General features: G+C 44.2%; 217 protein-coding genes and 1 other annotated feature (2 of these 218 running past the window's edge). Of the genes, 171 read left to right on the forward strand and 46 right to left on the reverse strand.

The genetic code is table 11. The features are described 5' to 3' along the window. Positions 1–72, forward strand: a binding site (T-box leader) (it extends 127 nt beyond the left edge of the window). 65 nt (positions 73–137) lie between these two features. From epsC to ENLAB_RS09365, 8 genes are all read left to right on the forward strand, one after another. Next, positions 138–674: a serine O-acetyltransferase EpsC gene (epsC, locus tag ENLAB_RS09330; protein ID WP_081117733.1), complete on the forward strand. Its 537-nt coding sequence runs from the start codon at positions 138–140 to the stop codon at positions 672–674. Further along, complete coding sequence (cysS, locus tag ENLAB_RS09335) at positions 667–2,079, forward strand: cysteine--tRNA ligase (protein ID WP_015508686.1); 1,413 nt, start codon at positions 667–669, stop codon at positions 2,077–2,079. The genes epsC and cysS overlap by 8 nt, the downstream gene beginning before the upstream one ends. Next, positions 2,076–2,498 (forward strand): Mini-ribonuclease 3, encoded by a 423-nt coding sequence (locus tag ENLAB_RS09340; protein ID WP_015508687.1) that lies wholly within the window; start codon positions 2,076–2,078, stop codon positions 2,496–2,498. The genes cysS and ENLAB_RS09340 overlap by 4 nt, the downstream gene beginning before the upstream one ends. Further along, positions 2,464–3,303: a 23S rRNA (guanosine(2251)-2'-O)-methyltransferase RlmB gene (rlmB, locus tag ENLAB_RS09345; RefSeq protein WP_010748485.1), complete on the forward strand. Its 840-nt coding sequence runs from the start codon at positions 2,464–2,466 to the stop codon at positions 3,301–3,303. Before ENLAB_RS09340 ends, rlmB begins: the two co-directional genes overlap by 35 nt. Then, complete coding sequence (locus ENLAB_RS09350) at positions 3,300–3,818, forward strand: NYN domain-containing protein (protein ID WP_005226413.1); 519 nt, start codon at positions 3,300–3,302, stop codon at positions 3,816–3,818. The genes rlmB and ENLAB_RS09350 overlap by 4 nt, the downstream gene beginning before the upstream one ends. Before the next feature lie 94 nt (positions 3,819–3,912). Continuing rightward, complete coding sequence (locus ENLAB_RS09355) at positions 3,913–4,476, forward strand: sigma-70 family RNA polymerase sigma factor (protein ID WP_195265650.1); 564 nt, start codon at positions 3,913–3,915, stop codon at positions 4,474–4,476. A gap of 87 nt (positions 4,477–4,563) precedes the next feature. Continuing rightward, complete coding sequence (locus ENLAB_RS09360) at positions 4,564–4,809, forward strand: Veg family protein (protein ID WP_005226417.1); 246 nt, start codon at positions 4,564–4,566, stop codon at positions 4,807–4,809. A 61-nt stretch (positions 4,810–4,870) separates the two neighbouring features. Next, entirely contained in the window at positions 4,871–5,323 is a 453-nt protein-coding gene (locus ENLAB_RS09365; protein ID WP_244350800.1) for a GNAT family N-acetyltransferase, read from the forward strand. 95 nt (positions 5,324–5,418) lie between these two features. Here the strand turns inward: ENLAB_RS09365 and mscL are convergent, their stop codons facing one another. Then, positions 5,419–5,865, reverse strand: coding sequence for a large conductance mechanosensitive channel protein MscL (gene mscL / locus ENLAB_RS09370; RefSeq protein WP_077453215.1), 447 nt, complete (start codon positions 5,863–5,865; stop codon positions 5,419–5,421). A 161-nt stretch (positions 5,866–6,026) separates the two neighbouring features. Between mscL and yfmF the strand changes: the two genes are divergently transcribed. The 7 genes from yfmF to rny all read left to right on the forward strand — a co-directional run bounded on the left by yfmF (position 6,027) and on the right by rny (position 14,997). After that, positions 6,027–7,295, forward strand: coding sequence for an EF-P 5-aminopentanol modification-associated protein YfmF (gene yfmF, locus ENLAB_RS09375; RefSeq protein WP_081117606.1), 1,269 nt, complete (start codon positions 6,027–6,029; stop codon positions 7,293–7,295). Further along, a complete protein-coding gene (yfmH, locus tag ENLAB_RS09380) occupies positions 7,288–8,586 on the forward strand; it encodes an EF-P 5-aminopentanol modification-associated protein YfmH (RefSeq protein WP_005232896.1) in 1,299 nt (432 codons plus the stop codon). The genes yfmF and yfmH overlap by 8 nt, the downstream gene beginning before the upstream one ends. A 464-nt stretch (positions 8,587–9,050) precedes the next feature. Next, positions 9,051–9,953, forward strand: a complete 903-nt coding sequence (locus ENLAB_RS09385; RefSeq protein ID WP_200125744.1) for a helix-turn-helix domain-containing protein — start codon at positions 9,051–9,053, stop codon at positions 9,951–9,953. Positions 9,954–10,085: 132 nt separating this feature from the next. Continuing rightward, entirely contained in the window at positions 10,086–10,667 is a 582-nt protein-coding gene (gene pgsA / locus ENLAB_RS09390) for a CDP-diacylglycerol--glycerol-3-phosphate 3-phosphatidyltransferase (RefSeq protein WP_005232894.1), read from the forward strand. A 127-nt stretch (positions 10,668–10,794) separates the two neighbouring features. Continuing rightward, positions 10,795–12,033: a competence/damage-inducible protein A gene (locus tag ENLAB_RS09395; protein ID WP_244350802.1), complete on the forward strand. Its 1,239-nt coding sequence runs from the start codon at positions 10,795–10,797 to the stop codon at positions 12,031–12,033. Positions 12,034–12,135: 102 nt separating this feature from the next. After that, positions 12,136–13,179, forward strand: coding sequence for a recombinase RecA (recA, locus tag ENLAB_RS09400; RefSeq protein ID WP_077453209.1), 1,044 nt, complete (start codon positions 12,136–12,138; stop codon positions 13,177–13,179). 243 nt (positions 13,180–13,422) lie between these two features. Next, positions 13,423–14,997 (forward strand): ribonuclease Y, encoded by a 1,575-nt coding sequence (gene rny, locus ENLAB_RS09405; protein WP_005232891.1) that lies wholly within the window; start codon positions 13,423–13,425, stop codon positions 14,995–14,997. Positions 14,998–15,295: 298 nt separating this feature from the next. Here rny and treR read toward each other — a convergent pair whose 3' ends face one another. The 3 genes from treR to ENLAB_RS09420 are packed head-to-tail and all read right to left on the reverse strand — an operon-like array spanning position 15,296 to position 19,359. Then, a complete protein-coding gene (gene treR / locus ENLAB_RS09410) occupies positions 15,296–16,012 on the reverse strand; it encodes a trehalose operon repressor (protein ID WP_005226457.1) in 717 nt (238 codons plus the stop codon). A gap of 54 nt (positions 16,013–16,066) precedes the next feature. Then, entirely contained in the window at positions 16,067–16,717 is a 651-nt protein-coding gene (gene pgmB, locus ENLAB_RS09415; protein WP_005232889.1) for a beta-phosphoglucomutase, read from the reverse strand. Positions 16,718–16,731: 14 nt separating this feature from the next. Beyond that, positions 16,732–19,359, reverse strand: coding sequence for a glycoside hydrolase family 65 protein (locus ENLAB_RS09420; protein WP_244350804.1), 2,628 nt, complete (start codon positions 19,357–19,359; stop codon positions 16,732–16,734). Positions 19,360–19,695: 336 nt separating this feature from the next. On the opposite strand from ENLAB_RS09420, the gene treP reads away from it, so the two are divergent. Beyond that, entirely contained in the window at positions 19,696–21,675 is a 1,980-nt protein-coding gene (gene treP, locus ENLAB_RS09425; RefSeq protein WP_244350806.1) for a PTS system trehalose-specific EIIBC component, read from the forward strand. Positions 21,676–21,796: 121 nt separating this feature from the next. Here treP and ENLAB_RS09430 read toward each other — a convergent pair whose 3' ends face one another. Further along, positions 21,797–23,170 (reverse strand): MFS transporter, encoded by a 1,374-nt coding sequence (locus ENLAB_RS09430; RefSeq protein ID WP_244350809.1) that lies wholly within the window; start codon positions 23,168–23,170, stop codon positions 21,797–21,799. Between the two features lie 258 nt (positions 23,171–23,428). Here ENLAB_RS09430 and ENLAB_RS09435 point away from each other — a divergent pair, with 258 nt between their 5' ends. Beyond that, positions 23,429–23,914, forward strand: coding sequence for a DUF2798 domain-containing protein (locus tag ENLAB_RS09435; RefSeq protein ID WP_077453201.1), 486 nt, complete (start codon positions 23,429–23,431; stop codon positions 23,912–23,914). Positions 23,915–24,207: 293 nt separating this feature from the next. Here ENLAB_RS09435 and ENLAB_RS09440 read toward each other — a convergent pair whose 3' ends face one another. From ENLAB_RS09440 to ENLAB_RS09450, 3 genes are read right to left on the reverse strand one after another with little or no spacing between them, the layout of a single operon-like run. Further along, positions 24,208–24,372: a hypothetical protein gene (locus tag ENLAB_RS09440; protein WP_244350810.1), complete on the reverse strand. Its 165-nt coding sequence runs from the start codon at positions 24,370–24,372 to the stop codon at positions 24,208–24,210. Further along, on the reverse strand, positions 24,369–24,959 hold the full coding sequence (locus tag ENLAB_RS09445) for a DUF1700 domain-containing protein (protein ID WP_244350812.1): 591 nt from the start codon (positions 24,957–24,959) through the stop codon (positions 24,369–24,371). The genes ENLAB_RS09440 and ENLAB_RS09445 overlap by 4 nt, the downstream gene beginning before the upstream one ends. Then, positions 24,946–25,272: a PadR family transcriptional regulator gene (locus ENLAB_RS09450; protein WP_081117612.1), complete on the reverse strand. Its 327-nt coding sequence runs from the start codon at positions 25,270–25,272 to the stop codon at positions 24,946–24,948. Before ENLAB_RS09450 ends, ENLAB_RS09445 begins: the two co-directional genes overlap by 14 nt. A gap of 319 nt (positions 25,273–25,591) precedes the next feature. Here ENLAB_RS09450 and ENLAB_RS09455 point away from each other — a divergent pair, with 319 nt between their 5' ends. The 12 genes from ENLAB_RS09455 (at position 25,592) to ENLAB_RS09510 (ending at position 39,946) form a co-directional block, all read left to right on the forward strand. After that, entirely contained in the window at positions 25,592–26,206 is a 615-nt protein-coding gene (locus tag ENLAB_RS09455; protein ID WP_170924053.1) for a TetR/AcrR family transcriptional regulator, read from the forward strand. A gap of 345 nt (positions 26,207–26,551) precedes the next feature. Beyond that, complete coding sequence (pulA, locus tag ENLAB_RS09460; protein WP_244350814.1) at positions 26,552–28,573, forward strand: type I pullulanase; 2,022 nt, start codon at positions 26,552–26,554, stop codon at positions 28,571–28,573. Positions 28,574–28,690: 117 nt separating this feature from the next. After that, positions 28,691–29,698, forward strand: coding sequence for a LacI family DNA-binding transcriptional regulator (locus ENLAB_RS09465; protein WP_005226491.1), 1,008 nt, complete (start codon positions 28,691–28,693; stop codon positions 29,696–29,698). A 156-nt stretch (positions 29,699–29,854) separates the two neighbouring features. Continuing rightward, positions 29,855–30,142: a PTS sugar transporter subunit IIB gene (locus ENLAB_RS09470; protein ID WP_244350816.1), complete on the forward strand. Its 288-nt coding sequence runs from the start codon at positions 29,855–29,857 to the stop codon at positions 30,140–30,142. 31 nt (positions 30,143–30,173) lie between these two features. Beyond that, on the forward strand, positions 30,174–31,592 hold the full coding sequence (locus tag ENLAB_RS09475; protein ID WP_005226500.1) for an L-fucose/L-arabinose isomerase family protein: 1,419 nt from the start codon (positions 30,174–30,176) through the stop codon (positions 31,590–31,592). Then, entirely contained in the window at positions 31,583–32,419 is an 837-nt protein-coding gene (locus ENLAB_RS09480; protein WP_005231740.1) for a transketolase, read from the forward strand. The genes ENLAB_RS09475 and ENLAB_RS09480 overlap by 10 nt, the downstream gene beginning before the upstream one ends. Further along, positions 32,406–33,347 carry a transketolase family protein gene (locus tag ENLAB_RS09485; RefSeq protein ID WP_244350818.1) on the forward strand — a complete coding sequence of 314 codons (942 nt, stop codon included), beginning with the start codon at positions 32,406–32,408 and terminating at the stop codon, positions 33,345–33,347. Before ENLAB_RS09480 ends, ENLAB_RS09485 begins: the two co-directional genes overlap by 14 nt. A gap of 1 nt (position 33,348) precedes the next feature. Next, positions 33,349–34,797, forward strand: coding sequence for an FGGY-family carbohydrate kinase (locus ENLAB_RS09490; protein WP_142424519.1), 1,449 nt, complete (start codon positions 33,349–33,351; stop codon positions 34,795–34,797). Between the two features lie 12 nt (positions 34,798–34,809). Then, positions 34,810–35,667: an alpha/beta hydrolase gene (locus ENLAB_RS09495; RefSeq protein ID WP_142424518.1), complete on the forward strand. Its 858-nt coding sequence runs from the start codon at positions 34,810–34,812 to the stop codon at positions 35,665–35,667. Positions 35,668–35,712: 45 nt separating this feature from the next. Next, on the forward strand, positions 35,713–36,993 hold the full coding sequence (locus ENLAB_RS09500) for a glycoside hydrolase family 140 protein (RefSeq protein ID WP_144770934.1): 1,281 nt from the start codon (positions 35,713–35,715) through the stop codon (positions 36,991–36,993). Positions 36,994–36,998: 5 nt separating this feature from the next. Further along, the gene (locus ENLAB_RS09505) at positions 36,999–38,312 is read left to right on the forward strand and encodes a PTS sugar transporter subunit IIC (protein WP_244350820.1); all 1,314 of its coding nucleotides are present in this window, start codon (positions 36,999–37,001) and stop codon (positions 38,310–38,312) included. A gap of 326 nt (positions 38,313–38,638) precedes the next feature. Beyond that, positions 38,639–39,946 carry a PTS sugar transporter subunit IIC gene (locus ENLAB_RS09510; RefSeq protein ID WP_244350833.1) on the forward strand — a complete coding sequence of 436 codons (1,308 nt, stop codon included), beginning with the start codon at positions 38,639–38,641 and terminating at the stop codon, positions 39,944–39,946. A 64-nt stretch (positions 39,947–40,010) separates the two neighbouring features. Here ENLAB_RS09510 and ENLAB_RS09515 read toward each other — a convergent pair whose 3' ends face one another. The 3 genes from ENLAB_RS09515 to ENLAB_RS09525 all read right to left on the reverse strand — a co-directional run bounded on the left by ENLAB_RS09515 (position 40,011) and on the right by ENLAB_RS09525 (position 42,874). After that, positions 40,011–40,784 carry a MurR/RpiR family transcriptional regulator gene (locus ENLAB_RS09515; RefSeq protein ID WP_118215751.1) on the reverse strand — a complete coding sequence of 258 codons (774 nt, stop codon included), beginning with the start codon at positions 40,782–40,784 and terminating at the stop codon, positions 40,011–40,013. A 75-nt stretch (positions 40,785–40,859) separates the two neighbouring features. Beyond that, on the reverse strand, positions 40,860–41,849 hold the full coding sequence (locus ENLAB_RS09520) for a Gfo/Idh/MocA family protein (RefSeq protein WP_213334546.1): 990 nt from the start codon (positions 41,847–41,849) through the stop codon (positions 40,860–40,862). Beyond that, complete coding sequence (locus tag ENLAB_RS09525; protein ID WP_118215753.1) at positions 41,846–42,874, reverse strand: Gfo/Idh/MocA family oxidoreductase; 1,029 nt, start codon at positions 42,872–42,874, stop codon at positions 41,846–41,848. The genes ENLAB_RS09520 and ENLAB_RS09525 overlap by 4 nt, the downstream gene beginning before the upstream one ends. A gap of 319 nt (positions 42,875–43,193) precedes the next feature. Between ENLAB_RS09525 and ENLAB_RS09530 the strand changes: the two genes are divergently transcribed. Together ENLAB_RS09530 and ENLAB_RS09535 are read left to right on the forward strand one after the other, a co-directional pair. Next, a complete protein-coding gene (locus tag ENLAB_RS09530; RefSeq protein WP_118215754.1) occupies positions 43,194–44,486 on the forward strand; it encodes a PTS sugar transporter subunit IIC in 1,293 nt (430 codons plus the stop codon). A 274-nt stretch (positions 44,487–44,760) separates the two neighbouring features. Further along, complete coding sequence (locus ENLAB_RS09535; protein WP_244350840.1) at positions 44,761–46,203, forward strand: glycoside hydrolase family 1 protein; 1,443 nt, start codon at positions 44,761–44,763, stop codon at positions 46,201–46,203. Between the two features lie 108 nt (positions 46,204–46,311). Here the strand turns inward: ENLAB_RS09535 and ENLAB_RS09540 are convergent, their stop codons facing one another. Further along, positions 46,312–46,668, reverse strand: a complete 357-nt coding sequence (locus tag ENLAB_RS09540; protein ID WP_077453181.1) for an MmcQ/YjbR family DNA-binding protein — start codon at positions 46,666–46,668, stop codon at positions 46,312–46,314. Between the two features lie 255 nt (positions 46,669–46,923). Between ENLAB_RS09540 and ENLAB_RS09545 the strand changes: the two genes are divergently transcribed. The 5 genes from ENLAB_RS09545 to ENLAB_RS09565 all read left to right on the forward strand — a co-directional run bounded on the left by ENLAB_RS09545 (position 46,924) and on the right by ENLAB_RS09565 (position 51,349). Continuing rightward, a complete protein-coding gene (locus ENLAB_RS09545) occupies positions 46,924–47,253 on the forward strand; it encodes an AbrB/MazE/SpoVT family DNA-binding domain-containing protein (protein WP_081116686.1) in 330 nt (109 codons plus the stop codon). Beyond that, positions 47,243–47,533, forward strand: a complete 291-nt coding sequence (locus ENLAB_RS09550; protein WP_244350842.1) for a type II toxin-antitoxin system RelE/ParE family toxin — start codon at positions 47,243–47,245, stop codon at positions 47,531–47,533. The genes ENLAB_RS09545 and ENLAB_RS09550 overlap by 11 nt, the downstream gene beginning before the upstream one ends. 149 nt (positions 47,534–47,682) lie before the next feature. Beyond that, entirely contained in the window at positions 47,683–48,489 is an 807-nt protein-coding gene (locus ENLAB_RS09555) for a MurR/RpiR family transcriptional regulator (RefSeq protein ID WP_244350844.1), read from the forward strand. Positions 48,490–48,599: 110 nt separating this feature from the next. Next, the gene (locus ENLAB_RS09560; protein ID WP_008376678.1) at positions 48,600–49,865 is read left to right on the forward strand and encodes a PTS sugar transporter subunit IIC; all 1,266 of its coding nucleotides are present in this window, start codon (positions 48,600–48,602) and stop codon (positions 49,863–49,865) included. Positions 49,866–49,909: 44 nt separating this feature from the next. Next, entirely contained in the window at positions 49,910–51,349 is a 1,440-nt protein-coding gene (locus tag ENLAB_RS09565; RefSeq protein WP_008376676.1) for a glycoside hydrolase family 1 protein, read from the forward strand. An 87-nt stretch (positions 51,350–51,436) separates the two neighbouring features. Here ENLAB_RS09565 and ENLAB_RS09570 read toward each other — a convergent pair whose 3' ends face one another. Continuing rightward, the gene (locus tag ENLAB_RS09570; protein WP_077453179.1) at positions 51,437–52,189 is read right to left on the reverse strand and encodes an ABC transporter permease; all 753 of its coding nucleotides are present in this window, start codon (positions 52,187–52,189) and stop codon (positions 51,437–51,439) included. Then, positions 52,186–53,127, reverse strand: a complete 942-nt coding sequence (locus ENLAB_RS09575; RefSeq protein WP_077453177.1) for an ABC transporter ATP-binding protein — start codon at positions 53,125–53,127, stop codon at positions 52,186–52,188. The genes ENLAB_RS09570 and ENLAB_RS09575 overlap by 4 nt, the downstream gene beginning before the upstream one ends. Before the next feature lie 95 nt (positions 53,128–53,222). Between ENLAB_RS09575 and ENLAB_RS09580 the strand changes: the two genes are divergently transcribed. The 5 genes from ENLAB_RS09580 (at position 53,223) to cydC (ending at position 60,285) form a co-directional block, all read left to right on the forward strand. Beyond that, positions 53,223–54,188: an Rgg/GadR/MutR family transcriptional regulator gene (locus ENLAB_RS09580; RefSeq protein WP_244350846.1), complete on the forward strand. Its 966-nt coding sequence runs from the start codon at positions 53,223–53,225 to the stop codon at positions 54,186–54,188. A 182-nt stretch (positions 54,189–54,370) separates the two neighbouring features. Beyond that, entirely contained in the window at positions 54,371–55,801 is a 1,431-nt protein-coding gene (locus tag ENLAB_RS09585) for a cytochrome ubiquinol oxidase subunit I (RefSeq protein ID WP_005232838.1), read from the forward strand. Beyond that, entirely contained in the window at positions 55,798–56,817 is a 1,020-nt protein-coding gene (gene cydB, locus ENLAB_RS09590) for a cytochrome d ubiquinol oxidase subunit II (RefSeq protein ID WP_005226530.1), read from the forward strand. Before ENLAB_RS09585 ends, cydB begins: the two co-directional genes overlap by 4 nt. Next, positions 56,814–58,535, forward strand: a complete 1,722-nt coding sequence (gene cydD, locus ENLAB_RS09595; protein WP_005226535.1) for a thiol reductant ABC exporter subunit CydD — start codon at positions 56,814–56,816, stop codon at positions 58,533–58,535. The genes cydB and cydD overlap by 4 nt, the downstream gene beginning before the upstream one ends. Continuing rightward, positions 58,528–60,285 carry a thiol reductant ABC exporter subunit CydC gene (gene cydC / locus ENLAB_RS09600; RefSeq protein WP_244350848.1) on the forward strand — a complete coding sequence of 586 codons (1,758 nt, stop codon included), beginning with the start codon at positions 58,528–58,530 and terminating at the stop codon, positions 60,283–60,285. The genes cydD and cydC overlap by 8 nt, the downstream gene beginning before the upstream one ends. A gap of 54 nt (positions 60,286–60,339) precedes the next feature. Here cydC and ENLAB_RS09605 read toward each other — a convergent pair whose 3' ends face one another. Further along, a complete protein-coding gene (locus ENLAB_RS09605) occupies positions 60,340–61,320 on the reverse strand; it encodes a polyprenyl synthetase family protein (protein WP_005226544.1) in 981 nt (326 codons plus the stop codon). Between the two features lie 93 nt (positions 61,321–61,413). Here ENLAB_RS09605 and ENLAB_RS09610 point away from each other — a divergent pair, with 93 nt between their 5' ends. The 3 genes from ENLAB_RS09610 (at position 61,414) to ENLAB_RS09620 (ending at position 64,635) form a co-directional block, all read left to right on the forward strand. After that, complete coding sequence (locus ENLAB_RS09610; RefSeq protein ID WP_081117633.1) at positions 61,414–62,316, forward strand: prenyltransferase; 903 nt, start codon at positions 61,414–61,416, stop codon at positions 62,314–62,316. Between the two features lie 31 nt (positions 62,317–62,347). Next, a complete protein-coding gene (locus ENLAB_RS09615) occupies positions 62,348–63,556 on the forward strand; it encodes an NAD(P)/FAD-dependent oxidoreductase (protein ID WP_244350850.1) in 1,209 nt (402 codons plus the stop codon). A 137-nt stretch (positions 63,557–63,693) separates the two neighbouring features. Further along, positions 63,694–64,635: an FAD:protein FMN transferase gene (locus tag ENLAB_RS09620; RefSeq protein ID WP_194195032.1), complete on the forward strand. Its 942-nt coding sequence runs from the start codon at positions 63,694–63,696 to the stop codon at positions 64,633–64,635. Positions 64,636–64,698: 63 nt separating this feature from the next. Here ENLAB_RS09620 and ENLAB_RS09625 read toward each other — a convergent pair whose 3' ends face one another. Then, on the reverse strand, positions 64,699–65,613 hold the full coding sequence (locus ENLAB_RS09625) for a LysR family transcriptional regulator (protein ID WP_216682133.1): 915 nt from the start codon (positions 65,611–65,613) through the stop codon (positions 64,699–64,701). A gap of 264 nt (positions 65,614–65,877) precedes the next feature. On the opposite strand from ENLAB_RS09625, the gene ENLAB_RS09630 reads away from it, so the two are divergent. The 7 genes from ENLAB_RS09630 to ENLAB_RS09660 all read left to right on the forward strand — a co-directional run bounded on the left by ENLAB_RS09630 (position 65,878) and on the right by ENLAB_RS09660 (position 74,867). Continuing rightward, positions 65,878–66,483, forward strand: coding sequence for an NADPH-dependent FMN reductase (locus tag ENLAB_RS09630; RefSeq protein WP_244350853.1), 606 nt, complete (start codon positions 65,878–65,880; stop codon positions 66,481–66,483). An 18-nt stretch (positions 66,484–66,501) separates the two neighbouring features. After that, positions 66,502–68,928: a flavocytochrome c gene (locus tag ENLAB_RS09635; RefSeq protein WP_244350855.1), complete on the forward strand. Its 2,427-nt coding sequence runs from the start codon at positions 66,502–66,504 to the stop codon at positions 68,926–68,928. A gap of 90 nt (positions 68,929–69,018) precedes the next feature. After that, positions 69,019–70,248: an L-lactate MFS transporter gene (locus ENLAB_RS09640; RefSeq protein ID WP_077453161.1), complete on the forward strand. Its 1,230-nt coding sequence runs from the start codon at positions 69,019–69,021 to the stop codon at positions 70,246–70,248. 221 nt (positions 70,249–70,469) lie between these two features. Next, the gene (locus ENLAB_RS09645) at positions 70,470–72,578 is read left to right on the forward strand and encodes an SH3 domain-containing protein (RefSeq protein ID WP_244350858.1); all 2,109 of its coding nucleotides are present in this window, start codon (positions 70,470–70,472) and stop codon (positions 72,576–72,578) included. Between the two features lie 241 nt (positions 72,579–72,819). After that, positions 72,820–73,323, forward strand: a complete 504-nt coding sequence (locus ENLAB_RS09650; RefSeq protein ID WP_008376644.1) for a general stress protein — start codon at positions 72,820–72,822, stop codon at positions 73,321–73,323. Positions 73,324–73,588: 265 nt separating this feature from the next. Next, positions 73,589–74,155, forward strand: coding sequence for a hypothetical protein (locus ENLAB_RS09655; RefSeq protein WP_086293544.1), 567 nt, complete (start codon positions 73,589–73,591; stop codon positions 74,153–74,155). 298 nt (positions 74,156–74,453) lie between these two features. Beyond that, positions 74,454–74,867 carry a phosphate-starvation-inducible PsiE family protein gene (locus ENLAB_RS09660; protein ID WP_005232820.1) on the forward strand — a complete coding sequence of 138 codons (414 nt, stop codon included), beginning with the start codon at positions 74,454–74,456 and terminating at the stop codon, positions 74,865–74,867. A gap of 33 nt (positions 74,868–74,900) precedes the next feature. Here the strand turns inward: ENLAB_RS09660 and ENLAB_RS09665 are convergent, their stop codons facing one another. Genes ENLAB_RS09665 through ccpN form a run of 3 tightly spaced genes read right to left on the reverse strand, consistent with a single transcriptional unit; the run spans position 74,901 to position 78,228 of the window. After that, positions 74,901–76,772, reverse strand: coding sequence for a fructose-1,6-bisphosphatase (locus tag ENLAB_RS09665; protein ID WP_244350860.1), 1,872 nt, complete (start codon positions 76,770–76,772; stop codon positions 74,901–74,903). Beyond that, on the reverse strand, positions 76,762–77,580 hold the full coding sequence (locus ENLAB_RS09670) for a pyruvate, water dikinase regulatory protein (RefSeq protein ID WP_005232818.1): 819 nt from the start codon (positions 77,578–77,580) through the stop codon (positions 76,762–76,764). Before ENLAB_RS09670 ends, ENLAB_RS09665 begins: the two co-directional genes overlap by 11 nt. A 12-nt stretch (positions 77,581–77,592) precedes the next feature. Next, entirely contained in the window at positions 77,593–78,228 is a 636-nt protein-coding gene (gene ccpN, locus ENLAB_RS09675; RefSeq protein ID WP_077453152.1) for a transcriptional regulator CcpN, read from the reverse strand. A gap of 190 nt (positions 78,229–78,418) precedes the next feature. On the opposite strand from ccpN, the gene ppdK reads away from it, so the two are divergent. Further along, positions 78,419–81,052, forward strand: a complete 2,634-nt coding sequence (ppdK, locus tag ENLAB_RS09680; protein WP_244350862.1) for a pyruvate, phosphate dikinase — start codon at positions 78,419–78,421, stop codon at positions 81,050–81,052. Between the two features lie 82 nt (positions 81,053–81,134). Here the strand turns inward: ppdK and ENLAB_RS09685 are convergent, their stop codons facing one another. Beyond that, the gene (locus tag ENLAB_RS09685) at positions 81,135–81,527 is read right to left on the reverse strand and encodes a YbaN family protein (RefSeq protein WP_244350864.1); all 393 of its coding nucleotides are present in this window, start codon (positions 81,525–81,527) and stop codon (positions 81,135–81,137) included. Positions 81,528–81,699: 172 nt separating this feature from the next. On the opposite strand from ENLAB_RS09685, the gene ENLAB_RS09690 reads away from it, so the two are divergent. The 4 genes from ENLAB_RS09690 to ENLAB_RS09705 all read left to right on the forward strand — a co-directional run bounded on the left by ENLAB_RS09690 (position 81,700) and on the right by ENLAB_RS09705 (position 85,973). Then, positions 81,700–82,509 carry an aldo/keto reductase family protein gene (locus tag ENLAB_RS09690; protein WP_140966424.1) on the forward strand — a complete coding sequence of 270 codons (810 nt, stop codon included), beginning with the start codon at positions 81,700–81,702 and terminating at the stop codon, positions 82,507–82,509. Positions 82,510–82,792: 283 nt separating this feature from the next. Then, positions 82,793–84,838, forward strand: coding sequence for a methyl-accepting chemotaxis protein (locus tag ENLAB_RS09695; protein ID WP_005226571.1), 2,046 nt, complete (start codon positions 82,793–82,795; stop codon positions 84,836–84,838). 268 nt (positions 84,839–85,106) lie between these two features. Beyond that, positions 85,107–85,301, forward strand: a complete 195-nt coding sequence (locus ENLAB_RS09700) for a hypothetical protein (protein ID WP_077453146.1) — start codon at positions 85,107–85,109, stop codon at positions 85,299–85,301. Positions 85,302–85,379: 78 nt separating this feature from the next. Continuing rightward, positions 85,380–85,973 carry a DUF1989 domain-containing protein gene (locus tag ENLAB_RS09705; RefSeq protein ID WP_077453144.1) on the forward strand — a complete coding sequence of 198 codons (594 nt, stop codon included), beginning with the start codon at positions 85,380–85,382 and terminating at the stop codon, positions 85,971–85,973. Between the two features lie 202 nt (positions 85,974–86,175). On the opposite strand, the gene ENLAB_RS09710 is transcribed toward ENLAB_RS09705, so the two are convergent. Both ENLAB_RS09710 and motA read right to left on the reverse strand, forming a co-directional pair. After that, the gene (locus tag ENLAB_RS09710; RefSeq protein ID WP_077453142.1) at positions 86,176–86,946 is read right to left on the reverse strand and encodes an OmpA/MotB family protein; all 771 of its coding nucleotides are present in this window, start codon (positions 86,944–86,946) and stop codon (positions 86,176–86,178) included. Between the two features lie 13 nt (positions 86,947–86,959). Next, the gene (gene motA, locus ENLAB_RS09715) at positions 86,960–87,724 is read right to left on the reverse strand and encodes a flagellar motor stator protein MotA (RefSeq protein WP_005232810.1); all 765 of its coding nucleotides are present in this window, start codon (positions 87,722–87,724) and stop codon (positions 86,960–86,962) included. 620 nt (positions 87,725–88,344) lie between these two features. Between motA and flgB the strand changes: the two genes are divergently transcribed. The 50 genes from flgB to ENLAB_RS09970 all read left to right on the forward strand — a co-directional run bounded on the left by flgB (position 88,345) and on the right by ENLAB_RS09970 (position 134,179). Beyond that, the gene (gene flgB, locus ENLAB_RS09720; RefSeq protein WP_017144455.1) at positions 88,345–88,704 is read left to right on the forward strand and encodes a flagellar basal body rod protein FlgB; all 360 of its coding nucleotides are present in this window, start codon (positions 88,345–88,347) and stop codon (positions 88,702–88,704) included. 21 nt (positions 88,705–88,725) lie between these two features. Next, on the forward strand, positions 88,726–89,142 hold the full coding sequence (gene flgC, locus ENLAB_RS09725) for a flagellar basal body rod protein FlgC (RefSeq protein WP_244350866.1): 417 nt from the start codon (positions 88,726–88,728) through the stop codon (positions 89,140–89,142). A 7-nt stretch (positions 89,143–89,149) separates the two neighbouring features. Continuing rightward, positions 89,150–89,473 (forward strand): flagellar hook-basal body complex protein FliE, encoded by a 324-nt coding sequence (gene fliE / locus ENLAB_RS09730; RefSeq protein WP_244350869.1) that lies wholly within the window; start codon positions 89,150–89,152, stop codon positions 89,471–89,473. Between the two features lie 27 nt (positions 89,474–89,500). Next, positions 89,501–91,123: a flagellar basal-body MS-ring/collar protein FliF gene (fliF, locus tag ENLAB_RS09735; protein WP_170920071.1), complete on the forward strand. Its 1,623-nt coding sequence runs from the start codon at positions 89,501–89,503 to the stop codon at positions 91,121–91,123. Between the two features lie 10 nt (positions 91,124–91,133). Then, complete coding sequence (fliG, locus tag ENLAB_RS09740) at positions 91,134–92,138, forward strand: flagellar motor switch protein FliG (protein WP_005226586.1); 1,005 nt, start codon at positions 91,134–91,136, stop codon at positions 92,136–92,138. Further along, positions 92,122–92,880 carry a FliH/SctL family protein gene (locus tag ENLAB_RS09745; RefSeq protein WP_244350872.1) on the forward strand — a complete coding sequence of 253 codons (759 nt, stop codon included), beginning with the start codon at positions 92,122–92,124 and terminating at the stop codon, positions 92,878–92,880. Before fliG ends, ENLAB_RS09745 begins: the two co-directional genes overlap by 17 nt. Continuing rightward, a complete protein-coding gene (gene fliI, locus ENLAB_RS09750; RefSeq protein ID WP_142974053.1) occupies positions 92,877–94,229 on the forward strand; it encodes a flagellar protein export ATPase FliI in 1,353 nt (450 codons plus the stop codon). Before ENLAB_RS09745 ends, fliI begins: the two co-directional genes overlap by 4 nt. Positions 94,230–94,251: 22 nt before the next feature. Next, entirely contained in the window at positions 94,252–94,671 is a 420-nt protein-coding gene (gene fliJ / locus ENLAB_RS09755) for a flagellar export protein FliJ (RefSeq protein WP_244350874.1), read from the forward strand. Positions 94,672–94,735: 64 nt separating this feature from the next. Next, on the forward strand, positions 94,736–96,073 hold the full coding sequence (locus ENLAB_RS09760; protein WP_244350878.1) for a flagellar hook-length control protein FliK: 1,338 nt from the start codon (positions 94,736–94,738) through the stop codon (positions 96,071–96,073). A gap of 12 nt (positions 96,074–96,085) precedes the next feature. Further along, positions 96,086–96,517, forward strand: a complete 432-nt coding sequence (locus ENLAB_RS09765) for a flagellar hook capping FlgD N-terminal domain-containing protein (RefSeq protein ID WP_003129052.1) — start codon at positions 96,086–96,088, stop codon at positions 96,515–96,517. Next, positions 96,514–96,876 (forward strand): flagellar protein, encoded by a 363-nt coding sequence (locus ENLAB_RS09770; protein WP_015508733.1) that lies wholly within the window; start codon positions 96,514–96,516, stop codon positions 96,874–96,876. The genes ENLAB_RS09765 and ENLAB_RS09770 overlap by 4 nt, the downstream gene beginning before the upstream one ends. A gap of 78 nt (positions 96,877–96,954) precedes the next feature. After that, positions 96,955–97,851 (forward strand): flagellar hook-basal body complex protein, encoded by an 897-nt coding sequence (locus tag ENLAB_RS09775; protein ID WP_194195022.1) that lies wholly within the window; start codon positions 96,955–96,957, stop codon positions 97,849–97,851. A 35-nt stretch (positions 97,852–97,886) separates the two neighbouring features. Further along, entirely contained in the window at positions 97,887–98,084 is a 198-nt protein-coding gene (locus tag ENLAB_RS09780; RefSeq protein ID WP_005226609.1) for a flagellar FlbD family protein, read from the forward strand. An 11-nt stretch (positions 98,085–98,095) separates the two neighbouring features. Then, positions 98,096–98,599, forward strand: coding sequence for a flagellar basal body-associated FliL family protein (locus ENLAB_RS09785; protein WP_005472968.1), 504 nt, complete (start codon positions 98,096–98,098; stop codon positions 98,597–98,599). A gap of 14 nt (positions 98,600–98,613) precedes the next feature. Then, positions 98,614–98,979, forward strand: coding sequence for a flagellar biosynthetic protein FliO (locus ENLAB_RS09790; protein WP_005231716.1), 366 nt, complete (start codon positions 98,614–98,616; stop codon positions 98,977–98,979). Next, entirely contained in the window at positions 98,976–99,740 is a 765-nt protein-coding gene (gene fliP, locus ENLAB_RS09795; RefSeq protein ID WP_244350881.1) for a flagellar type III secretion system pore protein FliP, read from the forward strand. Before ENLAB_RS09790 ends, fliP begins: the two co-directional genes overlap by 4 nt. 25 nt (positions 99,741–99,765) lie before the next feature. Further along, positions 99,766–100,029: a flagellar biosynthesis protein FliQ gene (fliQ, locus tag ENLAB_RS09800; RefSeq protein ID WP_077453123.1), complete on the forward strand. Its 264-nt coding sequence runs from the start codon at positions 99,766–99,768 to the stop codon at positions 100,027–100,029. A 12-nt stretch (positions 100,030–100,041) separates the two neighbouring features. Then, a complete protein-coding gene (gene fliR / locus ENLAB_RS09805) occupies positions 100,042–100,791 on the forward strand; it encodes a flagellar biosynthetic protein FliR (protein ID WP_005232781.1) in 750 nt (249 codons plus the stop codon). A 30-nt stretch (positions 100,792–100,821) separates the two neighbouring features. Further along, entirely contained in the window at positions 100,822–101,889 is a 1,068-nt protein-coding gene (locus ENLAB_RS09810) for an EscU/YscU/HrcU family type III secretion system export apparatus switch protein (RefSeq protein ID WP_201705583.1), read from the forward strand. 19 nt (positions 101,890–101,908) lie between these two features. After that, positions 101,909–103,984 carry a flagellar biosynthesis protein FlhA gene (gene flhA, locus ENLAB_RS09815; protein ID WP_244350884.1) on the forward strand — a complete coding sequence of 692 codons (2,076 nt, stop codon included), beginning with the start codon at positions 101,909–101,911 and terminating at the stop codon, positions 103,982–103,984. Positions 103,985–104,014: 30 nt separating this feature from the next. After that, complete coding sequence (locus ENLAB_RS09820; RefSeq protein WP_015508736.1) at positions 104,015–104,722, forward strand: sigma-70 family RNA polymerase sigma factor; 708 nt, start codon at positions 104,015–104,017, stop codon at positions 104,720–104,722. Further along, entirely contained in the window at positions 104,719–105,420 is a 702-nt protein-coding gene (locus ENLAB_RS09825; RefSeq protein WP_086293575.1) for a flagellar hook-basal body protein, read from the forward strand. Before ENLAB_RS09820 ends, ENLAB_RS09825 begins: the two co-directional genes overlap by 4 nt. A gap of 10 nt (positions 105,421–105,430) precedes the next feature. Then, positions 105,431–106,213 carry a flagellar hook-basal body protein gene (locus ENLAB_RS16895; protein ID WP_142426403.1) on the forward strand — a complete coding sequence of 261 codons (783 nt, stop codon included), beginning with the start codon at positions 105,431–105,433 and terminating at the stop codon, positions 106,211–106,213. A gap of 12 nt (positions 106,214–106,225) precedes the next feature. Then, positions 106,226–106,936, forward strand: a complete 711-nt coding sequence (locus ENLAB_RS09840; protein WP_005232774.1) for a cell division ATP-binding protein FtsE — start codon at positions 106,226–106,228, stop codon at positions 106,934–106,936. Positions 106,937–107,090: 154 nt separating this feature from the next. Continuing rightward, positions 107,091–108,386: a methyl-accepting chemotaxis protein gene (locus ENLAB_RS09845; protein ID WP_005226627.1), complete on the forward strand. Its 1,296-nt coding sequence runs from the start codon at positions 107,091–107,093 to the stop codon at positions 108,384–108,386. 18 nt (positions 108,387–108,404) lie between these two features. Further along, the gene (locus tag ENLAB_RS09850) at positions 108,405–108,908 is read left to right on the forward strand and encodes a chemotaxis protein CheW (protein ID WP_244350887.1); all 504 of its coding nucleotides are present in this window, start codon (positions 108,405–108,407) and stop codon (positions 108,906–108,908) included. Continuing rightward, on the forward strand, positions 108,880–109,389 hold the full coding sequence (locus ENLAB_RS09855; protein ID WP_005226629.1) for a chemotaxis protein CheD: 510 nt from the start codon (positions 108,880–108,882) through the stop codon (positions 109,387–109,389). Before ENLAB_RS09850 ends, ENLAB_RS09855 begins: the two co-directional genes overlap by 29 nt. 15 nt (positions 109,390–109,404) lie before the next feature. Further along, positions 109,405–110,415, forward strand: a complete 1,011-nt coding sequence (gene cheB, locus ENLAB_RS09860; protein ID WP_244350889.1) for a chemotaxis-specific protein-glutamate methyltransferase CheB — start codon at positions 109,405–109,407, stop codon at positions 110,413–110,415. 5 nt (positions 110,416–110,420) lie between these two features. Beyond that, positions 110,421–111,194 (forward strand): CheR family methyltransferase, encoded by a 774-nt coding sequence (locus ENLAB_RS09865; protein ID WP_244350892.1) that lies wholly within the window; start codon positions 110,421–110,423, stop codon positions 111,192–111,194. A 21-nt stretch (positions 111,195–111,215) separates the two neighbouring features. Then, the gene (locus ENLAB_RS09870) at positions 111,216–113,267 is read left to right on the forward strand and encodes a chemotaxis protein CheA (protein WP_244350895.1); all 2,052 of its coding nucleotides are present in this window, start codon (positions 111,216–111,218) and stop codon (positions 113,265–113,267) included. Further along, a complete protein-coding gene (locus ENLAB_RS09875; protein ID WP_005226634.1) occupies positions 113,264–113,851 on the forward strand; it encodes a chemotaxis protein CheC in 588 nt (195 codons plus the stop codon). The genes ENLAB_RS09870 and ENLAB_RS09875 overlap by 4 nt, the downstream gene beginning before the upstream one ends. 14 nt (positions 113,852–113,865) lie before the next feature. Next, complete coding sequence (locus tag ENLAB_RS09880) at positions 113,866–114,228, forward strand: response regulator (protein ID WP_003129084.1); 363 nt, start codon at positions 113,866–113,868, stop codon at positions 114,226–114,228. 19 nt (positions 114,229–114,247) lie between these two features. Next, on the forward strand, positions 114,248–114,637 hold the full coding sequence (locus tag ENLAB_RS09885; protein ID WP_096742049.1) for a chemotaxis protein CheW: 390 nt from the start codon (positions 114,248–114,250) through the stop codon (positions 114,635–114,637). A gap of 17 nt (positions 114,638–114,654) precedes the next feature. Continuing rightward, positions 114,655–115,665, forward strand: a complete 1,011-nt coding sequence (gene fliM, locus ENLAB_RS09890; protein ID WP_008376586.1) for a flagellar motor switch protein FliM — start codon at positions 114,655–114,657, stop codon at positions 115,663–115,665. Next, a complete protein-coding gene (gene fliY / locus ENLAB_RS09895) occupies positions 115,662–116,720 on the forward strand; it encodes a flagellar motor switch phosphatase FliY (RefSeq protein ID WP_244350898.1) in 1,059 nt (352 codons plus the stop codon). Before fliM ends, fliY begins: the two co-directional genes overlap by 4 nt. A gap of 95 nt (positions 116,721–116,815) precedes the next feature. Continuing rightward, positions 116,816–117,091 (forward strand): flagellar biosynthesis anti-sigma factor FlgM, encoded by a 276-nt coding sequence (flgM, locus tag ENLAB_RS09900; RefSeq protein ID WP_005226638.1) that lies wholly within the window; start codon positions 116,816–116,818, stop codon positions 117,089–117,091. Continuing rightward, a complete protein-coding gene (locus tag ENLAB_RS09905; protein ID WP_016609029.1) occupies positions 117,092–117,448 on the forward strand; it encodes a hypothetical protein in 357 nt (118 codons plus the stop codon). A gap of 11 nt (positions 117,449–117,459) precedes the next feature. Further along, positions 117,460–118,983 (forward strand): flagellar hook-associated protein FlgK, encoded by a 1,524-nt coding sequence (gene flgK, locus ENLAB_RS09910; protein WP_244350901.1) that lies wholly within the window; start codon positions 117,460–117,462, stop codon positions 118,981–118,983. Between the two features lie 3 nt (positions 118,984–118,986). Next, the gene (gene flgL, locus ENLAB_RS09915; RefSeq protein ID WP_016619541.1) at positions 118,987–119,907 is read left to right on the forward strand and encodes a flagellar hook-associated protein FlgL; all 921 of its coding nucleotides are present in this window, start codon (positions 118,987–118,989) and stop codon (positions 119,905–119,907) included. 136 nt (positions 119,908–120,043) lie between these two features. Then, positions 120,044–121,126 (forward strand): flagellin N-terminal helical domain-containing protein, encoded by a 1,083-nt coding sequence (locus ENLAB_RS09920; protein WP_005226642.1) that lies wholly within the window; start codon positions 120,044–120,046, stop codon positions 121,124–121,126. A 102-nt stretch (positions 121,127–121,228) separates the two neighbouring features. Further along, positions 121,229–121,642, forward strand: a complete 414-nt coding sequence (locus ENLAB_RS09925; RefSeq protein ID WP_077453101.1) for a flagellar protein FlaG — start codon at positions 121,229–121,231, stop codon at positions 121,640–121,642. Between the two features lie 4 nt (positions 121,643–121,646). Next, positions 121,647–123,068, forward strand: a complete 1,422-nt coding sequence (gene fliD, locus ENLAB_RS09930; RefSeq protein ID WP_244350904.1) for a flagellar filament capping protein FliD — start codon at positions 121,647–121,649, stop codon at positions 123,066–123,068. Between the two features lie 75 nt (positions 123,069–123,143). Next, positions 123,144–123,473, forward strand: a complete 330-nt coding sequence (locus ENLAB_RS09935) for a hypothetical protein (protein ID WP_081117664.1) — start codon at positions 123,144–123,146, stop codon at positions 123,471–123,473. Between the two features lie 13 nt (positions 123,474–123,486). Continuing rightward, complete coding sequence (fliS, locus tag ENLAB_RS09940) at positions 123,487–123,855, forward strand: flagellar export chaperone FliS (RefSeq protein WP_008376567.1); 369 nt, start codon at positions 123,487–123,489, stop codon at positions 123,853–123,855. Between the two features lie 165 nt (positions 123,856–124,020). After that, positions 124,021–125,772, forward strand: coding sequence for a putative glycosyltransferase family protein (locus tag ENLAB_RS09945; protein ID WP_244350908.1), 1,752 nt, complete (start codon positions 124,021–124,023; stop codon positions 125,770–125,772). A 166-nt stretch (positions 125,773–125,938) separates the two neighbouring features. Beyond that, on the forward strand, positions 125,939–126,379 hold the full coding sequence (locus ENLAB_RS09950; protein ID WP_142424484.1) for a MarR family winged helix-turn-helix transcriptional regulator: 441 nt from the start codon (positions 125,939–125,941) through the stop codon (positions 126,377–126,379). Further along, positions 126,376–128,118, forward strand: coding sequence for an ABC transporter ATP-binding protein (locus tag ENLAB_RS09955; protein ID WP_244350910.1), 1,743 nt, complete (start codon positions 126,376–126,378; stop codon positions 128,116–128,118). Before ENLAB_RS09950 ends, ENLAB_RS09955 begins: the two co-directional genes overlap by 4 nt. Continuing rightward, positions 128,084–129,850, forward strand: a complete 1,767-nt coding sequence (locus ENLAB_RS09960; RefSeq protein ID WP_244350913.1) for an ABC transporter ATP-binding protein — start codon at positions 128,084–128,086, stop codon at positions 129,848–129,850. The genes ENLAB_RS09955 and ENLAB_RS09960 overlap by 35 nt, the downstream gene beginning before the upstream one ends. Positions 129,851–130,017: 167 nt before the next feature. Continuing rightward, entirely contained in the window at positions 130,018–131,454 is a 1,437-nt protein-coding gene (locus ENLAB_RS09965) for a glycoside hydrolase family 1 protein (protein WP_005226667.1), read from the forward strand. 262 nt (positions 131,455–131,716) lie between these two features. Continuing rightward, the gene (locus ENLAB_RS09970; RefSeq protein ID WP_244350915.1) at positions 131,717–134,179 is read left to right on the forward strand and encodes a heavy metal translocating P-type ATPase; all 2,463 of its coding nucleotides are present in this window, start codon (positions 131,717–131,719) and stop codon (positions 134,177–134,179) included. A gap of 73 nt (positions 134,180–134,252) precedes the next feature. Here ENLAB_RS09970 and ENLAB_RS09975 read toward each other — a convergent pair whose 3' ends face one another. After that, complete coding sequence (locus ENLAB_RS09975; RefSeq protein ID WP_142426412.1) at positions 134,253–134,969, reverse strand: GntR family transcriptional regulator; 717 nt, start codon at positions 134,967–134,969, stop codon at positions 134,253–134,255. A gap of 108 nt (positions 134,970–135,077) precedes the next feature. Then, entirely contained in the window at positions 135,078–136,349 is a 1,272-nt protein-coding gene (gene celB / locus ENLAB_RS09980) for a PTS cellobiose transporter subunit IIC (RefSeq protein ID WP_244350918.1), read from the reverse strand. Positions 136,350–136,508: 159 nt separating this feature from the next. Between celB and ENLAB_RS09985 the strand changes: the two genes are divergently transcribed. The 3 genes from ENLAB_RS09985 to ENLAB_RS09995 all read left to right on the forward strand — a co-directional run bounded on the left by ENLAB_RS09985 (position 136,509) and on the right by ENLAB_RS09995 (position 140,356). Then, positions 136,509–137,897, forward strand: a complete 1,389-nt coding sequence (locus ENLAB_RS09985) for a glycoside hydrolase family 1 protein (protein WP_010748556.1) — start codon at positions 136,509–136,511, stop codon at positions 137,895–137,897. A 246-nt stretch (positions 137,898–138,143) separates the two neighbouring features. Continuing rightward, complete coding sequence (locus ENLAB_RS09990) at positions 138,144–139,424, forward strand: PTS sugar transporter subunit IIC (RefSeq protein ID WP_061053571.1); 1,281 nt, start codon at positions 138,144–138,146, stop codon at positions 139,422–139,424. Between the two features lie 191 nt (positions 139,425–139,615). Continuing rightward, complete coding sequence (locus ENLAB_RS09995) at positions 139,616–140,356, forward strand: GntR family transcriptional regulator (RefSeq protein ID WP_008376546.1); 741 nt, start codon at positions 139,616–139,618, stop codon at positions 140,354–140,356. A gap of 74 nt (positions 140,357–140,430) precedes the next feature. On the opposite strand, the gene uvrC is transcribed toward ENLAB_RS09995, so the two are convergent. Further along, entirely contained in the window at positions 140,431–142,221 is a 1,791-nt protein-coding gene (uvrC, locus tag ENLAB_RS10000) for an excinuclease ABC subunit UvrC (protein WP_005226686.1), read from the reverse strand. Between the two features lie 231 nt (positions 142,222–142,452). Continuing rightward, positions 142,453–143,304: a LysR substrate-binding domain-containing protein gene (locus ENLAB_RS10005; RefSeq protein WP_142426413.1), complete on the reverse strand. Its 852-nt coding sequence runs from the start codon at positions 143,302–143,304 to the stop codon at positions 142,453–142,455. Between the two features lie 65 nt (positions 143,305–143,369). On the opposite strand from ENLAB_RS10005, the gene ENLAB_RS10010 reads away from it, so the two are divergent. Next, the gene (locus ENLAB_RS10010) at positions 143,370–144,392 is read left to right on the forward strand and encodes a YeiH family protein (RefSeq protein ID WP_244350921.1); all 1,023 of its coding nucleotides are present in this window, start codon (positions 143,370–143,372) and stop codon (positions 144,390–144,392) included. Here the strand turns inward: ENLAB_RS10010 and ENLAB_RS10015 are convergent. From ENLAB_RS10015 to ENLAB_RS10045, 7 genes are all read right to left on the reverse strand, one after another. After that, on the reverse strand, positions 144,318–144,875 hold the full coding sequence (locus tag ENLAB_RS10015; RefSeq protein WP_244350924.1) for a GNAT family N-acetyltransferase: 558 nt from the start codon (positions 144,873–144,875) through the stop codon (positions 144,318–144,320). The genes ENLAB_RS10010 and ENLAB_RS10015 overlap by 75 nt on opposite strands. Before the next feature lie 205 nt (positions 144,876–145,080). Beyond that, positions 145,081–146,520, reverse strand: a complete 1,440-nt coding sequence (locus ENLAB_RS10020; RefSeq protein ID WP_279612815.1) for a 6-phospho-beta-glucosidase — start codon at positions 146,518–146,520, stop codon at positions 145,081–145,083. 32 nt (positions 146,521–146,552) lie between these two features. Then, the gene (locus ENLAB_RS10025) at positions 146,553–147,863 is read right to left on the reverse strand and encodes a PTS sugar transporter subunit IIC (RefSeq protein WP_244350926.1); all 1,311 of its coding nucleotides are present in this window, start codon (positions 147,861–147,863) and stop codon (positions 146,553–146,555) included. Between the two features lie 159 nt (positions 147,864–148,022). Further along, positions 148,023–148,781 carry a MurR/RpiR family transcriptional regulator gene (locus ENLAB_RS10030; protein ID WP_081117684.1) on the reverse strand — a complete coding sequence of 253 codons (759 nt, stop codon included), beginning with the start codon at positions 148,779–148,781 and terminating at the stop codon, positions 148,023–148,025. 57 nt (positions 148,782–148,838) lie between these two features. Further along, positions 148,839–149,765, reverse strand: a complete 927-nt coding sequence (locus tag ENLAB_RS10035) for an ROK family protein (RefSeq protein ID WP_081117685.1) — start codon at positions 149,763–149,765, stop codon at positions 148,839–148,841. A 75-nt stretch (positions 149,766–149,840) separates the two neighbouring features. Further along, positions 149,841–150,392, reverse strand: a complete 552-nt coding sequence (locus ENLAB_RS10040; protein WP_195265556.1) for a GNAT family N-acetyltransferase — start codon at positions 150,390–150,392, stop codon at positions 149,841–149,843. 161 nt (positions 150,393–150,553) lie between these two features. Further along, entirely contained in the window at positions 150,554–151,207 is a 654-nt protein-coding gene (locus ENLAB_RS10045) for a GntR family transcriptional regulator (RefSeq protein WP_244350928.1), read from the reverse strand. Positions 151,208–151,349: 142 nt separating this feature from the next. Here ENLAB_RS10045 and ENLAB_RS10050 point away from each other — a divergent pair, with 142 nt between their 5' ends. The 9 genes from ENLAB_RS10050 (at position 151,350) to ENLAB_RS10090 (ending at position 158,887) form a co-directional block, all read left to right on the forward strand. Beyond that, positions 151,350–152,270 (forward strand): phosphate/phosphite/phosphonate ABC transporter substrate-binding protein, encoded by a 921-nt coding sequence (locus ENLAB_RS10050; protein ID WP_015508762.1) that lies wholly within the window; start codon positions 151,350–151,352, stop codon positions 152,268–152,270. Between the two features lie 2 nt (positions 152,271–152,272). Then, the gene (gene phnC, locus ENLAB_RS10055) at positions 152,273–153,091 is read left to right on the forward strand and encodes a phosphonate ABC transporter ATP-binding protein (RefSeq protein ID WP_244350930.1); all 819 of its coding nucleotides are present in this window, start codon (positions 152,273–152,275) and stop codon (positions 153,089–153,091) included. Next, complete coding sequence (phnE, locus tag ENLAB_RS10060) at positions 153,078–153,872, forward strand: phosphonate ABC transporter, permease protein PhnE (protein ID WP_244350932.1); 795 nt, start codon at positions 153,078–153,080, stop codon at positions 153,870–153,872. The genes phnC and phnE overlap by 14 nt, the downstream gene beginning before the upstream one ends. A gap of 15 nt (positions 153,873–153,887) precedes the next feature. Continuing rightward, positions 153,888–154,673, forward strand: coding sequence for a PhnE/PtxC family ABC transporter permease (locus ENLAB_RS10065; RefSeq protein ID WP_128488796.1), 786 nt, complete (start codon positions 153,888–153,890; stop codon positions 154,671–154,673). 14 nt (positions 154,674–154,687) lie between these two features. Next, complete coding sequence (locus ENLAB_RS10070; protein ID WP_015508766.1) at positions 154,688–155,404, forward strand: tyrosine-protein phosphatase; 717 nt, start codon at positions 154,688–154,690, stop codon at positions 155,402–155,404. 188 nt (positions 155,405–155,592) lie between these two features. After that, entirely contained in the window at positions 155,593–155,961 is a 369-nt protein-coding gene (locus ENLAB_RS10075; RefSeq protein ID WP_325907263.1) for a YxeA family protein, read from the forward strand. Positions 155,962–156,257: 296 nt separating this feature from the next. Then, positions 156,258–157,604, forward strand: a complete 1,347-nt coding sequence (locus ENLAB_RS10080; protein WP_244350936.1) for an amino acid permease — start codon at positions 156,258–156,260, stop codon at positions 157,602–157,604. A gap of 107 nt (positions 157,605–157,711) precedes the next feature. Continuing rightward, entirely contained in the window at positions 157,712–158,140 is a 429-nt protein-coding gene (locus tag ENLAB_RS10085; protein WP_086293648.1) for a DUF1761 domain-containing protein, read from the forward strand. Positions 158,141–158,386: 246 nt separating this feature from the next. Beyond that, positions 158,387–158,887: a hypothetical protein gene (locus tag ENLAB_RS10090; protein WP_244350938.1), complete on the forward strand. Its 501-nt coding sequence runs from the start codon at positions 158,387–158,389 to the stop codon at positions 158,885–158,887. 109 nt (positions 158,888–158,996) lie between these two features. Here the strand turns inward: ENLAB_RS10090 and ENLAB_RS10095 are convergent, their stop codons facing one another. Next, entirely contained in the window at positions 158,997–160,133 is a 1,137-nt protein-coding gene (locus ENLAB_RS10095; RefSeq protein WP_081117690.1) for a serine protease, read from the reverse strand. Between the two features lie 421 nt (positions 160,134–160,554). On the opposite strand from ENLAB_RS10095, the gene ENLAB_RS10100 reads away from it, so the two are divergent. From ENLAB_RS10100 to ENLAB_RS10110, 3 genes are read left to right on the forward strand one after another with little or no spacing between them, the layout of a single operon-like run. After that, positions 160,555–161,679: a hypothetical protein gene (locus ENLAB_RS10100; RefSeq protein ID WP_244350940.1), complete on the forward strand. Its 1,125-nt coding sequence runs from the start codon at positions 160,555–160,557 to the stop codon at positions 161,677–161,679. After that, positions 161,676–161,918, forward strand: a complete 243-nt coding sequence (locus tag ENLAB_RS10105; protein ID WP_244350942.1) for a hypothetical protein — start codon at positions 161,676–161,678, stop codon at positions 161,916–161,918. The genes ENLAB_RS10100 and ENLAB_RS10105 overlap by 4 nt, the downstream gene beginning before the upstream one ends. Before the next feature lie 25 nt (positions 161,919–161,943). After that, positions 161,944–162,696, forward strand: coding sequence for a hypothetical protein (locus ENLAB_RS10110; RefSeq protein WP_244350944.1), 753 nt, complete (start codon positions 161,944–161,946; stop codon positions 162,694–162,696). Between the two features lie 82 nt (positions 162,697–162,778). On the opposite strand, the gene ENLAB_RS10115 is transcribed toward ENLAB_RS10110, so the two are convergent. Next, a complete protein-coding gene (locus tag ENLAB_RS10115; protein WP_200125629.1) occupies positions 162,779–163,708 on the reverse strand; it encodes a methyl-accepting chemotaxis protein in 930 nt (309 codons plus the stop codon). 218 nt (positions 163,709–163,926) lie between these two features. On the opposite strand from ENLAB_RS10115, the gene ENLAB_RS10120 reads away from it, so the two are divergent. From ENLAB_RS10120 to budA, 3 genes are all read left to right on the forward strand, one after another. Next, a complete protein-coding gene (locus tag ENLAB_RS10120) occupies positions 163,927–164,886 on the forward strand; it encodes an alpha/beta hydrolase (protein WP_244350947.1) in 960 nt (319 codons plus the stop codon). Positions 164,887–165,139: 253 nt separating this feature from the next. After that, the gene (gene alsS, locus ENLAB_RS10125) at positions 165,140–166,792 is read left to right on the forward strand and encodes an acetolactate synthase AlsS (protein WP_244350951.1); all 1,653 of its coding nucleotides are present in this window, start codon (positions 165,140–165,142) and stop codon (positions 166,790–166,792) included. Between the two features lie 18 nt (positions 166,793–166,810). Then, positions 166,811–167,527 carry an acetolactate decarboxylase gene (budA, locus tag ENLAB_RS10130; protein WP_244350953.1) on the forward strand — a complete coding sequence of 239 codons (717 nt, stop codon included), beginning with the start codon at positions 166,811–166,813 and terminating at the stop codon, positions 167,525–167,527. 143 nt (positions 167,528–167,670) lie between these two features. Here the strand turns inward: budA and ENLAB_RS10135 are convergent, their stop codons facing one another. After that, positions 167,671–169,158 (reverse strand): AcpB/EbpR/MafR family transcriptional regulator, encoded by a 1,488-nt coding sequence (locus ENLAB_RS10135; RefSeq protein WP_194194992.1) that lies wholly within the window; start codon positions 169,156–169,158, stop codon positions 167,671–167,673. 452 nt (positions 169,159–169,610) lie between these two features. Here ENLAB_RS10135 and ENLAB_RS10140 point away from each other — a divergent pair, with 452 nt between their 5' ends. Further along, entirely contained in the window at positions 169,611–171,104 is a 1,494-nt protein-coding gene (locus tag ENLAB_RS10140) for an AcpB/EbpR/MafR family transcriptional regulator (protein ID WP_244350956.1), read from the forward strand. A gap of 234 nt (positions 171,105–171,338) precedes the next feature. Here ENLAB_RS10140 and ENLAB_RS10145 read toward each other — a convergent pair whose 3' ends face one another. From ENLAB_RS10145 to ENLAB_RS10165, 5 genes are all read right to left on the reverse strand, one after another. Beyond that, complete coding sequence (locus tag ENLAB_RS10145; protein ID WP_096742070.1) at positions 171,339–171,716, reverse strand: DUF7006 family protein; 378 nt, start codon at positions 171,714–171,716, stop codon at positions 171,339–171,341. A 296-nt stretch (positions 171,717–172,012) separates the two neighbouring features. Next, complete coding sequence (locus ENLAB_RS10150) at positions 172,013–173,338, reverse strand: sensor histidine kinase (protein WP_220426320.1); 1,326 nt, start codon at positions 173,336–173,338, stop codon at positions 172,013–172,015. Continuing rightward, entirely contained in the window at positions 173,319–173,987 is a 669-nt protein-coding gene (locus tag ENLAB_RS10155) for a response regulator transcription factor (RefSeq protein ID WP_220426319.1), read from the reverse strand. Before ENLAB_RS10155 ends, ENLAB_RS10150 begins: the two co-directional genes overlap by 20 nt. 19 nt (positions 173,988–174,006) lie before the next feature. Beyond that, positions 174,007–174,636 (reverse strand): ATP-binding cassette domain-containing protein, encoded by a 630-nt coding sequence (locus tag ENLAB_RS10160; protein ID WP_185938618.1) that lies wholly within the window; start codon positions 174,634–174,636, stop codon positions 174,007–174,009. A gap of 83 nt (positions 174,637–174,719) precedes the next feature. Next, the gene (locus ENLAB_RS10165; protein ID WP_220426317.1) at positions 174,720–176,126 is read right to left on the reverse strand and encodes an ABC transporter permease; all 1,407 of its coding nucleotides are present in this window, start codon (positions 176,124–176,126) and stop codon (positions 174,720–174,722) included. Positions 176,127–176,436: 310 nt separating this feature from the next. On the opposite strand from ENLAB_RS10165, the gene ENLAB_RS10170 reads away from it, so the two are divergent. The 37 genes from ENLAB_RS10170 to ENLAB_RS10350 all read left to right on the forward strand — a co-directional run bounded on the left by ENLAB_RS10170 (position 176,437) and on the right by ENLAB_RS10350 (position 213,234). Continuing rightward, positions 176,437–177,924: a phytoene desaturase family protein gene (locus ENLAB_RS10170; protein WP_140965191.1), complete on the forward strand. Its 1,488-nt coding sequence runs from the start codon at positions 176,437–176,439 to the stop codon at positions 177,922–177,924. An 11-nt stretch (positions 177,925–177,935) separates the two neighbouring features. Next, positions 177,936–179,042, forward strand: coding sequence for a glycosyltransferase (locus ENLAB_RS10175; protein ID WP_220426316.1), 1,107 nt, complete (start codon positions 177,936–177,938; stop codon positions 179,040–179,042). A gap of 12 nt (positions 179,043–179,054) precedes the next feature. Further along, complete coding sequence (locus tag ENLAB_RS10180) at positions 179,055–179,567, forward strand: glycosyl-4,4'-diaponeurosporenoate acyltransferase CrtO family protein (RefSeq protein ID WP_015508786.1); 513 nt, start codon at positions 179,055–179,057, stop codon at positions 179,565–179,567. Between the two features lie 295 nt (positions 179,568–179,862). Next, on the forward strand, positions 179,863–180,927 hold the full coding sequence (locus ENLAB_RS10185) for a bifunctional transcriptional activator/DNA repair enzyme AdaA (protein WP_201705625.1): 1,065 nt from the start codon (positions 179,863–179,865) through the stop codon (positions 180,925–180,927). A 299-nt stretch (positions 180,928–181,226) separates the two neighbouring features. Next, the gene (locus ENLAB_RS10190) at positions 181,227–181,655 is read left to right on the forward strand and encodes a MarR family winged helix-turn-helix transcriptional regulator (RefSeq protein WP_010748593.1); all 429 of its coding nucleotides are present in this window, start codon (positions 181,227–181,229) and stop codon (positions 181,653–181,655) included. A 10-nt stretch (positions 181,656–181,665) separates the two neighbouring features. After that, on the forward strand, positions 181,666–182,628 hold the full coding sequence (locus tag ENLAB_RS10195) for a ring-cleaving dioxygenase (RefSeq protein WP_201705626.1): 963 nt from the start codon (positions 181,666–181,668) through the stop codon (positions 182,626–182,628). A 13-nt stretch (positions 182,629–182,641) separates the two neighbouring features. Beyond that, entirely contained in the window at positions 182,642–183,535 is an 894-nt protein-coding gene (locus ENLAB_RS10200) for a VOC family protein (RefSeq protein ID WP_244350959.1), read from the forward strand. 17 nt (positions 183,536–183,552) lie between these two features. Continuing rightward, positions 183,553–184,161 (forward strand): flavin reductase family protein, encoded by a 609-nt coding sequence (locus ENLAB_RS10205; RefSeq protein ID WP_201705628.1) that lies wholly within the window; start codon positions 183,553–183,555, stop codon positions 184,159–184,161. 13 nt (positions 184,162–184,174) lie between these two features. Next, positions 184,175–184,771 carry an alpha/beta hydrolase gene (locus ENLAB_RS10210; protein ID WP_140965180.1) on the forward strand — a complete coding sequence of 199 codons (597 nt, stop codon included), beginning with the start codon at positions 184,175–184,177 and terminating at the stop codon, positions 184,769–184,771. Between the two features lie 208 nt (positions 184,772–184,979). After that, the gene (locus ENLAB_RS10215; protein WP_244350962.1) at positions 184,980–187,286 is read left to right on the forward strand and encodes a GH39 family glycosyl hydrolase; all 2,307 of its coding nucleotides are present in this window, start codon (positions 184,980–184,982) and stop codon (positions 187,284–187,286) included. A 166-nt stretch (positions 187,287–187,452) separates the two neighbouring features. Continuing rightward, positions 187,453–188,367 (forward strand): sugar phosphate isomerase/epimerase family protein, encoded by a 915-nt coding sequence (locus tag ENLAB_RS10220; RefSeq protein WP_087626749.1) that lies wholly within the window; start codon positions 187,453–187,455, stop codon positions 188,365–188,367. Positions 188,368–188,382: 15 nt separating this feature from the next. Further along, on the forward strand, positions 188,383–188,823 hold the full coding sequence (locus tag ENLAB_RS10225; RefSeq protein WP_086294389.1) for a C-glycoside deglycosidase beta subunit domain-containing protein: 441 nt from the start codon (positions 188,383–188,385) through the stop codon (positions 188,821–188,823). After that, on the forward strand, positions 188,816–189,799 hold the full coding sequence (locus ENLAB_RS10230; protein ID WP_201691027.1) for a sugar phosphate isomerase/epimerase family protein: 984 nt from the start codon (positions 188,816–188,818) through the stop codon (positions 189,797–189,799). Before ENLAB_RS10225 ends, ENLAB_RS10230 begins: the two co-directional genes overlap by 8 nt. A gap of 24 nt (positions 189,800–189,823) precedes the next feature. Then, entirely contained in the window at positions 189,824–190,171 is a 348-nt protein-coding gene (locus tag ENLAB_RS10235) for a nuclear transport factor 2 family protein (protein ID WP_201691032.1), read from the forward strand. Next, a complete protein-coding gene (locus ENLAB_RS10240) occupies positions 190,168–191,232 on the forward strand; it encodes a Gfo/Idh/MocA family protein (RefSeq protein WP_201691033.1) in 1,065 nt (354 codons plus the stop codon). The genes ENLAB_RS10235 and ENLAB_RS10240 overlap by 4 nt, the downstream gene beginning before the upstream one ends. A 37-nt stretch (positions 191,233–191,269) precedes the next feature. Beyond that, positions 191,270–192,373: a Gfo/Idh/MocA family protein gene (locus tag ENLAB_RS10245; RefSeq protein WP_201691034.1), complete on the forward strand. Its 1,104-nt coding sequence runs from the start codon at positions 191,270–191,272 to the stop codon at positions 192,371–192,373. 89 nt (positions 192,374–192,462) lie between these two features. After that, positions 192,463–192,855 carry a C-glycoside deglycosidase beta subunit domain-containing protein gene (locus ENLAB_RS10250; protein ID WP_244350965.1) on the forward strand — a complete coding sequence of 131 codons (393 nt, stop codon included), beginning with the start codon at positions 192,463–192,465 and terminating at the stop codon, positions 192,853–192,855. 13 nt (positions 192,856–192,868) lie between these two features. Continuing rightward, the gene (locus ENLAB_RS10255) at positions 192,869–193,846 is read left to right on the forward strand and encodes a sugar phosphate isomerase/epimerase family protein (RefSeq protein ID WP_236596243.1); all 978 of its coding nucleotides are present in this window, start codon (positions 192,869–192,871) and stop codon (positions 193,844–193,846) included. An 8-nt stretch (positions 193,847–193,854) separates the two neighbouring features. Then, positions 193,855–194,721, forward strand: coding sequence for a Cof-type HAD-IIB family hydrolase (locus tag ENLAB_RS10260; RefSeq protein ID WP_244350967.1), 867 nt, complete (start codon positions 193,855–193,857; stop codon positions 194,719–194,721). 19 nt (positions 194,722–194,740) lie between these two features. Beyond that, the gene (locus tag ENLAB_RS10265) at positions 194,741–196,072 is read left to right on the forward strand and encodes a PTS sugar transporter subunit IIC (protein ID WP_244350969.1); all 1,332 of its coding nucleotides are present in this window, start codon (positions 194,741–194,743) and stop codon (positions 196,070–196,072) included. Between the two features lie 16 nt (positions 196,073–196,088). Then, positions 196,089–196,400 carry a PTS sugar transporter subunit IIB gene (locus ENLAB_RS10270; protein WP_201691040.1) on the forward strand — a complete coding sequence of 104 codons (312 nt, stop codon included), beginning with the start codon at positions 196,089–196,091 and terminating at the stop codon, positions 196,398–196,400. Between the two features lie 100 nt (positions 196,401–196,500). Beyond that, complete coding sequence (locus ENLAB_RS10275) at positions 196,501–197,937, forward strand: DHA2 family efflux MFS transporter permease subunit (RefSeq protein ID WP_244350970.1); 1,437 nt, start codon at positions 196,501–196,503, stop codon at positions 197,935–197,937. A 6-nt stretch (positions 197,938–197,943) separates the two neighbouring features. Continuing rightward, positions 197,944–198,873, forward strand: a complete 930-nt coding sequence (locus tag ENLAB_RS10280) for an ROK family protein (RefSeq protein WP_244350971.1) — start codon at positions 197,944–197,946, stop codon at positions 198,871–198,873. Continuing rightward, on the forward strand, positions 198,870–199,694 hold the full coding sequence (locus ENLAB_RS10285) for a Cof-type HAD-IIB family hydrolase (protein WP_244351004.1): 825 nt from the start codon (positions 198,870–198,872) through the stop codon (positions 199,692–199,694). Before ENLAB_RS10280 ends, ENLAB_RS10285 begins: the two co-directional genes overlap by 4 nt. Further along, positions 199,691–200,014 (forward strand): PTS lactose/cellobiose transporter subunit IIA, encoded by a 324-nt coding sequence (locus ENLAB_RS10290; protein WP_087626757.1) that lies wholly within the window; start codon positions 199,691–199,693, stop codon positions 200,012–200,014. The genes ENLAB_RS10285 and ENLAB_RS10290 overlap by 4 nt, the downstream gene beginning before the upstream one ends. Before the next feature lie 590 nt (positions 200,015–200,604). Next, a complete protein-coding gene (locus tag ENLAB_RS10295; protein WP_244351033.1) occupies positions 200,605–201,036 on the forward strand; it encodes a PTS sugar transporter subunit IIA in 432 nt (143 codons plus the stop codon). A 2-nt stretch (positions 201,037–201,038) separates the two neighbouring features. Beyond that, entirely contained in the window at positions 201,039–201,314 is a 276-nt protein-coding gene (gene yajC / locus ENLAB_RS10300) for a preprotein translocase subunit YajC (RefSeq protein WP_194194983.1), read from the forward strand. Positions 201,315–201,333: 19 nt separating this feature from the next. After that, positions 201,334–201,816 carry a PTS N-acetylgalactosamine transporter subunit IIB gene (agaV, locus tag ENLAB_RS10305; RefSeq protein ID WP_096742084.1) on the forward strand — a complete coding sequence of 161 codons (483 nt, stop codon included), beginning with the start codon at positions 201,334–201,336 and terminating at the stop codon, positions 201,814–201,816. 26 nt (positions 201,817–201,842) lie between these two features. Further along, positions 201,843–202,649, forward strand: coding sequence for a PTS mannose/fructose/sorbose/N-acetylgalactosamine transporter subunit IIC (locus tag ENLAB_RS10310; RefSeq protein WP_244351036.1), 807 nt, complete (start codon positions 201,843–201,845; stop codon positions 202,647–202,649). Then, entirely contained in the window at positions 202,639–203,667 is a 1,029-nt protein-coding gene (locus tag ENLAB_RS10315) for a PTS system mannose/fructose/sorbose family transporter subunit IID (RefSeq protein WP_005226771.1), read from the forward strand. Before ENLAB_RS10310 ends, ENLAB_RS10315 begins: the two co-directional genes overlap by 11 nt. Positions 203,668–203,881: 214 nt before the next feature. After that, positions 203,882–204,616 carry a GntR family transcriptional regulator gene (locus tag ENLAB_RS10320; protein WP_194194981.1) on the forward strand — a complete coding sequence of 245 codons (735 nt, stop codon included), beginning with the start codon at positions 203,882–203,884 and terminating at the stop codon, positions 204,614–204,616. Between the two features lie 179 nt (positions 204,617–204,795). Then, on the forward strand, positions 204,796–205,971 hold the full coding sequence (locus tag ENLAB_RS10325; protein ID WP_194194980.1) for an SIS domain-containing protein: 1,176 nt from the start codon (positions 204,796–204,798) through the stop codon (positions 205,969–205,971). A 175-nt stretch (positions 205,972–206,146) separates the two neighbouring features. Continuing rightward, the gene (lacD, locus tag ENLAB_RS10330; RefSeq protein ID WP_305879418.1) at positions 206,147–207,142 is read left to right on the forward strand and encodes a tagatose-bisphosphate aldolase; all 996 of its coding nucleotides are present in this window, start codon (positions 206,147–206,149) and stop codon (positions 207,140–207,142) included. Between the two features lie 419 nt (positions 207,143–207,561). Next, positions 207,562–209,328 carry a DUF2264 domain-containing protein gene (locus ENLAB_RS10335; RefSeq protein ID WP_201705635.1) on the forward strand — a complete coding sequence of 589 codons (1,767 nt, stop codon included), beginning with the start codon at positions 207,562–207,564 and terminating at the stop codon, positions 209,326–209,328. Then, a complete protein-coding gene (locus ENLAB_RS10340; protein WP_200125591.1) occupies positions 209,303–210,130 on the forward strand; it encodes a DUF7402 domain-containing protein in 828 nt (275 codons plus the stop codon). Before ENLAB_RS10335 ends, ENLAB_RS10340 begins: the two co-directional genes overlap by 26 nt. A gap of 151 nt (positions 210,131–210,281) precedes the next feature. Next, positions 210,282–211,445 (forward strand): glycoside hydrolase family 88 protein, encoded by a 1,164-nt coding sequence (locus ENLAB_RS10345; protein WP_216682173.1) that lies wholly within the window; start codon positions 210,282–210,284, stop codon positions 211,443–211,445. A gap of 13 nt (positions 211,446–211,458) precedes the next feature. Beyond that, on the forward strand, positions 211,459–213,234 hold the full coding sequence (locus ENLAB_RS10350) for a glycoside hydrolase family 35 protein (protein ID WP_244351041.1): 1,776 nt from the start codon (positions 211,459–211,461) through the stop codon (positions 213,232–213,234). Between the two features lie 24 nt (positions 213,235–213,258). Here the strand turns inward: ENLAB_RS10350 and ENLAB_RS10355 are convergent, their stop codons facing one another. After that, positions 213,259–213,966: a GntR family transcriptional regulator gene (locus ENLAB_RS10355; protein ID WP_034878155.1), complete on the reverse strand. Its 708-nt coding sequence runs from the start codon at positions 213,964–213,966 to the stop codon at positions 213,259–213,261. Positions 213,967–214,195: 229 nt separating this feature from the next. On the opposite strand from ENLAB_RS10355, the gene ENLAB_RS10360 reads away from it, so the two are divergent. The 4 genes from ENLAB_RS10360 (at position 214,196) to hylB (ending at position 220,063) form a co-directional block, all read left to right on the forward strand. Further along, positions 214,196–215,119: a PTS sugar transporter subunit IIAB gene (locus tag ENLAB_RS10360; RefSeq protein WP_500861596.1), complete on the forward strand. Its 924-nt coding sequence runs from the start codon at positions 214,196–214,198 to the stop codon at positions 215,117–215,119. 140 nt (positions 215,120–215,259) lie between these two features. Continuing rightward, positions 215,260–216,048 carry a PTS mannose/fructose/sorbose/N-acetylgalactosamine transporter subunit IIC gene (locus ENLAB_RS10365; RefSeq protein WP_005226797.1) on the forward strand — a complete coding sequence of 263 codons (789 nt, stop codon included), beginning with the start codon at positions 215,260–215,262 and terminating at the stop codon, positions 216,046–216,048. Further along, positions 216,032–216,841, forward strand: coding sequence for a PTS system mannose/fructose/sorbose family transporter subunit IID (locus ENLAB_RS10370; protein ID WP_005226799.1), 810 nt, complete (start codon positions 216,032–216,034; stop codon positions 216,839–216,841). Before ENLAB_RS10365 ends, ENLAB_RS10370 begins: the two co-directional genes overlap by 17 nt. 204 nt (positions 216,842–217,045) lie before the next feature. Beyond that, entirely contained in the window at positions 217,046–220,063 is a 3,018-nt protein-coding gene (gene hylB, locus ENLAB_RS10375; protein WP_244351045.1) for a hyaluronate lyase HylB, read from the forward strand. A gap of 325 nt (positions 220,064–220,388) precedes the next feature. On the opposite strand, the gene ENLAB_RS10380 is transcribed toward hylB, so the two are convergent. Beyond that, a complete protein-coding gene (locus ENLAB_RS10380) occupies positions 220,389–221,366 on the reverse strand; it encodes a matrixin family metalloprotease (protein WP_005232595.1) in 978 nt (325 codons plus the stop codon). Beyond that, complete coding sequence (locus ENLAB_RS10385; protein ID WP_244351048.1) at positions 221,363–222,238, reverse strand: glycosyltransferase family 8 protein; 876 nt, start codon at positions 222,236–222,238, stop codon at positions 221,363–221,365. The genes ENLAB_RS10380 and ENLAB_RS10385 overlap by 4 nt, the downstream gene beginning before the upstream one ends. 648 nt (positions 222,239–222,886) lie before the next feature. Between ENLAB_RS10385 and ENLAB_RS10390 the strand changes: the two genes are divergently transcribed. From ENLAB_RS10390 to ENLAB_RS10400, 3 genes are all read left to right on the forward strand, one after another. Next, positions 222,887–225,280, forward strand: coding sequence for an AAA family ATPase (locus ENLAB_RS10390; RefSeq protein ID WP_244351051.1), 2,394 nt, complete (start codon positions 222,887–222,889; stop codon positions 225,278–225,280). A 285-nt stretch (positions 225,281–225,565) separates the two neighbouring features. Further along, the gene (locus ENLAB_RS10395; RefSeq protein ID WP_244351054.1) at positions 225,566–226,612 is read left to right on the forward strand and encodes a SpaA isopeptide-forming pilin-related protein; all 1,047 of its coding nucleotides are present in this window, start codon (positions 225,566–225,568) and stop codon (positions 226,610–226,612) included. Between the two features lie 12 nt (positions 226,613–226,624). Next, positions 226,625–227,143, forward strand: a complete 519-nt coding sequence (locus ENLAB_RS10400; RefSeq protein ID WP_244351058.1) for a prealbumin-like fold domain-containing protein — start codon at positions 226,625–226,627, stop codon at positions 227,141–227,143. Between the two features lie 67 nt (positions 227,144–227,210). On the opposite strand, the gene guaA is transcribed toward ENLAB_RS10400, so the two are convergent. Both guaA and coaA read right to left on the reverse strand, forming a co-directional pair. Continuing rightward, entirely contained in the window at positions 227,211–228,776 is a 1,566-nt protein-coding gene (guaA, locus tag ENLAB_RS10405; protein WP_074934454.1) for a glutamine-hydrolyzing GMP synthase, read from the reverse strand. An 80-nt stretch (positions 228,777–228,856) separates the two neighbouring features. Then, the gene (gene coaA, locus ENLAB_RS10410; protein WP_005226828.1) at positions 228,857–229,780 is read right to left on the reverse strand and encodes a type I pantothenate kinase; all 924 of its coding nucleotides are present in this window, start codon (positions 229,778–229,780) and stop codon (positions 228,857–228,859) included. Between the two features lie 336 nt (positions 229,781–230,116). On the opposite strand from coaA, the gene ENLAB_RS10415 reads away from it, so the two are divergent. Next, positions 230,117–230,686: the 5' portion of a class I SAM-dependent methyltransferase gene (locus ENLAB_RS10415; protein WP_244351060.1), read on the forward strand. Its footprint extends 36 nt past the window's final position; 570 of the gene's 606 nt are visible here — the first part of the coding sequence; the start codon lies at positions 230,117–230,119; its stop codon lies beyond the right edge, outside the window.

Below are 230,686 nucleotides of genomic sequence, written 5' to 3' on the forward strand. Positions count from 1 at the left end.
CGGACGTTACCCGCTTGAAGGCAGTACCGAACTGCGAACAAAAGTGGGACCACGCAAAAAAGCGTCTTTTGAATAAGGAAACTTATTTGAAAGACGCTTTTTTCGTATCAAGAAGTTTGGATAAAGTAGGTGAGAAGATGACTTGGTTCAAAAAAGCAATTGCGGCAACAAAAAAACACGATCCGTCGGTACGATCAACGTTGGAGATCATCATCACATACCCAGGATTTCATGCCTTGTTTTGGCATCGTTGGTCGCATTTTTTGTTTCAGCATCGCTGGTATTTTTTGGCAAAACTGACGGCCCAGTTTTGGCGTTTCTTGACTGGGATCGAGATTCATCCTGGTGCGCAGATCGGCCAAGGGGTCTTTATCGATCATGGGATGGGGGTCGTGATCGGGGAAACGGCGATCATTGAAGATGATGTCGTCTTGTTTCACGGGGTCACCTTAGGGGGAACCGGTAAAGAGCGGGGCAAGCGTCATCCCACGGTTAAAACCGGTGCGTTTCTCTCAGCCCATGCGCAGATCTTAGGTCCTGTCACGATCGGTGAATATGCAAAGATCGGCGCCAATGCAGTGGTTTTGAAGGATATCCCCGCAGAAGCAACTGCTGTCGGCATCCCAGCAAAGATCGTTCGAATCAAAGGAAAGAAGGTTACCCACGATGATTAAAATCTATAATACGCTGACACGGGAAAAAGAAGTGTTTCAGCCATTGGAAGAAAAGAAAGTAAAAATGTATGTTTGCGGACCCACGGTCTATAACTATATCCATATCGGGAATGGCCGCAGTACCGTTTCATTTGATACCGTACGTCGTTATTTCGAATACCGCGGCTATACAGTGGACTATTTGATGAATTTTACCGATGTCGATGATAAAATCATTCGTGCGGCAAAAGAATTAGGCACGACGGCCCCAGAAGTGGCAGAGCGTTTTATCAACGCCTTCAATGAAGATACCGCAGCGCTGAATGTCAAACCTGCTACGATGAATCCTCGTGTGATGGATCATATCGAAGACATCATTGCCTTTATTGCTGCGCTTGTAGAAAAAGGCTATGCCTATCCGGTCAATGGCGATGTTTATTACCGTACCCGTAAATTTGCTCACTATGGGCAATTAAGCGACCAATCCATCGATGAGCTGGAAGTTGGCGCAAGCCAGCGGACCGGTGAAGAACAAAAAATCAAGGAAGATCCGTTGGATTTTGCTTTGTGGAAAGCGGCAAAAGGCGATGAGATCGCTTGGGAATCTCCTTGGGGAGCCGGTCGTCCCGGCTGGCATATCGAATGCTCGGTGATGGCGACCAAACACCTAGGCGAGACCATCGATATTCATGGAGGCGGACAAGACTTGACCTTCCCGCATCATGAAAATGAGATCGCCCAAAGCGAGGCAAAAACCGGCAAGACCTTTGCCAACTATTGGATGCATAATGGCTATGTGACGATCGGTGAAGACGAAGAAAAAATGAGTAAGTCGCTAGGCAACTTCGTCACGGTGCATGAGATGGTAAAAAAAGTTGATCCACAGGTGCTGCGTTTCTTTTTGGCAACGACTCAGTACCGCCGACCAATCAAATACAGCGAGACTACCTTACATGAAGCACAAACCAATCTGCAAAAATTGCGGACGACCTATGAAAATGCCAAATTCCGCTTGAATAGCAGTCACTATCAAGCCAGCGATGAGGAAGTCAATGCAGCGGTTCTGGAAGAATTTGAAGAACGTTTCGTCAAAGAAATGGACGACGATTTCAACGCGGCTAACGGGATCACTGTGGTCTATGAATTGGCGAAGTGGCTGAACTTAGCTAGCGAAGACCCAGAAACAGATTTGGCTTTATTAGCCGCTGGATTAGCCAAATTCAGCGAATGGCTGACGATTTTCGGGATTTATTTTGTATCCGAAGAATTGCTGGATGAAGAAATCGAACAACTGATCAATGAACGGATCGCCGCCCGCAAAGCCAAAGATTTTGCCCGCAGCGACCAAATCCGTGATGAGTTGAAAGAACAAGGGATCATCTTAGAAGATACCCCGCAAGGAACCCGATGGAGACGAGAAGCATGAGAGATTATAAACAATTGAATGGTTTGGCATTGGCCTATGTGGGGGATGCGGTCTATGAAGTCTATATTCGCGATTATTTAGTCGCCCAAGGCCAAACTCGACCGAACCAACTGCACCATATGGCGACCCACTATGTATCTGCCAAAGCCCAAGCGGCGTTGATCCAAAAGATGTTGGATGAAGAGATCCTGACCGAAGAAGAACATGATTTTTACCGCCGCGGCCGTAATAGTAAAAGCCATACCGGTGCCAAAAATGCCGATGTCACGACGTATCGTATCGCTACTGGCTTTGAATCGCTGATCGGGTATTTGCACCTCACGCAGCAAAAAGAACGCTTAGACGAGCTAATAGACTGGTGTATAAAGAAAGTAGGAGAAGAAGATGCGAGAAAAACCGCAAAGAAAGCGTCCAAATAAAAAAACAGCTGGCCGATCAGAAGCCAGACAAGAAAATAGACCGGATCGCCGCAAAGAAGCCGCTGGAGAAGCCATCGAAGATAATTTTGTCTTTGGCTATCATGCGGTTGCTGAAGCCTTGAAAGAAGGGCGAGGCAACAAGCTGTTTCTTTCCGAAGAAGCACGGGGAGAAAAAATCGATCGTTTGAAAGAAATGGCGCGGGAACAGGCAGTTCCGGTCAAATGGGTGCCAAAACAAAAGCTGGATACGATGAGTGACCAAGGGGTCCATCAAGGCATGATCTTGGCGATCACTCCTTACCAGTATTTGACCTTGGATGAATTGTTGGCCCAAACGAAAGAACAGCCGCTGTATCTGATTTTGGATAATCTAGAAGATCCCCATAATTTTGGCTCCATCATGCGAACCGCTGATGCCAGCGGCGTAGACGGGATCATCATTCCGAAACACCGTGCGGTGGGGATCACGCCGATCGTGGTGAAAACATCGACTGGCGCAGTGGAACATATTCCTGTGGCCCGCGTGACTAATTTGACCCAAGCAGTCCAGCAGCTGAAAAAAGCTGGTTTTTGGATCTTTGGTACTGATATGAGCGGCAGTGATTACCGCACATGGAATGCTCAAGGGGCGGTCGGTTTGATCATCGGTAACGAAGGTCGCGGCATGGGAGAAGGCTTGAAAAAAGAAGTGGACCAAATGCTGACGATCCCAATGACCGGTCACGTGCAGAGCTTGAATGCCAGTGTAGCGGCGGGCTTGTTAATGTACCAGGCCTTTACTAGCCGAAATGGGGCGTCCCAATGAAAACCCCTTTGCTGATCGTGGATGGCTACAATATGATTGGCGCTTGGCCGGAGCTGGTTCTTTTGAAAAATCAGGACCGTTTAGAAGATGCCCGAGAAGCCTTACTGAACCGGCTGTCAAATTATGCAAAATATGAAGGGTTGAAAATCATCGTTGTTTTTGATGCCCAACTGGTGCCTGGTGTGACACAAAGTTACACCAAATATCAGCTGGAAGTTATTTTTACCGAAGAAGGAGAGACCGCCGACAGCTACATCGAACGAATCGCTGGTGAATTAAACAATCGATTGACGCAAGTCACCGTCGCTACCAGCGATTTAGCCGAACAGTGGGTGATCTTCTCTCAAGGTGCCTTGCGGACTTCGGCACGGGAATTGTACAAAAGCGTGGAAAAAACGGAAAAAGACATCCACGAGCATCAAACCGACTTGCGGTTTGAAAATTTCCGGCGCAATTCCCCCTGGTCACCGGAGCAATTAGCCGAACTTGAAAAGAAATTGCGGGACCTTAGTTAGGGACAAAGTTGGTCTGGTAAATTAGAAGATGACCGAGCCATTTATGATACGCTCCTTTTGTAGTAAATGAAGCAAAACAAAAGGAGTGATCTCGATGCGCACAAAGGAAAGACAAGTATCGCACCGTTCAGATAGATTTGAAGAGTTGTTCAGAAAATATCGACCGATCGTTGAGATTTTGCATAAAAAATATTATCTGCGGGATTATGACTTAGATGATTGGCTGCAAGAAGGTCGGATCGTTTTTAATAAGTGTCTAAAGACTTACGATCAGGACAAGGGAACGACGCTGGGTATCTTGTTTAAGCGATCCTTTGAAAACCGTATCTGCAGCTTGTTGCGGGCGCAGCATGCCCAAAAACGCAAAGCCCAAGTCGATGCCTGCTCGCTGGAAGAAAAGCTTTCACAAGAAGGCAATCGGTTTTTGACCGATCATAATCGCTGTGCGGAAACTGCAGAGACCTATTTGTTCGTTAATGAATCGTTAGCAGAGTATCCGAAAAATTTATCGTCTTTAGAACGAATGGTTATAATGAATTATTTAAAAGGATTAGAACTTGATCAGATTGCCGCACAAGAAAAGCTGCCTTACGAAAAAATAAAAAGCGCTTTCAGTCGCGGACGGACAAAGTTGATAGCGCTTATCAAGGGTGTTTAACAAAAATCTTATTGAAAGTAGAATTATTTTATGGTAAACTTGAAATTTTCTGCTTTTCGTGGTATGATGATGCTCGAGGTGAATGCGATGCCAACAACTTTAGCTACGATCAAGAAAGATTTAGAAGGCCGTATCGGTAGTGAGATTATGCTAGTTGCTCAGACTGGACGTAAGCGTCAAACTGAACGTCGCGGCGTTTTGACAGAAACTTATCCTTCAGTTTTTGTTGTAGATTTGGATCCAAATGAGAATTCATTCGAGCGGGTTTCTTATAGTTATTCAGATATTTTAACCAGAACTGTTGAGATTGAATTTTTATCAGAAGCTGTTTGAAACAAGAAGAGTTGACACTTTGTTGACTCTTTTTTGGTTCAATAAGATAAGGAGTGATGGGATGGCGTTTTTTCTAAAAGAGTTAGGGGAAATGACTGGGGTGGAGTTTTATCAACTTGCCCGTTTGCGTACAGCGGTTTTTGTGGTGGAACAAGCGTGTGCGTATCAAGAGATCGATGCGATCGATGAACAGGCCAAACATTTATGGACCCTCGATGAGGACGGACAGATCGTTTCCTACGCGCGTATTTTCCAGCAGGAACAAACGGTGCATTTTGGTCGGGTCATTGTGGCACCAGCATACCGGGGGCAAAACGAAGGTCATCGTCTGATCAAAGAAGTTTTGCAACGCATTGAGCAGTGTTATCCGGCTTTGCCTATTGAGATCGAAGCGCAAGCCCACTTAGAAAAATTCTACGGCCAGTATGGCTTTAAAACCATTACACCGCCTTTTTATGAAGACGGGATCCTGCATGTCGGGATGAAAAAAGAAGCAAGCACAGCGACTCTCTAGAAAGGTTCGCGTGCTTGCTTCTTTTAGCGCTAAGATTGATGAATCTGATGAATCCGAATGGTTTCTTTTGTCCTTATTGACAAAGAGCCGTCTTTTTATCTGATTGTATCGTCCAATGATGTTGGGCGTGGATCAACGGTGTTGGCAGTAGGTGTTTGTGCTTTTAAAAGATCACGAATCTCTTCTAAATAATCCTCTGCAGTGACTTCTGGTACTTCTTCTTCTTCAGGTTGTTGTTTCAGATTGCGTAATTTGTTGACTGCTTTGACAATCAAGAACAAAACAAATGCGGTAATCAAGAACGTAATAATGGCAGTGATTACGCGACCAAAATCAAAGACCACATTTTTGGCGGGTTCAAAGACCAAGCCAGAAAAGGCATCGGCGTTACCGAAGAGTGATAAGATCCATGAAACCAATGGCGTCAGCAATCCTTCAACTAAACTCGTGACGATTGCGGTGAAGGCACTCCCGATTACGACCCCGATCGCCAAGTCAATGACGTTTCCTCGTAAAATAAATTCTTTAAATTCTTTAATCATCCTGTATCCTCCCTTCTAAATCTTACTGATAGTATAGCGAAAAATGCAAGATTTATAAAAAAAAACGCTCGCTACAGTAGGTTTAATCAATGAGCCAAGGAGAAAGTTTGTCAGCTATGCTATAATTGAAGAGATAATTTTGCTTATAGAAGGGGTGTCACATGTCTATTGAATTAAAAAAAGGTGTTCGGTTAACGGTGCTGCCGACCAAAAAGTATAAAACGATCCGTTTTTTCGTTCGGTTCACTGCACCATTGCAGGCTGAAATGACCGCCAAACGGACTTTATTAACCAGTTTATTAGAAACGACTAGTTTGGCTTATCCGACACAGACCGCATTTAGCAGTCAACTGGCGGAGCTTTACGGTGCCAGCTTTGGTATGAATGTCAACAAACGAGGCAATCTGCATCAAATCAATGCAGCGATGTCCTTTGTCAACGGGAAGTATGTGTCAGATGAAGCCGTCTTGCCGCAAGCAGCCGCTTTTTTAGCAGAAGTTTTGTTCCATCCGAATGTTCACGAGGAGCAATTTGAAGAAAAGAACTTCACCATCGAAAAGCACAACTTGATCGCCTATATGAACAGCGTGGCCGAAGACAAGCAAGCATTGGCTTCTTTAGGGCTGCAAGAGTTGTATTTTGAAAACGATCAGAACCAGAAGTATCCGAGCTTTGGTCGTCCCCAAGACTTAGAAGCTGTGACCGCAAAAGAGCTTTACCAAACCTATCGCTCAATGATGGACAATGACCAAATCGATCTTTTCGTGATCGGCGATGTGGTTGAAGCAGAAGTCGCGGAGATTTTCCAGAACATGGCCTTTACCGATCGGCCAGACCAAGCAATGCCGGTCTTTTATCAGCAAGCGGCGGAAAACATCATTCGCGAGAAAATCTTGCGGGAACCAATCATTCAAGCCAAATTGAACTTAGGCTATCATACTGGCGTGTATTATGACCAAGCTGAGCGGATCGCCTTTATGGTCTTCAACGGGTTGTTTGGCGGTTTCCCCCATTCCAAATTGTTTATGAATGTCCGTGAGAAAGAAAGTTTGGCTTATTATGCGTCCAGCAGTATCGATACGTTTCGCGGGTACTTGTCGGTCCAAACAGGGATCGACGGCAAAAACCGGGACAAGGTCTTCAAATTGATCGAACAACAGCTGCAAAGCTTGCAGCGTGGCGAAGTCACAGCGGAAGAACTGGCACAAACAAAAGCGATGTTGAAAAACCAGTACTTGCTTTCGTTGGATAACCCACAAGCACTGATCGAAACAGCCTATCTGAATCAGTGGGTACCGAATACGAAAATGACGGAAGATGAATTTATGCAGAAATTGGCTCAAGTGACCGTGGCAGATGTCCAAGCATTGGCCAAAAACGTGTCCTTGCAAGCTGTATTCTTCCTGGATAAGGAGACGACCCATGAATAAAAAAGTCTATCAGCAAATCAATGAGACCCTTTATGAAGAAGTATTGCCAAACGGCTTGAAAGTTTATTTGCTGCCAAAAGCCGATTTCCATAAAACTTACGGACTTTTCAGTACGAACTATGGCTCTGTCGACAACCATTTCGGGTTTTCACCCGAAGCATTGCATCAAGTTCCAGATGGCATTGCCCATTTTCTAGAGCACAAACTGTTTGAAAAAGAAGACGGCGATGTCTTTCAAACCTTTGGTCAGCAGGGGGCTTCTGCCAATGCCTTTACCAGTTTCACGAAAACCAGCTACCTTTTTTCGGCAACCGATCAAATCAAGCTGAACCTTGAAACGTTGATCGATTTCGTTCAAGCCCCGTATTTCACAGAAGAAACCGTCGAAAAAGAAAAAGGGATCATTGGTCAAGAAATCCAAATGTATGATGACGATCCGAACTGGCAGCAGTTTTTCGGTATTATCAAAAATCTGTATCCAAAGCACCCCTTGCATATCGATATCGCTGGTACGGTGGAAAGTATTGCGCAGATCACCGCAGAAGACTTGTATCTTTGCTACAATACCTTCTATCACCCAAGCAATATGACACTTTTTGTGGTAGGCAATATCGATCCGGAAGAAACGATGGCGTGGATTCGGACCAATCAAGCGGCCAAGACCTTTCCAGAAACGCAAGCGATCATTCGCCAGTTTCCTGAAGAAACCTTTGCCGATATTCAAGCAGAATCAAGTCTTACCATGCCAGTAACACGTGCCAAAGGCGTGTTAGGGATCAAAGGGGACTTGAACAAACTGCCGGAATCAGGAAGAGAGCTCTTACGCTTCAAAAATGCGTTGAATCTTTTCTGCCAATTGGTTTTAGGCAATACGTCCGCCAATTATTTGCGTCTGTATGATCAAGGCATCATCGATGACACGTTTGGGTTTGAAGTGAACTTGGATCGCGGCTTTTACTTTGCCGATTTCTCGGGGGATTCTGAAGAGCCCAAAGAAATGTTGGCGGAGATCGAAGCGATCTTAATGAATTTCCAGCACGACCCAGAAATTAATGAAGAAAACTTGACGTTATTGAAGAAGAAAATGCTAGGGAAATATTTCCAATCACTGAACTCATTGGAGTTTATTGCAAACCAGTTTACCCAAAGCTTATTCGGAGAAACGACGCTCTTTGATCTACCGGAGGTGATCCAATCCATCACTTTAGAAGATGTTCAGCAAGCGGCTCGTTCCTTTATCGATCCTAAAGCGTTTAGCCGTTTTTACATGTATCCAACGGAAAAAGCCTAAACGAAGATGCATTTTGTTAACTAACTGTCATCTAAGCAACACTGAATGATTCAAGGAGGAAAGCCCAACAGATCAAGGGCTGGCCAACTCTTTGGTCATTCAGTGTTTTCTTTTTTGCGTCAAAGGACGGTTTTTCCTTGCATTTTGATGCCAATTTGGCGAAAAGTATTAAAATTTGTTTGCGAGTTGTCGTTAGGCTATCCTCAGACTTTTTCTTTTATGGTATTCTTTAATTATTGGAGCAAAATCTTTTTTTGTTTTTTTGCAAAAAATCACGGAAAAAATGTTATATTTAGTAGACGGCGTGTCCAAGTGGAAATCGGCGCGACGGAACTTTTTTATTGACGTATACAGGGAACCCCTGTTTTAAAATGATAGAGCAGCTTTGCTGACCTTACGACAAGCAGCGCAGCGATTTTAGGGCTTTTTTTAAAGATGAATAAAAGACTGGAGTAGATGATCGAGTGGCCAACGAAACAACGATTGGAGCAAAATTACGGCAAGCCCGTTTAGATAAAAACATTTCATTGATTGAATTACAACAAATGACAAAGATCCAAAAACGCTATTTAGAAGCAATTGAAGCGGAGCGTTTTGATCAATTGCCAGGTACTTTTTATGTTCGCGCGTTTATTCGCCAATATGCAGCAGCAGTTGGAGAAGACGGCGACAAATTGGTGGCCGTTTTTGATGGCAAAGAGACGTTAGATGCCCCCTTACCAAAAAGACCGCAGCCTGAAACCGTCAGCGGCTCGCGAAAAGCACAGCACGTAGAAGAAAAAAGCGGCTCCTTTGTCGTCCGCTATTTGCCGATGATTTTATTAGGTCTGGTTGCCATTACGATCGTGAGTATCGTAGGCTACATGGCTTGGCAAGACCGGAACACGACGCCGATGATCCAAGGGAGTTCTTCTCTCGTGGTAGAAAATTCAGCGTCTACAGCTTCCACTACGTCAAGTACGGAAGAAACCAGTACTTCGAGTGAAGCGACAGAGTCCTCAAGTACGACGGAATCCAGCGAAGCGAAAATGACGATGACTGCCAGTGATTCGACGCAATCGTCGATCACGATCACGATGAAAGATGCGGAAAACCCTATTGAATTGGCATTTACTGGGCTAGATGCTTCTTGTTGGGTCGGTGTACAAGTCGACAACGCTTATGTGTACCAATACACTGTTCAAGCGGGGGAAACGCAATCGATGACGCTGCCAGAAGGCGCCACGAATGCAACTTTGACCCTGGGAGCAAGCCAAAATATCTCCATCAAGGCCAATGGACAGGAAGTGGACTTTTCTGATCCACAATTTGAATTGTTACAAAAGACGGTCCGTCTCGTGATTGAATACCAAGACGATGCGGCATAAATCTGACAAATGCGCTTTATTGAGGTATCATTAGCTAAAAAGTTATTTGTTGCATCCGACCATTGAAAAGCAGAAGTAGTGGCATGATTTGCCGTTATTTCGTACAATAGTCGGCAGAGAGGAGTCTATTTCGTGAATTTACCCAATCAATTAACTGTATTACGGATCATTATGATCCCCATCTTTATTTTGGTCTTGGTTTTGCCGATCGATCTTGGCACGATGACCGTTGGTACGACACAATTAGAAAACACGCACCTTATTGCAGCGATCCTTTTTGCGGCAGCCAGCATTACAGACTGGCTAGATGGCAAGATCGCTCGTTCCAGAGGCCTTGTTACCAACTTCGGGAAGTTTGCTGACCCGTTAGCAGATAAAATGCTCGTCATGACGGCTTTTATCATGCTGGTCGAATTAGACAAAGCCCCAGGCTGGGTAGTTTCGATCATCGTTTGCCGTGAGTTGGCAGTGACAGGTTTACGCTTGTTGTTAGTGGAACAAAGCGGCGAAGTCATGGCTGCTGCGTGGCCGGGGAAAATCAAAACCGCGACACAAATGGTTGCGATCATTTTCTTGTTCTTGAACAACATTCCCTTTTCAATGATCGGTTTACCTGTCGATCAAATCATGTTGTATCTATGCTTGATCTTCACGATCTATTCCGGGGTCGATTATTTCATAAAAAATACGAATGTTTTTAAAGATTCTATGTAAAAGTTCTAGATCTAGATAAAGAAGCGATAAAAACAAGGATACAAGTCACGAAAGTTCAGAAGTTTTCTGGACTTTTTTTGTCAATATGAAAGACTTTTACGTATCTGATAAATGAAGGAGTAAAAGAATGAAAGCAGAAATTATTGCAGTCGGGACCGAATTACTTTTAGGACAGGTGGTGAATACGAACGCGACCTTCTTGTCAGAAGAACTGGCAAGTCTAGGGATCGATGTTTTTTATCATAGTGTTGTCGGGGACAACCCCAATCGCTTAGAGGAATTGCTGACGATCGCCGATAAACGCAGCGACTTGATCGTGCTGTGCGGCGGCTTAGGGCCCACCGACGATGACTTGACGAAACAAGTCACTGCCCGCCATGTGGGACAGGAATTAGTGCGAGATGAACCAGGTTATCACCAATTGAAAGCCTTCTTTGAAAACAGTCAACGGAGGATGACGGAAAACAATTTGCGACAGACCCTCGTTTTTAAGGACGGTGTGTCTTTGCCAAATCCCAATGGACTAGCGATCGGGATCTTTTATCAGACAGCCGCTACCAGTTATTTGCTGCTGCCGGGACCGCCAAGTGAACTGCAGGCGATGTTTCTTACCCACGCAAAACCACTTCTCTTAGAGCAGTTTCCCCAAGAAGAAGTCTTGCTTTCTCGCGTTTTGCGCTATTACGGGATCGGGGAATCGGCGTTGGTCACAGAATTGGCCGATTTGATCGAGAATCAGGTCAATCCCACCATTGCTCCTTATGCCAAACCCAATGAGGTCACGTTGCGTCTGACGGTCAAAACCGCAGACGAGGCGCAAGGGATCAAACAATTGGATGCATTAGAAGAAACCGTCCAAGCACGGGTCGGTGCGTATTTCTATGGATATGGGGAACAAAATTCGCTGGCAGAAACAGTCGTCGAGCTACTGATCGAGAAAAAGAAAACCGTCACCGCAGCGGAAAGTTTGACCGCTGGTTTGTTCCAAGCGACCCTAGGAGGGATTCCTGGCGTCTCTGAGGTGTTTCCCGGTGGGTTCGTGACATATTCTGCTGGAACAAAAAGCAAGCTCTTAGGCATCGATCCAGCGCTTTTAGAAAGCTATGGGACTGTTAGTCAGGAATGTGCGGAAGCAATGGCCGTCTATGCCCGCAAACAAGCAGAGACCGATTATGCGGTGGCGTTTACTGGTGTTGCTGGTCCAGACGAACTAGAAGGCCAGCCCAAAGGCACTGTTTGGATCGCCTTAGCTTCTGTCAAAGGCGTCTCGAGCCAGCTGTATCACTTCAACCGCGACCGTGCCTATATTCGGCATAGTGCTGTCATGGCAGGCTTAAATCAAATACGTAAGGAATTATTAAATTAATGCGAATGTTTGTTCGTTTTTTCTTGCAATTTCCCTTCAGAAGGACTATTATTATCTTATGAACGACACACGAAAGTGATGAATATAAGGAGGATTATCCGTTTGGCAGATGATCGTAAAGCAGCCTTAGATGCTGCACTAAAGAAGATTGAAAAGAACTATGGTAAAGGTGCCATCATGAAGCTTGGCGAAAAAGTTGATCAACAAATTTCAACGATCCCAAGTGGTTCATTGGCCTTGGATGTTGCATTAGGTGTAGGTGGTTACCCACGAGGACGGATCGTAGAAGTTTACGGCCCAGAAAGTTCTGGTAAAACGACAGTTGCTTTACATGCCATTGCGGAAGTCCAAAAAAATGGCGGAACAGCAGCATTTATCGATGCCGAACATGCGTTAGATCCTCAGTATGCGCAAAAATTAGGCGTAAATATCGATGATCTTTTGTTATCACAACCAGATACAGGGGAACAAGGATTAGAGATCGCTGACGCCTTAGTTTCAAGTGGTGCGGTTGATATCGTAGTTATTGACTCGGTAGCAGCTTTAGTCCCACGGGCGGAGATCGATGGTGAAATGGGTGATACCCACGTTGGTTTGCAAGCTCGTTTGATGTCACAAGCATTACGGAAACTTTCTGGTTCCATCAACAAAACGAAAACGATCGCGATCTTTATCAACCAAATTCGCGAAAAAGTTGGGATCATGTTTGGGAATCCAGAAACGACACCTGGTGGCCGTGCGTTGAAATTCTATTCAACCATCCGTTTGGAAGTACGTCGTGCTGAGCAATTGAAATCCGGTACAGATATTATCGGGAACCGCACGAAGATCAAAGTAGTCAAAAACAAAGTAGCGCCACCATTTAAAGTAGCAGAAGTCGACATGATGTATGGTCAAGGGATTTCCCAAGAAGGCGAACTGCTGGATATGGCCGTGGAACAAGACATCGTCGATAAAAGCGGTGCGTGGTATGCCTATAAAGGGGATCGTATCGGTCAAGGTCGTGAAAACGCCAAAAACTATATGCGTGAACACCAAGAAATGATGCTAGAAGTTTCTGCTCGCGTCCGCGATGCTTACGGGATTGGAACAGGAGAGACCGTAACTCTTGAGGAAGCGCAAGAAGAATTACCATTAGACGAATAAGTCTTGAAAAAGCCAAACAACCTCGTTGTTTGGCTTTTTTGTGGCTTTTTGCTAGATTCGTCCATTGTTGAAAAAACATCCGTAAAAAGGAAGGGTTGCGAAAGTTTACTTTATTATTTAAAGTTGACACTCTTGTGTTCAAACATTAGAATAAACGTATGTGGATTTCCACATAAGAAGTAGCGAATTGATAATTTTGTTATCCTTTGTTAATCAAAATTACAAAATATTTAAAAAGATAGTATGGAGGTGGATTCATTGGAACTACTTTACATTCTCCTCGCTATCATCGGTTTAATTGTCGGTCTTGGATTAGGAGTTTATGTGACGAAATCTCGTCATGAGAAAGAAATCAACGGCGCCCAAAATTCTGCAGCTGGAATTATCGAAAGCGCTAAGAAAGAAGCAGAAACTCTTAAAAAAGAAGCATTGTTAGAAGCTAAGGAAGAAAATCAGAAGTATCGGTCAGAGATTGAAAGTGAGTTGAAAGAAAGCAAACTTGATTTAAAATCACAAGAAAATCGTTTACTCCAAAGAGAACAAGTACTTGATCGTAAGGACGATTCTTTGGAAAAACGAGAACGCTCACTTGAAGATAAAGAAGGCAGACTTAGTGAGAAACAACAATTAATTGACGAGCGAGAAAAAGAAGTAGAAAACTTAATCGATGGACAACAGAAAGAATTAGAGCGCATCGCCGCGCTGTCTAGAGATGAAGCAAAAGAGTTGATCATGAAATCAACGGAAGAGGAATTGAACCATGAATTAACGATCATGGTCAAAGAATCTGAGCAGCGTGCGAAGGAAGAAGCAGATCGAAAAGCAAAAAATCTCTTGTCCCTAGCAATCCAACGTTGTGCCGCAGACCAAGTGTCTGAAACCACGGTATCGGTCGTATCATTACCAAATGATGAGATGAAAGGTCGAATCATCGGAAGAGAAGGTCGGAACATTCGGACCCTTGAAACCTTGACAGGGATCGATTTGATCATCGATGACACGCCAGAAGCAGTCGTCTTATCAGGATTTGATCCGATTCGCCGTGAAATTGCTCGTATGACCCTTGAAAAACTGATTCAAGACGGCCGGATCCATCCAGCTCGAATTGAAGAAATGGTCGAAAAATCTCGGAAAGAAATGGATGAACATATTCGTGAATATGGGGAACAAGCAGCCTTTGAAGTCGGTGCTCACACCCTTCATCCAGACTTGATCAAGATTTTAGGTCGTTTGCGTTTCCGTACCAGCTACGGACAAAACGTCTTGAACCACTCGATCGAAGTCGCAAAACTAACCGGTGTTCTTGCCGCAGAATTAGGCGAAGATATTCAGTTAGCCAAACGTGCCGGTCTCTTGCATGATATCGGGAAAGCCCTTGATCATGAGATCGAAGGCTCTCACGTTGAGATCGGGGCTGAGTTAGCTGCCAAATACAAAGAAAACGGTGTGGTGATCAATGCGATCGCTTCTCACCATGGAGATGTTGAAGCAACATCGGTTATCTCTGTTTTAGTTGCAGCCGCAGATGCCTTGTCAGCAGCCCGTCCAGGTGCCCGCAGCGAATCATTGGAAAATTATATTCGCCGCTTGCAAAACCTAGAAAATATCGCCAACGGCTTCAAAGGGGTCGATTCCAGTTTTGCAGTCCAAGCCGGACGTGAAGTCCGTGTAATGGTCAAACCAGAAGAGATTTCTGATTTGGATGCTGTACGATTGGTTCGCGACATCCGCAAGAAGATCGAAGATGATTTGGATTACCCAGGTCATATCAAAGTAACCGTTATTCGCGAGACCCGCGCAACGGATTACGCCAAATAGCAAGCAAAAGCAGTATCCTCTCAGAGGATACTGCTTTTTTGTGTGGCTGATTGTCAATAAGGACGACTGAGTTGTTCAAGATCAACTCTATTTTATCAGTCCCATAAATGATCGCGCCTTTTTTGTTCCTTGGCAGCCAAACGCCGGGAAAGCAAAGGATGAATCGTTAGCGACAGAGGCGAAAAGAGGGAGTATCGATCCCAGCATCATCGAGTGGGGGGCTATTGAAAGACAAAACAGACCCAGACTTCTCGGTGAAGTCTAGGTCTGTTTCATCTTTTTCACGTCTATACGTCCATCAAATCTTGCGCCGACGGGCGAAGTCCACAAAGCGGAATTTATCCAGTCGGTGGATCGATTCGGTGTATTCAAAACAGCGCGTGTCTTCTAGATACACGAGGCTGCGAACCGTAACGACATGCTGATCTTCAGGACGCAGATCCATTAGATCCCGCAATTCTTTGTTGACGGGGTCAACAGTGATTTCTTTTTGTGCATAAGCGATCTCAAGGCCAAGATCATTTTCAAAGTAATCAAAAATCGATACTTTCGCTCGGTTTTCTGGCAACTCTTCGATGATAGAAGCATCAAGGTAGTCTTTGTCCAAAATCACCACTTCTCCATCGATTCTCCGCTGACGGATCAGTTTCCATGCCTCAGAAGCGACAGGCCACCCAGTGGTCTCGTGCAGCTTTGGCGACACGGCGATCTTACGGATCTCGACAACCTTTGTTTCACTAGGAATGCGTTGGGTATCTTGCAGCTCACGAAAACTCGTCAAGCCGGAAATCGGGAAATCAAAGCGATTCAAGTCTAAAACGATCGAACCTTTCCCTTGTTTCTTTTGGATATAACCAGCATCCCGCAATAAATTCAATGCCTTACGGACAGTCTCGCGGGAGACACCATAAGTTTTGATCAATTGGTTTTCGCTAGGCAGCAAAGAATGCGGAGGGTATTCGTTTGCTAGAATTTTTTGTTCTAAATCTAAAAATATCTCTTTGAACTTGTTCATCGGATTGCCCCCTCTTTGGCTATTATAGCGAGGCCAATTTGGAAATGCAATCGACTATTTCGCCAAAAGTTCGTCAATGTTTAGATCCGTCAATTTTTCAACGATCACATCTGCACCGTGTAGTTCTTCTCCTGAATAAACGCCTACCGCATACATACCAGCAGCTTTGATGCCGTCGATCCCTGCTTGAGCATCTTCAAAGCCAACTGCTTCTGCCGGTTCAATGCCTAGTGCCAGCGCTGCTTGGATAAAGATTTCTGGATCTGGTTTGCCTTTTTTCAAGGTTGCTGGGTCAACGATCGTATCGAAGTCTTGCATGACACCTAGTTTGTCCAAAATAAACGGCGCATTTTTGGATGCCGAAGCGATGGCACAAGGAATATTTTTTGCTTTGGCTTCATCAAGGAACGTCTTTACCCCCGGCAATAGATCATCAGGAGTCAAGCTTTGTAATAATTGTACATAGTGGGTATTTTTCTTCGTCGCTAAGGCTTCTTTTTCGACTTCTGTGTAGGCATCATTTTTATTGCCTAGTGTTAAGATTCGCTCTAAAGAGTCCATGCGGCTAATGCCTTTTAACTGCTCGTTGAATTTCAAATCGATCTCGATCCCGATCTCCGCAGCTAATTCTTTCCATGCAATGTAGTGGTATTTAGCTGTATCTGTGATAACGCCGTCTAAATCAAAAACAAAACCTTTTTTCATGTGTAACACTCCTTTTAGTAAGTAATCGTTGTTTCTTTCTTTGCTTCTAACGAAACTTGCTGCCCATTCACTAAGATCGTGACTGGCTGATCAGCAGTGATCGTCAATGTTTCATGTGTAACATTCATTGCAAAGTGGGTGCCGCGAACTTCTAGCTGGAAGGCTAAGCTGTCCCAGGCTTTCGGCAAGTTTGGTGTGATCTGGAGCTGCTCTTCTCGAATATCGATCCCAGCAAAAGTGGTTAACGGAATAAACAACGTAGCGGCCATGACACCGGCGTGAATGCCTTCTGCTGTAGTACCGCCTTGGATATCACGGTAATCAGAAGAGAGGGCTTCTTGGTATAACGACCAAGCCAATTCCTGATCATCCACCATTGCCGCTAACTGAGCATGAACGATCCGCGACAAAGTCGAGCCGTGGGAGGTGCGAGCCAAATAATAATGGAGATTTTTTTCAATATAGTCTGTTGGCAGTTGGTAAGAAAGATCTGCCAAAATCTGATTGACTTGCTCTTTTGAGAAATTGTAGAAAATCATCAGACTATCGGCTTGTTTCGCGACTTTGTAGCTGTCAGCACTCTTGCCTTCAGCGTTCAAGATGCGGTCCATCCGATAGATGTTGCCATATTTCTCTTTATAATGGGCCCAATCCAGATCTTCCAACTGGAAGTACCCTTCAAACTGTGCGATGATACCTTCTTGATCGATCTCTAAGCCTAATTTGGTACGAATATCTGCCATAGCAGCAATATCCGCTGGGGTTAAAGCCGTTTTCTCCAATACTGCTTGGAAGCTCTCTGCTGATAGTTGTTGTTGGAGGTTCTCGATCTCTTCAAACAACCATACTACCATCATATTGGTATAGGCGTTGTTTTTCAAGCCACCTTGTTCACTATTTGGGTAGCTTTCATGAAATTCATCTGGTCCCATGACTTTATCGATAAAGTAACGTTGAGTAGCATCATCCCAGGTGGCAGCACTTTGCCAGAAATGGGCGACTTCTAACATCAATTCTAACCCATATTGTTCCATGAAGACCCGATCTTGCGTGTTGTGCCAGTATTGCCAAATGTTATAAGCGATCGCTAAGGAGACGTGGCGCTGCAAGCGACTGTGGTCTTCTTTCCATTCGCCGCTGATAGGGTTCAAATGCAGTTCTTGGGATTGCTCACTGCCATCCAAGCCAGATTGCCATGGGAACATGGCGCCTTGGTAGCCGGCTTTTTGGGCGTCTTTTTTGGCAGCAGCTAAGCGGCGGTAGCGATACAGCAAAATTTCTTTGGCGGTGTCAGGAAAATGTAGAATGTAAAACGGTAAGATAAACAGTTCATCCCAGAAAATATGACCGCGATAGGCTTCGCCATGTAGGCCACGGGCAGTGATACTGGCATCTAAGGACTCCTGATAAGCATTCGGTGCTGCGGAGACCAGCAGATGATACGTATGCAGATTCAGCATTTTTTGTGACATCAAGTCACCAGTGACTTCGATGGACGCTTTCGCCCATAATTCATCCCAGGCTTGTTTTGAGGCGGTATACATCGTCGCAAAATCAGGTAATGCTAAGGAAGAAAACGTAAATGCCGGTTGCGGCTCTTCTTGGCGATAAGCGGCAACAGTGACTGATTTTTCGACCCGATAAGTTTGGCCTTCCGTCACCTCAAGGGCTACTTGCTGACGGACGAGCTGGTCGTTTGTTTCAGCGTGCAGCTCAGCCAATGGCAGGTCCTGTGAAAACAGTTCAGAGGATTGGACAACGGTAATCTGTGATTGGTTAGTGGTGACCACTAAATGCGCTTTGTTTTGTTCAGCTGCTGCCTCTTTCACGGTCAAATGCTGGTTGGTTAAGCTACGGTAACGAGCGACGTTATAGTTATAAACCGATCCGTCGGCTTCACTGACGAAAGTAACGGTGCCGGAAAAGTTCAGTGGGGTAAACTGATAGACCAAGCTGTATTGGTGAACGTCTTGCATATTGGCGATTTTCTTCGTTTCGATTCGCAGACGCTTTTGTTTTTTGGTTTCAATTTCTGCCACTGATTGGAACAAGCCGGTCTTCAGATCCAATGTCCGTTTAAAGGAAAGGAGCTGATTGTTGGCGATGTCGATCACTTCATCATCGATCTTCACGTACATTTTTTGCAGATTCGGTGCATTGACGAAGTCTTCATTGCTGATGGTATGACCAGAAACATCCGATTCTACCGTATTGTAAAGACTTGCTAAATACAGCCCTGGATAGTTCGCTTCACAAATGGTCATCTCAGGCGTCGTGCCTCGCAGCCCTAGATAGCCGTTGCCGACGGTTAAAAGTGATTCCACCGAGTATTCATCTTTACCAGGGGTGTAGCCATAGTATTCGAGGGTCCAAGGAATTTCAGCACTTTTTTCTTCATACTGTTCTTTCGTGGTGCAAACAAAGGGACGATTTAATTTTTCTGTCAACCATTGGTCCAGTGAAAAAGTCCCTTCTTCATTCGTAAACACCAGCGATTCAGAGACGATCCCGCCACCTTCCATTTGCTGCAGCTGCGCGGTCAGTGCGGCAACGCGTTCACTGTCAGTCCCAGAAAACGGATAGGTCGTACCAGTTTGATCCGTTAACAGCCATTGTTCCTTAGATAATATAATCGTATTCACAGTAGTTGTCCTCCTTTAAACTTGTCTATACATGCAAAATGATTATAACGTAAATTGTAAGCTATTTCAATTTATCTAGCCTGTTTTTTTATTCTTTTTTGTCAAATAAACAGTAAATAAAGTTGTTGGCAATATTATTTTATATTAATGAAACATTTTAAAAAACGTTTATTTATCAAGGTTTTTATATGGTACCTTTGCTATTTGCTTGTATTGTTTATAGAAAAAGTAAAAAAAAATGGTTTGAAACGCTTGCAATATCAAAATTATCAAGTTATGATTAGTGCGTAATCAAAACATATATATACAAGTGTAGATGAAAGGGGTTTATTAATTATGGGAAAGTATCGTGATGATGCTGAGAAGCTGCTGGAATATGTTGGCGGCAAAGAAAATATCGCCGCAGTAACACATTGCGCGACACGGATGCGTTTTGTTTTGAACGATCAGTCAAAAGCAAACGAAAAGGCAATTGAAGAAATTCCAAGTGTCAAAGGAATGTTTACCAATGCGGGACAATTCCAAGTCATTATCGGCAATGATGTCTCAACGTTTTACAATGATTTTACCGATGTATCAGGAATAGAAGGTGTTTCTAAAGAACAAAGTAAAGCGATTGCAAAAAACAATCAAAATATCGTGCAACGAGCGATCGCTACGTTAGCTGAGATCTTTACCCCGTTATTACCAGCGATTATTGTCGGTGGTTTGATGCTAGGGCTGAGAAATTTCTTAGAAGGTGTACCGCTAGAAGCTCTAGGTGGACAAACCATTACACAAGCTTCTACTTTTTGGAACGGTGTCAACGGCTTTTTATGGCTGCCCTGTGAAGCCATCTTTCACTTTCTACCAGTAGGGATTACTTGGAGTATTACACGTAAGATGGGAACCACGCAAATATTAGGGATTGTTTTAGGGATTACATTGGTTTCACCGCAATTATTAAATGCTTATTCAGTAAGTTCAACTTCTGCTGCAGAAATTGCTCAAAATTATACGTGGGACTTCGGGTTCTTCACTATTGATAAAATTGGGTATCAAGCACAAGTGATCCCAGCAATGCTGGCAGGTTTCTTATTGGTTTATCTTGAAAGATTCTTCCGGAAATGGATTCCAGAAGCGGTTTCAATGATCTTCGTTCCATTGTTCTCATTGCTGCCAACTATTTTAGCAGCCCACATGGTGTTAGGTCCAATCGGTTGGCAAATCGGATCAGGCATTTCTTGGGTCGTAAATGCTGGCTTGACCTCACCATTAAACTGGTTATTTGGTTTCATTTTCGGTGGCTTGTATGCGCCTTTGGTTATTACCGGATTGCATCATACAACGCTAGCGATCGACTCTCAATTAGTAGCGGATTTTGGGACAACCAACCTTTGGCCAATGATCATGCTGTCAAATATTGCGCAAGGTACGGCAGTATTGGCGATTTGGTTCCTTCACCGTGGCAATAAAAAAGAAGAACAAGTCTCTGTTCCAGCAACGATTTCTGCTTACATGGGGGTTACTGAACCAGCGATGTTCGGGATCAATTTGAAATATGTTTACCCATTTGTCGCAGCAATGGTAGGTTCTGCCTTTGGTGGAATGCTGATCACTGCAACGAATACCCGTGCACTAGGTATTGGTGTAGGGGGACTGCCTGGCTTCTTATCATTTAAAATTGAAAACTATCCAATGGTCTTCATCTCAATGGCGGTGACGATTGCGATCACGTTTGTTTGCACCATCATCTTTAGAAAAGTTACCTTCTTAAATAAATTAGAACCGCAATTGGCTGCTGATACAGCTGCAGCAGCGGCTGTTGCACCAACGACGGCTGCACCGACAACTGCAGCCCCAGAAGCAGCACAAGTTTCAGAGGAAACCCTTTATGCTCCAGCTGATGGGAAAGTAGTTGCCATCACTGAAGTTTCTGATCCTGTCTTTTCTCAAAAAATGATGGGTGACGGCTTTGCTGTTCAGCCAACGAATGGAACGATTTATGCTCCTGTTGCAGGTAAGATCTCTAGCATTTTTGAAACAAAGCATGCAATCGGGATTTTAACCCCTGGTGGCGCGGAAGTTCTTGTTCATATGGGCTTAGATACTGTGGAATTAAAAGGTGCGCCATTTGAGGTCCTTGTTTCTGAAGGTGATACTGTCACACCAGAAACGAAGCTTGCAGTGATGGATCTAGATGCCGTTACCGCAGCTGGCAAACAGACCGATGTCTTGACGGTCATCACGAATGCCGAAAAAGTGCGTCAGCTTTCATTGACGACTACAGGCACAGTGACAGCCAAAACAGCGGTTGGTTCAGCTGAATTAAACTAAAAAAATAATCCGTTTCCGAGAGCGCCCTTTGACTAAGAAGGGGGATCGGAAGCGGATTTTTTTATGGCCGCCCTCAAGGGAGAGCGGCTTTTTTCTTGGTTTTCAATGGATAAAGCCGCAGTTAGCTGACGGCTTTTTTGTCGGTGCTTTTGCGGAAGTAGTTGATCGTTAATAGGAAAGTCAGTAAGACTAAGGCCCACAAAAAGAATAAGGCGATTTGAGAGCCGATGACCGTCCCTTGGGTGTAATCGGTCGCCGCATTTTGTGCCAAATTGATAATGGTCGCCACCACAGCCGTCGCCACTGCACCAGAAAATTGCTGCAGCGTATTAAAGATCGCATTACCGTCCGCGTACATCGCAGGAGTCAGCTTGTTTAAGCCGGTGGTCATCATATTGCTGTAGGCTAAGCCGATCCCGATCATGTAAAAGACATGTCCAGCAACTAGGCTCCAAATGAAAGGCGAACGCAAAACAAGGGCTAAGGCAAGCCAACCAATGGCAATCAAAGTCAAACCAGACAGGATCGGTTTTTTCGGTCCAACTTTATCCAGCAACCGACCAGAGATCGGCGCAAGGACCGCCCCGATGGTCGCCCCGGGCAGCATAACTAATCCTGCAGTAAAGGCATCTTTTCCCAAGACGAGTTGGACAAAGTTCGGCAAGACAAAGGAAATGCCCAGTAAAAGGAACTGACAAACGAGAAAGCCGAAAAGAAACAAACTGAAGCTGCGGTTTTTCAAAACAGCCAAACGAATCAAAGGGTTCGGGCCTTTTGAGCGTTGATAAAACAAGCCAGCACCAATGAAACCGAAAAGCAGTGGCAGTAGACTCGCTAAGGTGCCTACTTGATTCAAGAACAATAAGAAGCCGCTGAACATCAAGACGATTCCTAATACACTCAGTAAATCAAGGGAAGTGTCTTTTGCCCCAGCCGTCTTAGGGATCGAGTAAAGGCCGAGTACTAGGGAGATCAGTAAGACTGGGATCAAGAAAAGAAAGATCGCATTCCAAGACCAATGGGCGGTCAATAAGCCCCCATATGTCGGTCCGATCGCTGGAGCGATGGAAGTGGTCAAATTCCCTAAGCCGATTGCCGCTCCCCGTTTTTCAAAGGGGGAGTAAGTCAAAATGATGTGGAACATCAAAGGCAGTGCGATCCCTGTGCTGGCACCTTGGAAAAAGCGGCCAATCAGCAAAATGGCAAACGTCGGCGATAAAAAGTCGATCACCAAGCCAACAAGGAAGAAGGCGTTGGCAGCTAGAAACAAGGTTCTCAATGAAAATCGTTTCAAAAGGTAGGTCGATATTGGGACAATGATGGAGATGACCAGTAAGTAGATGGTCGTCACCCATTGCACATCGGATGTTGAAAGCGTAAATTGATCGATCAATGTCGGAAACGTTACATTCATAGCTGTTTCAATCAGCACGCCTGCAAATGACATCAATCCGGTTGCGAGGATCGCCCCCACGAGTTTTTTGTTGTTTTCCATATTCTCACCTCTAAAAATTCGCAAAAAAAGAGACCGTTTCTATTCTCATAGAAACCGCCTCTCTCTCGACAAGCGAACCCGCTTGTTATCTGTACGATTTAATCTATCGCTATTCTACTGACTTCATAAGAAAGTGTCAAGAGAAGTGGATAAAAAAATAGCAAAAAACTTTTTTGAAAGTTTTCAAACTTTTACTTACACGAAAAATTTTCTTCTGCTAGAATAGTCGAGTACGAAAAAGAGAAAGGAAGTTGTTACATGCCCATCAACAAAAAAGAAAGTTTGATCTATACGACACTTATGTGTATTTTCATGGTGTATTTTATGAGTGTTTATAACCTCATGTTTCAAGTCGGTGTTTCTGCATTGGCATTCCAATTGGCGTGGAATGAATTGCCATTAGCCCTTTGTGTCGCCTTTATTTTGGATTGGTTCATTGTTTCTGGTCCTGCAAAAGGTTTGGCGTTTCGATTTTTGGACCATCAATCAGCTACTTGGAAAAAAATCGGTTTGATTTCTTCATTGATGATCGCCGGCATGGTGATCTGTATGTCACTTTTTGGTGCGTTGATGCACCCAAACCCTGATCACTCGGTGTTCGTCAATTGGCTAAGCAACATTGGGAAAAATGTGATCGTCGCATTGCCATTGCAATTGTTTATTGCAGGCCCAATCGTTCGCCGGGTGTTTCGCGCCTTGTTTCCTATTGGCACTGTGCAAGAACAGCCAGCACTAGGGGAATAATCGATCATTAGAAAAAACGTACTGCGGACAGGCTCTGCCAAGGTTAGCTAAAATAGCTGGCTTGGCGATAACTGGACTTGCGGCACGTTTTTTTGCTTTTATAGACAACAAAAAAACCCATAGGATGGTATGGGTTTTTCTGGTTACCCTATGAAATAGGATACAGGATGTACCTATATAGTAATATGGTGAGATCAAAAAGGAAAGTTCAATTTTTTCATCAAAACATGAAATTGTTGAAAATCGATTGTTTTTATGACGAAAAAAACCAACTTATAATTATTTTCCGTCTGTTATTCCGTATAGAAACCAACGAGTTGATACCAGCGACGATGCTCAATATGGTAGGCATCAGGTGAGTACCCTGACATTGAAAAACCGACAAAGGTGATGACCAGTCCGATAATAATAAACAACAGACTGAGAAAAACGAAAAAGCGCTTATTGATTTTGATCATAGGACTGCCTTCTTTCGATAGTTTTGAACAAATGATTTCGGCCAAACGACAAGGGAGTGGGTAAGGCGTGAAAAAGGTCGGCTCATACTAAAAGTGGCGATCAGGCAAAGCAGCCCTAAACCAAATAAGAAAATCCCCACACCTAACTGACTTAAAAAGAGATAGAAACCATCCGCCATCAGCATGGGACTTAAGACAACGCTGGCGATCCCACCGATAAACGTAGTGACACCAATCATGCCAGTGGTGAAAGGCACACACCAGATGATTATTAAAAAGCTTAGGATCAGCAATGCGGCACATAACAATAAGCTGCCCCACAATGGGAAGCCTAGCACTAAGATCAAAAGCAAAAAGGGATGAAAGCGGCGAGAAATCTCTACTACGACCTCTTCCGTTTCGGTGACTGCTTGGATCAGTTCTTTTGGGGAGCCAAGGCGTGCCACGGCTTCTTCTTCGGTGTATCCTTCTTCCATCAAATCTTCGATCATCTCGTCATAATAGTTGATCAGCTGATGAATCTCGCTAGGTCTGACTTTTTCAGATAATTCTGCAGCCAATGCCTTGATAAAATCAACTCTGTTCATCTAATGTTCCTCCTTTAATAAATCGCTGGATCAATGTCAATTGGGGCCAGTCGTTGGTTAAAAAATCATCGATCCGCTGTTTGCCAAGTCTGGTCAAGCGGTAATATTTTCGCGTCCGTCCTTGATGGCTTTTATTATAAGTCTCAACCGCTCGGCTGGCCTCTAAGCGCTTCAAGATAGGATAGAGCGTTGATTCTGAGATTGGCAGTAAAGGAGATATGTTTTTGACTAATTCATAGCCATAAGAGTCACCATGCTGCAAATAGGCTAAAACACAAATTTCCAATAATCCTTTTTTTAATTGGGCATCCAAAGGCTCTCCTCCTGTTCATACTCATACTATACATTACATAGTATCATTCCACAAGCAGCACCAGTCAAAATCAGCCTTAAGTCTGAGCACCATAAGACAACAAGAGCTCATTCGACAAAATGGTCAAAAATAAAAAATAAAATTAAGAAAATCGGCAGAAAGTATAGGTTAACGTGCTCTTTTTTGTTAAAGTAGAAGTATATAGATTACTTTCAGTAAGAAAATGGGCGTTGGTTGTGTTTCTAAAAGCTGCAAGTAGTCAAAATGAATGAGACGAACGTCAGCAAGAATTGGTGACGTCCAGAAAGGAAGGGGTATTATGAGAAAAGCAACGATTACGAAAAAATATTTGATCAATTGCTTAAAAAAATATCTGGTGGAGTATCTTTATCGACCACTCACTGTCCGCGACATTGCTAATTACGCACGAACATCGACTCAACCAATCTATTTGAATTTTTCAAACATGCAGAATTTCAAGCAGGCGATGGTCGAGGATGTGTTTCGCGATATTCATGAAGCAAAAAAAGAGTCAGTGGCGACACTAGATCCTTTATACAGTTTTTGGCATGACTATTACGTGTTCGCCAGTCGCAATCGGGCCCTCTTTTTTGCATTATTTTTAAATGATATTGGTTGTGGTCCTTACATAAAAGAGCGTTCTTTTGCATATTTTCAAGAAGCAATTGCTGAATCAGCTGTTTTTCAATGTGCGCAAGAAAACGATCTGAGGAAGTACCATGAAGAAGCCTTGATTTTTTTTAGTGGGTTGGTATTGCTGTTTATTCGTGAAGGAAATACTCAAGATAACGCTGATTTTTTGAAAGAGACACAAAATTATTGGCAGCGAGTCCTTCATGAACCAGTTGGTTTTTATCAAGATGATCTACCTAAAACCTTACTTGAATCAGGTCTAGCTGTAAGTGATCAATAGATAGCGTGAAAGAAAGGAAAAGATTTCTGAATATTGTGACAGCTATCGTTGCCATTATTGATTTCCTATTTTTCAAAAATCCCCATCGGAGCAGTGATCTTAAAGATTAGAAGCAATAGCTACTCTTTAAGAGCCGTTCAACGAGTGGGGGTTTTTCTTTTGATAAAAATAGGCGGAAGTCGTTCAGCAAAATAAGAAAAGGTCTTGTCTGTAGTGTTAAGGCTTATTTTTTAGGCCGAAGAAGAGGCGGCTTATTGTTGGCAATTTTCAAGAAATATGAGAAGGTAGAAATAGCAGAAAAGTAACTGGGTTTTATAGTTAGCAACGTTGAATGGAGGAATTTTGATGGGACAAAACACGCAGTATGGAGAAAAAAAGATTGCGATCGATCGCAGGATCGGTTTTTTAGAAGAACATACGTATCACGGGAATGATCTTGGTGTGACTTTTCAAGGACAGCAAACCACGTTCAAATGCTGGTCACCAGAAGCAGAGGCCGTTTCAGTATTGATTTATCAAAGCGGTGTTGCTGGGACTGACGATCGTCTGCTGACGCTGCCAATGGTTCAAGAAGACAACTGTTGGCAAGTCACGACGGAAGAAAACGTCAAGGAGCTGTTTTATACCTTTGAGTTTCAACGAGGTGGGCAGAAAATCGAAGCGGTGGATCTTTATGCCAAGGCAGTAGGGATCAACGGAAACCGCGGTGCGATCATTGATTTAAAGGAAACAGATCCTGAAGGTTGGCAGGAAAGTCACGGCGTCGGTCAGCAGTCGATCACAGATGCCTATATTTGGGAATTACATGTCGAAGATTTCAGTGGTGCCGAAAACAGCGGGATTTCACCAGAAAATCGCGGAAAATATTTAGCCTTCACTGAAAAAAAGACCCATCTGGTGGGAGATGAAAGTCAACCAACTGGCATAGCCTATTTAAAAGAGCTGGGGATCAATTATGTTCATCTGCTGCCGATCTTCGATTTTGACAATGATGAAACTTCGTCTGCCTACAACTGGGGCTATGATCCGAAAAATTACAATGTACCTGAAGGACGATACGCTTCTGATCCTAGTGATCCCAAGGCGCGGATTCGTGAATGCAAGCAAATGATCCAATCGCTGCACGAAGAAGCCATCGGCGTTGTGATGGATGTGGTCTTTAATCACACTGCGATCACGGAAGAATCATGGTTTAATTTGACGGTGCCTGATTATTACTACCGTCAAGATGATGCAGGGAATTTTGCGGACGGTTCTGCTTGCGGCAATGAAGTGGCTTCTGAACGGAAAATGATGCGTAAATTTATCATTGATTCAGTTTTATATTGGGCACAAGAATACAAAATCGACGGCTTTCGTTTTGATTTGATGGGCTTGATCGATGTGGAAACCATGAACCAGTTGCGGCAACGCCTAGATGATGCTGGCTTCAGCCATGTGATTTTATACGGCGAGCCATGGGATGCCGGCAGCAATCAAATCATTCAGCCGAATATCCCAGCCAATAAAAGCAATGTTTGGGCCCTGTCAGAAGGCGTTGCGGTTTTTAGTAATGATTTAAGAGACAGTATCAAAGGCGATGTCTTTGAAGAAACAGACGGCGCGTTTATTCAAGGAATGAATGGTCAACCGCAAGTCAAGCAAACCTTTTATGCGGCAAATTTGGCAACGGCGATTCAAGGAAATACGAAAGTTGCTGGGCAAGAAGGCGCCGAGCGCTGGGCAAAATCGCCCCGCCAAGTGATCGCCTATGCGTCAGTCCATGATAATTTGACTTTATGGGACAAACTGGTGGCAACCATGCAGGCTTCAGCGAAGGAAAGAAATTATGAGTTTGATCCTGAGCTTTTAGCCCGCAACAAACTAGCAGCAGCCATTTTGTTTACCAGCCAAGGAGCAGTGCTGACTCAAGCTGGGGAAGAATTTGGCCGTACCAAAGAAGGTGATGAAAATTCCTTCCGTTCGCCACTGGCAGTCAATCAGCTGGATTGGTCACGTGCCAAAACCTTCAAAGAGTTGCGCGAGCTGTATCGGGGCTTGTGGGCATTGCGGCAGTCCTATGCACCATTGAGAGATGCCACGACCCAAACGGCTGAAAGCATGGTCTTTTATGAGACAAAGAATGAAAATCGCTTGGCGTATCAAGTACCCAATCGTGACAAACAGCATCCATGGCGTTCCTTGTTCGTTATACTCAACAGCACGGAAGAAAGCTGGTCCTTTGACTTACCGACGACAACAGAAAATGCTTCTTGGCACATTGTTGCTGACCCCAAAGGAGCTGGGATCGCTTCTCGTGGCGTAGCAACGCCAAGGATAACTATCGATTCATTGTCTTTCTGCATTTTGGCGGAACAAAGTAACTAATCAAAGTAGAAGCTAAAACAAACTAAAAATTTTAGTTTGTTTTAGCTTTTTTGGTAGTAAAAAAACAATTCTTTTGCTATACTTTTAACAGAATGAGAAGCAGAAAGCGGTGAGCAAATGAAAGTTGTGATCTCTGATATTGCCCGAAAAGCTGGTGTTTCCAGCGGAACTGTCTCTAATGCGATCAACAATCGTAAGGGGATCAGTGAACAAAAACGGCAAGCGATCTTGAAGATCGCTCGTGAGATGGGGTATTTTGATCAGCGAGAAATTAAAAAAACGGAAAGCCAAAAAATCAAATTTGTCGTAATGAACAAGCAAGGAAATGTCGTAGGGGATACGCCTTTCTTTTCTGAATTGATCCGAGGAATCGAAATGGAGTGCAGTACGTTAGGCTATGAACTGGTCATTTCCCATATCACACTGGCACCAGAAGAAGACCCGATTGAAAAGATCCGTCCAGAATTAGCAGATGGTTTGCTATTGTTAGGAACGGAATTGGAAAAACAAGATTTAGCAGTCTTCCGTCATTTGGAAGTACCCTTAGTGATTTTAGATACGATTTTTAATTCGCAGGACTTTGATTTTGTCGCCATCAATAATCGTGACAGCGCCTATGAGATCGTTGAAAAGATGATCGAAAAAGGCCACCGTGACATCGGGATCATCAATTCAACCTTTCAAATCAACAACTTCCGTGAACGCAAGCAAGGGTTCGTCCAAGCGATCCAAGAGCATGATCTGATCCATTATGAAGAGACGGAAGCCTTAGTAGAACCCACCTTGGAAGGCTCCTATCAAGACATGAAGGTCTATTTGGAATCCATGCGTGACGATCAGCGACCGTTACCAAGCGCCTTTTTTGCGGTCAATGACAATATCGCCATCGGTGCCATGAAAGCCATTCGCGAAGTGTTTCCCGATCATCCGTTGACCATCGTTGGGTTCGATGATATTCCTTTGGCGGAATTTTGCAACCCACCACTGACCACCGTCAAAGTAGATAAAGTGTACCTTGGTCGCCAAGCCGTGCGACGCTTGATCGAGAAAATCACCAGTGAAGATGAAAACCATCTGAAAATGCTGGTCGCCACGACGATCGTCGAACGTGAAAGCATCAATTAAGATAAAAATAAGAAAAAGGACAAAACGTTTAGCAAGCGTTTTGTCCTTTTTTAGTTATTAAACAAAAATATTTATCTAAAACTATTGCAAAAAATTTAGCTTATGCTATATTTAAGGTGTAAAAAGTAAGGGATTACATTTTGAGGAAGTGAATAGATGACACAGATCGGTCTCTTTTGTGCAACTGGGCTCTCCAGCGCACTGCTCGTCAAAGCGCTCAAAGAACAACTAGCGGATGATCAGCATTACCAAGTGAATTCCGCGCCTTTTTCAGAAATATTTATGGTGGGGAATGACTATGATTTTTTGATTTTAGCTCCTCAAACCAGCTTCAATCAAGCGAAAGTCGCCGCAGCCTTTCCTGATAAAAAAATCGTTTTACTGACGGATGAGGAATTTCTGAGCAAAAATGTAGCACGAATCGTCGAAGAAATAAAAATTTAGCTAAATATACTAAAACGCAAAGGGTGGTTTTATGGATAAAGTAACCATCGGGTTCGCCCCGACTAGAAGAAATTTATTTAGTGCAGAAGCAGCCATTGAGTACGCCAATCTGACACGACAAAAAATGGACGAACTGGCCATTGATTATGTAGATATTTTAGATATCAACGAAGATGGCTTGCTATACGATGATGAAGGGGTTGAAAAAATCGCCGAAAAATTCAAAGCAGCAAAAATCGACGGTCTTTTTCTAGCCAATGAAAACTTTGGTACGGAATATGCCTGTGCTCGTCTAGCCAAAAAACTAGATGTTCCCGTCTTACTGTGGGGACCCAAAGATGAGACGCCAGCCGCCGACGGTTCACGTTTGCGGGATACGCAATGCGGTCTTTTCGCTATTGGGAAAGTCTTGCGCCGTTTCAAGGTACCTTTCACCTATGTCAAAAATTCTGATATTGATTCACCAGAATTTGCCCGCGGCTTGCAAGACTTTATCAAAGTCTGCAATGTCGTCAAGACCTTCAAACAAACACGAATCTTGCAAGTTGGCCCACGCCCCTTTGATTTTTGGACTGTGATCTGCAACGAAGGCGAACTATTGGAGCGTTTCAATATTTCGCTATCACCAGTACCGATCCAAGAAGTGGTGCAAGAAATCAAGAAAGTCAAAGAACAGCAGCCAGATAAATTGCAAGCAGTCATTGATTATTTTGAAACCAATACGGAAGTCCAAATTTCGGCGAAAGATTTGGAAATGGTGGCAGCCCTTAAAGTGGCTTTGCAAAACTTATGTGAAAGTTACGGCTGCAATGCAGGAGTCATCCAGTGTTGGACGGCCTTACAAGACGAAATCGGTATTTTACCGTATGCCTCCTTGTCACTGTTACAAGAAGAAGGTTTGCCTTTTGTCTGTGAGACGGATGTCCATGGGGCAATCTCGGAACTGTTGGTCGAAGCCGCTTCGTTGGGGGAACACCGAGCGATCTTTGCGGATGTCAACTGCCGCCATCCAGAGAACGAGAATGGCGAATTGCTTCAACACTTAGGAGTTTTTGCTTATTCCACCGCAGAGACCAAACCGATCTTGCCGCAACGACATTTTGTTTTTGACTATCCAGGATCAGTCGCTTTTCGGGCAATCAAAGACGAGTATACGCTGTGTCGCTTTGATGGGGACAACGGCGAGTACTCACTACTGATGGGCACTGGTAAAGGGATCGATGGCCCATACAATCAAGGGACCTATCTCTATCTGGAATTTGCGAATTTGAATCGCTTGGAATTCAAACTTGTTGAGGGCCCTTATATTCATCACGTTGCGGCGGTCAGAAAAAATGTGGTGCCGATTTTGTACGAAGCGTGCAAATACATCGGCGTGCAGCCAGATTTTTATGATCCGATCGAAGAAGACGTCAAAGCATACTTGAGAGGGGATCAATCATGGAAATAAACGAGCTGGAGATGAAGGCTTTAACGATTCGAAAATCCGTGTTAGAGCTGATCTATCAAGCAAAAACGGGTCATACTGGTTCGGATCTTTCTTGTACCGATATATTAGTGGCCTTGTATTATCGGATAATGAATGTCGATGCGAAAGACCCCCAAAAGCAAGATCGTGACCAGTATATCCAAAGTAAAGGACATGCGGCAGAAGTACTATGGGCCGTTTTAGCGGACAAAGGTTTTTTGCCAAAAGAAGAATTAGCCACCTTTTCGCAATTTGGTTCACGACTGATCGGTCATCCAAACAATAAAGTAGCTGGTGTTGAGATGAATACTGGTTCGCTAGGCCACGGCTTACCCGTCGCAGTAGGGATCGCCTTGGCAGGCAAACTGGATCACCGCACGTATCAAACCTATACGTTGTTGGGAGATGGCGAATTAGCAGAAGGCTCGGTATGGGAAGGAGCCATGGCGGCTGCCAACTACCAGCTGGACAATTTGACCGCCATCATTGATCGCAACGGCTTGCAGATCACGGGCGCCTCAGAAGATGTGATGGCAGTGGAGCCGCTAGATGAAAAATGGCGTGCCTTTGGTTGGGATGTGCATATCGTTGATGGCAATGATATGGCTGCCTTGGTGGCTGCATTAGAAAAACCGCATCAGCCCAATCAACCGAAGCTGATCATTGCTAAAACCATCAAAGGCAAAGGCTATTCTGCAGCCGAAAATCAAGCGCAATGGCATCATAAAGTGCCAACGGCAGAAGAGCTTGCACAAGCCATTGCCGAACTTGATCAGCAAATGGAGGTTTTGACTCATGGGAAAAAATAATATTGCCAATCGCCAAGCGATGTGCGACGTATTGATTGAAGAAGGAAAAAAGAATCCTGCGATCACGGTGTTGACCAGTGATTCTCGTGGTTCCGCTTCGTTAGCAGCTTTTGCCAAGGAATTACCGACACAATTGGTGGAAGTAGGGATCGCAGAGCAAAACATCGTCAGTATTGCGGCCGGCTTAGCCCATATGGGCAAACGCCCTTTCGTTGCATCCCCAGCTTGTTTTCTCAGCATGCGCAGTATCGAGCAGATCAAAGTCGATGTCGCGTATTCGAATAAAAATGTCAAACTCGTAGGCATCAGCGGCGGTGTCAGTTATGGGGCATTAGGCATGAGTCATCATTCCTTGCAAGACATCGCAGTGGCACGAGCGATCCCTAATTTGCAAGTGCTGTTGCCAGCAGATCGCTTTGAAACGATCCAAATGTTTAAAGCCTTAGCGGCATCAAATGAACCAGCCTATATCCGTCTCGGTCGTAATCCTGTTGAAGATTGTTATGATTCTGCAGATTATCCTTTTGAGATCGGCAAAGCCATTGAGCTGAGAAGCGGTCAAGATGTCGCATTGATCGCCACCGGCGAAACCGTGCTCCAAGCGTTGGATGCTGCTGAGCTATTGGAAAAACAAGGCATCACTGCTACCGTTTTAAATGTTCATTCCTTGAAGCCCTTTGATTCAGAAACGGTCAAACGAGTGGCGAAAGAAACAGGCACCGTGATCACTGTGGAAGAACATAGCCGATACAACGGCTTAGGAGCTGCCGTGGCGGAAACGCTGGCAGAAGAAACGGACATTCGACAAAAAATCATTGCTTTTCCGGATGAAGCCTTGATTACTGGTTCTTCGGCAGAACTGTTTGCCCATTATGGATTAGACGGTGCCTCCATAGCGAAAACAGCGGTTGCGTTTCTAGGAGCTTAAGATGGACAAGACCTATCAGCTGGTTTTAGATCAGAGTACATCCGGTACCAAGCTCTTACTGTTTCAAGAAGGGAAAATCCTGCAGCGTTACGATAAAAAACATCGCCAAATTTATCCAAAAGTCGGGTGGGTCGAACATGATCCCCTCGAGATTTGGCAAAATGTCCAAGAATTGCTGGCACAAGTGTTTCAAGACCAAGCGATCACTGCAGATCAAATCGTTTCCTTGTCATTGACCAATCAGCGGGAAACGATCGTTGCTTGGGATCGATTGACCGGCAATCCCCTGTACAATGCGATCGTGTGGCAATGCAACCGCAGCGCCGCGATTTGTGAAGAATTGACGGCACAAGGCTGGGAAAGGACGATCAATCAAAAGACTGGTTTGCGCTTAGACCCGTATTTTTCTGGCACCAAAGTGAAATGGTTGGCCCAAGAATTATCGGCCATCAAGGAAAAGTCGGGGACTGGCGAATTGGCGATCGGTACTATGGACAGTTGGCTCCTGTGGAATTTAACGCAAGGGAAAGTATTTGCGACAGAAGCCAGCAACGCTTGCCGAACATTGTTTTACAATATTGAAGAGGGCCGTTGGGATGCAGAGCTCGTCAAACTTTTTGGCATCCATTTAGCAGACTTGCCAGCGATCAAACCTGCTGATACGGTTTTCGGTAGCTATCACGGAATCCCTATCAAAGGGATCTTAGCCGATTCACAAGCGGCATTATTCGGGGAAGGTTGTCAAAGCCTTGGGGATGTAAAAATCACGATGGGCACCGGTTGTTCGATCATGATGCAAGTGCAGCAGGAGCAGACGTTGCGGGATCGCCGCATTTTGACGACGGTCGGCTGGCAAACTAGCCAGGAAACAGCATTTGCGCTAGAAGGCATCATCCGTTCCTGTGGTGACGCCATCAACTGGTTCAGTGAGCAAGTGGCTCCGCTGCCAGATGTAGCTGAGATCTGTCAAGAAGTGCTGACCAGTGACAGTCAAGAAGACATCTATTTTATCCCAGCATTGCAAGGAATGGGTGCCCCATTTTGGGATAATACGATGACCGCCAGCTTTGTCGGCATGAAACGCACGACGACGACTCATGAGCTGTTGAAAGCCGTGTTAGAAAGCATCATTTTTCAAATCAAAGCAGTGATCGATGTGATGGAAGAAGTCGCTGAACGACTGATCAATCAGGTAATGATCGATGGCGGTGTTTCGAAAAACCGCGCCTTGATGAGCTTATTGGCGACTTTGATCAATAAACCCGTCATCGTCAGCGAAGTCGAAGAATTTTCAGCCATCGGCACGATGCTTGTTGCCAATCCAACCATGAATGAACCAGCTATTCAACAAACCACGATCGTTCCGCAAGCCGAACAGGCCGTGATCCGTTTGAAATATGAAAAATGGAAACGGTTCATTGAGAAGTCAGCTGCTTTTAGTGAAGGATAGAGGAGGAACTATATGGAGACCCAACGAATTCAACTGAATCAAACGGCTTACGTGGCTACCTATTTATTGCACCAATCCAAAGAGTACAATTTCGGCAAGAAACGACCGCTAGTGATCGTCTGTCCAGGCGGCGGCTACGCCTTTACCAGTGATCGAGAGGCGGAAGTCATTGCCTTGAAATTCAATAGTATCGGGCTAAATAGCGTTGTTTTATGGTACACCACCGGTGACCAAGTGAAAAACGTTCCCCACAACGCCTTGATAGAAGCCGCCCAAACCGTCAAAATCATCCGTGAGCATGCTCAAGAATGGTTGGTGGATGAGGAGCAAATCATTGTTTGCGGTTTTTCAGCAGGCGGACATCTAGCGTTGCAGTTAGCGACGCGCTGGCACGATGCTGAGCTGGCAGAAGCATTGGGCGTCAGCAGTGACTTACTGAAAGTGAATTTGGCGATCGCCGGCTACCCATTGGTTTATCAAGAGCATGCCTTCCCAATCGATGAGCTAGGCTTTGCCGCTAGTCTGATCGAGACACCTTTAACTGCCAACGAGCGCTTTTTTGGGAGTAAACAACCGACGGAAGAAGCCATTCAATCCATGAACATTTTGCATCATGTCGATCAGTGGACACCTCCGATGTTTCTCTGGCATACGACGGAAGACGTCTTAGTCGATGTGGCACACTCGTTGAAGCTGGCGGTCAAATTAAGAGAAGCAGAGATTCCATTTGAACTGCATATTTTTGAAAAAGGCGAACATGGACTGGCATTAGCGGATCGAACAACGGCACGCAAGCCAAGTCACCTCAATACCCATGTCGCCAAATGGTTTGAGCTGTGCGAAGGCTGGCTCAGTAGTTATATTGATTAATAACCGCCAGTGCACAACTTGTGCCGATGAAAGGAGAGCTCCACCGTGAAAATCACCGTAAACCAAAACAAACGCACCTTATTGCGAGACGGACAGCATTTCTTTTATTTAGCCGATACTTGCTGGAGTGCTTTTACTAGTATTCAAGAAAATGACTGGATCACCTACTTAGACAAACGCAAAGAGCAGGGATTCAACACCCTTCAAATCAATGTGTTACCGCAATGGGATCGCAGCCGTGGTCAATTTGACTGCTTGCCGTTTCCCCTTGATGCGGGTGTCTTTGATTTTACGGTTTGGGAGGATGCCTATTTCGAACGGGCTCAGCGTCTTTGTAAAATTGCCGATGAAAAAGGGTTTACTTTAGCATTGGTTGTCTTGTGGTCAAACTATGTCGCTGGCACTTGGGCTAGCCAGTTGGACAAAGAACGCAACGTGTTGCCGGAGGATTGCCGCCAGGCTTACTATCAAAAAGTGATTAAGACGTTTGATGCCTTCCATCCGATCTACTTTATTGGTGGCGATACGGACTTCCCAACTCAGCCAACCATCGATACGTATCTAGAAGCCTTTGTTTTCTTTGAAAAGCATTCGCCCAGTACCCTGAAAACGATTCATATCAAGGGACGTTTTGAAGAAATCCCTGAACCTATCGTCGAACATTTGGACTTATTTTTATACCAATCAGGTCATAACAGCGCCTTTTTGAATATGCCTTATTATTTGGCAGAGCGTTTTTATCAACGAGAACCGCAACTGCCGATCATCAACTCAGAACCTTGCTATGAACAAATGGGCTATGCCCGTCACGTATACGGTCGATTTGGTCAAAAAGATGTCCGCAAAGCAGCATGGCAATCATTGTTAGCCGGCGGCTCGGCTGGGATCACGTACGGTGCTCACGGCATCTGGAGTTGGCAAACCTCGACGGCAACCTTTGCGGAAGAAATCGGGGAAGCATTTGATCGTCCGATGATTTGGCCAGAAGCTTTGTCTTTTCCTGGGGCAGATGACTATGGCTTTATCAAGCAATTATTTGAATTATTAAATATTCAGGAGCTTGTGCCTTGCCAAGAGCGCTTGATCGATGCAGATGAACAGATTCGTATGGCAGCTATCGCAGGAAGGAAGGATGCCTTGCTTTACTTGCCAAGCAATACAACAGTTCGCCTGCAAGGAGATCTTTCTACAGCGACCGTCACATTGATCGATTTGAACACCAATCGTTTCTTGAAACCAAAACTGACAGTTACTGATGGTATCACTGTTTTCCATCCCCACAATTGTCACGAAGATGTATTGTTCGTCATCCAAATAAAGGAGTGAAAAAAATGGATAAGTATATGGATAAGGTGTTAGTATTTGCAGATAAAATCTCCAACAATCGGTATTTAAAGGCAATTTCAAACGGGTTGATGGCGACGCTGCCGATCAACATTATTGGCTCGATCGCCTTGTTGTTAGCAGTTTTGCCGATTCAAGGGTGGACAGATTTTATCAACTCGATCAATATTGGCGGTTATTTTTCCGTCGGTTACAGTATGACCGTTGGGGTTATCTCAGTGTACGCTTCCTTTCTTGTCGGGCACCGTTTAGCGACAGAATTTAAGCAGTCGGCAGTCCCTGCCGGCATCGTTTCGTTGTTTGCCTTTTTGATGATGACGCCAATGGTCACCTTGGAGGAAACAACGACTCTCGACATGAGCAAACTCGGCGCTCAAGGCTTGTTTACCGCTATGATCTGTGGCTTAGTCTTTGCTCGTTTGTACTGCTTTATTTTAGAAAAAAATATCGCCATCAAAATGCCAGCAGGCGTGCCGCAATTTGTGACGGATACCTTCGCCGGTTTGATTCCAGCAATTATTTCTGGGTTTACCGCGATCGTCATTAGCTGGGCATTCAGTTTTACTTCTTATGGCTCATTCTCAGATTTCATCTATCAAATCTTGGCAATGCCGCTGCAAAGCTTGTCTTCTAGTGTAGGTTCGTTGTTATTTATTGTACTGATCCAAATGGTGCTATGGTTCTTCGGTATCCATGGTTCGTTGGTGGTGGGTAGCTTTGTCACCGCTTTGTACTTACCAATGGATGTGGAAAATATGGATGCTTTAGCTAGCGGCGTTGCGCGTTCCGAGCTGCCGAATATTTTGAGCAAGTCGTTTTATGATTTGTTTGCTGGTATTGGTGGGGCTGGGGGAACATTGTCATTGATTATCGTTATTTTGCTGTTAGCGAAATCAAAACAATCACGGACAGTTGCTAACCTAAGTGCCGTTCCTGGATTGTTCACCATTAATGAGCCGGTGATTTTTGGCTTACCGCTGATTTTAAATCCAATCATGGCGATTCCGTTCATATTAACACCATTGGTTCAAGTGCTTGTGGCGTACCTAGCGATCTGGAGTGGGATCGTCCCACGACTTAGTGGCGTACAAGTTCCCTTTGGCACACCGATTTTTCTAAATGGGTTTCTAGCTGGAGGCTGGCAGGTCGCAGTTCTACAAGTCGTTTGCGTTTTGGCAGGCTGCTTGCTGTACATTCCTTTTGTCAAAATATTAGATAAAGGAAAATTAAAAACAGAAGCAGAAGCAGCGCAAGCGGAGGTTCAAACTGAAAGTATCGATGCAGCTGGAGAAACCGTCTGACTTCAGGGGAACAATGCGTAAAAGGCAGGACCTTGTTCTTCTTCAACAAGGGACAAGGTGAATTTTTGCACACTTGATTTCTTAAGACGGTGAATCCAGTCAATGATCGGCCATTCCCGAAAGCAGATAGGCTCTGATTGATCTACTTAGTAATCGAATGGTTCGGGGAAACGCCGATGATCCCAATGCAAATGTGACACAAATAGATTTTCTGATTTTTGATTTTACTCAGTATGTGTCTTTTTAAAAAATATACCAGCTGCTCCCCCACAATTGCTATCAAGACGTTTTGTTTCTCGGACACAGATCAAAAAGGAGTGTATTATATGACTTTCGCAGAGAAGTTCACCGAAAAAGGCCAGTACTACGCAAGTAAGATTCAGCAAAATAAGTATATGCAAGCAATCTCTAATGGGTTGATGTCGCTATTGCCGATCATGATCATCGGCGCATTCAGTACACTGTTGTCTTCCATGCAAATCGAAGTCTATCAATCAATGATCGCCCCATTTCGCGATATTATCGCCTTACCGGCACAATTTACGACAAATGCATTAGCTATTTATGCCGCTTTTTCCATCGCTTACAAATTGGCAGGCTTGTATGGAAAAGAAGGCTTGATCCCTGGTTTTGTTTCCTTATTTTCCTTTTTAGTCTTAACACCAATCAGTGTTTTTGAAGATGGAGAGCTTGTGATCAATGCCTTGACCTTTGACTGGCTAGGGGCTAGAGGGTTGTTTGCGGCGATGATCGTGGGCGTTTTAACTGCCCGTTTGTATGTGTTTTTTGTCGATAAAAACTTGGTTATCACGATGCCGGAGGGTGTACCACCAACGATTGCCAAAACATTTTCGGGACTGGTTCCAGCAGTGTTAGTAGCAGTCTTATTGACGATAACAGCCGGTTTGTGGAAGATGACGGAATTCGGTAGTTTCCATCAATTTGTATACACGATTCTACAAATTCCACTGCAAAGTCTTGGAGGTTCGATCTGGTCGATTTGTATCGCCTTATTGATCATGCAGTTGTTGTGGGTCTTTGGGATTCACGGAGCAATCGTTGTACTAGCGGTTATTCGTCCAATAATGACTGCTCTGGATCTTGAGAATTTGGCTGCTTATCAAGCAGGAGAACCGATGCCTAACTTAGTGACTGGTTCTTTTTGGAGTATTTATGCTAATTTTTCCGCCATGCTTGGTCTAGTAGTAGTTTTACTCTTTTTATCAAAGAGTAAACAATTCAAAATTATTGGGAAGCTGGGAGCACCAGGAGCACTTTTCGGGATTCATGAACCGCTGATCTTCGGATTACCAATCGTAATGAACCCGATTCTGGCGATTCCCTACATTTTAAGCCCAGTTGTCTGCGTGGTGATTGGCTATATCTTAACCGTCACGAATATTTTACCAATTCCTATCGGGATGCAAGTGCCTTTTGGTGCCCCAATCGTTCTCTCAGGTATTCTGCAAGGAAGCTGGAAACTCGGGGTAGCCCAGTTATTAATGATTCCTTTGTGTGCCTTGATCTATTACCCATTTGTCCGCATTTTGGATAAGAAAAATGCCGAACAAGAATTGGCGCAAGAAACGCAAGAAAAAGCAGCAGAACAAAGCATGGATCGAGTGATTTCTTGATGAAGTTTATGATGAAAAAGGAGTGTATAAAAAAGCGATGGGGACTTACGTCCGCCATCGTTTTTTACAGCCTTCTTTTTACGACCAAGCAAGAATAGATCATATCCAGTATATATTCGAGGGATAACCCGTATTGAAGGGCACTGAAAGCATCGTTGGATGAATAGTAGAGATAAAAGCTTTCATTACAGATCAGTGATAGATCTTTTTCGACAAAGCTAGTGATAGCAATTGTCTTACTATTTCTTTTTCTCAATTTATACGCGATATCGATCATTGTTTGATTCTTCCCAGAATGACTGATAACGAATGAAATGGTCTCACGTGCATTTGTCGAGGAAATATAAAACTCGTTTAATGAGTTAAATGCTTGAGCATGGATATTTAAATTATTTAATTTAATGCAAGCAGATTGAACACGAGGGAAGTTGATATCGCTTGCATAAAAATCAATTTTTTTTGTGTGACAAAGTAGATTGATGACTCGATTCAACGTGTCCTTATTTATCAATTCTTTTGTCTCTTGAATCGTATCTATATAAACAGAGGAAACATATTCGGAAACATCGAGATTAGATAAAGAAGTTGAGAAAGTTAGTTTTTTTTGATTGTAGAGCTTTCCGTATTCTTTTACATATTTTAGTTGAAAATCAGGATAACCCTTGAATCCAAGTTTCTTACAAAAACGAACGACGGTTGCAGCACTTGTATAACTAGCAGATGCCAAATCTTTCGCTGATAATTCTAGGATGCTCTCAGGAAATTCGCGGATGAATGCGACTATTGCCTGTTCTTGGAAAGTAAACTTTGAATCGTCAGCAAGCTGTTGGTGGATCATAGCTTTCACCTCTGTATGTTAGTAGTATTTCTAACATAGCACATAAATGGGGCTACCGAAAGGCAGGTCTGTCTATCAATCAGCTGGAAAAACGATCGATGCTTGTTTCCGTGCTTTTGTTTGAATCGCCATCGTAATTAAAGTTATTTGTAACAACTCATTACATTGTTCCAAATCATTTTCTTCAATCATTTTTATGAATGCTAAAAATTCATGAAACATACGATGTTTTCCTTGATTGCTGTCAAAACGTTCAGGGTTGTCATTATTGCTGTTTGTAGCAAATAAAAAGTCTTTAACGATATTTGCGGAAGAATCAATACTGATATAGCCTGCATCTCCTTGAATAGTAGACATAATCGGTGCTTTACAATCTTTCGCGGCAATACCTACAAATTTAAAAGTAGGGTAGTCTAGCGTTAGTATGCCGGAGGTATCGATCCCATGCTCAATATTTGCATGATAATCAACTTTTTCGGGTGCACCAAATAGTGTGACTACGAGATTAATATTATAGATATTCAGGTCCATCAATGCTCCCCCAGATTTTTTTAAATCGAAAGCAGGTAAGATCTCACCATTTTTGAAGGCATTATAGCGAGAGGAGTATTGAGAATAATTTGCTGTAAATAATTTAATATTCCCTAGCTGAGGCAGCATCTCTTTGATTTTGTGAACGTTTGGTAAAAATCTAGTGCTAACTGCTTCAAAAAGAAACAGGTGATTGGTACGGGCAATTTCAACCAGTTCTTTTGCTTCCTTACTATTTGAAGTAAATGGTTTCTCACAAATAGCATGTTTCTTACTCTCGAGTGCTTTTTTTGTAAAATGAAAATGCAAATGGTTCGGAACTGCGATATAGATTGTATCGATACTATTATTTTTTAACATATCATCATAATTAGTGTAAGTTTTTGCGATTTTATTTTCCTTTGCCAAGTTCTGGATTTTTTCTTCTTCTGCAGGTGTAGCACAAATAGCAGCTATTTCTATATTAGGAAGCTCATGCGCAAAAGTTAAAAAATCATGAACGATCATGCCTGCGCCAACAATACCAAGGTTCATTCTTTTGCCTCCTTTGCAACAGCTATGCCATCTTCAATAATCTCCAAAACTTTCAATACTTCAATATCTTTGACGATTTTTTCCTGCTTCCCTTCAATTGCGGCGATAAGGTTCTCGTAAATCGCACCATAGTCCGTACTTTCAATCGGTACCTTTAAGTAATTATCTTCTCCAGCATCATTAATGTAAGAGAGGGTTCCCCATAATTCTTCGGGATAATTTTCCTCCGCTAATACAATTGGGCCTGGCTTGTATTTTTTATTGGAATTATGGCCCAAACTAGGCATTAAGAAGCTTCCTTTTTTCCCGTGAACAATAAATCTTGGGTAGTCAAGTTTTACATAACAACTAGTTTTCACTGTTGCTTTAAAGCCATTATCATAAAAAAGGTCAATATCATAATAATCGTCTGATATTCCAGGGTTATCAATACTTCTACAATCTAAACAAGTTCTGATTGGTATCCCAAATTTGCTAATGATTTGGTCAAGTGGGTGAACCGCCAGACCATATAAGAACCCCATGCGCTTATTTTCTTTGATACTTGGGCGAAAGTAATCATAATGAGATTCAATTTCAACTAAATCACCTAGAACACCAGAATCGATCACTTTTTTGACGGTTAGGAAATCAGCATCAAATCGCCTATTTTGATTTGCAGTAGCAATCAATCCTTTTTCATTTGCTAGTGTAAAAACTTCTTCCGCTGCTTTTTTTGTTAATGCAAAAGGTTTTTCGCAAAGAACATTCTTACCTTTCTTCAAAGATAAGAGAGAATAGTCTACGTGAAATGCATCTGGCGTATTAATAACGATTAAATTGACCTCAGGATCATCCATAATAGTATCGATATCAGAAGTAAAAGTATAATTTGGGTACCATGTTTCTCTTTCTGTATCACCGATTCGATCTTCTTCTCTTCGATAAATATATTTCACTTTTATCTTTTCTTTTTTCTTCTCTACATAGGGCAAATGGTAGTGTGTCACACTGTTTCCAAACCCAATATAAGCTACTGTTAGCATAGAATCATTCCTTTCTTTTTTCGTCATCAGTATAGCAGTCGGTTAGGGAATAAAAATATGGAAAAACGGATTATTGGCAGTGATTTTCATCAAAAGAAATAGTCAGTGAAATCCAATTTCATTAATTAGGGAACAAATCAATTTCATGAAAACAGATTTCACTTAAATGAAGAATATATGAAAGCCAAAATCAATCGCTAAGAGAGCGGTTTCAAAAAGTGGTGTTTTTTGTTAACTTTAAGGCGATCAATGAATTCTTGAGGCCCAAGTAAAGCAATGATCTCTTATTTTTATTAAACATAAAGAAAGAAGTGATGAGATGAAAAAGAAAAGTACTATGGACAAGTTTACGGATTTCGCATTGAAGATATCTGAGCCATTAGGAAAGTTTGCTAATACAGATGCTATTTTTTCTATTGTTTCAGGATTGACTGCGGTGATGCCGATCATTATGATAGGCTCAATATTTCTTATATTTTATGTATTAGGCTCACCTGATGTGGGGACAAGTGGCAAAGCCTTATTACCATTTCTATCACCATGGACACAAAATTTTGTTTGGTTAAATAACGCTACTCTGGGGATGATGGCATTGTATTGCTCTGTAGCGATTCCTTATACATTTGCGGAAAGAAAAAAAGTCAGCACAAAAAGTGCCTCGTTGATGGGGATTGCTACATTTATTTTATTTACAGTGGGGGGCTTAGATAGCGAAGGTGGCATTCTTATTAATTCTTTTAGTGCAAGTGGGTTGTTTGCGTGTATTTTAACCAGTTTGATCAGTGTTTCGATATTGAAGTGGTGTATTGAACACAATGTCACAATTAAAATGCCTAGTTCAGTACCTCCGAATGTCGGAATGGCTTTTGCTTCGCTGATTCCTTATGCAATTTCTTTTACATTAGCCTGGTCTATCCGCTCTCTTTTAAACTTTGATTTTGTTTCTTTTCTAAATTCAGTTCTGGAGCCTATTATTTCAGGGTCAGATTCCATTTGGACGGCCATGTTGTTATCATTCTTAGTTTTATTGTTATGGAGTATAGGTTTGCACGGTGATAATATGCTACTGTCGCTTTTTACACCCTTTGGGCTGATGTGGATCAATCAAAATGCTGAAGCACTAAGTAATGGTGTGCCAGCAAACGAGTTACCGCAAATTTTGGCGGGAATCGGTCAAACAGGATTGTTGCGTTTATCTATCTGGACCTCTGCAGTATGGCCGTTGATCTTTCTAATGGTCATTTCCAAAAACAAATTTTTAAAAACATTAGGGTGGACTACATTTGGACCTGGAATTTTTACGATCGTTGAGCCAGTAGTTTATGGATTGCCAATTGCTTTAAATCCATTCCTCATGATTCCTTTTATATTAAGTGGTACCGTGGCTACAGGAATCGGTTACTTGCTAATGTCTACGCCCTTGTTAGGAAAATTTTACGCTCTAGTTCCTTGGGCAACGCCACCGTTTCTCTTAGGTCCATTAGGAACAGGAGATTGGAAAACGATCATTATTCCAGTGATGGCATTTATTATAGGGTTGGTTATATATTTACCTTTTTGGCGATTATATGTGAAATCCCTAGAAGATGGGGCTGTTGAAGAATCCGTGTAAAAAGTAGTTGAATCCCTTCTCATGAAGAGAAAAAAAAGAGCTGTCTTAAACAGAAGAAACCGATTTTATGATGACAAGCCAATGAGTTAGTGCTATAGTTAAAGAAAGAAAACCCACGTGGATTGTTACTGACTCGATCAGGCAAGACCTAAATAAGAAAGCGCTATTCTCGTTTTAGCAGCGGCTCTTATTTAGGTTTTTTGTTTTTTATCGGAGATTTTTCAGTAACCAGCTAGGTAGGTTTATCAAAAGAAAACAAAAGGAGAACGAGCAAATGGCAAAATTTCCAGAAAATTTCTTATGGGGCGGCGCGACCGCAGCGAATCAATTAGAAGGGGCGTTCGATCGCGATGGCAAAGGATTGTCAGTGGCGGATGCAATGCCTGGCGGCAAACAGCGTTTAGCGATTTTAGGTAGTGATACGTTTGATTGGACGATCGATGAGAACAAATACACCTACCCAAATCATCGCGGGATCGACCATTATGACCGTTTCAAAGAAGACATTGCGTTGTTTGCAGAAATGGGCTTCAAGAGCTATCGTTTTTCTATCGCATGGACACGTATCTTTCCAAAAGGCGATGAAACGACACCAAACGAAGCTGGGCTAGCATTTTACGATGCGCTGATCGATGAATGTTTGAAATACGGGATCGAGCCAGTGGTTACGATCTCTCACTATGAAATGCCCTTGCATTTAGCCAAAGAATACGGTGGCTGGAAAAACCGAGCATTGATCGATTTCTATGAACGTTTTGCAAAAGTTGTCTTGGAACGGTTCCACAGCAAAGTCAAATACTGGATGACCTTCAATGAGATCAACTCTGCGTTCCATTTCTCCGCATTGAGTCAAGGAATGGTCAACAGCACGGGTGCCAGCGACTTTACAAACGTGATCCAAGCGTGGCACAACCAATTTGTTGCCAGCAGTAAAGCAGTCAAAATCGGCCATGAATTAAACCCAGAGTTACAGATCGGTTGTATGATCATTTATGCAACGACTTACAGCATTGATGCGAACCCAGTCAACCAAGTGGCGACGATGATCCATAATCAAGCCTTCAACTACTACTGTGCCGACGTGCAAGTACGTGGAAAATACCCATCCTTTACGGATCGTTTGTACAAAGAACACGGTGTCAATAAAGAGGATCTTGAGATTACCGAAGAAGACTTAGCCTTGATCGCTGAACATACTGTTGACTATGTTGGCTTCAGCTACTACATGTCTTCTGCCGTGGATATCACCACAGAAGAAGCCGATGAAGTGCAAGGAAACTTGTTGGGCGGCGTCCGCAATCCATTCTTAGAAGCAAGTGAATGGGGCTGGCAAATCGACCCAGAAGGGCTGCGCATCGCATTGAATGAACTGTATGATCGTTACCAAAAACCGTTGTTTATCGTGGAAAACGGCTTAGGAGCCATTGATACCTTTAACGAAGAAGGTAAGATCGAAGATGATTATCGTATCGATTACTTGCGACGCCACATTGAAGCAATGGGGGAAGCGATCGCTGATGGCGTAGACTTGATCGGTTACACCCCATGGGGCTGTATCGACCTTGTCAGTGCTTCAACAGGCGAAATGAGCAAACGCTATGGCTTTATCTATGTTGACTTTGATGACGAAGGCAACGGCACGATGGATCGTTCCAAGAAAAAATCCTTCGATTGGTACAAACAAGTCATTGCAACAAACGGAGAAGAGTTGGCCTAAGTGTTTCGTTAGACTCACGGATGACACAGGATCCGTTATAAAAGAAAACCGATCAACGGTGCTCCTATACAGGCGCATCGTTGATCGGTTTTTTGGTGATATTTGGTTTTAACGGGTACGTTCATAGCTGTCTCGTAACAAAGATTGGAGTTGTTTTTCTGATACAGAGCCATCTAGTAATGCGGTGAGCCAATGGTTTTTATTCATGTGATAAGCGGGTAAATAGCCGCGACTTTGATTGATGATCGAAACCATTTCGGGCGCTGCTTTGACATCTAAAATTTCGATCATTCCCGTTCCTTCCAAGCCTAATTTTTGCTTTTCTACAGTCATCAGCAAGCCAAACCATTTGCCACTTTTGCGGTGCCGCAAGACTTGGTACTCGGGAAACTTTGCAAATGGATGGTCGACCTGAACATCATTGAAGGTCTGAGCGAAGGCGATCAGACGGTTTTTAAGATCCATGGGTATCCCTGCCTTTTTATTCAATCAAGTCCAGTATACCGTATTTTTGTCGAAATTTTGCTAGAAAAGGAGATTGGGCTCTTTGGTTTAATGAGCCGTATCACCTGTTGCATCGATAGTTATAAATAAGGCAAAGTAGCAGGCGATTTATTTTCTCAATTTGACACTCGGCTTTCGGCATTACTTGTCATTACATTCGATTATGATATAATGTTCTTACAGTGTAATTACAAAAACGAAGAGAGGAGTGCAACGATGATTACGAAAACAAGAAAACAAGGGAATTCCATTATGTTGACGGTGCCCAAAGACTTTGGTATTCCTAATGGTGTGGAAGTAGAAGCAAAGCTAGTAGAAAATGGGATCTTGTATGAATTTATTGAACCGGTAAAGCCATTCGATGATTTCAGTGAAGATATCTTGACTGATATTATTAATGAGGGATACGAACACGAAGATATTTTATCCGAATTTAAAGCGCGTAAGAGTAAGCTGATTTCTTCATTTAAGACAATTGCAAAGGAGACTGCTACCGACGGGAAAGCAATGACCAAAGAGGAGTTGGCAACTGAAATTGGCTTATGAGGTGATTCCATCTAGACAAGTAGTGAACTATTTAAAAAAGTTGAAGGAGAAACCGCTGAAACAAAAGTTTCTTCATGTCATTTATGATGAAATAGCTGTCGAACCGTATAGCGGCGATCAAAAAACTGGCGATTTAGCTGGAATCTGGTCGAAGGGTTTTAAGTATGCAGGGACAACCTATCGTATTGCTTATGATGTGATCGATGACCAAGTGATTCCAGTCTTGTTATGTGGCACCCATGAGAATTTTTATGAACAGGTAAAGCAGTTAATGAAATAACTGGGGACCTGAATCGAAGAGTTGCGCGTAGGCGGACTCTTTTTTTGCTTTCTATTAAAAGGTACGATAAGAGAAAGGTTCTAAGAAATGGATGCCTATGCTAAGATAGAAGAAACCGGCAGCGTAAATAAGCAAGTGAGGTGGTCGCTATGAAAACGACAAGTCAAGTATACATTCGTTTAAATGAACATCTATTTAAATGCAAAAAATACGATTTGAATTTTTTGATAACAAAACTTTTAATTGAGCGAATCGATGAATTTCCTGCGATCTATATTGAAGAAATCGCCTATGCTGCACAGACGACCCCTGCCAGTATCACTAAATTTTGTAAGAAACTTGGTTATGCTAGTTTTAAAGAAATGCGTAATGACCTCACGATTTATTTTGAACAAGAATACCATTTAGCAAATACGATGTTTGAAGGGATGTTAGCGAATCTCGATACAAAGAGTGAAGTATCTGAAATGGTTGACCAATTTTTAGCCCGAGAGTACATGGTTCAAAAACAGATTTTTGACCAATTTGATCAACACCAATGCACACGGATCGCAGAAGAAATGAAACGAAAAAAACGAGTGGCGATTTTGGGTAACAGCTATTCTTTTTCGGTTGTTAATCTCCTGCGGGAACTGCTTAGTCAAATGGGCTATATCGTTTTTGAAGTAAACCGTAATGCGGAAGATCAGCTGATTGATCAAGTACTGCGGGAAACAGATATTTGTTTTGTGATCAATCTAACAGGCAGCTGGATCGATAAACAGGCCTACTTGCTTGAAAAAACGGCCTGTCAGAAAGTTTTATTGACGTTCAGCGAGCAAGCCGCTCAAAGCAATCTGTTTGAAGAGTGTGTCTTGTTTAAAGAGGTCGTTCCATTGATGTCGTCGAATTATTACTCGCAAAAAGTGCTTCATCTATGGATGATTTTTATGATTATGAATATGAGAAAAGAGTAAACGTAAAAAGCTATTTTCCATTTTTGGAAAATAGCTTTTATTGTTTCCTTATGAGAAAGCGCTTATATTCAAGTTAAGATATATCTTAAAAAATTTAGGAGGATTTACTGATGGATAAATTAATGCAATTTATTGAAACCAAAGTGATGCCGCCAATGATGAAACTTTCTAATCAACGTCACTTGAGTGCTGTTCGCGATGGATTGATCGCAACGATTCCAATCACAGTGATTGGATCGATCTTTTTATTGATTCCATACATTCCATGGCCTCAATCCTATGTATCGTTTATGGGCAATCATCCCGACTTAGTGGCAAAACTGATTATTCCCTTCAATATGAGTATGGGACTGCTTTCGATCTATGCAGCTTTTGGCATCGGCGCACGATTAGCGCAAAGCTACCAACTGGATAGTTTGGCAGGGGGCGTTTCTGCAATTTTTACCTTTTTTACTACATTGACCTTCACTTCTTTAGATGAAGGAACGTTTATCTCTACGCAATATCTTGGAGGAGAAGGCATGTTCGCCAGTATTTTGACCGCTATATTAGCAGTCGAGTGCATGCGCCTTTGTAAAAAATACAATATTGGGTTTAAACTGCCCGAGCAAGTCCCTACGAATGTCAGCAGTAGTTTTGAAGTGATTATTCCCGTGTTTTTTTCAATGACGATCGTTTGGATCATTGTTCACTTGATCGGCTTTGATATCAATGCCCTGATTGCAAGTTTGATCACACCATTGTTAAGTGTTTCTTCCAACTCGTTAGCAGCACCTTTGGTCTATGTAGGATTGACTTGTATCATGTGGCTATTTGGGATTCATCCGCAAATATTAGCGACGGTGATGTTGCCGATCTGGCTAGTCAATTCTGAAGCAAACATGGCAGCAGCACAAGCCGGACAAGCGATTCCTAATCTGGGGGTACAGCCGTTTATCTTTACTTTCTTATGGATCGGCGGTGGCGGAGGAACCTTAGCACTTTGCGCAATGATGTGTTTCTCCAAATCAAAATTTTTAAAACAGCTTGGTCGTCTCAGCTTTATTCCTGGGGTCTTCAACATCAATGAGCCGTTGTTGTTTGGGTTGCCGATCGTTTTAAATCCAGCACTGGCGATTCCCTTTGTCGTGGCACCAATCGTGACCACTTTCGTGACTTATTTCGCCTTTGTGTCCAATCTTGTTCCCGGAATGGCGTATCCATTAGCGGCTGTGTGGACGGTTCCGAGTATTTTTTCAGCAGTGATCGCAACAGCCAGCATTCGCGGTGCTGTCTTAGTTGTGGTGAATTTCTTGATTTATTTGGGCATTTATTATCCTTTCTTCAAGGCCTACGAGCGCAAATTAGTGCTTGAAGAAGGACAAACCGAAGCATAAGTCTATGAGATGAGCAATCAAATTTTGAGAAGAGGAGCAATGACATGAAGAAAAATAAGAAGCAATTTCCTGCCGAGTTTTATTGGGGAGGTGCAGTTGCCGCAAATCAATTAGAAGGGGCCTATCTTGAAGGGGGAAAAGGCTGGAGCGTGGCAGACATCAATCGCTTTCGTGATGATATCGATATAAAAAAGAAAAGCAACAAAGAGATAACGACGGCAGACGTAGAATTTGCTTTAAATGATCAAGAAGGGCGTTACCCGAAACGGGATGGGATCGATTTTTACCACACATTTCGTGAGGATCTGGCACTCTTGGCAGAAACAGGCATGAATTCGTTTCGAACATCTATTAGCTGGGCGAGGATTTTTCCAAAGGGAGACGAACAAACGCCTAACGAAGAAGGGTTGCGCTTTTATGACGAATTGATCGATTGTATCCTTGAAAACGGCATGGAACCCTTGATCACCTTGTCTCATTATGAAATGCCGATCCATTTAGCGATGGCTTATGACGGCTGGTCAAATCGAAAACTGATTGATTTCTTTGTTCATTTTGCGCAAGTCGTATTCAAGCGTTACCAAGGAAAAGTCAAATATTGGATCTTAGTCAATCAAATGAACTTGATTACCCATGAATCGTTTAACCACCTTGGTATTCCCGCTGACCGAGTCGACAATCTGAAGCAAGCTAAGTACCAAGGGGTTCACAATGAATTGGTAGCATGTGCGAGAGCGATCAAAGTAGGGAAAGAAATTGATCCTTCTTTTCAAATTGGGATGATGTCTTACTATGGCAATGTTTATCCGGCTACATGTAAACCGTTGGATGTTCTGAGTGCTCTCAAAAATAATCAAATGGAATATTATTATTCAGATGTACTTGCGCGGGGAACTTATCCGAATTATGCCTATCGCTTTTTTGAAGAAAACGGCATCGAGATTCAATTTGGGGAAAACGATGAAGCGGACTTTAAGCATACGGTTGATTTTGTTTCTTTCTCCTATTACTACACGCGAATCATTCATAGTGAAAACTACGGGAAAGAAGATGCAGCTTCGCCTAACCCTTATTTAGAAGCAAATGACTGGGGCTGGGCAATTGATCCGATTGGGCTGCGGATCGCTTTGAATGAGTATTATGATCGGTACCAATTGCCGATCATGATCACAGAAAATGGTATGGGCTTTTATGAGACATTGAATGAAGAAGGGACGATCGATGATACGTATCGCATTGATTTTCTGAAACAGCACATTGAACAAATGAAAGAAGCAATCTATGATGGCGTAGAACTGATCGGCTACTATCCTTGGGGACCGATCGATCTTGTCAGCTGCTCCTCATCAGAAATGAGCAAGCGGTATGGGTTCATTTACGTGGATCTAGATGATTGGGGTAATGGTTCAGGAAAACGGTACAAAAAAGCCAGCTTTGACTGGTATAAGAAAGTGACGGCTTCTAACGGAGAAGTCCTCGATTAAAAAATAAGCGGCAACGACGAAGCAGGAGCTTGATCGGTGCCGCTTTTTTGTTATTTATAGGGAGTCAGAAGGAAGAAGCCAGCGCCATCAGCGTAACCGTTTCTGATAAAGCATTCGTGCCAAGAACCAGCTCACCACTACGATACCGCCGCACCAGCTAAAGGCACTGATCAAGGTGGTATCTTTCAAGTTTAACAAAAGTCCTCGCAAAGAATGGATGATCGGCGACATTGGTTGGTATTCAGCAAAAACGGCTAACGGGCGCGGCATGGTTTCCGTAGGGACGAAACCAGAGCTTAAGTAGGGCAACAGGGTGATCAAGACAGTAAACAAGGTAGCTGTCTCGGGGCTTTTGGCGATGAGACCAACCAGAACTGAGACCCAAGTGAAGGCGAAGGTGAAGCAAAAGATCAATAGGAAGGCGAGTCCCCAGCCTGTAACTGTGGCTTGAGGGCGAAAACCGATGACCATGGCAACGATCAACACGACCAAGGTACTGATCAAGCTCCGAAGGGTCGCGGCGAAGACATGGCCGTTTAAAAAGGCTGAGTTAGAGATGTTCAAGGTCATCAGCCGTTCCACCATGCCGGATTTCAAATCTTCCGTCACCGTTACCCCAACGGAGGAGGCGCTTTGGGCGATACATTGGACGAGAACACCAGGAACGACAAAATCGACATAAGAGGTATCACCGACGTTCATGGCTCCCCCAAAAACATAGACAAAGAGGATCATTAAAATCGCTGGGGTCAAAATTCCACTTAGTAAAGTCTCCATACTGCGAATCGATAGCAAGAGATTGCGCTTGAATAAGGTGTTGGTTTCTATAATTGCTTTCATTGGTTTCCTCCTTGGACAAGTGTTAGAAAAATATCCTCTAAAGAAGCATTCTTTTGATTAAAACTGGTGATGGTGATCGGTAGTTGATTGAGTTCCTGCAACAGCGTGAAGGAATGCTGGAAGTCTTGACTGACGGGAAATGTCAGAGAGAGACTGTACTCATTGACTTGCAGCGGAAAATCAGACAGATGCTGACGCACGGTTTGCAAGTGTTCTTTTGTCAATACGCTGATTTCCATCGTTTGCGAAGGGTGCAGTGCTTTGACTTCCTTTGGTGTTCCTTGCAAGATGATTTTCCCTTCATGCAAGATGGCGACTTGGTCTGCTAAAAATTCAGCTTCTTCTAGGTATTGGGTCGTCAGGAAAATCGTTCGTCCTTGAGCGGCGATCTCTTTGATCATGTGCCATGTGGCTAAGCGGTTTTGCGGGTCTAACCCGGTCGTCGGTTCATCCAAAAAGAGCAGGTCAGGTTCGCCGATAAAACTCATGGCGATGTCTAAGCGTCGTCGCATGCCACCAGAATAATTTTTGACTAGTCGGTTGCTGGCATCCACCAAATCAAAACGCTCTAACAAATGTTGGACGATCAACGGTTTGTTTTTGACATGGCGCAAGGCAGCAATCATCAGCAAGTTTTCTCGTCCGGTTAGTTCTTGATCGACGGCGGAAAATTGCCCCGTCAGACTGATTTTCTCGCGAATCGCTGCTGGATCTTTGGTCAAGTCGATCCCATCGATCAGCGCGGTTCCTTGGTCAAAAGGCAGGATAGTGGACAAAATTTTGACTAGAGTGGTTTTTCCAGCACCGTTTGATCCTAGTAAGACAAATACTTCGCCAGGAGTGACGTCAAAAGTGACCTCTTTCAAAACGGTTTTGTCTTTGAAACTTTTTTGTAAATGTTTCACGTGAAGCATTTTCTTTTTTAAATGGGTATCCATAGCTTTTCCCTCGTTTCTATAAGATAATTCAACTATAAAGGCTCTTCGGGAAAAGCAACTGCTTATTTCAATATATTGAAAAAGAAGGTGAAAAAATGAACAATTATGGTGCGACAGTGAAAGAGCTTCGCAAAAGCAAAGGCTTGCTGTTGAAGGAATTAGTGGATGAACAATTGTCGATGTCTTTGTTATCGCAATTTGAAAATGGCAAAACGACGATTTCCTGCGAACGATTTCATCGCTTGCTAGATAAATTGGAAGTGAGTTTTGCCGAATTTCAGCTGCTGCATACGGGGGAGCATCATTCGGAGGCTCAAAAGCTAATGGTCGACTATGTCCGTTCGATGGGGATCGAATCCATTGATGAAGTACCTAAACTAAAAAAGAAATATCAAAAGCTGACCGCCTACTTTCAACGACATTACTCCTTGGAGCTGGACCACTTCTTGCAACTGATCCGTTTTGACTACTTGATGAAAGAGGAGCTTTTTAAAGGGGTGCCCATCCAGGAGGCTTACCCGAAGCACAATTATTGTTTGGACTCTGCCAAGCATTACTTGCTGAATACTGATACATGGGGTGTTTATGAGCTGCGGCTATTTGCCCGCGTAGCAGTTTCGATGGAGCCAGCTTTGCTTTGGCGCTGTTTGACGATCGCCATCAAAAAGAGCCAGCGCTTTGCAAAAATCCCCGGCAACAAAGATATTCTATACAACACCTTTGAGACGGTGTTTTCCGTCTTTGCTGTTTTTGATGAGGTGGATTATGCGGAAAAGACCTTTCATTTATGGCGAGATCATGTTTATGAAAAAGAACACATTGAGCAAGCGATCTTTATGCCTTTTTTTGAAGGCTGGACATGTCTATTAAAACAAAACAAGCCAAAAGCGGCGGACTTAATGCAACAAACGTTAGATCAATTGGAAAGCTTAGGGATGAAGACTACGTTTTCCATGTATCAGTCATTAAGCACATTTGTTTTAAAGGAGGATTTCCCGGGAATTTTATTGAGTGATCCTTTGCTTTCTGAGGGAACGCGTTACGGTTGGGAAGAGCCTTAAAAAGCTATATCCCGCTGATGAAAGCGCCTTATGTTTAAGAATCGGAGAGGAAGTGATTAAAAATCAGTAAATGCAAGCAATTTGCTTCTTTTTTACTGATTAGAGGAGTATATTCGAAGTTGGAATTTTTCTTTCTTTAGAATTATTTTAATGCACTTTTTTATGAAATAGGAGGATGTAGGATGGATATTGTGACACTAGCGCGAATCCAGTTTGCGATGACGACGATTTTTCACTTTTTCTTTGTACCGTTTTCGATCGGAACTGGTGTCGTCGTTGCAATTATGGAGACACTTTATGTGATCAAAAAAGATGAAAAATATCGCCGGATGACGAAGTTTTGGGGAAATATTTTTCTATTGAGTTTTGCTGTCGGGGTCGTGACAGGGATCATTCAAGAATTTCAATTTGGGATGAACTGGTCAGACTATTCTCGTTTTGTCGGGGATATTTTTGGTGCGCCCTTGGCTTTGGAGGCTTTGTTGGCGTTCTTCTTAGAATCGACGTTCTTAGGATTGTGGATCTTTACATGGGATCGGGTCAGTCCCAAGCTGCACGCCACCTTTTTCTGGTTGGTGACGCTTGGTTCGATGCTATCGGCGTTTTGGATCTTAGCTGCCAATAGTTTTATGCAGCATCCAGTGGGGTATACCTTGAACAATGGCCGGGCAGAAATGACTGACTTCGGTGCATTATTGGCAAATCCACAAGTGTGGTATGAGTTTTTACACGTGATCACCGCAGCCATCACGATGGGCGGGATCATTGTTGCTGGCTTATCAGCCTTTCGTCTATTGAAGAAAGACAAAGACATTGACCGCGACTTCTTCAAAAAATCAATGCGGATCGGTTTTGCGGTGGCATTGTTCGGTTCATTCACCGTCTTGCTAGCCGGGGATGAACAAATGAAATACTTGGTTGAAGAACAACCAATGAAATTTGCCGCAATGGAAGGCACTTATGAAGATACCGGGAGTCCTGCGGCTTGGACTGTCGTTGCTTGGGCGAATGAAGCGGAACATCACCAAGTCTTCGGTATTTCGATTCCATATATGTTGAGTATCTTAGCCTTCAATGAACCCTTCGGCTCAATCGATGGGATGGATACGGTCAATCAGCAATTGATTGAAACCTACGGCGACCGTAATTACTACCCGCCGGTCAACACACTCTTTTGGAGCTTCCGGATCATGGCTGGTTTTGGTGCCTTGATGCTGTTGGTTTCTGGTCTGGGGTTGTATTTTACGCGTAAGAAGAAACCGTGGCTCTTTGAAAAACGCTGGCTGCTTTGGGTAGTGGCGATCACTTTGTTCACCCCATTTATTGCCAATACAGCTGGTTGGTTGATCACGGAGTTAGGACGTTACCCATGGACGGTTTACGGCTTGTTTACGATCGAAGATAGTGTGTCACCAAACGTTTCCGTGACCTCACTCTTGATCTCAAACATCGTTTACTTCCTCTTGTTCTCTGGCTTAGGTGGAACGATGGTCTATCTTGTGAAACGGGAAATGGATCATGGACCTGAAAAAGAAGCCTTTGGTGAAATCAGCCAAGGAGACAACCAAGATGGGTACGAAGACCCATTTGATAAGGAGGCGTTTGAAGGATGACCGGTCTGCAATTACTATGGTTCACGTTGATTGGGCTTTTATTTTCCGGATTCTTCTTCTTAGAAGGGTTTGACTTTGGTGTGGGGATGTCTGTGCAGACATTGGCTCACAATGAAGAGGAAAAAGACCAGATCGTTAAAACGATCGGGCCTGTCTGGGATGGCAATGAAGTGTGGCTATTGACCGCTGGCGGAGCGATGTTCGCCTCGTTTCCATACTGGTATGCTTCTTTGTTCAGTGGTTTTTATTTGATTTTGTTATTGATCTTAGTCGGGTTGATCATTCGCGGTGTTTCCTTTGAGTTTCGAGCGAACTTCCCGAAAGAACACAAAAACATTTGGAACTGGACGTTGACGATCGGCAGTACGATCGTACCGTTTTTCTTCGGTCTGATGTTTGTCAGCATGATCCAAGGAATGCCTTTGGGAGAAGATGGCAACATGACGGCAACCTTTACGGATTACGTCAATCCCTTTTCAATCGTTGGCGGGATCGCGTTGACTTTGTTGTGCTACTTGCACGGATTAAACTATATCGCTTTGAAAACGGAAGGTCCGATTCGGGCACGGGCACGCAACTATGCAAGTATTTTTTATGGCATCTTATATGCAGGCTTAGTCGTCTTTGCTGTGATGCTTTACTTCCAAACGGATTTCTTTGAGAATCATTTTGCGACAACGCTTGGTTTGTTGCTGGTGATCGTTGTCCTGACACTGATTGCAAATATCGGCGTCTTTAAAGGCAAAGAAATGATGGCTTTCATTGCGAGCGGCTTGACGTTGATCGCTTTGGTGGCATTGATCTTCACAGGGTTATTCCCAAGAGTCTTGATCAGTTCGATCGATTCAAGCTATGACCTGTTGATCGCTGATGCGTCTTCAAGCCGCTACACATTGAAGATCATGAGTTATCTTTCACTGACGATCTTACCTTTCGTCTTGGCCTATACGGCTTGGAGTTACTATATCTTCCGTAAACGGATCAGTCATACGGAGGCGTTGGAGGGGTATAAATGATTGATAAACAAATCATGAAGCTCCCAGGAATGAAACAACTTTTAGGGCTGCTTGCGGGACTTTCGTTCCTGCAGGCGCTCTTCATTATTGGGCAGGCGTATGGATTGGCACGTGCCATCACTGGCTTATGGGAAGGACGACCATTAGAGGAACAGTGGGGCTGGATTCTGCTGTTCTTTTGTTCGTTTATCGCCCGACAAGCCGTTATCTATTTCCGTTCCAAAAGACTCGATGATTACAGTTACCAGCAAGCCGCCGATTTGCGGGATCAATTGTTGGAGAAATTGTTTCGGGTCGGTCCTCAGATCGCACAACAGCAAGGGACGGGGAATGTAACAACGATGGTCTTGGAAGGGATCAACCAAGTCGAAAACTACTTGAAATTGATTCTTGCCAAAATCATGAATATGTCGATCATTCCTTGGGTCATTTTGGCACTCGTTTTTTATCTGGATTGGGAATCCGGCTTGGTCTTGCTGTTGGTGTTCCCCTTGATCATCATTTTTATGATCATCTTGGGCTATGCCGCGCAAAGCAAAGCGGAAAAACAATACCGAACGTTTCAATTACTGTCCAATCATTTCATCGACTCCCTGCGAGGGATCGACACGCTGAAATTGTTTGGGGTCAGTAAAAAATATGGCAAGAGTATCTTTGCTTCCAGCGAACGGTTTCGGAAAGCGACGATGGCTTCATTAAAAGTCGGTATTTTATCGACCTTCGCCTTAGACTTTTTCACGACCTTATCGATTGCCGTCGTGGCAGTCTTGCTAGGCTTGCGGCTGATCAATGAAGGAATCTTGCTGTTTCCAGCGTTAACCATCTTGATTTTAGCACCAGAATACTTCTTGCCGATCCGCGACTTTTCCAGTGATTACCATGCAACCTTAGACGGGAAAAATGCGATGACTGCGGTGACGGAGATCTTGCATCAGCCCGAAGCCCAAGTACCGGCAGTAACGGTGCCTCGTTGGCAGGAAGACGCCCAGTTAACGATCGATCAGCTGGCGTTTTCCTACGAGGAAAAAGCGGCTTTGACGGATATCAATTTGAACGTGACTGGCTTCAAAAAGATCGGGATCATCGGTCTGAGCGGTTCTGGCAAGTCTACCTTGATCAATACCTTGAGTGGCTTTCTCGTGCCAGACAGTGGCGAGATCACTCTTGGAGGGGCCAAGACCACGGCCTTTCGCCAAGCAAGCTGGCAAGAACAGCTGATCTATATTCCGCAAAATCCTTATATCTATCGGTTGACCTTGCAGGAAAATGTCGCGTTTTATCAGCCGACAGCTACCAAAGAAGCCGTACTGAAAGCCATTGAAGTGGCAGGCTTGACTGAGCTTTTGGCGGAGCTGCCGCAAGGGTTGGATACGATGTTAGGAGAAGGGGAACGGCATCTAAGTGGTGGACAAGCCCAGCGGATCGCTTTAGCCCGTGCCTTTTTAGATCAGCAACGAAAGATTCTTTTGTTTGATGAACCAACGGCACATTTGGATATTGAAACTGAAGTTGCCCTCAAGGAACGGATGCTGCCGCTGATGGAAAACCGATTAGTCTTTTTTGCAACCCATCGCTTGCACTGGATGGAAGAAATGGATGAAATCATCGTGATGGATCAAGGAAGAATCGTGGAACAAGGAACCTTGGCACAACTGCAGCAAAAGCAAGGTGCTTTTACAGAACTAGTCAATGGAATGAGGAGGGAACAGCTTGAATAAAATCGGCTTATTGCGCTCATTGAAAACTGATACGTGGGTCAAGCCTTTCTTGTCAAAATACAAAAACGTTTTGGCGCTGGCCTTATTCCTAGGCTTCTTGACCTTTTTCTGTGGTGGGGCACTGATGTTTAATTCGGGGTACCTGATCAGCCGCTCGGCGTCGATCCCAGAAAACATTCTATTGGTTTACATCCCCATCGTACTGACCCGAGCGTTTGGGATCGGCCGTCCAGTTTTTCGCTATTTGGAACGGTTGACCAGTCATAGCTGGGTCTTGCGCATGACCTCTAATTTACGATTGAAACTGTACAACGTAGTAGAAAAAGATGCGATCTTCTTTAAGCAAGCGCATCGCACAGGGGATATCTTGGGCTTATTGGCAGAAGATATCAACCATATTCAAAACCTGTATTTGCGGACGATCTTTCCTACTGTGATCGCTTGGATCTTGTATGCGTTCTTGATCATTGGACTCGGCTATTTTTCTTGGTGGTTTGCTTTGGTCATGCTGCTGCTATTAGGGATCATCGTCTTTGTCTTGCCGCTTTGGTCGGTGATTATCAACGGCGCGCGGCAAGAAAAGCAAAAACACATGAAAAACAACTTGTATACGACACTGACGGATAATGTATTAGGGGTTTCTGATTGGGTCTTCTCTCAAAGAGGCAGCGAGTACGTGGCTGCCCATAAGGAACTGGAAACGCAGTTGCGGGCGGTGGATGAACAGATGCTGTCCTTTGATCGTCGGCGTGATTTTCTTTTACAAATCATCTTTGGAGTGATCGCTGTCGCATTGCTGCTTTGGACCAGCATTCGCTTTCCAGGTAACCACGGAGGAGCAGCCAACTGGATCGCTGCCTTTGTCCTGTGTGTCTTTCCTTTAGTTGATGCATTTGCGCCATTACCGTCAGCTGCTCAAGAAACCAATCGCTACAAAGACTCCATCGATCGCTTCAATGCATTGCCAGAAGAAAATCGCCAAGTCTCCATGGAGCAACCGTCAGTACCTGAAGTGACGGGCCTCGTGTCGATCACAGTCAAGGACTTGCATTTTCAGTATCCTGAAGGCAAAGAAGTGCTTCATGGGCTAGATCTAACGATTCCTGCACATCAAAAACTAGCGATCCTTGGCCGCAGCGGTTCTGGGAAAAGTACCTTTGCCTCCTTGTTGCGAGGGGATCTGCAACCGACGCAAGGGTCGATCACCTTAAACGACGTGCCTGTGACGGCATTGAGTGAGTCGATCAGTGACTTGATCGGTGTCATCAATCAAAGTCCCTATCTTTTCCATACGACCGTCTTGAATAATATTCGGTTAGGCAATGAGTCGGCTTCGGAAGAAGAAGTCTGGCGCGTACTGGAGCAAGTCGGGTTGAAAGAAATGGTGGCAGCTTTGCCTAATGGTTTGGCGACGATGGTGGATGAAGCCGGCTTGCGTTTTTCTGGTGGAGAACGGCATCGTTTGGCATTGGCGCGAATCTTGCTAAAAGACACCCCAATCATCTTATTGGATGAGCCAACCGTCGGCTTAGACCCAATCACGGAACAAGGCGTGCTCGAAACCTTTTTCAAAGTGTTGGAGAACAAAACGATCATTTGGATCACCCACCACTTGCAAGGAATTTCGATGATGGACCGTGTGCTCTTTATTGAAGATGGACAGTTGACCATGAGCGGAACACCTGCCGAATTGGCAGCAGAAAACAAACATTTTCAATACTTATTGGCCATTGACCAAGGACGACGATAAAAAAGAGCGTCCATCAATCAGTGATGGACGCTTTTCTTCTCATTGCTGTATGGCTCAGTAATTGCGCTGCAAGAGCAGTTCAGTTAATGAACGAATTTTGGCTTTGCTAGGTGCTTCGGGCAGTAGATCGATGTCGTCTAAGGCTTTTTGCGTATAGGTGACTGCGAAAGCGCGCGCTTTTTCGACACCACCGTAACGGACGACAAGATCCGCAACTTCTTGGGCTTCTGCCAAAGAGAGTGCTGCTTTTTTATTCAAATAAGGAGCGAATGCTGCAGGTGCCTGTTCTTTGGCAAATAGCAGCGGTAAGGTATAGACCCCTTGCGCCAAATCTTCTAGAATCGGTTTTTTCAAGGTGCCGCTATCAGAGGTGTAGTCGAGAATATCGTCGAATACTTGAAAGGCGATCCCGATGTTGCGACCAATCTCACCCGCCCGTTCTTGGTTTTCTGTATCGAGGCCGCCAAAATGAGCGCCTTCGAGACAAGCGAGCCAAAACAGTTCAGCGGTTTTGCCGTTGATGCTTTGCAGATAGTCGTCAATCGATTCATGGATGTTGTAGCGAGTGTGCATTTGATCAAGTTCACCTAAAAGGAGCCGTTTCATGGCTTGTGCGTTGGTTTTTAAAAACGGGGAGCCATTCATACTTTCGATCAAAAGCTCAAAAAATTGGGTGAACAAAAGATCACCCGTGTAGACCGCGATATCCTTGCCATATTTGGCTTGAACAGTGACTTGACTACGCCGCAGCGGCGAATCGTCAATAATGTCGTCATGGATCAAAGTGGCCATGTGTAAAATTTCTAGAGAAGCAGCAATTTTTGTTAATTGGTCGGTTTTTTTATAATGGGGATCGCCTAAGTCAGCAAACAAAAAAAAGAGCGCTGGCCGCAGCATTTTTCCACCTGAATAAGTAAAGTCGATCAAAACATCTTGTATCTCTTTGTTACGAACAGTAACGTGTTCTTCAATGATGGAACATACGGTTTTCAATCGTTGTTCGATCGTCGGATAATCGATCCAAAAGTCAAACATAGTATAACCCTTTCTAACAGTCATTCAGCCCTTATTCTAGCGTAAAGGGGCGTGATTGACTAGTTTAATGCACTCACTAAAGGAGGTGAAGTTGTGACGCTACCTGTATTTTTAGAACTTGTCGAATTTAAAGCAAAAACCGCCAGTATTTTGCCATTTTTTATTGGTGTCTGCTACAGCTGGTACAATTATCAAACGATTCATCTTGGCTATGTCTTATTGTATTTCATTGCCATGCTGATTTTCAATATGGCGGTGGATATTTTAGATAACTACAACGATTACCATCATGCCACAGAAGGGCATGACTACAAAGAAAAAACCAATATCATTGGTCGGGAACAGTTGTCTGTCAAATTGGTTTTTTGGTTGATGGTCTCCATGATCATCATTTCCGCCGCTATGGGGATCGCCTTGGCAATGGTGGTTGGCTGGCCGCTCTTTTGGATGGGGCTGTATTGTTACCTAGTCGGGATCTTTTATTCCTCTGGTCCACGGCCGCTTTCTAGTTTGCCTTTAGGCGAGTTCTTTTCTGGCTTTACGATGGGCTTTATGATCTCATTGATCTGTGTCTATCTCAATGCCTATCAAACCTTTGAATGGAACGTTGCCACGATTGGTAGTATTTTCTTGATCTCATTACCCAACACATTATGGATCGCCAACTTGATGTTGGCAAACAACATTTGTGATCTGGAAGAGGATGAAAAAAATGAGCGCTATACGCTGGTGCATTACCTTGGTAAAGCCCGTGCGTTGAAATTATTTATCGCAATGAACGTCTTGGCGTTTGTTGCGATCATTGCCTCAGTTGCCCTCAACATTGCGCCTTGGTCACTGGTTCTGACCTTTTTCGCGGCGCCCTTTGTCTGGCAACAGACAAAACGATTTATGCAAAAACAAATCAAAAGAGAGACCTTCATTTGTGCCGTTCGGATCCTTGCGGTCGGAGCATGCGTACAAGTGCTAAGTTTTGCGATTGGTTTGATTTTATAATTTTTACAGCAAAGAAAGGAAGTAAGGAAACATGAAGGAAGTTGTCATTTTAGGAGCAGGGTATGCTGGATTGCGAGCATTGCACGTACTGCAAGGAGCAAAAGAAGCGTTTCACATCACATTGATCGACAAAAACGATTATCATTATGAGGCAACCGATCTTCATGAAGTTGCGGCTGGTACGCAACCCAGAGACCGCATTTGCTATCCCATCAATGATGTTGTTCGTCCCCAAAAGACGAGCTTTGTTCAAAAGGAAGTGGCGTCGATCGATCGTAACCAGCAAGTGATCGTTTTTAAAGATCAATCCACGTGCACGTATGATTATTTGATCGTGGCGTTAGGCTTTGAATCAGAATCATTTGGGATCCCTGGTGTCGAGGAGCATGCGTTGGAAATGGTGGATGTCGACTCCGCAGAAAACATCTATCATCATTTGTTGAAACAAATGAAGGCATACAGAGAAACACAAAATCCTGACTACCTAAAAATCGTTGTCTGCGGTGCTGGTTTTACCGGAATCGAATTGCTAGGTTCATTGGTGGAAAACCGTAAAACCTTTGCGAAAGCAGCAGGCGTCAAGCCAGAAGACATCAAACTGTATTGTGTCGAAGCAGTGACTCGTTTATTACCGATGTTTGATGAAAAACTTTCGGATTATGGGATCAAAAATCTCGTTAAATGGGGCGTGAACTTCCTGACTGGTAAACCCATCAAATCAATCAAACCGGGTGTCGTTGTCTATCAAGATGATGCCGATACAGGAGCAACAGCTGAATTATCAGCCAAAACCATCGTTTGGACAACAGGCGTCAGCGGTAGCCATGTGATGGCTGAATCAGATTTTTCTGCTCGTCGGGGTCGCGTGATGGTCAATCAAGACTTAACTGACCCTGACCATAGTAACGTCTATGTTGTCGGTGATGTTTCAGCAGTCATGGACCCAGCGACCAATCGCCCGTATCCAACAACGGCTCAAATCGCTTTGAAGATGGGGCAGCATGCGGGTAAAAATATCTTACGTCAAATGAACGGGGAAAAACCAGCAGATTTCCACTTTGAATCATTAGGTTCAGTGGCGTCGATCGGCAATACCCATGCCTTTGGCTTAGTAGGGAAAATGGGCATCAAAGGCTATCCCGCTTCCGTGGTGAAAAAAGCCATTATGGACCGTTCCTTGTACCAAACCGGTGGGGTCAAAGAAGTATTGGCGAAAGGCCGCTTCGACTTTTATCATTGAGCAATAGAAACAGCAGACTGCGAGGGTGACCTCGCAGTTTTTTTTTCAAAAAAAGCAGTGGCGGTATCCCGCAGACTACTTTTTTCTCCCAGAAACTGCTATGATAGCCAAAAGAACAGGACAAAGGAGCAAGGACAATGCCAGAAGGCCAACGAGTGTTACAGGGAATGGGAACGGTGATCACGATTTGGGTGCAGCATGAAACCCCAGAAGTGATCTTAGAGGAAGCTGCTCAAAGAGCTGCGGCCTTTGAACAGCGATTTAGTGCCAATGACCCGACGTCTGAGTTGATGCAGATCAATCAGCAGGCAGGACAAGGAGCGATCGCCACCGCACCGGAATTGTTTGAATTAATCGCACTAGGGAAAACCCATAGCTTGCCAAAAGATAGCTACTTAAATATTGCCATCGGTCCTTTAGTGCAGGAATGGCGGATCGGGTTCCAAGATGCCCATCTACCAACGCCTGAGAAAATCGCGGAGCTGCTGCCAAAGACTGATCCTGCCAAAATCGTTTTGGATGAAGCGTTGCAAACCGTCGGGTTAGCTGCCGGCATGAAGCTTGATTTAGGGGCTGTGGCAAAAGGATATTTTGCTGATTTGTTGATGACGTATTTCAAACAGGTTGGTGTCACAGCCGCTTTGATCGATCTTGGAGGCAATGTGATGACTTACGGCGATGCCCCGAGCCATGCTGATGGCTATTGGCGGATCGGGATCCAAAACCCTTTCTTACCGAGAGGGAATTTTGTCGCCGCATTGAAGGTGCGCAATCAATCAGTTGTTACATCAGGGATCTATGAACGAACCTATCAGGTAGCGGGCAAGACCTATCATCATATTTTTGATCGAGAAACGGGCTATCCGTTAGAGTCAGCCATTGCCAGTGTCACGATTCTCTCCGACAGATCGGTTGATGGAGAGATTTGGACGACCCGCTTATTCGGCAAAGAGCCACAAGCCATCTTACAGGAGCTGGCGCCGTTAGAAGGGATCACTGGATTAGTCATTACCAAACAAGGAGAACTGATCTATCCGCAAGAATTAGCCCGTTCGATCGAAACGCCAACAGCAGAATGAAAACAAGCAGCGACTACCTAGGAATATAGGTGATCGCTGCTTGTTTTTGGTAAAAAAGGAAAGCTAGACGTGTTGCAAAAAGGTCTCGATCAAGGCGGCTTCGCTGTTTGACAATGCCCGTTCGGCTTGATGGGCAATAAAATAGGTGAGGGACAAGAGTTCCTCTGGCATTGGATAAAGATTAAAAGGGGTCGCAGTAGCAGCTTGTAGCACGCTTTCTGGTACGATCGCAATCCCAAGGTTGTTTTCTGCCAATGCCGCTGCTGTATAAATATTGCTGCTTTCTATGAGAACGTTCGCCTCTACTTTGTATTTTTGCAGCAATTGATCGATTTGGCGCCGAATCGCCGAGCCGCTGGCGGTCAAAATCAACGGACTTTGCAGCAAGTCTTTGACGGACAATGAATCAGGTGCTAAATACCGCTTCTTTGGTTGATACAGGGGAGAGCAAGGCGGAATGATCGCTAGATACCGTTCTTGATTGGTACTGTGGACCGTTAGATTCGGTGCGATCGTCTCAGGATTTTGTCCGATAAAAAAGTCCAGCTGCCCATTCAACAGTCGTTTTTCATTGTGCTTCGGCAGGTCTTCCCGCAAGAAAAAGTGCACGTTGGGGTAGTGTTCATAATATGCAGGCAAAAAGAGCGGCAGCAGATAGGAACCAAGGCTGGGCAAAATGCCTAAGCGCAAAGAACGCTTCTCGGTCGCGGTATACCAAGACAGCCGACTTTTCAATTTGGCAGACTCTGTTTCCAAGGTTTCCAGATATTGATAATAGATTTTACCAGCTTCCGTCAGTTGAAAATGTCCCGGCAGCCGATTGATGATGGGCGTTCCCAGCTCTTGTTCGGCACGTTTCACGGTTTGCGTCAAGTAAGGCTGTGAAATGTAGAGATCTTTGGCGGCTTTGGTGTAGTTGCTATGCTTTAGCAAGGTATCGAGGTATTGCAACATCAGATGGGAATCTTTAAGTACCATTGCGTGGTCCTCCTAATCATTTTTTTCATTATAACAAATTTGTTATCGATGAATAATTAAATAAATATTTCACAAATGAAGAATTCAGTCGTACACTAAATGGGTACTTGGGGAAGATTTTTTTGTTTAGGAAGAAGCCTTTCATCTCAGTAGGTCGTAAAAACCAACTTGAGAAACGATTGAAAAAAAGAAATCAAAGCCAATGGTCAAAAACTTTTTATTTATTGTTAAATGTTAAATTATTCACAATTAGGAGAGATGATAATGAAATTGATTGGAATCGTAGGAACCAACTCGACGCGTTCGACCAACCGTCGCTTACTGCAATTTATTCAAAGCCATTTTAGTGACCAAGCGGAGATCGAACTTTGCGAAATCAGTGATCTGCCGGCATTTAATGAACCAGAAGATCGGACGGCACCAGCGGAAGTCCAAGCCTTGTCAGAGAAGATCGAAGCAGCCGACGGGGTGATCATCAGTACACCAGAATACGATCACTCGATCCCAGCGGTGTTAAAAAGCATGATTGAATGGCTTTCTTATACGACGCGCCCTTTGATCGATAAACCAGTGATGATCACGGGTGCTTCTCTTGGTGCATTAGGTTCATCGAGAGCCCAAGCCCACTTGCGTCAGATCTTGGATGCACCAGAAGTAAAAGCCCGAATCATGCCGAGTGCAGAATTTTTATTAGGACACTCCATGCAAGCCTTCGATGAACAAGGAAACTTGATCGATAGCGAAAAAGTTGCCGAACTAGAAGATTGTTTCAATGAATTTGTCTTGTTTGTCGAAATCACGAACCGTCTGGTCAGTGAATATTCAACGGCTAAAGAACGAGCAAAGAAATTTTCGTGGGAACAAGCATAAGAAAGAGAGGAACCAGTCATGAAATTTGTCGGCCTAATCGGAACGAACGCCAAAAAATCCACCAATCGCCAATTAGTGGCGTTTATGCAGCGGGAATTTGCTGCCCTAGCAGAAATTGAACTGCTGGAAATCAAGGATGTCCCAATGTTCAATGAAACACAAGATCAAACCAATAGTGAAGTGATTCAACGGTTAAATAGCAAGATTTTAGCAGCCGATGGGGTGATCATTGCGACACCAGAGCATAACCATTCGATTCCTTCCGCATTGAAAAGCGTCTTGGAATGGCTCTCCTTCAATCTCCATCCCTTTGATGGCAAACCGGTGATGATCGTCGGTGCATCCTACGATGTACAAGGCTCTTCGCGAGCACAGCTGCATTTGCGCCAGATCCTTGATGCACCGGGTGTCAATGCAACAGTTATGCCAGGAAATGAGTTCTTGTTGGGACGTGCGCATCAAGCCTTTGATGAACAAGGCAATTTAAAAGATCAACGAACGATCGACTTTTTGGAAAGCTGTTTCCGCAAGTTCGTTCGGTTTACGGAAGTCGCTAATTTGTTGAACGTACCAGAAGAAGTCGTTTATGAGCCTGGCGAATACACCGTCACAGCACCAGGACATAACGGGGATCTACCAATGGTCGTCAAATTGAGCGAAGAACGGATCGAAGCTATCGATATCGATACGTCTGGTGAATCCGAAGGGATCGCTGATGTCGTTTTCGTACGGATTCCTCAAGAAATTATTGAAGGGCAAACCTTGAATGTCGATGCGATCTCTGGTGCTTCGGTTACTAGTAACGGTGTCGTCGATGGGGTAGCAAAAGCCGTGAAAATGGCTGGTGCGAACCCCGATATCTTGCGCAAACGTCCAAAAGCCGCCAGTGCTTTGCAAACAGAAGATGAAACGTATACCACCGATGTCGTTGTCGTAGGTGGTGGCGGCGCGGGTCTGAGTGCAGCTGCCAGTGTGCTGCAAGCCAATAAAGACGTGATCTTAGTAGAAAAATTCCCAGCGATCGGCGGCAATACCGTACGTACTGGCGGACCGATGAATGCCGCGGATCCAAAATGGCAAAACGGCTTCTCCGCATTGCCTGGCGAACGCAGTGCTTTAGAAGAAGTGCTGACGATCGATGAACAAGAGATCGATGCAGAATACTTGCCAGACTTCAAAGCTTTGAAGGCACAAATCACTGCGTATCTTTCAGAAACGACGCCAGAAAAAGAATACTTGTTTGATTCTGCTTTGTGGCATCGAATTCAAACCTATTTAGGCGGAAAACGCAAAGATTTGAATGGGCAACCGATCTATGGGAAATACGAGCTAGTGAAGATCTTAACGGATCAAGCATTGGATTCAGTGAAATGGCTAGAAGAAATCGGCGTAGAATTTGATATGAACAATGTCGATATGCCAGTAGGAGCGAAATGGCGCCGAGGACATAAACCAGTCAAAAACGAAGGGTATGCCTTTGTCTCTGCTTTGCATCAATTCGTGAAAGAGCATGGGGGAACGATCTTAACTGATACGCCTGTCAAAGAATTATTGATCGAAGATGGCAAGGTTATTGGAATCATCGGGGAAGGCCGTAATGGTCAAAAAGTCACGATCCATGCCAAAGCAGTGATTTTAGCTTCCGGCGGGTTCGGAGCGAACACCAAAATGTTGAAACAATACAATACCTATTGGACAGAGATCGAAGACGATATCAAAACGTCAAATTCACCAGCGATCACTGGTGACGGGATCAAGCTAGGAGAAAGTGCTGGCGCGGACCTTGTTGGCATGGGCTTTTCGCAAATGATGCCCGTATCTGATCCAAACACAGGGGCTTTATTCAGTGGGCTGCAAGTGCCACCAGCTAACTTTGTGATGGTCAATCAAAAGGGTGAGCGCTTTGTCAATGAGTACGAAAGCCGCGATGTATTGACCCAAGCGGCGATCGATAATGGCGGATTGTTCTATTTGATCGCGGATGAAGAAATCAAGAAAACCGCTTATAACACGAGCCAAGAAAAAATCGATAAGCAAGTAGCTGCTGGTACGCTGTTCCGCAGTGAGACCTTGGCTGGCCTGGCAGAGCAGATCAATGTTGATCCAGCCGTCTTAGAGGCGACCGTTGCGAAATACAACAGCTATGTGGATGCTGGGAAAGACCCAGAGTTTGGCAAAGATGTCTTCGACTTGAAAGTGGAAAAAGCGCCTTTCTATGCCACACCAAGAAAACCAGCGGTTCACCACACGATGGGGGGATTGAAGATAGACCCGAAAACCCACGTGTTGACGAAGGAAGATCAAATCATTGAAGGGCTGTATGCAGCAGGGGAAGTTGCTGGGGGGATCCATGCCGGCAATCGCTTAGGCGGCAACTCGTTGACAGACATCTTTACTTTTGGCCGGATTGCTGGAAAGACAGCAGTCGCAGAACATCTCGAATAAAAAGCCTTGCGCGTTGTGAATCGTCACGCGCGCTAGCTTTTGAAATAATATGTGAATAAAGTAACATGCTTAAAACAAAGGAGAGAAAAAATGGAAACAAAAATCAATCGTTGGCTGATTCTGATCGCTTCGACCGCTGTATTATTGTGTACGGGCGCTGTTTACGCCTTTAGTGTTTTTGCAGGACCTCTTAGTCAATTAAAAGGTTGGTCCATGGAAGAGATCATGCTAGCCTTTACCATCAATGCCGCAGTTGGCCCGATTACCATGATTTTGGGTGGTTTGCTGACAGACCGAGGAGCTGCTAGATGGGTCATCGCTGGTGGAGGCGTTTTGTTCGGAGCGGGCTTCTTCCTGACGGGATTGGTCAACTCACCCGCCATGTTGTACCTGACTTATGGAGTCTTTGCTGGTTTAGGGCAAGGCTTTGCCTATTCGGCTTGTTTAAGCAATACGATTCGGTTATTTCCGGATAAACGGGGACTGGCTTCGGGCTTGATCACAGCAGGCATGGGTGGAGCAGCGATTATTGCCGCACCAATTGCGAATCGTTTGATCGAATCACAAGATGTCTTAGCAGCCTTTCGGATTTTAGGAATTGCCTATATCGTGATCGTCTTGGTGGCTAGTCTATTTATTCGTAAAGCACCAGAAAATTACCGTCCAGCAGGTTGGCAACCAGCGGATCAAGGAAAAAATGGTCCTCAAATCAATCTAAATTGGCTGGACATGCTGAAGACACCAACTTTTTACTTGATTATTGTTATGTTAGGGGTAGGGGCTTTTTCAGGTTTGATGATTGCTTCTAACGCCTCAGTGATCGGGCAAAGTATGTTTGGTTTGACGGCGGCTGCCGCTGCTTTTTATGTCAGCTTGTACTCATTGAGCAACTGTTTTGGTCGTGTCCTTTGGGGCACCGTTTCTGATAAAATTGGTCGGACGAATACGTTGATGATCATCTATGGTGTGGTGGCATTGTCCTTATTCCTATTGACGCTTGGTCAAACAACTGTGATCTTCACTGTCGGGATCATCGGTTTAGGACTGTGCTTCGGGGGCGTGATGGGGGTTTTCCCATCGATCGTTATGGAAAATTACGGACCGATCAATCAAGGGGTCAACTATGGAATCGTCTTTGTTGGTTATTCTACGGCGGCATTCTTTGGTCCTAGAGTGGCAGCAGCAATCGCAGAAAGTAACCAAGGAGATTATACAAAAGCCTTCTATACGGCAATTTTCTTGGCCGTTTTTGGGCTTGTTCTCAACATAGGCTATGCGATGCTAAAAAAAGCCCAAAAGCCCGCACCTGTTATTAAATAACAATTCACCAAAAGCAGTCTTTTTGATAAAGGCTGCTTTTTTGGTGCCAAAACCACTCTTTTTTCTTTTTTTAGAACAGAGTATTGGCACATGAAGCAAAAGAGAAAACTGTTTCATAGCAAGAATTTATCTCGTTGATTTCACTGTTTTTTCATCTTAACCCCCCATTTTTTAATAAATCGTGTTACAATAAAAAAAGGCTAATACGACGGAGGGATTAAATGACAATTCGTAAAGAACGACGCCGCTTAGAAAAGCGCTTGAAGCGCACGCAATATACCCAAAAAAGTATTACGATGGCTACTACTTTAGTAGCGGGATCAACGTTTATCCCGACCTTAGGGCATGCGGCTGAAACGGCAACGACAGAAACTAGCAATGACCTTAAGGTCGTTGAACAAACAACAATCAGCAGTACACCAGAAACCGACAGCACGCCAGTTGAGGAAACCACAGAATCGACGACAGCACCTGTTGTGACCGAAGAAACTTCGGAAACGACGGAGGAGTCAGGGACTAAAGCAGTCACTGAGGGATCAGAAACAGCGACGACAGAAAGCACAACAGTCGCTAGTGATGAAGTCTTAGAAGCAGATGAAGTACCATCAGCCCTTTCTGATTTGACTAGTCGGGCATTATTTTCACGGGCAACGATCGATCCGGCTGCCTTTATCAGTCAGATTTGCGGCTATGCAACGGAAGTGGCGGCAGCAAACGATCTGTATGCCTCTGTTATGATGGCACAAGCGATTTTGGAATCTGGTTGGGGCGCCTCGACTTTGACGACCACGGCCAACAATATGTTTGGGATCAAAGGCAGCTACAATGGCCAATATGTGACAATGGATACGTATGAAGATGATGGTTCCGGCAATTATTATTTGATCAGCGCTAAGTTTCGGAAATACCCATCATTAAAAGAGTCTTTTGAAGATAATGCATATGTGTTGCGCAACACGAGTTTTTCTAGCGGCAACTACTATTACAGCGGTGCATGGAAAAGCAATACGACCTCTTACACGCAAGCAACCGCTTGGCTACAAGGGCGTTATGCAACCGATACTTCTTATGCCAGCAAATTAAACAATTTGATCAGTACGTATAATTTAACGCAATATGATACCGGCAGCTCAAACACAGGTGGCGGCAATAGCAATGAAACGATCGTCAGTGATGAAACAGCGATCAATCAGCAAATGAAAACCACGGCCTCTATGAATATTCGTTCCGATGCTTCCACCAGTGCCTCTATTACTGGTTCGTTAGCAGCTAATACGACGTTTACGGCAACGGCGACCAAAACCGGCACTAGCGTCAATGGCAACACCACGTGGTATAAGATTTCTGGCAAAGGTTGGGTCAGCGGCGCGTATTTGACGAAGGTTTCGACCGACTCTTCAAACAACAATAGCGGATCAGGCAACACCGGTTCTGACAATAGCAATTCTGGTACGACGATCAATAAGCAAATGAAGACGACGGAAGCGATGAATATTCGTTCTAGCGCGTCCACTAGCGGATCAGTGGTGGGCTCGCTTAGCAAAGGCACGACCTTTACTGCCACTTCTATGAAAACCGGTACATCAGTCAACGGCAATAAAAATTGGTACTATGTCTCTGGCAAAGGTTGGGTCAGCGGCGCCTACCTTACTGAAGTGACCAACAATAATGCTTCTGAAGCGGAAAAAGAAGACAATGGTTCAAGCATCAATCAACAAATGAAAACGACGGCCGCATTGAATGTTCGCTCCGATGCTTCTACTAGCAGCCGTGTCGTGACAACGCTTGGTCAAGGGGTGACCGTTACCGTGACAGCGAAAAAGAACGGCACTTCAGTGGAAGGCAATAAAACGTGGTACTACGTTTCTGGCAAAGGTTGGGTCAGTGGTGCCTACTTGACAACAACCAGCAGCTCTTCCAATAATAACGGTTCAACAACCACAAATCAGCAAATGAAAACCACCGAGATTTTAAATGTTCGTTCCGATGCTTCTACCAGCAGCAGTATTACTGGTTCTTTAAGCAAAGGGGCAACCGTCACGGTTACCGCAACAAAAACCGGGACGACCGTCAATGGTACGAACAAATGGTATTATGTTTCTGGCAAAGGTTGGGTCAGCGGTGCCTACTTGACAGCTGCTAGCAGTGGGTCTTCTAATACGAATACCAGCAGCAGTAGTTCAACGAAGACGCATACGGTGAAATCAGGTGACAGCTTATGGTCACTGGCACAAAAATACAACACCAGTATCAGTCAACTCGCATCATGGAACAACATCAACAGCAGCTATACGATCTTTGTCGGACAAAAACTGATCGTTTCCAAGTAACAAGCAAAAAAACCGCGTGCAAGCCATTGGCTCACGCGGTTTTTTTATGCTGGATCAAGCTTTTACTAAGCTATTAGCGGTTTTTCAAGAAACTACTTGTTTTTCGTAAGCGCAATCAAACTATTTGGTCAATCATAGAACCCTGCGTTAGAATGAAAGAAGCAATAGAAATTGCTAGTTTTAAAGGAATTGCTTCAGAACCAGAACGATCGAAGCGTACACAAAATAAGGAGGATTTCACATGCACAACAGAAACCTAACGATTATTGGCAGTTACGACACTCGAACAGAAGTATTACCGGTTATTGAGCAATTGACAAACGAAGGCTATGGCAAAGAGGATATCGTGCTGTTTGCGAATCAAACAGTCATCGATCAATTTGGGTTAGAATCCATCGATGATGTGGAAGTGGAGCAGGCAGCTAGTGAGGATGAAGATCGTTCGCTTTGGGAAAAAATCAAAGATGCTTTTTCTTTCGGCGATTCCGATCATAGGCATGATGAGCATGATCCGTTATATGGTTATCGTGATGACCTTGAACGAGACAAACTCGTTGTCGGCGTCTACGATTATCAGCCGATGGACAAAATAACCGATCGTGATGCAGATACTGGTCCGATCATCGATCAACCGTTACCAGGTGAAACAGCGATGCCTGATGAGTCCGTTCATCCAACGCCGCGCATGGGAGACAGTGATATTGAAGCACCGATTCATGACCCGAATCATCTGCGTAACTTATAAGTAGAAGGATTTCTTAAGTAAAGGAACCATTAAAGCCAGAGGAACAAGCATCCGTCGTATCTGTCAACCCTTAGTGAAGGGATGGGCCCGCAGGTGATCGGCAGTTGTCCTCGGGTTTTTTTGTGCAACGGACAATCATGTCTTTGTCATCTTTGAAAATAAAACTTAATTTGTTGACGGTTGCTTTTTTTTGTATAATATAAGAATGAGATAGATCGTTGTCGGAAGGTCCAACCACTTTTTTGGGGAAAGGATGGGGAGTGCGATGAAATTCAAGTTCAATATGCAGTCGGCATTAGTCAGTTGTTTTGTTGCGGTTTTTTTGAGTGTGGCGATCAATCAAGACGCCAATGCCTTTGTTGCCGCGCCCTTTGTACGAGATTCTTCCAGTAGTTCCTCTGAGCCACCTTACCAGACAGCAAGCAGCAGTATCGAAGAAACCTCTGATTCCAGTCAGATTTTTTATGAAGCCAGTGTTAGTTCTTACACACCGTCTTCAACGACTAGTCGCTCGATCGAAGCGTCGACAAATGAAGGCACGTCTGTTTCCGTAAGTGAAGCAGAGACAGAGCCTAGCGTCAGCACTTCAGCAAGTAGCGAAAGCAGTTCGAGTACCGCGCCCAGTGGCGGATCAACCACCACCAGCGATACTTCTAGCAGTAGCGCTAGTAGCAGTTCTTCAAGCTCTTCCAGTACGAGTTCGACCAGTACTACAACAAGCAGCTCCAGCAGTGAAACGACTGAGCCGTCTTCAGAAACCTCCAATAGCGACGAGGAAGCCGCGGAAGATACGAGTGAAAATGTTGATCTAACAGTCGAAGGGGCTCACTGAGCCTGACTGTAAAAATCAATCTCATCTAAAGGGACCATTTCAGCTAGGCCTTGTGCCTAGCTTTTTTATTTGCTTATGTTCAGAGCCATGAACACACCAAGTGAACGAAAGATGCGCGATTTCTCACTCTGAGACATCAAAAAATAGCAAAGAGGAAGGTTTTGTTGGCGGATTGCTGGAACAGAAAAGAGCCGTCTTACGTTTTTATTCACTGCCTCCATAAAAAAAGCTGGACTTGCAAGCATATCATAAAGTGATTCTGAGTAGTTTCGCTATAATAAGTGCGAGGAGGGGTGTTATGGGAAAGTATTTTAAGCACTTCGAAAAATTGATTAGTGTTGTGGTTGATATTATGTTAGGACTGTTGGTTCTGTTGGTTTTGGTGGTGATGGCGGAAGCGATCTACAAAATCGTTGTCCATGTGATCCCACTGCATGAAGTTAGCGATCTTTCTTTATTGATCGAAGAGATCGCAACATTGTTTATTTTACTGGAAATTATTTTGATGTTATTGCGTTACGTAAAAGAAGGTCACCATATTCCGGTGCGCTACTTGATTTTGATCAGTATCACAGCGATTTTAAGGGAGCTGCTTTTAGCGCAAGGAAAAGGGTTAGAAACGCTCTTTTTAGCCTTAGCGATCTTGGTCTTGATCATTGTGCTGCAGGCGTTGGAAAAACTCAAAGCCTTTCATAGTTCCAAAGGACTGTAAAAAAAATCATCCGATTGGTTGACGAATGACTCGTCAAGGGATCGGATGATTTTTTAATTCTTCAAAAAGCACGCGGCTTTCTTGCTGTAGCCGCTTGCCGATATCTGTTTGCCCTACCGTTGTTCTTTCCGTTTGCCGCACGACGATTTTTTTCTGAGTGACGATGTCACGTCGCTGCTGGATGGCTTGCTGGCGATCTGTAAAGGGTTGATGGGCTGCTAAGGTCATGCCGAAGGAATTTGACAACAGCGTGTAACCGGCAATGCCTGTGACGGATTGGTAGGAGCGGGAAAGTCCGCCATCAATTACCAATAAACGACCATTTGCCTTGATGGGCGTCTCGCCTTTACGCACTTTGACAGGGGTGTGGCCATTGATGATGTGGCCTGTCGGCGGCAGACCGAAGGCAGCTAGGACACGGCAGCAGAAGTCTTCGTTTTCCCTTAAAGAATAATAGGCATTTTTTTGTTCTTTATGGGTGTTGCGATCTGCTATAAAGTAGCGCTCAAAGGTTTTCATGGCTTTTTTGCCGAAGAGGGAAGAGCCTTCGCCACACCAAAGATACCAGATCATATCGGTGGCAAGGTCTGTTTGGTTTTCTGGTTGGGCAAAGCTTTCCTGCAAACATTGCTGAAAAAAGTCCATCAATGCTTTGCCTGCTAAGGGCTGCTGCTGGAAAGTAAAGGCCAGGAAATCGCCGTTTTCCCGACAAGGCAGGCAGCCGTGATACAGCAGGTTGTCGTTGAAGCGCTGGTACAATGTGCCATGCTCGACCAAAAAGCGCATATGCGCAGCTAAGCGGGGCGAGCGTTGAAATTGGCTCAGCAAATCTTGCAGTACCTCATGTTCTTCGGCTGTCAAACGGTAAGGATCATCGGGATCTACTAGTTGAAAACAGCCGTTGATCAAAGGATAGGTCTGGTCTAGCTGGATTTGTTGCCGATCTTGAGACAAGCGATGCAACAAGCAGCGCTCTGCCATCGCAAATGCTGGACGCCGCTGGATCACGGCTGCTTCGACTTTGAATTGGATGATGGCAAATGCCTGCTGCAAAAGCATGGCGGCTTTTTTTTGTTGGCTTGATAAAGGATCCACTGTTTTTTGCGGATAAAAGCCTTCATTTTCTGTGTAATATTTTTGGCTAAAAGCCAGTGCTTTTGATAGATCGATCCCATAACCATCTTGTAATAATGCCAGATTGCCGTAGCGAGCAGCGATGCGAATCGTATTGGCCAAACAGGGCAGCGAGCCGCAAAAGCTACCGATCCACAAGATATCATGGTTGCCTAGCTGAATATCCAGTGAAGGCAAAGTCATCAAGCGATCGACGATTTTGTCTGGCGCCGGTCCTCGATCATAGATATCGCCTAAGACATGGAGATGGTCCACTACGAAGCGTTGAATCAAGTACGCCAGCTCTTGGCAAAAAAGCGAGGCTGCCTCTAATTCGATGATCTTATCAAAAATCGCTTGATAGTAAGCTTCTTTATTGAAGTCGGCATCATATTGGTACAACAGTTCTTCTAAGATGTAAGCAAAAGAAGACGGCAGTGCTTTGCGTACCTTGGAGCGTGTGTATTTACTGGAAGTAAAGCGGGCAACTTTCACTAGCTGTGCCATCTTCAAGCGCCAATCGGCAGGGGTCCATGCCTGTTCTTGTAATAGCTCCTCTGGATAATAAATGACAAAACAAAGTTCGGTCTGTTCTTCTTTCGTCAAGACGCCGGTAAACAAAGTCTCGACTTTTTCTCGAATACTACCAGAGCCATTCCGCAAAATATGGTCAAAGGCATCGTATTCGCCATGCAGATCGCTGACAAAGTGCTCGGTGGCTTTCGGCAGCTGCTGGATGGCTTCCAAGTTGATGATCTCGGTCAGGTTTGCCAAGGCGTCTTTATTGAACATGGGCCTGTTCTTTGGCTTGTTCTTCAATCAGCATCGCGCTTTCTTCAATGGAGCGTTTGCTGACATCGATCACCGGAATGTTCAGCTTTTTGAACCATTCATTCGCGTAGGCTAATTCTGCTTCGATTCGTTCACAATTGGTGTAATGGGTTTCTTCTTTTAAGCCCAATGAATGCATCCGGGACCGCCGGATTTCCGTAAGGGATTCTGGATTCGTGGTCAAACCGACCATTTTCCGTGGGTCTACTTGGTGCACTTCGGCTGGTAAAGCGACTTCAGGAATCAAAGGAAGATTCGCCACTTTGTAGCCGCGATTTGCCATGTATAGGCTCAATGGGGTCTTTGAGGTTCGCGAAACCCCTAAGAGGACAAAGTCAGCATCGAGAAATCCCCGTGGGTCTTTGCCATCGTCGTATTTCACCGCAAATTCCATCGCGGCCACCCGGCTGAAATATGCTTGGTTCAAGCGATGCAAGGCACCAGGCTCTTGGACGGCTTCTACACCGAATGTTTTTTCTAGCATCGTGGTCAAGGGCGACATAAAGTCGACATGCTGCAAACCAGTCCGCTTGGCAAAGGCATCAACAAAGGCGACTAATTCTTTATTGACTAAGGTGGTAACGACGATCGATTTGTCTAGCAAGGCATCTTTGAGGATCTCGCCTAAGCTCTCTTCATCATTAGTAAAGGGAAAGAGCTGGATATCTGAAAGGTCGATCGTGGGAAACTGCGCGGAAACGGCGGCGATCAGCTTTTGTGCCGTTTCGCCTACGGAATCTGAAATCAAATATATTCGAACGTTCTTCATTGTTTTTGCCCCCTAAAAGTGTGTGTTGTCACTGTCATTGCCTGCTTGAATAAAGTAATTCATCAGCCGTGTCTTCGTGATTTTGCCGATGACTTTTTTTGGTTCCTGCGGATCGACCACAGGCAAGGTATCAACTTCATGTCGTCCTAACAACGTACCAGCCGTCAAGATCGTTTCTGCCGGTGTGATGGTCACGATGTTTGGCATGCGAGTCATGATCATCGCTACGGGTGTTTTTTCTGGTGCGGCATTGCTGATCGCAAAGCGCAGCAGATCTTTGCGGGAGAGTACCCCAATCAGTTCGTCTTGGTCATTTTTGACATAGAGGGAACCGACATCGTACATAAACAAAGTCGTGACTGCTTCATAAACGGAGACCGTTTGTGAGATCAGCAACGGTGGGATCATGACTTCTGCAACTTTGGTATGGTAGAGTTTTTCGAAAAGCAAAGGCTCAACGGTTTGTCCTGTGTAGAAATAGCCGACTTTCGGTCGGGCGTCTAATAAACCGGTCATGGTCAAAATCGATAAGTCATTCCGCAAGGTTGCGCGGCTCAAACCCAACTGCTTCGCAATGGTCTCCCCACTGATGGGCTGATGCTCTTTGACGATCTCAATGATTTTCATTTGTCTTTGGCTTAATTCCAATGTGTCACCTTCTTTCTTTTATGTGCTATGCTATTGATTATATGATTTTCCGAATGAAAAGGCAATCCTTCTCTTTTAAAAAGGATGAATCCCTTAAAAGTTTTCTTTTTTTGGCTTGACGATTAAATGTGCCATACTATATACTGCTAATTAATCGAAATAGTATATAACATTTAAAAGGAGGAACATGATGGAAAAAGCAGTCGTATGGTTTTCAGAAGGCACGAAAGAGCAAAAAGCACTATTAGGCGGGAAAGGGGCAAATCTAGCGGAGATGACCAATTTGGGTTTGCCTGTTCCTCAAGGATTTATCGTCCCGGCCACCATTTGCCTGACCTATTTAGAAGAACAGGTTCTTCCTGAGGCGATCATCAAGCAAGTCAAAGCTGCCATCGAAGAATTGGCAGTCCGCAGGAACAAAACATTTGGCGGACTGCAGTCGCCGTTGTTGGTTTCTGTCCGCAGTGGTGCCAAGTTTTCCATGCCAGGGATGATGGATACGATCTTAAACCTTGGGTTGAATGATGAAACCGTCCAAGGGTTGGCTCAGCAGACAGGGGACCCCGTCTTTGCTTATGATTGTTACCGCCGCTTGATCCAGATGTATGGGGATGTGGTGAAAGGTGTAGCAAAAGAGCACTTTGAAGCCTACTTGACAGATTATAAGAAACAGCAGAATTATGCGTCAGACCAAATGATGACCGGCAATGATTGGCAAATGATCTGCCGCGTGTTTCAAAGTATTTATATGGAACATACTCAAGAAGCGTTTCCGCAAGACCCGTTTCAGCAATTGTTGGCAGCCATCACGGCGGTTTTTCGTTCATGGAACAACCCACGGGCCAAGACCTACCGTTCCCTCCATCGGATCCCTGACGATCTAGGGACTGCCGTAACGATTCAAGAAATGGTTTTTGGCAACAGTGGGATAAATAGTGGGACGGGTGTCGCCTTTACCCGCAATCCAGCAACCGGGGAACCGGGACTTTTCGGCGAATTTCTAGTGTGTGCCCAAGGGGAAGATGTGGTTGCTGGCATTCGTACACCACAACCGATCCAAGCGTTGGCACAGCAGCATCCCATGATCTATCAGGAACTAAAGCAACTGGCTGAGGGTTTGGAGGATCACTATCAAGACATGCAAGACATTGAATTTACCATCGATGACGGCCAGTTGTTTGTCTTGCAAACAAGAAACGGCAAACGAACCGCCGCTGCCGCAGCACAAATTGCAACGGATATGGTCGCAGAAGGTCGGATCACTATCAGGCAGGCACTAGATCGCATCACACCAGAAATGATCGATCAATTGCTGCACCCGTTATTTGCCCCCGAAGCCTTGCAGCAAGCCAAAGCTTTTGCGCAAGGCTTGCCGGCTAGTCCAGGAGCAGCTTCAGGACATGTCTATTTCACTGCAGAAGCGGCGGAAAAAGCCAGCCGCACGGGAGAAAAAGTCCTGTTGCTGCGGCAGGAAACCTCACCTGAAGATATTGAAGGCATGGTGGTGAGTGAAGCGATCATTACCGCTCGTGGGGGGATGACTTCGCATGCGGCGGTGGTCGCCCGTGGTCTGGGGGTCTGCTGTGTGGTAGGGTGCGAGGCATTAAGTGTCGATGTATTTTTGAAGCAGGCTCGCTGTGGTGAGTTGCTGATTGAAGAAGGTGACGTGCTTTCGGTAGACGGCAGTACTGGCAAACTGTATCAAGGGCAGCTGCCTATGACCAGTGTGCAGGAACGGGTCTTATTGGATCAGCTTTTGACGTGGGCGCAAGCCCAGGCAGATCTAAAGGTTTACGCAAATGCGGAAACGAAAAATGACATTGAGGCGGCGCTGGCCTTTGGTGCAGCGGGCATCGGCTTAGCACGGACGGAGCATATGTTTTTTGGGGAAGCGCGTTTGTGGAAAATGCGGGAAGTCATCTTGGCAGAAACGAAGGCGGAACGATTGGCGGCGTTGGCTGAGATCAAGGCGTATCAAAAAGCCGATTTCAAAGAAATGCTGCAGGCCGCGCAAGGAAAGAAATGCACGATTCGTTTATTAGATCCGCCACTCCATGAATTCTTGCCCCATGAGCATGAACGCCTTGAGATGGCCCGCCGTAGTCAAAAATCATTGGCAGTGATCGAGCGGCGAATTGACGAACTGCAAGAGGTCAATCCCATGATGGGGCATCGCGGCAGCCGCTTAGGACTGAGCTATCCAGAAATTTATGAAATGCAAACAGCGGCGATTTGTGAAGCGGCTGTGGAGTTGCGGCAGCAAGGAGTCGAGGTAGAGGCGGCGATCTTACTGCCCCTGATCAGTTTGCCTGCAGAGCTGCAGGTGTTGAAAGAGACGTTGACACAGGTGATCGCTCAAGCAGAAGCCACCCTGCAGCAACCGTTGCGCATCGAGATCGGCATGATGATCGAGACACCTAGAGCGTGCTTGATTGCTGGGGAGTGTGCTGAAGATGCGGCGTTCTTTAGTTTTGGTACCAATGACTTGACACAAATGACCTTTGGCTTTTCGCGGGATGATGCCGGCAGCTTTATTCAAGCCTATTTGCAGTCGGGGATCTTACAAGAAGATCCTTACCAGCACTTAGATCAGGCGGGCGTTGGCACATTGATGCGTCAAGCAATCGCTGGCGTAAGAGATCGTCAGCCAGAGCACTCGATCGGTGTTTGTGGCGAAGTCGGCAGCGATCCCTATTCTATTGCATTTTTGCGAGAGATCGGCATCGACTATGTTTCTTGTTCCCCATACCGGATCCCTGCTGCTTGGTTAGCGATCGCCCAATCAGCCCCCATCATCGAAGAGGCGTCAGTGAGCACCCGCTAAAATAGGAGAAAAAAATACACCGCAGTCCACTAGCAAGGTTCGCTTGCTTGGTGGATTACGGCGTGTTCGTGCAGCGTCGTACTTACAGGGGCTGATCCGTTTTTTGGATCGCAGGTTTGCGTCCTTTTAAATACCAAGTGATCCCAATGACATGGGCGAGGTAGATGGCAGCGAGGACGAAACGTACCAGCAGATTGGGGATCAATAGTGCAGGAATTGCAAAGACTACCAGCATCATGGCAAACATCCGAACCATTCCCTTAGTGCTCAGCTGTTTTTGTACGAGTGGTTTTTCAATGTATTTTTGATAATTTTCTGATTGAACCAAGCGTTGATAAGAGGTATCGGAACTCCGCAGCCAGAAATAAGCCGTCAGCAAGTAAAAGACCGTTGTAGGTAAGAAAGGCAAAAAGATTCCTAACGTACCTAAACCGAATGTCAGTGATCCACAAAGAAAAAACAGTGTTTTTTTCAAAAGTAACCCTCCTTATTTGGGTGTTTCGTGTCTTAACCTCAGTATAACGGAGGAGGGGCAGCTTGAACATGCGTTTTGTGCTTTTCCCCGTTTTTTAGCGGCAATAAGAGTTTTTCTTCCCCTTACTCCTGCTTTTTTGATAGACTAGAAACAACACAAAGGGGGAAGCAGCATGGAAACGATTGAATTGAATACCGGCATTCAGATTCCAGTGATCGGCAGTGGGACGAATACATTTGGGAAAGAAAACCGAGAATACCAAGGTGCGATCAATGATGATACGACAGAGCTATTGACTGCCATCAAGCTTGGGTATCGGCATTTTGATACGGCGATTTCTTATCGCAACGAAGCCGTGGTAGGCAAAGCCATCAAGGAAAGCGGGATCGACCGCAGCGAATTTTTCCTGACTTCTAAGATTCCTGGCAAACCGGAGTATACGCAAGATGCAGCTGCCGTGAAAGCGTCTGTTGAAGCGAGTTTAGCAGCCTTGCAGACGGAATCGATCGATCTTTATTTGATCCATCATCCGTGGGACAACTTGGCAGAGATTGCCGCTGTCTGGGCGGTTCTTGAGGCTTATGTCGATAAAGGAGTCTTAAAAGCGATCGGGGTGTCCAATTTCCAAGAAGAAGAACTTAGCTATTTATTGGCAAACAGTCGGATCAAACCAGCGGTCAATCAGATCGAATCGCATCCAGGCAAGTGGAATGATGCGATCATCGCCTATTCCTTAGCCAATCAGGTAGTGCCAGAAGCCTGGGGTCCACTTTCCCGGATTTCAGAAGCGGCACGGGAAACCTTGACCCAAATCGGTGAAGCGTATCAAAAAACCTGGAGCCAAGTGGTCTTGCGTTACCAAATCGAGCGTGGGGTGATCGTGATTCCGAAATCCCATTCAGAAAAACATCAAGCCGAAAATTTAGCGCTCTTTGATTTCGCTTTGACGGCGGAAGAAAAAGCCATCATCAAAGAATTATAGGCAATAGAAGCGGTCCTATTAAAGGGACCCTACAGCCAGTGCGGAAACTTCCGTGCTGGCTATTTTTATGCAGTCGCAACGCTCCTTGATCACTGAGGAGCTTTTCTATTCGTTACAACAGCAACCGTAAGACTTAGCAAAAAAGAAAATGCGCTTGCAGCCGTTTCTGCCAATGAACCCTCTTAATCATTCAAAGAAATAACCGATTATCCTTACTAAGGGTCGTCTATGGACGAGTCTTCATTGGATCGTGTGAAAATGGAAATGAAGGAGTGGCACAGTTGTGAAAAAAAGAAAAAAGACGATAGGAATTTATGTGATGATCACCTTGATGCTGGTTGCGGGGATCCCGATCATTGTCATGCTGACAAGTTCCTATTTAACCACCAAGAACTTATTGATTGAACGAAATGATTTGAACAAAGAAAGTGCCGTCAATTTGATCTTGGCGGAAGAAAAGAGTTTGCGCCGATCGACGGAAAGCAAATTGAAATCAATGGCTGAACTGCCAGCGATGAAAACAGAATTCAGCATGGGGCGTATCCGTTCAGATCTTTCTTTAGCGATTGCTGGAAGCAACAGCTTCTTAGCAGTGACTTTTGGGACAGAAGATGATGAGTATGTGACCTTCAACCCCTTACCAGATGATTATAAGCCTACGATTCGGCCGTGGTACAAAGGGGCCGTAAAAGCCGAAGGAGAAGTGTATTGGACAGCACCTTATTTAGATACGGTGTCGAATCAATTTGTGACGTCGGCTTCGATCAGGGTCAAAAATTCCCATAATCAAGTGGGGGTTTTAAGCGTCGATGTTTCCTATGAAAGCATTCAAAACATCTTGTCTTCCTTTACCGTAGGGCGGACTGGGAATGTCACCTTAGTTTCAGAATCTGGGGTCATCGTGACCTCAAAAAACACCAAACAAATCGGTAAGAATATCAAAGAAGAAGAAGTATTCCAAAAAATCAAAGAAGCTAAAAACCCGACAGGCATGGTTGGCTTAGGCGACTCGAATAAAGTCAACGATGTGTTGTATGACAAGTCTGCTGATTCCAATGTTTGGGCGTACTCCGAAGTCAAAGCTAGTGATCTAGACAAAGAATTAGGAGCGTTAGTCCGCACCACCATTATCGTTACGATCTTGATGTTGCTCTTTGTAGGACTGGTTTCGTATGCCGCGATCAAAGTAGTCGCAGCGATCATCGATTGCTTCAATCGTTACTTTAGAAAAGTCGGTGAAGGCAAACTAGAGAAGATGAGCAAAACCAAAAGAGCCAAAGGCGAAAAATGGACATGGGATCAACTGGCACGCCGAGTTGTTTATCCAGACAAAGCAGGCAATGAGATCCAGCAAATGGCGGACAATTACAATGTGATGATCGAAGGCACGGGTGCATTGATCCAAAAAGTACAAAAAGAAAGCAACAGTGTCGCAGGAATGTCGGATTCTTTATTAGAATTGTCAAAACAAACCAATATTGCGACAGAAGAAGTCTCTCAAACCATTACGGGTATTGCTGAAGTGACCGGTGCTCAAGCCCAAGAAACAGAATACAGCGTGTCCCAAATGCAAAACCTTTCGCAAGTCGTGAAAGAATTACGAGAAAATGTTGGCGGCATGAGCAGCAAGTCGCAAGAATCTACGAAGATCAATCAAGAAAACTTAACGATCATGGATCAAGTCGATGACAGCTGGCGACAAGAGTTGGCACAGATGGAGCGCTTGATGTCGAACATGACGGGAATGAATGATAGTATCCAAAACATCAACTCGATCATTGGGGTCATCAACGATATTTCTTACCAAACTAACTTGTTAGCCTTGAATGCATCGATCGAAGCCGCAAGTGCAGGTGAGTCGGGCAAAGGCTTTGCCGTCGTGGCTGCTGAGATCCGTAAATTGGCGGAACAAAGTAAGGCCTCTACCAAAGAGATCGAAGCGATCATTGAAGAAATTCGTGAGCAGTCTAGTCAAATGGTCAAACAAACGTCTGCATCTGTCAAAGGCGGCGTTCGCCAAACCAACTTGATCAAAGAAGCGATCTCGTCTTCAAAAGAAGTTTTCCAACGCAGCAGCTATATGATCGAAGGCATCCATCATATTGAAGCAGCCAGTGCCCGTATCGAAAATATTCAAAACAGTGTACTGGAAAACTTAGAAAACATTTCCGCATCAACGGAAGAAAATGCCGCTGGTACACAAGAAGTTTCCGCAAATGCAGAAGAAGTCTTGGCAACCATGGATGAATTTACCAACCATGTGGCAGACCTCAGAGACATTGCAGAAGAGTTGAAGCGATTGACCAATCGTTTTGAAGTGGAGAAATAATTGATTGTCTAGCGAAAGCTGATTAAAACCCCCATTACCAATAAATTCGTTGGTAATGGGGGTTTTTCGATGGAGATAGTCAAAAAAAGCCGTCAAATGGGCTAAAAAGGTTTGTCAGAAAACCGCGGGGCAAGGCGTGAAACATCTGTTATAATGAAAAAAGCAGCAACCAGTGGGGATCTTTTGCCAAATAAAAACTTTAAAAGGTGACGTATGGTTGATCATTATGAAAGCGCATAAAAGATAGAGGAGAAAAGGGGGGAGATAGTTGCTGAAGATCTTTGGAAAAGAATACCAATTGATTCGTCTCGCTTCTTGGTTGATATTGGTTATGGGTATCATCATTTTAGGCTTAAATGGGTTGCTTTCAATGGTTTTTGACATTCCTTTTATTGACCATTCCACATTGGTGGGCATTGTCCTCATTTTTTATGGATATTGCAATTTGTTTTTCAAGGAGTAGTATTTGGCTAGGAAACAACTACTGTTCCTATTAAGAAAAGTAGAGAAAAGGGATTTTCATTGTTTAGGAGGGGAAAAAATGGCGGAAGAATATATGATTGAAGCACAAAGTGGTGCTGCAGTATTGGTTAAGAGTGGTAGTAAGATTGAGATTATCGATGTAGAAGGACAACAAGTAGTTGATTTTTTTGCGGTTAATCCAACAGATCCTAAAGAATACTTGTCTGCTGGAGTCACTATTGATTGTAATGAAAGTTTGAAGGTCAGCACAGGGGATCGTCTCTATACCAATCAGTACAAGAAAATGTTTACGATCGTTGAAGATGATGTGAAGGAACATGACTTGTTGCACCCATGTTGCCGTCCAGAGATGTATGACTTTTTTTATGATACTGGGAAAAATCACCCTAGCTGCTTGGCAAATATCAATCGATCACTGATGGATGTTTTAGGACATCAACGAGATGAAATCACGCCGTTTAATATTTTTATGTATACAAAAATATTACCTAATGGCAAACTTTCCGTCGAGACACCTTTGTCAAAAGCGGGAGATAAAATCGTCTTAGTAGCAGAAATGGATGTGTTACTTGCAGTCGCCGCTTGCAGTGTTTCTGAAAGTAGTTGCAATGGGGGAGAATGTACCCCGATTAAACTGGTCATTGAAGAATGATTGGTCATAGGTAATGAGTGTGCAGCGCCTACGCTAATAGTATACTTTTTGCTATATTTCTAAGAGAGCCGACATTCTCTTAGAGTGATTGGCAGGATGTCGGGACTGAATGGTTCTTGGTTTGATTGCTGCACCAGCTACCTCAGGAAAAACGATCCCCTATTATTTATAAGGAATCGTTTTTTTGTTTAAATAAGTCCATTCATTGAGTAACTGCCGCTTCGGTTCGCTGAATGATCATCTCCACGCGGCGGTTTTCCGAGCGGCCTTGGGGGGTGTTGTTATCGGCTTTCGGTTCGGTATCGGCAAAGGCTTGGATGGCAGCATTTTTTTCTAAAACAGCGCCTTTGCTGATGAAGTATTCCATAACGGTAATGGCACGAGCGGAACTAAGATCCCAGTTAGATTGGTAGCGGCCATTGCCTTTTTCCGGTACGTTATCAGTATGCCCGGCGATCACGATTTTGTTAGCTTTTAGTTTTTTCAGTGAGTCCGAGAGTAGATCCAGTGACTGACGAGTGGTGTCCGTGATCTCGGCGCTGCCAGAGGCAAACAAAATACTGCTAGCTAACGTGATATGCAAGCCATCAGATTCCAAGCGAACTTCTGTCTGGTCTTTTAAGCCAGAAGCGGCGAGTTCTTGTGACAGCTGGTCGCTGATTTTTTCTAGCTGTTGATTTTCCAGTTGGGTCCGAACTGCTGCTTCTTGCGCTTGTGCTTCGGCAGAAGTGGCGGCTTTTTTTCGCGGCGTGGTCTCGCCCATATCGATCACTGACCCGATGACGGAGGCGTTGCTGTGGTGGCTGGAAAGGATGGTGCCGAATTCGCTTCGGATTTCTTGAAACTTCTCATCATCGACTTTCGCCATGGCAAACATGACGATGAATAAGGCCAGCAGCAAGGTCAACATATCCGAGTAAGGCAAAAGCCACGCTTCGTCTACATGTTCTTCATGTTTCTTTTTTCGCTTCATGTCGCTTCACCCTTTATAATTGTTCTTGCCGTTTTTTCGGATCGATCAAGCTGTATAATTTTTTCTCAATACTTTTCGGCGATTGTCCGGCTTGGATCGCTAAGACCCCTTCAACGATGATCGACATCATTTGGACTTCTTGCTCAGATTTCAAAGTTAATCGTGAGCTAAAAGGAATGAACAGCACATAACCGAAGAAAATACCATAAAGGGTCGCCACAAAAGCCGCCGAGATCATATGACCCAGTGCTTCTACATCCTCTAAATTGCCTAGCGCCCCTATCAGCCCGATCACGGCTCCTAACACCCCTAAGGTCGGGGAACTCGTGCCGGCGGTTTTAAAAATAGCCGAGCCGATGCGATGTCGTTCTTCGATCCCATAGATCTCATTTTCCATGATTTCTTGGATCTGTTCGGCAGCGATGCCATCCACCACCATTTCCAAGCCCTTTTTTAAAAAAGGATCTTCTAAGTTTTGGATAGCACCTTCAAGAGATAGTAGGCCATCGCGCCGAGCTTGGTTAGCTAATTCAACGATGGTATTGATGGTTGTTTTTAAGTCGTATTCTTTATTTTTCAGCAGAACGCCGAAGATCTTCGGGATTTTTTTGATATCACTGCTGGGAAATGAATTGATAACGGCTGCGATCACACCGACGAAAATGATGATCGCGGCTGCCGGATTGATCAAAACGGCCACATTGGCACCTTTTACAATCATCCCAACCACCACAGATATCAATCCTAAAATAATACCGATCAGCAAGAAAAAATCCATTTGTTGCGTCCTCCTAAATTCTATTTCCAGGTTTTAAACCCTCATTTATTTTATCGGTGAATTAAAATCATTCTTAATAGCAAAAAAAAATAATCCAAAAAATAACTAAAATAAATTTTCTGCTTCTCTTTTTTTTGTTCTTTTTTTGACAAGTTTCGTCAAATTTTTGAAATGGTACAGCTTGCAATTTTTGTGAATATTTATAGATGGTACCGTTTTTTTTCGTGAAGTATTTCTCAGGGTTTGTCATACCATCAAACACAAATGAAAATGTTTTAATCAATTTTTCGAATAATACTTGTTTTTTTATCAAAAAAATGATTTTGATCAAAAAGTATAGATATGCTTGTAAAACGCTTTATATCGATCGTTTACTTTTTATAACTGGGGACGAAATTGCGATGAAACAGTGTTTAACAAATAACATAACATACCTGTAACTTAAATGTCATATCCGTAAAGTTGCAAAAATCAAATTGTAAAATAAAAACAATTCTACTATAATGACATCACGTCTTCTTGTTTTTTTAATCTATAACAAAAAAATCAATAAATATATTTGTTTCTGTTCCATCGATGAAAAAAACGTTTGGTACAGAAGGTGGAAGGAGCAATTATTGTTGGATACCTATGATTTATTAAAAACAGCCATGAACGTTTCTGCCCAACGCGCAGAATTGATTTCGTCTAATATCGCCAATGTCAACACGGATGGGTACAAAGCAAAACGCATCGTGTTTGAAAGCGAATTAAAGCAGGCACTCGCTTCGTCAGGGACCGACGCTGCAACCGAAGCGTCAGTTTCTCAAGTAAAACCGAAAATCACTGAAAATGCAACTACCAGTATCAAAGACAACGGCAATAACGTGGATCTTGAGGTAGAGATGTTGGATCAAGCAGCCAATGGGTTGTATTACAGTGCATTGACCGCACAAGTCAACGGACGCTTGCAAATGATGAACCTTGTCTTGAGTAATTGATAGAAAGCGCAGGAAAAACAAATGGGTATATTTAACGGACTAACGATCAACGCGAGCGGTCTAGCATTGGAACGGTTAAAACTAGATACGATCTCCAGCAATATCGCAAATGTAAATACAAATCAAACACAAACAACCGCGGCTTATCAAAAAAAGAGTATTCTTTTTTCAGAAAATTTAAAAAATAGTCGTGAAGGAACACCGACTACATACGGTGTCAAAGTGACGGGGATCGCTGCCGATGAGACGGAAAAACTGACCTATGATCCTACCAATCCCGCTGCCAACGCTGAGGGATATGTCGGTCAATCAAATGTGGATATTGCCGATGAAATGGTGGCAATGTTGCAAGCGGTTCGAACGTACGAAGCCAATGTTTCTGCTTCAGAAATGAATAAAACAATCTTGAAAAAAGCATTAGAAATATCAAAGGGGTAACGAGAAAATGGATGGACTTTTAACGACAGGATTAACAGACTACCAAAACGTTTTGCGGACACTAGGCACGGGGGCTGCTTCAAAAGAGACTAGTGTTGTGGGCACCAAGGAAAACCAGTTTTCTTCCTACTTGACCCATGCGGTCGATCAGTTGAATCAAAAAACGGCGGTCATGGATCAAGATACTGTTAATTTGATCACCGGCGATGAAAGCGATCTAGGCAATGTGATGATTCGCATGACGGAGGCGCAATTGGCGCTACAAACAGCCGTTCAAGTACGAAACAAGTGTTTAGAAGCTTACAATGACGTGAAAAATATGCAGTTTTAGCAGTGGGTGAGGGAATAAGAATAAATGATGGATAAAGTGAAAGAATGGACAGAACAACTCAAAGACCGTTGGCAAATGCAAAGCTCTTTAAAGAAAATGATCGTTGTTCTTTCCGTTATCAGCGTTCTCGGAATCACAGCAGCTGTTTATTATTTAAATACGCGAATTGAATACGGTATCTTGTTTACGGATCTAAGCGATGCCGATGCGGGAACGATCAGCAAGGATTTGGAGGAACAGCAGATCGCCTACAAATTAGCTGACAATGGAACGACGATTTTGATCGATAAGGACCAAGTCGATGAATACCGCATCAATCTTGCCGTGGACAATAAGTTACCAAATACCAGTACAGGCTTTGAATTATTTGATGATGCCAACATGATGACAACCGACGAAGATCGCAAGATCATGTATCAGCGGGCAGTAACGGGCGAACTACAGCGAGCAATCGAGTCGATCGATGCGGTCAAATCCGCCAAAGTTTTACTCGTGATGCCAGAAGAAAGTGTCTTTTCTTCGGAGGAAAGTGCGCCAACCGCCTCCATCGTGTTGACCTTGAAAAATCAGCAGATCTCAGACGAGTCCGTGCAAGGGATCGTTACCTTGACTTCCGGCGCAGTGGAAAAGCTGAAGCCTGAAAATGTAAAAGTCGTTGATAGCGCGGGCAATACTTTGACGAGAACCGAAGATGAAGCCAGTCAATTAAGTGGCCTGAACAATAAATACATTGCCATCAAAGATTCCTATGAAAAAACGCTAGAAGAAAAAGTAGCGAAGTTGCTGACACCGATCTATGGTGCAGACAAATTCCAAGTGTCGATCAATTTAGACTTGAATTTTGACTCGATCGAGCGGAAGAAAGTTACTTATGATGACCCAGAGATCAAGAGTGAGACAGTGCAGGCTGCTGGTTCGCAAGGGACCGTCCAAGAAGCCCAAACAGGGACGGTGGATGACAATGTCTCCAATGTGACGGGCACGGATGGAGAAGGAAACAATTCCTACAGTCGCTCCGTTGAAAATGAATTGGATACCGAGACCACTACGACCATTACGGCCCCTGGCATGATCGAACGAATGACTAGTTCGATCGTGATCAATGCGAACCTTTCGCAAGCAGATCAAGCAGAATTGCAGCAGTTGATTGCTAGTGCCGTCGGCTATGACAATGATCGTGGCGATCAAATCGCGATCCAAGGATTTGACTTTGCCCAAGCAGAGGTTGATCCAGCCGCTGATCCGCAAGGGAATGAACCGATTGCAGCTGCCAAAGGTTATCTCAAGTACGCCATCATCGGCGGTATCGTGTTGACCTTGTTCTTGGTGATCTTAATGATCGTTGGCGTGATCCGACGCCGACGCAAAGAAGACGAGCTGGAAGTCGATGTGACGGAGGAGATGGTCTCCTTTGCACAACCGTCCGCAGTCAACACCGGAGCGAGTAACCCAGTTGCACAAGAAGTCGTTTTTGGCGGTGTCGGCAATCGGTCTGCTGAAACGAAACCAGCGGTGCCAGAAGCATCCACACAAGAAGCCGCAGCAGAACATACAGGAGAACCAACATTGGATCAAACGGCTAGAAATTATGCCGAAAGCAATCCTGAAGTAGCGGCGGAATTGATCAAAGCTTGGATGAAAGAAAAATAAGGGGGCAGCCATGGATACAATAGACGGGGTAAAAAAAGCAGCGATTCTTCTGATTTCTCTAGGATCAGATACCTCTGCAAAGATCATGAAGCTGCTGCCAGAATCATTTATACAAAAAGTGAGCTATGAGATCGCCAACATCGACTTTGTCAGTCCCGAAGAGCGGGATCAAGTGTTGGAGGAATTTTCTCATACCGCAACGGCCCGCAAATATGTCTTAGACGGCGGGATCGATTATGCCAAAAATTTGCTGAACCAAGCATTAGGCCCTCAAAAAGCCAAAGAAGTCATTGACGTATTGACTCAGATTCAGCTGCGGGAACGGCCCTTTAATATCGCTCGCAAAGCCGATGTTCAACAGTTGACCAATCTGTTGATCGGCGAACATCCACAAACGGTAGCGTTGATTTTGTGCTACATGCAGCCGGACAAAGCGGCCAGCGTCTTGTCGCAGTTTCCCGATCATTTGCAAGTGGAGATCGCTGAACGGATCGGAACGATCTCCAGTACGTCGCCTTTGGTGATTGAACGGATCGAAAAAGTGATCGAGAACAAATTCTCGAATTACATTGAGAACGATACGGAAAATGTCGGTGGTGTGCACACACTGGTAGAAATCTTGAACTCAGTCAGCCGCAGCACCGAAAAGAACATTTTGAACGACTTAGAAAAGCGGCAACCAGAACTCTCCAACGAAGTGAAATCCAGCTTGTTTACTTTCGAGGATATCGTGACTCTCGATCGCTTGGATGTTCAAAAAGTTTTGCGAGATGTTCAAAACGATGTGCTAGTCTTAGCGCTTAAAGGCACGACCGACGACATCAAGAACTTTATTTTCTCCAATCTCTCATCACGGGCGGTGGAAAATCTGCAAGAAGAAATTCAATTTATGGGTCCTACCCGCTTGTCTGCTGTAGAAGAAGCCCAACAAAGTGTGGTGGCTGTGATTCGACGGCTAGATGAAACCGGTGAGATCTACATCGGAAGGGGCGACCAAGATGCAGTGGTCAAATAGCAGTTTATTGAAGCAGCAGGCGGTCAAAACGACTGAAGCTGCGCGCAGTATTTTGACGGATACGACCATCAAAGCGCCGATTGAGAAACCAAGCTTAGACCCAGAACTGCAAGCGGCTAGACGTGCACGCCAGTTGGAGCAGGAACGGCATCTGCAGCAAATGGAAGCCTTGAAGCAGCAGATTTTGACCGATGCACAAGCGCAAGCGGCGCAAATTCTAGCAGAAGCGAGAACGGAAGGCTTTCAAGCAGGACAAGCAGATGGCTTTCAACAAGGCTATCAAGAAGGACTCAATGCCAGCAAAGAAGCCGCGCAAGCATTGATGAAACAAGCCCAAGCCAATGTCGCTGAAGCCGTTTCTGAAATCAACACCTTTCGCTCAGAGAAAAAGCAAGAAATGATCGCTTACGGCACGGCAATCGCCGAAGCCTTGATCAATCAACGTTTTACAGACGAGCAAGCAGGCTTCCTGCCTTTTGTGGAGTCTGTGCTATGGCAATTTGAACAACCCGATCAATTTGTGACTGTTCGCAGCCAAGAGCAGCATCTTGCAGGGTTGCGAGAATTGTTGGAAACCAAAAAGCAGACGATCAGCGGGTTTCGCTATTTACTCATGGCAGATGACAGCTTGGCGGAACACGATTTTTGTATCGAATCTGAAAATGCCTTGGTGGTTTTTGAACTGAGGAAAGAAATCGCGCGCTTTTTGAGCCAATTTCTAGAAAGCAGTGTGAAGGAATGACGTTTGAATTACCGATTACAGCGCTGCGCAAAACGGCGCAAGCACAGCCGTTTTTTACTACCTACGGCAAAGTCAGCGAAGTCGTAGGTCTGCTGATCAAAGTCGAAGGGCTGGCGGTTTTCATAGGGGAAATCTGTGAAGTCGCATTGCAAAACAAGACACATACAGCCTTAGCCGAAGTCGTGGGCTTTGTGAAAAAAACCGTGCTCCTGATGCCCCTTGATCAGCTAGAAGGCATCGGACCCGGCTGTTTGGTGCGGCCAACTGGCAAATCGTTGACGGTAAAAATCGATGATACGCTGCTAGGGCACACCTTAGATGGACTAGGGCGACCGTTAGATATGGCGCTGGAGCTGGAAACTGCGTCAGAATATCCAGTTAGTCAAGATTCTCCTGACCCCTTTCGCCGTCAGAAAATCGCTGAGATCATGCCGACAGGTGTCCGGGCGATCGATGGTCTCTTGACCGTCGGCCTTGGCCAACGGATCGGCATTTTTGCCGGCAGCGGGGTCGGTAAAAGTACCTTATTGGGGATGCTGGCTCGTTATTGCGAAGCCGATGTCATCGTGATCGGCTTGATCGGCGAGCGGGGACGAGAAGTCAAAGAATTTATTGAAAATGATCTAGGCCCAGAAGGCTACCGCAAGTCGGTCGTTGTCTGTGCTACCTCCGATATGCCGCCTCTCGTACGATTAAAAGGGGCTCATGTGGCAACAGCGATCGCTGAGTATTACCGCGATCAAGGCAAGAAAGTCGTATTGATGATGGACTCGGTGACCCGTTTTGCGATGGCGCAGCGGGAGATCGGTCTATCGACAGGCGAACCGCCGACGACCAAAGGCTATACCCCTTCTGTGTTTACAGCTTTACCGAAGTTGTTAGAACGCAGTGGGATGTCTGACAAAGGCTCGATCACGGCCTTTTATACTGTCTTGGTAGAAGGGGATGACATGAATGAACCGATCGCTGATGCGGTGCGGGGGATTCTTGATGGACATATTCTTTTGTCCCGAAAAATCGCCGCTCAAAATCATTATCCTGCCATCGATATTCAAAACAGCCTCAGCCGCTTGATGAAGACCCTTGTTTCTGAGGAACAGCATAAACATGCGGGGGAACTAAAAGAAAACATGGCCGTTTATGCAGAGGCCAAGGATTTGATCGATATTGGTGCTTACAAGAGTGGCAGTAATGCGTTGACCGACCAAGCGATCGCGTTGCATCACCCCATCCTACGGTTTTTACAGCAAAAAGTGGATGAGCGGATCCCATTTGAACAAACGATTTTTGAACTGGCGCATTTGTTCAGTGAAGAAGCGCTGATCGAGCGCCAGCGTTCGACCATCTAAAACAGATCATAAAGGAGCAGCTATGCAAGCATTTCACTTTTCCTTAGAAAAAGTATTGGATCACCGAAAAACCATTGAGCAAGAAGCCAAACGCGCTTACGCCCAAAAACAACAATTGTTGATTCAGCAAGAACAGCACCTGAATACGCTGACACAGGAAAAAGCCCAGCTTTTTGATGTCAATGAGATGACCATTGGGCGGATGCAAGTGCAACAACGCTATTTGCTTGCTTTGAATGCCACCATCGATGAGGTTCAGAACAAAATGTTTCACGTGAAGCAAGAATTGGCAGAGTCTTTAACGGTGGTGGTAGAAGCGCAGCAGGAACGCAAGATCGTGGAAAAACTGCGAGAAAAACAATTTGCTGAATACACCTATGAACAGCAATTGGAAGAGCAAAAACAATTGGATGAGTTCGGCAATCGCGCCTTATTTTCTTAAAGAACTAATGTTTTAGTGATGAGACGACCTTGGTTTCAAAGCATCAGCTGAGAGGAGGTGAACAATGAAAGAGATCACAACAAGTGCCGCAACCGCTGTACCTGTCGGTAGCAAATCAAAAAAGACGGAGGCGTCACCAGAAGTCTTCAGTTTGCTGATGCAACAGCTGACAGCTCAAGCAGACAGCAACCTGCCAGCATCCTTCGAGCCATCAGGGATGACGGAGCAAACCGCCGCCGCACCAGAAATGGATATGGCCAGCAGTATGGAACATCTGCCGCAGGAGCCAGAAATCACTTCAGCAGCTGGACAACCTGCAACGACACAAGCGCCAGGAATGAGCCAGATCAGCCAGGCACCTTTTGCAGGTTTGGTTCAAGAAGCGCCACAGGCATCAATGGCAACGACGGAGCAGAACCAAACGAGCGCCACAGCAACTTTAGCACCAATAGACGTAGCCACCACAGTCATCGACCCCTCCGAGTCTACGCTTGAAGGTCTGGATTTGATGACAAATGACAGAAGTGAAGCCGCAGCACCAACGCTTGAAACGCCTTTGCCAGAAGACTTAGTAAGCGAAGAGCAGTCCACGGCAAAAGGGATCGCGACTTTCAAGGAAATCGATTTAGTAACAAAAGCCGCGATTGCGCAGACGACAGAAGCACAGCTGAAACAGTCCAACGAAGAGACCGCGCAATTGGGCCAAACGGGACCATTGGATCAAGTGTTGCCAGTGACCCACCAAGCGACGGATACGACTAGCACCTTGCAACGCACGAATGAAACAGTCGCCAAAAAAGCGGAAGCTGTTTCTGCACAAGCCATTGCTTCTTCAGCAGTAACTGACAATGAAATGGCGGCACCAGCACTGCAGCTGCTTGATGTTTCTCCCCTTTTGACCAAGCAAGGACCAACGCCAACAAAAGCGAATATGGAACAAGCGGTCCTACCCTTAGCAAAAGCGACTGCCCAACTCGTCCAAACGAGCAGCACGGCAAGCGAGAAAAAAATCACGTTGCAATTCGTTCCCGAGAAATTAGGCACGATCCAGCTTTCCCTAGAAACGACTGCCCAAGGCAGCCGCTTAGAACTGACCGTTCAGCAGCCGCAAGCCAAAGAATTATTGCTGTCCATCAAGCATGAGCTAGAGCAAGTTTTGCAAAAGCAAGAGCAGCCGATCCTAGCAATCAAAGAACCTACGTTAGCTTCTGTCCAGCAGGCTGGTCCGCTGTCAAATCAATCCTTTGCCGGCAGTATGATGGCAAGTGACAGTCAGTTAAACCAACAGCGTTTTTTACAGGCTCAAAAAGGACAAAGTAAAAAGCCGTTTCATCAAAGCAATACGGCTGAGGAAGAGCCGCAATTAGCACCGATCGATCATGCGATCAGTATTTTAGTGTAAAGGAGGAGACCTATGGCAGATGAAATTACAGCAGCTGCGGCCGGTATTGCCAATACATCAGCATTAACGCAAACAAAAAAATCTTCAGATATCTCCATGGATGATTTTTTGAAGATCTTAGCCGCATCTATGAGCAATCCATCGATGGGAGGCAGCGATTCTTCTGGTGGTGGTAGCACCGACTATATCTCGCAACTGGTTCAATTTACGACCTTAGAGAGCTTGAATGAATTGAGCGAAACGTTGACGACCTCGGTGATTTTACAGCAACAGCAGCAAGCCTTTAGCTTGATCAATAAACAAGTCACTCTGATGGACGGCACAGAAACATTGTCAGGAACCATCGAAAAGGTCCGCTTTGCCAATGGCTACGCCACGATCGTCGTAAATGGCAAAGAATACAGTATGAGTGCGATCCAAGAGATTGGCGGCGAAGCAAAATGAGTTTGACGATTCAACAGGGGCTGCAAAAAGTTGCCGGGGAGCCTTATCAACATCCCCGCAAAGGCGTGGACAAACAAGCCTTTTCTGCAATGCTTGAACAAAAACAAAGCGACATCAAAGTCTCCCATCATGCGCAAAAGCGTTTGACCGCAAGAGAATTGACCTTACAAGACGATGATTATCAATCCCTTTCAACGGCGCTTAGTGAGCTCGCGGAAAAAGGCAGCAAAGAATCACTGCTCGTGTACAAAGATATGGGCTTGATCGCCGATGTCCATTCACGAACTATCATTACGGCGATGGGGATGAATGAGCTTCACACCGTCACCAATATTGACAGCGCCACATTTATCAAATAGCAGCTGGACTGAAAAGGGGCTGCAAGTATTTTCTGAATGACAGAGGAAAATACGCCAACCATAAGGAGGAAAATAAGCATGTTACGATCATTATATTCAGGTGTCAGTGGAATGAAAAATCTTCAAACGAAAATGGACGTGGTTTCCAATAATATCGCCAACGTCAATACGGTCGGGTTCAAATCAAGTCGAGTCCTTTTCCAAGACATGATGAGCCAAACGATGTCTAACGCAACTGCACCAGGCAACGGCTTAGGCGGGATCAATGCAACGCAGATCGGTTTAGGGGTTCAGACGGGCTCCATCGATACCATCAATACAGTCGGTGCCCCGCAATCGACTGGTCGCAGCATGGATTTTTATATCAGCGGACAAGGCTACTTTATGGTACAAGGACCAGGAGCAAATGGCGAAACCTATTACACACGAGATGGCGCATTCGTTCGCGACAGCAACGGAACCTTGACCAATAGTGATGGGATGCAAGTCTTAGGTCGTTCAGTCAATGGCGGTCAACCAGTTGTCTATGATGACAACTTTGATGAAAACACGGCATTGAGCGGACAAGGTGCCGTAGCTCCCTTGTCGATCCCAAGCACACTGACCGTCAATGGGGAAACCTTGACCTATAACTCCATGGCGATCGATGCCAATGGCTTAGTGTTGGCAAAATACGGCAATCAAACCTTTGTGATGGGAAAAGTCGGTGTCGCAACCTTCAATAACCCAGAAGGTTTAGAAAAAGTCGGCGGCAACAACTATATCCAAACCAGCAACTCAGGAAATGCGATCGTTGCAGGCCCCGGCAATAATGGAGCGGGAACGCTGCAAGCAGGTGCCTTGGAAATGTCGAATGTCGATCTTTCGACAGAATTTACCGAAATGATCATTGCGAGCCGTGCCTATCAAGCAAATTCAAGAAGTATTACGACTTCTGATGAAATGCTGCAAGAATTATTGAATCTAAAACGTTAAGAACGTGACGCTTCATCATTGAGAGGAGTTTGACCATGATTCTAGTGACAGCATTGAATGGCAAGCCATTCTATTTAAATCCAACATTGATTTATCGGATCGAAGAAATGCCGGATACATTGATCACACTGACAGACGGCAAAACCTTAGTGGTGACGGAAGCTGCGCAAGAAGTTGCGCAGCGGGTGATCGAGTATCATACGGTGATCCATTCGAACCAAGTGAAAACGTAAGGGTGGGAAAGATGGCAAAAGAAGAAAAAGCACCAAAAGCAGAAAAAGAGAAAAAAGGCTTGAGTATGGTTGTTTTACTGCCGATCCTCTTGATCGTGGTAGTCGGCGGCAGTATCGGCGGGACCTTAGTGACAAATCACTTTTTGACGGGGGAAAAAACAGCAGCTGCTGAAACAGCAAAAGACAGCAGCAAAATCTCCTCAGACGAAGCGATCGTGGCATTGGATGAATTTTTAGTCAATCTGGCCAAAGAAGACAACCAAGAGCAGCAATACATGAAGGTCAATTTATCGATTTTAGTGGCGGATGAGGAAAAAAGCGCGGAAGCCACGAAAAATGTGGCCGTCATTCGTGACAGCGTCGTGAATTTATTGCGCCAACAAAAGGCCAGCGGTATTTTGAGCTCCGCCGAAAGTGTACCGAATTTAAAAAAAGCATTGAAAGAAACAATTAATCAGGAATACGGATCAGAAATCGCCAAGGATGTTTATGTGACGGATTTAGTGATCCAATAGAAAGAGGCATGTTGATGGAAACATTTTTATCGCTGGTCAAAATGATTGGGTTTTTGCTGCTTATTCTTTATTTGATCAACATCAGTTTGAAATATTTGAATCGTTACACGAACCAGCACAATCACCAGCTGCGTATTTTGCAAAAAATCGCCGTCAGCAAGTCGTCTTCGATCGGGATCGTCCAAATCATGGACAAATGTTATGTCATGAGCTTTTCTGAACAGCAAAACCAAATCATCAAAGAGTTGACGCCAGAAGAAACGGCCGCTTTTTTACAGCAAAGCCTAGAAAGCACCCAAGTGCAAGCTGGCAAAGACTTTTCTGAATGGCTCAACAAAGCCAAGGCGGAAATTGCTGGAAAACGAGGCAAGCAAAAATGAAGAGCAAAGGCAGAGATATCAAGATCATGGCTGCGGTCCTTTTCAGCAGTCTGATGCTTCCGCAGACGGCATTTGCGCTAGACACGGAAGACGTCAGTTCCACCATCAACAATTTATTGTCGAATGGGAATGGCTCAAGTGATACGATCAATACCTTCTTGTTGCTGACGCTGCTTTCCCTTTTACCAGTCTTGCTGATCATGATGACTTCTTTTACTCGTATCATCATGGTCTTGTCCTTTGTGCGCAGTTCGTTAGGTACACAGCAAAACCCGCCCAATCAAGTGTTGATCGGGTTGGCCTTATTCTTGACATTTTTTATTATGAAACCTGTGTATACCGACATCTACCAGCAAGCGATCGAACCGTTTGATCGACAAGAGATCAGCCAAGCCGAAGCCTTTGACCGCTCAGAAAAACGGATCAAGGCCTTTATGATGGTACAGACACGGGAAAAAGACATTGCCTTGTTTGCGGAAGCTGATGGGGAGACCGAAAAGTATCATTCTTCTGACGATGTTCCTCTGACCGTTATGGTACCGGCGTTTATTATCAGTGAGTTACGAACGGCTTTCAGTATCGGCTTTTTGATTTTTATCCCCTTTTTGATCATTGATCTGGTCGTCTCCAGTATCTTGATGTCGATGGGGATGATGATGCTGTCGCCAATCATGATCTCACTGCCCTTCAAGATCTTACTATTTGTTTTAGTGGATGGCTGGTATCTGATCGTGGAGTCGCTGATCAAGAGCTTTCAATAGCCGCTAAGAAAGGAGCCAAGAGGAAATGACAGTAGAAATGGTACTTGATGTGCTAAGGGAAGCCTTTCTTCGAATTCTAGCGATATCTGGCCCCGCCTTATTGGTCGGCATGCTCGTTGGATTGGTGATCAGTGTTTTTCAAGCCACTACCCAAATCCAAGAACAAACGTTGAGTTTTGTGCCGAAACTATTAGCGATTTTTTTGACCTTGATCTTGGCGGGGAATTTTATGCTGAATCTCTTGTTGAATTTTACCAAAATGATTTTCAAGATGATTGCGGCAATGTAAGGAGGAAACCTGATGGCGCCGATTCAAGCGACGGTGTTGATTTTTTGTCGAATATTGGCGTTTGTCGTCCTTTGTCCGATCTTCTCACAGCAAAATTTTCCATCACTAGCAAAAATCGTGATCGGCATGGCGTTGACGGTTCTATGTCTGCCGACGGCACCTGCGATTCCCGAGCTTTCCCTCTTTATGCTGACGGTTTTCGTCATCAAGGAAGTACTGTTTGGGATGGCGATGGGCTATTTGAGTCAGCTGGTCTTTACTGGTGTGGAAATTGCGGGTCAACTGATCGACTTTCAAGTAGGCTTTTCGATGGCGCAAGCCTATGATCCGACGTTGCAAATCGCCTCTTCCCAGTATGGCAAAACGTACTATTGGCTGACGATCGCTGTGTTTTTTGGACTTGATCTGCATCATCGACTGATCACAGCACTGCTGTTGTCTTTTCGGATCGTGCCCTTAGGTTCTGTGGTGATCCAAGGCACGACGGTTGAAGGCATCGTTAAACTTTTCAGCCAAATGATGGTGATGGCAGTCAATCTTGCGGCACCAATGATCATTGCGCTGCTGTTGGTGGACCTGGTACTAGGTGTGATCTCTCGTTCGATCCCCCAGATCAATATTTTGATGATGAGTCTCTCGATGAAAACTGCCATCAGTTTTGTGGTGTTTCTCTTGCTATTACCCAATGTCCTTTCGTACTTAGGCAAACACTTGCCAGATACAGTCCGCTATTTGCAGGAGTTTATCGAGTCCTTTCAATAAAGTAACAGGTAGCCAGTAGGAGGTGAGAAGATGGCAGAAAAAGATGGCAAAACCGAACTACCCAGTGCCAAGCGGCTGCGGGATGCCCGCAAACGCGGGGAGGTCCCTAAGACCCAGGAATTAGCAGCAGCTGTTTCGCTATTGGTCTTCTCGTTTTTGATCCTGTCTTTATGGCAGTTTTTCGCCGCGTCTTTTTTGCCTTATTTTTCCCAAAGTTTGGCGCAGCTGGCTGATTATCAAACCAGTTTGGCGGATCTGCCGAAACTGGGGGTGCAGAGTATTTTGCTGCTGCTTTTGTTGTGTGCGCCCGTCTTTCTGGTCGCGCTCGGAGTCGGGCTTCTCACGAATTATGCCCAAGTTGGTCTGTTGTTTTCTGGCAAGGCCGTCAAACCAGACTTTAAAAAGCTGAACCCTATCAGCGGGATCAAGCAGCAATTCAGTTTGCGCTCGTTGATGAATTTAGGCAAAACATTGGCGAAATTCGGCGTGATCGTCTACTTGTGCTATCAACAATTTTTAGCCGCCGTCCCTGTTTTACTGGGTTTGAGTGAAGTGGGGTTGGAAAAAACGATCCTGTTCATGCTGCTGCGGGCCAAAGAATTGTTTTTACAGATCTCGATTTTTTTGATCATTTTAGCCGTAGTCGACTACGGCTACCAACGCTATAGCCATCGTAAGAACTTGATGATGAGCAAGCAGGAAGTCAAAGAAGAGTTCAAGCAAATGGAAGGTGATCCGCAAGTCAAAGCACAGCGCAAAGCGAAATACCGTGCGATGACCCAAAATGCCATCGCCAACGTCAAAGAAGCGACGGTTTTGATCACCAATCCGACCCATTTCGCCATTGCGATTCGTTACGATGCCAGCAGTGAAGGGGTGCCGCGGGTCTTGGCCAAAGGGGCAGATCAGCTGGCGCAGCGGATGAAAGCAGAAGCACTGAAAGAAAATATTCCACAGATCGAAAATCGTGAAGTGGCACGGGCCCTTTATCGCCAAGTAGAACCCGGGGATCTGATCCCTGTTGAAATGTATGAAGCCATTGCCGAAATCATCGCTTTGGTCTATCAGTTAGAAGAAAGCCAACGCGGCAAGATTTAAGGAAACAGGAGGAACAAAAATGAATGAGGCTGCCTCAAAACCGAAAAAAGGCATTGGTCTGGCGGATATCTTAATCTCGGTGATCGTCCTAGCTATTATTGGTCTAATTATTATTCCATTACCGAGTGCACTATTAGATATTCTGATCATTATCAATTTGACGATCGCGATCAACATTTTACTGATCACCCTGTTTACAAAATCAGTGTTGGAATTCACTACGTTTCCAACCTTGCTGCTGATCACAACGATGTTTCGCTTAGGTTTGAACCTATCTTCCACTCGGTTGATCTTGACCCAAGGAAATGGCGGACACGTGATCGATGCCTTCGCCAATGTCGTTGCCGGCAGCAATTACATCGTGGGGATCATTTTGTTCGTGATCATCATGGTGGTTCAGCTAGTCGTCGTGACCAATGGTGCAGGGCGTGTCTCCGAGGTGACTGCTCGCTTCACATTAGATGCGATGCCCGGCAAGCAAATGGCAATCGATTCCGACCTAAATGCCGGATTGATCACGGAAGCGGATGCCCGCAAACGACGAAAAGATCTGCAGCGAGAAGCTGATTTCTTTGGTTCGATGGATGGTGCCAGCAAGTTTGTCAAAGGGGATGCGATCGCAGGGATTTTGATCACTGTCATCAATTTAGTCGGTGGGGCGATCATTTTCTCCATGGGGGGACAAATGACCGTCATGGAAGCCTTCGCCCAATTCGGGAAACTGGCGATCGGGGATGGCTTGGTCAGCTCGATTCCCTCTTTATTGATTTCGATTGCTTCTGGGGTGATCGTGACTCGTTCCGATAACGATAGTTCCTTTGGTTTGGATATTGCGGTAGATGTGATGCGTAATCCCCAACTGTTTCGGATCGTGGGGGCGATTCTCTTCGTCTTAGCCTTAGTTCCCGGGTTTCCTTTTGTGCCTTTTGTGTTGATTGGCTTAGGCCTTTTCGCAGCCAGTTTTCTGGTGACGCAAAAAGAAGAAAAGCAGCGAGTGGAACAAAAACAATGGGAACAAAAATTGGCACTGGAACGCAAAAAAGAAGCACAGGAAGAAGACGATTCCGTGGCTTCCTTCCAAGTGGAACCAATCTCAGTGGAAATCGGTTATGGTCTGATCCCTATCGTGGATCGTTCGATCGACAACAGCTTGATGAACCGCATCGTGGCGATTCGAAAACAGAGTGCTAGAGAATTAGGGATCTTAGTCAGTCCTGTTCGTATTCGCGACAACCTCTACTTGGATGCCAATGATTATGTGATCAAGATCCGCGGCAACGAAGTCGGTCGCGGCGATATTTACCCGAATAAAGTCATGGTGATCAGCCCGAATGAAGAGCCGTTTCCTTTTCAAGGAATCGCAACAAAAGAACCAGCCTTTCATCTGGATGCTATGTGGATCGATGAATCCGATAAGGAGATGGCGGATCTGCAAGGGTTTACGATTATCGAGCCGTTGACCGTGATCGCAACACACTTAAAAGAAATCATCTATGCCCATGCACCAGAGCTGTTAGGTCGCCAAGAAGTCAAGAAATTATTGGAGGGCATCAAAGAGCAGTACAATGTCGTGATCGATGAATTGATCCCCGATATCTTGCGGCTCGGCGAGGTCCAAAAAGTTTTGCAAAATTTATTGGATGAACAAATTCCCATCAATGACTTAGCAACAATCTTAGAAACTTTAGCCGATTACGGCGTTGTCACGAAAGACGTAGAAGTTTTGACAGAATATGTTCGCCAAGCACTGAAACGGACGATCGCTGCCAAGTATGCCAATGAGAACCACGAGCTGCAAGTGGCGGTGATCCAGCCGAAACTAGAAGAAATCATCGCTCAAAGTATCCAAAAAACCGCAACTGGCTCGTACCCGGTCTTAAAACCAGATACCGTGACCAAGCTGTTGGATGCCATCAGTGGGATCCAACATGCAGCGATCGCTCAAAATATCAATTTCGTGATTCTGGCATCGCCTAAGATCCGGTTAGCATTTAAAAAAATGATCGTTTTTAATTTTCCAGATATCGCCGTTCTTTCTCTAAATGAGATTCCCAATGAAATTGCGATCGAAACGGTGGGCAGTATTGACATTTAAGCAGAATTTTCTTAGGAAGGGGCATCGCCGATGTATGAAGTCGATCGAGAAGCGGAGATCATCAAGTATCTGCCGCTAGTGGAACGGGTGGTTCAGCGCCTGTCTATCAAAACCGCCGATTATGAATCAGGCGATCTCTACAATATTGGGGTGATTGGGTTGATGGATGCCTTGCGGAAATTCGATCCCTCAAAAAAAGTTCCTTTTGAAAGCTATGCAGCGATTCGCATCAAAGGGGCAATCATTGATGAAGTACGCAAGCACGCCAAAATCTCCCGATACAAAATGGCGGCAGTCAATCAGTTTTATCAAGCACGGCAAGAGTTAGAGCAAAGCCTCAAAAGAGAAGCCACCGACACCGAGATCTGCAAACAGCTGGGAATCAACCAAAGTCAACTAGCGGATATTTATGAGAGTCTGCACTACTTAGCCAGCGTCTCTTTGGAAGATACCTTGTTTGCTTACCAAGAAGAAGGCATGACCTTAAAAGATATGGTTCGAGATCCTGCCGAGAATGTCGAAGATACCTTGGTCGCCGAAGAAAAACGCACCGCTTTGGTGGCGTGTATCAAAAAATTAGGGGAACGGGAACAATTGATTTTAAGTTTGTATTATACCGAGGAACTGACGTTAAAAGAAATCGCTGAAATCTTAGAAGTCTCGATTCCACGAGTTTCACAAATTCATGGCAAAACGATTGCCAAATTGCGCACATTGATTGAGGAGGAACTGGCATGATTCGAGGATTGGATGTCTTATCACGGAACATTTCATTATTACAAAAGCGACAAGAGACGACGAGCGGCAATATTGCTAATGTCAATACAACAGGATATCAAGCAAAAACTTTGTTCCAGTCGGCGCTAGATGAAGTGGCATTGCATAATTACCAAAGCGGGCCCAATGCGGATACCCGCCGTGACATCGGTGGATTGTCTTTAGGGACCCAATTGGCAGGCAGTACGATCAGTCAAGACCAAGGTGCCGTCAAACAGACGGGACAAGCCAGCGATTTTGCACTGCTTTCTGAAGGCTACTTTGTCGTTCAAAACAACGCGGGTCAGCGGTTGTATACGAGAAATGGCGACTTTACCGTCAATCAGCAGAATCAATACGTGACACAAGAAGGCTATCTTGTCTTGGGTGCCAATGGACAAGCAGTCAGCGCCTTAGGACCAGCGAACTTTCAGATCCAAACATTCCCCCCAGAAGCATTGACTACAGCTGGTCAAAACTACGTGACTAGCAACGCAGCAGGAACCACGGTGAATGCACCCGTGATCCAGCAAGGTGCCTTAGAACAAGCCAATGTAGCGGTTGCCGATGAAATGGTGGCGATGATCCAGACTTCTCGGGAATTTGAAGCCAATCAGAAAGTCTTGAGTTCAACGAATCAAACATTGCAAAAAGCGGTCAACGAATTAGGAAAGATTTGAGGATGAGTCAATGAATATCAGTGGATTATTAGGAATCAGCCGTTCTGGGTTGAATCATTTGCAGACAAACTTAGACACGACAGCCAACAACATCGCCAACGTCAATACCAATGGCTACCAAGCACAAACGACCCATTTTCAAGCATTGATGGAAAATGCCATCGGTGCAGAAGAAACGCTATTTAATGGCAACGCCGCCCAATATGGTGCGTCAATGGGGGCAAAAGCGACTACGACTACCAGTTTTGCCCAAGGCAATCTGGCGGGCACTGCTCAGCCATTAGATCTCGCGATCCAAGGCAATGGCTTTTTCGGGGTTCGGGACCAAACCGGTCAATTGCTGCTGAGTCGAGCAGGCAATTTTCATTTAAGTGAGAACAAGCAATTAGTCAATAGTGAAGGGTACCCTGTGGCAATGACCACAAACGTACCAACCGCGCAGTGGCCAGATGCGCAGCAAATCGCAATAGATGCCAGCGGTCAGTTGACGACGGAAGAAAATGGTCAGACTCGCGTGTTGGGACAGCTGACCCTTTATCAGCCGACGAATACAGAAAACATCACGCCAGTGGGCAACCAACTGTACAGTGCCGGTGATCAAGCGTTGCTTACTTCTCAAACCAATCCGGCAGCCTTTGGCAGCGTCTTGCAAGGACAGTTAGAACAGTCGACGGTGGATCTAGCGACGTCCATGACAGACTTGTTAACGACCCAGCGTGCGTATGGATTGAATACGAAAGCCATGCAGACAGCCGATGAGATGTGGTCCGTGATCAATCGTTTTACAGATTAGAGGAGAAAGAACATGATTCGCTTAACCAAGGTCAGTAAAAAATTCAGCAATGGTACGTTGGCATTGGCCGATATTTCTGTTGCGATCCCTCAAGGAGAATTTATCTATGTGGTGGGTCCCAGTGGTGCCGGCAAATCGACCTTATTCAAATTGCTCTTGAAAGAAGAAGAGCTTTCGGCCGGTTCTATCCAAGTCGGCAATGTCTTGTTGGAACAACTCAAAGACCGTCATCTCTATATGATTCGACGACAAGTCGGTATCGTCGGACAAGAAGACCTTTTGCTTCCTTATCTGACGGTTGCCAAAAACGTTGACTATGCGCTGCAAGTACTAGGCACTCCCCGCAAGCTGCGTCAGGAAAAAACCGCCAAAGCGCTGCAACTGGTGGGCATGTTTCCTCAAAAGGATCACTATCCTGAAGAGCTTTCCGTGGGACAGCGCAAAAAAGTAGCGATCGCGCGGGCGATCGTCACAGAGCCAGCAGTCTTGATCGCCGATGAGCCCACCGCCAATCTGGATGCCAAATCAGCCGTCGAAGTCATGAAACTGCTCTTGCGGATCAATCAAGTGGGTGCCACGATCCTCTTGGCGACCCACGACAGTACGATGGTCAATACGGTCCGTAATCGAGTAGTCGAGCTGCAAAACGGTCGTTTGGTTCGTGATGAATACCAAGGCGGCTATACGCGCTTTGCTGATCCAAAAGATACATATGTCTGGTGAAGATGCTTAACTTTTCTAGCAAAAGATCCGATTAAAGAACTAGAAGATTGTTTTCATAATCGGATAAAGAAGGAGTGACCCAACGATTATCAAGTGAAGAGCGAATCTTGATAAACAGCACGACTGATCATTTTGCATAGGAAAGGATACTGTTATGAAGAAGAAGGTACAAGCTATCATCAAAAAAATCCGCTTGGCGGCGTTGATTCCGCTAGGATTTACCCTGATCGTATTATTAGGATGCTATTTCTTCGTGATCCGCACCCATGGAGACGGACAAGCAGCAAAAAGTTTCTTTATTTTTTCAGTAATCGTACTGCTGCTAGAAATCGCAGTGTTAGTAGGAATGACCTATTTGGTAAAAAAAGAGACCCACTCAGGCATGGATACGTTGTTGACAGAACTAGAAGCAGTCGGTTCTGGCGATCTGTCGCATATTGATGAGATCGGCAGCAGCGACCAAACTTCCCTTTTTGGGCAAGTTCAAAATCGTTTTCAAGGGGTTTTAAACACCTTCAAAGCGGTGATCGTTGGCATGCACGAAGAAAGCAGCCGAATGGAAAAAATGGTAGGCGGCCTAACGACAACCTCAAAAAATGCCAAAAATTCAATTGAAAATGTGCGTCAGACGATGAACGCCATCGCAGATGCCACTAGTTCACAAGCCTCCGAAGCGGAACAAACCTCCTTTGATATGGACGAGCTAGCCTTAAGTATCGAAGAGATCCACAAAGAGATCGAATTGATGAATGGCTATGTCGGTCAATCCCAAAGCAGCAATGTCCACAATTCAGAAATGATGTTCCATGTATTTGAAAGCTGGGAGATCGAACGGCAAAACCAAGCGGAATTAGTGGAAAGCATGAACGACATGAACGAAGATGTCCAAAGCATCGGTAAGATCGTTCAGCTGATCAATGACATTTCTGATCAGACCAACTTACTGGCATTGAATGCATCCATCGAAGCAGCTCGAGCTGGAGAAGCGGGCCGAGGGTTTGCCATCGTTGCGGAAGAAGTCCGCAGCTTGGCGGAACAAAGCAGTCAATCAACGAAAAGCATTCGTTCGATCATTGAAACGATCCGCAAAAAATCGGAAAAAGTGGTCTCTGCAGTGACGGATTCCTTTGAAAGCGGCGAAAAACAAACCAACAATATCAACAAAGCGATCGAGTCAGCCAATGAGATCTCTGATATTGTCGAAAAATTGGTTTCAAGTATTCAAGCCGTGGAAGCCCATATTACGGGGATCGTTGAGAAAAAAGACATGGTTCAAGTTTCCGTCAGCAACATTTCGGCTGCTGTTTCGGAAACCTCTGCCGGCACCCAAGAAGTAACGGCAAACTTAGAGGACTTCTACTTAGTCATCGAAGACTTTGAGCGGAATGTGCAAGAGATCGAAACGATCGCCACTATCCTTAAATTCCAAGTGGATAGTTTCAAATTCTAAAAAGGAGCAGTGACGCCAATGGAACAATACGTTGTATTTAAAAGTCATCAACAACTCTTTGCCTTGCGTATCGACTATGTGGTACGGGTCATTGAGGCTGCTTCTTTTACACAGCTGCCAGAAGTGGCAGATTTCGTGCTGGGGATCCAGCCTTTTGAAGAGGCGATGGTGCCGATCATTGACATCCGCAAAAAGCTGTTTGATGAATTTACACCGGAAACTGGGCAAAATGTGGTTTTGTTGTGTCACTGGCAAGAGCAAGCGATCGGCCTTTACGTGGAAGAGATCGTCGGTATTTTACCGCTAGTTGAAAGTCCTAGCAATGCGGAACTAAATACATCAGAACTCAAGCAAAACTATATCGAAGCCTTTCTGAAAAAAGACGATGAACTTGTGCTGGCATTGGAGCTGCCGTTTCTCTTTAGCTATGAACAAGCCGCTGAGATGACGGCGGAGTTAGACGCCTATCAGACAGAGGAATTGGCAGCCGCCAATGACGATGACAATGATGACCGTGAATGAGGAACTGCATGTGGGGATCTCGGAGTATAAGATCGCCCAAGCGCCAACGCGTTTGATCACGGTGGGTTTAGGTTCTTGCATCGGCACGATCATTTACGATGAAGCCAGTCATATCGGCGGCTTGAGTCATATTATGCTGCCAGATAGTCAGCCTTTTTTGCACAAGCGGGAAATCAAGCCCGAGAAGTTTGCGGACTTGGCATTGCCAGCGATGGTGGCTGAGCTGGAACAAAAGATCCGTCGGCCTCGCTTTCAAGCGAAAATCGTTGGCGGCGCCAATATGTTTCAGTTCCAGACGCTTAACGCTGCCAGCAATATTGGTCAGCGCAATATTGAAGCCGTCGAGGAAGTCTTGGCTCGGCTAAACATTCCGATCGTAGCCAAACATGTTGGCGGCAGCGCTGGTCGAACGATGATCGTGGATCTTCAGGATTTCAAGACCATGGTTCGGCAAGTCAAACAAGAAATCGTTTATTTGTAAAAGGAGTACAGGGACATGAAAAAAGTAATGATCGTCGATGATTCGGCATTCATGCGGAAAGTAGTGACAGATTTATTGAATCAGCTGCCTGATATCGAGGTGACCGTCGCTGCCCGCAATGGCAAACAAGCATTGGACTATCTGACCAAAGAAGCGATCGATTTGGTAGTAATGGATGTGGAGATGCCAGTGATGAACGGATTAGAGACCTTGCGGAGGATGAAACAGCAATCAGCCATTCCCATCATCATGCTTAGTTCATTAACCAATCAAGAAACCACGATTGAGGCTTTGGCGCTTGGCGCCCGAGATTTTGTGGAAAAACCCGTCAGTCTATCGATGATCGAAAAAGAATGGATCGCTGAATTTCATCAAAAGATTTTGGCGATGGATCATGAAGTCGGTACGGTTCACCCGCCAGTACCAACGATTGCCCAGCCCACTAAGCTGACACAAAACAGCTTGCCGGTATCACTTGATGCGCTAGTCATTGGTGCTTCAACAGGCGGCCCCCGTGCTTTGCTGGGAATTATTCGCCGTCTGCCTGCACGTTTGCGTTGCCCGATTTTGATCGTTCAGCATATGCCAGCGGGCTTCACGGCTTCCTTTGCAAAACGCTTAGACACAGAGACAACCGTCCGAGTACAAGAAGCAGTCGACGGCATGCGGATCGAAAATCAAGTGTATCTTTGTCCAGGGGATTACCACATGACGGTCCAACAAGGGCACCTGCAGCTGGACCAGCGAGAAAAACGGCATGGGACGCGGCCAACCGTCGATTATCTTTTTTCCTCAGCAGCTGACTACTATGGCCCGCAACTAGCGGCAGTGGTTTTGACGGGGATGGGAAAAGACGGCACCGCTGGCTTACGACAGATCCAAGCGGCTGGGGGCTATACGATCGTTCAAGACAAAGAAACGTGTACAGTCTTTGGGATGCCGCGGTATGCCATTGAACAAGGAGTCGTGGATGAAGTCCTGCCATTGCAGGGCATTGAAGCAAAAATTGCACAGATGGTCAGGTGAAGAAGATGGAAGAAGAATTTGCCTTATTTAATGCGTGGGTGGATCGCCGATTAGGGATTCCCTTAGCCGCATACAAAGAAAATCAAATGCAGCGCCGCATCCTTACGATCATGGAAAACAGCGGAGCAAAAACGTTGAGGGAATACCAGCAATTGATCGAAGGCGATGAAGGGGTGCGGGCGGCTTTTTTAGCCCATATCACCATTAACGTAACGGAATTTTATCGCAACAAAGAACTGTTTGACGCCTTTGAACGCGTCTTGAAAACCATTGTTCTCCCGAAAACCACGCTGCCCAAAATTTGGAGTGCCGCATGTTCGATTGGGGCAGAGCCCTATACGATCGCGATGCTGCTAGAAAAAAACCAAATTGCCGCAGCCAATGTCTTGGCTACCGATATCGATACGCAAATTTTGGCAAAAGCCAAGCAAGGACTCTATCGAGACCACGAATTGCGAAATGTCTCAGCGGTAGAACGTACCCGTTTTTTTGATGCAAAAGAAAAGAACCAGTTTCAGATCAAACCAGAAATCAAACGGCGGGTTCATTTTAAGCAACACGATCTTTTGAAAGACCCGTACAATGGGCCTTTTGATGTGATCGTTTGCCGTAATGTGACGATTTATTTCAAAAGTGATGCTCGGGATGCCGTCTATCAAAAATTCAGCGATGCATTGGTGCCAGGGGGCATTTTGTTTACGGGAGCGACAGAAACGATCAATTTTGCGGAACAATTCGGTCTCAAGAAAATCGATTCGTTTATCTATCAAAAAGTATAATTTTGTAAAGGAGGGACCCATTTGGATGACAATAGTGTCTATCGTACCCTTTTCTTTGAAGAAACAGACGATCATTTAGCGCAGTTGAATGATCATGTCTTGCAATTGGAAAACGATCCAAAAGATAGCGCCTTGCTGAATGATATTTTCCGTTCTGCCCATACCCTTAAAGGGATGGCGGCAACGATGGGCTATGACGTCATGACGCAGCTGACCCATAAAATGGAAAATATTTTTGAGTTATTTAAAACTGGGACCTTGCAAGTGACCCAGCAATCGATCTCATTGATTTTCAAATGTCTGGATCGCCTGTCAGAACTTGTGGAGGACTTGCGGGAAGAACGCGACCTGCAGCCAGCTCAAATTGCCGATTTATTGGCCGAACTTGACCAAACGGAACATTCTGGCGGTATATCAACCGAGACAGAAGCAAGCCAAAAACCCACCGCAGTAGGCGCGTTAACCCCACAGCTTCAACAGATCGATCCTTCTGATCTGTATGTGATCGAGCAAGCGGCTGGAGATGGCTATCAAGCGGTCCAAATTGCTATTCGCTTAGATGCCCAATCCATGTTAAAAGGCGCTCGTGCCTTCTTGATCATGGAAAAGCTGGGCCAAGCAGGGGATGTTCTTTATACAGAACCAGATGCCCAAACACTCGAAGAAGGCACCTTTGAATCAGATTTTTCACTGCTGTATTTGACGCAGCAAACACTGGCTGATGTCGAGCAAAACATCGCCAGCAATAGTGAGATTGAAGCCTTCGTGGTGGCACCGTTTGATCCTTCAGCTGCTGTGTTGGAGGAGGCAGAAGAGCTGCTTCAACCAGTGCCGACCCCAGAGTCAGAGACTCCTGCCCTTCAGCAAGCGACAACAGAAACGAAAGAAAAATCGCCGGCGCCCGCGCATCATGCGTCCGCCCAAAACCAATCGATCCGAGTCGACTTGAATCGCTTAGATTCATTCTTGGATCTCGTGTCCGAATTGGTGGTCTATCGCAATCAATTGGAAGATGTCAGTGAGCGGGAAAACATCGAAGCAGTCAAAGACCCCTTAGAGCAAGTTTCGCGATTGACCTCTGAGCTGCAAGATTTGGTCTTGCGGATCCGCATGCAGCAAGTCAATGTCGTCTTTAGTCGCTTTCCGCGAATGGTTCGGGACTTATCCAATGAACTGCAAAAGGAAATGGAACTTGTCATTTTTGGGGAAGAAACGGAATTGGATAAAACAGTGGTTTCTGAGTTGAGTGAACCTCTGGTCCATCTATTGCGTAATTCTGTCGATCACGGCATCGAAGCACCCGATGTTCGGGAAAAACTGGGCAAACCGCGCAAGGGCACGATTCGCTTGGCGGCCTACCAAGAAGGCAATCGCGTGATCATTACTTTAGAGGATGATGGCAAAGGCCTTGATCCGCAAGTAATCAAAGCAAGTGCTGAAAAGAAAGGCTTAGCAACGGAAGGCCTTTCCGATGAAGCTTTGCAGCAGCTGATTTTCCATCCTGGTTTTTCAACGGCGCAAGAAGTGACCAATATTTCTGGGCGCGGTGTCGGGATGGATGCTGTGCAATCGAAGATCACCCAACTAGGGGGCACGATCGAAATGAAGAGTCAGCCGAATAAAGGCACGCAGTTTGTGATCAAATTGCCATTGACCCTGTCGATCATTCAAGCGTTGATGGTTCGTGTCGGAGCAGAAACCTTCGCGATTCCATTAAATCTCGTCGAACGCGTGGTGATGGTCAAAGAAGAAGAGATCATCCAGACGGTCTCGGATGAGGTCTATCGTTTTCAAGAGGAGTTGATTCCGTTGGTCCGGACCGATCAACTCTTAGCGATCGAAGGCGATCCATCTGAGAAAAAATTCGCCATCATCGTCAACAATGACCAGCAATTTCACGGCATTTTGGCAGATGAGCTGATCGGTCAACAAGAAATCGTCATCAAGAAAATCGATCCATTGCTGCAAAAGCTGAATCGCTATCAAGGAGCAACGATTATGGGCAACGGCTCGATCGCACTGATCCTAGACATTCATGCCATCTGTCAGGAAAAAAAGGATGACCGCTTATGAGCTATACAGCGCTGCAGATCGATGGGCTAAAAGAACTGATCAATATCGGCGGTGGTCACGCTGCGACGAGTTTATCAAAGCTCGTCCAACAACCGATCGATATGCGGGTACCGGAAGTCGAGATTCTAGCGTATGAGGACCTGTATCAGCAGATCATGGCGGAAGACAAAGAAGTTCATGTAGTGATGAGCCAGATCGAAGGGGCGTTTCGAGGGATCTTCTTGTTTGTCTTAACGGATGAATCCGCCGCAAAATTGCGTCAGTTGATGATCCAAGAAAGCGATCCGTCTGAAGAGTTGAAACAATCGGTCATCAACGAGTTGACCAACATCCTTACCAATTCTTTTTTGATCGCGATCGGGCAACTGTTGGAAACCCAGCTGAGTGCGTCTTTACCAAGCGCCAGCTATGATTTCTTTGGCGCAGCGATCAGCTCCATCTATTTGGCGATGGCCCAGTATGATGAGCAGGTGATGGTGATTCGTAATGAGTTCGTCTACGCCAAAGAAACATTAGAGGCATCGTTATTTTTGATTCCAGAAATCGGTGTACTAGAAAACATATTTGATTCATTAGGAATTTGAAAGGGGCAAATACAATGTCAAAAAAAGTATTGATCGTGGATGATGCGGTATTTATGCGCATGAAATTAAAGGATATTTTAGAAAAAAACGGCTATGAAGTCGTGGGGGAAGCCCAAAATGGCCAAGAGGCTTTTGAAAAATACCAAGCAACGACACCAGACTTAGTGACTATGGATATCACGATGCCAGAAGTGGACGGTTTAGAGGCATTAAAAATGATCCGCACGTTTGATGCGCAGGCGAAAGTCGTGATGTGCAGTGCGATGGGGCAACAAGGAATGGTGATGGATGCGATTCGCGCCGGTGCGGTGGACTTTATCGTGAAGCCCTTTGACACGGACCGCGTAATCACTGCCATCGACAAAGCCTTTGCCTAATGCCTAGGAGGATAGCGACATGCAGATGATTCTTTTCAAAATGGCTCAGCAGTACTATTTGATCTCGGCGGACTCGGTGGACGAGGTCATTGATGCCCCTTCTTTTACGAAGGTGCCCTTAGCACCAGAGTGGGTGGAAGGGTTGATCAATCTGCGGGGGTCTGTCGTAACGGTGATTCGTTTGGCAAAATTGATTCCCATCATGGAACCAGCCTACGAAAAAAACATATTGATCATGAAGAAGCAAGAGGAGACCAAAGGGGTCCTCGTAGAAGAAGTAATTGAAGTTCTTGATATCACCGAAGACGATATCCAACTAGGCAATCAAGAGACAGAACACGCCGTTGGGGTCGTGCCGATCGGTGAAAAAGTAGCCAGTGTGATTCAAATCGATCACATGATTTTTTAAAAAAATGGGGGATTAGTGTGGATCAGGTATTGACGCAGCAAGAGATTGATTTATTGTTGAATGCGATGAGCAGCGGAGAGATCGATCAAGAAATTATTGAGATAGAAGACAAACAAGCCAAAGTGAAAGCCTACGATTTTCGCCGACCAACAAAGCTGTCGAAAGAATACGTCAATACCCTGCACATGATCTTCGAGGATTTCTCGAAGATGAGCAGCAGCATGCTTTCTACCCAACTGCGGACCAATGTTTCTTTGCAGTTGGCAGCTATCGAACAAGTCAGTTATGACGAATTTATCCATTCGATACCAAAATTTACTTTGTTGGGGCTCTTTCATTCGCAGCCTTTGAGCGGGATCCAAATGATCGAGATGAACCCACAACTGTGTATGATGTTGGTGGAGTTGTTGTGCGGCGGCTTGGATGTCTATCAAAACAAGCCGATCGAAATGGATTTTAGCGAGAAAAAAAGTTTTACTGATATTGAAACAGCGATCTTGGAAGAAGTAGTAGCACAATTTGTACGGGTCTACCAAAATGTTTGGAAGGACATCGTTGCCTTGGATTCGGTTTTGGATGGAATCGATACGAATCCGCAATTGATGCAAAACATGTCGCCCAACGAACCCGTCGTATTAGTGACCTTTACTATCAAAATTTTTGAAGTGAAACATTTCATCAATCTATGTATCCCCTATGTCTTTTTTGAAGGGATCATTGATAAATTAAGTTTCCGCAATTGGTTTGATAGCAATCAGCCCGTCAACCAAGACGATAGCCGCGAGTTGCAAAAAAGTTTGAATGGGGTCGGATTGAATCTAGAAGTTCTGCTGGGCCATGCTCAAATGAGTCTTTCTGAGTTTCTCCACTTAGAAGAAGGCGATGTCATCAAACTAGACAAAAAAATTACTGAACCATTAGAGACCTTCATCGATGGAAAACCTTACTTCCGAGCAAAACCTGGGAAGCAAGAGGACCATTTAGCCATTGAATTATTAGACAAGTTAGAAGAGGAGCAAGAACTATGAGTGAACGTTTATCCCAAGCAGAAATCGATGCATTGTTGAATCAAAGTGCCCCAGCCCAGCCGCAAGGATTAGAAGAGCAAGTCAAAGTCGACATTATCGGCGAAGTTGGCAATATCTCCATGTCGCAGGCGGCGACGACGTTGTCTTCCATTCTTGATCGTCGGGTCAGCATCACGACTCCTCGGGTGTCTAAAATCAAATTTGGTGAGATCTTAAACGACCTCGTTGCACCAAAAGTAGCGACGACAGTTGAATTTAAAGAAGGCCTTTTAGGCAGTAATTTGATGCTGTTAGAAGTCAAAGATGCCATCGTGATCGCCGATTTGATGATGGGGGGAACCGGTGAAACCACCAATACCCAATTTACGGAATTAGAGCTAAGTGCTGTGGCCGAAGCCATGAACCAAATGATTGGGACGGCCTCGACTTCGATGGCAACGATGATCAGCCGCAAAGTGGATATCTTACCGCCGATCGTCAAACTATGGGAGACGCCAGAAAACATTGAGTATAGCGGGATCGAGGCAGAGGAAGAGATTTATTGTATCTCATTTTCTTTGCGCGTCGAAGGTTTGATCGAAAGCAAAATCATGCAGATCTTTACGGATCCGGTGGTCAACGATATCGCCAGTGCGATGCTGTCCGATGAAGCGACTGTCGTTACTCGGGAAACACCAACACCGCAGCCAACGGCACCCGTTGCTGCACCTACGCCAGAACCAGCGGTTGCATCAAAGCCCGTGGAAGTCAGCAAACCGGCGTTTCAAACATTGGCCTCCAGCGGAGTGAGCGATGGGGATAATTTGGACTTGATCCTTGATGTGCCATTGGATCTAAGTGTCGTGTTAGGCCGCAGCAAAAAAACCATTAAGGATATTTTATCTTTCAATACGGGGTCCGTCATCGAGCTTGAAAAACTGACGGATGAACCGCTAGAGATTTTGTTGAACGGCAAACTGATCGCCACTGGGGAAGTCGTGGTCATCAATGAAAACTTTGGTGTGCGGATCACCAACATTCTTTCGCAAAAACAACGCATCCACAATTTGCATTAATTTGAAGAAATCGCAAAAAGTTAAACATATGGGTTTAACTTTTTTGTGATTTGACCGATAGTAGAGGGTAGAAGAATGAGAACGGAGGAGAACCTATGAAAATCGAAAGAGGGTACGCAGAATACAGCGACAAGGCCATCAAACGTGAAGCGGTCAAACAAGAAAAGCCATCTGCTGCTCAGACAGAAAAAACCGTCGATGTTCAATTGTCCGAAACAGCTCAAGCCATTCAAAAGAGTGCCAATCAAACAGCCAGTCGCAGTGAGCGAGTGGCAGAATTGAAACGAGCGATCAAAGAAGGCACCTACCAAGTATCTGCCGAAACGATCGCAGATAAAATGCTGCAACAAGATGAAAAGCAGGTCGACTAGATGACAGAACGGGAATTTGAGCGTCAGCTTCAGCAGTTCTTGCGGTTGCTGCAAAAAGAAAAGACCTGCTTGATCAAAAATCAAGCAGAAAAATTACCAGAACTCGTCGAGAAAAAAACCGCCTTCGTACCCGTTTTTTCCACGTATGAAGGAACTCTTTCAGTGGCGATCAAAGAACTCATCCGCCAGATCCAAGTGCAGCAAGCCGAAAATCTCCTGCTGACGGAACAAGCCATTAGTTTCCAAACCGTTTTGATGGATGCAGTCAAAGAAAATATCAAGACACCGGCAAATACGTATTCGAAATACCAAGAAAAACAAGCTGTCTCAACAGCGATCATCGATCAAAAAATGTAAGGAGTACTTCTATGACAGGACTATTTGGTTCATTAGGCACCGCAACCCGGGGCATGACCGCCAATCAAGCAGCGTTGCAAACCAGCAGCCACAACATTGCAAATACCAATACAGACGGCTACTCAAGACAACGAGTCAACTTGCAAGCCGAAGCGTCTTACCATCTAGCGGGTGTCGGCAGCATCGGTATGGGTGTGAAAGTCGGCAGTGTCGAACGGATCGTCGATGATTTTGTCATTGGACAAGTACGCAATGCCAATTCTACCTATACATATTATGAACAAAAAGCAGACATATTAGGACAGCTGGAAAGTTTAATGAATGAGCCTTCCGACAACGGACTGTCCAAACAGCTGGCAACGATGTTTGATTCTTGGACAGCATTAGCCAACAATCCTGAACTGGATACGTCTAAGACCCTTGTGCTGGAAAACAGCAGTACGTTTGCCGATACCATCAACCAAATGGGCAAACAAATGACACAGCTGCAAAGCGAAACGCTGGATACCATCGAAAAATCCGCGCTGGACTTCAATGAGAAGGTCAAGCAGCTGCAATCCTTGAATGAACAGATCTATGGGTTGACGACAAGTGGTGAAACACCCAATGATCTCTTAGATCGTCGGGACAGTCTGTTGAAAGATCTCTCGGGTCTAGCAGGGATCGAAACCAAGACCGATCAATATGGCCGTGGGTTTGTATCCATGAGCGGACAGACGATTTTAAGTGCGGAGGAACGCAATACCCTTAGTGTGGTGGTGGGACAAAGCGACACAGGCGCCTTGGTTTCCAAAGACGGCAACGCCTTGAATCCTGCCGAAACCATCACAGGGTCTTATCCAGCAGGAACCGTCTTGTTGACGAAAACCACCGACAATGGCGACACCGCCTATACAGAATTGCCGATCAAAGAAGGCGCGATCGGGGGCCTGCAAGCATCATCTGGTGAAATCGGCAGCCGCTTGACGGAATTGAACAACTTTACGACGACGATCGCGCAAGCCATGAACATGGTCTTTACCGGCGGCGCTTCTCGTACAAGCGGACTATTTGAGATCGGCCAAGATGATACCGGCACAGCGACGACGATTCGGGTCAGCCAAGCACTGTTAGATAACCCAAGTCTGGTGACCGGCGGAACGAGCAATGCAGCAGGAGATGGTTCAAGAGCTGCTGCAATGGCGAAACTCAGCAGTGCCAAATTGGATTTCCCGTTGTCAGAAAAGACGATCGCTTCTTTTGATTCTGAGACATTGACGTTTGCCAATGCAGCATCTGGCATGAGTGTCAGCAGCTATTTTAACAGCATCGTCACCAAAAACGGGATCTCAAAACAGCAAGCCGACAATACAGTCAGTGCCCAATTGTCGCTGCTGAATCAACTAGAATACAAAAATCAATCGGTGTCTGGGGTTTCATTAAATGAAGAAATGTCAGATGTGATTCGTTTCCAACAAGGATTTCAGGCCAATGCCCGCATATTATCGGTCGTTTCTGAAATGTTAGACACATTGATCAATCGAACAGGAGTGTAGACCATGCGTATTTCCAATTCCATCACCTACAATGATTTTTTACGAAATCTAGGAACCAACGCCTCCAAAGTCCAATCCACGTTGAATCAGCTATCGAGCTTGAAAGAAGTCAGCAAGTCCTCGGATAATCCGCTGCTGGTTTCAAAAATCATGGATCTCAATGTGTCGTTAAATCAAAACAAAACTTACAATAATACGATCAAAGACAGTATTTCTTGGACAAAAGCCCAAGATTCTGCTTTAGAAAGCGTCAGTACCTCGATGCTGCGGATTCGCTCATTGGTTCAATCTTCTGCCAATGCGACAGCTGGCAGTGAGGAATTAGGGGCAAATCGTTCAGAGATTGAGCAAGAGATCGAAGGCATCGTTGAATCATTAAATACCAACTTTGATGGCCGCTATCTATTTAGCGGAACGAATACAACGACGGCGCCTTTTGAGATCGTCAAAGAAAATGACGCTATCGTCGGTATCAAATACAATGGCACCAGCGAAGACTTGCCGCGAGAAATCGCAAACGGGGTCTCGGTGGATCTGTTAGCCAGCGGTGATCGACTGATGAACGAGACGGGCACCGCTACGGATCCCCAAAATTTAAGCACCTACTTCAATGATTTATTGTCTGCGTTGCGCAGTGATGATAAAGATGCCTTAGGGGGCGAGCTTTTAACCGCTCATGACCAGCATGCCACTAATGTGGTGAATGTACGGGCGCAGATCGGCACCCTCTACAATCGCTTGGAGGCGGCAGCTGATCGAAATGAGACGGAAAAGCTGAACTTGACCGAAACACTGTCTAACAAACAAGACGTCGATATTGCGGAAAAGTATATGGAATATCAAAATCAAATGACTGCCTACCGTTCAACACTAGCGATGGGAACAAAGATCATGCAGATGTCCATTCTAGATTATTTAAATTAACCCAAAAACTTTTGTTCTTTGCTGAGAGCAAAAGTTTTTTATTTTTTTTAGAAAAAAGGCTTAACCCTGAACGGTTTCTTCCGATAAATAGTAGCAGAGGGAAACCTTAGCGAATAAAAATTAGGAGGAACTACACATGAGAATCAATACAAACGTTTCAGCATTGAATACTTACTCACGCCTAACGGCAGCAAATGCTTCTAAAAGCAATTCTTTGTCTAAATTATCTTCAGGCTTACGCATCAACAAAGCTGGGGACGACGCAGCTGGCTTAGCAATTTCTGAAAAAATGAAAGGCCAAATCGGCGGTTTGTCACAAGCAAAAAGCAACGCACAAGATGGTATTTCATTGATCCAAACAGCAGAAGGTGCATTAAATGAAACCCACAGCATCTTAGGCCGTATGCGTGATCTTGCGGTTCAAAGTTCAAACGGTACGTTAAGTGATGACGACCGCAGTGCGATCAACAAAGAATACACTGCATTGTCTGATGAAATCGACCGTATCAGCAATACCACTGAATTCAATACAAAAAGCTTGTTAACTGGTGAAGGCGATGATGCGAAATCATTCACTTTCCAAATCGGTGCCAACGCAAACCAAACAATGAGCGTTTCAATCAACAACATGAGCTCATCTGCCTTGAAAGTAAAAGGCTTAGATTTAACACAAGCCATTGACACAAGCGATGCTAAAGCTGTTGCTGCAGCAAAAGATAAAGCAGTAGCGACTGCCTTCAAAGCAGATGCTACAACAAAATATGCAGCGGATGGCACAGTTGATGCGGCAGCTGGTAAAACAGTTGCTGAATTACAAACAGCCATCGATACAGCAGCGGATGATACAGCAAAAGCAACAGCTCAAAAAACATACGATGATGCTTTAGCAACATTTACCGCTTCTGATGAAGGCAAAGCAGCAGCGGCAACTGTCAGCGTTGAAAACAACCCAATCACAAAAATCGATGAAGCGATCAAAGCAGTTTCTGCACAACGTGCGGATCTTGGTGCGGCGCAAAACCGTCTAGAACACACAATCAACAACTTAGGTACAACACAAGAAAACCTATCTGAAGCAAACTCACGTATCCGTGACGTTGATATGGCGCAAGAAATGATGAGCTTTACGAAGAGCAACATCCTTTCTCAAGCAGCAACTTCAATGTTGGCACAAGCAAACTCAATGCCTAACAGCGTATTGAGCTTGTTACAAGGATAATTTTTGATCAAGTGAACCACTGACACAAGGACTGCCTAGGGGAAGCGCAGTTCTTGTGTTTTACATAGCAGCACAAAAACGTTTAGAAATGAGGAAGCTCTGATGGATATTCAGCCAATGTCAGGAATACACCCGATCGAAGCCGTTGCGTCGGTCGCTAAAACACGTCCGATCGAATCCCTAGATCAAGAGACCGCTAACCTTCAGCCGCAACAGCAAGAGGGGAAACTGGCGGAGAAAAAGGAACGGACAGTGGCAACCGAACCACCGATCCACTATTTTTCAGTAGCCGATCAGCACAAGATCGCAGCCTCCGTGGCGGAAGTGAATCAGCGACTACTTGGCAAAGATATGAAATTGGCTTATGAAGTACATGAGCGCACAGGGCGTACGATGGTGCGTTTAGTGGATATGCAGACCAACGAAGTGATCAAAGAGATCCCGCCCGCCAACATGCTAGATGTGATTGGAAAAATATGGGATGACATGGGCATCGCGGTCGATCGAAAGGGATGAAAACATGGCAAGTGTAACCAGCAGTTCAGGAATCAGTACAACGCTAGGGAGTTATTCTGGCGTGACTTCAGAAGATATTGAAAAATTATTGGCGGCAGATGCGATCAACAAGACCCGCGCTGAGAATAAAATCACGTCGCTAAAAGCACAAAAAACGGCGTGGAGTGATATCAGCACTCGCTTGTCTAACTTTTTGTCAAAAGTCGATGCATTACAAAAAGATGATGCTTATCAAACGAAAAAAGCGACGACCACCAATAGCAGCATCGCTTCAATTGCAGGAACAACGGAAGCTCCAGAAGGCACCTATGATCTAAAAGTCAACCAACTAGCAACAGCCACGAAGGTGACGGGGAGTCAAGTAGCTCAAAGCAGCAAAACGGCCCTAAATGTCAGTGGTCAGCTGTCATTGACCAGTTCGGAAGTCGATGAAGATGGCAAACCGATCACCGCTTCGATCGAGATCACGGCCGAAGACAGCTTAAAAGATGTGGCAGCCAAGATCAATAGCCAAAGCAAGACGACCTTCGTCGCGGCGAGCATCGTGGATAACCGTTTGATTTTAACGAATACCAAAATGGGCGACAAAAATTTCTTGATCGACGGCAATGCCGCCGAAGGGTTAGGGATCGGTTCAACTGCGACTACGACGCAAGGCCAACCGGCTATTTTTGAGCTAGACGGCATGAAGATCACTCGCGACAGCAACAGTGTGACGGATGTTATCGATGGTGTCACGTTGACGTTAGCGAAAAAAAGCGAGGAGCATGTGACGCTTTCTTTAGCCAATGATACCTCGAAAGTCGTTGATGCAGTGCAAGGATTAGTCGATCAATACAATAGCTTGATGAGTTTTATCGGCGACAATTTGACCGTGGGAGATCCTAGTAGTGAAAACAACAAGACGGGGACCTTGGTGGGAGACAGTGCGTTGACCCGTCTACAGACCCAATTGCGAAATTTGATCACCATTCCAGCCGTCAGCGGCTCAAAGCTGACCGCCAATAAGCTAGGCATCTCCACCGTCGATAATGATGGTACATTGGGACTGGATACGACAAAGCTAAAAGAAGCCTTAGCGGAAGACCCCGCTGCTGTGAAGTCTTTCTTTTATGCAAGTACGAAAACCAAAGAAGCTGATGGCACTGCGAGCACGAAAGAGACTGGCTATACACTAGCCCTAAAAGAATTAGCCAACAGCTATGTCGTCAATACTTCAGCCAATAAAGGGATCATTGCCACCAAATCTGCGACCTATGACAGTACCATCAAGGATTTAAACAAGCAGATCACACGGTTTGATGCTATTTTAGCAATGAAAAAAGAACGTTACATCACAATGTTCACCAAATTAGACTCCGTGATGATGGAGGCTGAAAATCAGCTGAGCTACCTAAGCAATCAGTTTGCCAATACGTCAAACTAGGCAGGATAGCCGATTAAAGCAGTCATTTTTTTCATTCGCATAAGAAACCCTCGTCAACATGAAAGGAAACAACCTATGGAGCCACACGTATCATTAGATGAACGTTTGAATCAGATCTTAACTGGTTTTGCCCAATGGCGCGGCGACAGCGAGGAAGCCAGTCGTTTGATGGCAGCCAATGCAGCGGTCATAGCAGCCATGCAAGCAGAAGAACAGAGCCATAGTCCACAAACCAGTGCGTTGGCGCAACAAGTGATCCAAGCGTATCAAGCGTTCTTAGACCAGGTCAAAGCCCAGCAGCAAGAGATCAAACAAGAATTGGGGCGTTTGAACCGCAAAAACAATCTTGTCAAAACGTATTTGCAGCAAGAAGACAGTGCCGCCTTCGTCGAATTTGATTTATAGTGAGGAAAAAAAGATGAATTATCAAAAAATGCAAAACAACTATCTGCAGAACCAAGTAATGAGTGCCTCCCCCAACAAGCTGATTGAAATGCTGTTGCAAGCAGCCATCAAAAATATCAAATTAGCAGTGATCGCATTGGAAAAAGAAGAGTTGAGCCAAGCCCATCAGCAATTTGTCAAGGCGCAGAATATTTTATTGGAATTACGGGTCTCTTTAGACCGTGAGCAAGGCGGCGCTATTGCTGAAGATCTCGATCAGCTGTATGGCTATATGTACGATCAGCTGGTCAGTGCCAATGTCCAAAAAGAGGCAGCCCCTGCAGAGACGGTCGTCCCGCTTTTAAGCGAACTACTGGAAAGCTGGCAAACGATCACCCAATAAATTTGAGAAAAAGCAAAGAAACGACCACCTAAAACCTAGAAAAGTTTAGTAATTGGTTAAATTTTTACCATGTATCCCTTTTCACTAAGCTTTCTTTTTCCCCTCCTCGTCCCTATCTGGTACTCTTTTTATGAGCGTACCGAAAAGGTGCAAGGAGGTTTTTTTTTGAAACAAAAAATAGTACAAAAGCCGCTTTTCTGGCAAGTGGTGCTTCTGATTGCAATGAGTGGTGTTTTTTTATTACCGCAGATCCTAGGCCAAGGCATGATTTTGGGCTCTGATGTGGTTTTTCACTTCAATCGTTTTTATGAGACTAGCCAGCAGATCAAAGAGGGCAATTTTCAATATTTTCTTTCTATCTACGGGTTTCAGCAATCTGCTCGTATCGTCAATGCATTATATGGTCCCTTTTTTGCCTATTTCCAAGGACTGCTGGTCTTGCTGAGTCCTTCGTGGTTTTCTTACCAGCTGCTCGCTAATGGGCTGCTCTATCTGCTAGCAGGGTTTTCGATGTTTGGCTTATTAAAGAAATTACGAGTCAATGGCTGGCTGTCAGTGGGGATGAGCATCCTGTTTATGGCGACCTATTCTGTCCAGTATTGGATTGAGCGGCAGGGCTTTTCTGCTTGGGGGGCGGCTGTGCTGCCGCTGTGCCTGATTCCACTGATCGCACTAGGGGAACATAAACGGTTGCGGCCTTTTGCGGTAGGAGTTTCCGTGGCGGTCTTATTTCAAATCCATGTGTTTTCAAGCATCTTGTTAGTGCTCTTATATGTGCCCTTTTTCTTACGCGCCTTTTTTGTTGGAACTTCCGGCGAAGAAAAACGACAATTGGTGCTGCGCTTAGTAGGAGCGATCGGGATCTTCTTGCTGCTGACCGCCAATATTTGGTTAGGGATGTTGGATCTTTATACGAGTAACACGTTGATCGCGCCTTTTGTGAATCGCAACATGCAGAACAATACCATTACTGGAACCAGTAGCTATTGGTGGACGACTCCGTACCTGCTACCCATCTTATGTGCCCTGTTCTTTTGCGGTGCGATCCGTGTATGGCCGCGTCTATCTGGCGGTTTCAAATTAATGACGGTAGCTGCAGGAGTCTTTTTCGTTTTATCATCGAACGCTGTTCCTTGGCAATGGCTAGGCAGTCTGGACAATGGTGTGATCAATTTACTGCAATTTCCTTTTCGGTTCTTTGTTCCTGCCACGATTTTGATCTTAGTCGGTTTGTGCCTGCTAGTTCCTTATTATCGGGGCAAGCCATTGGCAAATCCGCGTTGGTTCGTCCTCGTTTTAGTCTTGAGTGTTGGTCAAATCCTGATCCAAAACACGGTCAAAATGCAGGATTGGCACTCCGATGAAGCGGCGGTTTCACTGCGAAACCACACCTATCTCTCGGCGGAATCTGAAGCGCAATTGAAGGAAGCCTATTTTAGTAAAGACAAGTCCTTAGCCTTAGCGCTGTATCAACGTTCTACCCCAGATTATCTGCCCCTCTATCAAGAGACCAAGAAGAACAAGTACAATTTGTACGGGGAAGAAATCATTGAAAAAAATGATACCGTGGCAAAAACCGTGGAAAACGGGAAACTTACTTTACGTTGGCAAGGTGATCAAGAGGCGTGGAAGGCGTTACCGATCATCAATTACCGATATACTGAATTGACCCTCAATCAGCAGCCACTAACTGAGAAAGATGTCTCTTTGAGTGCTATTGGTGCCGTTTCTGTCCAACAGCAAGCAGGGGAGAATGTCTTAGTCGTTGATTACGACGCACCTTGGTTTTTCGACGGAGCTTTATGGCTGACGATCATTTCTTGGCTCGCTTTACTCATCGGCTTTATCAGCTGGAAAACAAGACAGCTGTATCGTCGTCGTAAGGTCGTACAAGCTTTATTGAAAGAATCTGAATAAAATGAATCAAAAAAGAACTTCAGCGAGAGGGCTGAAGTTCTTTTTTTGTTGATCAGCAACAGTGTACCTATTTTTTTCCGAGAGAAACAATAATCGTTGCGCACGCAACGATTATTCCGTATAATAGATAAGACACTTTGAAGAACCAAGAAAGGCAGGAGTGCTCATGGAAGCCATTATCCGCTCAATCAATCATATTGCCCGTCTCGCTACCCTTTATCGGGAAAAAGAACTGAAAAAATTTGGTTTAGGCGGGATGCATCATACCTATATCTTAAACATTTGCCGTCAACCGGGGATCAGTCAAGAAGCCTTAGCCAAGAAGATTTTTGTGAATAAAAGCAATGTTGCCCGTCAACTAGCGATCCTAGAAGAACGAGGATTTATCACTAGAACCAGCAGTCCCACCGACAAACGACAATTACTGGTTTATCCAACCGAAAAAGCACTTGTCGTCCAACCAAAGATCCAACAGCTGCTTCAAAGCTGGAATGAACAAGTCGTAGCAGGTTTTTCTGCTGCCCAACAGCAGCAGTTGATCGCCGATCTGGAAATCGTCAAAGAAAATTCCCAGCGGCTTTTAGCGAAAGCTGAGGCGATGGAATGAATCTTTTGACTCAATATTTAAAACCCTATATCGGCCGCATCTCCCTTGGCGTCAGCATCAAATTCTTCGGGTCATTGATGGACTTGCTATTGCCTTGGATTTTGGCGTATATCATCGATTCTGTGATTCCCACGAAGCAGGTATCTGCGATTTTTGCTTGGGGTGGGGCGATGGTGGTCTGCTCCATCATCGCAGTCGTCACCAATATCATCGCTAATCGGATGGCCTCTAGTGTTGCTCGCGATACCACCGGTAGTATTCGCCATGATTTATTTGAAAAAGTTTCCTATCTGTCGATTCCGCAAGTCGAAGAAGTCGGGATTCCTTCCTTGGTGTCTCGCTTGACGACAGACACTTACAACATCCATCAAACGGTAGGGATGATCCAACGGATGGGGATTCGTGCCCCGATTCTGTTATTAGGGGGAATCATGATCACTGCTACATTAGATCCCGTTTTGACACTGGTCTTAGTAGGCGTCTTGCCCTTCACTTTAGTGGCAGCAGTCACCATCTCCAAACGGGGGATCCCTTTGTTTGCCTCATTGCAAAAGCAAGTGGATGTGTTAGTGCGAACTGTCCGTGAAAATGTGACTGGGGCTCGGGTGATCAAGGCCTTGTCCAAAGCAGATTACGAGAAAAAACGCTTTGACCACGTCAATCAAGACGTAGTAGCTGCGGAAACCACTGCTAATCGAACGATGGCTGCGACACCACCCCTGATGGACCTCTTTTTGAATATCGGGTTGACATTGGTGATCGTTGTCAGTGCCTTTCGCGTCAATCAAGGGTTGACCCAACCAGGGGTCATCATCGCCTTTTTGACCTATTTTACGATCATTTTGAATGCCATGCTCAGTATCACGCGCATCTTTGTAATCGTGTCGAAGGGGCTGGCTTCTGCCGATCGGATCCAATCCGTCTTGCGCCTGCCGCAAAATATGCAAGTCATTGAGGCGCCTGTCAAAGAAGAGCCGGCGCATATCGTTTTTGAAAAAGTTTCCTTCACCTATCCTAACGGTACCCAGGTGCTGAAAGACATCGATTTTTCCTTGCAGCCGGGAGAAACCTTAGGGATCATCGGTGCGACTGGTAGTGGAAAATCAACGATCGTCAAACTACTGCTGCGGCTCTATGACCCAACGAAGGGCATGATTCGCATCGCTGGTCGCGACATTCGCTCCATCGATCCGACGGAGTTTCATCAGTTATTCGGTGTCGTCTTACAAAAAGACGTGCTTTTTGCGGAAACGATCGAAGAAAATATCGCTTTTGGTCGGCGGTTTTCCAAAGAACAGATCGAAGAAGCGGCGGCTCGCGCCCAAGCCAAGGAGTTTATCAATCAACTACCCAAGCGCTTAGCTCATCCACTGCATGCCAAAGGCAGCAATTTAAGCGGCGGTCAAAAGCAGCGGGTCTTGTTATCGCGGGCATTGGCGGGGGATCCAGAGATTTTGATTTTGGATGATTCTGCCAGTGCGCTGGATTATCGAACCGACGCTCAGTTGCGCAAGGTCCTGAGACAGCAGTTTCAACAGACGACGACGGTCTTGATCGCGCAGCGGATCAGCTCGATCCAGCATGCCGACAAAATTTTGGTACTGGAAAACGGGCAAATGAACGGCTTTGGCAGTCACCAAAAATTACTAGCAGAAAATGCGATCTACCAAGCCATTTATCAAGGGCAGACAGGAGGTGCCGACGATGCCGAAGAAAAAAACGGAAAAACCAAAGGATAGCAAGAAAACACTACGGCGTTTGTGGGGCTATCTTTACGAGTACAAAGGTCTCCTGCTGGCAGCCGCTGTATTGATGATGGCCAGCAATATTTTCGCCTTGGTGGGCCCTTTGCTTTCAGGGTACGCCATTGATGCCATTCAACCGGGTCCCGGCAAGGTCATTTTTGACCGAGTCTTCTTTTATTGTGGGCTGATGCTGCTGTTTTATCTTGCGTCTTCCCTTCTTAGTTATCTGATTTCGCTCATGATGATCCGCTTGAGTCAGCGGGTGGTGGCAGCGATGCGCAAGGCGATTTTTGATAAAATCACCGAACTGCCGGTGGGGTATTTTGACCGAGTCGCCACTGGGGATATCATCAGCCGCATCAGTTATGACGTCGATACCATCAATACGTCATTGGCCAGCGATGCCATTCAAGTCCTCAGCAGTCTTGTGACGATCATTGGTTCGTTTGTAATGATGGTTTTGATTTCGCCGCTGCTGGTGCTGATTTTTGTCGTAACGGTTCCCGCTTCGATCTTTTTGACTCGTTTTTTGATGAGCAAATTTCAACCATTGTTTCGCCGTCGTTCCCGCAAATTAGGCGAACTGAACGGTTTTGTGGAAGAGATTATTTCTGGTCAGCAAACGATCAAGCTGTATAACCAAGAAGAAGCGATCATCAGCCGTTTTGACGAAAAAAACCAAGAAGCGGTGGATGCCTATTACAATGCCGAGTACTACGGTAGTATGACTGGTCCTTCCATCAACTTTATCAACAATCTGTCGTTGTCCTTGATCAGTATGTTTGGCGCCTTGCTGTTTTTGTTCGGTCATCTGACACTCGGGAACGTTTCTTCTTTTGTCTTATACTCCAGAAAATTCTCAGGACCAATCAATGAGTTAGCCAACATCTTCAGTGATTTGCAATCGGCGTTGGCGGCGGCAGAACGGATCTTCCGTTTGCTGGATGAAGAACCGGAAGTTTCTGATGTTCCTGGAGCCTACGAATACCACGAGGTGTCTGGTGATGTCGCCTTTGACCATGTGACCTTCGGCTATCAAGCACAGCAGCCCATCATCAAAGACCTTTCGCTGGAAGTACCGGCTGGCAGCTTGGTCGCGATCGTCGGACCGACCGGAGCGGGGAAAACCACCATCGTGAACCTCTTGATGCGGTTTTATGACCCTGACCAAGGAGCGATTCGGTTAGACGGTAAAAATATCCGCCAAGCGACACGCCGCAGCTTACGGCAAAGCTATGCGATGGTGCCGCAAGACACGTGGCTGTTCACGGGAACGATTTTTGAAAATTTGGCCTACGGCAAGGCGAATGCGACGTTGGCAGAAGTCCAAGCTGCTGCACAAGCCGCCCATATCCATGACTTTATTATGAGCCTGCCAAAAGGCTATGATACTTTGATTTCTGAAGACGGAACCGGTATTTCACAAGGGCAAAAACAACTATTGACGATTGCACGAGCGATGCTGTTGGATGCCGATCTGTTGATTCTTGATGAAGCCACATCGAATGTTGACACGCAAACGGAGCTGCTGATCCAAGCAGCGATGACCAAATTGATGAAAGGCAAAACCTCCTTTGTGATCGCCCATCGCTTGTCCACGATTCGACATGCCGACACGATCCTCGTGGTGGAACAGGGCAATATCGTAGAGCAGGGGACCCACGAAGAGTTAGTAGCTAAAGAGGGGCGTTATGCCGCACTCTATCAGGCACAATTTGACGCATGATCCATAGCTAGTCCACATCCGTACAAGGAGTAAACCACTGCTTGCACGGATGTTTTTTGCGTGCCATCGGCTTTCTTGGCATAGGTACAAAATCTTCTTATGACAAATCAGGCAATTATCGGTATACTTAAGAAAGGGGTATCATCAAACAGAAAGAAGGGAAACAATTGGATCATAAACAACTAAAAGAATTCCCCAATGATTTTTTATGGGGTTCAGCATCAGCAGCCTATCAAGTAGAGGGCGCATGGCAAGAAGACGGCAAAGGCGCTTCAGTTTGGGACGATTTTGTCCGCATTCCAGGCAAAACCTTTAAAGCAACGAACGGAGATGTCGCGGTCGACCATTACCACCGCTTCAAAGAAGATGTTGCCTTGATGAAAGAACAAGGATTGAAAACCTATCGTTTTTCTATTGCTTGGACACGGATTTTTCCAGAAGGACGAGGAGAAGTCAATCAAGCAGGGTTAGACTTTTATTTAGCCTTGATCGATGAACTGATAAAAGCAGGGATCGAACCGATGGTGACCTTGTACCATTGGGATCTGCCACGAGCTTTGCAAGAAGAATACGGTGGCTGGGAATCTCGCAAAATCATTGAAGATTTCACCAACTATGCGGCCGTATTGTTTGAAGCCTTTCGCGGCAAAGTCCACTATTGGGTCAGCTTGAATGAACAAAATATCTTTACTTCTTTAGGCTATCTTTTAGCTGCCCATCCACCAGGAGTGACCGATCCTAAACGGATGTATGAAGTCAATCATATCGCTAACTTGGCAAATGCGTCGGTGATCAACAAGTTCCATGAGATGAAAATCCCAGGGAAAATCGGACCAAGTTTCGCCTATTCACCAAACTACCCAATCAACAGCGACCCGAAAAATATTTTGGCAGCTGAAAACGCGGAAGACTTGATGGCGCATTATTGGTTAGATGTCTATCTTTGGGGCGAATACCCGATTGCTGCAATGAATTACTTGAAAGAGCAAGGGATCGCACCAACGATCGAACCAGGTGATATGGACTTGCTGCGTTCAGCAAAACCAGATTTCTTAGGGATCAACTATTACCAAACAGCAACAAATGCCTACAATCCATTAGATGGTGTCGGTGCGGGGAAAATGAACACCACTGGGAAAAAAGGCAGCTCCGAAGAAACCGGGACACCAGGAATGTTCAAAAAAGCTGAAAATCCATTTGTGGAACGGACGAATTGGGATTGGGAGATTGATCCTCAAGGGCTGCGGATCGCTTTACGCCGAATCACTAGCCGTTATCGGGTGCCTGTGATCATTACGGAAAACGGACTTGGTGAATACGACAAATTAACCGACGATCATCAAATCCATGACCAATACCGCATCGATTATTTAGCAGGGCATGTCCATGCTATCAAAGAAGCGATCAGCGACGGCGCGGAAGTTCTTGGCTATTGCACCTGGTCCTTCACTGATTTGCTAAGCTGGTTGAACGGCTACCAAAAACGCTATGGCTTTGTCTATGTCGACCAAGATGAAACGCAAGAAGGATCTTTGGCACGCTACAAGAAAGACAGCTTCTACTGGTACCAAGAGCTGATCAAAACCAACGGGCAAGAGTGCTAGCCTTCTAAAACCAATACCTGAATAAGCGAAACGACCCCTGCAACGGCAGTAATCGTTTCTTAGAAAAAAGTACGTTCCACCTGTAGCGACCGCCCAAAGGTAGACCAAAAGTCTCGCTTTTTGGGCCGCTTCGAAGGAGAACGTCCTTTTTTTGAGTATTATCGTTGACAAGTGTAAACGATAATTGTAAAGTAGAAGAAGATTACAACTGTAAACATAAAAGGTTAATGAGTTTGCCTAGCAAGCAAGGAGGAAGGAAACAATGATCGAAAAGAATTATGGGGTAAAAGGGATGACCTGTGCGTCTTGTTCCCAGACCGTCGAAAAAACAGTCAGCAAGCTGGCGGGGGTCGACCAAGCAGCGGTCAATTTGGCTACTGAAAAATTACATATTCGTTATGATGAGCAGCAGCTCACCGAAGAAACACTCGCTGCGGCCATCAAAGCAGCGGGCTATCAACTGATCGGCTCTCAAAGACAAGAGACCTTTGCCATCTCGGGCATGACCTGTGCGTCTTGTGCCCAAACAGTAGAAAAAGCTGTCCAAAAATTAGCCGGTGTGGAGCAAGCCTCCGTCAATCTGGCAACAGAAAAACTGACGGTCAGCTATCAACAATATCAAGTGACCGCCGCGAAGATCGCAGCTGCCGTGAAAGAGGCGGGCTATGATGCACAGCTGCCGACCGCTTCTGCTGACAAGGCGGATTCAAAACAGGCAGAGATTCGTGCTCTATGGCAACGGTTTTGGCTTTCAGCGCTCTTTACGATCCCCTTGTTCTATTTGACGATGGGGGAAATGATCGGTTTGCCGATCCCTGGCTTTTTAGATCCGATGGCCTATCCAGTCAATTTCGTTACCACTCAATTGCTTTTGGTCTTACCGGTGATGGTCCTCGGTCGCGCCTTTTACATTGCTGGTTTCAAAGCGCTTTGGAAAGGCCATCCCAACATGGATTCCCTCGTCGCATTGGGAACCAGTGCTGCCTTCTTTTATAGTATTTATGGGACCGTGATGGTCTACCTGGGCACGACCCACTATGCGATGCACTTGTACTATGAAACGGCCGCCGTTATTTTGGCATTAGTAACCTTAGGAAAATACCTTGAGTCGGTCTCGAAGGGCAAAACCTCCGAAGCCATCAAGAAGTTGTTGGATCTCGCACCGAAAAAAGCGCGTGTGCTTCGCGGCAGCGGGCATCAAGTCGAAGAAGTCGAAGTGGGTATTGAAGAAGTCGCAGCTGGCGATATCTTAGTCGTACGACCTGGTGAAAAGATTCCTGTGGATGGGATCGTTACCCAAGGACGCTCTGCCATCGATGAATCAATGATCACCGGAGAAAGCTTACCTATCGAAAAACAAGTCGGTGATCGGGTGATCGGCGCCAGTATCAACAAAAATGGCTCGTTTCAATATGAAGCCACCAATGTGGGAGAAGATTCAACGTTAGCGCAAATCATTCAGTTAGTAGAAAATGCCCAAGGCTCCAAAGCGCCGATTGCCCGCATGGCTGACAAAGTTTCGGGTGTGTTTGTCCCGATCGTGATGGTCTTGGCGGTTTTTGCAGGACTTGCCTGGTTTTTCTTAGGACAAGAAACCTGGATCTTCTCATTGACTATTACGATCTCTGTATTAGTGATTGCTTGTCCGTGTGCCTTAGGATTAGCGACACCGACCGCCATTATGGTGGGTGCGGGCAAAGGGGCAGAAAATGGCGTCTTGATCAAAAGCGGCGATGAGTTAGAAACAGCTAGAAACGTGACGACGATCGTTTTTGATAAAACCGGCACGATCACAGAAGGCAAACCAGTCGTAACCGACCTCCTGCCTGCCGGCAACCACACGCCGACGGAATTGCTGCAGCTGGCGGCTTCTGGTGAAAAAGGCTCAGAACATCCATTAGGCGAAGCCATTGTGATCGAAGCCCGCACGCAAGCCCTCGCCCTACAAGAAGTTGACGGGTTTGAAGCGATTCCAGGGCATGGGATTCAAGGAACGATCGCTGGCAGTCCAGTCCTATTAGGCAACCAGAAATGGTTGGAAAAACAAAACGTTGCCATCGATGGCCTGATCGAGCAAGCCCAACAATTGGCTCACGAAGGGAAAACACCGATGTATGTTGCCAAAGACGGCGAAGCGATCGGGATCATCGCTGTGGCAGATACTATCAAAGAAAGCAGTCGAAAAGCCATTGAACGTCTGCATCAAATGGGCTTGTACGTAGCAATGATCACGGGCGACAATGCCCGAACAGCCCAAGCCATCGCCAAACAAGTCGGTATCGATGAAGTAATCAGTGACGTCTTGCCAGAAGACAAAGCCGCCAAAGTAGCTGGCCTGCAAGCCAAAGGCCAAAAGGTTGCGATGGTAGGTGATGGGATCAATGATGCGCCGGCGTTAGCCCAAGCCGATGTAGGGATCGCGATCGGCTCTGGTACCGATGTCGCCATCGAATCGGCAGACATCGTACTGATGCGCAGCGATCTAATGGACGTCCCATCCGCGATCGAGTTAAGTCGGGCAACCATCAAAAACATCAAAGAAAATCTTTTCTGGGCTTTTGCTTATAACGTCTTAGGCATCCCTGTTGCAATGGGTGTGCTGCATCTTTTCGGGGGCCCCTTGCTCAATCCAATGATCGCTGGGGCGGCCATGAGCTTCAGCTCGGTATCCGTTTTATTAAATGCCTTGCGGCTGAAACGATTCCAACCCTCAGCGAAAAAATAACCGAAGTAACGAATGAAACAACAAAAAGACCTGCCCACGGTTTCTGATGGAAGAAAACCGTGGGCAGGTCTTTTTAGTGCTGGACATCTAAATAAGAGTAGGCCCGCACGTCATAACGGTTGCGACTACGGGAAAATTCGATAGGTGAGCCATTTTTCTGATAGACGATCTGTTCGATCTCTAAGACCGGATCATCGGCTTTACAGTCCAAATACTGTTGATCGTACGCGGTACTTTTATCAGCGGCGATGGTGCGGTAGGCGCCAGCAAACTGGACCCCTAGTTCCTCTTTGACATAACGGTAGATAGAACTTTCTAAATGGCCACGAGTTAAATTGGGCACCAAATGGACCGGCATATAGGTATATTCTAAAATAAACGGCTGGTCTTCAAGAATCCGCAAGCGGACAATACTATAGATCGGCTGTTCTTCCGTCAACATCAACTTTTCTTGGATCGTTTGGTCAGGAAATTCGACTTGAAAATCGATGACCTGACTGACTAGCTTGCGGCCAGCTTTGCCCATTTCCGTTGACAAGCCTTCATAGACCGTTAAAGCAGTGGTGTCTTTTTTTAAGAATGGGTGGTTCAATATTTTTGTTCCAGCGCCCCGCTGAGAATAAACCAGTCCTTCCATGGCTAAAATACCGATGGCTTTTTTGACGGTCATCCGGCTGACTCCGAATTCCTCGACTAAATCAGTTTGATTCGGCAGTAAGCTGTCAGGCGGATACGTGTTGTTTTTGATACGTGTGCGTAAAATATTGGCAATTTCTTGGTATTTTGGCATCTGATCACCTCGCAAGAAGTATAGCTGAAAAAAGCGGTTTCGACAATCAAACCTTGGTTTTTTTATAAAAAGAACGGCTGACTGAAAAAATTCAGCCAGCCGTTGCGCTTAATCGATCGATGGTTCTGCTTGACGATCTAAAACACGTAAGAATGGATACCAGATCAAGCCGACGATCACCACGTCAATGACTTGCAGCAAACCACCTAACCAAGAGTTGGTTGCTAAGACACCACTGAAGACCACAGGAACGGTCCAAGGGACAGATACACCAGTTGGTGCAGGAACAAGTCCAGCCGCCATCACTAAGTAGTTGAAGGTCGTTACCACAAGAGGTGCCACGACCCAAGGAATCAGGATCGTCGCATTCAAGACGATCGGCATACCGAAGATTGCTGGTTCGTTGACGTTAAAGATCCCTGGTGCTAAAGCCAAACGACCCACATCGCGGTATTGTTTTTTCTTCAATACGAAAGCCATCAAGATAACAACGGCTAACGTCATACCAGAACCGCCTAATCCAACGGTAAAGGTTTCCATAAATGGTTTTGTGACGATATGCGGCAGTGCATCCCCATTTTGATACGCTTCTAAGTTGTCTAACATCAATGTATTCCAAATCGGGTCCATCACAGAGTTGACGATGATTTGACCATGTAGACCGAAGAACCAAAGGAATTGAACAAAGAACAAAGCCAGTAGAGTTGCTGGCAAGCTGCTGCCTAGTCCAGTCAATGGTTTTTGGATCAATTCATAAACCAAGTCATGCAAGTTGGCATTGAAGACACCCGTCATGATGGCATTGATCACTAAGAATACCGTTAAGGTGATAATTGCTGGAATCAAAGCGGCAAAAGATTTAGAAACTGCTGGTGGCACCCCATCAGGCATTTTGATCTGCCAGCCGCGTTTTGTGATGCGGCAATAGATTTTAGCTGCCAAAAATGCTGCGATCATCCCGATAAACATCCCTTTTGCGCCAAGACGATCAAGAGACAGCACACCGGAGATCGTTTCGCCAGATTCAGTAGTCATAAAGAAAGGAGTCAAGATCAAAAAGCTGGCAAAAGAAACGGCGCCGCCAAAAATCCCTTCCACATCATATGATTTTGATAAATAATAGCCAATACCGAAAGTAACGAAAACAGTCATGATACTCATTGTTGCATTTTGCCCATTACCAAACAGTGTTCCTAATGTTCCTTTAGTGGCATCACTGAAGAAGGGCAGGTTGTTTAAAACGACCACGATCGATCCAAACATAGTGATTGGGAACGAAAGCATAAACGCGTCCCGCAAGACGGTCAGGTAGCGATTTTGTCCTAAGGCATTCGCCAAGGGCAAAATCTTTTCAGATAACTTGTCCATAAAACCATTCATTATTAGTTCACTCCTTAAATTTCTTTTTGCAATCGATTACATTGATAATGTATCATGTTTTATTTTAAATGTCTATACATTTATTTTAAAAAAGATTGATTTTTGTAACTGCTTCCTTTATGATTAGGGCAGCAAAGAAAAAATGAGGAGTGAATGAAGATGGATTATCAATTTCCAGCAGGCTTTTGGTGGGGGTCAGCCGCTAGTGGCCCACAAACAGAAGGTGTATTTGAAGGTGATGGCAAAGGGGCAAGCATCTGGGATTACTGGTATCAGCAAGAACCAGAGAAATTTTTCAATGGGGTAGGTCCTGAAAAAACCTCGCAAGTCTACACACGCTATCAAGAAGATATTCAACTCATGAAAGAAACCGGCCATACGACGTTTCGGACGTCGATCCAATGGAGTCGTCTTTTCCCGCAAGGCAAAGGAGAAGTCAATCAAAAAGCCGTTGATTTTTACAATGCCTACATTGATGAGCTGATCGCCAACGGGATCGAACCTTTCATGAATTTATACCACTTCGATATGCCAATGGCGCTGCAAGAAAAAGGCGGCTGGTTGAACCGAGAGACCGTGGATGCCTATGTCGCATTTGCGCAAACCTGCTTTACATTATTTGGTGATCGTGTCAAGAAATGGTTCACTCATAATGAACCGATTGTCCCTGTTGAAGGCGGCTATCTTTACCAATTCCATTATCCGAATGAGATCAACATGAAACATGCAGTCCAAGTTGGGTTCCACGAAACGTTGGCGAGTGCCAAAGCCATCAAAGTCTATCATGAGATGAACCTTGATGGGGAGATCGGCATCATCTTGAACTTGACGCCAAGCTATCCAAGAGATGAGAACGATCCAGAGGATGTCAAAGCAGCGCAAATCGCAGATGCCTTCTTTAATCGTTCTTTCTTAGACCCAGCGGTCAAAGGGACGTTCCCAGAAGAATTAGTGACCATCGTCAAGGAATTGGATATGGTACCAGCAATGGAAGCAGATGATTTACAAACGATTCGCGAAAATACGATCGACTTGTTGGGGATCAATTATTACCAACCTCGTCGTATCATGAAGAAAGAATCACCGATCGATGAAGCGAAAAGTCCAATGCCTGATGATTACTTTGATAACTATGATATGCCAAACAAGAAAATGAACCCGTATCGCGGATGGGAAATCTATGAAAAAGGGATCTATGATATTTTGACGAACACGCGAGAAAACTATGGCAATATCAAGTGCTACATTTCTGAAAATGGCATGGGTGTCGAAGGAGAAGAACGTTTCGTCAATGCTGATGGCGTGATCGAAGATGATTACCGCATCGAATTTGTCTCTGACCACCTAAAGTACGTCCACCAAGCGATCCAAGAAGGAACCAATTGTGTCGGCTACCATATGTGGACCTGCATGGACAACTGGTCATGGACCAATGCTTACAAGAACCGTTACGGATTTATCTCCGTTGACTTAGCAAATGATGCTAAACGAACGGTGAAAAAATCAGGTCGTTGGTTTAAAGAAGTTTCAGATAATAACGGCTTTTAATAACAATGAAAAAAGCAATGCTGTAGGAATCAGCATTGCTTTTTTTGTGTAAAATCGCGGATTTTTCTGTCTAATTTCAAAGGGGGTATTCTATTAAAAAACCACCTGTTTTTGCAAATGATAAGCTGGGTTAAATAAAAGAACAGTTTTGATAAAGAAAAGACTAGACATGGAAACGTTCTCGTGGTATTCTTTAGTAGAAATCGGTTTCATTATTTTGTTTTGGGTTTGAAAGGAGAAAAAACAATGGATAAATTTATTGGATTTATGGAGAAGCACTTTATTCCGATCGCTTCTAAAATAGGCTCTCAAAGACATCTAGTGGCCATTCGTGACGGATTTATCGTAACGATGCCGTTGATGATCTTAGGCTCTTTTGGGGTATTGATCAACAACTTACCAATTCCTGCCTATATTGATTTTATGAATGGCATTTTTGGTGAAGGGACATGGCAAGCCTTTGGGAACAACTTGTCAGCAGGTACTTTTTCAATACTTGGTCTGTTAATCGCTTTCACAGTAGCGTATAATTTAGCTAAAAGCTACAATCAAGACGCATTAGGTGCTGGGGCGATCTCAGTTGCAAGTTTCTTCGCATTAGGTGCAATGGCGACAGGCCCAGATGGTTTGTTAACAGCTGCCGGACTTGGTTCTCAAGGATTATTTTTAGCATTAATCGTATCGATCATTTCTACTGAGATCTTCCGTCGTCTAGCTGGCAACCCACGCTTAGTCATCAACATGCCTGATGGCGTACCACCAGCAGTCTCACGTTCCTTTGCTGCATTATTCCCAGCAATGATCACCGTATCGATCTTTGCTTTGTTTACAGCAATTTTCCAAGCATTTGGTGTGACAAGTATCGTATTGTCCTTCTATGAATTGGTGCAACAACCATTCATGGGCTTGGCAAACTCTTACCCAGCTGCTTTGCTATTAGGTTTTATCTCTGCATTCTTATGGTTCTTTGGTTTACATGGTGCCAACATCATCGACCCGTTCATGCAAACGATCAATGTGCCTGCGATCGAAGCAAACGCACGAGCATTAGAAGCAGGAACAGATTTGCCTTATATCGTGAACAAACCATTCTTTGATTCTTTCGTGAACATCGGCGGAACAGGTGCGACACTAGGTCTTTTGATTGCGATCTTTTTAGTTGCTCGTCATCATAAAGCGTATATGACTGTCGCAAAACTATCCGTTGCACCAGGTGTGTTTATGATCAATGAACCAGTGATGTTTGGGTTGCCAGTTGTCTTAAACCCAATCTTGTTCATCCCATATGTGTTGACCCCACTTGTTTTAGTAACGACTGCTTATTTTGCAACCGCAACTGGCTTAGTCCCTGCAAGTACCGTCATCGCACCGTGGACGACGCCACCAATCATCGGCGGTATTTTGTCGACACAAAGTATTGCTGGCGGAATCTTGGCAGCTGTTAACTTGATCTTGTCGGTCGTTATCTACTTGCCGTTCGTGAAAATGGCGCAAATTCAAGAAACACGCCGTTTAAAAAATGCGTAATGTCTGATCGAGTCGATTAGAAACAAGCGCCAAACGTAATAGACCTTATCCGGCCGCGATCAGAGTGCAATACCCCTTATCACACTGCTTCATTGGAAGGTGCAGTGGTGTGATGACACTCTTTTCGTTTGGCCGGTTCTTTTCTCGTTTTTCAATCAATACAATACAACACACGTTTTGGAGGTGGCAAAATGCCCAAATATATGGAGATCGCAGATGTTCTGCGTAAAAGAATCAAGGATGGAACTTATCCGAAAGACAGTCTTTTACCTTATCAAACAGAGTTAGTGGAAGAGTTTGGCGTCAGCCGAATGACGATTAAAAATGCGGTGAATATCCTGATTATGGAAGGCTTGCTGCTGACAAAGCGCGGCTTAGGGACCAAAGTTTTGAATCATTCCTTTTGGGGAAAAGATACCTCATCGGTGACAGAATACAAAGGCCTGAGCTATCAGATGAAACAAGAAAAACGGACGTTGACTAGCCAAGTCATCACCTTTGAAGTCTGTTTTCCTACAACAAGAATTCAAGAGATGCTTCAGATCACTGCCGAACAACCAATCTATCATGTGATCCGTTTGCGGATCTTAGAAGGCAATCCATACATACTCGAGCATTCCTATATGCCGTTGGATCTGGTCAGCGGTTTGACGAAAGAGATCTTGGAAGAATCCGTCTATGACTATCTACTGCAAGATTTAGGCTACAAATTTGCTGGTGCTTATCGGACCTTTCAGGCTGCCAAAAGCGATGAATACGATCAAACCTATTTAGCGTGCCAAGCAGATGACCCAGTATTGGAATTAGAACAGATCATCTATTTAGAATCGGGACGTCCAGTGGACTATTCCTGCAGCCGCAATCGGTATGATGTTCGTGGCTATTCCATGTTAGACATGAAGCCTGACCTGTTACAGCACCGCAAAAAGTAACGGCTTACAAACTGCTTCTTCAACGAAAAAACGCTTCATAGCTACTGTTGGCTATGGAGCGTTTTTGTTTTGACTTAAGAAGTGGGTTGGTTTTGATCACCTAGTTTGGCTAAGATAGTTTCCGCAACGGCTTTGGGGATGCCAGCTTGCTGGATCTCTTCCACGGAAGCTGCTTGGATGTTTTTTAACGACTTGAAGGTTTTCATCAGCTGTTGCTTGCGTTTTGGTCCTAAGCCAGGAATTTCATCCAGTTTGGAAGAAAAGCTGTTTTTACTGCGCAGTTGGCGATGGAAGGTGATCGCAAAACGATGGACCTCATCTTGGATCCGTTGCAGCAAAAAGAATTCCACAGAATTGCGTTCCAGCTGGATCGGATCTAAAAATTCCCCGAAAATCAACTCGCTGGTTTTGTGTTTGTTGTTCTTCACTAAACCCGCAACGGGAATATCTAAACCTAGCTGGTTATACAGCACTTCTTGGGCGGCACCGACTTGGGCTTTCCCACCATCGATGATGATCAGATCAGGAAAAGGCAGGTTTTCTTTTAGGACACGAGAGTATCGGCGGTAGATGACTTCTTGCATAGAGCCATAATCGTCGCCGCCTTGTGCGGTACGGATCTTATATTTCCGATAATCATCTTTAAACGGCTTCCCGTCGACAAAAACCACCATTGCAGACACTGGGTCGGTCCCCATGATGTGGGAGTTATCGAAGGCTTCGATCCGATAAGGTGTCGCGATCCCCATGGCTTCGCCTAGACGATCCACTGCACCGATCGTCCGTTCTTCAGTACGCTCGATCAACGCAAATTTTTGTGCCAAGGCAATGCGGGCATTTTTATTGGCCAAATCGACCAATTTCTTTTTGTCGCCTCGTTGGGGCTGCAGGACTTTGGTTTCCAGCAGCGCTTCTAACGGTGCGGCATCGACATTTTGCGGAACAAAGACTTCTTTGGGAATGAAGTGTTCATTCTTTTGGTAAAACTGGCCGACGAAGGTCAAGAAATCCTCATCCGCTTCATTGTAGAAAGGAAACAAAGAGACTTCTCGTTCGATCAGCTTTCCTTGACGGATAAAGAAGACTTGGACACACATCCAGCCTTTGTCGACACTGTAGCCAAAGACATCACGGTCCATCAGATCTGTCAGAGTCATTTTTTGTCGCGTCATGACGGTATCGATTGCTTGGATCTGATCCCGCAGCTCAGCCGCTCGTTCAAACTCTAACGTTTCAATGGCTTCGCCCATCTTCTCTTTCAGGTCTTTCAAAATATCGACGTGACCGCCGTGGAAAAAGTGTTTGACTTGATCCACGATCTTCTGATAATCCTTGGGATCTACATTGTTGACATAAGGACAGACGCATTGACCCAAATGATAATAAAGACAAGGCCGCTTTTGAGAAGGACCGCATTTTCGTAAAGGAAAGAGGCGATCCAGCACCCGTTTGGTTTCATTGGCTGCTCGTGCATCAGGATAAGGGCCAAAATATAAAGCTCCGTCTTTTAAAACTTTACGAGTGATGATCAGACGCGGATAGCGCTCTTTGGTCACTTTAATAAAAGGATACGACTTGTCGTCCTTTAACATGATATTGTATTTTGGTTTGTTTTTTTGAATCAAATTAATTTCCAGCAATAAGGCTTCCGTATTTGATTCGGTAACGACGTACTCAAAATCATTGATTTCTTGAACAAGCCGTTCGGTTTTCGTATCGTGACTGCCGGTAAAGTACGAACGGACACGATTTTTTAAAATTTTGGCTTTCCCAACATAGATGATTTTGTTATTTTTATCTTTCATTAAATAACAACCTGGTTGGTCAGGAAGCAGCGCTAATTTGTTCTTGATTTGTTCGTTCATTTCAAGATCCTTTCTTACTGGTTTGCTCACGAACTGCATAAGTAGTCAAAAGGCGGTCTAAGCTCTCCTCAAAAAGGGGAACATTAGAGCCCATAGCCAGTACTCTTCATTTTAGCACAAATTTCTTAAGAAACAATCAAACGGACCAGATCGGCAGCGAGGAAGCGTAATCGTAAGAAAAGGTTAAGAAATCCCACGAGGCGGTGGTTCCCCAAAAAAATCAGTTTGTTTTTATACGCTGGCCACCTGTGAGGGATCGTTTTGCGACCACTCCTGAATGAAGGTCCGCAATCCCTCGATGGCTGGTTCTGTGACTACTTTGCGCTGGATGAGGTAAAATTGGCGCTCAAAGTTTTTATCCAGCAGTTGATAGCCAATGCCGTGGGCGGCTCGCTTGGAAAGGATCGAACAGCCGAAACCTTTTTTCAGCAAAGCGACGATCAGTTCATTGCTGGCGATCTCAATGATCGGTCCTTGAATATTCTGTTCCTCCAGATAGCGTTTAGTGTAATAGTAGACACCAGAACTCGCTTCTCGGACGAGCCAAGGACCGACTTGGGGGTCACCAGCTAAGACGAGCTGATCTTTCAAAATCGGGAAACGCAAAATACTTGGTGCAGATAAGGGTTTTTCAATGATCCCTAAATCTAGTTGATGTTGTTCAAGCGCTGTTAAGACTTCAGCGGAGTTCATCATCGATACCCGAAAACGCACCGTGGGAAAGGCGTTGTATAAAGCAATCATCAAGTCAGGCATCAAGGCCATCGCATAGGTATGAGAGATACCTAGGGCACAGTGGCTTTGATGCTGTGTGTTGGTATGGATCTCGCTGGCGATCGTCGACCACTCATCCAATAAATTCAGTGCCTTTTCGTAAAGGTACTCTGCTTGGGGCGTGGCGATCACGTTTTTGCGACCATTTCGTAAAAAAAGCGGTGTATCCAGGTCTTGTTCCAACTGCTTGATTTGAGCAGAAACCGTGGGCTGCGAAATAAACAGCAGTTCGGCAGCTTTCGAAAAATTTTTCGTTTCATAGACCATCTTAAAGGTCTCCAGTAATTTTAACATTGCAATCCCTTCCATTAGAAAATTCAATCATAACTATTATACCAATAAATCCTACTGATCGGTCAATCTGTGTATAATGGATGTTATATGAAAGGATGAAAGCAATGAAGCAACGACAAACAGCTTTGATACTTCCCGGTTTGTTCCTGTCCTTTTCGGTAGCCGTCATCGCCCGAATCATGGCTTTGGCTGTGCCAAAATTAGGAGGAGCAACCCTTGCTATTTTATTAGGAATCATTTTAGGAAATACACTGTTCAAGCAAGAACGCTATCAAGTCGGGACGAAGGTTGCGGAAAGTCGGCTCTTGGAATATTCGGTGGTTTTGCTGGGCTTTACCGTCACTTTCCAGACCATCAGTGAAATGGGCCTTCGGGGCTTTCTCTTTATTTTGCTGATGATGAGCTTGGTCATTACCGCTGCTTATTTGATAGGGAAAAAAATGGGCTTTAATCAAAAGATGAGCCTGATGATGGCAGGCGGCAACGCTGTCTGCGGGTCCTCTGCGATTGCGGCGATTGCACCAGCCATTGATGCCGATGATGAAGAAAAAGGGCAGATCATCACCTTGGTCAATCTTTTAGGCACAGTGATGATGCTGACGCTGCCGTTTTTAGGCTTGGCCTTATACGGCGATGATCTGTTGCAAAAAAGCGCCTTACTTGGTGGCACGCTGCAATCCGTCGGACAAGTCGTGGCGGGGGCTAGTTTGATTGATGCCGACACCGTCAAATACGCGATGCTCTTTAAAATCGCACGCATCATCATGTTGGCAGTCGTCGTCATTGTTTTTGAACGAATGACGACAAAGACCCCCACCAAAACCAAAGCCAAAGGCAATCTTCGGCTGCCGATCCCTTGGTATGTGTTGGGCTTCTTGACCATCTGTATCTTGAACAGCTTCTTGCCGCTGCCTAGCTGGTTGAATGAGGGCGCTCATTTTATCAGTACGTGGTTTGAAACGACAGCGTTGGCAGCCATTGGTTTGCGCTTGGATTTCCGCAAGTTTTTAAAAGAAGGCCCGCGCTTTTTATTCTATGGCCTTTCCGTTGGTGCCGTCCAAACCGTGGGTGCTGTTGCATTGATTTGGTTGCTGCGGCTCTAGTGTTTTCACATAAAAGCGATCCATCGTGGTATGCTGTGCTGCCAATAGTGGCTGGCACAATGCGCGATAGCCAGCTTTTTGATAGACATGCAAGGCTGCTTCTAAAGAATGATGGGATTCTAAATAGAGTTGCCGATAGCCTAGTTCAAAAGCTTTGGCCTCGATTTTCGCCAGCAGAGGATAGCTGAGACGCTGCCCTTTGGCAGCATCACTGAGATAAAATTTTTGCAGCTCGGCGATTTTCCCTTCTGAATCATAAGCGGCAAGACCACCGCCACCTAAAAGGGTCCCTGATTCATCGGTGACGACAAAATAATGGCGGGTAGCAGGATCCGCTGCATAAAATTCACTTAAGTGATCTAACTCGGGATCGAAATAGGCAGTTCCCGGAACCGCCAACTGGTGGTCGGTCAAGCTTTTGCGAATGATAGCGGCTAAGGGCGCATCATCTTGAGATTGGATCGGACGAAATATCGGCTTCATGCAGCTCCTCCTTAACGTAAAAGTAAATGAATAGCTATAGTGTACCACAGCATCGAGGTAGTGTTTAGTGATGATAAGAAAAGCCATCCTCGCAATGGCGCCCCTCTTTAATAAGAAAACCGCCCCCTCGTTGCCAGGCTCCTAATGTGAAAAGGAGTATGGCGCAACGAGGGGGCGGTTTTTGTGTTCGTCATGGAAGCAGTAATTAGAGCGTTTCACCATTAGAGGCGATCACTTGCTGGTACCACGCAAAGGAATCTTTTTTCAAACGATTCAAGGTTCCTTTTCCAGTATTGTCTTTGTCGACATAGATCATGCCATAGCGTTTTTCCATTTCGCCGCTGCCGAAGCTGACGATGTCAATGATTCCCCAAGGCGTATAGCCTAATAACGGTACACCATCTTCAACCACCGCTTTTTCCATCTGTTCGATATGCTCTTTCAGGTAAGTGATGCGGTAGTCATCATGGACTTGCTGTTCATCGGTTAATTGATCGTAAGCACCAAAGCCATTTTCTACGATAAATAGCGGCAAGTCATAGCGTTGATAGATCGTATTTAACACATAGCGCAACCCGACTGGATCGATAGGCCAGCCCCAATCAGAAGCACTAATATAAGGATTCCTCACGATTTTTGCTCCCGGGATATCCTCAGTTGGTGTGCCAGCCACTTCATCAAGGGTTGAGATCGTTCCTGACATGTAATAGCTGAACCCAATATAATCAACGGTTCCCCCTTTTAATAGCGCTTGTTCCTCGGGCGTGATCTCAATCGTGATGCCTTTTTTTGCCCAATATTTTTGCACATAGGTTGGGATCTTGCCTCGTACGTGGACGTCGCTGTAAAAATAGCGCCGTTCATTGGCTTTGACGGATGCCATCAAATCAGCGGGTGCGCAAGAGTAGGGGTAGACCGGGACATAGGCCATCATACAGCCAATCTGAAACTCTGGATTGATTTTTTTGCCTTCGATCACGGCTGCCGCACTGGCAATCAACTCATTGACGCCCGCTTGAAAGACGAGTGCTTCTTTTTGACTGTCATCCTCGATGATCATGGCAGAATTGGTCCAAACGTGCAGCGGCTCTTGCCCATCTGCTTGATTATTGATCTCATTGAAAGTCATCCAATACGTCACTTTGTCACGATACCGTTGAAAAACAGTCTTAGCGAATTTGACAAAGAGGGGAATCACTTCTTTGTTAGCAAACCCACCAAATTCTTCATAGAGGGCGTAGGGCATTTCAAAGTGGGACAAAGTGATCACGGGTTCGATGCCATTTGCCTGCAATTCGTCGAAAAGATCATCATAGTATTGGAGACCGGCTTCATTTGGTTCTTCTTCTGTTCCAGTTGGATAGATCCGGCTCCAAGAAATCGATGTCCGTAGACATTTCAAGCCCAGTTCTTTGAATAACTGGATATCTTCTTTGTAGCGGTGATAAAAGTCAATGGCTTCATGGTTCGGGTAATATTCCCCTTCAATGACGCCTTTGGTGATTTTACGGGGAATACCGTTGCCGCCGGCAGTCATGACATCGGCGGTACTCATTCCACGACCAGCAACATTCCAAGCGCCTTCCGCTTGATGGGCAGCGATCGCGCCGCCCCATAAAAAATCTTTTGGCATTTTTGCGGACATAAATTTCATTCCTCCTCGACTCATTCGTTTGCTTATAATTCTACTTTTTGGGAACGGTTAGAGGCGATCACGAATGGCAAATAGATCAAGACCGAAATCGCAAGACAAACGACACCGACAACCGCAGCGATCGCATTTCCTCCAGTTCCTAAAAAGAGATTAATGATTCCGGGGGTCGTCCATGGTACCCCAATCGCTGGGGTCGGTATGATCGGCCAGATAACGGTGACAAAATAACCCACCAAAATATTGACCATTGGCGTTAAAATAAACGGAATGATCATGATTGGATTCAAGACGATCGGCAAACCGAAGATCATCGGTTCATTGATTTGGAAAATTCCTGGAACTAAGGACATTTTAGCGATCTCACGTTGTTCGGGACGTTTTGAAGCGATGAAGATCGCAATGATCAAGCCCAATGTCATACCAGTTCCGCCCATATTTGCGAACATATCATTTAAAACGCCCCAGGTTTCTTTGTAAGGAACGTCCCACAAGGAGCCGCCCTGGTTGATAAAGTCTAGGTTAGCTAGATCTTGTTCGGTAAAAATCGCTGAACGAACCGCATTCAATGTGTTTGGGCCATGGATCCCGATCGCAAACAACGTAGTTTGCAAGAATGCCAAGATCAAGACACCGACGACATTGCCACCCAGATCCCGCAATGGACTTTGGATCCCATTGTAAATCAGTTCATTGATGCCTTCTGGTGCGATCATTAAAACTAAGAAATTGATCAAAGCAGTGACTGCCACGATGATCACGATCGGAATCATGCCAGAAAAGGAACGAGAAACTGCTGGCGGTACCATTTCAGGCATTTTGATCTGCAGTCGTTTGACTTTGAAAAGCTTCGGCAAGAATTCACCGACCAAACAAGCCACGATCATAGCTACGAACAACCCTTGGGCGCCTAAATATTGTGTGGAGATCACATTGACATCATCTACTGCAAAGGAGGTCGGGTACAAGATCATAAAGGCAGCGACACTTGTCAAACCAACTAGCGTAGCATCTGCTTGGAAATGTTTGGCTAAAAGTTGGGCAACAAGAAACGCAATGAATAAACTCATGATGTTGATGGTCCCGTTCGCCACGGAAGCTAGGACTTGCTGGGCACTTTCCAGATTCGGGAAAAGCCGATTCAGTTGAAATAATTGCACGATGAAACTTTCATTGGAAAATAAAATATTGTTGACCAAAATAACGAGAGAAGAAGCGATGGTCAGTGGGAAAATCAGCATGAACGCATCCCGGATCGCTGCTATGTGGCGTTGATTGTTCAACTTTGTTGCGATTGGTACCAACGAGCGGTCTAACAGGTCATTGAATTTTTGCATAATAATAACACCTTTCCTTAATTGATGCCATCATTATAGCGAATGAAAGCGGCTAAAAGTAAGCGGATACGGATTCCGTACATATCTCTCAAGAAATGAAAAAAATTCCGCAGCCGGAACACAGTGTTACAAAAAAAGATGGTTCAGTAAACTGAACCATCAAGGGTTGGAACGATAATCTTGTAAATAGCCGATCAGTGTTTCTAAAATCGCTACTGAAGGCAATTGACTAGTCAAATCAAGAAAGATGTCTTTGCGTTCCTCTTTGATCGCATACTCGATCGAATAATCGCACAGGCGTGCCAACGTACTTTCCCGATTGGGGGTAATGCAATATTTTTGCACGATTGCCTGATTCTCTAAACCGGTAATGACTTCGATCAGTTCTTTGGTTTCACCAGAGACACTCAGAAAAACCAAAACATTTTTTTGATCTTTACGCAAAAAGCTTTTGATCGGGTAGGTCAGCTCATCAATGCTGATACTAAAGTAACCGAGACTGGCCAACTTGCGGGCAACGTATTGCGCGATCGCACCGGATGCCCCCATCCCCATAAATAAGATCAAATCGGCATCCCGCATCGCTTCGGCAAGTTTTCGTATTTGGTATTCCGCATCAGGGTGGAAGATCTGCATATTCAAGCCTTTGATGCGCGCTTCTAAACCTAAGTGTTCCGGATGCGCATCAAAATGAGCTTTTTCTAAATGATTTTTGATATAGAAGCGAAATTCTGGAAACGACTGAAAGCCGACTTTTTGAATAAAACGAAAGACCGAAGTCGAAGAGACATGAGCATCATCGGCAATGTCGCGTACGCGCATATACGGGATCTTTTCTAAGTGATTGACGATAAAACGGTAGATTTCTTGTTCTACCGCAGAGAGCTTGTTCAAGTTTAATTGTTCAAAAAGCGCCATGCTGGTTCCTCGCTGTCCTAGATAATCAATTTACACCAGTATAGCATATCCGAACTTTTAACGGTGCAGCTGTTGGTGGATCTGATAGACTGCGCCGATCAAGCCAGCATCGTTTTTCAGTTTCGCTGGACGAACAGGTGCGATGGTTTGTCCGCGCAAATAATTGATCGCTTCATGCCGTGTTTCCGTGATCGTCAAGCGAGCCTGCAGGCGTTCCCAGAAATAAGGATTGGCACTGATGCCGCCGCCGATCAACACCAATTCTGGGTCAAAACAGCTAATCAAATTGATCAGCCCTACAGACAAATCCGTTAGAAATTGGTCCGTCAGCTTCAGCGCCAACGCTTCGCCTTGCTGCGCGCGGTCAAAAATTTCTTTGGCGTCTTGGGTGGGTTCAAAGCCAGGAACTGCTGCGCCAGCTAAATTGTAGAGGCGAATCAAGCCGCCCACGACGGCAGTTTTTTTATTGATGGAACTTTCCTCGATATTGCCTTCTTCTGGCAGCTGATCGATCACCATCCAGCCAAATTCACCAGCCATGCCATGAGCACCTCGGTAGACTTGGTTATTGATCACGATCCCACCGCCTACACCAGTGCCTAGGACAAGACACAAATAGTTGGCAGCCTCTTGCGCATTGCCGATCCATTTTTCAGCAATCGCTGCTGCATTGGCATCATTTTCCACCGCCACAGGCAATCCTGTACGCGCTTCCAAGACTGCTTTGAAATTTTCACCATACAACGATTTGATAGCGCCTGCCGTTAACATAAACCCGTCTTTTTGAACGATCCCTGGGGCACTGATCCCAATGCCATCAATCGTGTGGCGGCTCTGGGCATCTTCGATAATCGTGAGTAGATCCTGATAAAACTGAGCTGGCTCATAACTTGTGGGGATCGCTGATTTTTCAAGGATCACGCCGGTTTCATCTAAAACCCCATATTTAATACTTGTTCCGCCAATATCAAATCCTACGTACATTCTTCTTCCTCACCTTCTAAAACATTGTTGCCTTAAGTGTACCATCTGGCAGGAGGAATTTTTTTCTTTTTTCAGCTATTTTTTGCCTGCCGTTTCCGCTGCATCCAAATAAAACAAAATGTCACTTTTGCCTTCCTGATTGGTGCCTTTGTATACCTCCGTATCCAGACCTCCGATGCGAAAGCCTGCCCGCAAGTAGAACAGACAGGCAGAAGGATTGTTGTCCTGCGCTTGCGTGTAGATGCCGCGATAGCCCTTGGCAAGGGCCGCTTTCAGTGCCTGTTGGATCAGCAGTTGACCGACTCCTTGCTGGCGGTAGTCTGTGTTGACTTTTAAGTCATAGAGGTACAGATACTTGAAAAAAGCGTCTTGAACGATTGCTAAGCCGATGCATTTTCCATCATCATAAGCACCGATAAACAGACTGTTTCGGCTCATTTCATCATAGCAATAATTTTCATCTGGGAAACGCATCGTCTGAATGTCTTCAGGTGCAAATTTACAGATTGTGTACTGCCAGTTGCCCTCATTATAAGTCGGCAGCATTTTCCCCCATAAGGAGAAGGGTTCGTTTTTCAAGCGAATGTCAGCTTGGTGTTCTTGATCGATCAGTTTGATTTCTAGCATGAGGCACCTCGTTATCTTTTATAAAAGCAGTTGTTTGGTTTGATGCGATTGTGAGCAGTGTATATGTCAATGTTTCGCTACTAGGGGAACATTCCCATGTACTTGTTAGCAATTTCAAAGCAGAATTCAATCGATATCGTTAAGGTATAGGCGTTTCGATTTTACAAATACCCATAATAAAGAATCTGATGATTGGCATATTGCTGGTAGTCTTTTAAGCAGCGGATGGCTTGGCTATAATCTTCTGCTCGGAGATGGTCGATATAAGCTTGGAAAAATTGAACCGTCGACAGTGTTTTTTTAGGCGAATTTTTAGGATTTGCCATTTTTTTATAGATTGAGGCACTAATGACACGGCTGCTCAACCATTGGTAGGTGCTGACCAGCAGATCATTGGGGCTGGCCGCCATGATCGCCATGTAGACTTCTGGCATCTTGTTCATATAATTGACGTAATCCATCTGCTGTCGGTACGCTTTGGCTTCATTCAGCAGCTGTTGAATGTCGTCAATAGCAAAACTCCCCAAGCCACCAGCAACCTGCTCAGTGGTTAAAATCAGCCAATTGACACAGATTTGCGTGATATCGGCTAGTTCTTTGATTGAAGCTTCCCGCAAAACGACCCCGCGGTTTTTCTTATAAGTGACCAATTTTTCGTGTTCCAGCTGTTTTAAAGCAGAGCGGATCGGGCTGCGGCTATAGCCGGTCGATTTGGACAAAGAAGCTTCCGAAAATGCTTCGCCGACTTTGATATTTCCTGTGAGGATCTCACTTTTTATTTTTTTATAGACAATGGTTTCGATGGTTTCTTCCAACGTCGTTTCCTCCATTTGTGGGTTTACAAGACCTTTACGTAGTTTTTACCCGTTCTTGATGACGCCTTTGTTTCAATCAAAGTATACTACATATTGTTAGTAGTATACTACTAAACAAAACGAAAAGTGAGGATTTTTTATTATGAATAAAAAACAGTGGGCTTTGGTTGGTCTCATTCACATTTTTGCACTAGGTATGCTGGCAGGCTGCGGGAAATCAGCAGCATCGGCGGATGCTAAGGATGGACAGTCAGTTGATAAACTGACGATCGTTCAAATACAAGATGAAACAAATCCAGACTCTGGTCAGAAAAATGAGCAGTTCCGTTCAGACATGTCAGAGGCGTTAGGAATTGAAGTGGAAGAATTAGAAGGTGCTGACTACTCGGTCGGGATCGAGGCCTTGAAAGCAGGGAAGCTGGATGTCTTACTAGTTAGTCCAATGAGTTATTATCAAGCAAAAAAAATCGCAGGTGCAGAACCACTAGTGACAACGACTTCAATGGGCCAAGAAGAATACAAAACGCTTTTCGTTGTTGGAAAAGACGATACCACGACGCAGTCATTAGCTGATTTAAAAGGAAAAAGCTTTGCCTTTGTTGATCCTGCTTCTTCTTCCGGCTATATGTACCCTAAGGCGAAATTAGTCAAAGAGTTGTCATTAGATCCGAATCAATTAGAAAATCCCGGCTACTTTTTTGATACTGTTGCCTATTCAGGCAAGCACGATTCCAGTTTGATGGGGGTAGCCAAAGGAGATTACGATGCCGCCGCAGTGGCTGGACAGGTTATCACTTCATTAGTAGATGCTGGGATGATCCAAGAAGACGATATCCGAGTAATTGGAGAAACAGAGACGATCCCGAATGCCCTCTTCGTCGTTCGCTCCGATTTGCCAGCAGAAACCAAAGCGGCATTGAAAGACTTTTACCTTACCTATGAAAACGAAGAGTATTTTGAGACCTTCTATGGCAGCAAAGAGGTTCGTTTTACCGAAGCAAAAGATGAAGATTATGAAGTGGTACAAGAAATGGTCGAGATCCTTAACTTAGAGGAGGAATAGTCATGGCGAATAACTTATTAGAAATCAAGCAGTTGAGTAAAACCTATGATGGGAAAAAATATGCGTTGTCGCAAATTGATCTGACGGTGGCAGAAGGGGAATTTATCGTCGTGATCGGGCCATCGGGTGCTGGGAAATCGACCTTTATTCGCTCAATCAACCGCATGATCGACCCTTCTGAGGGGCAAGTGATCTTTGCGGGGACGGACATCACCCGTGCGAAGAAAAAGCAGCTGCGACAGATTCGTTCAGAAATCGGCATGATTTTTCAACATTACAATCTGATTGGCCGTACCAATGTGCTTAAGAATGTCCTGCATGGGCGTTTAGGGAAAATTCCTTTTCGCAAAACGGCTTTCGGGCTGTATCCTGAAAAAGACAAACAAGAGGCGGTCCAACTGTTAAAAAAAGTCGGTCTACAAGAGCAGATGTACCAGCGAGCCAATGCGTTGTCTGGGGGACAGATGCAACGAGTTGGTATATGCCGCGCCATCATGCAGCAGCCGAAGCTGATCTTGGCGGATGAACCGATCGCTTCTTTAGACCCTAACGCTGCGAAAGTCGTTATGAAACAGTTGCAAGAGATCACCCAAGAACGCCAGATCACCTGCATCGTCAATCTGCATCAAGTCGATTTTGCCAAGGCGTATGCCACTCGGATCGTCGGCGTCAAAGAAGGAAAAATCGTCTTTGACGGAAAGCCCCAAGAATTGACAGAAGCGATGATTACACATATCTATCAAGGAAAAGAAGAACAGCAGAGGTTAACGCAAGCAACGATTCCCGTAGGAAAGGAGCAGTTGACCTATGGAGAAGCCTAGATTCGTGATTCCGTTGAGGGTTGAATCAAACAAAGGACGAATCTTGAACGGCTTGTTGGTAGTAGTAGCTGTTCTATTGTCGTTTGCCTATTTGCAAATCAATCTGGTGGAAGCCTTTCGGTCACTTCCAGCATTTGTGGGATTTTTTGTGCAAAACTTTTTCCCAGCAAATTTTACAAACATCCGTAGTTACTTGCCCTTGGTGGCAGAGACCGTCTTGTTTGCGATCGTTGGCACTTATCTCTCGGCTTTTTTTGCTTTTGTCTGCGGGTTGCTGATGTCAGAGCAGACGAATCCGTATCCGCTAGTGCGGACGAGTGTCCGCATGGTGATCTCTTTTCTGAGAAATATCCCGGTACTGGTTTGGGCATCGCTGTTCGTTTATATTTTCGGCATTGGGAATATGGTGGGGCTATTGGCATTGACCGTTGCGACCTTAGGTTTTCTGGCTCGTTCTTATGCGGATTCGATCGATGAGATCGGCAGCAGTAAATTAGAAGCGCTGCGAGCAGCAGGCGCCTCTTATTGGCAGATTCTTTTTCATGGATTGATTCCTGAATTTATTCCTTCTTGGATCAATTGGACCTTATTTTCTTTCGAAATCAATATTCGTGCGTCTTCCATTTTAGGAATGGTGGGGGCAGGAGGAATGGGGATCATGATTCAGACCAATATTCGTTTATTTAAATACCGCGAAGCGTTTGCCTTGATTATTCTTTTAGTTTTGCTGGTGCTATTGACTGAATTTGCAGTCAATCAGCTTAGAAAACGAATTGCCTAATTGAAGGAGGAAGCGATGACAACAAAAATTGCATTATCTACGAAAAAAGAACGACTGCTGACTTTAGGCACGATTTGTGGCCTCGTCTTATTGCTGATCACAAGTGTGGCTTTGCTGGACTTGGAGGTCGCGCGCTTTTTAAGCCGTTGGCAAGATGCTGGGACGATTTTAGCAAAATTTATGACCCTCGACTTTTCAAAAATCATTCCAGCGTTGGGCCAATTGTTTGTTTCCTTGTGTATGGCGATCTGCGGTTTATTCATCGGGTGGCTCATTGCACTGGTATTAAGCTTTCTCGGAGCTGCCAACACCACACCGCATCTTTTCCTTTCAATGCTTATCAAAGGGAGTGTAGCGGTAGTACGGGCCGTTCCAGCCCTTGTGTGGATCTTGATCGTGGTGGCTAGTTTAGGATTTGGGAATACCTCGGGGGTTTTAGGACTGGTTTTCCCGACGGTGGGGTATTTAACAAAATCCTTTATCAGTTCGATCGAAGAACAAGACGCGGCAATCATTGAAACGATGCAAGCCACCGGTGCCGGCTGGCTGCAAATGATCACAGAAGGCCTGCTGCCTAACTTGAGCAGCCGCTTTCTAGCCTGGACGTCGATTCGTCTAGAAGGCAACATCGCTGAATCGATCTCACTCGGAATGGTAGGCGCCGGCGGAATCGGCATGCTCTTGACGCGGGCGATCGGTCAATACAATTATGGTGAAATTTCGATGCTGATTTTGCTGATCTTTTTCACGATGATCAGTGTCGAATTAGGGATCGGACAAGTCAAAAAACGAATGAGATAAGGAGACGATCAAGAATGTACACACGATTGCCATTAAAAGGAACCTATAATACAAGAGATTTAGGCGGTTATGCCGCAAAAGACGGAGCAACTGCCTGGAAGCGTTTCTTAAGAAGCGACAGTCTAGCCAATCTACATCCAGAAGATATCGCTTTTTTACAAAGGTATCAGCTGACGACCATCATTGATCTACGGACGACCTTAGAGATCGAAAAGGAGCCAACACCTGTGATCGACGGTGTGGAGAACTGGCCGATCTCCTTGATTTCAGAAACGATGGGGGATGTGACCCAACTGGAGCAGCCGCTGATTTTCAATATGGCGGAGCTGTATATCCAGATGATTGAAGACCGCAAAGAGCAAATCAAGCAGATCATGGAAACGATGGCGGCTGCCGAAGGTTGTGTGTTATTTCATTGTGCGGCGGGCAAAGATCGGACGGGTGTGATCGCTATGCTGCTGCTTCAACTGGCAGATGTAGCAAAAGCCGATATCATTGCCAACTATCAAACGACGCACACCTATTTAGCTGCTAACCCGCTGGTAGCTCAGCAAGTCCAAACAATCACGAATGAGATGTGGCTGTCAGCACCTGAGTATCTGTTGCCCGTCTTAACGCATCTTGAAGAAACCTATACCGATGCGTATCATTATTTGCGGACGATTGGTGTCGCGCAAGAGACCCTCGTTCATTTGCAAAGCAAGCTGATCGATGTGGCAGTGACGGTTTAAGGACATGAACAAACGGAACATCTAAGTGAGGGACCACCGCTTCTTTTTAAAAAGTGGTCCCTTTTTGTCTTAGTCACAATGACCGACGGAAAAATACGTCTTAAGTTTGATTATATTTATCGTTTGTTTTTTTATACTGAAGGTAGATAGAAAAAACGGAGGACAATCACTTGAAGAAAGCAATTAGTATGATCCTGCTCGTGTTAACGATCGGGACCGTCACATTGGTTACATGGTCTTATTTTACGAAAGATGATTCCGGCGAACTGGTTCAGCTGGTGGATCGTTTCAATCCTTTCGTACCGGAGAAAAAGGTTTATGTCAAAACATCAGACGAATACGGCGTGCCGCAAGAACACGACGCCTATGAATATACGCAAGAAGGAATCAATGAAGATGGACAAAAAATAAAAATCACGTTTTGGGCACCACAAAAATTAAAAGAAAATGCCTACCTAGAGCTTGATGCAAAAGGTAAACATGTGGAGTCGTATCAAGAGGTGACTGAGCAGGATCTCCCTGACGCTATCAAAGACGAGTTGCTTACGACCCATTGATCATCGAGCCTGCTTGAAAAAACGGACAGAAAGTCATTTCCCACAAGTCGGGAGATGGCTTTTTTTAGTGCCTTCGCCTAAAGAAAAGCTCGCCAATATTTGATTTAGGTGAAAAAGATTAGAGAAAGATAGAATTTTCAGAAAAAATAGATAATTTTTTCAATTCTTAGTTGCAATAGTAGAAACGTCTGGTATTCTCTATGAGGTAGTTAAAAAAAATCATTCATATAATTAAAAATAGCAACAGTGAGAGAATCACCGTGTATGAAGGATCAACGGTTTTCGAGGAGGAACGTATGACAGAAAAAAATCAATTAAAAAAACAGATGAAAACCAGACACATCACTATGTTGGCACTAGGTGGCGCAATCGGTGCCGGCCTATTCAAAGGCAGTGGGGAAGCGATCCAGTTAGCGGGGCCTGCGGTCTTGCTGGCGTTTATTTTTTGCGGGCTGATCTTATTTGTCGTTATGACAGGGCTGGGTCAGTTGGTCTTATCTGACCAAAAACAACATGGTCTTTCGGGCTTAGTCCAGCCGTATCTCGGCGTGCATACAGCTGATTTCATTGATTGGATCTACTGGTCGATGTGGATGATCAACATCATCGCCGAAGCAGTTGCTGCCGCAAGCTTTTTGCAGTTGTGGTTTCCCAATATTCCAGCTTGGATCTTTGTTTTGATTTTGGCACTACTCACGACCATCATCAATTTGTTTTCGGTCCGCTTGTTTGCAGAAACGGAATACTGGCTTTCGTGGGCCAAAATCAGTGTGGTGATTGCGCTGATCTTGGTGGGTCTCTATCTGGTTGCCACGCAAGTTTTAGATTTGGGCTTTTTACCGACGATGAGACAAATGACAGACTATGGCGGTTTTGCCCCTCATGGTCTCAAAGGATTTATCAATTCTTTATTGGTCGTAATCTATTCTTATGGCGGTTCTGAGTTAGTAGCCATCACGATCAGTGAAGCAGAAAATCCCAAAAAAGCGATCCCTCAAGCAATCAAAGGAGTAATGACTCGGATTGCCGCTTTTTACATCATTCCCTTGTTTCTTTTACTGATCATTTATCCGTGGAATCAATTAGCCGATCCAAATGTCAGTCCCTTTGTAATGGTGTTTCAAAAAATCCATGTGCCTTTTGCTTCCGACATCGTTAATTTAGTGATCATTTTGGCCTTGTTTTCCTCCATCAATTCTGGGGTCTATGCTTCTTCAAGAACGTTGTTTTTCCGGTTAAGCAACAATGGCCAGAAAAAAAGCCGCTTCACGATGCTGAATAAAAACAGTGTGCCCCAACGAGCGATCATGTTTTGCAGCGGTACTTTATATCTTGGAGTCGTTCTTTCTTACTTTTTAGGCGACAAACTCTTCAATTATCTGGCAGGCTCCCTGTCGTATACTGTATTACTGATTTGGTTGTTGATCAGTGTGGCGGCGTTTGTTTTGGTACGCAAGCAGAAGAAAATGGGCTATACGATTTTTTTGGGTGGGGCGATCCTTGCGTTGCTTTTGCTGTTTGCCGGAATCTTGATCACTAACCCATTAGCGGTCACAGGTTTCACCGCATTGCTGTATACGATCATTTTTCTTAGTTTTTATTGGAACCATCGAAAAATAGGGGACACCAGTGGAAAAAGTTGAAGAACCCTCCCTTAAGGCATAAACTGATGGGGAAGGAACCCCGCGTTCGGTTGTTTCTTCGGTTCTCAGGAATGTGACGATAAAATAAAGTGTAGGAGAAAACGATAATGGTTAATTTTTGGACATTGATTTTCGGTACCCTCAGCTGGGTCGTGGTGGAAAGTCTGCTTTACAATCCGATGCATAAGTGGGGCAAGTTTTGGGCGAAAGAATCAGGAATGGCAGAGAAGATGAACGGTCAGCAGATGACGACCGGAGACATGCTCTTTACCTTTGGCGGCACGATCGTTGGTGGGATTCTCTTATCGGCAGCGACCTATCAAGTCGTCTATTGGTTTGCCACATTCGATCATGATGGTTGGCTGATGACCTCCTTGCAAGTCGCTTGCTTATTATGGCTAGGGGTGTATGGGGTCGCCACCTTCGTGATGGCTGTTTACTCGGGACAGTCCCGTAAATTAGTTGGGCTGCACCTTGTGAATGGGTTTCTAGGAGTGATCGTTTTAGGGCTTGTTGTCGGACTAATTGGACAATAGGCAGCGATCATATCCCAGCGAGAACGTTCAAAGATCTCAACGAATCAATCCTAAAGAAAGCCAATCTTGTCTCGACAAGGTTGGTTTTTTTTTTGCGCGTGGAATTAATCTCATTATAAAAAAAAGCTATAAAAGCAAATTGTTTATGCTATACTGAAAATAACTCAATTTGACAGGGAACACAAACCCACGGGTTTGCGAAAAATCATGAAAGAAGGAAACTTAGGGACAACGAGAAGGGGAAAAATGAAAACGAAAAGCAAGTTAGGTAGAGGAATATTTGCTACCGTTTGTTTAGCGGCGTTATTTTTTTTGGCAAGCTGCAGTCGCTCAGGGGTTGACTCTGCAGCTGCGAATCAAGTATTGACCAATAGCAACAGTCATCAGCAATATGCTTTGTATCTATTTGAAGATGGAAAGATCACTGTCAATAAAACGCTGACTTTTTTTACCAATCCGAATCAATCACCTGCGGATATCGCGGAGAAACAAGAAGAACAGTTAGCGCAGATCAATGAACATCTACAAGCAGAGTTTCCCAAAAGCAAAGCACTGACTGCGGCAGACATCGGCACTATGCACACTTTTGAAGTGACAAATGCCCAAGTGATCATTGATCAAGAGAAAAAGGAAGTGCGCATGACTGGTGATGATTTTGAGAAAGTATTCAAAATGGCGGACAACAATGACAAGCGTCTGATCGATGACGAACAAAACGAGTACGAGTTTTCTTACGATGAGAAATAGCAAGTGATAAAAAAGCGGCTGTCTCCGACGAGACAACCGCTTCAGACTGTGGACAAACCTTAGGCAAAAATGAGGTTTGTTTTTTTTCGTTGCAAAATATTAGTGACTATTACGGAAAACATTTTGCGCAAGGAGTAAGTCCGCGACTTTGCGCTTCTGCTAAAGTGGCAGGCGTGTAGGTACCGTTGCCGCATTTTCTCGTATGATATTTCGAACCTGTTGGTGTAACGAGGACCGACGTTTGGGCTTGATTGCTAGCAGCGGCTGGCTGACTTTGTTCTGGCACAGCGGCGGCTGCCTGCCGTTCTTCCTCCGCCTTGGCTTGAGCGGCTGCTTGTTCGTTGGCAGCGATTGTTTGCGCCACTGTTTTTGTTCGAGTAGCTAATTCCTCATCGGGGGTCTTGAGACGAGCGACAGCATCTTCTGCACGAGCAAGGGTATCTTTTGTCGGCTCCGCCTCTGCCGCTTCCACCGCTTGGACAGCTTCTGCAACGAGTGCTTCTGCTTCTTTCTCAGAAATCTTGGTTTCTACAGTGGATAACCGACCTTCAAATGTTTCCTTGTTCAAAACCGCTTGTGCGACCAATTCTTTTGCCTGATCGAAATCACTGCGTTCAAGAGAAGCTTCAGCGGTATCGAGGGCTTTGCCGATGGCAAGGTGTTCTTCAACTACAGCTAGCCGAGTAGCGAGATCTTCGTAGGTTTTACTTAAAGCATGAATCAGCGTCACGGCTTCGTCGTAATTCTTTTGGTTTGGCTGGGATTCGGCAAGAGCCAGTGCCGTCTCAGCTTTTTCCAGTGCTGCTTGTTCTTGTCTTTCAGCTTGCAAACTCGCTAGAAATGCGCGAGAAGGTTTGACGGTGACGACTTCTTCTTTGGTGCTTCCACCCATGGAGGCTTGGAGAGAAAATTCCTGTTCCTCTTCATCTTGAAGTTGCACGGTGTAAGAAAATGTTTCGTCCGCCAGCGAAACCTCCACCCCGTTGATCGTCAGTTGCGCTTCTGGGTTGGTTTGTCCCGTAATCGCCGCTTCGCCTTGTTCGTTGGTAACCAGTTCTGCTTCATCTACGTGAAGCTCCGGTGTTGCTGCTGGAGTCATTAGTGCTCCGCCAATCAATAAGAGAAAACCACCCATAAAAATAACGATCTTGTTGCGAAGCGGCTTTTTCTTGATCAAACTAAGAACAAAAAAGATTCCGCTTACAACCATTGTCAAAAAACCAATAACAAAAATAAACATCCCCATAACTTTCTTCAGTTCCTTTCTTGTGAATATTTTAATTATAACATTTTTCCTAACTTATAAGCCATTCATAACCGGTAATCAATGCTGATAAGAGTAGAAGGGAGTAGCAATCGCAAATCAATATCTATTTTTATCAATAAAAAATAGATTTCTTTAATTTTTTGTTATAATATGATACGTAACTGGCTGTTTTATCTGTATTGTCTTTTTCGAAAGGGCACTTAGTTTCAGTACATTTTTTTGCTTCATCACTGAAAAAAAACGTTAAGATCATACGTAATGAAACGAGCAAACATCTGTAAATCAGCAGGTTCCTGTGGTATCTTCCCCCCAAAGCCGCCATAAAAATAGACGGTTCTTCCCTCTAAAAAATCAACTAGGGTATCAACAAGAAAATATGTATTCAAAAAAAGGAGTAAAAATGAAAATCACCCAAATTCAATGTCCCAGCTGTTTGGGACGTCTAGAAGTTGATTGGGACTCAGGAAAAGCTGTCTGTCAGTATTGTTTGAACGAGTTGCTGATCAAACCGGAACTTCAAAAAACGGAACAAAAGAAACCTGATGCCACACTCAAAGATTTAGCGCACATTCAAGGATCAGTCAAAGAAGGCTTCTATCCCTTTGCCTATGACGAAAAGGGGTGTCTCCAGGCCTTGAAAAAGCAGCTGGCTTGGCAGGACACCATTTCGGAAAGTGTCTTTTTTGAGCTCGAATTAGTTCAGCTGAAACGTGTATTTATCCCCCTGTATTATTTTCAGATCGATTATGAAGCCCAAGTAAGAGGGGCTTATGTGCATCAGGAACAGCAGAGGGGACAGGGGCGTATCAGTGCCAGCATTCATTTACATAGCAGTGGCAACACCACGGTTTTCAGTGAAGTGTTTCCGACGGATGCCCAAAAAGAGGCTGATTACAGTATCAATGGCAAACTGCCGCTGCATATTAAAAAAGAAGCCGCTTATTGCACAGAGATGCAGCAGTTTTCGGCACATAACCAAGACGTCCAAGTGCTACCTTTTGATATTTCTAGGGAAACGGCACTCGCTGCTCCCCATTTATTGGAAGCCTTTGAAGCGGGAGCGAGAGACTATTTGATTGGAACAGAAACCCCAAGCGAGCTTCAACTAACCCTTTTTCCTAAGCATTGCGATACGGAAAAACTGTATTTTCCTTATTATCTTGGCGAATTCAGGTACGGAAACCAAACCTATTCTTTCGTGGCTGATGGTACCGATGCTGAACGGCTCTTTCCAACCGAGCTTCCTGAATGTGAACAGCTGGTGCAAGTCAAGAAAAGTTTTTCTAGGACCAGCAGTGTTCTTTGGCGGTTCTGCTATACCTTCTTTTTTGTGGGATTTTTTTCTGGAATTACTTCGAATCTTCTATTTGATGGGTTTTTATTACCGGCCGTTGCCTTTAGTCTGCTTACCTCATCGATCGTCCTGTTGCTTGCTTGTCTTGCGACTTGGTATTTCTTGCTCGTACCAGAGGTCAAGTTTTTCTCAGAATACGGCAGATTCAAAGCGGAACTTTCTCAAGCATGAGTCAGCCGGATGCATCAACAGCTGCCGTGAAGAAAGCTTTTGAAGCGCGTAGGAAGAAACTCGTCCGGAAAACAGTATTTTACAGCAGTCTCGAAAATATGGCGTATGAATTCGCCTTGATCCTTTTTTTAGCATTCCTGATTTGGTATTTCGGTTTTTATGGCTTATCGCTTCTAGTGCTGCTGGCGTTTGTCAGCTGGAATACGATCCGTATTTTTACAACGAATAGCTCTGATTGATGCATCGAAACGAAAGGATGATCCTATGGATATCATTCCCATTCAATGTCCCCATTGTTTAGGGGAACTAGAAGTAAACTGGGGTGTTGGTACGGCAACCTGTCTGTATTGCCGCGGCAAAATGGTCATCAAATTGCCCTTTGACCACGCCAAAATTGCCCAGTCCAGTTCCCTGACGGACAAACAGCTTACGCTAACCCAGCTGGCGGCTCTCTTGAAGAAAATCAGTCTGCCATCTGCTGCTCGTAGGGAAAACGCACCATCAGCCGACGTTTTCGTTGGACGGGAGCAGCCAAAACCAACGTCAAGAAACCAGACGTCTCCGATTCAAAGGGCGCCCATCCATCAGCACAACCAGCGACAAAACCGTTTGACTGCCTTTTTTCAAAAACAAAATTTTTTGTTCTATTTCTCTGGAGAAAGACAAGTGCTGCCACGGCAATGGCAAAGCCAAGTCCTTGCTAGTTTTCAAGTGCCTGAAACGGAGACACCTCTGGCACTGCTAACGGCAAAGATGACGGGCAAGAAAGCGAATGCGGGGCTGCTTTTTGGCGTTGAACGAGTGTATTTGTGCACGTACGAAAAAAAAGAAAAACGAATAGCCAGTTTTTCCTGGAGTGTTTGGACGAACCTTGCCTTTGAGATCCAGCATAAAATGTTTAGTAGCTTTTTGGTGATTCAACAGGAATACCGCATTCCTCTCCAAGCATTGGGCTTTGCGACCCAATCATTTTTGCAAGAATTACAGCAGTTGTTGCAAGAGATGGAGGCTGGCTAGTACTAAGTATCAATAAAATCAAATAAGGGATCAAATTATTGGTCAAAAAAAAGAGCGTCGCAAACAGCGGCGCTCTTTCACTTCATGTGGTTTCCAACTCAGCATCGTTGGTCTCTGTTAAATACTCGGCTTCATCGTTTAAAAGACTGGCCGTCGTTCGCAACGTGTCGTAAGAATGCAAAACGGCAGCGAGACTTTTTTGCGAATCACTGATTTTCATGGTCGTCGAGTCGGTACTATCTAACACGACTAAGGCTTGTTGGTTGATGGCTTGCATGGTTGTGGCAATGGTTTGGGTCAACTGCTTGGTCTGTTCGGCTAATTTTTGCATTTCATCGGCAACTACCCGAAAGCCAGCTGCCTGTTCGCCGATGCGTGCTGTTTCGATGGAAGCGTTGAAGGATAGCAGTTTGGTTTGTTGTGCAATGCGGTCGATGTCATGCAGCACCGCTGTCACCTGTTGGCTATCCATTTCTAAGGCATGGGTCGTTGCTTGATTTTGATCAGACAGCCGTTTGACTTGCGCCAAGTTCTCTGACAAATGATCGACTTGCTGGTGCCCATTGGCAGAAAGTCGTGTCAGGGAGGCAGCACTTTCTTGCACTTTTTTGATAGTGACCGCTAAGGCTTGTTCTCTTTGGGTAATGTCAAAAGCGATTTTGACGACATTGACGACTTCTTGCTGCTCATCGAGGACAGGGAAGTAGATCCCTTCTAAAATCAGTTTTTCTCCTTGTTTGTTTTTCCGAATGATTTTGTCTTGAAACCGTTGCTTTGAGTAAAGCAGTTGATTCCAGAAAGCTTGGTAATCCGTACTGACAGCATAATGGTCAAAACAAAAGGTCCGATGCGGTAAGCCAATGATTTCTTCTTGGCTGTACCCTAGGATATCAGTCATGTTGGCATTGGCGAAAACAACTTCTTTTTGCGGATCAAAGACTATGACAGCGAGTTCTTGAAAAATAGCAGCGAGCAGACGGTTATTTTGTGTTTCATCTAATGTGAATTTCATACGTACTTACCTACGCCTTTCAGTTTTTTGGGAAGTTTACACAGCGAGTGTCTTACAGTTATCGGTCATGAAGGTAAGGCAGTTAAGAGTGCAAAAACCACCTTTTTTGTCGAACAACATGCTTGGAAACAGAAGAAAGCAAGATTCTTTGCATCAGAATGACTTGGTGGTACCCTTAAGATCAACACGAACGATTTCAAACAAAAGGAGAGAATCGTATGACAGATAGAATTTCGTTGGAAAAAGCAGCCGTTGAATTTAGTGAGGCAAATGCACCGCACCCACGGATCTATGAATTACCGCCAGAAGAAGGGCGCGCATTATTGGAACAAGTCCAAGAGTCACCCGTCAATAAATTGGCGGTTGAGATAGAAGATCAGACCGTTGATACAGGCGAATGGGGGACCATCAATGTTCGTTTTGTTCGTCCTGAAGGAAATCATGCGATTCTCCCTGTCATTTATTATCTCCATGGCGCGGGTTGGGTCTTCGGCAGTGCCGCGACTCATGATAAATTGATCCGTGAATTGGCGGTACGAACCAACTCGATCGTCATTTTTCCTGAATATAGTCGTTCACCAGAAGCAAAATACCCAACGGCGATCGAACAAAATTATGCGGTCTTGCAGCAATTACCGGGATTTGTCGATGTCAAAGGCTTAGACCTTAGCCGTTTGACCGTGGCTGGCGATTCCGTAGGTGGGAACATGGCGACCGTTATGACCTTGTTAACGAAAGCCCGTGGTGGCATTCCGATCGCACAACAATTATTGTTCTATCCTGTGACAGATGCCCGCTTTGATACGCCTTCGTATGAAGCATTCGGTGAAAATTATTTTCTGACCAAAGAAGGGATGCAATGGTTCTGGGATCAATACACGACGGATGAAACACAGCGGAATCAAATTACCGCTTCTCCTCTACGCGCGACCAAAGAGGAGTTAGCCGATCTGCCGCCAGCGTTGATCATTACAGGCGAAGCAGATGTCTTGCGGGATGAAGGGGAAGCCTATGCGCAGCATTTACGAGCAGCTGGCGTGGAAGTCACCCAAGCACGGATGCAAGGGATCATCCATGATTTTGTGATGGTCAATGCGATGGATCAGACCCAAGCCGCACGAGCTGCCATGACACTGGCTGTCGGTTGGCTGACGGAAAAAAATGTCCCCGCAGAATAAGAAACCGACGAAAGAAGCTTCTTTTTATGCGGTGTTCTGATACAGAAAAGGATGTATGGAGTGGAGCGATCCACTCCTTTTTTGTCGGAAAAATGGAAAGACATACACCTGCAGTCTGAAGCAGATGCAAACGCTCTCTAAAAAACTGCGTTTTTGTAGTACAGATATTAATAAGTGTTTTTCGTTGATAAATAAATAAAAAGTGCTATTATATGCATTGTGATTAATACAGTTTTTGAAAAGAGGTAATACAGTGAGTGCAAAAGGATCAGAAATCATTGTTGAAAGTTTAGAAAATCATCGGGTGCCTTATATCTTTGGGATTCCTGGTGCAAAAATCGATGGCGTCTTTGACGTGTTGAGTGATCGGGGACCAGAGTTGGTTTTGGCACGACATGAACAAAACGCGGCCTTTATGGCACAAGCAATCGGTCGCCTGACAGGAGAGCCAGGAGTCGTCGTTGCAACAAGTGGACCAGGAGCCAGTAATTTAGCGACTGGGTTGGTCACGGCAACTGCCGAAGGTGACCCCGTCTTGGCACTAGCAGGCCAAGTGAAGCGTTCTGACCTTTCAAAATTGACCCACCAAAGCATGAATAATGCGGCATTGTTTGCGCCGATCACGAAATTCAGCAGTGAAGTCCAAGATCCTGAAACCCTTTCTGAAAGTATTGCCAACGCCTTTCGCATCGCAAAAACAGCGAAAAAAGGGGCGAGCTTTTTATCCATTCCTCAAGATGTGACAGACGGAACTGTCCAAGGGGCAGCGATCAAACCACTATCTTCACCTAAATTAGGCAGTGCCGATGCAGAAGATATCCAGGCACTCGTCGATCGGATCAAAGAAGCCAAACTGCCTGTCTTACTCTTAGGGATGCGGGCTTCAGGCGTCAAAGAAACACAAGCGATTCGTCATTTAGTTGCAAAAACTGGGTTGCCTGTCGTAGAGACCTTCCAAGGTGCTGGGATCATTTCTCGTGAATTAGAAGAGCATTTCTTTGGCCGCGTCGGCTTGTTCCGCAATCAGCCCGGTGATATGCTGTTGAAACGCAGCGACTTAGTGATCGCTGTGGGGTACGACCCGATCGAATACGAAGCTCGCAACTGGAATGCGGAAAAAGATGCCCGCGTGATCGTCATCGATGAAGTACCGATGGAGATCGATCCATTTATGCAGCCCGAAGTTGAACTGATGGGCAGTATCGCGAAAATTATTGAACAGCTATCAAAAGCCATCGATCAGTATCACTTGAGCGAAGACGCTCACAACTATTTAACGACGCTGCAAACCAAACTCAATGAAAAACCAGCGGATGTCGAAGGCAGCAACAATACCTTACATCCCCTAGAAATCATCGATGCTTTGCAACAAGAAGTGACCGATGACATGACGGTGACAGTGGATGTCGGCAGCCACTACATTTGGATGGCCCGTCATTTCCGCAGCTATGAGCCACGACACCTGCTCTTTAGTAATGGCATGCAGACCTTAGGAGTCGCTTTGCCATGGGCGATCGCTGCAGCGCTCGTGCGACCAAATACTCAAGTGATCTCTGTATCTGGCGATGGTGGCTTCTTGTTTTCTGCCCAAGAGTTAGAAACAGCCGTCCGTTTGAAACAAAACATCATTCACTTGATTTGGAATGACGGTACCTACAATATGGTGAAATTCCAAGAAGAAATGAAATATGATCGTGCTTCTGGGGTTGATTTTGGACCAGTTGATTTCGTAAAATATGCCGAAGCATTTGGTGCCAAAGGTTTGCGGGCAACCACTAAACAAGAATTGATGGCAGCCATCGAAGAAGGCTTTGCCACGGATGGTCCAGTGATCATTGACATCCCTGTGGATTATTCAGATAATGCCGATCTGGGCAAAACGATCCTACCTGATCAATTTTATTAAGACCAAAGGAGCAGCAAGATGAAAGTGAAAAACAAAAGTTATTTATATCAGCATGGTACCCTAGGTGGGTTGATGCAGGATTTAATGGATGGCACGGAGCAAATCGGCAAAATGCTTGAATATGGTAATTTTGGGATCGGTACGTTGGCTGGTTCCAATGGGGAAGTAATTATTTTAGATGGTGAAATCTACCATGTAGACGAATCGGGCAAGGTGCAAGTGCTCCAAGGAAATGAAGGAACCCCTTATGCGGCAGTCGTTGATTTTTCTGCGGCGAAGCACCTACAGATCAGTCAAGAGATGACCGATGAAGAAGTGAAAAATCACGTCCTGACAGAAGTCAGTCCGAATTTGTTTTCCGCTGTCAAAATCCATGGGGTATTTGCCAAGATGTACGTCCGCGTTGCCCCAAAGCAAGAAAAACCATACCCAAAATTCATTGAGATCATCCAGCATCAGCCGGAATTTCAAGCAGAAGATATCAGTGGTACGATCGTCGGGTTCTTTACCCCGTTGTTGTTCCACGGTGCTGCGGCCGCCGGTTTCCACCTGCATTTTATTAGTGATGACCGCACATTTGCTGGTCATGTCTTGGACTTTGAAGTGGCGGCAGGCGAAGTCGAATTGATGGAACTAGCTGAATTTCGTCAGCATTTTCCTATTGATAATCAAGATTACTTGCAGCGGGAGATCGATGTTGCAAAAATCGCCAAAGATATTGAATCAGCGGAATAAGCAACGGTAGATTTCTTAATAGACAAACGATAAAAAGCAAGCTAGAATCGCATTCTAGCTTGCTTTTTGTTATGGACGGTTTTTTGTAGCATGACAAGTTACCCGTGTTCCCTTGAGATCTCCTTCGATTCAGAAATCGCAAATCAATTGTTATCTAATACGACTAAGCGTAATATTCGTGTGTTGATTTTATTCAATAATCGATTCCAGTCGGAGGCATCGGGGATCGGTTTTAGCAAGATGCTTTCGACGTCCAATAAATACTCTGTGGCATATTCAGAGTAATTAGTAATCAAAAGCTCAATATTTTTTTCCTTCAAATATTCGTGTGACAGTTCATTCGAATCAGGATAGTACATCGTATGATAGGCACCTAGGTAGCGACGAATAATATTTTCAGCATACTCGCAGACATATTCATTGCCTTCAAAAATCACGGCAATCGTCCGTGGGGAGCCCCAGTTTGCTTCCTTGATGGATTCCATGTACATAGTGAGACTGGCACAAAAGTCATCTAAGTATTTTCGAGAATAGAGCTTTTTCACTAAGGTGTGTGTAAAGAGGAAATCATAATTTTTTTGATACTCTTTTGCGAACTTCTCTTTGACAAATTGATTTAAATCATCAATGTTTATGTTCATCGTCAAAGAGAGCAACTCTCGTAACTTTACTACGATGAAAAAAGACTCAAGCCAAAGGAAGTCTTTTCGTTCATCGAGACTGTTGCCTTGGTTTTCTGCATAAAAATCGCTGACGATCTGTTTAATTTCAGGCCAATAGTTATATGTTCGACAAAATTCTTCGCAAGAAGGACTATTGATTTTACGACGGCAAATAATACAGGTGAAAATATAAACAGCTTCCGCCTTAGGAAGTTCATAATTAAAATGTCGTTGCATGATTTTTTGCAACTCTTGATATTGTGATAACAAATTATTTTTCTTGATCAGTTCATAGAGCTCAGAAGATGGTTTTGCCAAAAGCCCTCGTTTGCTGCGCTCGATGCTGATGTAAAGAACATAGGCAAAATAGGAGAAGGAAGAAGACTGCATTTGTTTTGCTTGCAGAAGAGTAGTGATCTCCTTGATTGCTTCTTGTACATTGATTGAAGGAAATATCGTGTTGATGTTGATGTCAGACTCATAGTAAAAAAGACAAAAAAATTTACGGATATCAATTTCAGATCCTGCAAATGTCACTGGATTAGTCTTAAGACGAAGGTTAAAAGGATGTAAGTAAATTTCGATTTTTTTAAAATAACTAAGCAATGACTGCTCAGAAAGGTTGAGTGAAAGGCTCCAATCCATCAATGATTGGACCTCATTAAAAAAGATACTTTCGAAAATCAAAAAAATTGGTTCATCCTTGACCATGGCTTGTTTTTTTCTGCGATAAGATTCGTGATCAAGCTCTTCGAAGAAATACCCGACTTTAGCCGCATGGATTTCGATTGAGTCACTAAAATAGTTCCGAATACTGGCGATATCTGTGATAACCGTCCGCGTACTACTTTTGGTTATTTTAGCCAAGTCGTTAAGAGTACAAGTGGGATTTTTTTCAAATTCATCTAATAATTGTAACCAACGAACAAGAGAACGATTTTTCATGAATTTTAATTGAAATGTTTTCATAGTAGTCTCCCATCATATAAAATAGCCGTTTATAAAAAAGGTGTGCAATCCTTTGGTTTGTGTCGGTCATCGATGGCCTTTTAGCAAGAATAACGCAAAGCGACTCATGGAAACAATCTGACGCTAAAACGGAGCTATCATGCAATTTCCATGATAGCCAAAAGATGCCTCCTTCGTTGTCAGATATGTATCAACTGAAAGAGTTTCGACTGTCAAATCAAAGAACCATCCTGAAATTTACTATTTTTCTTAAATAAACGCAAATTCCTTGCACTATTTTAATCAATAGTTACAATTATTGTTGTACAACAGAATGGGGGAAAGCAACTTTTTTCACCCGTCTATGAAAAAACAAATTTTTTAGCTGAAAGAAAACCCGGTATAATGACATCTCCTAGGCGCCTTCTTGCGCAAATCAGTAAAAACGATGTTTTTCAGTAAGGAGCTTATTTTTGAAGAATTTCCAGTTAAGTTTTGTCACAAATAAATCAACGGCTAGATGGTTCCAAATTCTCAATGCCTTTGAAAAAAGTGAGATCTGCAGTGCGAGTAGCTTGGCAGAAGTCACAGAAAGTACTACAAGAACGATTGGAAAAGATATTGGCGGCATCAATGAGTACTTTGCTGGCTTATTGCAAATCTCTTCGACGAATCAAGGGTATTTATTTGAATTGAACAACTACCCAAGTTATGAAAAGAAAAAAGCATCCCTGCTAGCGAATGAGCCCTTGTTTCTTATGCTGGAAAATATTTTTATGGGTGAGTTGAAATCTATTGATGAGTGGACCGACTGTCTTTTTCTATCTAAAAGCACCTTATCGAAATATTTGCGGCGTATCCATCAACAGCTTACTCATTTTGATTTGACCTTAACACTGGATCCTGTGAATATCGTAGGCGAGGAAGCAGATATTCGGAATTTCTTCTGTACCTTTTTCTACGAGACAGATATTACCCCTCACACGGTTTTTCCGTCGGTAGCGGTTCAACAGGCAGTCACTGAAATCAGTGGGATGTTTGAAAAAAATAGCTATCATACCGCCTCATTCTCTCAATACAGTTATCTGCTGCATATTTCGATCGAGCGATTTTTACAAGGGCAAAGGATTCAGGTAAAAGAAGAGTTATACCATGCTTTGAGACATAGTATCCAACTGTTGCACTTTCAACGGATCAATGAAGTGATAGACAAGTATTTTGAGTTTCAGTTTCCTCACGATGAGTTGGTCTTTTTGTTTGTGAGTATTATCACTAAAAGAAAATTGCAAAATGTCATCGTAGAGCAAAAATTCTGTCTCTCGTATAATCACTGGCCAAAAATTCGCGAATTGACCAACAGTTTTTATCAACTCTTGAATGTCAACAGTCCAAACCCAAAAAATGATTTGATTTTGATTGAATCTTTTTTTACTACTGCTAAATTGAGGGAATGCTTATCGACTTCAGCGAATCGCAATATTTGGGACGTCAATACTTTTATTCGTAAAACATTTCCGAAAGAATTTGCTTTTTATCAACGATTCTTAGAGAACAATCCTTTTTATCAAGAGTTGTATTCTCCTCAATATTTGCCGGATTTTTGCGCGAATTTAGTTATTTATATCGAGTCTGTTCGTGAGCGCTATTGGTTTCCCCGAAAAAACATTGCCTTTATTTTCGAGGGCAATCACCATATCGTTCAGTACATTGAAGGGTGGTCCAATCGGTATTTCAGCTGCTCTCACCGAGTATTTTATCCGGATTCTGGCGAAGTCACCCCCCACTATTTGAAGCAAAATCAGATCGACCTGATAGTAACGAACTATGCAGAGCATGCGTCCGCTTTTCGCGATACCATCGAATGCATTGTCTTCAAAACGATTCCTTCTTCCTCTGATTGGAATCGGCTATTGGAAAGAATCAACCCGGATGTCACGCGACCGTTCGCGCTAAAAGACCTCTTCTAATTTCTCTTCATCTGCAATTATGAAGAGTCGCTAGAAAAGGTCTATTCCAATTCTATACGAAGAGCATAAGCAAAGCCCAGTTCCTTCAAACTATCTAGCAGTCAAGGAATTGGGCTTTGGTTTTAAAGGCTTGTTTTTACACAAAAAACATCGATTTTGGGGATGGGGAAGTGTCAATGATAGTGAGTACAAGCCTTTTAAAACAAATGAGTTAGGGAGAACCAGTTTAGCTATTTACTGTGCTTCGCTTAAATAAATCAAGCTCCAAGGAGCTTTTTGATTCAGTTGAATTCCGGTCAATTCCCGATAAAAACAGGTTTTGTCTTTGACAGTCAGCTGAATGATCTCTTCTTGCGTGTATTCGTTTAAAGCACTTTTTTTTAAGTTGTACAGCTCTTTTAAGATCTGCAACTGAGCATCAATGTCCAGCAACAACGACATCTTTTTGAAAAAACTATTATCGGAGTCGTTGTAGATGTTTAGAAAACGTTGGCGCAAGGATAAATAAAAGTTAAAGATCTTAGGGTCTTCGCTAGAACAGCTAGAATGAATAAATTCTTCATCGAAAAAGTTTAAATATTCTTCAGCTGATTGAATCGTTTTTAAGTTCATATCGATACTCCTTCATTGTAGTTGACTTGTAGTGAAACCTATTTGATTCGATCATCGAAAGCATTTGCGGCAACTGGGTATCTGACAGGAGGCACTCGTATTTACAGGAGCGTTTTGCAGTCGCAGTATCAACGAGGACTTTCGTTACATCCAATGTACTTGATTTCTCATGGAGTCTCAAACGCGTTTTTTCGCATCCATACGAAGAACTTTTTTTCGTTGATGAATCAGTCAATAAAGTCGAGAATATACGATATCTTTTGTTATAAAAAATAAAAGAGGACGAGTATAGCGGCTTAGTCCTGTTTTTTATATATGGATACGGTGAAATCTTTTTGACAATCAAATGTAAAACCATAGTGCGAGTGTTTTAGCATTGTTTTGACGATATACAGACCTAAACCTGTACCAGCCTCTTCTCCATAAGAGAAGAAGGGTTTGGCCAAATCTGAGTGTTTCAGCGGCCCAGTTTTTTTGATAGGGTTTTTGATCGTTAATTGTTTGTTAGTAAGAATGATCGTGACGACGCTGTTGGGTGGGGAATGAAAAATCGCATTGCTCAAAAGGTTTGAGAAAATTTTCTTTGCCAATTTCGGGTGGTAGAAAAACGTCAGCTCTTGTTGTTGATCAATTTCGATCCGCAAACCTTTATCACTCCATAAAACTTCATATTCTTCGATCAAGTGATCGATCATTTCCCGCACAGAAAGTGGTTGGTCGTCATGGGCCTGTTGGTTGTGAAAAACGAACAGGATTTCTTTGATCAACTGCTGCAGCTTTTTCAATTCATTTTCTGTGGCTAGAAGGGACTCTTGCTGTTCTTCAGATAAAGAGTCATCTCTGACATTCGCTAATAGCAGTTGGCTTGCCATGATCGGTGTTTTCATCTCATGGGTGAATCCTTCTAGCAATGTTTTTTTCTCTAACTCCAGCTGTTTGATCTGCTGAACTTGTTCCAAGGCGGCCCGCTGGGCACATTGGAGTTGTTGATATAGGGCAGTTACTTGAGTTTCGATCACTAGATAATCATGCAATTTGATCATGGTATTTACGTCATGAATCTCCTCATACGGAATATTTTTTTCCATCATGTGGAAGACAGACGCCAGTTTGCTCTTTTCGTTTCGATATAAGTAGGTATACAAGCCGCTTCCAGCCAAGGTCAATAGGCTAACTAGCAGCAAAACAAAAGGCGTTGCTAGCCAAATGATCTCTTTTACATCGACGGCACTGATTTGGACAGGGTAACTAACGTAAACTTTGTAGCCATTAGTGTCAAACGTCGATTGATACCCATTGGTGAGATGGATCAGCTCACCATTTTTCGCGGTGATGGGTTGCTGGATGGGATAGATGGTATTTTGCTGGGCATCAAAAATGATTATGGTATAGCCATCGATTCGATAACTGTCCAAACGTTGGAAAGAAAGTTCATCGTCATTGACAATATCAAAAATTTCCCGGACTACAGTGTCAAAGACCGCTTGTTGTTTCATTTCGATCCGAGGACCGATATCTAGTAAGAAAAAACCTATCACGCTCACAAAAGTCACGAATGACATTGTCAATGTAAAGAAGCAGATGATGCGAGTCGTTTTCCATTTAATTCGTTTCTTTTTCAATACGGTACCCGATCCCTTTAACAGTTTGGATGATGTCTTTGCCTAATTTGCTGCGGAGGTTTTTAATGTGAACATCGATCGCCCTAGAGTCGACAAAGGAGTCATAGCCCCAAATTGTGTCTAAAAATTCTTCACGGGAAAAGACTTTTCCTTGACTTAAGAGCATCATTTGCAAGAGCTCAAATTCTTTTGAAGTCAATTCGACCGGCTGGCCTTGCCTGTGAACTTGATAGTTATTGATCTCCAATGTCAAGTCGTTATACGTGACCGCCGCATTTTCTTTGTGACCGACTCTGCGCAAAATCGCATCGATTTTTAAAGCGAGGATGTTGGTAGAAAAAGGTTTGATTACATAATCATCGATCCGCTTGTTGTAAAGGTTGATCTGAGTGAATTCATCGTTCAATGCGCTGATCACGATCACCGGGATCGGGTTGTTTTCGCCTAACTCATTTAAAAACGTTTCTCCGCTCATTTTAGGTAACATCAAATCGAGTAAAATCAAAGCGAAAGTTTTTGTCTCTAGGGCGTTCAAAGCAGCTTCCGCTTCATCAAAGGCTGTGACTTGATAGCCTTCTTTTTGTAAACTCAACTGGATGCCTCTTCTGATTTCATCGGTATCTTCAATAAGAAGAATTTCTGTGGCCATGGATTACTCCTTTCTATTACTAAAGAAGGGTCAATCGTCCGTTTTTGATCGTATATACATAGTCTGAGATTTCTTTAAAAGTTAAGTCATGGCTGACGATGATGATACACTTGCCTGCATCCCGCAAGTCTTTAAAGATCGTCATGACATTTTCACTGTTTGCCAGATCCAAGCTGCCAGTCGGCTCATCGGCGATGATCAGATCAGAATCTAAGGCGAGAGCTCGGGCGATTGCCACCCGCTGCTGTTGTCCCCCAGACAACTGGTGACATTTTTTGTGCTGTATATCGCCACAAATCCCTACTTTGTTTAAATAGCTGCTGGGAGACTGAGGGTTTTTAACTTTGTGGATATTTGTGGCGATCGTGATGTTTTCCAACGGTGACAAATAAGGGATCAAGTTGAGGGACTGGAAAATGTAACTGATTTGCCGGCGATAGGAGACTAAATTCGTCATTGACTGGCCTTTGAACTCGATTGAACCGCTTTGCAAAAATTCAAGACCGGAAATCAAAGACAAAAAAGTGCTTTTTCCGACACCAGATTGACCAATAATCGTGTGGATCTTGCCAGCGTCAAACACTTGACTGACATTTTGCAAAATAGTCTCATCTTTGTATGAGTAACTGATATCTGTAATTTTGAGCATTTGATCTTCTCCTTTAGTATTCATCAAATCTGTGAAGGTTTCTTTAAAAAAATAGGTATTTTTAACTTTTTTTAACATTTTGCTTATTCGTTATTGGACAAGATCTCTTTGGGACTTCTCTTAATGATCTTCATAGTTGGCAGGATCGTTGTGACACAAGTGATGACTGCCAATAATGAAAAGATGACTGAAGAAAAAATGAGCGACTCTTTGAAATCGGTTTGCTGGATAGAGACCTCGGTGTTGAGTTTGGTGCTTTCATCTTCCACATAATTGTCTCCTCGCGGCATGCTCAAGCTGCTATTGTCACTAAGTTCCCCCATAGAAGCTTGCATTTGTTCATTGACGACTGCACTTGCTTGAGGTGCGATCACTGTGGTGGATAAGGCGAAACTGATACCGAAGCTGACGACCAAAACGATTGCGACTTCTAAGAACATCTGCAAAAGGATGTTGATTTTTGTTTCTCCCAATGACAGTAACAAGCCGACTTCGTATTTACGCTCTCGTAACGAGAGCATCATAATCAACCCGATGACGATCAAGGCAAAAAGGATCAAGAAAAGCTGAATGAAGTTCAAGATCGAAGAAAAATCTGTAATCATTGATTGGATCGTTTTGTATTGCTCGTAGGAGCTTTTGAATGCGACCTGCTGGTATTTGCTGTTTTCAGCATCTAATTCATTCAAGAACTTTTGAGTATCCATCGGATCTTTCAAGCTGACTTTGATTTTGTCATAACCCGCCATCAAAGGAGTGTTTTCACCAAATTGCAGTTCTTTGACTTCTTTGAGAACCCTTCGTGTCGAAAAAAATAACCGCTCTTCATTATCTTTGTGGGGGCGAGGACTATTGGCAGCTAACTCATAAATACCAGTGATAACTCCGCTTTTTTTCAAAGCTTCTTGTTCTTCATCGAAACCCGAATTGAAATCCAACGTTAAAGGGTCACCAATGCTTAGGTTGTGTTTTTCCGCATACTTTTTCGAGACCATGATTGGATAAGTCTCTTTGTTATTGGTAGTAAGATCGCCCTCAATGATCTGCAGATTGTATTTTGCTAATTCAGGATCGTTGCTGTCATAAATTTCGATTTCATTGGAAGGTTCGATTATACCTCCCGGCACCTTGTCTTCATGTTTTGGTGTCCGGTCAGCATACTGGGTGAATAGCTGGGTCGCAGCGCTGACGGAAAAATCTTCGACATAACTGGATTTTTCAATTTTCTCCAGCAATTCTTCATTCAACACATCGGTACCAGATTGCAGATCGCCGGAATACATGGACTGAAGGATCTTCTCATAATCCAGCTCGATGGTTACTATTGAATTCAAGTCTTGTTGGACATTTTCCAATACTTTCTGCAGTTCGTATTGGGTCAGCCTCGCCGTGATCAAAAACGTTGAGACGACCAGAAACAACCCGCCAATGATTGCGGTCCGTTTTTTGAGACTGGTGATACTTTTGATGATACGAGTAAAAAAGTTCATAAAATTCCTCCTTTGATATGCGAAAGTATACAGGAAGAAGGTTAGCCGAATATGTGGCCAATATGTGTTTCGTGTGAAGTTGGCGAACGCTTGAAGGCTTTCCTGTCATCCCATGGGCGCTAGGCTCATCCCCGTCATTTTTCCAAAGGTGTGATACTATAGAATTATCTAGAAAAACGATCCTTTGATTTAAGTCGTCAATACCAAAACAGTGTCAAGACACGCAGTTGCAGTGAGACACAACCGTCTGTTTTGACGAGAAGGTTTGGCTAAATAGGGACGTTCATTAAAGCAAACGAGGAGCAATTCAATGAAAGAGAAAAAAACAGTTGTAGTGATCGGCGGCGGACTTGGTGGTCTATCAGCGGCGGTCTCATTAGCCCAAAATGGCTTTGATGTATCATTATATGAAAAAAATCACCATTTAGGCGGCAAGTTGAACCGACTGGAAACAAACGGCTTCGGCTTTGACTTAGGTCCTTCGATTTTGACGATGCCGCAGATTTTCGAAAAATTATTTACTGGCAGCAATCGCGATATGGCGGATTATGTTGCGATTCGCCGATTGCCATTGGAATGGCGCTCCTTTTTTCCTGACGGCACCAAGATCGATCTCTATGGCGATCTTGCCCGCATGGCAAAGGAAAACCCGCACTTGTCGGAAAAAGACATGGTCGAGTACCAAGACTTTTTGGACTATGCGCAAAAGATTTATGCAATCACGGAAAAAGGCTATTTCGAGAAAGGCTTAGATACCACGAAAGAAATCTTGAAGTATCACGGCGTGATCAAAGCGCTGAAAGGCTTTGATTATTTCTCTTCGATGCATGATGCCATTCAAAAACGTGTCAGCAATCCGCAGCTGCAAGATATGCTGAGCTATTTTATCAAGTATGTCGGCTCGTCTCCTTATGACGCCCCAGCCGTCTTGAACATGATGATCTACATGCAGCATGCCCAAGGTGTCTGGTACGTGCCAGGTGGGATGCATCGTTTAGCCGAAGGCATCGTTCGCTTAGCAAAAGAGATCGGTGTGACCTTCCACACGGGACACAAAGTGGAAAAATTGATCGTTGAACAGGAACAAATCCGTGCCGCTCGTTTGGATGATGGTACGTTGATCGAAGCCGACTATTTTGTTTCCAACATGGAAGTGATCCCGGCTTATGAAGAGCTGTTAGAAGAAGCGCCGACCTTTACTCAAAAACTGGAAGAAAAATTTGAACCAGCAAGTTCTGGTTTCGTCTTGCACTTAGGGGTCAAAACCTCCTATCCGCAACTGGCGCACCACAACTTTTTCTTTTCCAATGCCTCAAAAGAAAACTTTGATCAAAATTTCCATCAGCATCAGCTGCCGGAAGACCCAACGATCTACTTGGTCAATGCCAACAAAACCGATCCTTCGCAAACAGTGGCAGGGCATGAAAACATCAAAATCTTGCCTCATATCCCTTATTTGCAGGATAAACCCTTTACGGAAGCGGAATACGATGCCTTTCGTGAACGGATCTTGATCAAGCTGGAAAACATGGGCTTAACGGATCTACGCAAGCACATCGTGTATGAAGACCGCTGGACACCTGAAGACATCCAAAAGAATTATTTGTCACATCGCGGCGCCATCTACGGCACGGTCTCTAATCGCAAGAAAAATCATGGCTTTAAACACCCGAAACACAGCGAACGCTACGACAATCTATACTTCGTTGGCGGTACGGTCAATCCCGGTGCCGGCATGCCGATGGTGACCCTCAGTGGACAGCAAGTCAGTGAGATGATCACCAAAAGAGAACACTAAGACAAGAAAGGATGATGACTGTGTATCTGCTGCTCGCTGGTATTTGCGCTGCTTGGCTGGCAGGCTGGCTGATTTTTTTCCGCCTGCCGACGATACCCACCCGCAAGGAGACAGCCGCATCCAAAGACTTGAAGGAGAGGGCAGAATTGTCGATCATCATCCCCGCCCGCAATGAAGCAGAAAATTTGCCGCAATTGTTGGCATCCTTGCAGCAGCAAACCCTCCATCCTGTGGAGATTTTGGTGGTTGATGACGGATCGGAAGACGAGACGATCGCCTGTGCCAAGGGCTTCGGTGTGACGGTCTTGCAAACCGCTGCTGATTCTGCTGGGAAAGCGGCGGCTTGCTGGTTAGGCGCCTCACAAGCGGTGGGCAAGTATCTATTATTTTTGGATGCCGATACCTTCTTTCTAGCAGAAGATGGCTTAGAGCGCCTTTTCGCTGCGTATGAGGAGCGATCGGGACAAGGCCTGCTCTCGGTGCAGCCCTATCATCAAACGAAGCGCCTGTATGAACAACTATCTGCCGTCTTTAATGTCATCTTACCTGTCGGGTTGAACCGCTTTTCTATCGTAGGCGAAAAACTCTCAGCCGGCGGCGCCTTTGGTCCGTGTATCTTGTGCAGCAAAACAGCGTACCTTCAAGCCAATGGGCATCAGGACATGCCACAAGGAATCTTAGATGATCTAGCACTAGCGAGACGTTTTAAGAAAAAACGCTTGCCGATCGCCTTGTATGGTGGAAAAGACCTGTTGGCCTTTCGGATGTATCCAGCTGGTGTTCGTCAACTTGTTCAAGGCTGGACGAAGGACTTTGCCACTGCTTCGCAATTCACTCACCCTTTGATTATGGCAGGGGTCATCTTGTGGATCAGCGGCGGCATTGGGGTACTGGCGGCACCGTTTCTGATGAAACCGCTTTGGTTAGGCCTGCTTTTTTATGCTACTTATTTTGGACAAACCGTGTGCTTTGCCCGCCGTGTCGGCAACTTCAACCGAGTCTTGCTGCTTTTTTTTCCATGTTACTTTCTTTTTTTCCTAGGCTTATTTGGTTGGTCATGGATCCAAACCCATTTGTTGAAATCCGTGACCTGGAAAGGACGCAAAATCAATTTATAGGAGGCGATGCACATGCCGCTGATCACCTTATCTCCACTGCTCTTGCTCATTACAGACAGCTTGGCTTGGCTGCTGTTTCATCTAGGCATCTCCTTTGGCTTGCGCAAAGTCAGCGATGCCTTTTTTGAACGTCATGCCAACTGGTTCCGTTCTTTTGCCTTTGAAAAAGGCGGTAGGATCTGGTCGGAGGTGTTTCGTATTCGTCAGTGGAAAGACAAATTGCCCGACGGTACTGTGATTGCCAAAAAAGGCTTTGACAAATCCCGCTTGGCTCAACAGCAAAAGGACTATCTGGAAAAATTCGTCATCGAGACACGCCGAGCAGAGCTGACCCATTGGCTGCTGATGGTTCCAGCACCGTTCTTTTTCCTCTGGAATCCTGCGTGGGCGGGCTGGGTGATGATCGTCTATGCGTTATTGGCTAACTGCCCATTCATCATGATCCAACGCTACAATCGCCCCCGTTTAGAGCGAGTCTTGCGGAAAAAAAGTGCCCTGCAAGTCAAGCAGAAGGCGACGGTCTAGGTTCCTGTAGGTGCCGCTTTAAGATTCGCTGAAAAATAGGCAAACTGGAAATCAAAAGGATCGGAGGATAACTACCTTCGATCCTTTTTAAAAAATTGGTGTTAATTTTTATGGGATGTGCCAAGACCGTTTTTTGTACACTAAGGTCATTCAGAGGAAAGGGTGATCGTATGTCATCAGAAGGATGTGGGCAAATTTTCGACCAACCGATGCAGGCTGCTGCATTGGTCGGTCATATGTTTGTACAAGCACAAAGTATTTTTGTAAGTGTAGAAAAGAGGGAGGGATGCGCAAGATGATTGAAGATAGCCGACAACGGGACCACTATTACGACATGCTGATTGAAAAAAATTCCCAATATGAAGGGATTTTTTACGTTGGGGTAAAAACCACCGGCGTCTTTTGCCGTCCCACCTGCCCAGCGAAAAAACCGCTCAAAAAAAATTGCGAGTTTTTTCAGACAGCACAAGAAGCGCTGCTGGCGGCGTATCGACCCTGCAAACGATGTCGCCCGCTCAGCTCGCCTAGCCACTTATCTCCTGACGTGAAAAGCCTAGTGGAAGCGGTGGAGAGTAACCCAGAGAAAAAGTGGACCGACAAAGATTTTGAAGCGCTAGCGATCCATCCCAATACTGCGCGTCGACAATTTAAAAAATATTTTGGCATGACCTTTATCGAATATTCCCGTGCACGCCGTTTAGGGTTAGCGTTTAAGCAGATTCGTGAAGGAGAACCGCTGATCCAAGCACAATTAGAAGCCGGTTTCGATTCTGGTAACGGCTTTCGAGATGCGTTTTCTCGGATTATGGGGGAGTTGCCTTCCAACAGCCGCGAAAAAACGATTCTTTCTTCTGCTTGGCTTGAGACCAAGCTGGGGTCGATGTTGGCAATCAGCGACCAGCAGCAGCTTTACTTGTTAGAATTCGTGGATCGCAGAGGGCTAGAAACGGAGATTGCTGTTTTGAGAAGCCGCTTGAATGCAGTGATTATTCCCCAGCAAACAGCAATCATTCAGCAACTCAAGCAAGAACTGACGGAATATTTTGCAGGAAATCGAACTGCCTTCACGATACCCATCGCATTGATCGGCTCTGATTTTCAGAAAGCCGTCTGGCAGCAGCTGTTGACAATGAAGATTGGAGAAACATACTCTTACAAACAATTGGCACAGCGAATCGGCAATGAAAAAGCCACCCGAGCTGTTGCTAATGCCAACGGAAAAAATCAATTGGCGTTGATTGTTCCATGCCACCGTGTCATCAATAGTGATGGCAGCATCGGCGGCTATGGCGGCGGTGTCGAACGCAAAAAGTGGTTACTGGCTTTGGAAAAGCAGGTGCAGCCGACCACAATGATCTAAAAAGAGATAACTATGCGTAGGAATCAGCGCTTCATCGATCAGTACATGGAATGGATCGAATCCTCTTCAGTAAAATATATATTTAGCGGAACTTATGGAATCTTTCATGAGTTCTGCTTTTTTATTAGATTTGAAGGGGACATAGAGAAAAGGTGGGACCTTCGTTAGTGTCTAACCGTTCTTAACCTCTATAAAAATAAGCATTGAATGATTTTCTTAAACAACCAAAGCATATCTTTTTACAACTTACAAAAAGTAAGTTATGATTATCTCGAATTCGAAATAAAGAGGTGAGGAAAATGGCGCATCAAGAAGAAGCGCTCAAAGCGTACATCGGTTTGCTGCGCACGGCGAGTCGTTTGGAACAAGTGGCAAAAAAAGATGTCCGTTGTTATGGCTTAAACATCACGGAGTTTTCCGTACTGGAATTGCTTTACCATAAAGGCACCCATACGACGCAAGCCATCAAGGAAAAAATCTTGATCGCCAGCAGCTCGACAACCTATGTAGTCGATCAATTAGTCAAAAAAGGCTGCGTGCAACGGGAACCTAGCCAAGAAGATCAACGAGTAACTTACGTCAGTATTACGGAAGCAGGCAGGGCATTGATGGAGAAAATTTTTCCCAGTCATGCACAAAAGATTGCGGCGAGTTTTTCCGAACTCAGCAGTGAAGAATTGCAACAATTAAAAACAATTTTACGAAAAATAACTTACGATCAGAAATGAGGAAAAGAAAATGAGAAAACAAGACCAATTATTAGGGGTACACCATGTGACGGCTATGACAAGTGATGTGGAACGGAATTACCATTTCTTTACGGATGTGTTAGGGATGCGTTTAGTGAAAAAAACCGTCAATCAAGATGACATTTATACGTACCATACCTACTTTGCGGATGATTTAGGGACACCGGGAACGACCATGACGTTCTTTGATTTTCCCAATACCGCTCGCGGCAGCAAAGGAACCAACTCGATCACCCGCACCAGTTTCCGAGTACCCAGTGATGCTGCCCTTGATTATTATGCCGCACGCTTTGATGAATTTGAGGTAAAACACGAAGCAATCACCACCGAATTTGGGAAAAAAGTGTTGCGCTTTTGGGATTTTGATACGCAAGCCTATCAATTGATCTCTGATGAACACAATACTGGCGTGAAAGCTGGTACCCCTTGGAAAAAAGGACCGGTTCCTACTGAATTTGCGATTTATGGCTTAGGTCCTGTCGAAATGTCTGTTTCTTACTTGGCAGATTTCCAAGGGCTGCTGGAATCCGTTTTTGATTTCAAAACCATTGATCAAGTAGACAATCGCTATTTGCTAGAAGTCGGTGAAGGCGGCAATGGCGCTCAAGTCGTTTTAGTGGAAGATACCACGAGTCCGCAAGCACAACAAGGCGATGGCGAAGTGCATCATGTCGCTTTTCGTTTAGCTCACCACGACTCATTAGCAGTTTGGCAAGAAATCTTTGATAACTTGGGATTGGCTAACTCCGGCTATGTGGATCGCTACTATTTTGAATCCTTGTATGTGCGCATCGGCCATATTCTTTTTGAACTAGCAACAGATGAACCAGGGTTTATGGGGGATGAGCCATACGAAACATTGGGTGAATCCTTATCATTGGCACCATTTTTAGAAAATCGCCGTGAATACATCGAAGGAGTCATCAAACCCTTCAATACAAAACGCGCCTAAGGAGGCACATAGTATGCAACCCATTCAACAGATCCACCATATTTCAGCTATCGTAGGCGATCCGCAAACGAACGTTGCCTTTTACCGCGACGTGTTGGGGTTGCGCCTCGTCAAACAAACTGTCAATTTTGATGATCCCTACACGTATCATCTTTATTACAGCAATCAAGCGTTAGAAAATGGGACCATCATCACTTTCTTCCCTTGGGCAATGGCCCATCCTGGGCGAGTAGGAAGCGGACAAGTCGGCACGATCGCGTTTCGCATTCCAAAAGACAGCAGTGCCTATTGGCAAGAACATCTGGCGAAACATCAAGTAACTGTCCAAGAAAGTACATTGTTTGATCGGCCAACGTTAGAACTTCATGATCAGCATGACCTGTCTTTGGCGTTAGTCGAAGCCGAAGAATCGGCAGAAACACCAGAAATTTTAGGCTTTCATGGGGCCGTCTTGCTTTCGGCACAACCAGAAGCGACCATTCAAACGTTGGCAGATGATCTAGGACTGAACATTTTTAACAAAACAGAGAAAAGCAGCCATCTTCATACCGCAGGCACCCTCGCTCATGAGATCGTCGTGCCCCATGAAGCAATGCCAGCAGGGCGCTGGGGTGTCGGCACCGTCCATCACATCGCGTGGTCTGTGCCAACGGAAGCAGTGCAAAAAGAGTGGCAAGAGTACTTGTACGATCAAAGATACGGCGTCACGGAAATCAAGGACCGCAACTATTTCAAAGCCGTCTATTTCCAAGAGCGGGGCAACATCGTCTTTGAGATCGCAACAGAAACCCCAGGCTTTTTAGTTGATGAACCATTAGAAACGTTAGGACAGCAGTTGATGCTGCCAGCCCAATTTGAAAGCCGCCGTGCAGAGATCGAGGATCGCTTGCCAGACTTATCGGTTTAGAAAAAAGGAGACGCTGTATGCACTATTTAGATCCCAAGGATTTGACCCAACGAGAAAATTATAAACTACTGATCGGCTCCATCATCCCACGGCCAGTGGCAGTGGTCAGTACGCAATCAGCCGACGGTATCGTCAACATCGCCCCATTCAGTTTTTTTAACATCGTCAGCTCAGAACCCGTGATCCTCTCGTTGGCTATTCAGCGTAAAGGGGGAGAACTGAAAGACACCGCCCGCAATCTGTTGGCGACGAAAGAAGCCGTCGTGCATATTTTGGATCAAACAAATGTCCAAGAGGCCAATAAAACTGCGGCATTATTGCCCGCAGACCAAAGCGAGTTGACGGTTTCTGGGTTTACTACAACGGCGTCGAAAACGATTGCCGTTCCTGGCTTGAAAGAAGCCAGTGTACGCTTAGAAACGATTCTGCATCAGCATGTACCCATCAAAAAAGACCAGCAGACCACTGCCGATCTCTTATTGTTGGAAGTCGTCGGCTACCAGATTGCAGAGGATGTCTATCAAGACGGCAAGATCGATCCCCGTGCCTTACAAGCAGTCAGCCGGCTAGCGGGAAATTCTTACGCAACGATTGGGGAGATTTTCGATATCAAACGACCAAGTTAAAGGAGGAACTTCGATGAAAGCAATCTACCAACAAGGAGCAGCTGACGCACCAGTTTTGGTACTGCTCCACGGCACCGGTGGCGACGAACAGTCGCTGCTAGAAGTAGGCAAAGCCCTTGATCCCCAAGCGTCACTATTAGGTATTCGCGGCAATGTCTTAGAAAACGGCATGCCCCGTTACTTCAAACGCCTGGCTGAAGGGGTGTATGATGAAGCCGACTTAGCACTTCGCGGCGACGAATTAGCCGAGTTCATTCGGCAAGCCGCCAAAGAATACAACTTTTCATTAGCCCAAGTGGTACTGGTGGGTTATTCCAATGGCGCCAACATTGCCATTCGCTTATTACTAAATGATAGTGACCACTTCAAAAAAGCGATCCTCTACCACGCCATGTATCCAGTCGAGAATGTACCGACGAATTCCTTGCCTGACACTCATGTGTTTCTGAGTTTTGGCAGAAACGACCCGATCGTTTCCCTAGCCGACAGTGCTTACGTCCAAGAGATCTTCACCTCCCGGGGTGCAGTCCTTTCAACCGTTTGGACCCCAAGTCATCAGTTAACGTATGAAGAAGTCGAACACTCGCGCACGTGGTTGACCGAACAATAAAGCAGTGCCTCTTTCCTAATCAAACAGCGATCCTGCTGGTTGGTTAGGTTTTTTTGTTTCACGTGAAAACAGTGTATCTGTGTTCCGTTTAGTAAGTAATGTAAAAGAAAAAATAATGAAAGCGCTATTTAACTCATATTTCTTGTGATAGTATCTAAAATAAGCAGATTCAAAAAAATAACGATGTTTGTCAAGGGGAGGCACATTGATGAGTAAGATCATACATTATTTGGATAGTCAGAGTGATATTCGTTTGCTTGCGGATGCACAGCTGTATTATCAGGAGATTCGAACCACGGATTTGCTTTTTTTGTTGCAGGGAAAGGCCGAATTAGTGGTCGACGGCAAAAAAAGTGTGATGAAAAAAGATGATATCATTGTGATCAACAAGCAGGAGAGCTATAAACTACTTGCGGAAGAAGGAAGCCTGCTTTTTCACTTTTCGATCTCACAGTATCTACTATCTCAGGCATTAGAAGTTGAAAGAGAAGGCTTTTACTGCAATTCGATTGAGCAACCGAATAGAAACTATCAATCGATCCGCCAATCAATCATCAGCATCATTGATCTGCTGCTTTTTGAAAATGACAAAACAAACTTCTTACATATCAGTAAAATTTATCAATTGCTGAATGAACTAAGCAGTTTGTTTTTAGAGAAAACAATCGAGTCGTTTGAGGAAGACCGGCGCATCCAAAAAATAACTCGGGTAATCAAAGAACAGTATTACGACAATTTGTCACTAAGCCAGATGGCAGCTTTGGTTCATATGGATGTCGCTTATTTTTCTAAATTTTTCAAAAAAAATCTCGGAATCAATTTCAAAGATTATTTGAGCAATGTTCGGATGCAGCATGCCGTTCGTGATTTGCTGGAAACAGAGAAACCGGTCACGCAGATCGCAATCGATAATGGTTTTTTCAGTGTCAACGGCTTCAATAAAAAGTTTAAGGGACTATACAACACATCGCCATCGGTTTATCGGAAAAATTACCGTATGAAAGAAAAAGTGCCTCCTGTTTTGGTCAGTGAAGAAATCAAGGAAACTTTTAGCCGCTATAAAAAGCAACAGCAACGACCAGTGATTTCAAACCAAACCTTTCGTCAGTATGAAATTAGCAGGGAAAATAGAGAGCCAATCAAAACGAGCTGGGCGAACATTTTAAATGTTGGGGAAGCCAAATTTGTTTTGAACAGCAAACTGCGTCAGCAATTATCTGCCATCCAGCAAAACTTGAAGTTTAAATATGGTAGAATCTGGGGATTATTGACACCAGAACTTTTGGGTGAATCATTGAGTCGCTATGACACGATGGATGAAATCATTGATTCCCTTGTCAATTTAGGCTTAACACCTTGGATTACTATTAATAAGATCAGTCGAGGATTCAAAGAAAGTGAGTATCCTAAAGAAAAATGGCGAAATTTGATTCATGATTTTTGCTTGCATCTCCTCAATCGGTACGGCTCTCAAGCGGTTTCGCTATGGAAAATTGAAATTGTTGCCAGTGCGCCGGAAGATGTTGAGTCAGCCAAACGCTATCGAACATTTTATCAACTTACATCATCGATCTGTAAAACATTGCTGCCGGAGACTGCGATCGGCGGCGGCACATTTATTGTGACGAATGACTTCAAAATAGAAGAATTACTCAACGACTGTCTTGTGGATTGTTGTTTCGATTTTTATTCCTTCGCTTTGTTTCCTTATTCAAATCGCATGGTACGGGAAAAGCGCAACTATCAGCGAGTAACTGATCCAGATTTCTTGAAACACCAAGTCCAGCGGTTAAAGAAGAGCGGTCTCAAAGGACCAATTTATATTTCTGAATGGAGTAACACCGTTTCACGAAGCAATCGATTGAACGACACTTTATACAAAGGGACCTTCATTGTGAAAAGCCTGATTGATATCTTTGATCAAGTAGATGGATTGGGTTATTGGCTCTCTACAGATTTGGCTCAAAAAAATACCCGCTACCATGGCTTATTGACTGGAGGGAACGGCTTAGTCACTAAAAATGGGTTATTTAAGCCGGCGATGCATGCGATGAAGCTTTTCGATCAGCTTCGTGGGGTCTATTTTCAAACCAAAGATGACCGACACTTGGTCTGCGCTTCGGAAGAAAATGAGTATTTTATATTGGGGCACTATTATGTTCATCCTAACAATCTTTACTTTCTTAAAGATGAATCTCATTTAAAATTGGCAGAGATCGAACAGTTTTTTGAAGCATCTGATCATGAGGAAGAACTCGTATTGACAAATATTCCCAACGGGCGTTATGAACTGCGAATATTTTCCTGTTCAGCAACGCATGGCGATTTGTTCACTCAGTGGGCCAAGCTGAATTTCATCCGCGAGCTTCGGGGTTCAGACATCAAATATTTGGAAGCAAAAAGTACCCATCTGCAAACACTTGATGAGATCGAGGTCACCAATAACCGCATTGTGATTCAGAAGCATTTGGAGACAAATGAGTTTTATGAAATCAATATCAGAAAGCGGCAATGACCAACTATACTATAAAAAAGACAAAAAACATCAGATTGTTTTTGTCTTTTTTTATTTGTTTAAAGGAAAGAAAGCAAAAATAAGGTTTTACTAGCACAAAAATCGGGAAGCCGTCAACAAGAAAGCGTTTTATAATTCGGGTATAGAAAGAAGTTGAGGTGAAAAAATGAAGTTAGGGATTGTAAGTGCTATTTTTGATCAAAGTGATTTTAAAGAAATGATCGATATTGCCGCAGCAAACGGTTTGGAGTGTGTAGAAGTTGCTTGCTGGCCAAAGGAAAAAGCGTCGCGCAGGTATGCCGGCGTTGCCCATCTTGATATAGAAAATCTGACGGAAGAACTGGCGGCTGAAGCACTGGCTTATGCTGCCAGTAAAACGATCACGATTTCAGCACTCGCCTATTATCCGAATCCGCTGGATGAAGATCGGCAAAAGAGAAAGGCTGTGATCGAACATTTGTATCGTTTGATCGATGCGGCTGCTCTAATGAAGATCAATTTAGTCACAACGTTTATCGGCAGGATGCAGACTAAATCAGTAGCAGAAAATTTAGAAGAGATGGTTCTTGTCTGGCGACCTCTTTTAGATTATGCCGAAAAGAAAGGTGTCAAAATTGCCATTGAGAATTGTCCAATGCTCTTTTCAGAAGATGAATGGCCTGGCGGGCAAAACCTGATGACCACACCAAAAATCTGGCGAGAAGTTTTCAAACGCTTGGATAGTCCAATGTTAGGGTTGAATTACGATCCGTCACACTTTGTTTGGCAGCAGATTGATTATATCGCTCCGCTCTATGAGTTTAAAGAAAAGATTTTCCATGTCCATTACAAAGACATAAAACTCTACCCAGAAAAGTTGAAAGATGTAGGTGTAATGGCAGAACCGTTAGCGTTTATGCGTCCGAAATTGCCAGGACTAGGCGATGTGGATTGGGGCCGGTATGTTTCAGCACTCACTGATATCGGTTTTGACGGGTATAGCTGTATTGAAATTGAAGACAAAGCTTTTGAAAAAAGTTATGAAGATGTCAAAAAATCAGTGGCACTAAGCACTAAATATCTAAGAAATTTTGTTGGATAAGAAGGAGGGGAAAAGATGTTTGCTATGCGCATGAAATTGGCTCCGCAGATTATAAAAAGAGAGTCCTTCAAGCCTATTTATATTCATGGTAAAAGACAAGGTCTGACGTTTGCCCTTCAACTTGCCTATTATCGAGGCCATTATCTTTCAGATATTGACAGCCTGGAAGTTTTAATCGATGGGAAAAAAATCCCTGATGAAGCAGTGACTTTTGAATTGAATGGCAAAGAAATGCCTTTGTACAAACTAAAATATGCTGTGACAGAATTTTGGCGTCAAGATGATTTGGCACAGCTTCATTTGTTACTGCCAAACGGACTGTCTGGACAGCATGAGATTGGCTTGAAGTTGATGCTTCGTATCCCTTACATGCAGATAGGACCTGGCCATACATTTATGCCTCTGGATTCAGGGGAGACGATAACGATTACGCTGGAAGGTGAGAAGAATGAGTGAAATCAAACTGGGTGCAACCCTCTTTTGCTATGGGACTGAATACGCCCGACATGAATATGATTTTGCTGAGTGTGTCCGACAAGCAGCGCTGGCAGGAGCCTCAGGCTATGAAATCGTCGGCACCCAAATGCTGCCCAACTACCCAAATGTCAGCCAAGAGTTCTTAGGACTGGTCCAGTCGTTAAAAGCAGCTTACGGCATCGGACCAGTGGGGTATGGCGCAAATAATGATAAAGGGCTGATGCACGATCGTAATTTGACGGATGATGAAATGCTGGCGGATGCGATCATCGATTTAAAAACGGCCCATCAATTAGGATGCAAGGTTATGCGCGCTCAAGTGATGTTGTCGCCGCAAGCCTTCGAACGTTTGGCGCCGTATGCTGAGCTATACGATATTCGTGTTGGAATTGAGATCCACAATCCAGAGACCCCCTTATCACCGCGGATTCAGGAATACTTGGAAGTAATCAAAAAAACCGGATCGCAGCATTTAGGCTTTATTCCTGATTTTGGTTGTTTTGCGGTAGCGCCGAATAAAGCCCATTGGCTCAAAGCGCTGGAAGCAGGGGTTAGCGAAGAACATCTTGAACAGGCCGCTTCCTTTCGTTATCAAGGTATTCCATTAGAAGAAGCCCGCACTCGTTTGAATGAAAGTGGGGCCCATCCAGCGATTCAATCTGCGCTACAAGGCATGTATGGGTTTGTGCAATTTAAACCAGCCTCGGAATTGCCGACACTTCTAGCGGAATTGAAAGAAATCTTGCCTTATAGTTTTGAACTCCACGGGAAATTCCACTATCTAGGAGAAGATTTGGTCGAACCAAGTATCCCCTACAAAGAAATTTTAACAGTGGTCAAAGAGTCTGACTTCTCTGGCTATTTAATCTGTGAATATGAGGATGAACTGTATTGCGGCGGAACCACCTTCACCAAACGTCAGCTCCAAATGGTGAAAAACCTATTAGCAGATTAAAGAATTAGAACGGGAGGGTCTGTGATGACACTGACTAAGGAACAGATCTATGCGTTTTATGAAGGCTTTTTTAATCAGCAAAAGCTGGCGCTAGTAGAGGAGTATATCGCAAATAATTATCGCCAGCATAATCCTGGAGTTCCCCAAGGAAGAAAAGGATTCCTTGAAGCCTTTAAGGCAAAATTTCAGTCGCAAGAATTTTTTCACTTAGTAATCGATACGATTTTGATTGATGGCGAATACGCAGCCGTATTTTTATGCAGTGTCGATGAACAGGGTCGAGTGAAAAGCAATGTCGTTGACTTATATCGAATGTCCGACACGCAATTTATTGAGCACTGGGATTATTTTGATCGGAGGGAAAGAAAATGAGGAAACAATTAAACATCGGCATTATCGGATATGGTTTTATGGGTCAGACCCATGCTGATACCATCGCACAACTGGATTATGCTCAGCTGCTGGCAGTCTGCGACATTGATCCAGACCGATTCAAAGAGCTGCCTCAGCAGATCAAAGCTTTTACCGAAGCTGATGCATTGTTGGCAGAGCCTGCCATTGATACGGTAATTATTGCAGTTCCGAATCAACTGCATTTGGAGATGGTATTGAAAGCAGCACGAGCGAAAAAAGATATTATTTGTGAAAAACCGCTCGCCATGAATGCCAAAGAAGTAAAAGAAATGATCGCTGTTGCGGAAAAAGAAAAGGTTCGCTTCACGGTTCATCAGCAAAGACGCTGGGATCATGATTATCGAGTAGCCAAAGAAATCTTTGACCAAGGATTGTTGGGGACACCGTATACTGTCAAAAGCGCCTTATATGGGTTTAACGGCAACATGCATGACTGGCACATCTATCCTGAAATGGGAGGCGGCATGCTTTATGACTGGGGTGTTCATCTTATTGATCAGATTTTGTGGATGATGCCAGCCAAATTGAAGACGATCTATGCCGACGTAAGGAATGTGATCAATGAACAGGTGGACGATTATTTTAACATCCAGCTTTATTTTGAGAATGGCGTCAATGCCCAGGTCGAATTGGGGACTTACTTCTTAAACAGCTCGGAAAACTGGTTTGAGCGTCACTGGTTTTTGGGAGGGAATGAAGGAAGTGCCAAGATCGACGGCTTTTACCCAAGAGGAGAGATTACTCGGACATCGGAACTGCTGAGCAATGTCCCTGGGAAAATAACCATGACTCATGCTGGACCGACCCGCAGTTTTGGACCGGCACCAGAAGGGCGGATCATTACTGAAGCGCTGCCGGAAGTGCGTGTCAATCATCGTATGTTTTTCGATAACTATTATGCCTATACTCAAGGTCAAGCGGAACTGATCGTTAAACCAACAGAGATTTTGCGTCTGATGGAAGTCATTGAGGCAATCCGCATTTCAGCAAATTATCACCAAAGTATCAGCTTTGAATAAAAAGCAATATATCACTTAAGAAGAGGACGGTTTATCTATGAAAAAACTAAGAATCGGTATCATTGGCTGCGGTGGGATCGCAAATAACAAACATTTCCCAGCCTTAACAAATCAAAAAGACAAATGTGAAATTGTGGCATTTTGTGATATTCAAGTAGAACGGGCAAAAGAAGCCGCAGAATCATTTGGGGCAAAAGGAGCAAAATATTATCAAGACTATCATGAGCTTTTAGCAGATCCATCAATCGATTTGGTCCATGTCTGTACGCCGAATGTTAGCCACAGTCCCATTACGGTTGCAGCTTTTGAGGCCGGTAAACATGTGTTATGCGAAAAACCGATGGCTCATACACCAGAAGCTGCCCAAGCGATGATGGATGCGTGGAAAAAATCAGGTAAAAAATTTACGATCGGGTACCAAAACCGTTTCCGTAAAGAAGTGACGGCACTACATGAAGCATGTGCCAATGGTGAGTTAGGTGAAATTTACTTTGCCAAAGCTCATGCGCTTCGTCGTAAAGCAGTTCCGACATGGGGTGTTTTTCCAGATAAATCGCAACAAGGCGGCGGGCCACTGATTGATATCGGTACCCACGCATTAGATATTACCTTATGGATGATGAATAACTATGAAGTAGAGTCGGTAACAGGTTCTGTTTTCAGTAAATTAGGTAATCTTCCTGGGGCAGAGGCGGGCAACTTATTTGGCCCCTGGGACACCGAGAAGTTTGAAGTAGAAGATTCAGCATTCGGTTTTATCAAAATGAAAGATGGTGCGACGGTATTCTTAGAATCTTCATGGGCACTAAATATCTTAGAATCCAAAGAAGCGGCAACAACGTTATGCGGAACCAAGGCAGGGGCTGAGATCGATGCTGGTATGAGTTTTCCAGTGAATCAATTGACGTACAATCGGGCCAAAAACGGTCTACTGACTGAAGAAAGTATCAGTGCTGCCGGCAATATTGCCTTCTTTGAGGGAAGTGATTCAGCACCAGAATCATTGGAAGCTAAGCAATGGTTGGAAGCAATCATCCATGATACCGAACCATTGGTAAAACCAGAAGAAGCATTCAAAGTAACGCAAGTACTAGCCGCGATCTATCAAGCAGCAGAGACAGGCAGCGAAGTAAAACTATAACAAAATGAGCGAAGGGCAGGCAGCCGCTGATTGGCTAGGCAGATTGCTGCTTGCCAACCTTCGTATCAATAAAAGAGGAGTTGAAACAATTGTTTGAAAAATATTTGGTTCATCCAAAAGGGTTTCGAAATGTGCGCGAACAGCAAGAAATTACCGGCTTTGAGGTGCAATTACGCATACCGTATTACCGCGGTTTACCTATGAGCTGTGCAGAAGTCATTGATCTAACCATAGACGGAGAAAAGGTTGCTGTGAAGGATATGATCATCACTGTCAAAGGGGAATCATTCACCTTTGATGAATTAGCGACAGCGATCAATCATCGCTGGGAAATGATTGAAACCATCACGGTTTTTGTAAAGAAACTAGGTGGATTGGCTGCCGGAGAGCATACGATTCATGCGTTTGTTAGTTTAAGGATTTCCTATCTGCCTTTCAACAATGTGGGCGATGACAAGAAAACATTACAGTTAGAAGCTTAAAGGAGATGAAATGATGAGTAAAATTAAACGCGGGGTATCGCTTTACAGCTACCAAGAAGAATTTTATACCGGCAAAATGACGTTAGAAGACTGCATTCGTGAAGCAGCTGCGGCTGGTGCCAAAGGAATCGAATTTTTACCGGAACAGATGATTCCAACGTTTCCGAATATTACCGATGAATTTGTTCAGCAGTGGCATGGTTGGATGGAAAAATATCAGGTGGAACCCATTGCTTATGATGCGTTTTTAGATAACAAATTATTTGCTAACCGGATGTTGACTACTTCTGAGAATGTTGCAATGATGAAACGTGATTTGACTATTGCTAGCCGATTGGGCTGTAAGATTTTACGGACTTTGGTCTCGACTCCTTTAGAAGTCATCAAAGAAAGTCTGACTTATGCAGAAGAAGTCGGCGTTAAAATCGCATTGGAAGTCCATGCTCCCTTCACATTCGGCACCCCCTGGTTTGAGGAACGGTTGGATTATATCAAAGAAAGCGGCACAAAATGGTTTGGGATTATGCCAGACTTTGGGATTTTTACGAAACGTATCGGTTCGATCTTCCAAGACAGTTATATCCGTAAAGGCGGCACGCCAGAAATTATTCAATGGGTCAGTGACAATTATGAAAAAGGCATCGATCGTGATGCGACTTTTGAACAAGTTTCGAACATGAGTGAAGCAACTGAGACAGACAAAGCGTTCGCTGAATTTTGCCGCCACTTTGTTTATACAGATCCAAAGATTTTAGTGGAAAATATGCCGTATATCGTTCATATTCACGGAAAGTTTTATGATATCACGCCAGAACTTCAAGAAACGAGTATTCCCTACAAAGATGTGATCGAAGTACTAAAAGAAGCTGGCTACAATGGCTATATCTGCAGTGAATATGAAGGAAACCGCCACATCCAAGACTATATGGAAGTAGACAGTATCACGCAAGTCAAACGACACCAAGCAGTATTAGAAAGTGTGATTGGATAGGTATTGCGATGATCAAATTGATTGCTTCAGATATGGACGGAACACTTGTCAGCTCGAATCATAAAATTTCAGAAGCTGACGCCAGAGCTGTAAAAAAAGCCCAAGAAAAAGGGATCGAATTTATTATCACCACTGGTAGAAGTTACGAAGATGCTGTCCCCCAAGTCCAACAAGCGGGTATCGAGTGCAGTTATCTAGTGATGAATGGTAGTGAACTGAGGAACGAAAATGGAAAGATCATACAAAGCCTCTACCTTAGTGAAATGTTGGTTCGCGATATAGTGGCAGAGCTGGAGAAAGCAAATCTATGTGTCGAACTTTATACCACTGGGGGGACGTTTACTCCCAGTGATGCAGAGCGCAGGAAATGGGCGGTTGCAGCGAAGATCAATCAGTTTCATCCAAAGATTTCTGTAGAAGAGGCCTACAAGTCTGCAGGGGAACACTTTTTGTACCGAGAAATTACACCGATTACTTCCTTAGATGAAATTTTTGAAAACGATTACTTTGTTGGGAAGATAATCAGTTTTTCTCATGATACGGAAAAAATTGCCGAGTTGCGTCGGACACTTCCAGCAATTTATCCGGTCAACGTCACAGGATCATTTGCCATCAATCTAGAAATTACTAATCCTTTGGCAGATAAGGGGCAGGCAATCAAAACCTATGCAGAAAAAAAGGGCATCCACCTGAAAGAAATTATGACGATCGGTGACAGCTATAATGATCTCGGGATGCTAGATGAACGATTTGGCTATACAGTCGCGATGGGCAACGCGATTGAAGAAGTAAAAGAAGCTGCAAAGTACCAAACAGATACAAACGATGAAAATGGCGTTGGGAAGGCAATTGAACGTTTTGTTCAGATAGACTAATAAAAGAGGAGACTTCACTATGAGCTTTGTTAATAATCTTGAAAAAATACAATTGGCCGCCGAAAAAATTTCTGATAACCGCTATCTAAAAGCTGTCAGTAAAGGGATGGTCATGACGATCCCTGCGAGTATCACGGGGGCGATGCTTACTTTGATCGCCAACATGCCGTTTGACGGCTACCAGGAATTTATTCAATCAAACGGGCTAAAAACACTGCTGTTATTGCCAGGTATTTTCACCAGTAACATTATGGGACTGATCGTTGTTTACTTTATTGCGTTTAATTTAGCGAAATCCTATAAAATCGATGGGATGTTTCCAGGATTTCTAGCCATTGTTTCTTTTTTGATACTGACACCACTTGCAACAGTTGAACAGCAAGTGCACGACACCGTCAGACCAGTCGATTTTATCAGCTTTGATTTTATTGGTTCGAGAGGAATGTTTGTTGGAATCATTGTTGGGTTGACCGTTGCGAAACTTTACAGCTGGTTTATCAAAAATAATATTACGATCCGAATGCCAGATAGTGTTCCCAGCTTCGTAGAAAAATCCTTTAGTTCGATTATTCCCTTCTTTTCTATCACGTTTCTTATGGCGTGTATCTCATGGGGCTTTTCATTTACGAGTTACGGCAGTGCCCACAATTTAGTGTACTCTGTTTTACAAGTACCGATCCAACAGATCGGCGGTTCGATTGGCGGAGTGATGGTTGCCTATGCATTGATTGGTCTGTTCTGGTGGTTTGGCATTCATGGTAAAGCAATCATCTTCGGCGTTTATGCCCCCATTTTGCAGACTATGACGATCGAAAATATGAACGCAGCTGCAGCAGGTGCGACACCACCGAACTTGATTGATTTTGGTTTTACTTCGGCCTTTTTAGAAATTGGCGGCGGTGGCTGTGTCTTGGGTCTAGCGATCTGCTTTATTTTCTTTGCGAAGAGTGAACAGTACAAAAGTGTTGGCCGGATCACGAGTATCCCCACATTCTTTGGTATCAATGAACCGATCACATTCGGAACGCCGGTCTGCTTGAACCCAATGTTCTTGCTACCAACGGTCATTACGCCGTTAGTGACTGGCTTGATCGGCTATGTATCGATCACGACTGGTTTGGTGCCGCGAATGGTAGGCGCACAGTTGCCAACGGGGACGCCGACCTTTGTGAACGCCGTGATTGCGGGTGGCTGGCGGATGCTACTAGCTCAAATCGTTTGTGTGATCGTTGCTACTGCCATCTATTTCCCCTTCTTTAAAATGGCAGACAACGTCGAATACAAGCGAGAACAAGAAGCACAAAAAGAGCAGACGGTACAAATGGATATTGGCGCAGCAGTTGCGGAATAAATAAGGGGGAAAAGAAATGAAAGAAATCAATATTTTATTAGTTTGCAATGCCGGCATGAGTACCAGTTTATTGATCGAGAAAATCGAAAAAGCAGGAACAGCGCAATCAATTACGACCCAAGTCGATGCGCGACCGGTTGAGGACATCAAAGACTACTTGTCGGACAAAGATGTGATTTTATTAGGACCACAAGTTCGCTTTAAAGAAAAACAGATCCGTGCATTGGTTGCAGATAAGATTCCTGTTTCAGTGATTGATATGTCTGCCTACGGCACTATGAATGGCGAAAAAGTGCTTCAACAAGCACTCTCACTTGTTGAAGCATAGTCAAAGGCGGCTTTCACAGCCGCCTTTTCAATGGATTCATTTCAGAACGGTTTTTTTACGCATGACCTGTGTCATGATCTATTAGAAATGGAGAAGACAAATGAAACAAGAAAAGATTTCAAGAAAAACGATTGGGGCCGTCACAGCAACAGGAATTCTGGCTTTTTGTGGGGTCTTAATCAGTACAGCGATGAATGTGATTTTTCCTGCATTGAGCGCAGAGTTTCAAGTAGATATTGCGGTGATCCAATGGCTAACAACGATCTATTTTTTAGTTTTAGCTATTATCGTTCCTTTATCCGGCTTTTTGAAGCAGTCATTTAAAAACAAAACTTTATTTTTAGCTGCAATTGGGCTGTTTATCGCAGGCATTATTTTAAATGCGTTCGCAAGCAGCTTTGCCCTACTTTTAATAGGGCGTGTCGTACAAGGGATTGGGACCGGCATCGCTTTGCCGCTGATGTTTAATATTATTCTGGAACAAGTTCCTAGCGGAAAGCTTGGGATGATGATGGGTGTGGGAACGATGATCCCCGCCATTGCTCCTGCGATCGGACCGACCTTTGGCGGCTGGATTGTTACGCGCTTCGGCTGGCGAGCAATTTTCATTTTCCTGTTGCCGGTTTTGATTGGGGCATTGCTTCTCGGTGCGTTGACGATTGAACAGAAAATGAAGCCGCAAAAAGCTAAATTGGATCTAATGGGCACTATACTTGTAGCCGGCTTTTTTATCGGCATGACTTTTGGCTTCAGCTATATGGGCAGTCGCAGTTTTTTTAGTTTGGCAATTGGTGGCGCCTTTTTGTTAGGGGCAGTTTGTTTATGTCTGCTGCTTTTGCACGTCAGAAAGCATGCATCACCGGTCTTAAAATTAAGCTTATTAAAGAACAAAGCCTACACCCTTCGACTGGTTTGTTTTTTTATCATGCAGCTTGTCTTGATGGGTTTGGTGTTTATCCTGCCACTTTATCTTCAATTAGTGAATCAAAGCACTGCCCAAACTGCCGGCTTGATTATTTTGCCGGGGGCTTCCTTGGGGGCGCTCTTTACACCTCTCGGCGGCCGCTTTCTAGATCGATATGGGGAGAAAAGACCTATCGTTGGCGGAAGTCTCTTGATTTTCAGCGCACTGATGCTTTTTTGGCTGTTGGCTGAAAACTTGGGCAATGTCATGATTGGACTGCTCTATTTTCTTTTTACATTAGGTATCGGTTTTTCTTTTGGCAACTTGATGACCAGCGCTTTGGCACAACTGGAAAAAGTCGAACAAGCCGCTGGCAATGCCCTGATCATGACCGTTCAGCAATTTGCCGCAGCCGCAGGTACTGCTATTATTGCGGCAATCATGGCCAAAAGCCAATCCAATCCAGCCTTAAGCAATTCAGCAGCAGTCGTTGAAGGATCAAAGCATAGCTTTGTTGTTTTGCTTCTATTGTTTACTGGCGTCTTACTGCTTTTAGGACAAATGTACTTAATGAAAAAAGAGCAGCAGCCTGCCTCATTGGCGAAAAACCAAGCAGAAGAAACGAGAGGATGAAAGGTAATGGAAACGATTATCGGTGTAGATATCGGCGGTACAGCAATCAAAATGGCGCTGTTTAGCGAGAAACAGCAACTGCTGGACAAATGGTCGATCCCGACAAATAGTAGGAATGACGGAGCGATGATCCCAGAAACGATCATCACAAGTATCAAGAAAAAACTAAACGAGGAGGGGCTGTCTTTAAGCGCACTGAAAGGCATTGGCATCGGCGTTCCAGGACCGGTAAACGAAACGGTCGTTAAACGAGCAGTCAACCTCGGCTGGATCGATTTTCCTTTGAAACAGATTATTGAAGCTGCCTTGAAGGTACCAGTTTTAGTAATGAATGATGCCAATGCAGCTGCGTTGGGCGAGTTGTGGCAAGGCGCAGCTTCTGGCTGTCAGTCAATCGTTTTTGCTACGATTGGAACGGGAGTCGGTGGTGGCGTGATCATCGATGGCAAAGTCCTAAACGGAACGAATGCTTCTGCTGGAGAGATTGGACACATCCCACTTCAAACAAGGGAAGTCCGTGTCTGTGGTTGCGGCAATCAAAATTGTTTAGAGTGTTACGGCTCTGCGACAGGAATGATCAAAACCATGAACCTGATCGCCGGTTTTGAACGGGTCAGTGGGACAAAAGAAATCTTTGACTTGGCAGCTCAAGGAGATCAGCAAGCCAAAGAGGCGATTGATACAACGATTGATTATTTAGCACAAGCCTTTGCCGGCTTGATCAATGCGGTCGATCCAGAGGAATTGGTTATTGGTGGCGGTGTTTCAGAAGCTGGACCAGCTTTCTTGACACCACTTCAGAATGCATTACAGACGTATTTGTTCCCAGAAATTAGAGGGAAGCTTCCTGTACGAAAAGCCATGCTGGGAAATGATGCTGGAGTTTATGGCGCGGCTTATCAAGTCATACACGCCCGAGGAAGTGAAGAACCATGATCAAATTAGTAGCGATCGATTTGGATGGAACCCTGCTGAATCCGCAAGGGGAGCTATCGACATCGGTTAAGCAGACCATCCAATCTGTTAGGCAAGAAAAAATTAAAATCGTTTTGTGCACTGGACGTCCTTTTTATAGTCTGGCACCTTTGATCAAGCAGCTGCAGCTACATAAAGAAGATGAATACGTCATCAGCTTCAATGGTGCTGTTTTATCGGATGCTCGAGGTGAAACAGTCTTTTTCGAACAAGCAGTGTCCTACGAAAATTTTTTGCAGGTACTCTATCTGGGGCAGCAATTGGGACTGAATTACCATATCCAAAGTAAGGAAGGAATTTTCACAAGTTCACTAGTCATCGATCAATATACCGCCTATGACAGTATATTAAATCGTGTGCCAATCAAAATTGTGAAGCTCGATGAATTACGACACATCCCTATCTATAAAGTGATGCTGGTGGGGGGAAAAGAGCAAATCAATGCAGCAATCCCGCAGATTCCGCCTAACTGGTCGAAACAATTTAATCATATGCGGAGTTTGGACTGTTTTTATGAGTTCTTGCCACTTCAAGCAAGCAAAGGCCAAACCTTGCAGCGATTAACGGAACAATTAGGGATCCAGTCGAATGAAGTCTTGGCCATTGGCGACAATGAAAACGATTTGTCTATGCTGCAGTTCGCAGGAATCAGCGTGGCAATGGGCAACGCAGCCCAGACCATTAAACAGCAAGCCGATTATGTAACCAAGAGCAATGAAGAAGACGGCGTGAATCATTCACTCCTTCAACTACTTAATGAAAAAAGGAGAATCAAGTCATGAATCAAGAACAATTAGAGGCTGTTATGGGTCTGATCATTCATAGCGGTAATGCAAAAAGTGATGCGATGGAAGCAATTACAGCAGCTAAAGAAGGAAATTTTGAGCAAGCAGACCAGCAAGTCAAACAAGCTGAGGAGGCAATTGTTGAAGCGCATCACGCACAAACTTCCATGCTTACCAATGAAGCGCAAGGCAATGCAGCAGAAATCACCCTCTTAACCATTCATAGTCAAGATCATTTGATGACGGCCATCGCCTTTTGTGATTTGACAAAAGAGATCATTGAACTGCATAAGCGGATCGCATCTGCTATCACATAATTATTGTATAAACTCAAATAAAATTTTTTGCCGCACTGCTTCCCGAGTACATTTAGGAAGTAGTGCTTTTCTATGTTAATGGAGAATAAAGAAAAGTAGAGGAAACTCTGCATAACTACGGTTAAACTATCAACAGCAGAGGATAAGGGGGCTAGTCGATTTATTGTGGAAGGAAGATTTAATGAAGAGCGGAATAAGGAGGAATTAATTGAAATGATTAGAACCAGTCACGGAGTTACCCTGGCTGGTTTTTTATTGTATTCAGCATAGGTATTCTTTGGATCGCTTATTTCAAGGGAAAATCGAGGCTTTCATCAGAAACAAATGAAGGCATGGTTCTTTTAATACCAGTATCTGAAAGCAGAAGTTAAAATTTGTGAAAAATAACAACTCGATCAATATCTAGTTTGCTTATCATTAAAAATAATAGATTATTATATTTGGCAAATACAATATTTACGCTCTTTTGCGTATTTAAAGATAACAAAGATATTTTTATATAAAAACAAAAAAATTGTTGACAGACAAAATGAAAGCGTTTATATTGGATATGTGGTTACTACCAGTTGAGAGTAAGGGGAGGACATAAGATGCTTGGTTTGGTTTTAATAGGTCATGGAGGATTTGCGCAAGGGATGGAAAATGCGCTTGCGATGATTGCAGGACCCCAAGAACAATTTCTAGCAGTGCCGTTTTTAGAGGAAAATCCGTTAGCTGACTTTGAAAAAGAGTTGCAAGGAGCAATCGATCAATTAAAGGAAACCTGTGATGGGGTCGTGATTTGTGCAGACCTTGTGGGCGGGACCCCTTTTAATGTTGCGATGACCGCTACCAATGAGGACCCGCAAGTCGAGGTCATCGGCGGCATCAATCTACTGATGCTAGTGGAAGGTTCGTTGACTAGATATACGGCAGCCGATCCAGAGGGTTTTTGCCAAGAACTGGCAGAGATTGGCAAGAGCGGTATTTTTCACGGAAAGATCAAAGGCCATGAGGAAATCAATGAGGAAGAAGGAATTTAAACATGTGGGAAATGATCTTAGCAGCCTCAATCGTGGTGCTTGTTTTTCTCTTTCTCTTTTTGGCGGTCTCGTCTTTCCTGAATGGGAAAAATCTGAAAAGGCAGAAGGGCTATTTCGCTGAATTGCAGCAGTCTTTGAAAAAGGGACAGAAGATCAAATTGTACGGCGGCATTATTGGGGAGATTCAAGCACTTGGGAAAGAGACAGTGGATCTAAGGGTGAAATCGGGAACGGTGATCGAAGTAGAACGTAGTGCGGTTGCAGAAATCATGCAGTAGATAGAAGGAGGATATATTTATGGGAGAACCAAATATTTTGTTGACGCGAATCGACAATCGGTTGATTCATGGGCAAGTTGCCACCCAATGGAACGGTACGTTGGGGGCAAATCTAATTTTAGTGGCAAACGATAAGGTCGCCAAAGACAAAGTCAGACAAGGGTTGATGGATATGGCGGCGCCAGCTGGCGTCCAAACGAGGTATTTCTCGATTCAAAAAACCATCGAGATCATTCATAAAGCATCGCCAAAACAAAAGATTTTCATGGTGGTTGAAAGTCCTCAAGATGCGTTGAAATTGGCTGAAGGTGGAGTACCAATCAAGAAACTGAACATTGGGAATATGCATATGTCAGAAGGGAAAAGACAGGTTGCTACAACAGTTGCCGTCGATGAAGCAGATGTCGATGCCTTTAAAAAACTGAAGGAAATGGGGGTGCAATTAGTGATTCAGCGGGTTCCAACGACACCTGTTGAAGATGAAAAGAAATTATTTCAGTAATGCAGAGGTAAGGAAGGAGAAAGAAAATGGATTACACGATTTTTCAAATCATTTTAGTCTTCATAGTTACATTCATTGCCGCAATCGATCAATTTAGTTTTTTAGAATCAATGTACCAACCCATTGTTACTGGGATGGTTATCGGACTTATTCTTGGAGATCTTCAAACCGGCTTGATCGTTGGCGGAACGTATCAGTTAATGACGATCGGCAATATGCCGGTGGGCGGTGCGCAACCGCCAAATGCGGTGATTGGCGGAATTATGGCAGCAATCTTAGCAATCACGCTGCAACTAGAACCAACAGTAGCGGTTGCTACGGCGATTCCGTTTTCTTTGCTGGGGCAATATGGGGTGACGATTATCTTCTCACTAATGTCACCAGTAATGTCAAAAGCCGACAGCTACGCCCATGATGCCAATACGAAGGGCATTGATCGAATCAATTATTTAGCGATGGCGGGTCTTGGAACGATCTTTGGCTTGATCGTGGTCTTATTCTTTATCGGCGGTGCTGCCTTCGGGAATCAGGCGGTCGCAGCGATCCCTCAATGGTTGATGGGTGGGCTCGGCGCAGCTGGGGGCATGATGCGGTATGTCGGTTTTGCGATTTTACTAAAAGTGATGGTTTCCAAAGAAATGTGGGGTTTCTTCTTTATGGGGTTTGGTTTAGCCACGATCGTAATGGCGGCACCTTCCTTGCAAGGACCAGCCTTGATCATTCTAGCCTTCATCGGTTTTGCATTAGCCTTTTGGGATTATCAAATCCAGTCCAAATTTAAAGTAGCAGCAGCCAATACCTATGATTTCGGAGGCGATGAAGATGGCATATAATATTCCCGATTCTTATAGCGAACAAGCGCCCGCAGAACAACTGGATAAAAAGACCTTGAACAATATGGTCTGGCGTTCCTTATTTCTACAAGCCTCTTTTAACTATGAGCGAATGCAAGCAGGAGGCTGGTTATTCAGTATTTTACCGGGATTGAAAAAGATCCATAAAAATGAAAAGGATTTGGCTGCTTCAATGAGCCATAACTTAGAGTTTTTCAATACTCATCCATTTTTGGTGAACTTTGTGATGGGGATCATTTTATCGATGGAACAAAACAAAGCCGATATTCCCATGATTCGGGCAGTGCGAGTCGCCGCGATGGGACCGTTAGGCGGGATCGGTGATGCGTTGTTCTGGTTTACCTTGGTACCAATCACGGCGGGTATCACAGCCAATATGGCGATCAGCGGCAATATCGCTGCACCGTTTATATTCTTACTGGTATTCAATGCGGCCCAATTTGGTTTGCGGTACTTCTTGATGCACTGGTCCTATCGTTTAGGGACAGATGCAATTGGCATCTTAACGGAAAATGCCAAAGAGTTTACCCGAGCAGCGAGTATTTTAGGGATTTTTGTTGTCGGTTCCTTGACCTGCGTGTATGGAGCGACGTCTTTGGATATTCAGATCCCTAACGGCACTACCAATGAAGTGACGCAAGCGACGACGATCGTGGATGATCAAGCAGCCATTGCCGCTTACGAAGACATGCTGTATACCACGGATGAGAATGGTCAATTGACCGACACATTGCAAGAAAATGCGGCGGTCAATGAACTGGCTAACGGCAAATATGAATTGACGTTTAACAAAGTCAACGAAGTGCCCGTGACGATCGATATTCAAAAAATCCTCGATGGGATTTTGCCGCAAGTGATTCCATTGACCATCACATTGATGCTGTATTTCTTCTTATCAAAACGCGGCTGGACGCCGTTGAAATGTATCGCTTTGCTGCTAGTGATCGGCTTGATCGGTTCTGGCTTTGGCCTGTATCCATCCATTTGGCCGCAATAAGCAAGCTAGCAGAAGAAACGACGCAACACGTAGGAGGAGTTTTGCTAAGCAAGCAACAGCTGACTTTTCAGCTTAGCTCGTGCTGGCAATTGGTTCATTTTCCTGCGTGAAAAGACGCAAATTCAGGAAACAGAGCCCCTGTAGACGATTGTTTGACACGCCTATCGGGAAATAGTACACTCGTTATGTGGTAGTAACCAGTTTGGAGGGGCTTATGAATATCAATAAAAATCGACAACCATTATACGATCAATTGTTAAATTTACTGATTGAAAAAATCGAAAATGAAATGGAAGCAGACACAATGCTTCCCTCAGAAAGAGAGCTGTCAAAGCGCTACGGATTAAGTCGGACCACCGTTCGCTTGGCACTACAGGAGTTAGAAAAATTAGGCTATATTTATCGCCAACATGGCAAAGGCACCTTTGTCTCGGATATCCGCAAGCAGGCAACCAATTTATCAGGTTCGTATAGTTTTACCGAACAGATGAAAGCACTAGGGAAACAACCAGAAACTAGAGTATTGGCATTCAAAAAAATGGAAGCGACAAAATATTTTGCCACTCAGTTGCAAGTTTCCATAGGCGAGCCGATCTACAAGTTAAAACGATTGCGTCTTGCTGATGGGCAACCGATGATGATCGAGCGTTCTTATCTGCCGGTCAAACGCTTCATGCATTTAACGAGTGAGATGATCGAGCAAAAACCATTGTACGATATATTTCATGAAGACTTTCATCAAGTGATCCGCCTCGCGGACGAAGAATTTTTTGCCAGCATTGCCAGTGCGAAAGATGCGGCATTGCTGAAAATCCACGAAGGTGCGCCAGTGTTGAACCTGGCACGCAGCACGTTCAATATTGAAAATGAAGTGATCGAATACACCTTGAGTGTTGCTCGAGCAGACCAATTTAGATACAAAGTCCGCCACTTGCGTAACGACGAGTAGCGCATTTCCTAGACAGTCTGAAATGATCCACTCGAGCAAAGAAAAGGCGTGTATTCAAAACCAGTGAGGTCGGGGAAGTTTGCCCTTTGGGTGATCGCTAAGCATTCATCCAAGACAAGCGCTCCTCGCACCGTCACTGGGAATACATACTGGAAAAACAGTAGCTAGGAGGAAGAAAGATGTTTCAACTGTCAACAAAGGAATTAGCAGAATTAGGTGCGGAGATTACAACAAGAGAAATCAAACAACAGCCAGAACTTTGGCAAGAAACCTTGACGATCTATCAAGAAAAGCAAGAGGCGATCGCGACTTTCTTACGTACTATCAAGCAAAAGACGGACAAACGAATCCGGGTAGTTTTCACGGGAGCGGGGACGTCGCAATATGTTGGAGATACGATCGTTCCTTACTTGAATAAGACCGGTGCAACGGCGGATTATCTTTTTGAAAGTATTGCTACGACGGATATTGTCGCAGCTCCAGAACAAGTTTTATTTGCGGATGAACCAACACTGCTCGTTTCTTTTGCTAGAAGCGGCAATTCACCAGAAAGTTTAGCAGCGGTCAAAATCGTCGATCAATTCGTTGCCGACAGTTATCATTTGACGATCACTTGTGCAGCCGACGGATCTTTGGCACAACAAGCTGCCGCTGATGAAACGAGCTATCTGTTATTGATGCCTGAGAGGTCAAATGATGCTGGCTTTGCAATGACGGGAAGTTTTTCTTGCATGGCTCTTTCCGCACTGCTGATTTTTGACCAGACGCCTCTGACAGAAAAGAGGCATTATGTTGAAACCCTTAGCCGATTGGGGCAAGAAGTGATCGACAGAGAAACAGAACTCCAAGTACTGACGGACCGTTCCTTTAAGCGGATCGTTTACCTTGGGTCAGGCACGTTGTCGGGGTTGACCAGGGAAGCACAGCTAAAAGTATTGGAACTGACTGCGGGAAAAATCGCCACCGTGTTCGATTCTTCGATGGGCTTCCGTCATGGACCGAAATCATTCGTAGATGATCAAACCCTCGTCTTTGTCTTTGTCAGCAATACGCCCTACACGCGGCAGTATGATCTTGATATGTTGGAAGAATTAAAGAGCGACGGCATCGCCGCCACAGTGACTGCCATCGGACAGCCGGCCGCCGTGAATTTTTCAGGAACAAACTTTTTCTTTCCAGATGACACATTATTGCCAGACGGTTATCTTGCCTTAGCAGACATTGTTTTTGCGCAAACGATCGCACTGTTGGCATCGATCAAAGTCGGGAATACACCGGATACTCCTTCGCCAACACGTACCGTCAATCGGGTGGTCAAAGGCGTGACGATTCATCCGTATAACAACGAACGATGACTGAGAAAGCCCACCACGAGCACGTATCTTTTCGTGTACGAAGTCGATACGTGCGGTGGTCAATCAGTCGAACGGCTTCATCAATAGACATTTTTATACTGACAACCGTTTCGCCAACGCTGAAAAAAGTGAAAGCGGTTGATTCTTTGGCATGGACAAAAAAGGAGGAGTTTTAATGAAAGCAACCGTAACGAAAGCCAAAAAAGCAGCGATGGATCGCCTGTCAACGAAAGAAGGAGTGATCGCAGCTTTAGCAATCGACCAACGAGGTGCCTTGAAAAAAATGATGGCAGCACTTGGCGTGGAGGTTGATGCAGAAAAAATCAGCCAGTTTAAAAAGCTAGTCTCACAAGAATTGACCCCTTACGCGTCTTCCATTTTATTAGATCCCGAATATGGGTTGGCAGCTGTGCAAAGTCGTGATCCAGAGGCGGGGCTTTTGCTGGCGTATGAAAAAACCGGCTATGATGCGACTACGCCGGGACGTTTGCCTGATTTATTAGGGGAATGGTCGGTTGAGCGATTAAAAGCAGCTGGCGCCGATGCTATCAAATTTTTGCTTTATTATGATGTAGATGAAGCTACCCAGATCAATCAGTTGAAACACGTCTTTGTGGAACGACTCGGCAGCGAATGCCAAGCCGCTGATCTGCCCTTCTTTTTAGAAGTTCTTTCCTATGATGCTAAGTTACCTGAAGTCGACTCAAAAGCATATGCGCAACGCAAACCAGAAAAAGTCATCGGATTGATGAAGGAATTTTCAAAACCACAGTACAAAGTCGATGTGTTAAAAGTGGAAGTACCAGTCAACATGAATTATGTGGCAGGTTTTGCCAAGGAAGAAACCGTGCATACCAAGGAAGAAGCTGCCGCGTATTTCAAAGCGCAAAGCGATGCGACGCATCTGCCGTTTATTTTTCTCAGTGCAGGCGTATCAGCCAGCTTATTCCAAGAAACACTGGTTTTTGCCAAAGAAGCCGGTTCCACCTTCAATGGCGTCTTGTGCGGCCGGGCAACGTGGAAAGATGGCGTTGATCCCTTTGTAAAACAAGGAACAGAAGCAGCCAAAGAATGGCTAGCAAGTACCGGAAAACAGCACATCGAAGACTTGAATGAAGTGATCCAAAAGACCGCCACTTCTTGGTGGGACAAAGTCACGGTCGAAGAATAGTTTTTTTCGCTGTTTGACAAGAGAAATGGCCAATAATCAGACATCTTAAGGGCTTTTGAGAAGAAGTGGCAGGCTTCTGACTTAAGGCTTTAGGGTGTCTTTTTCTAGTGAAAAAAGGTTGATAGTATAACGGATGCTGACCTCATCTAGACAAAAAAGGGTCAGCAAAAAAATTATGAAAAAAAGTCATGGCACTACGGATGAGTTATCATAATTTTTTCATATAGACTAAGTTAACTTTGCTAGTTAAAAGAAAATGAAGGCAAGAAAATCAATCGCAAAAGATTTGTTAACAGGTTAAGTCAAAAATCCCTCAAAATCTTTTCTCATTTTTCAGCAGTATTGCCAGCAGAAGATCGCTTGATAAAAAAGCCGTGGCTTGCTATTCTGTTCTGTAAATTGACAGAAGGAGATGGCGTATGAAGCAAATGGCAATCAAAGAGAATCCGTTTTTGACGCGTCTGGATTATCAGCGGGCATTGGAAGACATGATCGCTCCTTTGCAAGCAGCGATCTTGGCAGATGACTATCCAGGATTGAATCTAGGTAGCAGTGGGGCCGTGTATGACCGAACACGGGCTGAGATGGAAGCGCTTGTGCGTCCTTTGTGGGGGTTGGCGCCTTATTGGAGGATTTGCTCAGATGATCCGTTACGAGCAGCTTATGTGGAAAAAGTGATGGCGGGGACAGATCCTGAACACGCATTTTACTGGGGAAGGATCACGGATTATGATCAATACATCGTGGAAGCAGCCGCATTGTCATTGACTCTTTTATTGCAAAAGGATGCTTTTTGGACAGCGTTGCCGCAGAAGAACCAGCGAAAGCTAGTGGCTTGGCTATCCCAAGCACTTGAGTGCAAGATTCCTAAGAACAACTGGACATTCTTCAAAGTGTTGATTCGCGTTGCCCTGTTTCACTGTGGGGAACCGTTGGCAAAAGAAGCATTGTCCCAAGAGTTGGCATTGATCGATTCCATGTACATTGGCGATGGTTGGTACGTAGATGGGAAAACGACGCAGCGAGATTACTATATTCCTTTTGCGTTTCATTATTATGGCTTGATTTACGCTACATTTATGCAAGACGAAGACCCAGAATGGGCACAGCGTTTTAAAGAACGAGCCACCCGATTTGCCCAAGATTTCATCTATTATTTTGATGAAGACGGCGAAGCCTTGCCCTATGGCCGCAGCCTGACCTATCGGTTTGCGCAAGGGGCTTTTTTCTCGGCGCTGGTTTTCGCAGATGTCGAAGCGATCCCATGGGGACAGGTGCGAGGACTACTGGCGAAACACTTGCGCAATTGGATGGCGCAGGAGATTTTCACTTTCGATGGTCGCTTGTCCATCGGATATCACTATGAAAATCAAGTGATGGCAGAAGGGTACAATGCACCAGGCTCGCCTTACTGGGGGCTGAAGACCTTTTTGCTTTTAGCGGTCGCAGAAACGCATCCTTTTTGGCGGGCTGAACCTGAGCCAATCAAAAGAGAGCCGCAAAAACGGATGGAAAAAGGCAATATGTTGCTGGTGCACAATGAAAAAAGCCATCATCTATTAGGGTATCCTGCGGGCTTGATGCTGGAGCAGCAAGCCCATGCTCAAGCAAAATACAGCAAATTCGTCTATTCGAGCAAATTTGGCTTCAGTGTGCCGAAAGCCGGCGTCACGTATGCCGAAGGCGCCTTCGATAGCACATTAGCTATTGCTCGAGATGGCAGCTATTTTCGCACGAAGGGGGCAGTCAGGGATTATCGAGTGACGGAAAAAGGCGTCTTTTACCAATGGGCGCCCTTTGAGGAGGTAGTGATTGAAACTGAGATTTATCCATTTGGTCAGTGGCATGTGCGCGTGCACGAGTTGACGACGACGATTTCGTTGGACCTTCGTGAGGGAGGATTTAGTGTACCGCTGACTGGACGGTTGCCTCAGGCTCAAACAGGACCGACCTGGAGTCGAGTCAGTGAAGGAGGCTTTTGTTCTCAAATCATCAACATCGAAGGCTATCAACAAGCCAGTATTGTTCAGCCAGAAGCCAATACCTCCGTCTTTTTTCCAAGAACCAGTTTTCCATACTTAGCACAACATATTCCGCCAGGGAAGCACCGTTTGATTTGTTTAGTCGGTGGTATCGTAGAAAAAGAAAGGATCGATCCAAATGATTACGCTAGCAATAAAAAATAAGCAGGACCAGGTGATCGTCGGTCGCATCGACCATGAAAAAGAACCCGCGCCGTTTCAAGTTTCTGGTGATGATTTGGCCGTATTAGCCATTAAAAACTATCCCTATGAGGAAGGAGACAAGATCGTTATTGAGGTGACGGGGGAAAATCCGTATTATGTCCTTCAGCTTGATGAAACCTTAGCACCATCACTGATCTATCTTTCCCAATCCACTTGGGCGTATCAGATTCCTTGGACGGAATCCGCTCGAAAGTCCTCGGTGGAAACGGCCTTTGCCTCGCAGCGCCATCACCTGATGGTGCGTAAAGCCCATGAATTTGAGATCATGAATTATCAAAATTTATCCTTCAATGCCCATGATCAAAAGTCAGCGACAGGGGCGTATCCTCATGCTTCAGCGAATGTGGAAACGCGAGATGATTCCGTCTTTTTTGCCAAGAATGCGATTGATGGAAAATATGGCAACCGATCCCATGGTTCGTATCCGTTTGCTTCTTGGGGCATCAATCAGCAAGCCGATGCTGCATTGACCATTGAGTTTGGTCGTCCTGTCTTGATCGATCGGGTTCGCTTCCTATTACGGGCAGATTATCCCCATGATAGCTATTGGACCAAAGGAACCTTGGTCTTTGCTGATGGAGAAGAGCTGGTGGTGGAAACGACAAATACGGCGTCATTTCAAGAAGTTCGTTTTCCGAAAAAAGAAACGACTAAGCTAACCTATAAAGAGCTGCAAAAAGCAGAGGATGATTCCCCATTTCCAGCTCTTACACAAATCGAAGTATTTGGTTGGAACTGTTAAAAAAAAGAGGACAAGAGTATGACAGGTCTGCATTTGTGTGCAGTTGTCATGCTCTTTTTTTTAGGAATCAAGGAAGGAAGGTCGCTTTTTTTGTGCGTTTACGTTATAATGATTTTAGTTAATATGTTAACAAGTTAAGGAGAGGGTAAATATGCGTCTGCAAGAGAACAAACAACGCTTGATCCTGTTAGGAGAAAAAGTGACCGATGTGTGGTTAGCGGATAAAATCACCGCGTGCATCCAACAGATCGAAAAAAATAGTCAGCGCTTTGGCACACAATTTCCTTCAGCCTGTGCCACCAATGGCAAATATCGGCTGAAAGGCAACGATGATTGGACCAATGGCTTTTGGACCGGGATGTTGTGGCTCGCCTATGAGTGGACCAAAGAAAAGAACTTTTTGACTCGAGCTATGGAAAATATCGACAGTTTTCAAACGCGTTTAGACGACCATTTTGTATTAGATCATCATGATATTGGTTTTTTATATAGCTTATCTGCCGGTGCGGGCTACAAGATCACTGGCGATGAACACTGCAAGCAAGAAGTCATTCAAGCAGCGGATGTTTTGCTGGCACGGTTTCAAGAAAAGGGGGAATTTATTCAAGCATGGGGCACTTATGGCGACCCACAAGAATACCGCTTGATTATTGATTCGCTACTGAACTTGCCGCTTTTATTTGCAGCAACTCAATTGTCGGGAGAGCCTCGTTACGCAGAGGCCGCGAGTAAGCATTATCAGACAGTCCGAAAGACCGTCATCAAGAATGACGCTACCACCTTTCATACGTATTATTTCGATCCTGAGACGGGGCAGCCAAGTCACGGTGCGACGCATCAAGGAAACAGCGACCAATCGATTTGGGCAAGAGGACAGAGCTGGGCGATTTTAGGGCTTCCTTTGAATGAAAGCTACCTGCATAGCCAGCCTTTTCCAGAAAATTATCCGCAGATCGTGGAGGTGTTTTTGGCTCATTTGCCAGCAGATTTGGTGCCGTATTGGGACTTTGATTTTAACGACCAACATCCTGCTGAAAAAGACAGCTCTGCTTTAGCGATTGCGGCTTGTGGCTTGTTGGAAGCAGAGGAAATGGGTGCATATCCCGATGCCCAAAAAATCGCTAAAGGAATGCTTTACCAATTAGGCGAGCAGTATGCAGCGAGCCAAGTACCAGAAAATGAAGGCTTATTGCTGCATGGTGTGTATGCTCATGCGGAAGGCAAAGGCATCGATGAACCCAATCTTTGGGGGGATTATTTCTATTTAGAAGGATTGATCCGATTGGCATTGCCTGATTGGCAAAGATATTGGTAAAGGGGAAGACGACATGCGAACGTTTGAGATAAAAGAAGATTTTTTGTTAGATGGAAAACCAATCAAATTGATCAGCGGAGCGATCCACTATTTCCGCATGACACCGGCGCAATGGACAGATAGCCTCTACAATCTAAAAGCACTGGGAGCCAACACAGTAGAGACCTACATTCCTTGGAATCTCCACGAACCTCGTGAAGGGATCTACGACTTTGAGGGAATGAAAGACATCTGTGCTTTTGTAAAGCAAGCCCAAGCGCTAGGCTTGATGGTCATTTTACGGCCTTCCGTCTACATTTGTGCTGAATGGGAATTTGGCGGGTTGCCGGCTTGGCTGTTAAACGAACCGATGCGGTTGCGCTCAACCGACCCACGCTTCATGGCAAAGGTGCGCAACTATTTCCAGATCTTGCTGCCAAAACTTGTGCCGTTGCAGATCACCCATGGGGGACCAGTGATCATGATGCAGGTGGAAAATGAGTATGGCTCTTATGGAATGGAAAAAGCGTATTTGCGCCAGACCAAAGAGTTGATGGAAGAATACGGCATCGATGTACCCTTGTTTACTTCAGATGGGGCATGGGAAGAAGTCTTGGACGCTGGGACATTGATTGAAGACGACGTCTTTGTCACAGGCAATTTCGGCAGTCGTTCCAAGGAAAATGCGGCTGTGATGAAAGAGTTTATGGCAAAACATGGCAAAAAATGGCCCATCATGTGCATGGAATATTGGGATGGCTGGTTCAACCGCTGGGGCGAGCCGATCATCAAGCGAGACGGTCAAGACTTAGCTAATGAAGTCAAAGAGATGTTAGCGGTCGGCTCCTTGAATCTCTACATGTTCCATGGAGGCACGAACTTTGGCTTTTACAATGGCTGTTCCGCTCGGGGAGCGCTGGATCTACCACAAGTGTCCAGCTATGATTACGATGCTTTACTGACAGAAGCAGGAGAACCTACCGACAAATACTATCAGGTACAAAAAGCCATAAAAGAAGCCTGTCCCGAAGTGTGGCAAGCCAAACCACGGACCAAGCAATTAGCGGCATTAGGAAACTTTCCCATCGAAAACAGTGTCTCATTATTGGCTATCAAAGATCAGCTGATGGCACCACAAGAAAGCATGTATCCTCTAACAATGGAAGCTGCCAGCACAGGCTACGGCTATTTGCTCTATTCGGTTCAGTTAAAAAACTATCATCGAGAAAACAAATTAAAAGTGGTAGAAGCTAGCGATCGGTTGCATATTTTTACCGACGGCCAATTACAGGCGATCCAATACCAAGAAACGCTAGGTGAGGAGCTGTTGATCCAAGGGACACCAGATAAAGAAACCATCGAGCTAGATGTCTTAGTAGAAAACTTAGGGCGCGTGAACTACGGGTTTAAATTGAATGGGCCTACACAAGCCAAAGGCATCCGTGGGGGCATCATGCAAGATATTCATTTCCATCAAGGCTATCGTCATTACCCATTGACGCTTTCCGCAGAGCAGCTACAAGCCATCGATTATCAAGCAGGAAAAAATCCGACACACCCCTCCTTTTATCAAACGACCTTCACGCTGACAGAGGTAGGAGATACGTTTATCGATTGCCGTGGGTATGGGAAAGGCGTCGTTATCGTCAATGGCATCAATCTTGGTCGCTATTGGCAACGTGGCCCCGTGCATTCCTTATACTGTCCGAAAGAATTTTTGAAAAAAGGCAGCAACGAAGTCGTGGTATTTGAAACCGATGGCGTTGAGATCAAGGAACTCGTTTTCTGTGATCAACCTGTCGTAGAATAAAAAAATAGAAGTAGAGACCCAAATTTACGCGGGCTCTACTTCTATTTTTGTTTTGAAATATTTCCAATGCTTGTAGCTGACGATGTATTCAGCGACACTTCCATCTGCCAAATAGGAGTGCTTGACTTGTTTGACCGCAGGCTCTCGGAAGCTCAGTTGCAATAAGTTCAACAATTCAGCGTCATCAGGAAAGACGATTTCGTTGGTTTCAACAGAAGCCAATGAGAAAAGGTCGATCGCAAAGTCTTTTCGGACCCGCTCATAAACACTAGCATATTGGTTGAGGTTTTTGGCGATCGGTTCTTTCATCAGCTTCTTCGGCAAATGAGTGATGTGAACCAAGAAAGGAACGTCGCCAAAATAGCGGACTCGTTTGATTCGGTAGTAGGAAGCACTGGCAGCCAATCCTAATTCTTTCAAAATCTCTGGGTCATTTCCTTCTTCCACCGCAAGGACCTTGACCTTTTCTTGGTCCAGTGAATGCAGCTCAATGTCGGAAAACTTCACACTCTGAGATACTTTTGCTTTTGAAACAAAGGTCCCTTTGCCTTGGATGCGATACAGATAGCCAGCACTCGTCAATTCATTCAACGCTTTGACTGCCGTGATCGAACTAACAGAATACATCCGCTTGATATCCGCCTCTGAATAAAACTTATCCCCAGGTATGAATTTATGGTCTTTGATTTCTTGTAAAAGATCTTGCTTGATCTGCTCATACTTTGGCAACACAGTGGTTTCCCTCCATTCCATATGAATACATCAAGCATAACATGTTAAATCCTTTCCTGCCACTTAATTATTGTAGAAAATTCGTTGTTTTCCAGTCTATACAGGTCTGAAAAATAAAATTCAATATGTTAAGATATTAGGTTTACGAATGGCTTGCCATGTGGTATAGTATGCTTACAAGGAACATAACATGTTAAGTAGGGCGACCTGCGGAGTAGGAGGGAAATTAGTGGAAAACATTGTATTGATCAGTCATGGCGGCATGGCAGAAGGGGTCAAAAGTAGTCTCGAGATGATCGTAGGCCAGCAAGCAAACGTTCACACCGTTTCATTACGACCAGATAGTGACAATCTGCAATTTGAGAAAGAATTGAACGAGAAAATGAAAGCCCTTAACGGTTCAACATTGATTATTGCGGATTTATTAGGAGGAACCCCGTGCAACGTTGCAGTCAAGAATTATTTAGAGGATGACGAAGTGGCGATCTTAGCTGGAATGACATTGTCCGTAGTGATCGAGGCAGTCGTCAATCAACGAGCGACGATCAAAGAGCTGCTTTGCTTAGCCAAAGAAAACATCGTTGATGTCAAAGCAGGGATGAACCAAGCAGAACAAGAGATTTTAGAAGAAAAGCAAGAGGAATTAGGGGATTACAGTGCGTATGCTGGGCAAGAAAATATCGTCAATAGTCGAATCGATGAGCGCTTGATCCATGGACAAGTCGCCGGTATCTGGTCCACCAGTTTAAACACGCAACGGATCATCGTAGCCAATGATGAAGCCGCCGTAGACCCATTACAAAAATCTTCTTTACGAATGGCAGCGCCAACTTCGATGCGACTTTCGGTCCTTCCGGTGGCAACGGCAGCCAAAAATATTCGCGCCGGTCGTTATGGAAAACAACGGTTGTTTTTGCTTTTCAAAAATCCCCAAGATGTTTTGCGTTATATTAAAGCAGATGGACCGATCAAAGCGATCAACGTCGGCAACATGAGCTACAAAGAAGGCGCACGGGAAGTGACCAAAAGCATTCAAGTACTGCCAGAAGAAGAGCCGATCTTTGAAGCGATCGCCGCAAAAGGCATCACCGTCACGGCACAGCTTGTACCCAATGAACCATCGATCGACTTTATGAAGAAATTACGAGGATAAACCAGGCAGGGATTGAATCGAGGAGAATATGTAGCGGAAGATTTGTCAAAAAACGAGTGTTTTTCACGATTTATCTGAGGCGACATAACGATCGATAATTAGCCAGTTAAGACTCGTTCATACAATTAGGAGGAAAATTCATGCATTTAGCAGCGTATCAAATCATTCTTATTACTGTTTATGCTTTTATTGCTATTAATGATTCACTTATTTCCAATACGTTGACCCAACCAGCGATCGCCGGAATGATTTCTGGAATGATCATGGGGGACTTAAAGACCGGTTTGATGGTCGGTGGGACCTTACAGTTGATGCGTTTGGGGATCGCCGCATTTGGTGGTGCATCCGTCCCGGATTATTTTACCGGCGCAGTACTGGGAACAGCGTTTGCCGTGATCTCAGGAAACGGCGCGGAATATGGCATCGGCTTAGCAGTTCCAGTGTCCTTGCTGATGCTGCAACTGGACGTCGTGGCTCGTTTTTGTAACGTATTTCTACTACACAGGATCGATAGAGCCATCGACAACATGCAAGTCAAACGAATCCCACGGTTAGTTTTATCGGGTTCTTTCTTATGGGGATTGTCACGGGCGATTCCGATTTTATTGATGCTTTTAGCTGGAGATGCAGTCGTTACGACGATTACCGATAACACGCCAGAATGGCTGATGACCGGACTAAAAACCGCTGGTGGCGTCTTGCCAGTCGTCGGGGTAGCGATCTTATTGCGCTACTTGCCAACAAAGCACTACATTCCTTATTTGTTATTAGGCTTCTTTTTAGCTGCGTATCTGCAAGTCCCAATGCTCGGCGTTTCCATCATTGGGCTCGTAGCAGCAATGTTAGTCTTTAAACGAGATAGCGAAAAAGGCACCGTTGCAACGGCAGCTGCTGGAGATTTTGAAGGAGGATATGATGGCGATGAGTGATCAAAAACTGACAAAAAAAGAGTTGAATACCATTAGCTGGCGCTATATTTTGGCAAGCCAATTAAACTGGAACTATGAGCGAATGATGAGTTCAGGCTACCTTTACGGCATCCTGCCCGTCTTGAAAAAATTCTATGGCCACGATGAAACCCAGCTGCAAGATATGCTGCGGACCCACAATCAATTTTTCAATACCAATGCGATCTTTGGGAACTTGATCATGGGGATCGATGTCGCGATTGAAGAACAAGACGGACACAAAGCCAAAGAAACGATCATCGCCTTGAAAACGGCTTTGATGGGTTCCTTGGCCGGTGTCGGTGACTCCTTGTTCCACGTGATTTGGGGAACGATCTTTGGCTCTGTTGCTGGCACATTGGCGCAAAATGGTTCCGTCGTTGGTTGTGTCATCTGGATCATCGCCAACATCGCGTTACTTTTTGGTCGGGCAGCGTTGCTTCCCCTAGGTTACAAACAAGGGGTCAAATTAGTGACGACCTTGAAAGACAAATTATCGGCCTTCACCAATGCCGCAACCGTTTTAGGGGTCACAGTGATTGGTGCCTTGATTCCCTCTGTCGTTAAAGCGACCGTTCCTTTTGTCTATAAAAAAGACGGCGTCGAATTAGTGATCCAAGACACGTTGGATGCCATCTTGCCATCCCTTGTACCTATCTTGCTCGTCTTGCTGACCTACTGGATGCTAGGCCAAAAGAAACTAAATTCCACTCGAGTAATTTGGATCATCTTGATCTTGTCGATCGTTTTGAGTGCGTTTGGTATTTTGGGTTAAGAAAGAATCATGGTGTAAAAGGAAATGGGCAGCTGCTGTGATTGTTTTGTAAATCATATAAGCAGTTAGGGTAGTCAACCTGTTTTCTTTTTTAGAATAGTTGAACTAAATGGAAAAGAGTGCGGAAATGAATTTCTTCACTCTTTTCCTATTCCACGAAATGATAGCGCTATCTTTTGCGCGGAGAAATAGGAGGAGTAAAGGATGGAAAAAGGGAAAAAATATCTGCTGATCATGGGGTGTTTCTTGTTGCTGTATTCGGTAGTTGGCGCCACTCGTCTTTCTGGAAATGCTGAGGAACAAATACCCGAATTGCCGGAAGCAGAATCGATCTATCACTCGGATTTTTCTAACCAGAAAGGGTCTTGGCAAGATTTAGTCGGGAAAGCCGAAGTAGCACAAAATGCTACTGGTTTAATGATCAGTAATACGAAACAAGGCACCAATCTGGAATCAGTAACGCTCAACAAAGATGCTCCCAAGCGGTCTTCAGGGGATTTTGAAACTACTTTTTTATATGAAGACCAAGCGAACATTGGGGTGGTCTTTCGCGCAGATGAACAAAAGACAGATCAGTGGCAATCGTTTGCTTATAATCGTGATGGGCAGTGGCAACTTGGTCAACCAGGTGGGAAATGGCTGACAGCTATTTCTGGACCTACTTTGATTGCGGGACAAAAATATAAACTCTTGCTTCAGTATGAGGGCTCGAGTTTTCGTGCCTTTTTAAATGATCAGCTATTTTATGAGAATCAAAAGGTAAACTATCCCAATGGTACGGCAATTGATGGGGACTGGTCCGGGTATGTGGGTATCCGTTTGTTTGGCAATTTATCTAAGCTGAAGGTATTATCGATGCGTAGCGGTCCTATCGGCAGCTTGCCCGTGGAAGATCACACAGCAGAATTTATGCAACTGCAAGAAAAATGGCAAAATCAACTGGTTTCTGATCACTATGATCCAAATAATCCGACTATGGCTGATTACGTGCAGATGGTCACCTTAGAAGCTGAGGCGTTATATCAAACCATAAATAAAGCATCTGATCGAACGAGCCTATGGCCCCTCGAACAAGGGAATACTGCTTCAGCGGATGTAACGACTCAATTTACAAAATTACAGAAAATGGCTTTAGCCTATGGCACGAAAGGTAGTTCTTTGTATCAAGATAAAGCAGTGGCGACGACGATTATTGACGGGATAGATTTCATGGTCACTCGAAAAGGGTACGATGGGAAAAAGTACCATGGAAACTGGTGGGATTGGCAAATCGGTGTCCCGCAAAAACTGATCAGTACTTTAATGATTTTAGGCGCTGAGTTACCGTCCGAGAAATTACAGCAATACACTGCCATTATCAGCAGTTATGTACCAGATCCCTTCAAGCAATTGTATACGAAGACACAAGGCAGTTTTACTGAGCTTGCTTTTATTCCAAATTTTGTGACTTCGGGTGCTAATCGTACAGATCTCGCGCTTACTGTATTAGGCTTGGGCATTTTGCAAAGGGACGCTGGGAAAATCATACAAGCTTCAGCAAGTATCGAAGAAGTATTTCAGTTAGTCACAAAAGGCGATGGTTTTTATAAAGATGGCTCCTTTATTCAGCATAATACGATCCCTTATACTGGTTCTTATGGAAATGTACTAATCAAGGGTGTGGGACAAATTCTAGCTATCACGCAAGGATCAAGTTTTGAGATGGACGCTGATCTCGTACAAACGTTTGTTAAAAATGTTGATCAAGCATTCTTGCCGTTGATCTATCAAGGAGAAATGCTGCCGTTGGTCAATGGTCGTTCGATCTCAAGAGCTCCAGCCAAAAACAAAGTCGGTTATGGCTCATCAACAGTTTATAATTTGCTGATCGTATCTCAATTCGCACCAACTCAATACCAGCAAAGATTCCGTGAAGCTGCCAAATATTGGCTCAAAGAAAATCCAGACTATTATTTGACGAATGCAAGAGACTTCAATGATTTACAAATGACGGTGAATCTCTTGGCAGACCCATCGATTACAGGGGATGCATTACCTTTTACGGGAACAAAACTTTACGCTTCAATGGATCGCTTTGTTCAACGAACAACTGATTATATGGTGGGGTTAGGGCTATATTCCAGTCGTATTTCTTCCTTTGAAGCTGGCAACAAGGAAAACAAGCGTGGGTGGCATACAGCAGACGGGATGCTCTACCTCTATAATGATGATCAAGTTCAATTCAATTCTAGCTATTGGCCGACCGTCGATCCATATCGCTTGCCAGGAACAACCGTGGATACCGTACAATTAGCGGATGAAAATTCTGCTTTTACAACGGTAACGTCTCCAGACAAGTGGGTAGGCGGTGTGGCTTATGATGGTGCAGCTGCGGTGGGAATGGCATTAAACAAAACGGGTACAAAAAATAACGGGAACGTTTTACCTATGAACGTGCGGGCAAAAAAATCGTGGTTTATCATTGATGGGCAGATTGTCGCTTTAGGTGCGGGAATCACTGGTGATACGACAGCTTCTATTGAGACGGTCGTGGATAATCGCTTACTAAACGATGAGTACACTTATCAAATCCTTTCTGATAAAGGAAGCATTGATCAGACAAATGAAACAAGCAGCAAGCACTGGTTGTTGTTAGACTCCGATCATTCCCAGGCCAATATCGGTTACTATTTTCCAGAAGAAACGACAGTAAACGTGGTAAGTGAAACACGAACAGGCAGCTATACAGAAATCAATGAGGCATTTCCAAGTAATGCGGTTTATACCGGAGAATATCGAAAATTCTTGATCAATCATGGCAAAAATCCCATGGAGGATCATTATGCGTATGTCATGTTGCCAGGTATCAATGAAACAGAACTGACTGCCTATGCCCAAGAAGAACCGCTGGAGATTTTAGCCAATACCTCGGAAGTTCAAGCAGTAAAACTTGATCAAACTGACTATTTAGGTATCAATTTTTGGCAGAATGATGGAGGTAGTGTCGCCGATATTACTACTAACAAACCTCTTTCATTGATTAGAACAAGTAGAGAAGGCAAAACCATCTATGCCTTTTCTGATCCAACTCAAACAACGACGACCATGACCTTAAAATTGCCAAAAGACTACCAAAAAATCGTCTCTCAAAGTGATGGAATCAGCTATGATGCTTCGACGGATCTATTTACGGTAAACTTTGCGGAGCAAGATGGTGGAAATAAAGTGATTGTAGTCGAGTAAGGTGTTTCAATGCTATCTGTCTCATCATCAGCAGCTAGGGATCAATCTCTAGCTGTTTTTTGTCAGCTAGAAAATGAAACGATGAAAGGCTAAACATAGATTTTTCTTTGACTATTAATTCCTTTAACTACTTTTCAAGGGCCGAGGTTTTGTCAAAAAAATCCTCACAGAAAATGCTGAAAACTTGCGCATTAGCATGAAACGTTTGCTAATTTTCTTCTTACTTAAAAGGCGTATGTTTGCCACGAAAGAATGTATCTAAGATTGCAAGCACACTTTTCCAAGATTGCAGTGGCAACTTTTCAAGTAAGAATTGGTAGCGAATTTATCCGAAGGCGCGGCGATTAACAATATACTCTTCTCCATCAATTTCAAAAAGATAATAGTGTTGACCATAAATAGAAACAATATCTTCAGTAACTGAAACAGTTCTATTCATAAGATTATTACTAGAAATTGTTCCTACATACGGATCTCTTGGGGACAGAGACAGTTTATACAAATTATAGTTACCTGTTATTTCAACTGTTTGATCGATGAAAGTAACGCCAGAAATTTTTCCAGCAGGAGAATCTAAAAAGATTGAGGCAATTTGATTAGAACGATGATTATTCAAATAATAGATTTTATCCCTATTATTAAGGATATTTAGTATCGCATATTTGTTGAATAATGGGACAGCAGGAAGTATCCCCTTAGAAATTGAGTCCGCCGTTTTTTGCGCTGCATCCAGCATCTCTTGATTGTTGCTAACCTGGGCATCATATAAATCAGCCATCACTGATCCATTGTCATGTTGGAGACCTAAAGTATGCCCCATTTCATGTCGGATAGTTGAAACCAGCTGTACGTAGCCGGAGGTTCCTTTTCCAGATGATGCGTCATTTAAAGCAGCTTTATTCAAAAATATTCTGTTCGTACTATTCCCCCAACCAAATCCGGAGTACCCCATATCTGCATAGGAATCGCCATCCGTTGATTGCAAAACTAAATCAACTTGGTTATCTGCTGCATTTACACTTGATTTTTCGACAATTACCGATCTCCCAATCGACTGATTCCATGATTGCGCAGCTTCATTGACAGCCTCTTGGTAGGTTTCTCCTAGTGAGTTTGAGTCGTAAATGATGGTACCGTATTCGTTAACACAAGTAGCTGTACCATACAATATTCCAGGATAGTAATAATCAACAATAGGCGTCTTCGCTATGTCGGCTGACTTTGCATCTACAGAAATTGTTCCTATAGAGTAAATTAATGCAATTAAAAATAACGAACGAATTCTTGAAAAATTTTTTTTCATTGTTTTCCACTCCTTAAACTTGTTGACTTGATTTCATACAGATAATTCCAAAAATCTTTTTCCCATCTATCTTGTATGGAAAGATGCTCCCAGGGCATCGAATTTTTTTCAAATTCAACGAAATGTCGAATCTTTATATTTTTTCTAGCTTTTTCAATTTTCAAAAATTTGAGTGGATTCACATTTTTTGCCCAATCAAATAACCAATGATCATCTTTCTGGTAATTGTATTCATAAGGCAACAACTCAACACTTCTCTCACAAAGAATGTTTAAAATGGTTTGATCTAAATACAAATATTCATTCTTATTTATCATACGTACTATGGCTTCTGGTCGTATCTGTTCATTGAACACAACTACATTAAATAAAATAACTCCAGAATTGAAGTAATTCTTCATAGTTTTTACTCCAAAATATTTAAAGCTGTCCTCTGTATCACTTATAACTGAGAAGTAGAAGTCTCTAACTGCAGCAATTGATTTTTGATCAGGGATCAAATCAAAGAAATTGGATACGTCATCGTATACAATAGTGTCATTATCTAAATAGAGAATGTAATCATAATTGCTAAAATATGAAGGTAGAAATAATCTCCACAGAGTGACTTCAGGAAAACGCGAATTACTATAATTCTTTATTTCGTTTATTATTTTAGGTGGATACCAAATAGTAATAGTTACATTTTTTTCTCCATATAATCCAGAAATACTCTTCAATTTCAGTATTTCTTCGTTCCCTAGTTCATTTATAACTACTAATATATCTAAAGGTTCATTCCCTTCATAAGTATTTACTACTGACGCAATGGATACTGCAGCTAATTGAATATGTGACCCCGTAACACAATAAACGACAGCTTTCTTCTTCATAGTTCAGGTCCACCCTTTTTAGTGTTTTTTATTTTTTAATAAAAACCTTCTATAGAAACTTAGGCAATAAAAGCATTCAAGCTTATTTTATCGTATCTGATTTCCAATATGAGCGTTAGTCCCACTATTGGGATTAACATAGTTAACGAGAATCAACAATTTCTTATCATATTTTCCCAAAAGGGTTGTCAGATTAAGCCTAAATCAAAAATCCCGTCAGAGAAATCTGATGGGATTTTGGTGGTGAACCTAGGTAAAACAGGTCATTGTTATCCATTCCAAGTGAACTAAAAAACTGTTAAATCAATATTTCGCAACCATGTGAGGTTGCTACTTTATTCCCACTCGATTTTATAGATGAATAATATAAAGGGAAATAGCGTAGTATCAACGTTTATTAGTAATGATAAAGATGTTTAAAAGCGTATAAAAATAAAAAAAGGTGCAATTGTAGTGTAATTTGATCAATGATTTTTTCAGGTAAAAAATAACTTAACTTCAATATTCAATTAGATGAGTAGTACGTTACTCATCTTTTTTATTAAAATTTAAACTACTAAAAACAAAGAAAAAATAATTAGTTAATAGATATTGATATATACCTATTGTATACTTAGTGAAAAGGTTTACAAATGGAGGCGAATATCTATGTATGAAACTTTGTGTGGAGTTAGATTTAAAGGTGAAATGTTTGATGATGAGAGAGATTTTTCTTTTTTTTCAAATGAAGGAGATAACAGTTATCCAACGAGAGTAGGAATTGTCTATGGTAAAAATGGCTCTGGAAAAAGTACGATAACGAAAGCTTTTCAAAAATGTAGTGATGCCAGTAATACAAGTATTTCGAGTGCATTGTTATATGATTTTGAAAAAAAATCAATCGTAGAGACAGATGCAGTCAAACAAAATATTTTTGTATTCAATGAAGATTTTATCGAGAAAAATGTGAAAATTAAAGAAGAAGGGTTGGACACTATTGTCATGTTTGGAGAACAAGCAGACATAGAAGAAACTATTGATGACTTGATTTTAGAAAGAGAAACAAAGTTAGAAGAATATAAACTTCAAGAAGAAAAATTGAAGCAATTTAATGATACAAAAAATCTTCAATGTCCAGAGTATCATTGGAATAAGCTTCGTTCATCGTTACAAGGAGATGATAATTGGGCAGGAATTGATCGTCAAATTAAGGGTCAACGAGGCAATTCGCCAGTGAACAATGCCCTTATTAATGCCATAGTATCACAGACTGTTGACTCAACAAAAAAAGAATTAGAATTAAAATTCATTGAAAAGAAAAAGAGTTATGATCATCTTAAAACAGAAGGGAAATTAATTACTAAACAAGTTTCCTTCCCGAATTTAGTTATAGATACAAATAAAATTTGGGAATTGTTAGCTATTAAAATTGATAAACCTCAGCTTACAAAAAGAGAAGAGTTGATACTTGACTTAGTTATGAATGGAAAACAAGCTCATTTTATAGCTGTTCATGATACTTTTCTAAATCATGATCTTAATCAGTGTCCTTTTTGTTTACAATCTGTGTCTGATGAATATAAACATGAATTGATAGAGAGTATAAGTAATGTACTAAATAAAGAAGTTGAAAATCATATTGCAGCTTTAAGAAATATAAAAATACAAAAGGTTACCTTTGATTTCGAACCATATTTTGATTTAGGATTCATTGTGGAGGAATGTAAAAATACATTGCAACAAGTGAATGAAGTTATTGATCAGTATAATGAATTAATTGATAAAAAAATAGAGAATACGTATACTCCAATTGTGAAACAGAACTTTGCACTTGATGAATTGTTGATATTATTGAAAGAGAAATTTCAGTCATTAGAAAATTCAAGAGAAGATTATAATAAGAAATTTGATGAAGTAGAGCCTTTAAAGTTAGAGTTGATTAAATTAAATAAACAAATTGCTTATTATTTCGTTTCTAGTATTTATCAAGATTATTTAAAACAAAAAGAATTAAAAGGTATCGAAGATAAAAAAATGAAAGATATCCTTGAAGAAGGAAAACTAATTAACTCGAGATTGAAAGAGTTACAGGAAAGACAAAAAAGTATTAAAATTGCTGTGGATTATATTAATCAAGGGCTTAAATATATATTTTTTTCTAATAATCGATTGACAATTGAAACTCATGAGGATCATTATGTATTGTTTTCAAGAAATCGTCCTGTAAAACCATATGATATATCTTGCGGTGAACGTAATATATTAGCTCTTTGCTATTTCTTTACCCAAATTATGAATAATGAAAAAGAAAAAAATATGTATAAAAAAGAATCCCTGATTGTTATAGATGATCCAGTATCTAGTTTTGATTTAGAAAACAAAGTAGGTATTTTATCTTATTTAAAATCACAATTACTAAAAATTTTGTCTGGTAATAAATCTAGCAGAGTTTTACTTTTTTCTCATGATTTAGCAACAATGTATGATTTAATAAAGCAATTTGAAGAGATAAAAGAAGGCGTAAAAATCAAAAATAAAGAAGGAAAAAAAAGCATATCTACTAATTTCTTAATATTTGAATTAGAAAATTTTGATATAAAACCATTTTCCTATAGAAAAAGAAATGAATACACCTCTTTAATAGAAACTATCTATGATTTTTGTGTGGACACTTCTCAACAAAATGATATTGCAATTGGCAATATTATGAGACGAGTATTAGAAGCGTTTGCTACATTTGAATATAAGAAAGGGATTGAAGCAATTTCATGTGATACAGAAATTTTATCTTCTATGGGAAATCCAATTTATAGTCAATATTTTGAGAATCTGATGTATAGGTTAATTTTAAATGGAGAAAGTCATTTTGAAGAACGCCTTAAAAGTCTACCGGATTTGAATTTTTACGCTACCGTATCTTTAGATGAAAAAAGACGGACAGCTAGAGATGTGTTATGCCTTATAAACGTTTTAAATAGAAAGCATTTAAAAGCCCATTTAACAAAAAGGAGTAGAGGAATTGACGATGTGGATATGTGGTGTCAAAGTATTTTAGAACAATAAGTTTATTTTAGAGAGTCTACCTATCAGATGCGTATAGGTAGACTTTTTTTACACAATTTGCCAAAATTTTTCTTTCATTATTTAGTATATTAAGATTGCTGACATTAAAGAGCCTACTAGTTTTACTGAATTAACTTAAATGAAGTGAAATATCACATAAAAAGAATCTTGAATATTTCAAAGTTCAAAAATAGTTTTTTTATATTTGAAGGAGGAAAGCATGGTTCCGATAAGAAATCCTACAAGTAAGAATAGAACAAAAAATTCAAATTAAGGAGAAAACAAATGAATAAGAAAAAACGTCAAGCAATCTCGCTAGGGGGTGTTCTCACAGTGATGATGGCTTTTTTTATTACCCCAATTACGGCTCTTGCAGCTTCGGTCAATTATGAAAAAATTGGAGATTACGTCTCAACTTGGCATGTTGCATCTTTAGGTGGTCTACACTGGACAGACGATGGTGTGCATATGATCAAAGCAGATAATCAACCTGCTTTTTGTATTGAACATGGTGTTTTGTTGAATGGTGGTTCAGGATTTGAACCATCTGAGTTAAACGGTGCTGAGAAAGAACGTCTATCTTTAATTTCCTATTATGGCTATCAAATTAGTCCTACAGTAGAAAATTATGGCATTACTCAAAACATCATATGGGAGGAGTTTGGCGATACTCTATTAACCACACAACTTCCAAACTATGCCAATCGCAAAAATGAAATTCTTTCAAAAGTAGCCAATCATAAAGTTAAGCCAAGTTTTTCGAATCAGAATATCACCTTGAATGTTCGAGATTCCGTTACGTTAACAGATATAAACAATGTTTTATCAAAACATGGTCATCTCGTAGAAAATTCCGCAAATCTTCAAATTGAAAAAAATGGAAATACACTGAAATTAACCGCTAAGGCTGATTCTAAAGAGTCTGGCAAGCTTCAATACAATATGGTTCCAAAAGATCAAGTGGGTCAAAGTTTTATCTACAATAAACCAGGTGAACAGACTGTTGCTACCTTTAAATTATCCAATGCTGGAGAAATGAATTTGAATATTAAAGTGAATTTAAATGGCAATGTCAAACTGAAAAAAGTAGATGAAGACACTGGAAAATCTGTGCCTAATACGAAAATGAAATTTGAGTATAACGGACAAACAAAAGAGATTGTCACTGACACGAATGGTTTGGCGCAGATTGATGGATTAAAAGCAGGTACAAAAGTAAAAATTACGGAGGTCACGGCTAGTAATGGGTTTGTAAGTAAAGGAGAATCAAAAGAAATTACGATTGAACCAAATAAAACAATCGAATTGGTGTTTGGAAACAAAGCCCAATAAGGTTTACTAAAATTGAAAAAGACAGGTCAAAAAGCAACCACCGCTACCACAAAGGATTCTGACTATGGGCAGCTACATGACATCACCTTTGATTATGTTCCACTAGCCGATGTGACGTTTACTATTAAAGCTCGTGAAGACATTAAAGTAGGTGATTATGTTCATGCAAAAAAAGGAAGTATTGTTGCGACTGTTAAAACAGATGCAAATGGCGAACTAATTAGTATGCCTAGGCTATATCTAGGGAAATATGAAGCCATTGAAACAGTAACACCTGCTGGATACTTGATGAATACAACACCTTTACCTTTTGAATTTACCTATGAAGGGCAAAATGTGAAGCTTGTTTCTCAATCACTTGAAGCAAAGAATGACTTTCAACAGCTAAAGATCACTATTCATAAAAATGAAGAACAAATTCAGGAATGGAAGGAAAATGTGTCAGTACTTGAGGAAGTGAAAGGCAATTACGAAGTATTTGGCTTATTTACGAACCAAGAATATGCAATGATTGACAAAAAAGTACAATGAAAGTGCAATGAAAAGTAAAAAAAGAGCTGGAAACCTTATTAATAAAGGGTTCCTAGCTCTACGAGGACTATTCCCACTCCACAGTAGCAGGTGGTTTACTTGTAATATCATACACGATCCGATTGACGTGTGCGACTTCGTTGACGATGCGGACGCTGATTTTTTGTAGGACTTCCCATGGGATGCGGGCAAAGTCAGCGGTCATGCCATCGATTGAAGTGACTGCACGGATGCCGACGGTATAATCGTAGGTCCGGCCATCACCCATGACACCGACGGAGCGGATGCCTGGTAAGACGGTAAAGTATTGCCAAATGTCGCGGTCTAAGCCGGCATTTGCGATTTCTTCCCGCAAGATTGCGTCCGAGTCGCGGACGATCGTTAGTTTTTCTTCTGTCAATTCGCCAAGGACACGAATGCCTAGACCTGGTCCAGGGAATGGTTGGCGCCATACGATGCTGTCTGGCATGCCAAGTTGAGTCCCTAATTCACGGACTTCGTCTTTGAACAAGGTGTTCAATGGTTCGATCAATTTGAATTGCATGTCTTCAGGTAAACCACCCACATTGTGGTGTGATTTGATGGTTTGAGCAGTTTCGGTTCCTGATTCGATGACGTCGGTATAAAGGGTTCCTTGGGCAAGGAAAGAAACGCCTTCTTCGCCAGCTAGTTTCGTTGCTTCATCATCGAAGACGTACACGAATTCATTCCCGATGATCTTGCGTTTTTCTTCAGGATCAGAAACCCCAGCAAGTTTTGATAGGAAACGTTCTTTGGCATCAACTTTGATGATATTCAAGCCGAATTTGCCACCTAAGCTTTCCATTACTTGCTCGGCTTCGCCTTTACGCAAGAGGCCGTGGTCAACAAAAATACAAGTCAGTTGATCGCCAATCGCTTTTTGTAAAAGAACACCAACGACAGAAGAATCGACCCCGCCGGAAAGACCAAGCAAGACTTTTTTGTCGCCCACTTGTTCGCGGATTTTTGCGATTTCCATATCGATGAAGTTGTCCATTGTCCAATCACCTGTACATTGACAAACGTCAATAGCAAAGTGACGCAATAAGTCGTTGCCGTATTCTGAATGGCGAACTTCTGCGTGGAATTGGATACCGTACATTTTGCGCTCGGCATCTTGGATAGAAGCAATCGGGCAATCTTTGCTCGTCGCCACAACGTCAAAGCCTGCAGGTGCTTGAGTGACCAAATCCCCGTGGCTCATCCACACGGTTTGGGTTGCGGGCGTATTTTGGAAAAGGGCCGCTGCATCAGAAGTGACTTCCAATTCTGCTTTGCCGTATTCACGGTTTTTGGCAGGTTCAACTGTTCCGCCTAATTTATAAGTAATCAACTGCATGCCGTAACAGATCCCTAAAACTGGGATGCCTAAATCAAAAATTTTCTCGTCGATGCCGAAAGAGTTCTCGTCGTAGACGCTGTTTGGTCCGCCAGATAAGATGATCCCTTTTGGATTCATCGCTTTTACTTCTTCAGCGGTAATGCGGTGGCTCAATAATTCTGAGAAAACACCGAACTCACGAATACGGCGTGTAATCAGCTGGTTATACTGACTACCGTAATCAAGTACGATAATTTTTTCGACGTTTGGCAAAGTGTCAACGTTTGTCACAATAAATTACCTCAATTCTTTTAGTTTTTATTGAAAAAAGGCTGGGCCTTTTCAACAGCATAATTATAAAAATGAAGCGGTCAATACTTGCGCAAGAACACTTCATCGATCAAATGGTGCTTTGTTTTATGAAGAATTATATCGGCTCTGCTGCGTGTAGGCAAGATATACTCGTGTAAATTCTTTAAATTCACATTTTTCCATACTTCTTTTGCCATTTTAATCGCTTCCTTGCGATCCCCAATCGCATATTGGTAATAATAATTGCTGGGATCTTGAAAGGCAGTGTCTAGTAATGATTCAAATCGTTCCAAATACCATTTTTCGATCAGTGCTGGTTGGGCATCCACGAAAATTGAAAAATCAAAAAAGTCACTGATATAGATTTGTTGGTTGGCAGGCAGCTGCAGGGTATTGATGCCTTCCACGATCAAGATATCTGGTTGACTGATCGTTTCATACGTATCAGGAATAATATTGTAGACTTCATGGGAGTAGACGGGGATCTGAATGTCTGGTTCTCCTGATTTGACCGCATTCAAAAAGTTGATCAAGGCTTCCATGTCATAACTTTCTGGAAATCCTTTGCGATTCAAGCTGCCACGTTCTTCCAAGACTTCGTTCGGGTACAAAAAGCCGTCAGTGGTGATTAGTTGGACTGTTCTACGGGGAAACAAACGGGCCAACAAATTTTGGACGAGTCGTGCGGTGGTGCTTTTGCCGACGGCGACACTTCCAGCGATGCCAATGATAAAAGGCGGCATTTTGACGTAGCGGTGTAAAAAGAGTCCCTTGCTGAGGGTCAATGATTCAAACTCTTTCATATAAAGATGGATCAGATGGCATAAAGGCACGTAAACATCTTCCACATCTTGGACCGAGATCCGGTCGTTCAAACTTTTGATATTATCCAATTCTTCTTGAGTGAAAGGCATCATGCCGTTCGTATAAAACCCTTGCCATTGCTCACGAGGAATTTGATAAAAATTCATGGTTTCTTGCATAGTAGGCTCCTTTTTTGCGGCATCATCGGTTTCTCTTAGAAGCGATAGGCCACTGTTCGAAAGTATTTTACCATAGAAACCTGCGGAACTTGGAAAAAAGACATGATTTCCTTTGCAGAAACAACAAAAAACTGTTTTTTCGTTGTTTTTTTTGCTGGGCGTTTACTTCTGGCTGTTTTTCGGTATGATTAGAAAGAAGCAGCAGGCAAATCTTGCACGGCTTTTTTACTGGTGTTTTCACTACGGTCACTCGTTCTAGTAGAAGAAACAAGGAAAAACCAGTAGAAGCCAGTAGAAAAAACAGGCGAAGAGGGAATAGAAGAAAGGAGCATAAACATGAGTAATCATTACTATACAGAAAATCCTGATACGGCCCATGATTTTGAACAGTGGTCGTTTGAATTAAGAGGAAAGAAGTTTCATTTTGTGACAGATAGCGGGGTGTTTTCCCGAGACACGGTGGACTACGGCTCGCGGGTGCTGATCGATGCGTTTGAGTGGGCGGAGCTACCAGAAGGAAGTCTGCTAGACGTTGGGTGTGGCTATGGTCCTGTTGGCTTATCGTTGGCTTATGCAAGTCAGCGGCCTGTCGAGATGATCGATATCAATCAGCGGGCAGTGGATTTGGCAAAAGGCAATGCCCAGCGTAACGGCATTGAACAGGTAGATATCCATCAATCCAATATCTATGCCCAATTAAATCAACCTGCTTATGCGGCGATCCTCAGCAATCCACCGATTCGGGCAGGAAAAGAAGTCGTCCATGAGATTTTGACAGGGGCGTTTCCGCTGCTAAAAGCAGGGGGAACCTTAACGATCGTGATCCAAAAGAAACAAGGGGCGCCCAGTGCTCAAAAGAAAATGCAAGAGACCTTTGGCAATGCCGAAATCATCAAAAAAGACAAA

The organism is Enterococcus innesii (assembly GCF_022846515.1).
Lineage (GTDB): Bacteria > Bacillota > Bacilli > Lactobacillales > Enterococcaceae > Enterococcus_D > Enterococcus_D innesii.

Excerpts from the sequence above, each read along its gene's own strand:
- ENLAB_RS10225 (WP_086294389.1), top strand. The coding sequence starts at position 188,383 with ATGTTTGCTATGCGCATGAAATTGGCTCCGCAGATTATAAAAAGAGAG.
- ENLAB_RS09885 (WP_096742049.1), top strand. The coding sequence starts at position 114,248 with ATGCAGATGATTCTTTTCAAAATGGCTCAGCAGTACTATTTGATCTCG.
- ENLAB_RS09630 (WP_244350853.1), top strand. The coding sequence starts at position 65,878 with ATGAAATTGATTGGAATCGTAGGAACCAACTCGACGCGTTCGACCAAC.
- ENLAB_RS10010 (WP_244350921.1), top strand. The coding sequence starts at position 143,370 with ATGTTATATGAAAGGATGAAAGCAATGAAGCAACGACAAACAGCTTTG.
- ENLAB_RS09665 (WP_244350860.1), bottom strand. The coding sequence starts at position 76,772 with ATGTTCAATAAAGACGCCTTGGCAAACCTGACCGAGATCATCAACTTG.
- ENLAB_RS09820 (WP_015508736.1), top strand. The coding sequence starts at position 104,015 with ATGTATGAAGTCGATCGAGAAGCGGAGATCATCAAGTATCTGCCGCTA.
- ENLAB_RS09555 (WP_244350844.1), top strand. The coding sequence starts at position 47,683 with ATGAAAACGACAAGTCAAGTATACATTCGTTTAAATGAACATCTATTT.
- ENLAB_RS10390 (WP_244351051.1), top strand. The coding sequence starts at position 222,887 with ATGTATGAAACTTTGTGTGGAGTTAGATTTAAAGGTGAAATGTTTGAT.
- ENLAB_RS10105 (WP_244350942.1), top strand. The coding sequence starts at position 161,676 with ATGAGTCAGCCGGATGCATCAACAGCTGCCGTGAAGAAAGCTTTTGAA.
- fliJ (WP_244350874.1), top strand. The coding sequence starts at position 94,252 with ATGCAAGCATTTCACTTTTCCTTAGAAAAAGTATTGGATCACCGAAAA.
- ENLAB_RS09855 (WP_005226629.1), top strand. The coding sequence starts at position 108,880 with ATGACGATGACAATGATGACCGTGAATGAGGAACTGCATGTGGGGATC.
- ENLAB_RS09640 (WP_077453161.1), top strand. The coding sequence starts at position 69,019 with ATGGAAACAAAAATCAATCGTTGGCTGATTCTGATCGCTTCGACCGCT.
- ENLAB_RS09705 (WP_077453144.1), top strand. The coding sequence starts at position 85,380 with ATGGCGGAAGAATATATGATTGAAGCACAAAGTGGTGCTGCAGTATTG.
- ENLAB_RS09975 (WP_142426412.1), bottom strand. The coding sequence starts at position 134,969 with ATGCCAAAATACCAAGAAATTGCCAATATTTTACGCACACGTATCAAA.
- ENLAB_RS09950 (WP_142424484.1), top strand. The coding sequence starts at position 125,939 with ATGGAAGCCATTATCCGCTCAATCAATCATATTGCCCGTCTCGCTACC.
- ENLAB_RS10210 (WP_140965180.1), top strand. The coding sequence starts at position 184,175 with ATGAAAGCAATCTACCAACAAGGAGCAGCTGACGCACCAGTTTTGGTA.
- ENLAB_RS09875 (WP_005226634.1), top strand. The coding sequence starts at position 113,264 with ATGAGCTATACAGCGCTGCAGATCGATGGGCTAAAAGAACTGATCAAT.
- yfmH (WP_005232896.1), top strand. The coding sequence starts at position 7,288 with ATGAATAAAAAAGTCTATCAGCAAATCAATGAGACCCTTTATGAAGAA.
- ENLAB_RS10230 (WP_201691027.1), top strand. The coding sequence starts at position 188,816 with ATGAGTGAAATCAAACTGGGTGCAACCCTCTTTTGCTATGGGACTGAA.
- motA (WP_005232810.1), bottom strand. The coding sequence starts at position 87,724 with ATGGATTTTTTCTTGCTGATCGGTATTATTTTAGGATTGATATCTGTG.
- ENLAB_RS10100 (WP_244350940.1), top strand. The coding sequence starts at position 160,555 with ATGAAAATCACCCAAATTCAATGTCCCAGCTGTTTGGGACGTCTAGAA.
- cysS (WP_015508686.1), top strand. The coding sequence starts at position 667 with ATGATTAAAATCTATAATACGCTGACACGGGAAAAAGAAGTGTTTCAG.
- treP (WP_244350806.1), top strand. The coding sequence starts at position 19,696 with ATGGGAAAGTATCGTGATGATGCTGAGAAGCTGCTGGAATATGTTGGC.
- ENLAB_RS10280 (WP_244350971.1), top strand. The coding sequence starts at position 197,944 with ATGGAAACGATTATCGGTGTAGATATCGGCGGTACAGCAATCAAAATG.
- ENLAB_RS09605 (WP_005226544.1), bottom strand. The coding sequence starts at position 61,320 with ATGTTTGACTTTTGGATCGATTATCCGACGATCGAACAACGATTGAAA.
- ENLAB_RS10255 (WP_236596243.1), top strand. The coding sequence starts at position 192,869 with ATGAGTAAAATTAAACGCGGGGTATCGCTTTACAGCTACCAAGAAGAA.
- phnC (WP_244350930.1), top strand. The coding sequence starts at position 152,273 with ATGGCGAATAACTTATTAGAAATCAAGCAGTTGAGTAAAACCTATGAT.
- ENLAB_RS10135 (WP_194194992.1), bottom strand. The coding sequence starts at position 169,158 with ATGAAAACATTTCAATTAAAATTCATGAAAAATCGTTCTCTTGTTCGT.
- pgmB (WP_005232889.1), bottom strand. The coding sequence starts at position 16,717 with ATGAAAAAAGGTTTTGTTTTTGATTTAGACGGCGTTATCACAGATACA.
- ENLAB_RS10320 (WP_194194981.1), top strand. The coding sequence starts at position 203,882 with ATGAATATCAATAAAAATCGACAACCATTATACGATCAATTGTTAAAT.
- ENLAB_RS09510 (WP_244350833.1), top strand. The coding sequence starts at position 38,639 with ATGACTTTCGCAGAGAAGTTCACCGAAAAAGGCCAGTACTACGCAAGT.
- ENLAB_RS10085 (WP_086293648.1), top strand. The coding sequence starts at position 157,712 with ATGGTTAATTTTTGGACATTGATTTTCGGTACCCTCAGCTGGGTCGTG.
- ENLAB_RS09780 (WP_005226609.1), top strand. The coding sequence starts at position 97,887 with ATGATTCTAGTGACAGCATTGAATGGCAAGCCATTCTATTTAAATCCA.
- ENLAB_RS09790 (WP_005231716.1), top strand. The coding sequence starts at position 98,614 with ATGGAAACATTTTTATCGCTGGTCAAAATGATTGGGTTTTTGCTGCTT.
- cydD (WP_005226535.1), top strand. The coding sequence starts at position 56,814 with ATGATTGATAAACAAATCATGAAGCTCCCAGGAATGAAACAACTTTTA.
- mscL (WP_077453215.1), bottom strand. The coding sequence starts at position 5,865 with ATGATTAAAGAATTTAAAGAATTTATTTTACGAGGAAACGTCATTGAC.
- ENLAB_RS10370 (WP_005226799.1), top strand. The coding sequence starts at position 216,032 with ATGATGGCGATGAGTGATCAAAAACTGACAAAAAAAGAGTTGAATACC.
- ENLAB_RS10075 (WP_325907263.1), top strand. The coding sequence starts at position 155,593 with ATGATCCTGCTCGTGTTAACGATCGGGACCGTCACATTGGTTACATGG.
- ENLAB_RS09865 (WP_244350892.1), top strand. The coding sequence starts at position 110,421 with ATGGAAGAAGAATTTGCCTTATTTAATGCGTGGGTGGATCGCCGATTA.
- ENLAB_RS09430 (WP_244350809.1), bottom strand. The coding sequence starts at position 23,170 with ATGGAAAACAACAAAAAACTCGTGGGGGCGATCCTCGCAACCGGATTG.
- ENLAB_RS10270 (WP_201691040.1), top strand. The coding sequence starts at position 196,089 with ATGAAAGAAATCAATATTTTATTAGTTTGCAATGCCGGCATGAGTACC.
- ENLAB_RS10285 (WP_244351004.1), top strand. The coding sequence starts at position 198,870 with ATGATCAAATTAGTAGCGATCGATTTGGATGGAACCCTGCTGAATCCG.
- ENLAB_RS09505 (WP_244350820.1), top strand. The coding sequence starts at position 36,999 with ATGGATAAGTATATGGATAAGGTGTTAGTATTTGCAGATAAAATCTCC.
- ENLAB_RS10310 (WP_244351036.1), top strand. The coding sequence starts at position 201,843 with ATGGATTACACGATTTTTCAAATCATTTTAGTCTTCATAGTTACATTC.
- ENLAB_RS09540 (WP_077453181.1), bottom strand. The coding sequence starts at position 46,668 with ATGGATCTTAAAAACCGTCTGATCGCCTTCGCTCAGACCTTCAATGAT.
- ENLAB_RS09770 (WP_015508733.1), top strand. The coding sequence starts at position 96,514 with ATGAGTTTGACGATTCAACAGGGGCTGCAAAAAGTTGCCGGGGAGCCT.
- ENLAB_RS10120 (WP_244350947.1), top strand. The coding sequence starts at position 163,927 with ATGACAGATAGAATTTCGTTGGAAAAAGCAGCCGTTGAATTTAGTGAG.
- ENLAB_RS10380 (WP_005232595.1), bottom strand. The coding sequence starts at position 221,366 with ATGAAAAAAAATTTTTCAAGAATTCGTTCGTTATTTTTAATTGCATTA.
- pulA (WP_244350814.1), top strand. The coding sequence starts at position 26,552 with ATGGGACAAAACACGCAGTATGGAGAAAAAAAGATTGCGATCGATCGC.
- ENLAB_RS09925 (WP_077453101.1), top strand. The coding sequence starts at position 121,229 with ATGGATATTCAGCCAATGTCAGGAATACACCCGATCGAAGCCGTTGCG.
- ENLAB_RS10345 (WP_216682173.1), top strand. The coding sequence starts at position 210,282 with ATGCGTCTGCAAGAGAACAAACAACGCTTGATCCTGTTAGGAGAAAAA.
- ENLAB_RS09465 (WP_005226491.1), top strand. The coding sequence starts at position 28,691 with ATGAAAGTTGTGATCTCTGATATTGCCCGAAAAGCTGGTGTTTCCAGC.
- ENLAB_RS09650 (WP_008376644.1), top strand. The coding sequence starts at position 72,820 with ATGCACAACAGAAACCTAACGATTATTGGCAGTTACGACACTCGAACA.
- ENLAB_RS10335 (WP_201705635.1), top strand. The coding sequence starts at position 207,562 with ATGAAGCAAATGGCAATCAAAGAGAATCCGTTTTTGACGCGTCTGGAT.
- ENLAB_RS10315 (WP_005226771.1), top strand. The coding sequence starts at position 202,639 with ATGGCATATAATATTCCCGATTCTTATAGCGAACAAGCGCCCGCAGAA.
- ENLAB_RS09560 (WP_008376678.1), top strand. The coding sequence starts at position 48,600 with ATGGATAAATTAATGCAATTTATTGAAACCAAAGTGATGCCGCCAATG.
- ENLAB_RS09445 (WP_244350812.1), bottom strand. The coding sequence starts at position 24,959 with ATGAACAGAGTTGATTTTATCAAGGCATTGGCTGCAGAATTATCTGAA.
- celB (WP_244350918.1), bottom strand. The coding sequence starts at position 136,349 with ATGAATGGTTTTATGGACAAGTTATCTGAAAAGATTTTGCCCTTGGCG.
- budA (WP_244350953.1), top strand. The coding sequence starts at position 166,811 with ATGAAAGTGAAAAACAAAAGTTATTTATATCAGCATGGTACCCTAGGT.
- lacD (WP_305879418.1), top strand. The coding sequence starts at position 206,147 with ATGAAAGCAACCGTAACGAAAGCCAAAAAAGCAGCGATGGATCGCCTG.
- ENLAB_RS10295 (WP_244351033.1), top strand. The coding sequence starts at position 200,605 with ATGCTTGGTTTGGTTTTAATAGGTCATGGAGGATTTGCGCAAGGGATG.
- ENLAB_RS09360 (WP_005226417.1), top strand. The coding sequence starts at position 4,564 with ATGCCAACAACTTTAGCTACGATCAAGAAAGATTTAGAAGGCCGTATC.
- ENLAB_RS09340 (WP_015508687.1), top strand. The coding sequence starts at position 2,076 with ATGAGAGATTATAAACAATTGAATGGTTTGGCATTGGCCTATGTGGGG.
- ppdK (WP_244350862.1), top strand. The coding sequence starts at position 78,419 with ATGGAAAAAGCAGTCGTATGGTTTTCAGAAGGCACGAAAGAGCAAAAA.
- ENLAB_RS09655 (WP_086293544.1), top strand. The coding sequence starts at position 73,589 with ATGAAATTCAAGTTCAATATGCAGTCGGCATTAGTCAGTTGTTTTGTT.
- ENLAB_RS10290 (WP_087626757.1), top strand. The coding sequence starts at position 199,691 with ATGAATCAAGAACAATTAGAGGCTGTTATGGGTCTGATCATTCATAGC.
- ENLAB_RS09880 (WP_003129084.1), top strand. The coding sequence starts at position 113,866 with ATGTCAAAAAAAGTATTGATCGTGGATGATGCGGTATTTATGCGCATG.
- coaA (WP_005226828.1), bottom strand. The coding sequence starts at position 229,780 with ATGCAAGAAACCATGAATTTTTATCAAATTCCTCGTGAGCAATGGCAA.
- ENLAB_RS10035 (WP_081117685.1), bottom strand. The coding sequence starts at position 149,765 with ATGTACGTAGGATTTGATATTGGCGGAACAAGTATTAAATATGGGGTT.
- ENLAB_RS10145 (WP_096742070.1), bottom strand. The coding sequence starts at position 171,716 with ATGAACTTAAAAACGATTCAATCAGCTGAAGAATATTTAAACTTTTTC.
- ENLAB_RS09615 (WP_244350850.1), top strand. The coding sequence starts at position 62,348 with ATGAAGGAAGTTGTCATTTTAGGAGCAGGGTATGCTGGATTGCGAGCA.
- ENLAB_RS09350 (WP_005226413.1), top strand. The coding sequence starts at position 3,300 with ATGAAAACCCCTTTGCTGATCGTGGATGGCTACAATATGATTGGCGCT.
- ENLAB_RS09545 (WP_081116686.1), top strand. The coding sequence starts at position 46,924 with ATGATTACGAAAACAAGAAAACAAGGGAATTCCATTATGTTGACGGTG.
- ENLAB_RS09660 (WP_005232820.1), top strand. The coding sequence starts at position 74,454 with ATGGGAAAGTATTTTAAGCACTTCGAAAAATTGATTAGTGTTGTGGTT.
- flgL (WP_016619541.1), top strand. The coding sequence starts at position 118,987 with ATGCGTATTTCCAATTCCATCACCTACAATGATTTTTTACGAAATCTA.
- ENLAB_RS09525 (WP_118215753.1), bottom strand. The coding sequence starts at position 42,874 with ATGCTAACAGTAGCTTATATTGGGTTTGGAAACAGTGTGACACACTAC.
- ENLAB_RS09775 (WP_194195022.1), top strand. The coding sequence starts at position 96,955 with ATGTTACGATCATTATATTCAGGTGTCAGTGGAATGAAAAATCTTCAA.
- epsC (WP_081117733.1), top strand. The coding sequence starts at position 138 with ATGACTTGGTTCAAAAAAGCAATTGCGGCAACAAAAAAACACGATCCG.
- ENLAB_RS10205 (WP_201705628.1), top strand. The coding sequence starts at position 183,553 with ATGCACTATTTAGATCCCAAGGATTTGACCCAACGAGAAAATTATAAA.
- ENLAB_RS10395 (WP_244351054.1), top strand. The coding sequence starts at position 225,566 with ATGAATAAGAAAAAACGTCAAGCAATCTCGCTAGGGGGTGTTCTCACA.
- ENLAB_RS09765 (WP_003129052.1), top strand. The coding sequence starts at position 96,086 with ATGGCAGATGAAATTACAGCAGCTGCGGCCGGTATTGCCAATACATCA.
- ENLAB_RS10260 (WP_244350967.1), top strand. The coding sequence starts at position 193,855 with ATGATCAAATTGATTGCTTCAGATATGGACGGAACACTTGTCAGCTCG.
- ENLAB_RS10025 (WP_244350926.1), bottom strand. The coding sequence starts at position 147,863 with ATGCAAAAATTCAATGACCTGTTAGACCGCTCGTTGGTACCAATCGCA.
- ENLAB_RS09825 (WP_086293575.1), top strand. The coding sequence starts at position 104,719 with ATGATTCGAGGATTGGATGTCTTATCACGGAACATTTCATTATTACAA.
- fliI (WP_142974053.1), top strand. The coding sequence starts at position 92,877 with ATGACGTTTGAATTACCGATTACAGCGCTGCGCAAAACGGCGCAAGCA.
- ENLAB_RS10175 (WP_220426316.1), top strand. The coding sequence starts at position 177,936 with ATGATGACTGTGTATCTGCTGCTCGCTGGTATTTGCGCTGCTTGGCTG.
- ENLAB_RS10245 (WP_201691034.1), top strand. The coding sequence starts at position 191,270 with ATGAAAAAACTAAGAATCGGTATCATTGGCTGCGGTGGGATCGCAAAT.
- ENLAB_RS09585 (WP_005232838.1), top strand. The coding sequence starts at position 54,371 with ATGGATATTGTGACACTAGCGCGAATCCAGTTTGCGATGACGACGATT.
- ENLAB_RS09785 (WP_005472968.1), top strand. The coding sequence starts at position 98,096 with ATGGCAAAAGAAGAAAAAGCACCAAAAGCAGAAAAAGAGAAAAAAGGC.
- ENLAB_RS09850 (WP_244350887.1), top strand. The coding sequence starts at position 108,405 with ATGGAACAATACGTTGTATTTAAAAGTCATCAACAACTCTTTGCCTTG.
- fliQ (WP_077453123.1), top strand. The coding sequence starts at position 99,766 with ATGACAGTAGAAATGGTACTTGATGTGCTAAGGGAAGCCTTTCTTCGA.
- fliS (WP_008376567.1), top strand. The coding sequence starts at position 123,487 with ATGAATTATCAAAAAATGCAAAACAACTATCTGCAGAACCAAGTAATG.
- ENLAB_RS09645 (WP_244350858.1), top strand. The coding sequence starts at position 70,470 with ATGACAATTCGTAAAGAACGACGCCGCTTAGAAAAGCGCTTGAAGCGC.
- ENLAB_RS09530 (WP_118215754.1), top strand. The coding sequence starts at position 43,194 with ATGAAAAAGAAAAGTACTATGGACAAGTTTACGGATTTCGCATTGAAG.
- ENLAB_RS10385 (WP_244351048.1), bottom strand. The coding sequence starts at position 222,238 with ATGAAGAAGAAAGCTGTCGTTTATTGTGTTACGGGGTCACATATTCAA.
- ENLAB_RS09920 (WP_005226642.1), top strand. The coding sequence starts at position 120,044 with ATGAGAATCAATACAAACGTTTCAGCATTGAATACTTACTCACGCCTA.
- ENLAB_RS09575 (WP_077453177.1), bottom strand. The coding sequence starts at position 53,127 with ATGGATACCCATTTAAAAAAGAAAATGCTTCACGTGAAACATTTACAA.
- ENLAB_RS09535 (WP_244350840.1), top strand. The coding sequence starts at position 44,761 with ATGGCAAAATTTCCAGAAAATTTCTTATGGGGCGGCGCGACCGCAGCG.
- ENLAB_RS10340 (WP_200125591.1), top strand. The coding sequence starts at position 209,303 with ATGATTACGCTAGCAATAAAAAATAAGCAGGACCAGGTGATCGTCGGT.
- fliD (WP_244350904.1), top strand. The coding sequence starts at position 121,647 with ATGGCAAGTGTAACCAGCAGTTCAGGAATCAGTACAACGCTAGGGAGT.
- ENLAB_RS09840 (WP_005232774.1), top strand. The coding sequence starts at position 106,226 with ATGATTCGCTTAACCAAGGTCAGTAAAAAATTCAGCAATGGTACGTTG.
- ENLAB_RS09845 (WP_005226627.1), top strand. The coding sequence starts at position 107,091 with ATGAAGAAGAAGGTACAAGCTATCATCAAAAAAATCCGCTTGGCGGCG.
- ENLAB_RS09480 (WP_005231740.1), top strand. The coding sequence starts at position 31,583 with ATGGAAATAAACGAGCTGGAGATGAAGGCTTTAACGATTCGAAAATCC.
- ENLAB_RS10005 (WP_142426413.1), bottom strand. The coding sequence starts at position 143,304 with ATGGAAGGGATTGCAATGTTAAAATTACTGGAGACCTTTAAGATGGTC.
- ENLAB_RS10365 (WP_005226797.1), top strand. The coding sequence starts at position 215,260 with ATGCATTTAGCAGCGTATCAAATCATTCTTATTACTGTTTATGCTTTT.
- ENLAB_RS09690 (WP_140966424.1), top strand. The coding sequence starts at position 81,700 with ATGGAAACGATTGAATTGAATACCGGCATTCAGATTCCAGTGATCGGC.
- ENLAB_RS10165 (WP_220426317.1), bottom strand. The coding sequence starts at position 176,126 with ATGAACTTTTTTACTCGTATCATCAAAAGTATCACCAGTCTCAAAAAA.
- fliG (WP_005226586.1), top strand. The coding sequence starts at position 91,134 with ATGGATACAATAGACGGGGTAAAAAAAGCAGCGATTCTTCTGATTTCT.
- yajC (WP_194194983.1), top strand. The coding sequence starts at position 201,039 with ATGTGGGAAATGATCTTAGCAGCCTCAATCGTGGTGCTTGTTTTTCTC.
- ENLAB_RS10090 (WP_244350938.1), top strand. The coding sequence starts at position 158,387 with ATGAAAACGAAAAGCAAGTTAGGTAGAGGAATATTTGCTACCGTTTGT.
- ENLAB_RS10265 (WP_244350969.1), top strand. The coding sequence starts at position 194,741 with ATGAGCTTTGTTAATAATCTTGAAAAAATACAATTGGCCGCCGAAAAA.
- ENLAB_RS10190 (WP_010748593.1), top strand. The coding sequence starts at position 181,227 with ATGGCGCATCAAGAAGAAGCGCTCAAAGCGTACATCGGTTTGCTGCGC.
- uvrC (WP_005226686.1), bottom strand. The coding sequence starts at position 142,221 with ATGAACGAACAAATCAAGAACAAATTAGCGCTGCTTCCTGACCAACCA.
- hylB (WP_244351045.1), top strand. The coding sequence starts at position 217,046 with ATGGAAAAAGGGAAAAAATATCTGCTGATCATGGGGTGTTTCTTGTTG.
- ENLAB_RS09745 (WP_244350872.1), top strand. The coding sequence starts at position 92,122 with ATGCAGTGGTCAAATAGCAGTTTATTGAAGCAGCAGGCGGTCAAAACG.
- ENLAB_RS09990 (WP_061053571.1), top strand. The coding sequence starts at position 138,144 with ATGGATAAATTTATTGGATTTATGGAGAAGCACTTTATTCCGATCGCT.
- ENLAB_RS10350 (WP_244351041.1), top strand. The coding sequence starts at position 211,459 with ATGCGAACGTTTGAGATAAAAGAAGATTTTTTGTTAGATGGAAAACCA.
- ENLAB_RS09435 (WP_077453201.1), top strand. The coding sequence starts at position 23,429 with ATGCCCATCAACAAAAAAGAAAGTTTGATCTATACGACACTTATGTGT.
- flgM (WP_005226638.1), top strand. The coding sequence starts at position 116,816 with ATGAAAATCGAAAGAGGGTACGCAGAATACAGCGACAAGGCCATCAAA.
- ENLAB_RS10195 (WP_201705626.1), top strand. The coding sequence starts at position 181,666 with ATGAGAAAACAAGACCAATTATTAGGGGTACACCATGTGACGGCTATG.
- ENLAB_RS09475 (WP_005226500.1), top strand. The coding sequence starts at position 30,174 with ATGGATAAAGTAACCATCGGGTTCGCCCCGACTAGAAGAAATTTATTT.
- ENLAB_RS09565 (WP_008376676.1), top strand. The coding sequence starts at position 49,910 with ATGAAGAAAAATAAGAAGCAATTTCCTGCCGAGTTTTATTGGGGAGGT.
- rlmB (WP_010748485.1), top strand. The coding sequence starts at position 2,464 with ATGCGAGAAAAACCGCAAAGAAAGCGTCCAAATAAAAAAACAGCTGGC.
- ENLAB_RS09970 (WP_244350915.1), top strand. The coding sequence starts at position 131,717 with ATGATCGAAAAGAATTATGGGGTAAAAGGGATGACCTGTGCGTCTTGT.
- ENLAB_RS09515 (WP_118215751.1), bottom strand. The coding sequence starts at position 40,784 with ATGATCCACCAACAGCTTGCTGACGATTCAAAGTTTACTTTCCAAGAA.
- ENLAB_RS09905 (WP_016609029.1), top strand. The coding sequence starts at position 117,092 with ATGACAGAACGGGAATTTGAGCGTCAGCTTCAGCAGTTCTTGCGGTTG.
- flhA (WP_244350884.1), top strand. The coding sequence starts at position 101,909 with ATGAATGAGGCTGCCTCAAAACCGAAAAAAGGCATTGGTCTGGCGGAT.
- ENLAB_RS10180 (WP_015508786.1), top strand. The coding sequence starts at position 179,055 with ATGCCGCTGATCACCTTATCTCCACTGCTCTTGCTCATTACAGACAGC.
- fliP (WP_244350881.1), top strand. The coding sequence starts at position 98,976 with ATGAAGAGCAAAGGCAGAGATATCAAGATCATGGCTGCGGTCCTTTTC.
- ENLAB_RS10065 (WP_128488796.1), top strand. The coding sequence starts at position 153,888 with ATGACAACAAAAATTGCATTATCTACGAAAAAAGAACGACTGCTGACT.
- fliR (WP_005232781.1), top strand. The coding sequence starts at position 100,042 with ATGGCGCCGATTCAAGCGACGGTGTTGATTTTTTGTCGAATATTGGCG.
- ENLAB_RS10185 (WP_201705625.1), top strand. The coding sequence starts at position 179,863 with ATGATTGAAGATAGCCGACAACGGGACCACTATTACGACATGCTGATT.
- ENLAB_RS09935 (WP_081117664.1), top strand. The coding sequence starts at position 123,144 with ATGGAGCCACACGTATCATTAGATGAACGTTTGAATCAGATCTTAACT.
- ENLAB_RS10020 (WP_279612815.1), bottom strand. The coding sequence starts at position 146,520 with ATGTCCGCAAAAATGCCAAAAGATTTTTTATGGGGCGGCGCGATCGCT.
- fliY (WP_244350898.1), top strand. The coding sequence starts at position 115,662 with ATGAGTGAACGTTTATCCCAAGCAGAAATCGATGCATTGTTGAATCAA.
- fliF (WP_170920071.1), top strand. The coding sequence starts at position 89,501 with ATGGATAAAGTGAAAGAATGGACAGAACAACTCAAAGACCGTTGGCAA.
- ENLAB_RS09580 (WP_244350846.1), top strand. The coding sequence starts at position 53,223 with ATGAACAATTATGGTGCGACAGTGAAAGAGCTTCGCAAAAGCAAAGGC.
- ENLAB_RS09995 (WP_008376546.1), top strand. The coding sequence starts at position 139,616 with ATGCCCAAATATATGGAGATCGCAGATGTTCTGCGTAAAAGAATCAAG.
- ENLAB_RS10115 (WP_200125629.1), bottom strand. The coding sequence starts at position 163,708 with ATGAAATTCACATTAGATGAAACACAAAATAACCGTCTGCTCGCTGCT.
- ENLAB_RS10160 (WP_185938618.1), bottom strand. The coding sequence starts at position 174,636 with ATGCTCAAAATTACAGATATCAGTTACTCATACAAAGATGAGACTATT.
- cydB (WP_005226530.1), top strand. The coding sequence starts at position 55,798 with ATGACCGGTCTGCAATTACTATGGTTCACGTTGATTGGGCTTTTATTT.
- ENLAB_RS09620 (WP_194195032.1), top strand. The coding sequence starts at position 63,694 with ATGCCAGAAGGCCAACGAGTGTTACAGGGAATGGGAACGGTGATCACG.
- ENLAB_RS09520 (WP_213334546.1), bottom strand. The coding sequence starts at position 41,849 with ATGAACCTTGGTATTGTTGGCGCAGGCATGATCGTTCATGATTTTTTA.
- rny (WP_005232891.1), top strand. The coding sequence starts at position 13,423 with ATGGAGGTGGATTCATTGGAACTACTTTACATTCTCCTCGCTATCATC.
- ENLAB_RS10070 (WP_015508766.1), top strand. The coding sequence starts at position 154,688 with ATGTACACACGATTGCCATTAAAAGGAACCTATAATACAAGAGATTTA.
- ENLAB_RS09710 (WP_077453142.1), bottom strand. The coding sequence starts at position 86,946 with ATGAAGCGAAAAAAGAAACATGAAGAACATGTAGACGAAGCGTGGCTT.
- yfmF (WP_081117606.1), top strand. The coding sequence starts at position 6,027 with ATGTCTATTGAATTAAAAAAAGGTGTTCGGTTAACGGTGCTGCCGACC.
- ENLAB_RS09760 (WP_244350878.1), top strand. The coding sequence starts at position 94,736 with ATGAAAGAGATCACAACAAGTGCCGCAACCGCTGTACCTGTCGGTAGC.
- ENLAB_RS10235 (WP_201691032.1), top strand. The coding sequence starts at position 189,824 with ATGACACTGACTAAGGAACAGATCTATGCGTTTTATGAAGGCTTTTTT.
- ENLAB_RS10170 (WP_140965191.1), top strand. The coding sequence starts at position 176,437 with ATGAAAGAGAAAAAAACAGTTGTAGTGATCGGCGGCGGACTTGGTGGT.
- ENLAB_RS09635 (WP_244350855.1), top strand. The coding sequence starts at position 66,502 with ATGAAATTTGTCGGCCTAATCGGAACGAACGCCAAAAAATCCACCAAT.
- ENLAB_RS09485 (WP_244350818.1), top strand. The coding sequence starts at position 32,406 with ATGGGAAAAAATAATATTGCCAATCGCCAAGCGATGTGCGACGTATTG.
- ENLAB_RS10325 (WP_194194980.1), top strand. The coding sequence starts at position 204,796 with ATGTTTCAACTGTCAACAAAGGAATTAGCAGAATTAGGTGCGGAGATT.
- ENLAB_RS09490 (WP_142424519.1), top strand. The coding sequence starts at position 33,349 with ATGGACAAGACCTATCAGCTGGTTTTAGATCAGAGTACATCCGGTACC.
- ENLAB_RS10200 (WP_244350959.1), top strand. The coding sequence starts at position 182,642 with ATGCAACCCATTCAACAGATCCACCATATTTCAGCTATCGTAGGCGAT.
- ENLAB_RS09670 (WP_005232818.1), bottom strand. The coding sequence starts at position 77,580 with ATGAAGAACGTTCGAATATATTTGATTTCAGATTCCGTAGGCGAAACG.
- ENLAB_RS09455 (WP_170924053.1), top strand. The coding sequence starts at position 25,592 with ATGAGAAAAGCAACGATTACGAAAAAATATTTGATCAATTGCTTAAAA.
- ENLAB_RS10095 (WP_081117690.1), bottom strand. The coding sequence starts at position 160,133 with ATGGGGATGTTTATTTTTGTTATTGGTTTTTTGACAATGGTTGTAAGC.
- ENLAB_RS09470 (WP_244350816.1), top strand. The coding sequence starts at position 29,855 with ATGACACAGATCGGTCTCTTTTGTGCAACTGGGCTCTCCAGCGCACTG.
- agaV (WP_096742084.1), top strand. The coding sequence starts at position 201,334 with ATGGGAGAACCAAATATTTTGTTGACGCGAATCGACAATCGGTTGATT.
- ENLAB_RS10220 (WP_087626749.1), top strand. The coding sequence starts at position 187,453 with ATGAAGTTAGGGATTGTAAGTGCTATTTTTGATCAAAGTGATTTTAAA.
- flgC (WP_244350866.1), top strand. The coding sequence starts at position 88,726 with ATGGGTATATTTAACGGACTAACGATCAACGCGAGCGGTCTAGCATTG.
- ENLAB_RS09960 (WP_244350913.1), top strand. The coding sequence starts at position 128,084 with ATGCCGAAGAAAAAAACGGAAAAACCAAAGGATAGCAAGAAAACACTA.
- ENLAB_RS09625 (WP_216682133.1), bottom strand. The coding sequence starts at position 65,613 with ATGGTACTTAAAGATTCCCATCTGATGTTGCAATACCTCGATACCTTG.
- ENLAB_RS10155 (WP_220426319.1), bottom strand. The coding sequence starts at position 173,987 with ATGGCCACAGAAATTCTTCTTATTGAAGATACCGATGAAATCAGAAGA.
- ENLAB_RS09570 (WP_077453179.1), bottom strand. The coding sequence starts at position 52,189 with ATGAAAGCAATTATAGAAACCAACACCTTATTCAAGCGCAATCTCTTG.
- flgK (WP_244350901.1), top strand. The coding sequence starts at position 117,460 with ATGACAGGACTATTTGGTTCATTAGGCACCGCAACCCGGGGCATGACC.
- ENLAB_RS09495 (WP_142424518.1), top strand. The coding sequence starts at position 34,810 with ATGGAGACCCAACGAATTCAACTGAATCAAACGGCTTACGTGGCTACC.
- ENLAB_RS16895 (WP_142426403.1), top strand. The coding sequence starts at position 105,431 with ATGAATATCAGTGGATTATTAGGAATCAGCCGTTCTGGGTTGAATCAT.
- ENLAB_RS10050 (WP_015508762.1), top strand. The coding sequence starts at position 151,350 with ATGAATAAAAAACAGTGGGCTTTGGTTGGTCTCATTCACATTTTTGCA.
- ENLAB_RS09355 (WP_195265650.1), top strand. The coding sequence starts at position 3,913 with ATGCGCACAAAGGAAAGACAAGTATCGCACCGTTCAGATAGATTTGAA.
- ENLAB_RS10240 (WP_201691033.1), top strand. The coding sequence starts at position 190,168 with ATGAGGAAACAATTAAACATCGGCATTATCGGATATGGTTTTATGGGT.
- ENLAB_RS09955 (WP_244350910.1), top strand. The coding sequence starts at position 126,376 with ATGAATCTTTTGACTCAATATTTAAAACCCTATATCGGCCGCATCTCC.
- ENLAB_RS09810 (WP_201705583.1), top strand. The coding sequence starts at position 100,822 with ATGGCAGAAAAAGATGGCAAAACCGAACTACCCAGTGCCAAGCGGCTG.
- ENLAB_RS09440 (WP_244350810.1), bottom strand. The coding sequence starts at position 24,372 with ATGATCAAAATCAATAAGCGCTTTTTCGTTTTTCTCAGTCTGTTGTTT.
- ENLAB_RS10080 (WP_244350936.1), top strand. The coding sequence starts at position 156,258 with ATGACAGAAAAAAATCAATTAAAAAAACAGATGAAAACCAGACACATC.
- ENLAB_RS09365 (WP_244350800.1), top strand. The coding sequence starts at position 4,871 with ATGGCGTTTTTTCTAAAAGAGTTAGGGGAAATGACTGGGGTGGAGTTT.
- ENLAB_RS10040 (WP_195265556.1), bottom strand. The coding sequence starts at position 150,392 with ATGCTAGAAATCAAACTGATCGATCAAGAACACCAAGCTGACATTCGC.
- ENLAB_RS10275 (WP_244350970.1), top strand. The coding sequence starts at position 196,501 with ATGAAACAAGAAAAGATTTCAAGAAAAACGATTGGGGCCGTCACAGCA.
- cheB (WP_244350889.1), top strand. The coding sequence starts at position 109,405 with ATGAAAAAAGTAATGATCGTCGATGATTCGGCATTCATGCGGAAAGTA.
- ENLAB_RS10030 (WP_081117684.1), bottom strand. The coding sequence starts at position 148,781 with ATGGCGCTTTTTGAACAATTAAACTTGAACAAGCTCTCTGCGGTAGAA.
- phnE (WP_244350932.1), top strand. The coding sequence starts at position 153,078 with ATGGAGAAGCCTAGATTCGTGATTCCGTTGAGGGTTGAATCAAACAAA.
- ENLAB_RS10110 (WP_244350944.1), top strand. The coding sequence starts at position 161,944 with ATGGATATCATTCCCATTCAATGTCCCCATTGTTTAGGGGAACTAGAA.
- ENLAB_RS10015 (WP_244350924.1), bottom strand. The coding sequence starts at position 144,875 with ATGAAGCCGATATTTCGTCCGATCCAATCTCAAGATGATGCGCCCTTA.
- treR (WP_005226457.1), bottom strand. The coding sequence starts at position 16,012 with ATGAACAAGTTCAAAGAGATATTTTTAGATTTAGAACAAAAAATTCTA.
- ENLAB_RS10215 (WP_244350962.1), top strand. The coding sequence starts at position 184,980 with ATGAGTAAGATCATACATTATTTGGATAGTCAGAGTGATATTCGTTTG.
- ENLAB_RS09395 (WP_244350802.1), top strand. The coding sequence starts at position 10,795 with ATGAAAGCAGAAATTATTGCAGTCGGGACCGAATTACTTTTAGGACAG.
- fliE (WP_244350869.1), top strand. The coding sequence starts at position 89,150 with ATGGATGGACTTTTAACGACAGGATTAACAGACTACCAAAACGTTTTG.
- ENLAB_RS09985 (WP_010748556.1), top strand. The coding sequence starts at position 136,509 with ATGGATTATCAATTTCCAGCAGGCTTTTGGTGGGGGTCAGCCGCTAGT.